The organism is Janthinobacterium sp. GW821-FHT03C08, assembly GCF_059420905.1.
This window is the reverse complement of record NZ_JBWKUP010000009.1, coordinates 108,450-310,002: the sequence shown is the minus strand read 5'-3', so window position 1 is coordinate 310,002 and position 201,553 is coordinate 108,450. Positions and strand designations below refer to the sequence as shown.

Annotated in this window: 185 protein-coding genes and 2 tRNA genes; 112 read left to right on the top strand and 75 right to left on the bottom strand. The window is 63.5% G+C overall.

Features of this window, described 5'->3' with window-relative positions; all coding sequences use genetic code 11:
* Positions 1-415 precede the first annotated feature (415 nt).
* The gene (locus AC07VL_RS15440) at positions 416-1,795 is read left to right on the top strand and encodes a sodium-dependent transporter (protein ID WP_494806640.1); all 1,380 of its coding nucleotides are present in this window, start codon (positions 416-418) and stop codon (positions 1,793-1,795) included.
* On the opposite strand, the gene AC07VL_RS15435 is transcribed toward AC07VL_RS15440, so the two are convergent.
* From AC07VL_RS15435 to AC07VL_RS15405, 7 genes are all read right to left on the bottom strand, one after another.
* The gene (locus AC07VL_RS15435; protein WP_494806639.1) at positions 1,796-2,410 is read right to left on the bottom strand and encodes a M15 family metallopeptidase; all 615 of its coding nucleotides are present in this window, start codon (positions 2,408-2,410) and stop codon (positions 1,796-1,798) included.
* Entirely contained in the window at positions 2,410-3,312 is a 903-nt protein-coding gene (locus AC07VL_RS15430; protein ID WP_494806638.1) for a LysR family transcriptional regulator, read from the bottom strand. Before AC07VL_RS15430 ends, AC07VL_RS15435 begins: the two co-directional genes overlap by 1 nt.
* Before the next feature lie 83 nt (positions 3,313-3,395).
* Positions 3,396-4,205 carry an N-acetylmuramoyl-L-alanine amidase gene (locus AC07VL_RS15425; RefSeq protein WP_494806637.1) on the bottom strand — a complete coding sequence of 270 codons (810 nt, stop codon included), beginning with the start codon at positions 4,203-4,205 and terminating at the stop codon, positions 3,396-3,398.
* Between the two features lie 30 nt (positions 4,206-4,235).
* Positions 4,236-5,183 carry a BadF/BadG/BcrA/BcrD ATPase family protein gene (locus AC07VL_RS15420; RefSeq protein WP_494806636.1) on the bottom strand — a complete coding sequence of 316 codons (948 nt, stop codon included), beginning with the start codon at positions 5,181-5,183 and terminating at the stop codon, positions 4,236-4,238.
* A 94-nt stretch (positions 5,184-5,277) separates the two neighbouring features.
* Positions 5,278-6,939: a glycoside hydrolase family 10-like protein gene (locus AC07VL_RS15415; RefSeq protein ID WP_494806635.1), complete on the bottom strand. Its 1,662-nt coding sequence runs from the start codon at positions 6,937-6,939 to the stop codon at positions 5,278-5,280.
* Positions 6,940-7,029: 90 nt separating this feature from the next.
* Positions 7,030-8,328: an MFS transporter gene (locus AC07VL_RS15410; RefSeq protein ID WP_494806634.1), complete on the bottom strand. Its 1,299-nt coding sequence runs from the start codon at positions 8,326-8,328 to the stop codon at positions 7,030-7,032.
* 45 nt (positions 8,329-8,373) lie between these two features.
* Positions 8,374-9,255 (bottom strand): N-acetylmuramic acid 6-phosphate etherase, encoded by an 882-nt coding sequence (locus AC07VL_RS15405; RefSeq protein ID WP_494806633.1) that lies wholly within the window; start codon positions 9,253-9,255, stop codon positions 8,374-8,376.
* A gap of 10 nt (positions 9,256-9,265) precedes the next feature.
* Between AC07VL_RS15405 and AC07VL_RS15400 the strand changes: the two genes are divergently transcribed.
* Both AC07VL_RS15400 and AC07VL_RS15395 read left to right on the top strand, forming a co-directional pair.
* Positions 9,266-10,561: a helix-turn-helix transcriptional regulator gene (locus AC07VL_RS15400; protein ID WP_494806632.1), complete on the top strand. Its 1,296-nt coding sequence runs from the start codon at positions 9,266-9,268 to the stop codon at positions 10,559-10,561.
* Between the two features lie 142 nt (positions 10,562-10,703).
* The gene (locus AC07VL_RS15395; protein WP_494806631.1) at positions 10,704-11,831 is read left to right on the top strand and encodes a nuclear transport factor 2 family protein; all 1,128 of its coding nucleotides are present in this window, start codon (positions 10,704-10,706) and stop codon (positions 11,829-11,831) included.
* Positions 11,832-11,917: 86 nt separating this feature from the next.
* On the opposite strand, the gene AC07VL_RS15390 is transcribed toward AC07VL_RS15395, so the two are convergent.
* Positions 11,918-12,667, bottom strand: a complete 750-nt coding sequence (locus AC07VL_RS15390) for a GntR family transcriptional regulator (protein WP_290607251.1) — start codon at positions 12,665-12,667, stop codon at positions 11,918-11,920.
* A gap of 221 nt (positions 12,668-12,888) precedes the next feature.
* Between AC07VL_RS15390 and AC07VL_RS15385 the strand changes: the two genes are divergently transcribed.
* The 12 genes from AC07VL_RS15385 to AC07VL_RS15330 all read left to right on the top strand — a co-directional run bounded on the left by AC07VL_RS15385 (position 12,889) and on the right by AC07VL_RS15330 (position 27,013).
* A complete protein-coding gene (locus tag AC07VL_RS15385; protein ID WP_494806630.1) occupies positions 12,889-14,223 on the top strand; it encodes a serine hydrolase domain-containing protein in 1,335 nt (444 codons plus the stop codon).
* An 89-nt stretch (positions 14,224-14,312) separates the two neighbouring features.
* Entirely contained in the window at positions 14,313-15,599 is a 1,287-nt protein-coding gene (locus tag AC07VL_RS15380; RefSeq protein WP_494806629.1) for a D-amino acid dehydrogenase, read from the top strand.
* A 79-nt stretch (positions 15,600-15,678) separates the two neighbouring features.
* Positions 15,679-16,128: a YchJ family protein gene (locus tag AC07VL_RS15375; RefSeq protein ID WP_494806628.1), complete on the top strand. Its 450-nt coding sequence runs from the start codon at positions 15,679-15,681 to the stop codon at positions 16,126-16,128.
* 40 nt (positions 16,129-16,168) lie between these two features.
* Entirely contained in the window at positions 16,169-17,791 is a 1,623-nt protein-coding gene (locus AC07VL_RS15370) for a carboxyl transferase domain-containing protein (RefSeq protein ID WP_494806627.1), read from the top strand.
* A 13-nt stretch (positions 17,792-17,804) separates the two neighbouring features.
* A complete protein-coding gene (locus tag AC07VL_RS15365; RefSeq protein WP_076564571.1) occupies positions 17,805-18,593 on the top strand; it encodes an enoyl-CoA hydratase/isomerase family protein in 789 nt (262 codons plus the stop codon).
* Positions 18,594-18,638: 45 nt separating this feature from the next.
* A complete protein-coding gene (gene bioA, locus AC07VL_RS15360; RefSeq protein WP_494806626.1) occupies positions 18,639-19,967 on the top strand; it encodes an adenosylmethionine--8-amino-7-oxononanoate transaminase in 1,329 nt (442 codons plus the stop codon).
* A 1-nt stretch (position 19,968) separates the two neighbouring features.
* A complete protein-coding gene (gene bioF / locus AC07VL_RS15355) occupies positions 19,969-21,165 on the top strand; it encodes an 8-amino-7-oxononanoate synthase (RefSeq protein WP_494806625.1) in 1,197 nt (398 codons plus the stop codon).
* Positions 21,155-21,946: a dethiobiotin synthase gene (bioD, locus tag AC07VL_RS15350; protein WP_494806624.1), complete on the top strand. Its 792-nt coding sequence runs from the start codon at positions 21,155-21,157 to the stop codon at positions 21,944-21,946. The genes bioF and bioD overlap by 11 nt, the downstream gene beginning before the upstream one ends.
* Before the next feature lie 32 nt (positions 21,947-21,978).
* Positions 21,979-23,025, top strand: coding sequence for a biotin synthase BioB (gene bioB / locus AC07VL_RS15345; RefSeq protein WP_076564578.1), 1,047 nt, complete (start codon positions 21,979-21,981; stop codon positions 23,023-23,025).
* Between the two features lie 94 nt (positions 23,026-23,119).
* Positions 23,120-25,147: an acetyl/propionyl/methylcrotonyl-CoA carboxylase subunit alpha gene (locus AC07VL_RS15340; protein WP_494806623.1), complete on the top strand. Its 2,028-nt coding sequence runs from the start codon at positions 23,120-23,122 to the stop codon at positions 25,145-25,147.
* 11 nt (positions 25,148-25,158) lie between these two features.
* Positions 25,159-26,091: a 2-hydroxyacid dehydrogenase gene (locus tag AC07VL_RS15335; RefSeq protein ID WP_494806622.1), complete on the top strand. Its 933-nt coding sequence runs from the start codon at positions 25,159-25,161 to the stop codon at positions 26,089-26,091.
* A gap of 1 nt (position 26,092) precedes the next feature.
* Positions 26,093-27,013 (top strand): hydroxymethylglutaryl-CoA lyase, encoded by a 921-nt coding sequence (locus AC07VL_RS15330; RefSeq protein WP_494806621.1) that lies wholly within the window; start codon positions 26,093-26,095, stop codon positions 27,011-27,013.
* A 115-nt stretch (positions 27,014-27,128) separates the two neighbouring features.
* Here AC07VL_RS15330 and AC07VL_RS15325 read toward each other — a convergent pair.
* Positions 27,129-27,205 (bottom strand) — tRNA-Pro (locus AC07VL_RS15325).
* Positions 27,206-27,418: 213 nt separating this feature from the next.
* Here AC07VL_RS15325 and AC07VL_RS15320 point away from each other — a divergent pair.
* Entirely contained in the window at positions 27,419-28,009 is a 591-nt protein-coding gene (locus AC07VL_RS15320; RefSeq protein ID WP_494806620.1) for a hypothetical protein, read from the top strand.
* A 58-nt stretch (positions 28,010-28,067) separates the two neighbouring features.
* Here the strand turns inward: AC07VL_RS15320 and rsmI are convergent, their stop codons facing one another.
* Entirely contained in the window at positions 28,068-28,976 is a 909-nt protein-coding gene (gene rsmI, locus AC07VL_RS15315) for a 16S rRNA (cytidine(1402)-2'-O)-methyltransferase (protein WP_494806619.1), read from the bottom strand.
* A 165-nt stretch (positions 28,977-29,141) separates the two neighbouring features.
* On the opposite strand from rsmI, the gene AC07VL_RS15310 reads away from it, so the two are divergent.
* From AC07VL_RS15310 to AC07VL_RS15280, 7 genes are all read left to right on the top strand, one after another.
* Positions 29,142-30,353 carry a penicillin-binding protein activator gene (locus AC07VL_RS15310; protein ID WP_494806618.1) on the top strand — a complete coding sequence of 404 codons (1,212 nt, stop codon included), beginning with the start codon at positions 29,142-29,144 and terminating at the stop codon, positions 30,351-30,353.
* Between the two features lie 8 nt (positions 30,354-30,361).
* Positions 30,362-30,721, top strand: coding sequence for a YraN family protein (locus AC07VL_RS15305; protein WP_494806617.1), 360 nt, complete (start codon positions 30,362-30,364; stop codon positions 30,719-30,721).
* Between the two features lie 57 nt (positions 30,722-30,778).
* Complete coding sequence (locus AC07VL_RS15300; RefSeq protein WP_034752465.1) at positions 30,779-31,375, top strand: phosphoheptose isomerase; 597 nt, start codon at positions 30,779-30,781, stop codon at positions 31,373-31,375.
* Entirely contained in the window at positions 31,368-32,054 is a 687-nt protein-coding gene (locus AC07VL_RS15295; protein ID WP_131375001.1) for a BON domain-containing protein, read from the top strand. The genes AC07VL_RS15300 and AC07VL_RS15295 overlap by 8 nt, the downstream gene beginning before the upstream one ends.
* A gap of 105 nt (positions 32,055-32,159) precedes the next feature.
* A complete protein-coding gene (locus AC07VL_RS15290; RefSeq protein ID WP_290604809.1) occupies positions 32,160-32,681 on the top strand; it encodes a peroxiredoxin family protein in 522 nt (173 codons plus the stop codon).
* A 216-nt stretch (positions 32,682-32,897) separates the two neighbouring features.
* Positions 32,898-33,488 carry a sigma-70 family RNA polymerase sigma factor gene (locus AC07VL_RS15285; RefSeq protein ID WP_494806616.1) on the top strand — a complete coding sequence of 197 codons (591 nt, stop codon included), beginning with the start codon at positions 32,898-32,900 and terminating at the stop codon, positions 33,486-33,488.
* Positions 33,485-34,180, top strand: coding sequence for an anti-sigma factor (locus AC07VL_RS15280; protein ID WP_494806615.1), 696 nt, complete (start codon positions 33,485-33,487; stop codon positions 34,178-34,180). Before AC07VL_RS15285 ends, AC07VL_RS15280 begins: the two co-directional genes overlap by 4 nt.
* Before the next feature lie 46 nt (positions 34,181-34,226).
* Here AC07VL_RS15280 and AC07VL_RS15275 read toward each other — a convergent pair whose 3' ends face one another.
* Positions 34,227-34,649, bottom strand: a complete 423-nt coding sequence (locus AC07VL_RS15275; RefSeq protein WP_494806614.1) for a PaaI family thioesterase — start codon at positions 34,647-34,649, stop codon at positions 34,227-34,229.
* Between the two features lie 102 nt (positions 34,650-34,751).
* Positions 34,752-35,909, bottom strand: a complete 1,158-nt coding sequence (locus tag AC07VL_RS15270; protein ID WP_494806613.1) for a PepSY-associated TM helix domain-containing protein — start codon at positions 35,907-35,909, stop codon at positions 34,752-34,754.
* A gap of 154 nt (positions 35,910-36,063) precedes the next feature.
* On the opposite strand from AC07VL_RS15270, the gene AC07VL_RS15265 reads away from it, so the two are divergent.
* Both AC07VL_RS15265 and AC07VL_RS15260 read left to right on the top strand, forming a co-directional pair.
* Entirely contained in the window at positions 36,064-36,420 is a 357-nt protein-coding gene (locus tag AC07VL_RS15265) for a hypothetical protein (RefSeq protein ID WP_494806612.1), read from the top strand.
* 99 nt (positions 36,421-36,519) lie between these two features.
* The gene (locus tag AC07VL_RS15260) at positions 36,520-38,691 is read left to right on the top strand and encodes a TonB-dependent receptor (RefSeq protein WP_494806611.1); all 2,172 of its coding nucleotides are present in this window, start codon (positions 36,520-36,522) and stop codon (positions 38,689-38,691) included.
* Positions 38,692-38,871: 180 nt separating this feature from the next.
* Here the strand turns inward: AC07VL_RS15260 and ung are convergent, their stop codons facing one another.
* The 6 genes from ung to pdxR all read right to left on the bottom strand — a co-directional run bounded on the left by ung (position 38,872) and on the right by pdxR (position 43,641).
* On the bottom strand, positions 38,872-39,540 hold the full coding sequence (gene ung / locus AC07VL_RS15255; protein WP_494806610.1) for a uracil-DNA glycosylase: 669 nt from the start codon (positions 39,538-39,540) through the stop codon (positions 38,872-38,874).
* Positions 39,541-39,630: 90 nt separating this feature from the next.
* A complete protein-coding gene (locus AC07VL_RS15250; RefSeq protein ID WP_494806609.1) occupies positions 39,631-39,936 on the bottom strand; it encodes a Txe/YoeB family addiction module toxin in 306 nt (101 codons plus the stop codon).
* A complete protein-coding gene (locus AC07VL_RS15245) occupies positions 39,917-40,186 on the bottom strand; it encodes a type II toxin-antitoxin system Phd/YefM family antitoxin (RefSeq protein WP_141171183.1) in 270 nt (89 codons plus the stop codon). Before AC07VL_RS15245 ends, AC07VL_RS15250 begins: the two co-directional genes overlap by 20 nt.
* Positions 40,187-40,308: 122 nt before the next feature.
* Complete coding sequence (gene lipA / locus AC07VL_RS15240) at positions 40,309-41,325, bottom strand: lipoyl synthase (protein WP_290604826.1); 1,017 nt, start codon at positions 41,323-41,325, stop codon at positions 40,309-40,311.
* A 39-nt stretch (positions 41,326-41,364) separates the two neighbouring features.
* On the bottom strand, positions 41,365-42,069 hold the full coding sequence (gene lipB / locus AC07VL_RS15235) for a lipoyl(octanoyl) transferase LipB (protein ID WP_290604828.1): 705 nt from the start codon (positions 42,067-42,069) through the stop codon (positions 41,365-41,367).
* A gap of 75 nt (positions 42,070-42,144) precedes the next feature.
* On the bottom strand, positions 42,145-43,641 hold the full coding sequence (gene pdxR, locus AC07VL_RS15230; RefSeq protein WP_494806608.1) for a MocR-like pyridoxine biosynthesis transcription factor PdxR: 1,497 nt from the start codon (positions 43,639-43,641) through the stop codon (positions 42,145-42,147).
* Positions 43,642-43,771: 130 nt separating this feature from the next.
* Here pdxR and AC07VL_RS15225 point away from each other — a divergent pair, with 130 nt between their 5' ends.
* Positions 43,772-44,974, top strand: coding sequence for a multidrug effflux MFS transporter (locus AC07VL_RS15225; RefSeq protein WP_494806647.1), 1,203 nt, complete (start codon positions 43,772-43,774; stop codon positions 44,972-44,974).
* Here AC07VL_RS15225 and AC07VL_RS15220 read toward each other — a convergent pair.
* The 3 genes from AC07VL_RS15220 to AC07VL_RS15210 all read right to left on the bottom strand — a co-directional run bounded on the left by AC07VL_RS15220 (position 44,967) and on the right by AC07VL_RS15210 (position 48,213).
* Positions 44,967-45,263: a DUF493 family protein gene (locus tag AC07VL_RS15220; protein WP_152258927.1), complete on the bottom strand. Its 297-nt coding sequence runs from the start codon at positions 45,261-45,263 to the stop codon at positions 44,967-44,969. The two genes, AC07VL_RS15225 and AC07VL_RS15220, sit on opposite strands and share 8 nt — an antisense overlap.
* 338 nt (positions 45,264-45,601) lie before the next feature.
* Positions 45,602-47,443, bottom strand: coding sequence for a DUF6600 domain-containing protein (locus tag AC07VL_RS15215; RefSeq protein WP_494806607.1), 1,842 nt, complete (start codon positions 47,441-47,443; stop codon positions 45,602-45,604).
* Between the two features lie 128 nt (positions 47,444-47,571).
* Positions 47,572-48,213, bottom strand: a complete 642-nt coding sequence (locus AC07VL_RS15210; RefSeq protein WP_494806606.1) for a LysE family transporter — start codon at positions 48,211-48,213, stop codon at positions 47,572-47,574.
* A 191-nt stretch (positions 48,214-48,404) separates the two neighbouring features.
* Here AC07VL_RS15210 and AC07VL_RS15205 point away from each other — a divergent pair, with 191 nt between their 5' ends.
* From AC07VL_RS15205 to AC07VL_RS15140, 14 genes are all read left to right on the top strand, one after another.
* On the top strand, positions 48,405-49,352 hold the full coding sequence (locus AC07VL_RS15205; RefSeq protein ID WP_494806605.1) for a DUF808 domain-containing protein: 948 nt from the start codon (positions 48,405-48,407) through the stop codon (positions 49,350-49,352).
* Positions 49,353-49,437: 85 nt separating this feature from the next.
* Entirely contained in the window at positions 49,438-49,872 is a 435-nt protein-coding gene (gene yiaA / locus AC07VL_RS15200; protein WP_494806604.1) for an inner membrane protein YiaA, read from the top strand.
* Between the two features lie 92 nt (positions 49,873-49,964).
* The gene (locus AC07VL_RS15195; protein WP_494806603.1) at positions 49,965-52,025 is read left to right on the top strand and encodes an EAL domain-containing protein; all 2,061 of its coding nucleotides are present in this window, start codon (positions 49,965-49,967) and stop codon (positions 52,023-52,025) included.
* Between the two features lie 184 nt (positions 52,026-52,209).
* Positions 52,210-53,880, top strand: coding sequence for a methyl-accepting chemotaxis protein (locus AC07VL_RS15190; protein ID WP_494806602.1), 1,671 nt, complete (start codon positions 52,210-52,212; stop codon positions 53,878-53,880).
* 37 nt (positions 53,881-53,917) lie between these two features.
* Entirely contained in the window at positions 53,918-55,366 is a 1,449-nt protein-coding gene (hemN, locus tag AC07VL_RS15185) for an oxygen-independent coproporphyrinogen III oxidase (RefSeq protein ID WP_494806601.1), read from the top strand.
* A 14-nt stretch (positions 55,367-55,380) separates the two neighbouring features.
* Positions 55,381-56,148 (top strand): sulfite exporter TauE/SafE family protein, encoded by a 768-nt coding sequence (locus AC07VL_RS15180; RefSeq protein WP_494806600.1) that lies wholly within the window; start codon positions 55,381-55,383, stop codon positions 56,146-56,148.
* 10 nt (positions 56,149-56,158) lie between these two features.
* The gene (locus tag AC07VL_RS15175; protein WP_494806599.1) at positions 56,159-58,588 is read left to right on the top strand and encodes a heavy metal translocating P-type ATPase; all 2,430 of its coding nucleotides are present in this window, start codon (positions 56,159-56,161) and stop codon (positions 58,586-58,588) included.
* Between the two features lie 2 nt (positions 58,589-58,590).
* Positions 58,591-58,770: a cbb3-type cytochrome oxidase assembly protein CcoS gene (ccoS, locus tag AC07VL_RS15170; protein WP_494806598.1), complete on the top strand. Its 180-nt coding sequence runs from the start codon at positions 58,591-58,593 to the stop codon at positions 58,768-58,770.
* 237 nt (positions 58,771-59,007) lie between these two features.
* Positions 59,008-60,435 (top strand): cytochrome-c oxidase, cbb3-type subunit I, encoded by a 1,428-nt coding sequence (gene ccoN, locus AC07VL_RS15165; RefSeq protein WP_092799053.1) that lies wholly within the window; start codon positions 59,008-59,010, stop codon positions 60,433-60,435.
* Positions 60,436-60,450: 15 nt separating this feature from the next.
* Positions 60,451-61,065 carry a cytochrome-c oxidase, cbb3-type subunit II gene (gene ccoO, locus AC07VL_RS15160; RefSeq protein WP_290604861.1) on the top strand — a complete coding sequence of 205 codons (615 nt, stop codon included), beginning with the start codon at positions 60,451-60,453 and terminating at the stop codon, positions 61,063-61,065.
* 1 nt (position 61,066) lies between these two features.
* Positions 61,067-61,270: a cbb3-type cytochrome oxidase subunit 3 gene (locus AC07VL_RS15155; RefSeq protein ID WP_494806597.1), complete on the top strand. Its 204-nt coding sequence runs from the start codon at positions 61,067-61,069 to the stop codon at positions 61,268-61,270.
* On the top strand, positions 61,263-62,183 hold the full coding sequence (gene ccoP / locus AC07VL_RS15150; protein ID WP_494806596.1) for a cytochrome-c oxidase, cbb3-type subunit III: 921 nt from the start codon (positions 61,263-61,265) through the stop codon (positions 62,181-62,183). Before AC07VL_RS15155 ends, ccoP begins: the two co-directional genes overlap by 8 nt.
* A 4-nt stretch (positions 62,184-62,187) precedes the next feature.
* Positions 62,188-63,567, top strand: a complete 1,380-nt coding sequence (gene ccoG, locus AC07VL_RS15145; RefSeq protein WP_494806595.1) for a cytochrome c oxidase accessory protein CcoG — start codon at positions 62,188-62,190, stop codon at positions 63,565-63,567.
* 53 nt (positions 63,568-63,620) lie between these two features.
* Positions 63,621-64,145 (top strand): FixH family protein, encoded by a 525-nt coding sequence (locus tag AC07VL_RS15140; RefSeq protein WP_494806594.1) that lies wholly within the window; start codon positions 63,621-63,623, stop codon positions 64,143-64,145.
* A 2-nt stretch (positions 64,146-64,147) separates the two neighbouring features.
* On the opposite strand, the gene fnr is transcribed toward AC07VL_RS15140, so the two are convergent.
* A complete protein-coding gene (fnr, locus tag AC07VL_RS15135; RefSeq protein ID WP_494806593.1) occupies positions 64,148-64,906 on the bottom strand; it encodes a fumarate/nitrate reduction transcriptional regulator Fnr in 759 nt (252 codons plus the stop codon).
* 249 nt (positions 64,907-65,155) lie between these two features.
* On the opposite strand from fnr, the gene AC07VL_RS15130 reads away from it, so the two are divergent.
* The gene (locus AC07VL_RS15130) at positions 65,156-68,230 is read left to right on the top strand and encodes a response regulator (protein WP_494806592.1); all 3,075 of its coding nucleotides are present in this window, start codon (positions 65,156-65,158) and stop codon (positions 68,228-68,230) included.
* 71 nt (positions 68,231-68,301) lie between these two features.
* Here the strand turns inward: AC07VL_RS15130 and AC07VL_RS15125 are convergent, their stop codons facing one another.
* Genes AC07VL_RS15125 through modA form a run of 4 tightly spaced genes read right to left on the bottom strand, consistent with a single transcriptional unit; the run spans position 68,302 to position 71,262 of the window.
* Entirely contained in the window at positions 68,302-69,069 is a 768-nt protein-coding gene (locus tag AC07VL_RS15125) for a TOBE domain-containing protein (RefSeq protein WP_494806646.1), read from the bottom strand.
* 40 nt (positions 69,070-69,109) lie between these two features.
* Positions 69,110-69,811 (bottom strand): sulfate/molybdate ABC transporter ATP-binding protein, encoded by a 702-nt coding sequence (locus AC07VL_RS15120; protein WP_494806591.1) that lies wholly within the window; start codon positions 69,809-69,811, stop codon positions 69,110-69,112.
* A 5-nt stretch (positions 69,812-69,816) separates the two neighbouring features.
* Positions 69,817-70,488, bottom strand: coding sequence for a molybdate ABC transporter permease subunit (modB, locus tag AC07VL_RS15115; RefSeq protein WP_290604876.1), 672 nt, complete (start codon positions 70,486-70,488; stop codon positions 69,817-69,819).
* 15 nt (positions 70,489-70,503) lie between these two features.
* Positions 70,504-71,262 (bottom strand): molybdate ABC transporter substrate-binding protein, encoded by a 759-nt coding sequence (gene modA / locus AC07VL_RS15110; protein ID WP_494806590.1) that lies wholly within the window; start codon positions 71,260-71,262, stop codon positions 70,504-70,506.
* Positions 71,263-71,399: 137 nt separating this feature from the next.
* Between modA and AC07VL_RS15105 the strand changes: the two genes are divergently transcribed.
* Entirely contained in the window at positions 71,400-72,632 is a 1,233-nt protein-coding gene (locus tag AC07VL_RS15105) for a putative DNA modification/repair radical SAM protein (protein WP_494806589.1), read from the top strand.
* Positions 72,629-74,041, top strand: coding sequence for a UdgX family uracil-DNA binding protein (locus AC07VL_RS15100; RefSeq protein ID WP_494806588.1), 1,413 nt, complete (start codon positions 72,629-72,631; stop codon positions 74,039-74,041). The genes AC07VL_RS15105 and AC07VL_RS15100 overlap by 4 nt, the downstream gene beginning before the upstream one ends.
* A gap of 182 nt (positions 74,042-74,223) precedes the next feature.
* Here AC07VL_RS15100 and AC07VL_RS15095 read toward each other — a convergent pair whose 3' ends face one another.
* The 6 genes from AC07VL_RS15095 to AC07VL_RS15070 form a co-directional block, all read right to left on the bottom strand.
* Positions 74,224-74,568, bottom strand: a complete 345-nt coding sequence (locus AC07VL_RS15095) for a hypothetical protein (RefSeq protein WP_494806587.1) — start codon at positions 74,566-74,568, stop codon at positions 74,224-74,226.
* 330 nt (positions 74,569-74,898) lie between these two features.
* A complete protein-coding gene (locus tag AC07VL_RS15090) occupies positions 74,899-75,912 on the bottom strand; it encodes a bile acid:sodium symporter family protein (protein WP_494806586.1) in 1,014 nt (337 codons plus the stop codon).
* 203 nt (positions 75,913-76,115) lie between these two features.
* The gene (locus AC07VL_RS15085) at positions 76,116-76,478 is read right to left on the bottom strand and encodes a BON domain-containing protein (protein WP_290604888.1); all 363 of its coding nucleotides are present in this window, start codon (positions 76,476-76,478) and stop codon (positions 76,116-76,118) included.
* Between the two features lie 267 nt (positions 76,479-76,745).
* On the bottom strand, positions 76,746-78,113 hold the full coding sequence (locus AC07VL_RS15080) for a sigma 54-interacting transcriptional regulator (protein WP_494806585.1): 1,368 nt from the start codon (positions 78,111-78,113) through the stop codon (positions 76,746-76,748).
* Positions 78,110-78,652, bottom strand: a complete 543-nt coding sequence (locus AC07VL_RS15075; protein ID WP_494806584.1) for a hypothetical protein — start codon at positions 78,650-78,652, stop codon at positions 78,110-78,112. Before AC07VL_RS15075 ends, AC07VL_RS15080 begins: the two co-directional genes overlap by 4 nt.
* Entirely contained in the window at positions 78,649-80,061 is a 1,413-nt protein-coding gene (locus AC07VL_RS15070; RefSeq protein WP_494806583.1) for a HAMP domain-containing sensor histidine kinase, read from the bottom strand. Before AC07VL_RS15070 ends, AC07VL_RS15075 begins: the two co-directional genes overlap by 4 nt.
* 335 nt (positions 80,062-80,396) lie before the next feature.
* Here AC07VL_RS15070 and AC07VL_RS15065 point away from each other — a divergent pair, with 335 nt between their 5' ends.
* On the top strand, positions 80,397-83,267 hold the full coding sequence (locus AC07VL_RS15065) for an insulinase family protein (protein WP_494806582.1): 2,871 nt from the start codon (positions 80,397-80,399) through the stop codon (positions 83,265-83,267).
* A 28-nt stretch (positions 83,268-83,295) separates the two neighbouring features.
* On the opposite strand, the gene AC07VL_RS15060 is transcribed toward AC07VL_RS15065, so the two are convergent.
* Complete coding sequence (locus tag AC07VL_RS15060; protein ID WP_494806645.1) at positions 83,296-83,700, bottom strand: VOC family protein; 405 nt, start codon at positions 83,698-83,700, stop codon at positions 83,296-83,298.
* A gap of 56 nt (positions 83,701-83,756) precedes the next feature.
* The gene (locus tag AC07VL_RS15055) at positions 83,757-84,647 is read right to left on the bottom strand and encodes a helix-turn-helix transcriptional regulator (protein WP_494806581.1); all 891 of its coding nucleotides are present in this window, start codon (positions 84,645-84,647) and stop codon (positions 83,757-83,759) included.
* 128 nt (positions 84,648-84,775) lie between these two features.
* On the opposite strand from AC07VL_RS15055, the gene AC07VL_RS15050 reads away from it, so the two are divergent.
* Together AC07VL_RS15050 and AC07VL_RS15045 are read left to right on the top strand one after the other, a co-directional pair.
* Entirely contained in the window at positions 84,776-85,819 is a 1,044-nt protein-coding gene (locus tag AC07VL_RS15050) for a methyltransferase domain-containing protein (RefSeq protein WP_494806580.1), read from the top strand.
* A gap of 117 nt (positions 85,820-85,936) precedes the next feature.
* Entirely contained in the window at positions 85,937-86,689 is a 753-nt protein-coding gene (locus AC07VL_RS15045; protein WP_494806579.1) for an SDR family oxidoreductase, read from the top strand.
* Here AC07VL_RS15045 and AC07VL_RS15040 read toward each other — a convergent pair.
* Positions 86,686-87,585, bottom strand: a complete 900-nt coding sequence (locus tag AC07VL_RS15040) for a LysR substrate-binding domain-containing protein (protein ID WP_494806578.1) — start codon at positions 87,583-87,585, stop codon at positions 86,686-86,688. The genes AC07VL_RS15045 and AC07VL_RS15040 overlap by 4 nt on opposite strands.
* Positions 87,586-87,697: 112 nt before the next feature.
* Here AC07VL_RS15040 and AC07VL_RS15035 point away from each other — a divergent pair, with 112 nt between their 5' ends.
* A complete protein-coding gene (locus AC07VL_RS15035) occupies positions 87,698-88,966 on the top strand; it encodes an MFS transporter (RefSeq protein WP_494806577.1) in 1,269 nt (422 codons plus the stop codon).
* Here AC07VL_RS15035 and AC07VL_RS15030 read toward each other — a convergent pair.
* A complete protein-coding gene (locus AC07VL_RS15030; RefSeq protein ID WP_494806576.1) occupies positions 88,963-89,622 on the bottom strand; it encodes a helix-turn-helix transcriptional regulator in 660 nt (219 codons plus the stop codon). The two genes, AC07VL_RS15035 and AC07VL_RS15030, sit on opposite strands and share 4 nt — an antisense overlap.
* Positions 89,623-89,747: 125 nt before the next feature.
* Here AC07VL_RS15030 and AC07VL_RS15025 point away from each other — a divergent pair, with 125 nt between their 5' ends.
* From AC07VL_RS15025 to AC07VL_RS15005, 5 genes are read left to right on the top strand one after another with little or no spacing between them, the layout of a single operon-like run.
* Positions 89,748-90,230 (top strand): DUF2165 family protein, encoded by a 483-nt coding sequence (locus AC07VL_RS15025; protein WP_494806575.1) that lies wholly within the window; start codon positions 89,748-89,750, stop codon positions 90,228-90,230.
* A gap of 56 nt (positions 90,231-90,286) precedes the next feature.
* Complete coding sequence (locus AC07VL_RS15020; RefSeq protein WP_494806574.1) at positions 90,287-91,387, top strand: efflux RND transporter periplasmic adaptor subunit; 1,101 nt, start codon at positions 90,287-90,289, stop codon at positions 91,385-91,387.
* 15 nt (positions 91,388-91,402) lie between these two features.
* The gene (locus tag AC07VL_RS15015; RefSeq protein WP_494806573.1) at positions 91,403-94,495 is read left to right on the top strand and encodes a MexW/MexI family multidrug efflux RND transporter permease subunit; all 3,093 of its coding nucleotides are present in this window, start codon (positions 91,403-91,405) and stop codon (positions 94,493-94,495) included.
* Positions 94,492-95,880 carry an efflux transporter outer membrane subunit gene (locus AC07VL_RS15010; RefSeq protein WP_494806572.1) on the top strand — a complete coding sequence of 463 codons (1,389 nt, stop codon included), beginning with the start codon at positions 94,492-94,494 and terminating at the stop codon, positions 95,878-95,880. Before AC07VL_RS15015 ends, AC07VL_RS15010 begins: the two co-directional genes overlap by 4 nt.
* 25 nt (positions 95,881-95,905) lie before the next feature.
* Positions 95,906-96,481, top strand: a complete 576-nt coding sequence (locus AC07VL_RS15005) for a DUF1349 domain-containing protein (RefSeq protein ID WP_494806571.1) — start codon at positions 95,906-95,908, stop codon at positions 96,479-96,481.
* A 25-nt stretch (positions 96,482-96,506) separates the two neighbouring features.
* Here AC07VL_RS15005 and AC07VL_RS15000 read toward each other — a convergent pair whose 3' ends face one another.
* The 3 genes from AC07VL_RS15000 to AC07VL_RS14990 all read right to left on the bottom strand — a co-directional run bounded on the left by AC07VL_RS15000 (position 96,507) and on the right by AC07VL_RS14990 (position 98,759).
* Entirely contained in the window at positions 96,507-96,818 is a 312-nt protein-coding gene (locus AC07VL_RS15000) for a hypothetical protein (protein ID WP_494806570.1), read from the bottom strand.
* Between the two features lie 112 nt (positions 96,819-96,930).
* On the bottom strand, positions 96,931-97,341 hold the full coding sequence (locus AC07VL_RS14995; RefSeq protein WP_494806569.1) for a DUF4440 domain-containing protein: 411 nt from the start codon (positions 97,339-97,341) through the stop codon (positions 96,931-96,933).
* Positions 97,338-98,759, bottom strand: coding sequence for an MFS transporter (locus AC07VL_RS14990; protein WP_494806568.1), 1,422 nt, complete (start codon positions 98,757-98,759; stop codon positions 97,338-97,340). Before AC07VL_RS14990 ends, AC07VL_RS14995 begins: the two co-directional genes overlap by 4 nt.
* 127 nt (positions 98,760-98,886) lie before the next feature.
* Here AC07VL_RS14990 and AC07VL_RS14985 point away from each other — a divergent pair, with 127 nt between their 5' ends.
* The gene (locus tag AC07VL_RS14985) at positions 98,887-99,789 is read left to right on the top strand and encodes a LysR family transcriptional regulator (RefSeq protein WP_494806567.1); all 903 of its coding nucleotides are present in this window, start codon (positions 98,887-98,889) and stop codon (positions 99,787-99,789) included.
* 138 nt (positions 99,790-99,927) lie between these two features.
* Complete coding sequence (locus tag AC07VL_RS14980; protein WP_494806566.1) at positions 99,928-100,767, top strand: hypothetical protein; 840 nt, start codon at positions 99,928-99,930, stop codon at positions 100,765-100,767.
* Between the two features lie 33 nt (positions 100,768-100,800).
* Here the strand turns inward: AC07VL_RS14980 and AC07VL_RS14975 are convergent, their stop codons facing one another.
* The 4 genes from AC07VL_RS14975 to AC07VL_RS14960 all read right to left on the bottom strand — a co-directional run bounded on the left by AC07VL_RS14975 (position 100,801) and on the right by AC07VL_RS14960 (position 104,818).
* On the bottom strand, positions 100,801-101,856 hold the full coding sequence (locus AC07VL_RS14975; protein ID WP_494806565.1) for a bifunctional nicotinamide-nucleotide adenylyltransferase/Nudix hydroxylase: 1,056 nt from the start codon (positions 101,854-101,856) through the stop codon (positions 100,801-100,803).
* Positions 101,853-103,568: an NAD+ synthase gene (locus AC07VL_RS14970; protein ID WP_494806564.1), complete on the bottom strand. Its 1,716-nt coding sequence runs from the start codon at positions 103,566-103,568 to the stop codon at positions 101,853-101,855. Before AC07VL_RS14970 ends, AC07VL_RS14975 begins: the two co-directional genes overlap by 4 nt.
* A 93-nt stretch (positions 103,569-103,661) precedes the next feature.
* The gene (locus tag AC07VL_RS14965) at positions 103,662-104,174 is read right to left on the bottom strand and encodes a ClbS/DfsB family four-helix bundle protein (protein ID WP_494806563.1); all 513 of its coding nucleotides are present in this window, start codon (positions 104,172-104,174) and stop codon (positions 103,662-103,664) included.
* Entirely contained in the window at positions 104,174-104,818 is a 645-nt protein-coding gene (locus AC07VL_RS14960) for an ArsR/SmtB family transcription factor (RefSeq protein WP_494806562.1), read from the bottom strand. The genes AC07VL_RS14965 and AC07VL_RS14960 overlap by 1 nt, the downstream gene beginning before the upstream one ends.
* 58 nt (positions 104,819-104,876) lie before the next feature.
* Between AC07VL_RS14960 and AC07VL_RS14955 the strand changes: the two genes are divergently transcribed.
* Positions 104,877-105,365 (top strand): DUF2938 domain-containing protein, encoded by a 489-nt coding sequence (locus tag AC07VL_RS14955; protein ID WP_494806561.1) that lies wholly within the window; start codon positions 104,877-104,879, stop codon positions 105,363-105,365.
* Here the strand turns inward: AC07VL_RS14955 and AC07VL_RS14950 are convergent, their stop codons facing one another.
* Complete coding sequence (locus tag AC07VL_RS14950) at positions 105,366-107,819, bottom strand: DUF3772 domain-containing protein (protein ID WP_494806560.1); 2,454 nt, start codon at positions 107,817-107,819, stop codon at positions 105,366-105,368.
* 352 nt (positions 107,820-108,171) lie between these two features.
* On the opposite strand from AC07VL_RS14950, the gene AC07VL_RS14945 reads away from it, so the two are divergent.
* The 4 genes from AC07VL_RS14945 to AC07VL_RS14930 all read left to right on the top strand — a co-directional run bounded on the left by AC07VL_RS14945 (position 108,172) and on the right by AC07VL_RS14930 (position 111,803).
* The gene (locus AC07VL_RS14945) at positions 108,172-108,471 is read left to right on the top strand and encodes a helix-turn-helix domain-containing protein (protein ID WP_494806559.1); all 300 of its coding nucleotides are present in this window, start codon (positions 108,172-108,174) and stop codon (positions 108,469-108,471) included.
* A complete protein-coding gene (locus AC07VL_RS14940; protein ID WP_494806558.1) occupies positions 108,458-109,702 on the top strand; it encodes a type II toxin-antitoxin system HipA family toxin in 1,245 nt (414 codons plus the stop codon). Before AC07VL_RS14945 ends, AC07VL_RS14940 begins: the two co-directional genes overlap by 14 nt.
* A 183-nt stretch (positions 109,703-109,885) precedes the next feature.
* Positions 109,886-110,827, top strand: a complete 942-nt coding sequence (locus tag AC07VL_RS14935; RefSeq protein WP_494806557.1) for a hypothetical protein — start codon at positions 109,886-109,888, stop codon at positions 110,825-110,827.
* 112 nt (positions 110,828-110,939) lie between these two features.
* Complete coding sequence (locus AC07VL_RS14930; RefSeq protein WP_494806556.1) at positions 110,940-111,803, top strand: hypothetical protein; 864 nt, start codon at positions 110,940-110,942, stop codon at positions 111,801-111,803.
* Positions 111,804-111,989: 186 nt separating this feature from the next.
* On the opposite strand, the gene AC07VL_RS14925 is transcribed toward AC07VL_RS14930, so the two are convergent.
* The 3 genes from AC07VL_RS14925 to msuE form a co-directional block, all read right to left on the bottom strand.
* Positions 111,990-113,015: a methionine synthase gene (locus AC07VL_RS14925; RefSeq protein ID WP_494806555.1), complete on the bottom strand. Its 1,026-nt coding sequence runs from the start codon at positions 113,013-113,015 to the stop codon at positions 111,990-111,992.
* Between the two features lie 24 nt (positions 113,016-113,039).
* Positions 113,040-114,020 carry a DUF1852 domain-containing protein gene (locus AC07VL_RS14920; RefSeq protein WP_494806554.1) on the bottom strand — a complete coding sequence of 327 codons (981 nt, stop codon included), beginning with the start codon at positions 114,018-114,020 and terminating at the stop codon, positions 113,040-113,042.
* A gap of 69 nt (positions 114,021-114,089) precedes the next feature.
* Positions 114,090-114,671, bottom strand: a complete 582-nt coding sequence (msuE, locus tag AC07VL_RS14915; RefSeq protein ID WP_494806553.1) for an FMN reductase — start codon at positions 114,669-114,671, stop codon at positions 114,090-114,092.
* Between the two features lie 127 nt (positions 114,672-114,798).
* Here msuE and AC07VL_RS14910 point away from each other — a divergent pair, with 127 nt between their 5' ends.
* Both AC07VL_RS14910 and AC07VL_RS14905 read left to right on the top strand, forming a co-directional pair.
* Positions 114,799-115,704, top strand: a complete 906-nt coding sequence (locus tag AC07VL_RS14910; protein WP_494806552.1) for a LysR family transcriptional regulator — start codon at positions 114,799-114,801, stop codon at positions 115,702-115,704.
* A 7-nt stretch (positions 115,705-115,711) separates the two neighbouring features.
* The gene (locus tag AC07VL_RS14905) at positions 115,712-116,581 is read left to right on the top strand and encodes a methylenetetrahydrofolate reductase (protein WP_494806644.1); all 870 of its coding nucleotides are present in this window, start codon (positions 115,712-115,714) and stop codon (positions 116,579-116,581) included.
* A 56-nt stretch (positions 116,582-116,637) separates the two neighbouring features.
* On the opposite strand, the gene glmS is transcribed toward AC07VL_RS14905, so the two are convergent.
* A complete protein-coding gene (glmS, locus tag AC07VL_RS14900; protein WP_494806551.1) occupies positions 116,638-118,467 on the bottom strand; it encodes a glutamine--fructose-6-phosphate transaminase (isomerizing) in 1,830 nt (609 codons plus the stop codon).
* A 161-nt stretch (positions 118,468-118,628) separates the two neighbouring features.
* Here glmS and AC07VL_RS14895 point away from each other — a divergent pair, with 161 nt between their 5' ends.
* Positions 118,629-119,102 (top strand): Lrp/AsnC family transcriptional regulator, encoded by a 474-nt coding sequence (locus tag AC07VL_RS14895; protein ID WP_494806550.1) that lies wholly within the window; start codon positions 118,629-118,631, stop codon positions 119,100-119,102.
* Positions 119,103-119,765: 663 nt separating this feature from the next.
* Here the strand turns inward: AC07VL_RS14895 and glmU are convergent.
* The gene (glmU, locus tag AC07VL_RS14890; protein WP_494806549.1) at positions 119,766-121,142 is read right to left on the bottom strand and encodes a bifunctional UDP-N-acetylglucosamine diphosphorylase/glucosamine-1-phosphate N-acetyltransferase GlmU; all 1,377 of its coding nucleotides are present in this window, start codon (positions 121,140-121,142) and stop codon (positions 119,766-119,768) included.
* 28 nt (positions 121,143-121,170) lie between these two features.
* On the opposite strand from glmU, the gene AC07VL_RS14885 reads away from it, so the two are divergent.
* The 5 genes from AC07VL_RS14885 to AC07VL_RS14865 all read left to right on the top strand — a co-directional run bounded on the left by AC07VL_RS14885 (position 121,171) and on the right by AC07VL_RS14865 (position 124,528).
* Positions 121,171-122,076 carry a DUF6279 family lipoprotein gene (locus AC07VL_RS14885; protein WP_494806548.1) on the top strand — a complete coding sequence of 302 codons (906 nt, stop codon included), beginning with the start codon at positions 121,171-121,173 and terminating at the stop codon, positions 122,074-122,076.
* 197 nt (positions 122,077-122,273) lie between these two features.
* The gene (gene rsmD / locus AC07VL_RS14880) at positions 122,274-122,933 is read left to right on the top strand and encodes a 16S rRNA (guanine(966)-N(2))-methyltransferase RsmD (protein WP_494806547.1); all 660 of its coding nucleotides are present in this window, start codon (positions 122,274-122,276) and stop codon (positions 122,931-122,933) included.
* A gap of 111 nt (positions 122,934-123,044) precedes the next feature.
* Positions 123,045-123,542: a pantetheine-phosphate adenylyltransferase gene (coaD, locus tag AC07VL_RS14875; RefSeq protein ID WP_034752633.1), complete on the top strand. Its 498-nt coding sequence runs from the start codon at positions 123,045-123,047 to the stop codon at positions 123,540-123,542.
* Positions 123,543-123,556: 14 nt separating this feature from the next.
* Positions 123,557-123,823, top strand: a complete 267-nt coding sequence (locus AC07VL_RS14870; protein ID WP_494806546.1) for a YfhL family 4Fe-4S dicluster ferredoxin — start codon at positions 123,557-123,559, stop codon at positions 123,821-123,823.
* A 108-nt stretch (positions 123,824-123,931) separates the two neighbouring features.
* Positions 123,932-124,528, top strand: a complete 597-nt coding sequence (locus AC07VL_RS14865) for a chalcone isomerase family protein (protein WP_494806545.1) — start codon at positions 123,932-123,934, stop codon at positions 124,526-124,528.
* Between the two features lie 63 nt (positions 124,529-124,591).
* On the opposite strand, the gene AC07VL_RS14860 is transcribed toward AC07VL_RS14865, so the two are convergent.
* The gene (locus AC07VL_RS14860) at positions 124,592-124,897 is read right to left on the bottom strand and encodes a hypothetical protein (protein ID WP_290601919.1); all 306 of its coding nucleotides are present in this window, start codon (positions 124,895-124,897) and stop codon (positions 124,592-124,594) included.
* A 196-nt stretch (positions 124,898-125,093) separates the two neighbouring features.
* Between AC07VL_RS14860 and AC07VL_RS14855 the strand changes: the two genes are divergently transcribed.
* On the top strand, positions 125,094-126,074 hold the full coding sequence (locus tag AC07VL_RS14855; RefSeq protein ID WP_071325928.1) for a LysR family transcriptional regulator: 981 nt from the start codon (positions 125,094-125,096) through the stop codon (positions 126,072-126,074).
* 53 nt (positions 126,075-126,127) lie between these two features.
* Here AC07VL_RS14855 and AC07VL_RS14850 read toward each other — a convergent pair whose 3' ends face one another.
* Together AC07VL_RS14850 and AC07VL_RS14845 are read right to left on the bottom strand one after the other, a co-directional pair.
* Entirely contained in the window at positions 126,128-127,690 is a 1,563-nt protein-coding gene (locus AC07VL_RS14850; protein WP_494806544.1) for a methyl-accepting chemotaxis protein, read from the bottom strand.
* A 202-nt stretch (positions 127,691-127,892) separates the two neighbouring features.
* Positions 127,893-128,348 carry an Lrp/AsnC ligand binding domain-containing protein gene (locus AC07VL_RS14845; RefSeq protein WP_010393827.1) on the bottom strand — a complete coding sequence of 152 codons (456 nt, stop codon included), beginning with the start codon at positions 128,346-128,348 and terminating at the stop codon, positions 127,893-127,895.
* A gap of 207 nt (positions 128,349-128,555) precedes the next feature.
* On the opposite strand from AC07VL_RS14845, the gene putA reads away from it, so the two are divergent.
* Positions 128,556-132,209 (top strand): trifunctional transcriptional regulator/proline dehydrogenase/L-glutamate gamma-semialdehyde dehydrogenase, encoded by a 3,654-nt coding sequence (gene putA, locus AC07VL_RS14840; protein WP_494806543.1) that lies wholly within the window; start codon positions 128,556-128,558, stop codon positions 132,207-132,209.
* Between the two features lie 76 nt (positions 132,210-132,285).
* Here the strand turns inward: putA and AC07VL_RS14835 are convergent, their stop codons facing one another.
* Positions 132,286-133,044 (bottom strand): 5'-methylthioadenosine/adenosylhomocysteine nucleosidase, encoded by a 759-nt coding sequence (locus tag AC07VL_RS14835; RefSeq protein ID WP_494806542.1) that lies wholly within the window; start codon positions 133,042-133,044, stop codon positions 132,286-132,288.
* 1,494 nt (positions 133,045-134,538) lie between these two features.
* On the opposite strand from AC07VL_RS14835, the gene AC07VL_RS14830 reads away from it, so the two are divergent.
* From AC07VL_RS14830 to AC07VL_RS14800, 7 genes are all read left to right on the top strand, one after another.
* On the top strand, positions 134,539-136,164 hold the full coding sequence (locus tag AC07VL_RS14830; RefSeq protein WP_494806541.1) for a GMC family oxidoreductase: 1,626 nt from the start codon (positions 134,539-134,541) through the stop codon (positions 136,162-136,164).
* Positions 136,165-136,297: 133 nt separating this feature from the next.
* A complete protein-coding gene (locus AC07VL_RS14825) occupies positions 136,298-137,068 on the top strand; it encodes an ABC transporter ATP-binding protein (RefSeq protein WP_290601928.1) in 771 nt (256 codons plus the stop codon).
* Entirely contained in the window at positions 137,068-137,790 is a 723-nt protein-coding gene (locus AC07VL_RS14820; protein ID WP_290601930.1) for an ABC transporter ATP-binding protein, read from the top strand. Before AC07VL_RS14825 ends, AC07VL_RS14820 begins: the two co-directional genes overlap by 1 nt.
* Before the next feature lie 72 nt (positions 137,791-137,862).
* Positions 137,863-139,071 (top strand): ABC transporter substrate-binding protein, encoded by a 1,209-nt coding sequence (locus AC07VL_RS14815; RefSeq protein WP_494806540.1) that lies wholly within the window; start codon positions 137,863-137,865, stop codon positions 139,069-139,071.
* Between the two features lie 167 nt (positions 139,072-139,238).
* A complete protein-coding gene (locus AC07VL_RS14810) occupies positions 139,239-140,123 on the top strand; it encodes a branched-chain amino acid ABC transporter permease (RefSeq protein ID WP_070288905.1) in 885 nt (294 codons plus the stop codon).
* Positions 140,124-140,154: 31 nt separating this feature from the next.
* Complete coding sequence (locus tag AC07VL_RS14805; RefSeq protein ID WP_494806539.1) at positions 140,155-141,135, top strand: branched-chain amino acid ABC transporter permease; 981 nt, start codon at positions 140,155-140,157, stop codon at positions 141,133-141,135.
* A gap of 76 nt (positions 141,136-141,211) precedes the next feature.
* A complete protein-coding gene (locus AC07VL_RS14800) occupies positions 141,212-143,278 on the top strand; it encodes a 3-hydroxybutyrate oligomer hydrolase family protein (RefSeq protein ID WP_494806538.1) in 2,067 nt (688 codons plus the stop codon).
* Between the two features lie 193 nt (positions 143,279-143,471).
* On the opposite strand, the gene AC07VL_RS14795 is transcribed toward AC07VL_RS14800, so the two are convergent.
* The 4 genes from AC07VL_RS14795 to sugE all read right to left on the bottom strand — a co-directional run bounded on the left by AC07VL_RS14795 (position 143,472) and on the right by sugE (position 145,589).
* Positions 143,472-144,629: an iron-containing alcohol dehydrogenase gene (locus tag AC07VL_RS14795; RefSeq protein WP_494806537.1), complete on the bottom strand. Its 1,158-nt coding sequence runs from the start codon at positions 144,627-144,629 to the stop codon at positions 143,472-143,474.
* Between the two features lie 95 nt (positions 144,630-144,724).
* On the bottom strand, positions 144,725-144,901 hold the full coding sequence (locus AC07VL_RS14790; RefSeq protein ID WP_494806536.1) for a hypothetical protein: 177 nt from the start codon (positions 144,899-144,901) through the stop codon (positions 144,725-144,727).
* Positions 144,898-145,257: an NADH-quinone oxidoreductase subunit A gene (locus tag AC07VL_RS14785; RefSeq protein ID WP_494806535.1), complete on the bottom strand. Its 360-nt coding sequence runs from the start codon at positions 145,255-145,257 to the stop codon at positions 144,898-144,900. The genes AC07VL_RS14790 and AC07VL_RS14785 overlap by 4 nt, the downstream gene beginning before the upstream one ends.
* An 11-nt stretch (positions 145,258-145,268) precedes the next feature.
* On the bottom strand, positions 145,269-145,589 hold the full coding sequence (gene sugE / locus AC07VL_RS14780) for a quaternary ammonium compound efflux SMR transporter SugE (RefSeq protein ID WP_494806534.1): 321 nt from the start codon (positions 145,587-145,589) through the stop codon (positions 145,269-145,271).
* Between the two features lie 317 nt (positions 145,590-145,906).
* On the opposite strand from sugE, the gene mnmG reads away from it, so the two are divergent.
* From mnmG to AC07VL_RS14715, 13 genes are all read left to right on the top strand, one after another.
* Positions 145,907-147,856 (top strand): tRNA uridine-5-carboxymethylaminomethyl(34) synthesis enzyme MnmG, encoded by a 1,950-nt coding sequence (gene mnmG / locus AC07VL_RS14775; protein WP_494806533.1) that lies wholly within the window; start codon positions 145,907-145,909, stop codon positions 147,854-147,856.
* Positions 147,853-148,497 carry a 16S rRNA (guanine(527)-N(7))-methyltransferase RsmG gene (gene rsmG, locus AC07VL_RS14770; RefSeq protein ID WP_494806532.1) on the top strand — a complete coding sequence of 215 codons (645 nt, stop codon included), beginning with the start codon at positions 147,853-147,855 and terminating at the stop codon, positions 148,495-148,497. Before mnmG ends, rsmG begins: the two co-directional genes overlap by 4 nt.
* A 168-nt stretch (positions 148,498-148,665) precedes the next feature.
* A complete protein-coding gene (locus AC07VL_RS14765; RefSeq protein WP_034752687.1) occupies positions 148,666-149,436 on the top strand; it encodes a ParA family protein in 771 nt (256 codons plus the stop codon).
* Between the two features lie 64 nt (positions 149,437-149,500).
* Positions 149,501-150,385 (top strand): ParB/RepB/Spo0J family partition protein, encoded by an 885-nt coding sequence (locus tag AC07VL_RS14760; RefSeq protein WP_131374822.1) that lies wholly within the window; start codon positions 149,501-149,503, stop codon positions 150,383-150,385.
* A gap of 282 nt (positions 150,386-150,667) precedes the next feature.
* Positions 150,668-151,036 carry an ATP synthase subunit I gene (locus AC07VL_RS14755; protein WP_289887969.1) on the top strand — a complete coding sequence of 123 codons (369 nt, stop codon included), beginning with the start codon at positions 150,668-150,670 and terminating at the stop codon, positions 151,034-151,036.
* A gap of 51 nt (positions 151,037-151,087) precedes the next feature.
* The gene (gene atpB, locus AC07VL_RS14750) at positions 151,088-151,897 is read left to right on the top strand and encodes a F0F1 ATP synthase subunit A (RefSeq protein WP_290601946.1); all 810 of its coding nucleotides are present in this window, start codon (positions 151,088-151,090) and stop codon (positions 151,895-151,897) included.
* Positions 151,898-151,956: 59 nt separating this feature from the next.
* A complete protein-coding gene (gene atpE / locus AC07VL_RS14745) occupies positions 151,957-152,235 on the top strand; it encodes a F0F1 ATP synthase subunit C (RefSeq protein ID WP_034752695.1) in 279 nt (92 codons plus the stop codon).
* 43 nt (positions 152,236-152,278) lie between these two features.
* On the top strand, positions 152,279-152,749 hold the full coding sequence (locus AC07VL_RS14740) for a F0F1 ATP synthase subunit B (protein WP_071325906.1): 471 nt from the start codon (positions 152,279-152,281) through the stop codon (positions 152,747-152,749).
* A 2-nt stretch (positions 152,750-152,751) separates the two neighbouring features.
* Positions 152,752-153,297, top strand: a complete 546-nt coding sequence (locus AC07VL_RS14735; RefSeq protein ID WP_034752699.1) for a F0F1 ATP synthase subunit delta — start codon at positions 152,752-152,754, stop codon at positions 153,295-153,297.
* Positions 153,298-153,375: 78 nt separating this feature from the next.
* Complete coding sequence (gene atpA / locus AC07VL_RS14730) at positions 153,376-154,917, top strand: F0F1 ATP synthase subunit alpha (RefSeq protein WP_034752701.1); 1,542 nt, start codon at positions 153,376-153,378, stop codon at positions 154,915-154,917.
* 62 nt (positions 154,918-154,979) lie between these two features.
* Complete coding sequence (gene atpG / locus AC07VL_RS14725; protein WP_071325905.1) at positions 154,980-155,855, top strand: F0F1 ATP synthase subunit gamma; 876 nt, start codon at positions 154,980-154,982, stop codon at positions 155,853-155,855.
* Between the two features lie 29 nt (positions 155,856-155,884).
* Positions 155,885-157,285 carry a F0F1 ATP synthase subunit beta gene (gene atpD / locus AC07VL_RS14720; protein WP_034752705.1) on the top strand — a complete coding sequence of 467 codons (1,401 nt, stop codon included), beginning with the start codon at positions 155,885-155,887 and terminating at the stop codon, positions 157,283-157,285.
* Between the two features lie 62 nt (positions 157,286-157,347).
* Positions 157,348-157,767: a F0F1 ATP synthase subunit epsilon gene (locus AC07VL_RS14715; protein ID WP_058050961.1), complete on the top strand. Its 420-nt coding sequence runs from the start codon at positions 157,348-157,350 to the stop codon at positions 157,765-157,767.
* Between the two features lie 62 nt (positions 157,768-157,829).
* Here AC07VL_RS14715 and rsgA read toward each other — a convergent pair whose 3' ends face one another.
* From rsgA to AC07VL_RS14675, 8 genes are all read right to left on the bottom strand, one after another.
* Positions 157,830-158,897 (bottom strand): ribosome small subunit-dependent GTPase A, encoded by a 1,068-nt coding sequence (gene rsgA, locus AC07VL_RS14710; RefSeq protein ID WP_494806531.1) that lies wholly within the window; start codon positions 158,895-158,897, stop codon positions 157,830-157,832.
* A 271-nt stretch (positions 158,898-159,168) separates the two neighbouring features.
* Complete coding sequence (locus AC07VL_RS14705; protein ID WP_494806530.1) at positions 159,169-159,723, bottom strand: hypothetical protein; 555 nt, start codon at positions 159,721-159,723, stop codon at positions 159,169-159,171.
* A 63-nt stretch (positions 159,724-159,786) separates the two neighbouring features.
* Positions 159,787-160,119, bottom strand: a complete 333-nt coding sequence (locus AC07VL_RS14700; protein WP_494806529.1) for a YbjQ family protein — start codon at positions 160,117-160,119, stop codon at positions 159,787-159,789.
* Positions 160,120-160,127: 8 nt separating this feature from the next.
* Positions 160,128-160,508, bottom strand: coding sequence for an adenosylmethionine decarboxylase (gene speD / locus AC07VL_RS14695; RefSeq protein ID WP_494806528.1), 381 nt, complete (start codon positions 160,506-160,508; stop codon positions 160,128-160,130).
* Positions 160,509-160,510: 2 nt separating this feature from the next.
* Positions 160,511-160,723 (bottom strand): hypothetical protein, encoded by a 213-nt coding sequence (locus tag AC07VL_RS14690; protein WP_494806527.1) that lies wholly within the window; start codon positions 160,721-160,723, stop codon positions 160,511-160,513.
* Positions 160,720-162,183 (bottom strand): DUF4178 domain-containing protein, encoded by a 1,464-nt coding sequence (locus AC07VL_RS14685; RefSeq protein ID WP_494806526.1) that lies wholly within the window; start codon positions 162,181-162,183, stop codon positions 160,720-160,722. The genes AC07VL_RS14690 and AC07VL_RS14685 overlap by 4 nt, the downstream gene beginning before the upstream one ends.
* Before the next feature lie 20 nt (positions 162,184-162,203).
* Positions 162,204-163,238, bottom strand: a complete 1,035-nt coding sequence (locus AC07VL_RS14680; RefSeq protein ID WP_494806525.1) for an SPFH domain-containing protein — start codon at positions 163,236-163,238, stop codon at positions 162,204-162,206.
* A 31-nt stretch (positions 163,239-163,269) separates the two neighbouring features.
* A complete protein-coding gene (locus tag AC07VL_RS14675; RefSeq protein ID WP_494806524.1) occupies positions 163,270-163,656 on the bottom strand; it encodes a DUF350 domain-containing protein in 387 nt (128 codons plus the stop codon).
* Positions 163,657-163,765: 109 nt separating this feature from the next.
* On the opposite strand from AC07VL_RS14675, the gene AC07VL_RS14670 reads away from it, so the two are divergent.
* Positions 163,766-165,277 (top strand): polyamine aminopropyltransferase, encoded by a 1,512-nt coding sequence (locus AC07VL_RS14670; RefSeq protein ID WP_494806523.1) that lies wholly within the window; start codon positions 163,766-163,768, stop codon positions 165,275-165,277.
* The gene (locus AC07VL_RS14665; protein ID WP_494806522.1) at positions 165,277-166,911 is read left to right on the top strand and encodes an NAD(P)-binding protein; all 1,635 of its coding nucleotides are present in this window, start codon (positions 165,277-165,279) and stop codon (positions 166,909-166,911) included. The genes AC07VL_RS14670 and AC07VL_RS14665 overlap by 1 nt, the downstream gene beginning before the upstream one ends.
* Before the next feature lie 128 nt (positions 166,912-167,039).
* On the opposite strand, the gene mmsB is transcribed toward AC07VL_RS14665, so the two are convergent.
* The 3 genes from mmsB to chvE are packed head-to-tail and all read right to left on the bottom strand — an operon-like array spanning position 167,040 to position 170,920.
* On the bottom strand, positions 167,040-168,263 hold the full coding sequence (mmsB, locus tag AC07VL_RS14660; protein WP_494806521.1) for a multiple monosaccharide ABC transporter permease: 1,224 nt from the start codon (positions 168,261-168,263) through the stop codon (positions 167,040-167,042).
* On the bottom strand, positions 168,253-169,794 hold the full coding sequence (mmsA, locus tag AC07VL_RS14655; protein WP_494806520.1) for a multiple monosaccharide ABC transporter ATP-binding protein: 1,542 nt from the start codon (positions 169,792-169,794) through the stop codon (positions 168,253-168,255). The genes mmsB and mmsA overlap by 11 nt, the downstream gene beginning before the upstream one ends.
* Before the next feature lie 49 nt (positions 169,795-169,843).
* Positions 169,844-170,920 (bottom strand): multiple monosaccharide ABC transporter substrate-binding protein, encoded by a 1,077-nt coding sequence (chvE, locus tag AC07VL_RS14650; RefSeq protein WP_494806519.1) that lies wholly within the window; start codon positions 170,918-170,920, stop codon positions 169,844-169,846.
* Between the two features lie 377 nt (positions 170,921-171,297).
* Here chvE and AC07VL_RS14645 point away from each other — a divergent pair, with 377 nt between their 5' ends.
* The 15 genes from AC07VL_RS14645 to gabD all read left to right on the top strand — a co-directional run bounded on the left by AC07VL_RS14645 (position 171,298) and on the right by gabD (position 188,239).
* Positions 171,298-172,458 (top strand): fumarylacetoacetate hydrolase family protein, encoded by a 1,161-nt coding sequence (locus AC07VL_RS14645; protein ID WP_494806643.1) that lies wholly within the window; start codon positions 171,298-171,300, stop codon positions 172,456-172,458.
* 28 nt (positions 172,459-172,486) lie between these two features.
* The gene (xylB, locus tag AC07VL_RS14640) at positions 172,487-173,254 is read left to right on the top strand and encodes a D-xylose 1-dehydrogenase (RefSeq protein WP_494806518.1); all 768 of its coding nucleotides are present in this window, start codon (positions 172,487-172,489) and stop codon (positions 173,252-173,254) included.
* The gene (locus tag AC07VL_RS14635) at positions 173,251-175,038 is read left to right on the top strand and encodes an IlvD/Edd family dehydratase (protein ID WP_494806517.1); all 1,788 of its coding nucleotides are present in this window, start codon (positions 173,251-173,253) and stop codon (positions 175,036-175,038) included. The genes xylB and AC07VL_RS14635 overlap by 4 nt, the downstream gene beginning before the upstream one ends.
* A gap of 68 nt (positions 175,039-175,106) precedes the next feature.
* Entirely contained in the window at positions 175,107-176,108 is a 1,002-nt protein-coding gene (gene xylF, locus AC07VL_RS14630; protein WP_494806516.1) for a D-xylose ABC transporter substrate-binding protein, read from the top strand.
* Between the two features lie 74 nt (positions 176,109-176,182).
* Entirely contained in the window at positions 176,183-177,781 is a 1,599-nt protein-coding gene (gene xylG, locus AC07VL_RS14625; protein ID WP_494806515.1) for a D-xylose ABC transporter ATP-binding protein, read from the top strand.
* A complete protein-coding gene (locus tag AC07VL_RS14620) occupies positions 177,778-178,920 on the top strand; it encodes a sugar ABC transporter permease (protein ID WP_494806514.1) in 1,143 nt (380 codons plus the stop codon). The genes xylG and AC07VL_RS14620 overlap by 4 nt, the downstream gene beginning before the upstream one ends.
* Positions 178,921-178,987: 67 nt before the next feature.
* The gene (locus AC07VL_RS14615; protein ID WP_494806513.1) at positions 178,988-180,187 is read left to right on the top strand and encodes a XylR family transcriptional regulator; all 1,200 of its coding nucleotides are present in this window, start codon (positions 178,988-178,990) and stop codon (positions 180,185-180,187) included.
* On the top strand, positions 180,184-180,957 hold the full coding sequence (locus AC07VL_RS14610) for an aldose epimerase family protein (RefSeq protein ID WP_494806512.1): 774 nt from the start codon (positions 180,184-180,186) through the stop codon (positions 180,955-180,957). The genes AC07VL_RS14615 and AC07VL_RS14610 overlap by 4 nt, the downstream gene beginning before the upstream one ends.
* An 83-nt stretch (positions 180,958-181,040) precedes the next feature.
* The gene (locus AC07VL_RS14605; RefSeq protein ID WP_494806511.1) at positions 181,041-182,054 is read left to right on the top strand and encodes a 2-dehydro-3-deoxygalactonokinase; all 1,014 of its coding nucleotides are present in this window, start codon (positions 181,041-181,043) and stop codon (positions 182,052-182,054) included.
* The gene (gene araD, locus AC07VL_RS14600; protein ID WP_494806510.1) at positions 182,051-183,781 is read left to right on the top strand and encodes an L-arabinonate dehydratase; all 1,731 of its coding nucleotides are present in this window, start codon (positions 182,051-182,053) and stop codon (positions 183,779-183,781) included. The genes AC07VL_RS14605 and araD overlap by 4 nt, the downstream gene beginning before the upstream one ends.
* A 23-nt stretch (positions 183,782-183,804) precedes the next feature.
* Positions 183,805-184,698, top strand: coding sequence for an SMP-30/gluconolactonase/LRE family protein (locus tag AC07VL_RS14595; RefSeq protein WP_494806509.1), 894 nt, complete (start codon positions 183,805-183,807; stop codon positions 184,696-184,698).
* Between the two features lie 13 nt (positions 184,699-184,711).
* Positions 184,712-185,365 (top strand): bifunctional 2-keto-4-hydroxyglutarate aldolase/2-keto-3-deoxy-6-phosphogluconate aldolase, encoded by a 654-nt coding sequence (locus tag AC07VL_RS14590; RefSeq protein WP_494806508.1) that lies wholly within the window; start codon positions 184,712-184,714, stop codon positions 185,363-185,365.
* A gap of 65 nt (positions 185,366-185,430) precedes the next feature.
* Positions 185,431-185,853, top strand: coding sequence for a CoA-binding protein (locus AC07VL_RS14585; RefSeq protein WP_494806507.1), 423 nt, complete (start codon positions 185,431-185,433; stop codon positions 185,851-185,853).
* Positions 185,850-186,692 (top strand): PPK2 family polyphosphate kinase, encoded by an 843-nt coding sequence (locus AC07VL_RS14580; protein ID WP_494806506.1) that lies wholly within the window; start codon positions 185,850-185,852, stop codon positions 186,690-186,692. Before AC07VL_RS14585 ends, AC07VL_RS14580 begins: the two co-directional genes overlap by 4 nt.
* A gap of 92 nt (positions 186,693-186,784) precedes the next feature.
* A complete protein-coding gene (gene gabD / locus AC07VL_RS14575; protein WP_494806505.1) occupies positions 186,785-188,239 on the top strand; it encodes an NADP-dependent succinate-semialdehyde dehydrogenase in 1,455 nt (484 codons plus the stop codon).
* A gap of 102 nt (positions 188,240-188,341) precedes the next feature.
* Here gabD and AC07VL_RS14570 read toward each other — a convergent pair whose 3' ends face one another.
* Complete coding sequence (locus tag AC07VL_RS14570) at positions 188,342-189,463, bottom strand: extracellular catalytic domain type 2 short-chain-length polyhydroxyalkanoate depolymerase (protein ID WP_494806504.1); 1,122 nt, start codon at positions 189,461-189,463, stop codon at positions 188,342-188,344.
* 176 nt (positions 189,464-189,639) lie between these two features.
* Here AC07VL_RS14570 and AC07VL_RS14565 point away from each other — a divergent pair, with 176 nt between their 5' ends.
* Positions 189,640-190,227, top strand: coding sequence for a glutathione peroxidase (locus AC07VL_RS14565; RefSeq protein ID WP_494806503.1), 588 nt, complete (start codon positions 189,640-189,642; stop codon positions 190,225-190,227).
* A gap of 122 nt (positions 190,228-190,349) precedes the next feature.
* On the top strand, positions 190,350-190,709 hold the full coding sequence (locus AC07VL_RS14560) for a DUF1428 domain-containing protein (protein WP_494806502.1): 360 nt from the start codon (positions 190,350-190,352) through the stop codon (positions 190,707-190,709).
* 256 nt (positions 190,710-190,965) lie between these two features.
* Here AC07VL_RS14560 and pabB read toward each other — a convergent pair whose 3' ends face one another.
* The 3 genes from pabB to AC07VL_RS14545 form a co-directional block, all read right to left on the bottom strand.
* Positions 190,966-192,810: an aminodeoxychorismate synthase component I gene (pabB, locus tag AC07VL_RS14555; protein ID WP_494806501.1), complete on the bottom strand. Its 1,845-nt coding sequence runs from the start codon at positions 192,808-192,810 to the stop codon at positions 190,966-190,968.
* A 21-nt stretch (positions 192,811-192,831) separates the two neighbouring features.
* Positions 192,832-193,407, bottom strand: a complete 576-nt coding sequence (gene slmA, locus AC07VL_RS14550) for a nucleoid occlusion factor SlmA (RefSeq protein ID WP_076564812.1) — start codon at positions 193,405-193,407, stop codon at positions 192,832-192,834.
* Between the two features lie 103 nt (positions 193,408-193,510).
* Entirely contained in the window at positions 193,511-194,245 is a 735-nt protein-coding gene (locus AC07VL_RS14545; protein ID WP_494806500.1) for a pyrimidine 5'-nucleotidase, read from the bottom strand.
* A 90-nt stretch (positions 194,246-194,335) separates the two neighbouring features.
* On the opposite strand from AC07VL_RS14545, the gene AC07VL_RS14540 reads away from it, so the two are divergent.
* A complete protein-coding gene (locus tag AC07VL_RS14540; protein WP_494806499.1) occupies positions 194,336-195,205 on the top strand; it encodes a TraB/GumN family protein in 870 nt (289 codons plus the stop codon).
* Positions 195,206-195,363: 158 nt separating this feature from the next.
* Here AC07VL_RS14540 and AC07VL_RS14535 read toward each other — a convergent pair.
* Positions 195,364-195,438: transfer RNA gene (locus tag AC07VL_RS14535), tRNA-Thr, on the bottom strand.
* 65 nt (positions 195,439-195,503) lie between these two features.
* Positions 195,504-196,397, bottom strand: a complete 894-nt coding sequence (gene argB, locus AC07VL_RS14530; RefSeq protein WP_010393729.1) for an acetylglutamate kinase — start codon at positions 196,395-196,397, stop codon at positions 195,504-195,506.
* Between the two features lie 192 nt (positions 196,398-196,589).
* Here argB and AC07VL_RS14525 point away from each other — a divergent pair, with 192 nt between their 5' ends.
* From AC07VL_RS14525 to AC07VL_RS14515, 3 genes are all read left to right on the top strand, one after another.
* The gene (locus AC07VL_RS14525) at positions 196,590-196,832 is read left to right on the top strand and encodes a cysteine-rich CWC family protein (protein WP_494806498.1); all 243 of its coding nucleotides are present in this window, start codon (positions 196,590-196,592) and stop codon (positions 196,830-196,832) included.
* A 96-nt stretch (positions 196,833-196,928) separates the two neighbouring features.
* Positions 196,929-199,976 (top strand): response regulator, encoded by a 3,048-nt coding sequence (locus AC07VL_RS14520; protein ID WP_494806497.1) that lies wholly within the window; start codon positions 196,929-196,931, stop codon positions 199,974-199,976.
* 31 nt (positions 199,977-200,007) lie between these two features.
* Positions 200,008-201,159, top strand: coding sequence for a response regulator (locus AC07VL_RS14515; protein WP_494806496.1), 1,152 nt, complete (start codon positions 200,008-200,010; stop codon positions 201,157-201,159).
* 138 nt (positions 201,160-201,297) lie between these two features.
* Here the strand turns inward: AC07VL_RS14515 and AC07VL_RS14510 are convergent.
* A partial coding sequence (locus AC07VL_RS14510; protein ID WP_494806495.1) for a hypothetical protein occupies positions 201,298-201,553 on the bottom strand: 256 nt, incomplete at its 5' end.

The following is a 201,553-nucleotide window of genomic DNA, read 5'->3' as shown; positions in this document are numbered from 1 at the left end:
CTACTTCCGAAGAAGTATCCTATTTCATTATTTCTTGTGAACATTTGATATTTTAAGTATGACGCCAATCCGAAGATTGACGCTGCACTGCATCAAATGTCCACACTTATCGACTGTTAATTGTTAAAGAACTGTATTCGGTTACTGCTTTCGCGCCATCGACAAAGCGTTGTGTTTGTCAGCTGCGAAGAAGGAAGAGTATGAAGCATTTCGCTAAATCCGTCAACTCCTTCTTTTCTACTACCCAGCCCCTGAAGGCTGTCCCTTTTGTGCCGCAAACTAGTGCGTCTCATTGGGGAGGCGAACTATAGCAAAGCGCCCCAGCGGGCGCAAGGCTTTTCCCGGGTATTTGCGGCCAACTGCTACAATTTCGCCCCCTCAGCGTAAATCCGCGCCCATATATAGAAGATTCACCATGAAACAACAAGCTCAAGGATCAGGCCTGACCCTGAAACGAGCTGGCTTTACCACTGGCTTCGGCGTGCTCGCCGCCACCCTCGGTTCCGCAGTCGGTCTCGGCAATATCTGGAAGTTCCCCTATCTGACAGGCGCCAATGGCGGCGCCGGCTTCCTGCTCATCTATCTGCTCGCTACCTTATTAGTGGGACTGCCCGTGATGATCGCGGAAATCACCCTGGGGCGCCGCGCCAAGGTCAACCCGATTTCCACCATGGAACAGCTGGCACCGAAGGGCAAGCCCTGGTGGCTGGTCGGCTTTATCGGCATGGTCGCCGCTTTCCTGATCGTCGCGTTTTATTCGGAAGTCGTGGGCTGGGTGTTTGCGTATATCGCCAAGGCCATTGACGGTTCCATCCTCAGCAGCGACAAGCTGGTGACGGAAGCGGCCTTCGCCTCGCTGATCAGCAATCCTTTGCAATCGCTGTTGTGGCAGTGGGGCGTACTGCTGTTTATCGGCGGCATATTGATGCTGGGCGTGACCAAGGGCATAGAGGCGATCGCCAAGAAACTGATGCCGCTGCTGTTCCTGCTGTTACTGCTGCTGTGCGCGGTGAGTCTGTCGCTGGATAAGGCGGGAGAAGGATTGGCGTTTCTGTTCCGCCCTGACTTTTCCAAGCTGACGGCTTCCGTCGTGCTGACGGCCATGGGCCTGGCCTTCTTTAAATTGTCCGTCGGCATGGGCACGATGATGACCTACGGCAGCTATTTCCGCGACGACCAGAATATCCCCGTCACCACCTTGCGGGTGATGGCGGCCGACCTGGGCGTATCCATGCTGGCCGGTATCGCCATCTTCCCCGCCGTGTTCACGTTTGGCTTCGCCCCCAGCGCGGGTCCGTCGCTGGTGTTCATCACGATTCCGGCCGTATTCTCGCAAATTCCGATGGGGCAAGCACTGATGGTGGTGTTCTTCATCCTGGCCGCCGTGGCCGCCACGGGCGCGATGCTGTCGCTGATGGAAGTGCCCGTGGTGATTTTCCATGAGCGCTTTGGCTGGACGCGCACTAGGGCCACCGTGGTGACCATGCTGCTGCTGGCCGTGCTCGGTTCCGTGTGCGCGCTGAGTAACAGCACCCTGGCGGACTTCAAGCTATTCAATTTGAATATGTTTGATTTGTTCGACTTCGTCTCGTCGAATATCTTCCTGCCCGTGGGCGGCATCGCGATTGCCTTGTTTACAGGCTGGGCCTGGGGCAAGCAGCATTTCATCGAGGCGATCAGCAATCACGGCCAGCTGCAAAATACAGCCCTGGCGCACGTGCTGCTGTTCCTGCTGCGCTTTGTCTCTCCCGTGCTGATCCTCATCGTGATGCTGAAGGGATTGAAAGTCTTTTAATCAGAGTACCCGGGTGTAGGTCTGGCGCACCAGCACCCGGTCGCCGCAATCGAAATGCCACCATTCGCTATTGATGCCGAAGAAGCCCGCCTGGAACATGGCGTCGCGCAACAAGCGGCGATGCGCCACCTGCTCTTCCGTAATTTCCCCCTTTTCCAGCAACACCAGTTCCAGCGCAGGGTGCGAGCGCTCACTCAGGTCGTCGAAACCCGTGCCCATGTCCAGTTCCTGGCCGTCCGGCCCCACGATGGTGATGTCGAGCGCCATGCCGAACGAATGAATGGAGCCGCGCGACGGTTCCGCTATATAGCCGAGCAACTCCGTGCCCTGCAGCGCATCCCACAATTGCTGCTGCACCCGCTGGGGGCGCAAGGCGTCGAGCACCAAGAGATGATGATCGGGGCGATGCGCGGCCAGCCAGGCCACGGCTTTTTCCAGCGCGGCAGCCGCATCGCGGTGCAGCCAGGCGCAATCGATGGGGCTGTATAAATCGCGGCCGACGAAATTGTCGGGCGTGGCATAGCGCAAGTCGACGGCGATGCCGGCGATGCTGCTCAGGTGGCGAAATTGCGGATCGCTGCCGACCGCTTCCAATTGCAAACTTGCAACAGACATCAGACTCCTCTTTCCAGGCAGTTGCGCGCCGCCACGCCAATGCTGTCGGCCAGGCGCCGCGCGCCATGCGACAGCGGCGAGTGGCTCGCCGTCAATAAATACAGTTGGATGGGGATGGTGGGCGCCCAAGGACGGCGCTGCAGCCGCTCGGGCGAACCGGACGCCGCCGTAAACGGGTCGACCACGGCCATGCCGGCGCCCGCTTCCACCAGGGAACGGGCGATTTGATACGTCTGCACCACAGTACTGAAGACGGGGTGGATATCCTGCGCTTCGCAGGCGGCCACCACCAGTTCGCCCAGCGGATCGTTGTCCGCATGGCCGATCAGCTCGCCGTTCAGGCCATGCGCCGTCAATGGCGTGCCGCAATCGGCCGCATGCCAGGTGCCGGCCGGGGCGATGACCGTCATGACACCCTGCGCGAGCGGTTCGGCCACGATGCCCGGATGACGCGGGTCTTGCAGCGATACGGCCAGGTCCGCTTCACCGAGGCGCAGGGTATTGACGATCTCGCCCGTGTGGTGGGTAGCCAGCTGGCAACGCGTGTGGGGAAAGTCGCGCCGCCATTGCGTCATGGCAAACGGCAAGACGCTGATGGCAATGGTGGGCGTGGACACCAGACGGATGGTTTCCACCGCATGGCCCTTCAGGCTGGCCGCCAGGCGGCGGATGCCCAGCAAGTCGCGGTTGAGCTTTTCCGTCTCGACAAACAGGCGGTGCGCCTCGGGCTTCGGGTACAGCTTGCCCCGCACGCGCTCGAACAGCGGCATGCCCAGTTGCAACTCGCAATGCTGCAAGACCTTGGTCACGGCCGGCTGCGAGATATGCAGCACCTGGGCGGCGCCGCTGATGGTGCCAACTTGCATGATGGCGTGAAATACTTCGATATGACGCAGCCGCATGAGCTATTCCTTTACCTTGCCGTGGCCCCGTGGGCCGTCAACGTTCAGCATATAAGAAAAAGTCATGGGCTGGAACGGCCATGCTACTTTGTTGCAACAGCCGGTGTTGCAGGGGCCGGCGTCGTCAAGACTTCCAGCAAGGCCGCCGTTTCGCCGTCCGGCGTGCCGTCGAACAACTTGTTGCGATACTTCATCTGGAAGGCGATCAGCACATTGCGCGTCGCTTCGTCGAACACGCCCGTATTCGGCGTGGCATAGCCATGCTGGGCCAGCTTTTTCTGGAACCAGACGGCGTCCGGCACTTGCTGGTCAAAAATGGCGCGCTGTGCGGCAACGCGGTTGGCGTCCGGCCACACGATCAGGCCCGCGTCGGCCAGCTGGCGCCAGGGGAACAATGGACCCGGATCCTGCTTGCGCTGCGGCGCGATTTCGTTGTGGCCCAGGATATTTTCCGGCGCAATGTTGTAGCGCGCCTGGATATCTTTCAGCAGCGGGATCAGCTCATCGATCTGGGCCTGCGAAAACGGATACCAGATACGGCCTTCCGGCGTGTCCTTGTAGCCAGGGTTGACGATCTCGATGCCGATCGAGCTCACGTTCAACTGTGTATAAGTCTTCCAGTTACTCACACCCGCGTGATTGGCCTGGCGCGATTCGTCGACCAGCACGTAAAACTTCGGCTTGTCCGTATCCGTCAGCAAATAATGGCTGCTGACCACTTGTTCCGTCAGGATCTTGATCGAGCGGGGCAGGTCGCTGACCGTGTAATGGATGACGATGAATTTCACGCGCGGGCTTTGGCTGCGCGCCGTCAAGCTGTGGTCGAGGTGCGGCGCGGGCGTGCTACAGGCGGAAAGCAGGGCCACCAGCAGGGCGAGGGCGATTTTTTTCATGAAAGATCCGTGTTCGGGTTAATAAAATGTTCAGTCTTTGCCGCCGCCCTGGCTGGCGGTCCTGGCAGCCACCTGCGCCGCAGCTTCATGTGAACGGGCAACTTTTTGCTCCATGGTTAACGATACAGGCAAAGCGGCGCGCATGGCAGCCGCGATGGCCGGATGCAATTGCGCCGCACGCCCGGCCAGCACCACGGGACGGGGACCATGGCGCGCCGTCAGGGCCAGGGCCAGGCGCGCCAACTCCTGCCCGGCGCGCTGCAAGATATCCAGCGCCAGCGGGTCGGCATCCGCACTGGCGGCGACGGCCAGCGCCAGGCGGCCGATGGTACCCCGATCCTGGCCATACATGAAGGCACGCGACAGCGACCAGTCGCTGCCGCCGACATGCGCAAATACCGCCTCGGCCATGGGCGATTCCTGCCAGCTGCCGGGCGCTTCGTCTTCGCGGCGCCAGATGTGGCGCAAGGCTTCGCGGGCGATCCAGTAGCCGCCGCCCCCATCGTCGAGCAGCACGCCGCGTCCGCCCGCACGGTGGAACACGCCCTCCGCATCGATCCAGGCGGCGATCGAGCCCGTACCGGCGTAGACCAGATAACCTTCGCCGGGTTCAAAACTGTCGCGATAGGCGATTTCAATGTCGTTGCCTATGCTGACGTGGGACGCGTCCAGCCCCAGCAAGGTGGCCAGCGTTTGCGCCAGCGCAACATCGTCGCCGCCAAAGCCCGTCAAGCCCGCCACCACGGCACGGGGCCGGCCGACGGCCAGCACGGCCTGGCACAGCCGGGTAAACGTGGCGTGCACGGCAGCGCGGCCCGCCTCGCTGCTCATTTGCAAGGCAGACAAGCCTTCGACGGCGCCGTCGGCCACGATGACGCCATCGGCGGTGGCCAGGGCCCAGCGCGTCTGCGTGCCGCCCGCGTCGATGCCCAGCCCGAGCACGGCAGTGTCAGTATTGGTTGCAGGGAAGGAAATCATGGCATGAGTGTAAAGCCAAGCGAAGCTTGCAGGCATGAAAGCTTGCGCATGTTTCATGCCTGCAGGTTATGGACTACTAGTGAACCCTCAGCAACTACTTGGCAGCGGCCGCAAACGGTGCGCGCACGGTGACGCGGGGGCTTTCATTGCCGAGGCGGTCCACGGCGCTGACCACCACCGCATTGACTTGACCAGAGGCATCATCGACCAGGGTCAGTTCACCTTGCACGCCCGTGACCACGGTAAAGCGCCAGTCTTCGCCGTAGCGGGCCCAGACGGCATATTGCGCCACGGGCTTGCCGCCGCCCGCCGCCAATTTGACGTTCAGGCTGGTGGAATCGCGGCGCGTGGCCACGGCCGGCGTACCGGGCGCGTCCTTGCCCAGCCACGGCGTGGCGGGAATCAGGGCCGGGCTTTGATACACGCTCGCCTTGAGCTGGTCGCTGATTCCCTTGCGGTTCTGCATCAGGGGCACCATGCTGAAATGCACCTGACCATTCGCGCCGGGGCGTGTGCGCGTCACTTCCACCTGCTTGATGATCTCTTGCGGCGTGAAGGACTTGGCGGAATTGTCGATGCGGCTCGTGTACAGGCCTGGCCACACGTGGCGGCCATACGGATTTTGCGCCAGCCAGTAGTCGAGCAGCACGCCGAACGCCTGCGGCGCCTGCGCCACGGGCCAGTACAGCTGCGGCGACAGGTAATCGAGCCAGCCTTTGGCCAGCCACAGTTCCGCATCCGCATACAATTTGTCGTACTGGCTGAAGCCGACGATGCCGGCAGGGCGGCGGTCGGGACGGCCTATGCCGAACGGGCTGATGCCGAAACGCACCCAACTCTTTTCGCGGTGGATGCCTGTATACAAGGCTTCGATCAGCTGGTTGACGTTCTGGCGGCGCCAGGAAGCGCGGTCCAGCTGGCCGCCGGCAAGCAGATATTGCTGCCAGGAAGGTTCATCGGGGAAGGGCAGTTCACGCCTGGCGCCGCCATTGCCCGCGTCCAGCGCGGCCGTTTCCGCACCGGCACCGGCGCCAGGCGCATCGATCGGATACGGATAAAAGTAATCGTCGATGTGCACGCCATCGATATCGTAGCGGCGCACCACGTCCAGCACCACGTCCGTCGTATGCTTCGAGGCGGCGGCGTCGCCCGGGTCCATCCATAAGTAGCGGCCGTATTGCTTGACGGACGCGGGGTTGGTGGATGCGAAACTGTCGCGCGCCAGCGGCGACTTGGCCGTCGCGTGGCGGGCACGGTAGGGGTTGAACCAGGCGTGCAATTCCAGGCCGCGCGCATGCGCCTGCGCCACCCAGAAGGCCAGCGGGTCATACATGGGCAGCGGTGGTTGGCCTTGCTTGCCCGTCAGATACTCCGACCAAGGCTCCAGTTGCGATGGGTAAATCGTGTCCGCGCTGGGACGCACCTGCAGCACAATCGCGTTCAGATTCAAGGACTTGGCGCGGTCGAGGATGGCGATCGCTTCCGCTTGCTGCTTGGCGACAGGCAAATTGCTGCGGCTGGGCCAGTCGATATTGGCCACCGTCGAGACCCAGGCGGCGCGGAACTCGCGCGGCGCCGGCGGCGGCACTTCGCCCGTGATGTGCTGCACGGGCGGTACTGCCGGCAAGCCCGCTTCGCCTGGCGTCACTGCGGAGGGCATCTTGGTGCTGGTACAGCTGCTGAGCAATGTGGCGGTGGCCAGCGCAGCCAGTACGCCAGCCGTGGCGCCCAGGCGTTTTTTGAAAGTAGACAACAAAACAATTCCTTGCAGTGGTGAAGCGCAGGTCTATCGGTGGAGCATTTTACTGTGCGCCCGCCATCCTTGCGGGCGCACCGTTCAAAAGAATCAGGCCGCGGCCTTCTTGCCGAATTCCGGGTCGATCTTGACCAGCGCGGCCATGATGAAAGCGGGAATCGTGGCGATGCAGACCCAGATGAAGAAGTGCTGGTAGCCCAGCATTTGCTGTATCCAGCCGCTGGCCATGCCCGGCAACATCATGCCCAGGGCCATGAAACCCGTGCAAATGGCGTAATGGGCCGTTTTATGCGCACCGTCGGACACCATGATCATGTACAACATATACGAGGCGAAACCGAAGCCATAGCCGAATTGCTCCAGCGCAATGCCTCCCGCGATCACATAGATATTGCTGGGCAAGGCCGTGGCCAGATACACGAACACCAGGTCGGGCAGATGCACGGACAGCACCATGATCCACAGGCAGCGTTTCAAGCCGAAGCGGGAAATGATGAATCCGCCCAGCAAACCGCCCAGGGTCAGGGCGATGACGCCGATGGTGCCGTAGACGAGTCCCACCTGTTCCGTGCTCAGGCCCAGGCCGCCCTTGGCGACGGGGTCGAGCAGGAAGGGCGCCGCCAGCTTCAACAGTTGCGCTTCGCCCAGGCGGAACAGCAGCAAAAAGCCGAGGATGACGAGAATATCCTTCTTCCTGAAAAACGCGGCAAAGGTGGCGACGAATTCTTGCAACGGAGAAACACCTGCTTCCTGGATGCTGGGGCGGTCATCCTGCGGTTTCGGCAGAATAAAATAGTGGTACAGGAAGAGGGCGATGAACAGGCCAGACAAAATGGCAAACACGACGGACCAGGCCAGCTGCACATGACCCGTCGCATGCGTCAGATAGCCGGCCAGATACACGAGACCGCCCTGGCCGGCGATCATGGCCAGGCGATAAAACGTGCTGCGCACGCCGACGAAGGCCGCCTGCTGGTGCTGTTCCAGGCCCAGCATGTAAAAGCCGTCGGCGGCGATGTCATGCGTGGCGGAACTGAAGGCCATGAGCCAGAAGATGGCCAGGCTGATCTGGAAAAAGTGCGGCAGGGAGGTCGTCAAGGCTACCAGCGCCAGCGCGGCGCCGATCACCAGCTGCAAGCCGACGATCCAGAAGCGCTTGGTGCGGTACATATCGATGAAGGGCGACCACAGGGGTTTGATGACCCAGGGCAAGTACAGCCAGCTGGTATACAGCGCGATATCCGTATTGGAAAAGCCGTAATTCTTGTACATGATCACGGATAGTGTCATGACGACAACATAGGGGATGCCCTGGCCGAAATACAGGGAAGGGATCCACAGCCACGGGTTTTTCGCGCGCACCGGGGCGGTTTGTTTCACAAGCTCCATACATCCTTCGTTGTTGCCCAGACAGAAGAATGCCGCGCCATCGGATCAGAGGGCCAGTGCTGCCCGCACACTGCCGTCCGCTCGGGCCAACAATGCCTGTGCCTGGTTTGTGTTGATTTTTTTGATCAAGGCAACAATCGCCACCTTGACGTGGTAGTGGCATTGCTCCAGCACGGTCCTGGCCTGCGCCTCGCTGGCGCCGGTGGCATGCATGGTCAGACGCACGGCCCGCCAGATCAGCTTGGCGTTGGTCGGCTTCAAGTCTACCATCAAGTTTCCATACGTTTTATGCAAACCCACCATCAGGGCGCTGGAAATCGTGTTCAGGGTGATTTTTTGCGCCGTGCCCGCCTTCAGGCGCGTGCTGCCGGAAATGACTTCCGTGCCCGTGTCGAGCACGATGCCGCATTGCGCCTCGTGCGCCACGGGCGCATCGACGTTGTTGGCGATGCCGATGGTCAAGGCGCCGGCCCTGCGCGCGGCCAGCAGGGCGCCCAGCACATACGGCGTGGCGCCGGACGCGGCCAGCAGGATCACGACGTCATTTGCTTGCGGCGACAAGGCCAGCACATCCCGCTCGCCTTGCGGCAGATCATCTTCCGCCCCTTCGACGGCCGTAAACATGGCGCCCGCGCCGCCGGCGAGGATGGCGACGGCCCGCTCGGGCGGCCAGGAAAACGTGGGATTCAATTCAACGCTGTCGAGCACGCCCAGGCGGCCCGACGTGCCCGCACCCACGTACAGCAGGCGTCCGCCGGCGGCGATACGGGGCAGGGCGGCCGTGATGGCGGCCGCGATCTGCGTCGACGCCAGGCGCACGGCTTCGACGGCCCAGAACTGGTCATCGACCAGCGCCGCCACCAGTTGCTCCACCGGATACAGGTCCAGATCCGGATGCCGCCGGCTCGGGGTTTCAGTTTTCAACATGATCTCGAACATGGTTGAAGATGAAACCAGTTTAATACCGATATGCAAGATCAACCATGAAAGGATGGCGGGCGGGCATAACGGGAGTTTATGGCTGGTGCAGGAACGTCGTGGCACTACGCGCCATTGCTGGCGACCCGCAGCGCAAGTTCTTGCCCATGCAATTGTTAATTCAGTGGCCCAGAGGCAAGTTTCAGCCCCGTTTGTGTCTATACTGCGCTTCGACGCCATACTCAATGACAAGCCCATGATTGCTCGCCAATTGCTGTTCCTGTTTAGCGCCCTGGGCGCCATCAACGGTATTTTCCTGGCCGTCTATTTTTTCAGCCGTCGGCCTCGTTGCCTCGCCGACTGCATGCTGGGCGCCTTGCTGCTTGCCGTCGGCGTGCGCACCGCCAAATCCGCCTTCCTCTACTTCAACCCGGCGATCGCCATCGAATTTCGCCAGCTGGGCCTGTCGGCCTGCCTGCTGATCGGTCCCTTGACCTATCTGTATGTGCGCGCTTTCATCGCCGGCCTCACGCAACAGCCTGCCGGGCAACAATGGCGCTGGCATCTCGGCCTGTCCTTCCTGCTGATCGGCATAGGCATTGCCTTTCCATATGCCGCGTATCGTCCTGTGTGGGACCGTTCGAGTCATGCGATTCATCTGTTCTGGCTATGCTACCTGCTGGCAACTGCCAAGTTGCTCTGGCAAAGCCGCCATGTATGGCTGAACGAGGGACAGCGGATGGCCACCAGCAGCATGCTGATGCTGAGCGTCTTTGCCGGCAGCTGCGTCATGCTGACGGCGTACGCGAGCACGCCGTTCACGTCGTACATCATCGGCGCCTTGTCGTTCACCTTCTCGCTGCATGTCGCCGTCACGGTCTTTCTGCTGAGAAAGGAAATCCTGACGCCGGCCGACCCGCAGCAAAAATACCGGCATACCCGCCTGGCGCACGAGGATGGACTTGCCGTGCTCGCTGCACTGGAACAACTGATGAGCGGGCAGAAATCCTATCTGAATCCGAACCTGACCCTGGCCCAACTGGCCAAGCGGGCGGGATGCACGCAGGCGCAGGTGTCGCAGGTGCTGAATGACAAGCTGGGCAAGAGCTTCACTACCTACGTCAACGAATACCGTATCGCCGAGGCGAAACAGGTCTTGGCCGACGAGCCGCAACTGAACATGGATACCGTTGCCGAGCGCTGCGGGTTCAATTCCAGCTCCACCTTCTACTCGGCCTTCAAGAAAGTGGCCGGGCAGACACCCGCCAGCTTCCGCGCCCAATCCAGCCCGGCGGCCAGGGCCATTTCCCCCTAAAACCACTCCGGAATCGCCATTCCGGAGTCTGAAATCACGTTTGGCGACATCAATTCCCCTGCATGTCGATAAATTATCGAGCACCAGCGATCTGCATCGATCGTTGCTCCGATAAACGTCATTCTTCATTCAGGGTAAAGCCATGATTCAGATTTTATTGCGAACGGTACTCGCCTGTTGCTTGTTAAGCATCACCGCCGCCGGCACCGCCGCCGACCAGGACGAAAAGGCCATCCGGGAGACCGTGCGTCTGTATATGCATGGCACCAGCTTCAACGTACAGGATGAGATCAACCAGGCCTTCCATGCAAGCTCACGCCTTTACCTGGACGGTAAAAACGATGCGGAATGGGACTTGAGCGGTCCGGAATACGCCAAACTCTTTTCCCAAGAGAAAATAGGGCAATTCAATGGGCGCCACGGGCGGCTGATCAAGGTTGACGTGAGCGGCAAGGTGGCCACCGCCAAGGCCGAGATCCACATTCCCCAGCAAGGGGTGCGCTATATGGATGTCTTTCTTTTGAAAAAGATCGCCGGCAACTGGAAGATCGTCAGCAAGTCGGCCGATCGCGAACCGGCCGCCCCGCGCCAGGCACGCAAGGTGCTGCTGGTCGTATCAAATGTGCATCAGTATCCCGGCACGAAAGTTAACGCAGGCAATAATTTCCCCGAACTGGCTTATACCTATGATGCCTTTCGCAAGGCAGGGTATGCGGTCGACTTCGTCAGTCCCGAGGGGGGCGCCATTCCCCTGGAAATGATCGTCACGTCGGACGAGCTGCTCAAGAAGCACCTGTACGACAGTGATTTCATGTGGGCACTGGCCCATACCAGGCCCGTCGCCGAGGTCAGGGCAGACGAATATGCAGGCATGGCTTTCGTCGGCGGCGGCGCGGCCATCGTCGGCATCCCGGAAAACAAGGCGCTGCAAGACATCGCCTTGCGTATCTACGAACAACAGGGCGGCGTGATCGCAGCCATCTGCCATGGCACCGAGGGCATCAAGAACCTGAAGCTGCGTGACGGTACTTTCCTGATCCAGGGCAAGGTGCTCACCTCGTTCCCCGATGCGTACCTCAACAAGGAATCGCCGGTCTACAAGGCCTATCCCTTTTCAGCAGAAGCCAGCATCACGCGCCATGGCGGCATATTCCGGCACGGCGCCAACGGCAAGAGTCACGTCGAGGTCGATGGCCGGCTGGTGACGGGCATGAGCTGGGAATCGTCCGTTGGCGTGGCCGAATCCATGATCCGCCTGATCGAACAGTAGCGGGCGGTTTCCTGGCGGGTCGGGGCGCGGCGCCGCACTGGCGTGCGCAGAGCAATGCCGACTCGTCAGGGAGGCACGCGCGGTGTTTACAGCTGACTGGGTGAGCGGCGCATTTCCGCCACGAAGTCGTAATGATCGCTGCGGCAATACGAATGTGTCAGTTCCACCGCTTCGCCCGAGTCCAGGTAGGCGATGCGCGTAATGAACAGCACGGCCTGGCCATCGGGAATGCCCAGCTGCTTGGCCAGCTCGGCCGTCGCATTCATGGCGCGGATGTGCTGCAAGGCGCGCACGGGGGCCTTCTTGATGCTGCTCAGGTATTCATACAGGGAATCGCCCACGGCGCCGGGGTCCGACACCACGCTGAAGGGCAGCACGCTCACTTCGTACGCCATCACCACGTCGTCGGCCAGGCGCAAGCGCTCCAGGCGCGCCACTTTCGTATTCTGCGCCAGGCCCAGGCTCAGCTGTTCATCGCTGCTGGCGATGACGACGTCGCGCTTGAGCCAGCGCGAGCCGGGACGGTAGCCGCGCTGCTGCAATTGCTCGGAAAAGCTCGACAGGTTCGACAGCGGCTGCTCGATGCGCGGGGCAATATAGTTGCCCGAACCACGGCGGCGCACGACGAGGCCTTGCTCGACCAGCTGGTCGATGGCCTTGCGGGCAGTCACGCGCGACACGTCGAGCAGTTCGGACAGGGTACGTTCAGATGGCAGGGCCTGGTCTACCTGGTAGCGGCCGTTGCGTACGTCATCGCTCAGCTTGCGGGCGATCTGCATATATAAAGGCGAATTGTCATTTAAATCGACCTTGAGTTCTACGCTGGTCTGGCTCATACAGTTCTCCTTGTCCTCCTAGTGTAATAGCGATGGCGCTTGTGCGTATCCCGTCCACCCATGAATAAATGGAAAATAGGCATAAATAACGGTTATACATTTAAAAAAACAATGTTTTACCGAAGGTATAGCTTTGCATTATAGATAAATAAGCAATTTTCATTAGCGCGGGAAACTTTCCCGCCCTATGCTGACGGCGCATCCACACAGGGCGTCAGAATATGAAAAAGAGAATCACGGGGCTGCTCGGCCTGCTGCTGCTGGGCGGCATCTGGCCCGCCATGGCCACGCCGCCCAGCAGCGCCAGTACGCCCGCGGCCGGCCCGCAGCAGCGCGCCCTCGATGCGGCCCTGTCCGCCATCGTCGGCGACGCGGCGCATCCACTGGCCAGCCTGTCCGTGCTGGCCATCCGCCATGGCAAGGTGTCGTACCAGCAGCAGTTCGGTTACCGCCACCTGGGCGCCACGCCGGCGGACAATCTGCCCGTCACGCCGGCCACCCTGTTCCGCATCGCTTCGGTGTCCAAGATGATGACCACCCTGGGCCTGATGCGGCTGGTGGAGCAAGGCAAGCTGAGCCTGGACCAGGATGTCAGTATTTACCTGGGCTTTTCCCTGCGCAACCCGCACTTTCCCCAGCAGCCCCTGACCTTGCGCAGCCTGCTCAGCCATACCTCCTCGCTGCGCGACGCGGGCGGCTATGCCTGGGGCCCCGAACGCCGCCTGCGCGACGTGTTTACGGCCGGCGGCGACCTCATGTGGGATGCGGCGGCACCGCCGGGCCGCTATTTCACATATGCCAACCTGAACTGGGGCGTGATCGGCACGGTGATGGAGCAAGTCACGGGCGAACGCTTCGACTTGCTGATGCGGCGCCTGCTGCTCGACCCCATGAACTTGCGCGGCGGCTACAACCCGGCGGCCTTCCCGGCAGACGACGTGGAAAACACGGCCACCCTGTACCGCAAGCGCCCGCCCGAGACGGAAACGTGGCAGCCGCAAGGGCCATGGATCGCCCAGGCCGACGATTTTTACGCGCATCCACCTGCCGGCATCGCGCATTATGTGATCGGCAGCAACGCCACCGTCTTCAGTCCCACGGGCGGCCTGCGCATTTCCGCCGCCGGGCTGGGCACGGTCATGCAGATGCTGCTCGACGGCGGACGCCATCAGGGCAGGCAGCTGTTGCAGCCGGCCAGCATCGCGCTGATGTTTGGCCGGCAATGGCAGCTGGCGCCCGACGCCAGCAACGGCAACAGCGAGCGGGGCCTGTACCGCGCCTGGGGCCTGGGCAACCAGCAGTTCGATGCGGTGGCGGGGCAGGGCAATGGCCTGGTCGATGGCGCCAGCTTCACGGCCGTGGGCCACCTGGGCGACGCGTATGGCCTCGTCTCCGCCTTCGTGCTCGATTTCAGGAACAAAAACGGCATGGTGATGCTGGTGGGCGGCACGGGCAGCGATCCGGAAGGCTATCCTGGCCAATATTCCGCCATGGGACGCAGCGAGGAATTGATCCTCACCGCCCTGTACCATGGTGCGATTGCCAACAATCAATAGCGCGCCAAGATAGTGCATTCCTGAAAGTTATGGCTGCACCATGATGTTTCATTGGCTGCCTTGATGGCCAGCCTCTAAGCTCTTCCCGAATGCTCCCGCACCATGGGAGCGCAACGCAGCGAGGCAACATGCAGCAACAAGTCATCATCATCGGCGGCGGCATCGTCGGTCTGACATCGGCCTGGTGGCTGGCCGAGGCCGGCTACAAGGTCACCTTACTGGAGCGTAACGAACAAGTGGCCATTGCCGCCAGCTACCGCAATGGCGGCCAGCTCAGCTATCGCTATGTGGCGCCGCTGGCGGACGCGGGCGTGCCCTTCAAAGCCCTGCAATGGCTGCTGCAGAAAGACGGTCCCCTGCGCTTTCGTCCCGAAGCGGACTGGCGCCAATGGCGCTGGCTGGCCAGTTTCCTGCGCAATTGCAATGCTGCCAGCAATGCCCGCACGACGGCCAAGTTGCTGGAACTGGGCGAACTGAGCCGCGCCGGCATGGCCCGGCTGGAATTGACGGTGGCGCCGGAAGCGTACGCGCGGCGCGACGCGGGCAAGCTCATCGTCTACCGCTCGCCCGCCATCTTCCAGCGTGCCGTGGCGCGGCCGGAATCGGAAGAGGCGCGCATCGTCCTGTCTCCGTCTGAAGCGGTGCAGCGCGAACCGGCGCTGGCCGCCTTGCAGGGTGCCCTGGCGGGCGGCATTTTTACCGAGGGCGAGGCGGTGGCCGATTGCCACGCCTTTTGCCTGGCGCTGGAAGCGCGGCTGCTACAGCACCCGAATTTTTCCCTGTTACTCAAAGGCGAGGCGCGCCGCCTCGTCACGCGCAATGGCAAGGTCGCGGGCGTCGACACCAGCCTGGGCCTGTTGGAAGCGGACCATTACGTGCTGGCGGCCGGCATCCAGAGCCGCGACCTGGCCGCCACGGCCGGCGTCTACCTGCCCCTGTATCCGCTGAAAGGCTACAGCCTGACGGCGCCCATCCGCGCGCAGGACAAGGCGCCCGAGATCAGCATCACGGATTTCGAGCGCAAGGTGCTGTATGCGCGCATCAAAGGCGACCTGCGCGTGGCCGCCATGGTCGACATGGTGGGCGCCGACAACCGCATCGACTGGAAGCGCATCGCCGGCCTGACGCGGCTGGCGCGCGAAGCCATGCCGCATGGCGCCGATTACGACCAGGCCACGGCCTGGGCCGGCCTGCGCCCCGCCACGCCGAACAGCGCGCCGCTGGTGGGCGCCAGCAAAGTTGCGAACCTGTGGCTCAACGTGGGCCATGGCCCGCTGGGCTTTACCTTTGCCGCCGGCACGGCGCGCATCCTGGCCGACTTGATGCAGAACAAGGCGCCGCCGTTCGCGCTGGACTTCCTCAGTCCGAAAAAATAGCCGGCCAAGGCGGCGCGCACGCGCCGCTGCCTTTATGGCGGATAATTGCGGAACTTTCCAGTTCCCTGTCTGCCAGCGCATGTCCACACCCTCGAAATCCACCGCCTGCCCCTGCGGCGGCGCCTCCTACGCCAGCTGCTGCGGCCCGTATATTGCGGGCGACGCCCTGCCGCCCACGGCCGAGACCCTGATGCGCTCGCGCTACACGGCGTTTACCTTGCGCGACGAGCCCTACCTGCGCGCCACCTGGCATGCCAGCACGCGTCCCGCCGACGCCTTGTTTGCCGACGAAGAAAAAGTCCACTGGCTGGGACTTGAGGTAAAATCTGCTTTACGTTTACGTCAACGTAAAGCAGAATCAGCAGATCAAGCCGAAGAGACAAACCGCGACAGCGTGGAATTCGTGGCCCGCTACAAGGTCAACGGCCGCGCGCACCGCCTGCATGAGGTGAGCCGCTTCGTGCGCGAGGCGGGCGACGGCGGTGGCGCCCTGCGCTGGTTTTATCTCGACGGCAGTTTTCCCGAATAGCGCGACCCGAGAGACCGGGCGATAATAAAAAGGAACCGCAATGCCGCACATCGAAAGCAAACTCAATCCGCGCAGTGAAGATTTCAAGGCCAATGCTGCGGCCATGCAAGCCATCGTCGACGACCTGCGCGACAAGGTGGAAAAGATCGCGGCCGGCGGCGGTGACGCTGCCTGCGCCAAGCATGTCGCGCGCGGAAAACTGCTGCCGCGCGACCGCGTGCAGATGCTGCTCGATCCCGGCACGCCCTTCCTCGAGTTTTCCCAGATGGCGGCCTACGCCATGTACCAGGACGCCAAGGGCGTCGATGCGGCGCCCGCCGCCGGCATCATCACCGGCATCGGCCGCGTCTCGGGCCAGGAATGCGTCATCGTGTGTAACGACGCCACCGTCAAGGGCGGCACCTACTACCCGATGACGGTCAAAAAGCATTTGCGCGCCCAGGAAATCGCCGACCAGAACAACCTGCCCTGCATTTACCTGGTCGACTCGGGCGGCGCCAACCTGCCGAACCAGGATGACGTCTTCCCCGACCGCGACCATTTCGGCCGCATCTTCTACAACCAGGCGAATCTGTCGGCCAAGGGCATCCCGCAAATCGCCGTCGTGATGGGCTCTTGCACGGCAGGTGGCGCCTACGTGCCGGCCATGAGCGACGAGTCGATCATCGTCAAGGAGCAGGGCACGATTTTCCTCGGCGGCCCGCCGCTGGTGAAAGCGGCGACGGGCGAAGTGGTGACGGCCGAAGACCTGGGCGGCGGCGACGTGCATACGCGTTTGTCCGGCGTGGTCGACCACCTGGCGCAGAACGACCTGCACGCGCTGTCGCTGGCGCGCACCATCGTCTCTAACCTGAACCGTAAGAAACCGCAGCAGATGGCCCTGCGCGAGTCGGTCGAGCCGAAATACCCGACGCAGGAACTGTATGGCGTGATCCCCGTCGATACGCGCAAGCCCTTCGACGTACGCGAGGTGATCGCGCGCATCGTCGATGGCAGCGATTTCGACGAATTCAAGGCGCGCTATGGCACCACCCTGATCTGCGGCTTCGCCCACATCTATGGCGTCAAGGTCGGCATCATCGCCAATAACGGCATCCTGTTCTCCGAATCGGCACTGAAAGGCACGCATTTCATCGAATTGTGCTGCCAGCGCAAGATCCCCCTGGTGTTTTTGCAAAATATCACGGGCTTCATGGTGGGCCGCAAGTACGAAAACGAAGGCATCGCCCGCAATGGCGCCAAGATGGTGACGGCGGTTGCCACGGCCGCCGTGCCGAAATTCACCGTCATCATCGGCGGCAGCTTCGGCGCCGGCAATTACGGCATGTGCGGCCGCGCGTTCTCTCCCCGCTTCATGTGGATGTGGCCCAATGCGCGCATTTCCGTGATGGGCGGCGACCAGGCTGCTTCCGTGCTGGCCACCGTCAAGCGCGACGGCATCGAGGGCAAGGGCGGGCAGTGGAGCGCGGACGAGGAAGCGGCCTTCAAGCAGCCGATCAAGGAGCAATACGAGCACCAGGGCCACCCGTACTACGCCACCGCGCGCCTGTGGGACGATGGCGTGATCGACCCGGCAGATACCCGCATGGTGCTGGGCCTGGGCCTGTCGGCCGCGCTCAACGCGGAAATCCCGGACACGAAGTTCGGCGTATTCCGCATGTAAGGGAGAGAAAAGCATGGAATTTGAAACCCTGAAGCTGGTCATCGAGGGCAATGTCGCCACCGTGACCCTGAACCGCCCCGACGTGCGCAACGCCTTCAACGAGACGACGATCGCCGAACTGGCGCGCGCCTTCGAGGGCCTGGGACGCAGCGACATGGTGCGCGCCATCGTGCTGGCCGCGAACGGCGCGGCCTTTTGCGCCGGCGCGGACCTGAACTGGATGAAGAAGATGGCCGGCTACACGCATGCCGAAAACCAGGCCGACGCGCTGCAACTGGCGCAGATGCTGCGCACGATTTATCTGTGCCCGAAACCCGTCGTGGCGAAGATCCAGGGCGACTGCTATGCGGGCGGCATGGGCCTTGTCGCCGCATGCGATATCATTCTGGTTGCGGAAGATGTGCATTTCTGCCTGAGCGAAGTGCGGCTGGGACTGATCCCGGCCACTATTTCACCGTATGTCATCAAGGCCATGGGCGAAAACGCGGCACGCCGCTATTTCCTGACGGCGGAGCGATTCTCCGCCCAGGAAGCGCTGCGCATCGGCTTTGCCCACGAGGTAGTCGAGGCGAGCGCGCTGGACGCGAAAACCGCCGAAGTGCTCAAGGCGCTGACGGGCAACAGCCCGCACGCCGTGGCGCAAGCGAAAACGCTGGTGCGCGAGATCGCCGGCCAACCCGTCGACGATGCGCTGCTGGCAGACACCGCCGAGCGCATCGCGCAGATCCGCGCCTCGGAGCAGGGGCGCGAAGGCGTGCAATCCTTCCTCGACAAGCGCAAGCCGGGTTGGCTCATGGGCTAGTTAATAGTCCAAAGCTCATGGATTAAGAAAATCATTGGAGCAGTTTTGAAAGCAGAAAAACAATCGGGCTGGGTCGAACGCAGTCTGCGCAGCGTGTGGCACCCTTGCACGCAAATGCAGCACCACGAGACGGTTCCCTTGATCCCCGTCAGCCACGGCCGCGGCGCCTGGCTGTATGATCATGAAGGACGACGCTACCTGGACGCCATCAGTTCCTGGTGGGTGAACCTGTTCGGCCATGCCAATCCGCGCATCAATGCGGAATTGAAGGACCAATTGGACCGGCTGGAACACGCGATGCTGGCCGGTTTCACGCATGAACCCGTGATCGAACTGTCGGAAAAGCTCTCCGCCTTGACCGGCGGCGTGCTCGGTCACAGTTTTTATGCGTCCGACGGGGCCTCGGCCGTGGAAATCGCCCTGAAAATGAGTTTTCATGCCTGGCGCAACAGCGGCAAGGGTGAAAAACAGGAATTCGTCTGCCTGAAAGGCAGCTACCACGGCGAAACCATCGGCGCGCTGGCCGTCACCGATGTCGCCCTGTTCAAGGATGCCTACGGCCCCCTGCTGCGTGCCTCGCAAACGGTGATGTCGCCCGACTTCCGGCAGGCGTTTGAGGGCGAAACGGCGCAGGACGTGGCGCGCCGCGCCGCCTTTGAAGTGGAACAGCTGTTCCAGCAGAAGGCCGACAAGATCGCCGCCATCATCATCGAACCGCTGGTGCAATGCGCCACCGGCATGGCCATGCACGACCCGCTGTACCTGTCGCTGGTGCGCGCCCTGTGCGACCGTTATCAAGTCCATTTGATCCTCGACGAGATCGCCGTCGGCTGCGGCCGCACGGGCACCTTCTTCGCGTGCGAGCAGGCGGGCATCTGGCCCGACTTCGTCTGCCTGTCGAAAGGCATCAGCGGCGGCTACCTGCCCTTGTCCCTCGTGATGACGCGCGAAGACATTTATCAAGCCTTCTACAGCAGCGACGTGCGCCGCGGCTTCCTGCATTCGCACTCATACACGGGCAACCCGCTGGCCTGCCGCGCGGCGCTGGCGACCTTGGCCATCTTCGAGGAAGACGATGTGCTGGCGGCCAACCGCAAGCGCGCCGCCAAGATCACGCAGGCGCTGGCGCCGCTGGCGCAGCATGAAAAAGTCAAGCATTTCCGCCAGCAGGGCATGATCTGGGCCTTCGATGCGGTGGACGCGGCGCCCGACTTTTCGCGCCGCTTCTTCGGCACGGCCCTGGAGCACGAACTGCTGATGCGCCCCATCGGCGCCACCGTCTACCTGATGCCGCCCTACATCCTCGACGACGCGGAGATCGCGGGGCTGGGCCAGCAGACCCTGGCCGTCTTCAATCATGTGATCGGGGCCTGAGATGGAACTGCTCACCCGCTTGAAACAGCAGCTGCAGGGGCTGGAAGAGCGCAGCCTGGTGCGCCGCCGCCGCACCGTCGACACGCCGTGCGCGCCGCGCCTGACGGTGGACGGCCGCGCCATGCTGGCCTTTTGCAGCAATGACTACCTGGGCCTGGCGTCGCATCCGCGCATCGTCGATGCCCTGAAAGAGGGCGCCGACCTGTATGGCGCCGGCAGCGGCGCGTCGCACCTGATCAGCGGCCATAGCCGTGCCCACGCGCAGCTGGAAGAACGCCTGGCCGCTTTCGTGGGCGCCAACCTGGAAGAGGCGCGCGCGCTGTACTTCTGCACGGGCTACATGGCCAACCTGGCCGTGTTGACGGCCCTGTCGGCGGGCGACCCGGACGCGGAGATCTTCTCGGAAGCGCTGAACCACGCTTCGCTGATCGACGGCACGCGCCTGGCGCGCGTAAAAACCCGCGTGTATCCGCATGCGGACCTCGATGCCCTGGCGGGCCTGCTGGCGGCCAGCACGGCGCAAACGAAAATCGTCGTCACCGACAGCGTCTTCAGCATGGATGGCGACCTGGCGCCGCTGCCCGCGCTGCTGGCCCTGTGCGAACAATATGGCGCCTGGCTGGTGGTCGACGACGCGCACGGCTTCGGCGCGCTGGGCGCCAATGGCCGCGGCGCGCTCGAGCACTTCGGCCTGCATTCGCCCTACCTCGTGTACGTGGGGACGCTGGGCAAGTCGGCCGGCGTGGGCGGCGCCTTTGTGTGCGCCCACGAGGCCGTGATCGAAACGCTGATCCAGAAGGCGCGCCCCTACATCTTCACGACGGCGGCCGCGCCCGCGCTTGCGCATGCGCTGCTGGCCAGCCTGGACATCATCGCCGGCGAAGAAGGCCGGCAGCGCCGCGCCCACCTGGCGGCGCTGGTGGCGCAGTGGAACGAGGGCTTGCAGCTGCAGCGCTGGCAAGCCTTGCCCTCGCTCTCCGCCATCCAGCCCGTCATCATCGGCGAGAACGCGGAGATGATGGCCATCGCCGCCACCCTGTACGAACAGGGCCTGTGGGTCGGCGCCATCCGCCCGCCCACCGTGCCTGCCGGCACGGCGCGCCTGCGCGTAACCCTGTCGGCCGGCCATACGGCGCAGGAAGTGGCGCAATTGATCAACGCAGTCAACACCCTGGAAAGGACTCGCCATGAGCCTTGATGATCCTATCGTGGCGGAAGTGCTGGCGGACCTGGCGCCGGCCGTGCAGCCGGCACCGGCAGCCATCGGCCTGCCCTCCCGCTTTGCCTGTTTCGTCACCGGCACCGACACGGAAATCGGCAAGACCCTGACCTCGTCGGCCCTGCTGCACGCGCTGGTGGCGCGCGGCGTGCGCGCCTGCGGCATGAAGCCCGTGGCCGCCGGCGCCGAGATGCGCGACGGCGAATTGCATAATGAAGACGCGGACAGCCTGATCGCCGCCGGCAACGTCAGCATGCTGCCCAGCCTGACGACACCCTACATGCTGAAGGAACCGGCCGCGCCGCACATCGCCGCCGCGCTCGAAGGCGTGAGTATCGAATCCGTACCGATCCTGGCCGCCTACCTGGAAATCGCCGCCGCCTCGGACGCCGTCGTGGTCGAAGGCGTGGGCGGTTTCCGCGTACCCCTGTCGCCCGGTTTCGATTCGGCCGACCTGGCGCAGCAGCTCGATCTGCCCGTGATCCTCGTGGTCGGCATGCGTTTGGGCTGCATCAGCCAGGCCTTGCTGACGGTGGAAGCCATCGAGGCGCGCGGCCTGACGGTGATCGGCTGGGTCGCCAACACCCTGGAAGTGGAAATGCGCTTCCTCGACGAAAATATCGATGCGCTGATCGAGCGCATTCCGGCGCCGCTGCTGGGCAGGGTGCCGCGCCTGGCGCAGCCCAGCGCGGAAGCGGCGGCGGCCTATCTCGATTTCACCGGCTTGCCCAACTGGCCGGCGCAGCATCCAAACAACTGAACGTATCCAAAAATAGAAACGAAGGAATCACCATGTCTCACGTCCAAGAAGCAGCAAAAACCGTCGAACTGCACCGCCCTGCGGCGCGCATCACCGTGCCGGAAGCGGCCACCTGGCCCGTCGCCGACGTGCTGGCCCTGTTCGACCTGCCATTCAATGAGCTGATGTTCCAGGCCCAGCAGACCCACCGCGCCAATTTCCCCGACGGCGACGTGGAACTGGCGACCCTGCTGTCGATCAAGACTGGCGGCTGCGAGGAAGACTGCGGCTACTGCCCGCAGGCGGCCCGCTACGACACGGGCGTGGAAGCGAAGAAAATCCTCGACATCGACACCGTGCTCGACGCGGCCCGCCAGGCGAAAGCCAACGGCGCCACGCGCTTCTGCATGGGCGCCGCCTGGCGCAGCCCGAAAGAGCGCGACATGGAAAAAGTCGAAGAGATGGTGAGCAAGGTCAAGGCGCTGGGCCTGGAAACATGCGCTACTCTGGGCATGCTGGAAGAAGGCCAGGCCGACCGCCTGAAAAACGCGGGCCTGGACTTCTACAACCATAACCTGGACACGGCGCCCGAGTTCTACGACAACGTCATCTCCACGCGCGAATACCAGGACCGCCTCGACACCCTGGGCCGCGTGCGCGAAGCGGGCCTGAAAGTGTGCTGCGGCGGCATCGTCGGCATGGGCGAAACGCGCTTGCAGCGCGCGGGCCTGATCGCCCAGCTGGCGAACCTGAATCCGTATCCTGAATCGGTGCCCGTCAACCACCTGGTGCAGGTGGAAGGCACGCCTTTGTACGGCCTGGAAGCGCTGGACCCGTTCGAATTCGTGCGCACGATCGCCGTGGCCCGCATCACCATGCCGAAGGCGCGCGTGCGCCTGTCGGCCGGCCGCCGCCAGATGGGCGAAGCCGTGCAAGCCATGTGCTTCCTGGCCGGCGCCAATTCCATCTTCTACGGCGACAAGCTGCTCACCACCGACAACCCGGAAGCGGAAGACGACCGCACCTTGCTGAACAAACTGGGCCTGCAGACGCGCGGCGCCATGCTGGACTCGGTACAGAAAGAGAAGTGCGGCTGCTGATCCAGCCCATGGGATGCGCCCCGCCCGGGCGCATCCCCTCCCGGCGACACCTCAGATAAAAAACTTCCAGCCACGAGCTGCAAAGAGAGAGACCATGTTCACTAAAATCCTGATCGCCAACCGCGGCGAAATCGCTTGCCGTGTCGCCGCTACCGCGCGCCGCATGGGCATCCAGACCGTCGCCGTGTATTCGGAAGCGGACGCCAACGCCAAGCACGTCGCCGTCTGCGACGAAGCCGTGCTGATCGGCCCCGCGCCGGCCAAGGAAAGCTATCTGTGCGGCGACAAGATCATCGCCGTGGCGCTGGCCACTGGCGCCCAGGCGATCCACCCCGGCTACGGCTTTTTGTCCGAGAACGCCGACTTCGCCGACGCCTGCCATGCGGCGGGCCTCGTCTTCATCGGCCCGCCGGCTTCCGCCATGCGCGCCATGGGCTCGAAATCGGCGGCCAAGTCGCTGATGGAGAAAGCCAACGTGCCGCTGGTGCCCGGCTACCACGGCGAGAATCAGGATGCGGACTTTTTGCACACGCAAGCCGACAAGATCGGCTACCCCGTGCTGCTGAAGGCGTCCGCCGGCGGCGGCGGCAAGGGCATGCGCGTCATCGAGAACAGCGCCGACTTCAAGGCGGCGCTGGCCTCGTGCAAGCGCGAGGCGATCAGCTCTTTCGGCGACGACAAGGTGCTGGCCGAAAAATACCTGTCGCGTCCGCGCCATATCGAAATCCAGGTGTTCGCCGACACGCTGGGCAACTGCATCTACCTGTTCGAGCGCGATTGCTCGGTGCAGCGACGCCACCAGAAGGTGCTGGAAGAGGCGCCGGCGCCGGGCATGCCGGCTGACCGCCGCGCGGCCATGGGCGAGGCGGCCGTCGCCGCCGCCAAGGCCGTCGGCTACGTCGGTGCGGGCACGGTGGAATTCATCGCCAACCAGGACGGCTCGTTCTACTTCATGGAGATGAACACGCGCCTGCAGGTGGAACACCCGGTGACGGAAATGATCACCGGCACCGACCTGGTGGAATGGCAGCTGCGCGTCGCCTTTGGCGAGCCGCTGCCGAAGAAACAGCATGAACTGGCCATCCACGGCCACGCCATCGAAGCGCGCATCTACGCGGAAAATCCGGAAAAGGGCTTTTTGCCGTCGATCGGCACCCTGCGCCACATGCAGTCGCCACCGGCCGTGACGTTCGAGCTGGGCGGCACCGTGGTGCCGGCCGCCGTGCGCATCGATTCGGGCGTGCGCGAAGGCGATGCCATTTCGCCGTTCTACGACCCGATGATCGCCAAGCTGATCGTCTGGGGCGCGGACCGCCGCGTAGCGCTGGCGCGCATGGCGCAGGCGCTGGCGGACTACCAGATCGTGGGCCTGGCCAGCAATATCGCCTTTTTGAAGCGCCTGGTCGAAGGCCAGGCGTTTGCCAGCGCGGACCTCGACACGGGTTTGATCGAGCGCAATCAAGCATCGCTGTTCCCCGCCCTGCAGGCGGCGCCCGACACGGCCCTGGCGCTGGCGGCAGTCAGCCTGCTGACGCAAGAAAAGGCGGCGTCCGAAGCGCAGTCGGGCAACCCCGCCGACCCGTGGGGCAATGCCCTGGGCTGGCGCCTGAACAGCACCCTGGGCCGCAGCCTGGCGTTTGCCGACGAATTCGCGCTGGCCGGCGACAGCAAGGCCTATGCCGCGCGCATCGCCTACAAGACCGATGGCTGGCTGTTCAACGGCCAGCCCCTCACCCTGACGGCGCGCACAGGCAACGAGCTGCACATCAAGCTCGGCGAGCATGCCGTGCACGGCACGGTGCTGCGCGACGGCGAACAGTTCCACGTATTCAGCAAGGGCTTGCACCACACGCTGCACTACAGCGACCCGATGGCCCATGCGGGCGAAGTGGAAGCGGAAGGCGGCCGCCTGACGGCGCCCATGCCGGGCAAGGTCGTCGCCGTGCTGGTCAACAAAGGGCAGGACGTCAAGAAGGGCGAAGCGCTGGTCATCATGGAAGCGATGAAGATGGAGCACACGATCGCCGCGCCGCATGACGGCCTGGTGGAAGACGTGCTGTATGCGGTCGGCGACCAGGTGGCCGATGGCGCGCCGCTGCTGGCCTTCAAGGCCGCCGCATAGAGGCTGCCACGATGCGCATCCTTTTACAACGTTCGGACGGCAAGGAAGCGGCGTGGATCGCCGATTTTAAAGACTTGCTGCCCGAAGCCGAGATTGTCTTCTGGCGCGAAGGCGAGACGTTCGCGCCATGCGACTATGCCGTCGTGTGGCAGCCGCCCGCCGCCATGCTGCCCGCATTGAGCGAAGTCAAAGCCATCTTCAACACGGGCGCCGGCGTCGACGCGCTCCTGAAATTCGACGACGCGCTGCCGGCCCGCGTGCCGCTGGTGCGCCTCGACGACGCGGGCATGGGCGTGCAGATGGCCGAGTATGTGAGCCACGCCGTGCTGCGCCACTTCCGCCGCTTTGACGACTACGAGGCGCAGGGCCGCGCCGGCATCTGGCAGCCGCTGCCCGCCTTCGACAAGATGGATTTCCCCGTCGGCGTGCTGGGCATGGGCGTGCTGGGCACGCGCGTGCTGCAGGCGCTGGCGCAGTTCGAGTTCCCGCTGCGGGGCTGGAGCCGCAGCCGGAAGGACATCGATGGCGTGCAGTGTTTTGCGGGCGAGGAGGGGCTCGAAGCCTTCTTGCGCGGCACGCGCGTGCTGGTGTGCATGCTGCCGCTCACGCCGGACACGCACAACCTGCTCGACCGCGCGCGCCTGTCCATGCTGCTGCCGGGTGCCTACATCATTAACGTGGCGCGCGGCGCGCATCTGGCCGAACCGGACTTGCTGACCCTGATCCGCTCCGGGCATATCGCCGGGGCGACCCTGGACGTGTTCCGCAACGAACCGCTGCCGCAGCAGCACCCGTTCTGGCAGGAACCCCGCATCACCATCACGCCGCATATTTCGGCCGCTACCCTGCGCCGCGAAAGCGTGGCGCAGATCGCCGCCAAGATGCGCCGCCTGCACGCCGGAGAGCTTGTGGCCGGCATCGTCAACCGTTTGCAAGGATATTGAGATGAGCAATCAACCGCATTTGCCGAAACAGGTCAAGATCGTCGAAGTGGGCCCGCGCGACGGCCTGCAAAACGAGAAGGACACCATCAGCGCCGCCGTCAAGATCGAGCTGGTCGACCGCCTGACCCTGGCCGGCTTCGCCAATATCGAGGCGGCGTCCTTCGTCTCGCCGAAATGGGTGCCGCAGATGGCCACCAGCGCGGAAGTGATGGAAAAGATCGCGCGCCGCCCGGGCACCATTTATTCGACGCTGACGCCGAACATGCAGGGCTTTGACGCCGCGCTGGCGGCAAAAGCCGATGAAGTGGTGATCTTCGGCTCGGCGTCCGAGGCCTTCTCGCAAAAGAACATCAATTGCTCGATCGCCGAATCGATCGCCCGCTTCGAAGGCGTGGCGAAGGCGGCCAAGGAGCACGGCCTGCGCCTGCGCGGCAGCATCAGCTGCGCCTTCGGCTGCCCCTACCAGGGCGACGTGCCGCTCGACGCCGTGGCCGACGTGGTGGGCCGCATGCGCGACCTCGGTTGCGACGAGATCGACATCGCCGACACCATCGGCGTAGCCACGCCAAGAAAGACGCAGGCGGTGATGGAGCGCGCGATTGCCGCTTTCCACGTGGGCGGCCTGTCCGGCCACTTCCACGACACCTACGGCCAGGCGCTGGCGAACATCTACGCCAGCCTGGAAACGGGCATTGCGATTTATCATTCGTCCGTGTCGGGCCTGGGCGGCTGCCCGTACGCCAAGGGCGCCACAGGCAACGTGGCCACCGAGGACGTGCTGTACATGATGCAAGGGCTGGGCATTGCCACCGGCATCGACCTGGACCTGGTAGTCGACGCGGGCCAGTTCATCTCGCAGCAGCTGGGGCGCAAGGGGTCCAGCCGCGCCGGCAATGCCATCGCGGCGAAACGCGCAGCTTAAACGAAAGGGGCCGACGGCCCCTTTTTACTGCCTGCCTTTGCTGCATGCAGCATGTACGAAAGACAGACGAAAAAAAACCCAAGAGTCGAAACTCTTGGGTTTTTTTCTACAAATTTGGTCGGAGTACAAGGATTCGAACCTTGGACCCCCTGGTCCCAAACCAGGTGCGCTACCGGGCTGCGCCACACTCCGAAGACCAAGATAATACAGGCCGTATTCACTTCGGTCAAGGGTCAGGTGAAACTCTGTGTAAATTATTTACGCGCGGCACAGAGACCCATGTATTTTTCAAAACGATTGAAGTATGCGACACTGAGTTTGCAAGTTTTCCCGACACACATGAAGGCGACGACGGCAATGGATTTCAGTATCGAAAGAAACGGCGGAAGCGGCGGCGGCCAGCCCATGCCGAATCGCCGCGGCATCGCGCTGGGCATCGCCGTGTCCTTGCTGCTGCATGGCGCCTTGATCTATCTGTGGCGTCATGTACAGCCGCCTGCGCCGCCGGACATGGCCCCGCGCGTGGAATCGATTGCCGTATGGATACGCCCGCTGGCCGCCAAGCCTCCGCCGCCGCCCGTCGAGGTGGTCAAGCCGAAGCGGGAAGCCAAGCCCGTCAGCAAGCCGAAGCTGGCCACGGTCCGCGAAGCGCCAGCGCCAGCGTCCAGCCCGCAAGCCATCACGGTCGCCCCGGCATCACCGGCCACGCCGGCGGCCAGTCCCGATACCTTCAGGCAAGAAAGCCCGGAAACGCCGAAATTCGACATGGAAGCGGCCAAACGCACGGCGCGCAAGATGGCGGGCGAGCGCGACCCGTCCAAGGTGGGCACGGCCGTGGGACAAATCCCCGACAAGCCCCTGCAAACGGAAACCCAGCTGGCGCGCAACATCGCGCAGGGCAAGCGCGGCGATTGTCGCACCGCCTATGCAGGGGCGGGCTTGCTGGCGCCCGTGCTGATGTTGCTCGACAAGAAGGATAGCGGTTGCAAGTGGTGAAAATTTAACAACACACCCACTTGGGCATGATCCCCAAAAAATGGGTATATAGGAAAAATTATTCCTGCCCCTTCAACTGCAGCGCCCGCTCATACAGGGCGTTTTTCTTGCGCCCCGTGATCTGCGCCGTCAGGTTCGCCGCCTGCTTGACGCTGCATTCGGCCAGCAGGATGTTCAGGATGCGTTCCGCTTCCACGTCTTCCGCGTCCTGCGCTTCGGTCGCGCCTTCGAGCAGGACGACGAATTCGCCCTTTTCGCGGTGCGTGTCGGCGCGGATCCAGCTTTCCGCCTCGGACAGGGGGCAGCGGTGGATTTCCTCGAACAGTTTCGTCAGTTCACGCGCGAACACCACCTGGCGCGTCGGCTCGAACGCTGCCGCCAGGGCCGTGGCGCAATCGAGGATGCGGTGCGGCGCTTCATACAACACCATCGTCGCCGTCACGCCGCGCAGGCTGTGCAGCATGTTTTCGCGCTGCTTGGCCTTGGCCGGCAGGAAACCGACAAAGTAGAACTGGTCATTGAGCAAGCCGCTGGCGGAAATGGCGGTAATCGCCGCCGACGGGCCGGGCAGGGGCAGCACGCGCAGGCCGGCCGCGCGCACGGCGTCGACGATGCGCGCGCCCGGATCGGACACGGCTGGCGTGCCCGCGTCGGACACGAGGGCGATGCGCTCGCCGGCGTGCAGGCGGGCGATCAGGGTTTCCGCCACTTCCCGCTCATTATGTTGATGCGCCGCAATCAATGGCTTGTTCAGGCCAAAACGCGTCAGCAGGTGCGCCGTGTTGCGCGTATCTTCACAGGCGACGGCGTCGGCAAGGCTCAGCAAATGCAGCGCGCGCAGGCTGATATCGGTCACATTCCCGATCGGCGTGGCCACTATATACAATGTTGCGATAGGATAGACCTGGTGCGCCGCCTCTGTCATGATGGGCAGGCTGGCGATGGAACGGATTTCTTGTACGGTCATTTTGGAGGTTAAATGCTTGCTAATAGTGTGAAGTTACTGCTTGTTTGTGCCGCGACCGGCATGCTGAGCGCTTGCAGCACGCCTTGCGACGCGCCCGGGCAATTGTGCGCGCCTATTGAATCTAACACAAGGCCGCTACCACCTCCGAAGCCACTGCCGCCCCCTGTGCCGCCGAAACCGCCCGCACCGGAACCCGTCACCTTTGCCGTGGCCGTGCCCGATATTACCGCGTATGACGAAAATGGCGCGCCTCTGGCGCCCGTCAAGGGCAAGCCGGCCACCGGCACGGCGCAGGATATGCCGGCCGCCACGGCACCGGCACCCGCCGATGGCAATGTCCACCACATCGGCCTGCTGCTGCCGCTGCGCTCGACGACCCTGGGTCCCGCCGCCGAACTGCTGCGCGCCGGCTTCATGGCCGCGTACGAACGCGACCGCAGCGGTTTTGAAGTGACGGTGATCGACACGGGCGACGGCAGCAGCGACGTGCTGAACAAGTTTGCGCAAGCGCAAGAGGAACAGGACATCATCGTGGGACCTTTGTCACGCTCGGCCGTCACGGCCGTGGCGAACAGCGACCTGGTGCGTAAACCAACGATCGCCCTGAACCACCCGGACAACCGCGGCGAAGCGCGCCTGCCGGAAAAAATGCTCGTCATGGGCCTGTCGATCGAGGCGGAGGCGCGCCAGGTCGCCGCCTGGGCCGCCAGCGAACAGCCGGGCGCCAGCGCCCTGATCCTGTCGGCGGGCGCACCGTCGCAGCGCCGCACCAGCGCCGCCTTCAAGCAGGAATGGCTGCGCCAGGGCGGCAAGGTCGAGACGATGGACTTGACGGCCACGAATGGCTACCTGAGCGATGCCGAGCTGGTGCAGCTGCGCGCGCGCCTGGCCGCCACCCCGCCCGGCCTGCTGTTTGCCGCGCTCGACGCCGACCAGGCGCGCCAGCTGCGCGTGGCCATCGGCAGCGATCTGCCCCTGTACGGCACCTCGTCCCTGAATCCCGGCGCCGGACGCGGCGCCAGCGGCCCCGAACTGGACGGCGCGCGCCTGCTGGACTTGCCATGGCAGGTGCAGCGCGACCATCCGCAGGTGATGGTGTATCCGCAACCACCGCAGCCGGGCGACGCCCGCCTGACGGCCGACATGGAACGTCTGTACGCGCTGGGCATCGATGCCTTCCGCGTGGCGCGCGAAGTGGCGCTGCGGCCGAACGCGCCCTTCACCCTCGATGGCGTGACGGGCCGCCTGGCCGTGCGCTTCGAGGATGGCCAAAGCATCTTCGAGCGCACGGAACAGGCCGCTACCTACCAGCAGGGCGCGCTGGGCACCTGGCCGCCGGCCGCGCCCACGCCCGCCGTCTTGCCGCAGGTGCAATAAGGACCGCCATGCCTTCCCCGCCTGCGCAGACGAAACAGCAACGGGGACGGCAGGGGGAGGACGATGCGCTCGCGTATCTGCTGCGGCAAGGCTTGGTGCTGCTGGCGCGCAATTATCTGTGCAAGGGCGGCGAGCTGGACCTGATCATGCGCGACGGTGCCAGCATCGTTTTCGTGGAAGTGCGGCTGCGCTCAGGCACGGCCTACGGCGGCGCCCTGGCCAGCATCACGCCGGCCAAGCAGCGGCGCATGGTGCTGGCCGCGCAAACCTGGCTGCTGGGCCAGAAGCGCCTGCCGGCCTGCCGCTTCGATGCCCTGTGCATCGACGGCGGCCACATCAGCTGGCTGAAAAACATTCTGGATATGTAAGCATTTTTAACAGTGCTTGTTCGCCATGCCGCGCGCCTGCACTATAATCGGCAGACTATGAATAATCAACGCATCCTCTCGCACTTCCACGAAAGTGCCGAACTCAAGATCCAGGCCGCTACCGTACTGGCGCAACCCATTGCGCAGGCGATCGACCTGATGTTTTATGCATTGTCCAACGGCAACAAGATCCTCGCCTGCGGCAACGGCGGTTCCGCCGCCGACTGCCAGCATTTCGCGGCCGAGCTGGTCGGACGTTTCGAACGCGAGCGCTTTCCGCTGCCGGCCCTGGCGCTGACGACGGATACGTCCATCCTGACGGCCGTGGCGAACGACTACAGCTACCGCGAGATCTTCTCGAAGCAGGTGCAGGCCTTCGGCCAGGCGGGCGACATCCTGCTGGCCATTTCCACGTCGGGCAATTCGGCCAACGTGATGGCCGCCGTGGAAGCGGCGCTGGAGCGCGAAATGCGCGTCGTGGCGCTGACGGGCAAGGATGGCGGCGCCATCGGCAAGATGCTGACGGACGCCGACGTGCACATCTGCGTGCCGGCCGAGCGCACGGCGCGCATCCAGGAAGTGCACCTGACCACCATACATTGCATCTGCGACGGCATCGACGTCGCCCTATTCGGAGGAGACGTGAATGACTAAATTCGGTACTGGCCCAGGCTGGAAACGCGTACAACGCCCGCTGGCCACCGCACTGCTGTGCGGTGCCATGCTCACCTCGCTCACCGGCTGCATCGAACTGATGGTCGGCGGCGCGGTGATGGGCGGCGTCGCCGCGGCAGACCGCCGCACCCTGGGCGCCCAGACCGAAGACAAGTCGATCGCCCTGAAAGGCGAATCACGCATCCCCTCCATCGTGGGCGACATCGGCCACGTGAACGTCACCAGCTTCAACCGCCGCGTCCTGCTGACGGGCGAAGTGCGCGATGAGGCGATGAAAAATGCCGTCGAGCGCGAAGTGCGCAATATCGAAGGCGTGGAATCGGTGGCGAATGAACTGATCATCGCCGGCCCCGCGAGCTACACCTCGCGCTCGAACGACGCGCTGATCACGGCCAAGGTCAAGGCCAGCCTGGTGGACATGAAAACCATCTCGGCCGCCTCGTTCAAGGTGGTCACGGAAAACGGCACCGTCTTCCTGATGGGCAGGGTCACCCAGCGCGAAGGCACGGTCGCCTCCGACGTGGCGCGCGGCGTGAGCGGCGTGCAGAAAGTGGTCAAGCTGTTCGACTACATCTCGGAAGCGGAACTCAAGCAGCTGCAGCCGGACCCGCCGCAACAGCGCACGACGAGCACCGTCAGCGACACGGTGCAGCAGTAAGCGCCTCCGCCGTTTGACCTACAGCAAGGTTGCCACGATACGGCTACAATAGCCTCATCGTGGCAGTATCGCCGCGCTTTTCAAGTGAATTAATTCAACTTCGCCATGTCAACTTCGCCATCCGCCAGCAAGTCCTGGGTCAAGCCCGCCCTCATCGCCGTCTTCGTGGCGGGCGTGGCAGCGGCCGGCTACCTGTCGCTGAATGACAAGCAGAGCGCGCCGGACGTGACCTTCCACGGCATCCATGGCGAAAAGATCAGCTCGGCGAGCCTGCGCGGCAAGGTGGTGATGGTCAATTTCTGGGCCACCTCGTGCACCACCTGCGTGGCGGAAATGCCGGAAATGGTCGATACCTACAACAAGTACAAGGGACAGGGCCTGGAATTCGTCGCCGTGGCCATGAAGTATGACCCGGCCAACTACGTGTTGAACTTTGCCGAAACGCGCCAGCTGCCGTTCAAGGTGGCGCTCGACGTGACGGGCGAGGCGGCCAAGGCCTACGGCGACGTGGCCCTCACGCCCACCACCTTCGTGCTCGACAAGCAGGGCAAGATCCTCAAGCGCTACGTGGGCAAGCCGGAATTTGCCGAACTGCACAAATTGCTGGAAACGGCCATCGCCGGCTAAACGTCTCACGTAATACTGCGCGTCGCGATTTGCAGCCTGCGATGCTCACTGTGCTCAAGCACAGTTCCGCTTCTCTGCCGCAACTCACTTTCGCTCGCTACGCTTCTGTGAGGCGTTGAAGGCGGGGAGAACACGGCACAAAACCCTGTTGCCAAGTGTTGCCAAACCGTTATAACCTTCCCTTGCGTGATCCCACTCACCTTGTGAAGGCCAGCCGTGTCCCTAGCCGCCCAACCGCCCGACCCGCAACAACTCAAGACCTGGCTGCTTGCCGCCGCCAACAAGGACGCCACGGCGTTCCGCCAGCTATATAACTGCACTTCATCGAAACTGTTTGGCTTCGCGCTGCGTATATTGCATAAGCAAGAGCTCGCTGAAGAAGCCTTGCAAGAGGGTTTCGTCGCCATCTGGAACAACGCCGCCGCTTACCAGAGCCATCTGGCAGCGCCGATGACCTGGATGGCCACCATCGTGCGCAACAAGGCATTCGATGTGCTGCGGCGCAGCGACGATACCGTGGAAATCGATGCCGACCAGTTTGATAGCGAAGTCATGAATGCACTCCGAGACCCCCAGGCCACGCCGATCGAATCGCTGCAGCTAAGCGGCGATGCCAAGGCGCTGGCGTTTTGCATGTCGGCCCTGGAAGGGCTGCACCGGCAGGTGGTCGCCCTGGCGTTTTATCACGACCTGTCGCACAGTGAAGTGGCGCAGCAGATGTCGCTGCCGATCGGCACCGTGAAGACCTGGATACGTCGCAGCCTGGAACGGCTGCGCACGTGCCTGGCGAAACGGGAGGCATCATGAATATCCGCGGCAATGACGTGCTGCGCCAGAAACTGGCGTCCGAATACGTGCTGGGCACCCTGAAAGGGGGCGCGCGGCGGCGTTTCGAAGGCTGGCTGCACAACGACGCCGATTTGCGCAATATCACGGCCGAATGGCGCCAGCGCCTGGAACCGATGGCCGAATTCGCCACGCCCGTGGCGCCGCCCAAGCGCGTGTGGCAGCAGATCGAGCAGCGCCTGCACCTGAAGCCGCAGGGCGGCTGGGCCTGGTGGCGCGATGCGCTGTCGTTCTGGCGTGGCCTGGGCATGGCCTCGAGCGCCATCGCCGCCCTGCTGGTGATCGTCGTGGCCACGCGCGTGCTCGACGCGCCGCAGATCAGCTATGTGGCCAGCCTGACGGACGAGAAAGCGCAAACGGCATTGCTGTTGACGGCCGACAGCCGCCACGGCGCCCTCGAGGTGCGCATGGTGGGCAACGCGCCCGTGCCTGCCGATCGCGACCTGGAACTGTGGGCCGTGCCGAAGAGCGGCAACCCCCGTTCCCTGGGCTTGCTGGCCGGCAAGGGCAGCGTGAAACTGGCACTGTCGCAACGCGCCATCGGCAGCGACGTGGCCCTGCTGGCCGTTACCCTGGAGCCGAAAGGCGGTTCGCCGAATCCGGACGGACCGACGGGACCAATCTTGTATAAAGGTAACTGGGTCAGGCTATAAGGAAATGTCGGGTTACGCAGCGCTGCTGCTAACCCGACCTACCGGCTTATTTCGGATACAGAATCATCTGCGTGCAGCGGAACAGGGCGATCGTCTTGCCCGTTTCCTTGCTTTTTACCACGGCATCCCACACTTGCGTGTTGCGGCCCTTGTGTTCGACCTTGGCCGTGCAGGTGATGGTGCCGTCGCGGGCCGTGCCCAGGTGGTTCGATTTCAGCTCGATGGTGGTGAAGTTCACCGCGCCCTCGGGCAGGTTGGCGATGCAGCCGTAGCCGGAAGCCGTGTCGGCCAGGGTCACGACGCTGCCCGCGTGCAGATAGCCGTTCGGCGCCAGCAGGTGCGGCAGCACGGGCATTTCCGCCGTCAGCTGGCCATCGCCCACTTGCGTGATGACGATGCCCAGGTGGCCGGGCAGGCGGCCCGTGCCGCGTTCATTCAACATTGCTACGGTGATCTCGGGATGGCTCATGGTCTCTGCTTTTCCTTGTTGTCGTGGTGATGCCGGACAGCGGAAAGGCTGCCGGAAACTACTATGATGATAGCAATTTTTCCGGCAACGGTTTGAGCGCAGCTATTTTTTGCCGCGCCGCCGTTTCCACCACACCAGGGTCCCCGTCAGCAGGAACAGCAAGGGCATCAGGCCAAACAGCGTAATGAAGGCGCGCCCGGCCGCGCCGAAGGCCTGACCCGAGTGCAGGGGAAATTGCCAGCCCAGGAAGCGCTCGCCATACGGCGCCGTCAGCGGGTCGCGGATGCGCAGGGCCTGGCCGCTGCGCGCGTCCAGGGTGATGCGCGTCGCGCCGTCGCCCTCGGCGATTTCGCCGGGCTGGCGCACGCGCACGTCGTATGGCTGGTCCTTTTTGGCCGGCAGCACGATGCGCGACACGCGCGCCTGCGGATACAGCTGCTGCGCGGCGGCCATGGCCTGGCCCGCATCGAGCACGGCACCATCCTGCTGCACATTCTTGAGTTTTGCCGTGTCCGGCACCGTCGACACGAGCTCCACCAGGGGCACGATCAGCTGCGGCAAATTGAAATAGATGCCGGAAAAGGCGAGCACGGCCAGCACGGGCGCGGCCAGGAAGCCCGCCGCCTTGTGAAACGTGTAATTAAAACGGGGCCAGGAACCGCCATGCGACACGGTCAGGGCGCGCTTGATCGCCGCCCACTGCAGGCGCGGCCACCACAGGTAGATGCCGCTCAGGGCCATCAGCAGCAGGGCCACGCCGGAAATCCCCGTGATGGTCTTGCCCGCGTCGCCGGACAATAAATAGCGGTGCAAATGAAACATGCCCGACATCAGCAATGGGCGCGTGAGGCCGAAGCGCCCCCAGTCGCGCTCGCCTTTGACTTGCAAAGTGTAGGGGTCGACCATCACCTGGCGCACGATGGCCTGGCTGAAGGCAGAAGGTTTGCCGGCCTGGCGGTACGAAGCCACGTACACGTCGCGCGCATCGGCGGGCGGATTGAGCTGGCTCGGCTTGCCGTAGGCGGGGTCGGCCGCGAGCTGGTCCACCACCGCCTGCAGCGTGCGCGGCGTCACCTGGAACACCTGGCCCGGCGCGGGCATGCTGGCCTGCAACAAGTTGGGATTCAGATAAGCGTCGAGTTCCGGCATCCAGGCGATGGCGGAACCCGTCAAGCCCAGCAGGACAAACAGGGCGCCGAACCACAGCCCCACGTACAGGTGCAGCTTGGCTAACAACCATTGGATCGGGCGCTTGGACATGAAGGGAGGCTCTGGGAATTTTGGGCTGCGGAACGATAGCATGAAAGAGAGGGAGTGAAAATCATTATCAACTGGCCTCCTGCCCGGCCTGCATAGCGCAAATCAATTGCAACAAGCGCTGACAACGGGGCGATTTTCTTGCTACTATGCGCCCATGTCTTCCCGCCAGCCCACCCGCAAGCCTTACGGCAAGCCTGCCCACCACCCGGTGTCCGCCCTCCCGCGCACGCCGTGGCAGTTGTGCGTGGCACTGTTCAGTGCGCTGGCCCTCGTGTTCCTGCTGTCGACGGCCGCCTCGCACCTGCACAAGACGACCCTCGACGCGGAAGAGTGCGCGCTATGCGCCACCGTCATCGACAAGGTGGCCGACATCGCCGTGCCGCCGGCCATCGCCGAGCCACCGGCCCAGTTACTGCCGTACCGCCTGCTGGCCCTCGCGCCCGCTACCCTGGCACCCGTCGCCATCCTCGTCCTGCCGCCCGTGCGCGGCCCGCCTGCCGCCTCGCTGTAGTTCCCACGCCGTTTTTCCTTTTTCAGGCTGCACTGCCGCGCGCCGCGTTCTCCGCATGCGCGCCGGGCCGCCTGGCGTTGACTATTCTTGAGGTTTATCATGCAACACACTCCCCGTCTGAGCGCGCTGTCGCTCGCCCTTGCCAGCCTGTTTACCGTGTCCGCCCATGCCGCCGACCCTGCCGATGCCAGCCCCGCTGCCGCCGGCACCGACGCCGCGCCGCAGGAAATGCAAAGGGTGGAAGTCACCTCCGCCCACCTGAAAAGCGCGCGCATCGAGCTATCGCCGAAAGTCGGCACCACCATCTACAGCATCGACAGCCACATGGTCGACATGCTGGGCCAGGGCGACAACACGCCATTCAATGAAGTGCTGCTGCGCCTGCCGGGCGTGTCGCAGGATTCGAAGGGTTCCGGCGCCCTGCACGTGCGCGACGACCATGCCAACGTTCAATACCGCATCAATGGCGTGCAGTTGCCGGAGAGCATCAGCGGCTTCGGCCAGTCCATCGACACGCGATTGATCGACAAGACGGATTTCATGACGGGCGCCTTGCCAGCCCAGTTCGGCCTGCGCACGGCCGGCATCGTCGACATCGAAACGAAAGAGGGCGGCATGACACCGGGCGGCCGCATCGGCATCCTCGTCGGCAGCCACGACCATGTGGAACCGAGTGCCGAATTTTTCGGCAGCGTGGGCAAGTTCAATTACTACCTGTCCGGCAGCTACCTGGGCAATGCGCTGGGCGTGGAAAACCCGCAGGACACGCGCAGCGCCCTGCACGACAAGACGCGCCAGAACAAATCGTTCGGCAGCCTGTCGTATTTCCTCGATGACAACACGCGCCTGGGCGCCATGTTCGGCACGTATAACGGCCGCTTCCAGATCCCGAACAACCCGGACCAGGCGCCCGCCTTCTCGCTGGCCGGCCACAGCGATGCGCAGGCGGGCACGTCCAGCCTGCCTTCGTCGCAGCTCGATGAAAACCAGCGCGAAGTGAACCGCTTCCTCGTGCTGTCGCTGCAGAAGAGCCTGGGCGACGTCAATTACCAGGTGTCCGCCTTCCACCAGTACTCGGAACTGCATTTCACGCCCGATCCCATCGGCGACCTGATCTACAACGGCGTCGCTTCTGACTCGCGCCGCGCGAACAGCGCGTCCGGCTTTCAATTCGACATCAGCTACAAGCTGCACCAGGACCACACGGTGCGCGCCGGCCTGGCCTACACGCGCCAGAAGACGACGAGCGACAACACGGTGGCCGTCTTCCCAAGTATTGACGGGGCGCAAAGCGCCACCACACCGGTCAGCATCTTGGACAACAGCGGCAAGACGGGCACCCTGGCCAGTGTTTACCTGCAGGATGAATGGCACATCAGCAAGCCATTGACCCTGAACTATGGCGCCCGTTTCGACAAGGTGTCCGCCTATACGAACGAGCAGCAATGGAGCCCGCGCGTCAATCTGGCTTACCAGGTCGCACCGGGCACGGCCCTGCACGCGGGCTATTCGCGCTACTTCACGCCGCCGCCGCAGGAACTGGCCGCGCAAGCCAGCATCGACCTGTACGCGAACACGACGAATGCGCCGGAAATCGGCCAGTCCGACAACGTCAAGTCCGAGCGCACGCACTACTATGACGTGGGCATCAGCCACCAGGTCACGCCGAAGCTGACCGTGACGGCGGATGCATATTATAAAAAAATTAATAACTTGCTGGACGAAGGCCAGTTCGGCCAGGCGCTGATCCTGACCCCGTTCAACTATGCGGACGGCTACGCCAAGGGCCTGGAACTGTCGGCCATCTACAGCGAGAAAAACTGGGGCCTGTTCCTCAACGCCAGCACGCAAAAGGCGCAGGGGCGCAACATCAATTCGGGCCAGGCCCTGTTTGGCGCCGATGAGTTGAACTACATCAGCAAGAACTATGTCTACCTCGATCATGACCAGAAATACACGCTGTCCGGTGGCGGCCACTACCATTTTGGCGATTCGCAAGTGAGCACTGACTTCCTCTATGGCAGCGGCTTGCGCATGACTCCGGAGGGCGGCGCACCGAATTCCGGCCATCTGCCCGGCTATTTCACCGTCAACGCGGCGCTCACGCACACGTGGAAGAACACGCCCGTGGGCAAGGTGGAAGGACGGCTGGCCCTGATCAACCTGTTCGACAAATCCTACCTGCTGCGCGACGGTTCCGGCGTGGGCGTGGGCGCGCCGCAGTACGGCGCCCGCCGCAGCTTCTACGCCGGCCTGTCCACCAGTTTTTAACACCTGACAGTAGCTACTGCGCGGCGTGGGGCGCGGCCTCCGATGCTCACTGTGCCAAAGCACAGCTGCGCTTCTCGGCCACGCCGCACATCCGCTCGCTACAGTTCTGTCCAGGTGTTGTAAGTCGCGCGAAGACAGCGGCAGGGAGCAACGCCTGCCGCTGTCGGTTGCCGTCATGTATCAGGTATCGCCCCAGGCGATGGGCGCCTGGCCGTGCGCCTGCAGGTAGGCATTCGCCTGGCTGAACGGCTTGCTGCCAAAGAAACCTTTGCTGGCAGACAAGGGAGAAGGGTGGGGCGCCGCCAGCACCAGGTGCTTGCCCGGGTCGATCAGGGTGCGCTTGGCTTGCGCGTAGCCGCCCCACAGGATGAACACCAGATGCTCGCGCTCGGCCGACAGGTGGCGGATCGCGCTGTCCGTCAGCTTTTCCCAGCCCTTGGCCGCGTGCGAACCGGCCGCCCCGGCGCGCACCGTCAGCACGCTGTTGAGCAGGAACACCCCTTGTCGTGCCCAGTCGGACAAATCCGTGCGTGCGCGCTCGATGCCCACATCCGTGGCGAGCTCCTTGAAGATGTTCTGCAGGCTGGGCTGCGGCGGCGCGCCTTCGGGAATCGAAAAGCACAGCCCCATGGCGGCGCCCGGCGTGTGATACGGGTCTTGCCCCAGGATCACGACTTTGACTTGCCCGAACGGCGTCAGGTCGAAGGCGCGGAAAATGTACTTTCCGGGAGGACAGCACGGCCCCGCCGCGTACTCTTCCTTCACGAAGGCGGCCAGGCGTTCCCAGTAGGGCTGGGCAAACTCGCCCTCCAGCCGCGCTTTCCACGATGCGTCGATGCGTACGTCCATGGCTCCCCCGTCAAGCATGTTTTTAAAACATCATTGATCAGTATAGCCGCGTCACGTCCGGTACCGCGTTACGGTACGGCTGGGCAATGCCTATTTGTCGTCATAGTGATAACGGCAGGCCGCCACATAGATACAGCCCGCGTCGGGCAAATACACGAGCCGGTGCTGGCGGTCGATGCGGCGCGACCAGAAACCCGTCAGATCGCCCTTCAGCGGTTCCGGCTTGCCCGTGCCCTTGAACGGGTCGGCCAGGCATGCATCGAGCAAGTCGTTGATTTTTTGCAGGATTTTCAGATCGCTCTCTTGCCAGAACAAATAATCTTCCCAGGCATGATCGGTCCAGGCCAGCACGGCGGCGCGCGCCTGCCGCTTGTTGTCAGTCTTCCGGTTTTTCATGCCGCGCCAATGCGCGTGGCTGCGCCTTGCCCGCCCTGATCTGCGCCACGGACGCCATCAGGCGGCTGGCATTCTTTGCCGTGCCCAGCAAATACAGGGTTTCCTCGATGCTGTTGTAGTCCGACAAGGACAGCATCACCACGTGTTCGCCATTCACGCGCGTGATCACGGTGGGCGTGTGGTCGTTGCAGACGTCATCCATCACGCTTTTCAGGCCCGCGCGCGCCTCGCTGAAAGTCAGGATATTCATGCCGTGCCACCGCTCCCTTGAAAGTACATGCCAGTAATTGTACAGGATGTTGTACATCGCCTCAATCAGGCAAAAAAAACCGCCCGGCTGAAGCGGACGGTTTTTGATGTGGCGCAAGGTGCCTAGAAATTCAGCGCCGATTCCACGCCGGCGCTGTGCGCCTGTTCATCCGCGTGGTACGAGCTGCGCACCATGGCGCCCACGGCGGCGTGGGTGAAGCCCATTTTGTACGCTTCCTCTTCGAACATTTTGAAGACGTCCGGGTGCACGTAGCGGCGCACGGGCAGGTGGCTGTTCGACGGCGCCAGGTACTGGCCGATGGTCAGCATGTCGATGTCGTGCTCGCGCATGTCGCGCATCACTTGCAGGATTTCCTCGTCCGTCTCGCCCAGGCCCACCATGATGCCGGACTTGGTCTTCACGTCCGGGTACATGGCCTTGAAGTCTTTCAGCAGTTTCAAGGAATGCATGTAGTCGGAACCGGGACGGGCTTCCTTGTACAGGCGCGGCGCCGTTTCCAGGTTGTGATTCATGACGTCAGGCAAGCCATCCTTGAACAGGTTCAACGCTTTTTCCAGGCGGCCGCGGAAGTCGGGCACCAGCACTTCGATGCGGGTGTTCGGCGACAGGGCGCGCGTTTGCTGGATGCACTCGACGAAATGGCCGGCGCCGCCGTCGCGCAAGTCATCGCGGTCGACGGAGGTGATGACAACGTAGTTCAGGCGCAGCTTGGCGATGGTTTTCGACAGGTTGGACGGCTCGTCCTTGTCCAGCGGGTCGGGACGGCCATGGCCCACGTCGCAGAACGGGCAGCGGCGCGTGCACTTGTCGCCCATGATCATGAAGGTGGCCGTGCCCTTGCCGAAGCATTCGCCGATGTTCGGGCAGCTGGCTTCCTCGCACACGGTGACGAGCTTGTTTTCGCGCAGGATATCCTTGATTTCATAGAAACGCGTGGATGCCGAGGCGGCCTTGACGCGGATCCAGTCCGGCTTTTTCAGGCGCTCGATCTGTTCGATCGGGACGATCTTGATCGGGATGCGCGACGTCTTGCTGGCGCCTTTTTGCTTTTCGCTCGGGTTGTACGCGGGAGCGGCGGTCGCGGCGGGGGCGGTGCTGGAAATGGTCTCAGAAGTCATGGCTGCAAGCCCTTGACGGGCGTAGTTTGGTTTGTTTGCTCAGGCATCCGCTGCCTGAGGCGCGCCTGCGGCGCTGTTTACCTCGGTTACATCGAGTAATACGGTCAATTCATGGGCCAGGGCCCGCTGCACTTCGGCCAGCGGCGCCGATACGCCCATGCTGCGCATGTCCACCGTCTTCAGGCCGGAATAACCGCAGGGATTAATCCAGGAAAACGGCGCCAGGTCCATCGCCACGTTGAGCGATACGCCATGGTAGGTGCAGCCATTGCCGCGCACTTTCAGTCCCAGCGCGGCGATCTTCGCACCCTTGTCTGGCCCGCCGGCGATATAGATGCCGGGCGCGCCATCGATGCGCTCGCCTGCGAGATTATACGCCGCCAGCACGTTGATGATGGCTTGCTCGATTTTATGCACGAACTGGCGCGCATACAGCTTGCCGCCCGGCTTATTGCGGCGCAAGTCCATCAGCAGGTAAATCACCACCTGGCCGGGGCCGTGGAAGGTGACTTCGCCGCCGCGGTCCGTCTGCACCACGGGGATCGCGTCGGCGCCCGCCAGCAGATGGCCGCGGTCGGCCGCCAGGCCCAGGGTAAACACGGGCGGATGCTCGACGATCCACAATTCGTCGCGCGTGTCCGTCGTGCGCGCGTCGGTAAACGCCCGCATGGCGGCAAAGGTCGGCTCGTAATCGACGCGGCCCAGCTCGCGGATCAGCGCCGCTTCGGTTCGGGTGGTGGTCATGACAGATTCTGTAATCAGCTGCCGGCGCCCTGCGGACGCTGCGGCGAAGCCGTGATTATAAGCCAGGCCGCCAATTCATTCAGCCGGGAGTGCCGGGTCGTTGCCGGGAGGCAGCAGCAAGCTGCCCAATTTTTGTGCAGCGTGGCGCACCTGGGCCAGGCTCAGGGCCGTATAGCCCAGCAGCACGGCCGGCGCCAACTTTGCGCCATGGCAAAAGTCGCCCAGCGGCTGCAGCGCCAGCCCGACCTGCGCCGCGCGCGCGCAAAACGCCCGCTCGTCGCTGTCCGGCGGCAGCCACAGCACGCAATGGAAGCCCGCCTGCTGGCCGGAAATCGTGTAACGCCCGGGCGCCGTCTGTTCCAGGCAGGCCAGCAGCAGGTCGCGCCGCTCCTTGTAGGCCAGGCGCGCCTGGCGCAAATGGCGCACGAAGGCGCCTTCCTCCATCCAGGCGGCCAGCGCCAGCTGCTCCGTGACGCCCACGGAACGCCCCGTCAATTGCAGGGTGCGCAGCAGCTGCGGGCGCAAGGCGGGCGGCAAGACCATGAAGCCCACGCGCAGGCCCGCGAACAGGGTCTTGTTGAAGCTGCCGCAGTAAATCACGCGCTGGTACTGGTCCAGCGCCTTCAGGGCCGCCAGCGGCGCGCTCTGGTAATTGAATTCGCTGTCGTAATCGTCTTCCACCACCCAGGCGCCGTGGTCATTCGCCCATTCCAGCAGGGCCAGGCGGCGCGTGACGGACATGGTCACGCCCAGCGGCGACTGATGCGCCGGCGTCACGTAGGCCAGGCTGGCGTCGGGGTGCAGGCGCAGGACGGCGCTGTCGATGCCCTCGGCGTCGACGGGGATGTCCACGGGCACGCCGCCGGCCAGGGTGAACAGGGCGCGCGCGGCCGGGTAGCCGGGGTCTTCCAGGCACACCTTGTCGCCATCGCGCACGATGCTGCGCGCCAGCAAGTCGAGCGCATGGCGGATGCCGGTGGTGACGACGATGTCCTGCGGGTCGCAGCGGATGCCGCGGTACTTGCCCAGGTAATCGGCGATCTGCTGGCGCAGCGGGGGCTGGCCGGCCGGGTCGGCGCTGCACAGCTGCTCCGGCGTGGCGGCGGCCAGCGCCCGCGCGGCGCATTTCGACCAGGCAGCCAGGGAAAACAGGCTGGCGTCGGCGCGGCGGGCCACGAACGGCAAGCCATCGCGCACGCCCGTGTCGGGGACCAGGGAAGAGGCGGGCGCCGGCATGGCGGACAGGGCGGCAGGGCCATCCTCGCCAAAACCGGCCATAAGGAAGCGTTCCGGCACGACGGCGCACACGCGCGTGCCGGAGCCGGGCACGCGCGTCACGTACGCTTCCGCATGCAGGCGGTCGAAGACGGTTTCGATGGTGCCGCGCGACAACTCCCACCGTTCCGCCAGGGTGCGGCTGGACGGCAAGCGGCTGCCCGCCGGCAGCACCTTCGTCAGGATGGCCGAGCGCAGCGCCTCATAGGCGCCGTCCTGCTTGCTGACGCCGGCCTTGTCGAGCCAGCTGGTCGGGCGGGGCAAGTCCAGCGCTAGCGGTGATTTTCCTCGCGGCATGATGAAGTTCGTCCAAGTGGTCCAATGAAATTTCTGATGACTGGCACTTCGCATTACACCACAACCATTTTACTCTCACCGTTCTGGTGCGCCAATCGGGCGCCCCCTTGCCGTTGGCGTGAAAAACATGATTAAAAATACATCCCTCCCCCTGTGGGCCTGGGGCGGCATCGTGCTGCTGCTGGTCTGCCTGTCGCGCATCAGCATCGACATCTATCTGCCTTCGCTGCCCGCCATGGCCGATGCCCTGCGGGCCAGCGACGCGCAATTGCAGCTGACCCTGAGCCTGTTCATGGCCGGCTCGGCCGCCTCGATGCTGGCCTGCGGTCCCCTGGCCGACCGCTGGGGGCGCCGCCCCGTGCTGCTGGCCGGCACGGGCATTTTTGTGCTCGCCAGCATCGCCTGCACGGTGGCCACGGACGTGCACGTGCTGATCGCCGCGCGCCTGCTGCAGGCCTTCGGCGGCTGCAGCGGCACCATCATCGGCCGGGTCATGGTGCGCGACCGCTTCGATCCTGCCACGCAGGCGCGCATGCTGGGGCGCATCTCGATGATGATGGGCCTGTCGCCCATCCTCGCGCCGATGGCCGGCAGCGTGCTCGATGCGGCCTTCGGCTGGCGCGCCGTGTTCGGGGTGCTGTGCCTGCTCGGCACGCTGTCGCTGTGGCTGATCGCCGCCTACGTGCCGGAAACCCGGCCCGCCAGCACCGTGCCGCAAAGTAACACCCTGGCGCTGTACCGCCGCCTGCTGGGCGATGCCTATTTTTTGCGCTATGCGCTGGCTATCGGCTGCGTGTACTGCACGTATTTCCCCTTCATCGCGGAATCGTCCGTGCTGTTGCAAAGGGGCATGCATCTGTCGCCGGGCGCGTATGCGCTGGTGTTCGCACTGACGGTCAGCGGCTATATCGGGGGGTCGAGCCTGTTCCGCGCGCTGGGACCGCGCCTGGGCGCCGACCGCATGCTGGGCGTGGCGGTGGGCCTGAACGTGGCGGGGGCGGCCAGCCTGTTGCTGGCAGGCAGCTTGGCGCCGCAGCACGTGGCGTCGCTGGTGGCGCCCATGCTGCTGGTGATGGTGTCGGTGGGCATGGCCATTCCAGCCTGCCAGCTGGCCGTGCTGCAGCCGTATGGCGCCCAGGCGGGCAGCGCCTCGGGCCTGTTCTTCTTCGTGCAGATGGCGATTACTGCCGCCTGCGGCGCGCTGCTTGCCGCCATCACGGACGGCACGGAAAGACCCTTGCTGTGGGTGACGGCGGCGGCCAGCGCCGCCTTTGCCGCCGTCTGGCTGCTCACGAGGAAGCGGGCCAGCGCGGCGGCGGCCATGCTTACATGACGATCTTCACCATCGGATGGCCCGACAGCGCCGTGTACAGGGCGTCGAGCTGTTCGCGGCTGATGGCGCGCACGGTGACGGTCAGGCCCGTGTAGTTACCCTTGCCCGATGGACGCTCTTCCATGCGGCCCGCGTGGAAGGTGGGATCGTGGCTGATGACCAGTTCCAGCATGGTCGGGGCGAAATCGACATGCGTCGGACCCATGATCTTGATGGGAAAGTCGCTCGGATATTCGATCAGCGATTCGCTGGGAGGAATGATGTGTTCGCTGGGAGGGGTGGTTTGCATGGGGAATCCAATCAGTGCCGGTCAGGACAGGCGGCGCAGCATACATCGCGCGGCGGCTGCATAAAAGCGTATTGTAGCCAACTTTGCGGGCGCATGCGCCCCGTGCCATGGCGCCGGCGGCGGGGCAAAAAAAAAGCCAGCTTTGCAAGCTGGCGAAAACTATTTCGTTTGCACAAAATAGCCGGAAAAATCGGTGCTGTCGCGCCGCAAGGGATTGCGCTCTTCCGCACTGCCTACTGTAGACAGAACGGCGCCCCTTTTCCTCCGGCATGCGATGAGCTGCCGTTTTCGCGGCCTGAACGCCCTCCTGGCGCGACCAGGCGCGCCGGCGGCGGCCGTCAGCGCTCCGCTTCCTGCGGCCGGCCGTTTCGGCCGGGGTTGCCCCGTTCATTATTGCGCTCGTTGTTGCGCTCGCGCGGCGGGTTGGCGCGCTCGGCACTGCGCGCCTCCTGGGCGGGGCGGGCCGCCGGCGGTGGCGGGGCCGGCCTCGGCACCGCTGCCGGCGCCGGGGCCGGTGCTGCCGGCTGCGGCATCTCGCGGCGCGGGCCATGCTCGCGCTCCTGGCGCGGCGCCTCGGCCGCGCGCTCGCGCTCCATGAACGGGCGCTGCGCTGGCCGTTCCTGTGGCGCCCGCTCCTGGAACGGCCTTTCCTGCGGCGGCCGTTCGGCGCGGGGACGCTCGTCGCGCGCCCGCTCTTCGCCCCGCCACCCGGGCTGGCGCCCCACGTGGTCCTGCACGGGCGGCAAGGCGGGCATGGCCGGCATCACGGGCTGGGCCGGCACGGGCGGCTGCGGCGGCGAGACTGGCAGGGACGGCCGCTGCGGCATGGGCGGGCGCGACGTCTGGCCATCGTCCGTCTGCAGGCGCCCGGGGCGGTTGACCCAGTCGCGGCGGGGTGCATTATCCGCACGCGGCACGGCGGCGGGACGCTGCCAGCTGGAAGCCGGCGGCGGCGCCGTGCTCAAGGGCAAACTTTGCATGACGGGCGGCGGCATGGTGGTGCGGTTGCGGCGCGGCACGTCGACCGTGCGCTGGCCGCCAAAACGCTCGCCGGGCAACATGCTCATGCCATTGCGGCGTTCCGCTTCGCCCGCCACCGGCCGGCGCCCGTCCGCGTAGCGGTTGATGCGGCGCTCGTAATCGCTGCTGGCGCGGTAGCCGGGCACGTAGCGGTCATGCGGCGAGAGGGGGAACCAGCCCACGCCCGGGCGCGGTCCCGGATGCGGACCATGCTGCAGCCCGTTGCCGCCGACCCAGCCCACCAGGGCCGGCGCCCACGCTGCGCGCACGCGTTCGCGTCCCGGCGCCCAGCCCCAGCGCTGGCCGCGCAGCACCCAGCGGCCGTAATGCGACGGCGCATAGCCCCACGGTGCATTGTCGACCCAGGTCCAGCCCCACGGCGCGATCCACGTCCAGCGCCCGTCGCTGTACGGTGCCCAGCCCGGCGGCACGGCGCTGGGCAGCCACAGGGGACCATATTCCGCATCCTCCTGCCAGGCGCCGTAGCGGTCCAGCTCTTCATAGCCGGTCGTATCGTCCGTGACATAGCGCAAGGCCGGCGTGGCGACGGGCAAGGCTTCGGGCCAGTCGTCGAAGGCAATCCTCTGCAGGCTGCCCGTGCGCACTTCCTCGTCCGTCAGTTCGGCGCGCTTGCCAGCGCGCAAGGTGACGCTGGCCGTCGCGCCATCCACGTCGGCCACGCCTTCGAGCACGCTGACGACGCTGGTATCGGGCTGGCGCCCCGCATCGATGCGCACCCAGCCCGGCTGCGTCAGGGTCACGCGGGCCTGGGCGGTGGTCAGTTCCAGGCCGCGCAGCGCGTCCGGGCTGCGCACGCGCACGCTGACGCTGCCATAGCCGAGGTGCAGGCGCAAGCGGTCGTCATCGAGTTCGCTCACTTCCAGCTCGGAATCGCCGTCGAGGCGCACGGCGGCGCCGCCCACGCGAAACTCGGCCAGCGCGCCGCGCAGGGTGGTCAGGCGGTTATCCGTCGTGACGGGCCAGTTCAGCAGGGCGTTTTGCGCCTCGCCATCGCCGGCGCGCACCAGCACCTGTCCTTCGACGGTGGAGATGCGGCCCACGCGGGAAGGCGGGTCCTGCGCCAGGGCGAAGGAGCATGCCGACGCCAGCAGCACGGCACAGACGGTGTTCAACAGGGGGAAAGACAGGGTCGGACGCATGGCAGCGCTCCAGGCAGGACAAGGGGAGAACGGTAGCCCATTACAGCGCGATCACGGCCGCGCCACAAGCAGGCTTACAAATGTTTGCAATTCGGATAAGATGCAACAGTTCCCGCCCGAAGGCAGGCTCAACTGGCAGCGTGGCTGCCGCGCTTGACGAAGAACAGGGCCGTGCCGACGGCCATCAGCAGGCCGCCGAAGAAGCGGTTCTGCTTTTTCACGGCGCGGGCATCGCGGAAAAAACGCTGCATGGACGAGGCCAGGAAGGCGTAGCCATGCATGACGAGCAAGTCGATGGTGCACATGGTCACAGCCAGGATCAGCAGCTGCGGCAGCAGGGGCGCCGTGGGACTGATGAACTGCGGCAATACCGCCACCATGAAAATGATGCCCTTCGGATTCGTCACATTCGTCAGGAATCCCGTCAGCACGCGCCGGCGCAGGGATGGCAGCACGGCCGCCGCATGCAGGTCGCCCGCCACCGACACCCTGGCGCGCCATTGCGACAGGCCCAGGTAGATCAGGTACAGCGCGCCCACCGTCTTGACGATGTTGAACGCCACTTCGGAAGCGAGCAGCAGGGAACCCACGCCGGCACCGGCGATGCCCAGCACGACCAGCAGCCCCAGCTGCAGGCCGAGGATGGTGCCGCTGGCCTTTCTGACGCCGTAGGACAGGCCGTGCGACATCGACAGCACGGCGCCCGAACCGGGCGAGACGGCGATGATGGAAGCGGCGAAGACAAAGGCGATCCAGGTGGCGAAATGCATGCGGTTTCCGAAAATGGTGACGAGAAGCAATTTTAACCCGGCCCGTGCGGCCTTGCCGGCCATCCCTGGGGTAAGATCGCATGCATGCCTGAGCTGCGCTTTTCCTTGCCGTACAACCAAGAATAACATCATGAAAAACAACACTTTACTCGCTTCGCCATTCCCTGCCACCACTGCGGGAGCGCGCTGAGATGGCCGGCTCCAGCCTGCTGGCCCTGCTCGACGACATCGCCAGCATCCTCGATGACGTTTCCCTGATGACCAAGGTGGCCGCCAAGAAGACGGCCGGCGTGCTGGGCGACGACCTGGCCCTGAATGCGCAGCAGGTGGCCGGCGTGCGCGCCGAGCGCGAACTGCCCGTCGTCTGGGCCGTCGCCGTCGGTTCGCTGAAGAACAAGGCCATCCTCGTGCCCGCCGCGCTGGCCATCAGCGCGTTCGCGCCGTGGGCCATCACGCCGCTCTTGATGGTGGGCGGCGCCTACCTGTGCTTCGAGGGCTTCGAAAAGCTCGCGCACAAATACCTGCACCCGGACGACAGCCACAAGGCCGAGCTGGCGCAGGCCCTGCGCGACCCGCAGGTGGACCTCGTCGCGCTGGAAAAGGACAAGATCAAGGGCGCCATCCGCACCGACTTCATCTTGTCGGCGGAAATCATCGTCATCGCCCTGGGCACGGTGGCCACGGCCACCTTCGCCGAGCAGGTGGCCGTCGTCGTCGGCATCGCCATCATCATGACGGTGGGCGTGTACGGCCTGGTGGCGGGCATCGTCAAGCTCGACGACGCGGGCTTTTACCTGTCCGCGCGCAAGGGCGCGGGCGCGTTGATGCAGGGCGTGCGGGCGTTTGGCCGCATGCTCGTGTCGGCGGCGCCGAAGCTGATGAAATTTCTCTCCGTGGTGGGCACCCTGGCCATGTTCATGGTGGGCGGCGGCATCCTCACGCACGGCTGGCCGTGGGCCAGCGCCATGCTGCACCACGCCGAGCAGGCCGTGGCCGGCGTGGCCCTCGCCGGCCCCGTGCTGGCCGCCGTCACGCCCAGCCTGATCAACGCCGTGGCGGGCGTCATCGCGGGCGGCCTGGTGCTGGCCGGCGTCACGGCCGTGTCGGCTTTATTGCGCCTGGTCAAATCGCGCAAATAAGCTTTCTGGTCTGATGGAGCGGCAGGCGCATCCGTGCCTGCCGCCCCGGCCCTGCCGGCGGCGCCTGCCCGTCCATGGAGCCCCTATGCAGACACCCCCCATCCAACGTCCCAGCAGCGCCTTTATCGGCGCTTCCTGGCTTGCCCTGCTGATCGGCATCCTGACTTACCTCGCCGGCCTGTGGAACGCCACCATGGCGCTCAACGAAAAGGGCTATTACTTCACCATCCTCATGTATGGCCTGTTCGCCGCCATCTCGCTGCAGAAGTCCGTGCGCGACCGCGCGGAAGGCATCGCCGTGACGGGGATCTATTTTGGCCTGTGCTGGATTTCCGTGCTGCTGGCCTTGCTGCTGCTGACGGTGGGCCTGTGGAACGCCACCCTGCAGAACAGCGAAAAGGGTTTCTATGCCATGGCTTTTTTACTCAGCCTGTTTGCCGCCGTGGCCGTGCAAAAGAACGTGCGCGACGTGGCGCGCGGCGCCGCACCCGCCACCCCGGCCGAGACAACGGGAACCTAGCGGCCGCCCGCCTGTCTATGTGGTATCCGGGCGGGGGAAGGGCAATGAGCGACCAGCAGAAACGTTTACAAATGGCATTGGAAGCGGCGCACATGGCGATCTGGGATTCGCGCATCGTCGATGGCCAGGTCCTCGACGGCACGGTCAGCTGGTCGGCCAGGGGCGCCGCACTGCTGGGCCTGGAGGAACGCGCGCTGACGCAGCCCTTCCACGCCTTCCTCGGCTGCGTGCATGCCGGGGACCGCGACAAGGTGGTGGCCGTGCTGCAGGAGGGCGTGCGCCAGCGCGACGGCTACGCCCTGCAGTACCGCGTCGTCTGGCCCGACGGCAGCGAGCACTGGCTGGCGGCCAAGGCGCAGGTATTCATGGACGCGGCCGGCCATCCCGAGCGCACCCTGGGCATCATCTGGGACATCACCGAGCACATGGCGCGCGAGCTGATGATTGCCGAGCGCAAGGAGCTGGCCGAAGTGACGCTCAGTTCCATCGGCGACGGCGTCATCACCACCGATCCGCAGGGCAAGACGCGCTACCTGAACCGCGTGGCCGAGCAGTTGACGGGCTGGAGCAATGACATGGCGCAGGGCCTCGATATTTTCCAGACCCTGCCGCTGGTCGATGAGCATACGGGCCAGCCGCCCGAGCACGTGGCCCTCAAATGCCTGCGCCTGCGCCAGGCCATCGGCATGTCCACGCACACGCAGCTGGTCGCGCGCGAAGGCCGGCGCATCGCCATCGAGGAATCCGCCGCGCCCATCTGGTCGCGCGATGGCGACATCCTCGGCGCCGTCGTCGTCTTCCGCGACGTCAGCCACGAACGCAAACTGAGCCAGCAGTTGTCGTGGCAAGCCACCCACGATGCGCTGACGGGCCTGATCAACCGGCGCGAATTCGAGCACCTGGTGGCCGGCGCCCTGCACACGGCCAAGCAGGACGGCCACGTGCATGCGCTGCTGTACCTGGACCTGGACCAGTTCAAGGTCATCAACGACACCTGCGGCCACGCCGCCGGCGACGTGCTGCTGCAGCTGCTGGCGAAGATGCTGCAGGGACAGATGCGCGACAGCGACATCCTGGCGCGCCTGGGCGGCGACGAACTGGGCGTGCTGCTGCCGCACTGCCCGCTCGACCATGCGCGCCTGATCGGCGAGCAGCTGCGCCTGGCCGTGCGCGAATTCCGCTTCGCCTGGGACGAACGCAGCTTCGAGCTGGGCGTGAGCATCGGCATCGTGGAAATCAGCCAGGACAGCAAGTCCATGAGCGAGCTGCTGAGCGCGGCCGACCAGGCGTGCTACCTGGCCAAGGAGCAGGGCCGCAACCGCCTGCACGTGTACCAGGAATCGGACGTCATGCTGGCGCAGCGGCATGGCGAAATGCTGTGGATTTCGCGCCTGAACGAAGCCTTCACGCACGACTATTTCCGCCTGTATGCCATGCCCATCGTGCACCTGCGCGACAGTCCCGAATACCACGACGAAGTGCTGATCCGCATCCGCAACAGCAAGGGCGACCTGATCCTGCCCGGCGCCTTCATCCCCGCCGCCGAACGCTACGACATGATGCTGTCCATCGACCGCTGGGTGATCCGCGCCGTTTGCCACCACATCCAGAGCGTGCGCGACAGCCTGGCGCCGCTCGAAGCGCTGGCCGAAAGCCGGCGCCGCGCACCGGCCCTGTATTCGATCAACCTGTCGGGCATGTCGCTGGCCGACACGGGCTTGCAGGACTACATCACCGGGCAGTTCGTGCACTACGCCATCGCGCCCGAGCAGATCTGCTTTGAAATCACGGAAACGGCCGTCATCGCCAACCTGCCCAAGGCGCAGGTGTTCATGCACAAGCTCAAGGCGCTGGGCTGCCGCTTCTCGCTCGACGACTTCGGCAGCGGCTTTTCCTCGTTCGGCTACCTGCGGGCGCTGCCCGTCGACTACCTGAAGATCGACGGCGTCTTCGTGCGCGACATCGCCACGAATGCCATCAACCGCGCCATGGTCAAGGCCATCAATGAAGTGGGCCACGTGATGGGCCTGAAAACCGTGGCCGAATACGTGGAAGACGCGGCCACCCTGGCCGTCATCCGCGACCTGGGTGTTGATTACGCGCAAGGCTATGCCGTGGGCAGCCTGCGCCCGCTGACGGCGGGCGTGGATTAAGCGCAGCAGGCAAGCAGTACCTTTAAAACCATGCCGCATTGCTATCGCTAAATGCGTGCAAGCACGACCAATCTGGAGGATTTTGATCTACATCAATAAATTTGCCTAAGCGACTCCTTACACTGATCTCCGTTCTTGCAATCGTGCAAGTCTTACTCATTTAACAGATCAGGAAGCCGCGACCATGCGCCAAAATTTGCCAGTGACTAACCGTGAAGTCCTCGTCTTGGACGACCAGGCCATCGTGTCGAAAACGGATATGAACGGCAATATCGTGTATGTGAATCCGTACTTCAGCCAGGTCAGCGGCTTCAGCGAGGCTGAGCTGCTCGGTTCGCCGCAGAACATCGTGCGCCACCCGGACATGCCGGCCGAGGCATTTGCCGACCTGTGGGCGTCAATCCAGGCGGGCACGCCATGGACGGGCCTGGTCAAGAACCGCTGCAAGAACGGCGACTTCTACTGGGTGCGCGCCAACGTCACGCCCATCCGCGAAGCGGGCAAGACCATCGGCTACATGTCCGTGCGCGTGAAGGCCGACAAGGACCAGGTGAAGGCAGCCGAGGAAGCGTATGCGGCCATCCGCAGCAAGGAAGGCGGCAAGATCGTCATCAAGAACGGGCAGATCGTGCGCCCGGGCCTGGCGCACCTGCTGCACAGCCTGACGCACATGTCGCTCAACCTGCGCATCTGGGCGGCGACGTCCATCGTCAACTGCCTGCAATTGCTGGTGTGCATCATCAGCCTGTTCGCCAGCGGCGGCAAGATCACCAATTACGCCATCTTCGGCGCCACCCTGTTCGGCTTCCTGATCAACGTCTTCCTCTGGTACACCTTGCGCATGTCCGTGCTCAATCCGCTGGGCAAGGCCCTCAACGGCGCGCGGGCCATCGCCGCCGGCGACCTGTCGGGCAGTTTCGAGACGGACAGCACGGATGAAATGGGCCAGCTGCTGCGCGCCCTGCAGCAGATGAACAGCAACCTGATCGCCACCATCCGCGACGTGCGCATCAACGTGGAAACCATGGCCGTGGCCACCAAGCAGATCGCCGTCGGCAATATGGACCTGTCGGGCCGCACGGAATCGCAGGCCGCCAGCCTGGAAGAAACGGCCTCGAGCATCGAGGAATTCTCGTCCACCGTGAAACAGAATGCGGACAATTCCGTGCAGGCGAACGAGCTGGCCGTGGCCGCCTCGAAAGTGGCCGTGCAGGGCGGCGAAATCGTCGCCGACGTGATCACCACCATGGACGAGATCAACACCTCGTCGAAGAAGATCGTCGACATCATCGGCCTCATCGAAGGCATCGCCTTCCAGACCAACATCCTGGCCCTGAACGCGGCCGTGGAAGCGGCCCGCGCGGGCGAGCAGGGCAAGGGTTTTGCCGTCGTGGCGGGCGAGGTGCGCAACCTGGCGCAGCGCTCGTCCGTGGCGGCGAAGGACATCAAGCAGCTGATCGAAATTTCCGTCGGCAAGGTGGGCGCCGGCATGCTGCAGGTCAACCGCGCCGGCGCCACCATGGAACAGGTGGTCAGCTCCGTCAAGCAGGTAACGGCCATCATGCAGGAAATCTCGATTGCCTCGCGCGAACAGAGCATCGGCGTCGACCAGGTCAACCAGGCCATCGCCCACATGGACCAGGTGACGCAGCAGAACGCGGCCCTGGTGGAAGAAGCGGCCGCGGCCGCCACGCGCCTGGCGGAAGAAGCGGCCAGCCTGTCGCAGGCCGTGAGCCTGTTCAATTTCGGCAAGATGCCGCCACCGCGCCGCGTCGCCATGCCTGGCGGCAAATCGGGCGCTGCGGGCGCCGCGAATACCGGCAAGAGCGCCGGCCTGAAACGCCTGGCCGCCTGAGCTGGCGGCCCATTCCACTCAAGAATCGAAACACATCATGCCTACACTACTCAGCAGTGCTTCCGCCGACCTGGACGCCGTCGTCGAATTCGACCCGGCCATCATCGGCAAGATGAGCCAGTCCGGCCCCCGCTACACGTCATATCCCACCGCCGACCGTTTCCACGCCGACTTTGGCTACGGCAATTTTCTCGAAGCGCTGGCCGCGCTGCGCATGCGCGGCGGCCGCCGTCCGCTGTCGCTGTACGTGCACGTGCCGTTCTGCGACACGCTGTGCTACTACTGCGCCTGCAACAAGATCATCACGAAAGACCGCAGCAAGGCGGCCACCTATCTCAGCTATCTGAAACAGGAAATCGCCATGCAGGGCAAGCTGTTTGCCGGCATGAACCAGATCGAGCAGCTGCACTTCGGCGGCGGCACGCCGACTTACCTGAGCGAAAAGCAGATGGACGAGCTGATGACCCACCTGCGCCAGCATTTTGACTTCGCCTCCGATGAAGACGGCGAGTATTCCATCGAGATCGACCCGCGCACGGTGTCGCGCGAACGCGTGTTTTCCCTGCGCGCGCAAGGTTTCAATCGCATCAGCCTGGGCGTGCAGGATTTCGACGCCGACGTGCAGAAGGCCGTCAACCGCATCCAGCCCGAGGCGGAAACGGTGGCCATCATGCAGGCGGCGCGCGACGCGGGATTCCGCTCGATCAGCATCGACCTGATCTACGGCTTGCCCAAGCAAAACCTGGAGACGATGACGGAAACCTTGCGCAAGGTCATCTCCGCCAGCCCGGACCGCATCGCCCTGTACCACTACGCGCACATGCCGCACCTGTTCAAGCCGCAGCGCCGCATCCTCGACGCCGACATGCCCGACAGCGCCAGCAAGCTGGCCATGCTGGGCCTGTGCATCGCGCGCCTGACGGCCGCCGGCTATGTCTACATCGGCATGGACCATTTCGCCAAGCCGACGGACGACCTGGCCGTGGCGCAGCGCCAGGGCCGCTTGCACCGCAACTTCCAGGGCTATTCCACGCGCGCGGAAGCGGACCTGATCGCCTGCGGCGTGTCGGCCATCAGTTCCGTCGGCGCCGTCTACAGCCAGAATGAAAAGACGCTGGACGCCTACTATGAAAAGCTCGACGAAGGCGTGCTGCCGATCGCGCGCGGCATCAAGCTCGATACGGACGATTTATTGCGCCGTATCATCATCCAGATGCTGATGTGCAACTTCGAATTGTCGATCGCCACCATCGAGCAGGCCCACCCCGTCAAGTTCCGCAGCTATTTCGCCGCCGAGCTGGACAAGCTGCGCGAACTGGCGCGCGACGGCTTGCTCGTCATCGAGGAAGACTGGCTGACGGTGACGCCGAAAGGGCGCTTGCTGATCCGCAATATCTGCATGGTCTTCGACCGCTACCTGACCCTGGCGCGGGCGAATGCCACGCCGGACGCGCCGCAGCCGCTGCGCTACTCGAAAACGGTGTAAGACCGCGCGATGCGATGAATGCCCTGAATCTCCTGCCGCTGTTCCTCGTCGGCCTGGCCGGCAGCGTGCACTGCATCGGCATGTGCGGCGGCATCGTCGGCGCCCTGTCGCTGGGCGGCGGTGCGGCGGCGCCCGGCCGTCCCGTGATCGCCATCGCCGTGGCGCGCCCCACGCTGCCGGCCACCTTGCAATCGAACGTGCTGCGCGTGCTGGCCTACAACGGCGGGCGCATCGCCAGCTACATGCTGGCCGGGGGCATCGCTGGCGGCATCGCCGGCGCCGGCATGCTCAAAATTGCTACGCTGCAAGTGGCCGGCTACTGGCTGGCCAACCTGATGCTGGTGGCGTTGGGCCTGTACCTGATGGATGCCTGGCGCGGCCTGGCCCGCCTGGAAGCGGCCGGCAACGTCCTCTGGCGCCGCGTGCGCCCCTTGCTGAAGCCGCTGATGCCGATGGATAGCGTCGTCAAGGCGCTGGCCGTGGGCGGGCTGTGGGGCTGGGTGCCGTGCGGCATGGTCTACAGCGCCCTGCTGACAGCCATGCTGCAAGGCTCGGCCCTGCACGGCGCGGCCGCCATGGGCGCCTTCGGCCTGGGCACCTTGCCCATGCTGTTCGGCATGGGACTGCTGGGCACGCGCCTGCGCGCGCAGTTGCAGCGCCGTCCCGTGCGCCTCGCCTGCGGCGCGCTGGTGCTGGGCTTTGGCCTGCTGGGCCTGCTGCGCGCCGCGAATGGCGTCTCGCTGGGCTGGCTCGACGCCCTGTGCGTCACGGGCCATCCATGAAAAGAACCGTATGAATGCTGTCCTGAAACCTGCCGCCTGCTTCCATTGCGGCTTGCCCGTGCCCGCCGGTTCCGGCTGGAACGTCACCATCGACGAGGTGCCGCGCGCCATGTGCTGCCCCGGCTGCGAAGCGGTGGCGCAAACCATCGTCGATATCGGCCAGAGCGCCTACTACCGCGACCGCGACGAATACGCCGTCAACGCGGCCGGCGCCGCCATGGTGCCGCCCGAACTGCGTTTGTACAGCAATGACGACGCGCAATTCGCGCGCGACGCCAGCAGCTGCGAAGCAACGCTTTCCGTCGAGGGCATCCGCTGCGCCGCCTGCGTCTGGCTGATCGAGCGCCAGCTGACGCGCCTGCCCGGCGTGCAGGCGGCCAGCCTGAACGTCGCCACGGAGCGCCTGTACGTGCGCTGGAGCCGCGCCGAGTGCGAACCGGGCGACATCCTGCAAGCCGTGCGGCAAGTCGGCTACACGGCCTATCCGTACGATGCCGTGCGCCATGGCGAACGCCTGCAAAAGGCCAGCAAGACGCTGGGCCGCCAGCTGTTCGTCGCCGGCCTGTCGATGATGCAGGTGATGATGTACGTGGCGCCGTCCTACCTGGCGGCCGAGGATGGCACCCTGGACGACAGCATGGCCAGCCTGATGCGCTGGGCCAGCCTGCTCCTGACCCTGCCCGCCATCTGCTATTCGGCCATGCCGTTTTTCCAGGGCGCCTGGGCCAGCCTGCGCGCGCGCACCCTGGGCATGGACGTGCCCGTGGCGCTGGGCATCCTGGCCGCCTTCTTCGGCAGCGTGGTGGCGACGTTCACGGGGCGCGGCGAGGTGTATTACGACTCGGCCACGATGTTCATTTTTCTACTGCTGTGCAGCCGCTATTTCGAGCTGCAGGCGCGCCGCAAGGCCGCCTCCGCGCTGGAACGCCTGCAGCACGCCTTGCCCGCTTCCGCCTCGCTGATGGCGGGCTTTCCCGACAACCGCGCCACCACCCTCGTGCCGGCCGGCAGCCTGGCCGTCGGTGACGTGATCCTCGTCAAGCCGGGCGAGGCGATCGCCGCCGACAGCGTCATCATCGAAGGCTCGAGCGCGCTCGATTTGTCCCTGCTGACGGGCGAGAGCGCGGCCCAGCGCCGCAAGACGGGCGAGCGGGTGCCGGGCGGCGCCATCAACGCCAGCGCGGCGCTGATCTTGCGCGTGCTCAAGCCGGCGCGCGACAGCACCCTGTCCGACCTGTTGAAACTGATCGAGCGGGCCGGCAGCGGCAAGCCCCAAATCGCGCAGTGGGCCGACAAGGTCGCCGCCTGGTTCGTGCTGGGCCTGCTGCTGTTTGCCGCCGCCGTGTTCGCCTTCTGGAGCTGGCATGATGCGTCGCAAGCCTGGCCCGTGGCCATTGCCGTGCTGGTCGTGTCCTGTCCCTGCGCGCTGTCTCTCGCCACGCCGACGGCGCTGGCGGCCGCCACCGACAGCCTGCTGCGGCGCGGCGTGCTGATCGTCCAGCCGCACGTGCTGGAAACCCTGCACCGCGCCACCCACATCGTCTTCGACAAGACGGGCACATTGACCCTGGGCCGGCCCGTGCTGAAACAGACGGAGAGCCTGGGCAGCATGACGGAAGAGGACAGCCTGCAGGTGGCCGCCGCGCTGGAAGCGGGCAGCGCCCATCCGCTGGCACAGGCGATCCTGGCGGCGGCAGGCGAACAGGCCCGCGCGCATGCGCAGCAGTTGCAGGAAGTGCAGGGCCAGGGCCTCGAAGGCGTGGTCGACGGCGTGCGCTACCGCCTGGGCAATGCGGCCTTTGTCGCCGCCGTCGCCGGTCCGCCGCTGGGCGACACGGCCGTCGGCATGCAGGGCATGACGCCGCTGTACCTGGGCACGCAGGGGCGCTGGCTGACGCGCTTCCTGCTCAGCGACGCGCTGCGCCCGGAAGCGCGCGACGTCGTCGCATATTTCCACCGGCATGGCAAGCAGGTCGTGCTGCTGAGCGGCGACCAGGAAGCGCTGACGCAAGGCGTGGCGGCCGAGCTGGGCATCGCCACTGCCTGCGGCGAGTGCCTGCCCGACGAAAAGCTCGACTTCGTGCAGCAATTGCAGGCCACGGGCGCCGTCGTGGCCATGGTCGGCGACGGCATCAACGACGCCGCCGTGCTGAGCGGCGCCGACGTCTCCTTCGCCATGGGTTCCGGCGCCGCGCTGGCGCAAGCCCATGCGGACACGGTGCTGCTGTCGAGCCAATTGGTTTCCGTGCTGGATACAGCCAAGACGGCCGCGCGCAGCATGCGCATCATCCGCGAAAACCTGGGCTGGGCCACGCTGTACAATCTGACGGCCATCCCGGCCGCCGCGCTGGGCTTTTTAAACCCCTGGCTGTCCGGCGTCGGCATGGCCGCCAGCTCGGCGGTCGTCATCGCCAACGCCCTGCGCCTGCGGAAAGCCTGAACATGGAAGCACTGTATCTCCTCATCCCCTTGAGCGTCGTGGTCGTCTTCATCGCCTTGTGGGTGTATTTCACGGCCTCGGACAGCGGCCAGTTCGACGACCTCGTCGGACCGGGCCTGCGCGTGCTGCAGGACGACGATACGACGGCCAAGCCGGCGTCCGGCGACGCACCGCCCCCCTGATTTTTCCCGCACGGCGGGCGCCTTGCGCGCCAGCGCCCAAGCCTCTGTTTTGCCCCAGATCAAGCCCTGCTTGCAGGGATCTTGCATGGCTTTTTTTACCCAGATCGCGTTTTAAATCCATGCCACTTCACTACGCTTATTTCATCCGGGGAATTTTGATCCACATCAAAGTTTTTTAGCGGTCAAACACTTACTCTCTGGCCACCATCATAAATAGTAATTCCAGGGAGAGTCTTTGTGGATCAATCGCTGAACTATAACTACAAGATCGTGAAGCAATTCGCGGTCGCTACTGTGGTATGGGGCATCATCGGCATGCTGGTTGGCGTCATCATCGCCGCTCAGCTGGCCTGGCCTGCCCTGAACCTCGACATACCTTGGCTGACATACGGACGTCTGCGTCCGCTGCACACGAATGCGGTGATTTTCGCCTTCGGCATCTGCGGCCTGTTCGCCACCTCATACTACGTCGTGCAACGCACCTGCCAGGTGCGCCTGTTTTCCGACAAGCTGGCCGCCTTCACGTTCTGGGGCTGGCAAGCCGTGATCCTGTGCGCCGTCGTCAGCCTGCCCATGGGCTTGACGCGCGGCAAGGAATACGCGGAGCTGGAGTGGCCCATTTCCATCCTCATCGCCGTCGTCTGGATCGCCTACGCCATCGTCTTCTTCGGCACCTTGATCAAGCGCAAGGTCAAGCATATCTACGTGGCGAACTGGTTCTTCGGCGCCTACATCCTGGCCGTGACGATTCTGCACGTGGTCAATGGCGCCGTCATGCCGGCGTCGTTCACCAAATCGTATTCCGCCTATGCGGGCGTGCAGGACGCGATGATCCAGTGGTGGTATGGCCATAACGCGGTGGGCTTCATCCTGACCGCCGGCTACCTGGGCATGGTCTACTACTTCATCCCGAAACAGGCCGAGCGCCCCGTGTACTCGTACCGTTTGTCCATCGTCCACTTCTGGGCGCTGATCTTCACCTACATGTGGGCGGGTCCGCATCACCTGCACTACACGGCCTTGCCTGACTGGACGCAATCGATCGGCATGGTCTTCTCGCTGGTGCTGCTGGCACCGAGCTGGGGCGGCATGATCAACGGCATCATGACTTTGTCGGGCGCCTGGCACAAGCTGCGCACCGACCCGATCCTGAAATTCATGATCGTCTCGCTGTCGTTCTACGGCATCGCCACCTTCGAAGGTCCGATGATGTCGATCAAGACCATCAATTCGCTGTCGCACTACACGGACTGGACCGTTGCCCACGTGCATGCGGGTGCCCTGGGCTGGGTGGGCTTCATCACCATGGGTTCCATCTACTACCTGCTGCCGCGCCTGGCGGGCCGCACGCAGATGCACAGCACGCGCCTGGTCGACGTGCACTTCTGGGTGGCCACCATCGGCATCGTGCTGTACATCGCCGCCATGTGGATTGCCGGCGTGATGCAGGGCCTGATGTGGCGCGCGGTCAACCCGGACGGCACCCTGACCTACACCTTTGTCGAAAGCGTGAAAGCAACGTATCCGTACTACGTGGTGCGCGTGGCCGGCGGCCTGCTGTACCTGTCGGGTATGTGCATCATGGGCTACAACACCTGGATGACCTTGCGCGGCAGCAAACTCCCCGTCGCCCGCATTCCGGAACTGAACGCGGCGCACGCCTGATAGGAGCAAGAGCAAATGAAATTTTCACATGCATGGATTGAGAAAAACCCCTGGCTGCTGATCGCCCTGGTCACGGTGGTGATCAGCATCGGCGGCGCCGTCGAGATCGTCCCCCTGTTCTTCCAGAAGAGCACGACGGAGCCCGTCGCTGGCCTGAAGCCGTATTCGCCGCTGCGCCTGGCGGGCCGCGACATCTACGTGCGCGAAGGCTGCTACAACTGCCACTCGCAGATGGTGCGTCCGCTGCGCGCGGAAACGGAACGCTATGGCCACTATTCGGTCGCCGGCGAGTTCGTCTACGACCGTCCGTTCCAGTGGGGTTCCAAGCGCACGGGGCCGGACCTGGCCCGCGTGGGCGCCCGCTACAGCGACGAATGGCACCGCACGCACTTGAACAACCCGCGCGACGTGGTGCCCGAGTCGAACATGCCGGCCTACCCCTGGCTGGCGAAGACCAAGCTGGTGCCCGACGACATCATGCCGAAGATGCGCGCCCTGAAGCGCCTGGGCCAGCCATACAGCGATGCGGAGATCGCCGCCGGCCCCGCGCAGCTGCAGGACAAGACGGAAGAAGACGCCCTGGTCGCCTATCTGCAGGGCCTCGGTACATTAATCAAAACAAGGAATTAGCATGGCTATCGAAAACCTGTTTGACAGCGCCAGCAGCGTCATGACGGTGGTTTCCTTTACCACCTTCGTCGGCATCCTGTGGTGGACGTTCAGCCGCAGCAACAGCGACTTCGACGCGGCGGCGCGCCTGCCGTTCGCCGACGAGGCGCTCGACTATCCGGCCGAGGCCGAGACGAACCTGGCGAAGGAGCGCAACCATGGCTGACTTTACCAATGGCTTCTGGAATATCTACATCGTCGTGCTGTCCCTGCTGGGCATCATCGGCTGCGGCGTGCTGCTGTACTCGCAGTCGAAAGTGAAAGTGGCCGCCGGCGCCCCCGCCGACGGCACCACGGGCCACGTCTGGGACGAGGACTTGAAGGAACTCAACACGCCGATGCCGCGCTGGTGGATGTGGCTGTTCTACATCACCATCGTCTTCGCACTGGCCTACCTGTTCCTGTATCCGGGCCTGGGCACGTACGCAGGCAGCCTGGGCTGGAAATCCTCGGGCCAGTACGAGGAAGAGCTGAAAAAGGCGGAAGCCGAGTACGGCCCCCTGTTCAACAAGTACCTGGGCCAGGACCTGAAGACGGTGGCCGCCGATCCGCAGGCGCAAGCGATCGGCCAGCGTCTGTTCCTGACCTACTGCGCGCAATGCCACGGTTCGGATGCGCGCGGCAACAAGGGCTTCCCCAACCTGACGGACAAGGACTGGCTGTATGGCGGCGATCCGGCCACCATCAAGACCACCATCATGCACGGGCGCAATGGGCAAATGCCGCCGATGGGCGCCGCGCTGGGTTCCGAAAAGGATGTCGAGAACGTGGCCCATTATGTGCTGAGCCTGTCCGGTTCCACCTCGGACCCCGTCAAGTCCGTGCTGGGCAAGGCCAAGTTCGGCGCCTGCATGGCCTGTCATGGCGCCGATGCGAAGGGCAACCAGATGCTCGGTTCGCCTAACCTGACGGACAAGATCTGGCTGTACGGCGGCAGCGCCGATACCATCATGGAAACCGTACGCAAGGGTCGCAACAACACCATGCCGGCCTTCAGCGACTTCCTCGGCGAATCCAAGGTACACGTGCTGTCGGCGTATGTCTGGAGCCTGTCGAATCCCCAGACGCCCGTGAAATGATGTAATGGAACCTCAAGTCATCAAGATGTATGCGGCCCGCGAGCAAATCTACCCTCGCGAGGCCAAAGGACGCTACGCTACCTGGCGATGGGTATGCGTATGGCTTACCCAGCTGGCGTTCTACGGCTTGCCGTGGTTGACCTGGAATGGCAGGCAAGCCCTGCTGTTCGATTTGACCACGCGCAAGTTCTACATTTTCGGCGTCGTGCTGTGGCCCCAGGATTTCATCTACCTGGCGGCCCTGCTGATCATCTGTGCGTATTTGTTGTTCCTCGTCACGGCCATTGCCGGGCGGGTATGGTGCGGGTTCTCTTGCCCGCAAACGGTATACACGGAAATCTTCCTGTGGGTCGAACGCCACATCGAGGGCACGCGCAGCGCGCGCATGGCCCTCGACAAGCAGGGTCCGTCCCTGCGCAAGGCGTTCAAGAAGACGGCCAAGCACCTGGTGTGGGGCGCCATCGCCCTGTGGACGGGCTTTACCTTTGTCGGCTACTTCACGCCGATCAAGGAACTGGCGCAGGCGGTGACCACCCTCAATTTCGGTCCCTGGGAATGGTTCTGGGTCTTGTTCTACAGCCTGGCAACCTACGGCAACGCGGGCTGGCTGCGCGAGCAGGTGTGCAAGTACATGTGCCCCTACGCGCGCTTCCAGAGCGCCATGTTCGACCAGGATACCCTGATCATCACCTACGATGCCAAGCGGGGCGAACCGCGCGGCGCGCTGAACAAGAAGGCGCCCGATGCCAAGCTGGGCGACTGCATCGACTGCACCCTGTGCGTGCAGGTGTGTCCGACCGGCATCGATATCCGCAACGGCCTGCAGTATGAATGCATCGGCTGCGCCGCCTGCGTGGATGCCTGCAACAGCGTGATGGACAAGGTCGACCGGCCCCGTGGCCTGGTACGCTACAGTACCGACCATGCGATGGAAAACAACTTCAACTCGCAGCAGATCCGCCGGCGCGCCATGCGCCCGCGCGTGCTGATCTACACGTCCATCCTGGCCCTGATCATCATCGCCGTGTGTACCTCGCTGGCCCTGCGCACGCCATTGAAAATGGACGTGATCCGCGACCGCGGCTCCATGGGACGCGAAGTGGAAGACGGCATGATCGAGAACGTCTACCGCCTGCAGATCATGAACACCTCGGAGCAAAGCCAGCATTTCAGGATCAGCGTCTCCGGCCTGCCGGGCCTGACCCTGCTGACGCGCGACGAAGTGACCCTGCAGCCGACGGAAACCCTGGGCTGGCCCATCCGCCTGCGCGTGCCGCACGGCGTGGGCGAGAAGGGCTCGAACAAGATTGCCATCGAACTGCAATCGCTGGACGACCCGTCGCTGCATGTGCGGGAAAACGCGGTGTTCATCGTGCCGCGGTAATGTAGGAAGGCCAATCCCCGCATGGGGATTGGCCGCTTAAACAGGAGAATAAAATGTCCGACAGTCTGAAACTGCAAGCCCCCGTGGCGCCCTGGTACAAGCATCGCTGGCCATGGCTGCTGATGGTCGGCCCCGGCCTGTCCGTCGTCGTCGGCAGCTGCATGGCGTATATCGCGTTTACGCAGCCGGACGCGCTGGTGGTGGGCGATTATTACAAGCAGGGCAAGGCCATCAACCAGGACTTGCGGCGCGATACGGTTGCCAGCAACCTGGCGATGGATACGCGCCTGTCCTACGACGTGGCGCAGGCGCGCCTGAGCGGCGCCGTGCACAGCTTCGGCAAGGCTTACCAGGCGCCCTTGCAGCTGCACCTGGCGCATGCGACGTTGCCGGAGAAGGATATCAGGCTGCTGGTGCAGCCCGATGCGGCCGGCAATTTCTCGGTGGCCCTGCCGATGCTCGAGCGCAGCCGCTGGCAGGTGCTGGTGGAAAACGACAAGCGCGAATGGCGCCTGTCCGGCATCTGGACCTGGCCCCTGCAGCGCAGCATCGCGCTGCACGCGGACGAGGAACTGTAGGCCTATTTACAAGTATCCGTGCCGGCCGTAATGGCTTTCAATTTCGCGGGCTGCAGGATTTCAATTTCGCGATTAGAGACGCGCAGCCAGCCTTCCTTCTTGAATTTCGACAATAAACGGCTGACGCTCTCGATGGTCAGTCCCAGGTAATTGCCGATTTCCTCGCGCGACATGCGCAGCTGGAACTTGCTGCCCGAGTAGCCCCGCGCCTCGTAGCGCGACGCCAGGTTGACGATGAAGGCGGCAAAGCGCTGCGTCGCCTGCATATTGCCCAGCAACAGCATCACGCTTTGCTCGCGCGTGATTTCCTGGCTCATCATGCGATGGAAATGCCGCAGCAGCGTGGGCATATTGCCCAGCAATTGTTCCAGGCTGGAAAACGGGATTTCACACACTTCGCTGTCTTCCAGCGCCACGGCATTGCAGTGGTGGCGGTCGGCGCTGATGGCGTCCATGCCCAGCAGTTCGCCAGCCATCTGGAAACCCGTCACCTGTTCTTCGCCGCCTGGATTGATCTGGTACGTCTTGAAGTGGCCCAGGCGGATGGCGTACAGGTTCTGGAACGAGTCGCCGATGCGGAACAGCGAGGCGCCGCGCGCGACCTTGCGGCGGCGGCCGATGATCTGGTCGAGCCGGTCCATGTCGCCCACGTCGAGTCCCATCGGCAGGCACAATTGATGCATGCTGCACGTCGAGCAGCGCGCACGCAACGCTTCCACGTTCACGGCGGGCACGGCTGGAGAGAGTAGCGCTTCTGTCATGTCAGACCCTTTTAGAAAATGCAATAACAAGTTTACTGCATAGTGCGTTGCCATGTGCCAATTTCACGGCAATTCACCGTAATTTCGCTGAATAAACGACGTCCGGCATTTAATTTTATGGCAACATCGTCAAAAGCCCGTTCCAGCGCGGAAAATTACGCGGCCTGCGCTTGCCAAGTTGAAGTATTGATAGGAAAATTCCTGACAGCATTATCTGCCGCCTGTGCCTCCGGGTACTCAAAGGAAATCATGAAGCCTCTCGGCATTAAAGCAAAAGTCGCGCTGGCCACCAGCCTGACCTCGATCGCCATGATCGCCGTGGTCACCGTGGTGCAGGTCAAGCACATGCGCGACGATTTCACGCAAGTGCTGCTGAGCCAGCAAACGGCGCTGATCGAGCGCACGGCCGAGGAACTCGACGACAAGCTGGCCATGCTGCTCGACATCGTCACCCAGACGGCGCGCCACCAGCCGCCCGCCCTGATGGCCGACGCCGGCGCATTGCGTGACTACTACACGCAGCGCACCATGCTGGCCCTGTTCGACGACGTGCTCGTGCTCGATACGCAGGGCAAGGTGGTGGCCAACGTGCCCGAGGTGCAGGGGCGCAACGGCACCGACGTAGCCGACCGCGGCTATTTCCAGACCGTCATGCGCACCAAGCAGGCCATGATCACGGAACCGATGCTGGGCAAGACCAGCCATTTGCCCATCGTGCAGATGGTCGCCCCCGTGCTGGACAACAACGGCGAGGTGGCCGGCATCGTCATCGGCGTGCTGCGCCTGTACAAGGACAACATGCTGGGGCGTTTGCGCACGGCCAAGGTGGGCAAGAGCGGCTATTTTTTCATCCTCACGCGCGAAGCCGTGCCCCGCTACGTGCTGCATCCCGACCCCAGCCGTTTGCTGCAGCCGCGCGCGGCGGGCGCCAACGTCGTCACCACGCAGCTGCTCAAGGAAGACGGCGAAGGCAGCATGGTCAGCACCAACAGCCGCGGCATCACGGGCGTCAACAGCTTCAAGCGCTTGAAGTCGGTGAACTGGCTGCTGGCCGCCTCGCTGCCCGTGGCCGATGCCTTCGAACCATTCGACGGCGTGCTGTCGCGCCTGGTGCTGTGGAGCATCTGCGCCTCGCTGCTGGCCGCGGCCGTGCTGGGCTGGGTGACCGTGCGCCTGCTGTCGCCCCTGGTGCGCCTGCGCGACACGCTGCTGTCCCTGCGCGCCTCGGGCAAGCGCTTTACCCCCGTGCCGGTGCAGCAGCGCGACGAGATCGGCGAACTGACGGAGGCGTTCAACGGCCTGATGAGCGAGCGCGACCGGCTGCAGCAGGAGGTCGAGACGCGCGCCCTGGAGCTGGAGCAGGAACGCGACCGCGCCGAGGCGGCCAACCGCGCCAAGAGCGACTTCGTCGCCAACATGAGCCATGAAATCCGCACGCCCCTGAACGCCGTGCTGGGCATGGTGTATCTGTTGGGAAATACCAAGCTCAACATCGAACAGCGCAAGTACCTGACCATGGTACGCGTGGCGGGGCAGTCCCTGTTGGGCATCCTCAACGATGTGCTCGATTTTTCCAAGATCGAGGCGCGCCGCATGGACTTGTCGCCCGTCGAATTCGACCTCGACGAGGTCATGAATACGCTGGCCACGACGATGACCATGAACGCGGGCGAGAAAGAGCTGGAGCTGGCCATCGCCGTCGAGCCCGACGTGCCGCGCCGCCTCGTCGGCGACGCCCAGCGCCTGCAGCAAATCCTCGTCAACCTGGCCGGCAACGCCATCAAGTTTACCGAGAGCGGCGAAGTGGTGGTGGCCGTCAGCCTGGCCGAGGGCGACACTGAACAGGCCTGGCTGCGCTTCGAGGTGCGCGACACGGGCATCGGCATGACGGCCCAGCAGCAGGCCCAGCTGTTCACGGCCTTTTCGCAGGGCGACCAGAGCATCACGCGGCGCTTCGGCGGCACGGGCCTGGGCCTGGCCATCAGCAAGCACCTGATCCACATGATGGGCGGCGAAATCGCCGTCGCCAGCAGCGAAGGCAAGGGCAGCCGCTTCTGGTTCAGCGTGCCGTTCGAGGTGCTGGCGCCGCCGGCCGAAGCGCGCCGCACGCCCACCCTGGGGCCGCTGCGCCTCCTGGTGGCCGACGACAACCGCACCACGCGCGAGCTGATCGTCAAGCTGATCCATGCCTGGGGCTGGGATGCGGACGAGGTCGATTCGGGCTTTGCCGCCATCGAGCTGTACCGCGAACGCCTGGCGCAGCAGCAGCCCTACGACGTGGTGCTGGCCGACTGGCACATGCCCGTCATGGATGGCCTGGCCACGGCCAAGGCCATCCGGCAAGCCGCGTCAGGCCAGCGCCAGCCCATCGTGGTGATGGTCAACGCCTTTGCGCGCAACCACCTGGAGGAAATCTCCAGCGCGGCCGAGGCCGATGTCGTGCTGATGAAGCCCATCACGGGCTCGAGCCTGTTCGATGCCCTGCACCAGGCGCTGATCGCGCAGAACGACGGCGGCGAGCAGCGCATGCTGCACCAGCCGCTGGGGACGGAACTGGCCGGCGTGCATTTCCTGCTGGTGGAAGACAACCATTTGAACCAGGCCGTGGCGCGCGGCATCCTCGAACACATGGGCGCCACCCTGGACGTGGTGGGCGACGGCTTGCAGGCCGTGGAACGGCTGCGCACGGAAGCGCTGCGCTACGACATCGTGCTGATGGACATGCAGATGCCCGTCATGGACGGTTTCAGCGCCACCCAGCTGATCCGCACGGAGCTGCGCCTGCAGCTGCCCGTGATCGCCATGACGGCCGGCGTGCTGGCCTCCGAGCGCGAACGCTGCATGTCGGCCGGCATTACCGATTTCATCGCCAAGCCCGTCGTGGTGGAAGAGATGATGGAAGTCATCCTGCGCCACCTGCCCAAGCGGCCACCGGCGCAGCCGGCCAGCGCCGCGCCGCCCGCCGATGACGAGGTGTTTACCATGGCGCCGCTGATGCGCGTGATGGGCCGCGATGCGAAAGGCCGCGGGGTGCTGCGGCGCATGGTGGAAGATGCTCTGAACAAGGGCATGACGCCCGTGCGCGACGCCGAAACGGCCTTGCAGGCGGGCCGCCACAGCGAGGTGGCGCGCATCCTGCACGGCTTGCGCGGCTCCGTGGGCACCCTCGGCACGAAACGCCTGATCCGCGCCGCCTTCGCTACCGAGGAAGCCATCGACGCGGGCCGCCACGACGAGGTGGCGGCGCTGCTGTCGGGGGCGGGGGAGGAACTGCAACTGGCGCTAGCCGCGGCGCGCGAATGGCTGTCCAGGCTGGAGGATTAGGCTCGTTTGAACCCAACAGATAAAGGCCGGGGTCATACCTTCAGGGTACGCCCCCAGTCCTTGCTTTGGGTTTAGGCGGGCACGCCCAGGATCACGCTGGACGCCTTGAAGATGGCCGTCACGCTGCTGCCGATGGCGATGCCCAGGTCGGCGCTGCTCTGGTTCGTGATGATGGCGGCAATCGTGCCGCCGCGCGACAGGTCCAGCACCACTTCCGTGTTGACGGCGCCCGTCTGCACGCGCGTGACGGTGCCGGCCAATTGGTTGCGCGCCGAAAAGCGCGCCCCTGCGCTGTCGGCCACGAGGATGATGGACGAGGCCTTGATCAGCGCAAACGCTTCCGCGCCGGGCGCCAGGCCCAGGCTGGCGCTGCTGCCCTGCGTGACGACGGCTACGATATGCTGGCCGCCCGGCAATTCCAGGGTGACTTCATCGTTGACGGCACCCTGTTTCAGTTCAGCAACTTTGCCCAGGAATTGATTGCGTGCGGTGGTTTTCATGGCCATTCTCCGTATGAGTAAAAGATCGTCGGCGATGCCTTCCGCCTGGCTGCCCAGCTGGCGCAGGTAGCGGGCATGCTCGCGCTCGATGATACGAAAATTGTCGACCAGCTGGCGTCCCCGTTGCGTCAGCCGCGTGCCGCCGCCGCCCTTGCCGCCCGTCAAGCGCTCGACCAGCGGTTCGCCAGCCAGGTTGTTCATGGCGTCGATGGCGTCCCAGGCCGCCTTGTAGCTCATCTTGACGAGCTTGGCCGCCTGCGTGATGGAGCCGCACTCGGCGATGGCGCCCAGCAATTCCACGCGCCCGGCCCCTCCCAGGTGCTCGCCGCCCACCGTCATCCATACCGAGCCCTGCAGGCCGATTTCCGCTGTCGCCGATTTATCCAATGCGTTCACCCAATGCCGTATTTTCTTCCATGCTGTCAATTTGACCGTCGCGCAAGTAAAGCACATGTTCGCCCAGGATGCGCGCATCCTCCGGATCATGGGTGATCAGGATCATGGGCACGTCCAGGCGCTGCTGCCACTGGCTCAGTTCCAGGCGCATTTTGACACGCAGGGCCGGATCGAGGGCGGCAAACGGCTCGTCGAGCAGCAGCGCGGCCGGTTCGGCCACGAGCGCCCTCGCCAGCGCCACCCTTTGGCGCTGGCCTCCGGACAACTCGTCGGGGAACTGGTGTGCCAGTTCCTGCAAGTGAAACGCGTCCAGCCAGTGATCGACCTTCTGCAGTTTTTCGCGCGCGCGCGGATTGAACCAGCCGCGCGCCAGGCCGAAGCCCACATTCTGGCGCACCGTCAGGTGCGGGAACAGGGCGTAGTCCTGGAACAGGTAGGCCACGTTGCGCTGCTGCGGCGGCAAATTGATGCCGCCGGCCGAATCGAACAGGGTGCGCCCGTTGAGGCGGATATGGCCTGCGTCCGGGGTGAAAAGTCCGGCAATGGCTTTCAGGGTCATGCTCTTGCCGGCCCCGGACGGGCCATACACGGCGATGCGCTGGCTGTGCGACGTGCATTGCACGTGCATGTCGAAACGGCGTTTGCCGGAGCGCAAGGTGGCGCGGAGGTCGAGGTCGAGTTGCATGGGCGTCATTTGTGAACGATGCGCCCGGGCGCCAGGCGGCCAGCCGACAGCAGCACCACGATACACACGATGGAGGTGATCAGCACGAGGGTGTTGGCGACGTCGTCCTGGCCCGCCTGCACGGCTTCATACACGGCCACGGACAGGGTCTGCGTCTTGCCGGGAATGCTGCCGGCCACCATCAGGGTGGCGCCGAACTCGCCCAGCGCGCGCACGAAGCCCAGCAGTACGCCGGCCAGGATGCCGCGCCAGGCCAGCGGCAGGGTCACGCGGAAGAAAATCGCCATTTCCGAGATGCCCAGCACGCGGGCGGCCTGTTCCAGCTGGCCGTCGACGGCCTCGAAGGCGGCGCGCGCGGGCTTGAAGACGAGGGGAAAGGCGACCACCGTGGAAGCGATGACGGCGCCCTGCCACGTAAAGATCAGGTTGATGCCGAAGTTGTCCTGCAGCCAGATGCCCAGGGTGCCGCGGCGACCCAGCAGCACCAGCAGGTAATAGCCGAGCACGGTGGGCGGCATCACCATGGGCAGCGTCAGGAGGGCGTCGAGCAGCTCGCGCCCGGGAAAGCGCGTGCGCGCCAGCAGATAGCCCGTACCGATGCCGAGCAGCAAATTGAGCGCCGTGGCCCACGCCGCCACCTTCAGCGACAGGGCCAGCGCGGTCCAGGCGATATCCATTTGCCGTCGTATGCCTTATGGCTTCTTGAAACCGTATTTGGCCAGGATGGCTTGCGCCGGCGCCGTCTGCAGGTAGCTGACGAAACGCTTCGCTTCGGCCTGGTTGGCGCTATCCTTGATGGTGGCGATCGGGTACAGCACGGGCGCCTCCAGCGGCACTTCCAGCACCACATTGACTTTATCCTTCATGATGGCCGCGTCGGTGCCATACACGAAGCCCGCATCGACTTCGCCGCGCGCCACGTAATCGAGCGACTGGCGCACGTTCTGCGTGCTGATGGCCTTGGGCTGCACGGCCTCCCACAATTTCGCCTTCTTCAGCGCGCCTTCCGAATAGCGGCCGACGGGCACGCTGGCCGGATTGGCGATGGCCACGCGGGTCACGCCCTTCTGCGTCAGGTCGGCCAGCGCCTTGATGCCCAGCTTGCTGTCGTGCGGCACGATCAGCACCAGGCTGTTGCTGACGAAGTCGTGGCGGTCGGCCGGTAGCACCAGGCCCTGCTTTTGCGCCGCGTCCATGGTTTCCTGGTCGGCCGAAGCAAACACGTCCACGGGCGCGCCCTTGACGATCTGCTGCAGCAGCACGCCCGAGGCGGCGAAGTTCAGGGACACCTTGCTGCCCGGATATTGCGCTTCATAGCCCTGCGCCGCATCCTTGAACGCATTCGTCAGGCTGGCCGCGGCCGACACCACCACTTCGCCGGCAAAGGCGGACGAGGCGGCGGTGGCGAGGAGGGCGGTGCCGAGGAGCTTGGCGAGGGAAGTGAGGCGCATGGTCGTATCCTTAAAGAGAAGAGAACAAGGCCCGTAATATACACCGATATATAACGTTCTGCCATGCATCAGCTCAAGCCTGCGCAAGGCGGATTCCCTGATATACTGTATATAAACACAGTATATCGAGGCAAGCCATGGAATTGACGGACAAGCTGGAAATCCTCGCCGATGCGGCGAAGTACGATGCGTCCTGCGCCAGCAGCGGCGCGCCCAAACGCGATTCCATCGGCAAGGATGGCTTTGGCGCCACCACGGGCATGGGCATTTGCCACAGCTACACGCCGGACGGGCGCTGCGTCTCGCTGCTCAAGATCCTGCTGACGAATTACTGCCTGTACGATTGCCAGTACTGCGTCAACCGCCGCAGCTCGAACGTGCCGCGCGCGCGGTTTACGGTGGCCGAAGTGGTCAAGCTGACGGCTGACTTTTACCTGCGCAACTACATCGACGGCCTGTTCCTCAGCTCCGGCATCATCCAGTCGGCCGACTACACGATGGAGCAGCTGGTGCAGGTGGCGCGCGAGCTGCGCGAGGTGCACCAGTTCCGCGGCTACATCCACCTGAAAACCATCCCCGACGCCGATCCGGCCCTGATCGCGCAGGCGGGCCGCTATGCCGACCGCCTCAGCGTCAACATCGAGTTGCCCACGCAGGACAGCGTGCAGAAACTGGCGCCGGAAAAGAGCGTACACACGATCAAGCTGGCCATGGGTGCCATCCGCCGCAAGCTCGATGAAAAGGCCGAAGAACCGCGCTCGCCGCGCTTCGCGCCGGCCGGGCAAAGCACGCAGATGATCGTCGGCGCCGATGCCAGCGACGACCAGCAAATCCTCGCCACGGCCGAGACCCTGTATGGCAGCTACAAGCTCAAGCGCGTGTACTACTCCGCCTTCAGCCCCATCCCCGACAGCCCGAAAAGCGTGCCGCTGGCGCCGCCGCCGATGCTGCGCGAACACCGGCTGTACCAGGCCGATTTCTTGCTGCGCAGCTACGGTTTCCAGGCCAACGAATTGCTGCCCGCCACGGGCGGCAACCTGGCGCTCGACATCGATCCCAAGCTGGCCTGGGCGCTGGCGCACCGCGAACATTTTCCGCTGGACTTGAACCGCGCCGCGCAGCACATGATCGCGCGCGTGCCCGGCATCGGCCTGCGCAACGCGCAGCGCATCGTCGACCTGCGCCGCCTGCGGCAGGTGCGCTACGCCGACCTGTCGCGCCTGCGCTGCAGCATGAAGAAAATCGCCCCCTTCATCATCACGGCCGACTACTTTCCCGCGCGCGACACCACGGCATCGGAACACCTGCGCAGCGCCATGGCGGAGGCGCCGCAGCAAATGCATCTGTGGCCGGAGCTGCAGGCGGCATGAACGCCGTCGTCCGGCTGGCGCAGTCCTTCGACGAGTGGCGCGCGGCGGCACGCGAATTGATCGCGCTCAAGGTGCCGCCCGCTAACGTCGCCTGGCTCGCGCAGCCAGACGGCGGCGACCTGTTTTCCTCCCCGCCAGAGGCGACCGCTACCGATGCCCCCATGCTGCGCCTGCCCCGCCAGCTGGTGGAACTGCTGCAGGCCGCCGCCTGTTTCAAGGTACACGACCGCTGGGCGTTTTTATATCAAGTGCTCTGGCGCTGGCAGCACGGCCAGCACGACGTGATGTCGCCGGCCGACGCGGACGGCGCGCGCCTGCACGCCATGGCCAAGGCCGTGCGGCGCGAAGAGCACGACATGCACGCCTACGTGCGCTTCCGCGAACGCGGCGAGGCGCAAGGGGCACCGCGTTTTGTCGCCTGGTTCGAACCGACGCACGAGGTGCTGCCGCAAGTGGCGCGCCACTTCGCGCGCCGCATGGGCTCCATCAGCTGGATGATCGCCACGCCCGATGCCAGCATGCTGTGGGATGGCGCCACCCTGCACGCGGGGCCGGCCCTGCTGCGCAGTGCGGCCGAGATCGACGATGCGGGCGAAGCCCTGTGGCTGACCTACTACCGCAGCATCTTCAACCCGGCCCGCGTGAATGCGGATTTGCTGCACAGCCATATCCCATCGCGCTTCTGGAAAAACCTGCCGGAAGGCGCCATCGTGCCCGCCATGCTGAGCGGTGCGGCCAACGGCGAGCGCCGCACGGGCCAGACGGCCAGCGTGGGACAGCGCCAGGGCGCCGCCATGATCCAGATCAACTCCGAGCGGGCCCAGCCCGCGCGCGCGACTGCCACGACGCTGGACCAGTGCCGCCGCTGCGAGTTATGGAAGAGCGCCACCCAGGCCGTGCCCGGCATCGGCCCGCACACCGCCCGCATCATGCTCGTCGGCGAGCAGCCGGGCGACCAGGAAGACCTGGCGGGCTTGCCCTTTGTGGGCCCGGCCGGCGCAGTGCTCGAGCAGGCCATGCAGGAAGCGGGCCTGGCGCGCGACAGCCTATATCTGACCAATGCCGTCAAGCATTTCAAGTGGGAACCGCGCGGCAAGCGCCGCCTGCACAAGACGCCTGCGCAGCGCGAAATCCTCGCCTGTCATGGCTGGCTGGAAGAAGAGATCGAACGTGGCAAACCACAGGTAATCGTGGCGCTGGGCAGCACGGCATTGAAAGCCGTGCTGCAGGATGGCGCGGCCAGCATGACGCCGCTGATCGGCACGCCCATCGAACGCGACGGGCGCTGGGTCGTGACCGTGTATCACCCGTCATATGTGCTGCGCGCACGGGACGAAGAGAGCCGGCGCCAGGCGTATGCGGTGATCGTTGATGGCTTGCGGCAGGCGCAGAAGTTGCTGAAAGGCTAGTCAGAGGTGACGACATCGCTTGCGGGTGGCGCCTGCGATGTCGTAAAGGCGATCGGATCGTCGAGACTAAAGCCCGGCGCCATTTACCAAGCGCGTTGTGCCCCCGCATGTGGCAGAAAATGACTATGACTCTATTTTTCAATAGCAATATTCATCTAACAAAAAACTTGTTTCTTTACTTCTCACAACGAGAGCAGTTTCCACCATATCACGCCCCATCCAATGCCTGCGATAGCGAAAAAAGCGCCATGCTTGCGCAATCCCAGCCACACCAGCGTGCCAAGCAAGACATAGAAAACCACATTGGCTGCCATCGAAAACAAGAAAATTTCCGGTTCCATCTGAGGGTTAGCCGCTGCCAACATCATTACAGACGTCGGCCAAAGCAACAGTTGCAGTTTGAACACAATGCGCTGCATATCGAAATATGGACTGTAATCAAGAAAATGCCATACAACCCGAGAAAGAAATGGAATAATCAATCCACTCAAGGAAAAAATGGCGATTATTCTTGCAAATGACATCATGCTTCCTCACCGTTTTTTTATGAAATAAGAGTCAATACTTTCCGCATATGGTTCCTGATTCGACGCTTGCATCAGTGATACAAATCAGCTCTGCCAATTACCCGCCATCTGGATGCGCCTGTTCCGCTCGCGCAGCATGGTGACGTTTCAATCATTGCTGGCAAGCCCCATACATTACAACACAAAAAAATGCTTGAAAGATAACTTCTATATTGAACTGATTGTCCAGCAGTACCTCGCCCATGGCCTGAGGCACCAATCCACGGCTTTCCGCGCCGCGCAGGCAAAAAAATACCGCGCCAGGCGCGGTATGGGGAGCTGAGCCTTCGCTCAGGACGTCGCCGCCGGCACTTCCTGCGCCTCGTCGCGCCGCGCATAACGCTGCGCAATCACGGCGCAGATCATCAGCTGAATCTGATGGAACAGCATCAGCGGCAAAATCACCATGCCCAGCGAGTGCGCGGCGAACAAGACCTTGGCCATGGGCACGCCGCTGGCCAGGCTTTTCTTCGAGCCGCAAAAGACGATGGCGATCTCGTCTTCCTTGCTAAAGCCCAGGCGGCGGCTGATGAACGTCATCAGGCCCAGGACCAGCGCCAGCAGCACGATGCTGAACACGCCCAGCGCCACTAGGGTTTCCACCGAGATCGTGTGCCACAGGCCTTCGCTGACGGCTTCGCTGAAGGCCGTGTAGACCACCAGCAAAATGGAACCCTGGTCGACGAATTTCAGCATGGCCTTGTGGCGGTCGACCCAGCGGCCTATCCAGCGGCGCAGGAACTGGCCGGCCAGAAACGGCAGCAGCAATTGCATGACGATGGACAGCACGGCGTCGACCGACGACTTGCTTTCCGCGCCTTTCGCCACCAGCAAGCCCACCAGGATGGGGGCAAGGAAAATGCCGATGAAATTCGAGGCCGAGGCGCTGCAGATGGCGGCCGGCACGTTGCCGCGCGCCATGGCCGTCAGGGCGATCGACGATTGCACGGTCGATGGCAGCGCGCACAGGAACAGGATGCCCACGTACAGATCGGGCGTGAGGAAAGTCAGCGCCAGCGGACGCAGGGCCAGGCCCAGCAGGGGGAACAAAATGAACGTGCTGGCCAGCACCAGCAAATGCAGGCGCCAGTGCATGACGCCAGCCACCACGGCTTCGCGCGACAGCTTGGCCCCATGCAGGAAGAACAGGGCGCCGATGGCAACGGTGGTGATATTGCCGAAGACTACGGCCGTCTGGCCCGTGCAGGGCAGGAGGCTGGCCAGCGCCACGGTGACGAGCAGGGCGATGGTGAATTTGTCGGGTTTCAGATTGCGCAACAGGGCGGCGGGAGAGAAAGAAGACATGCGGTAGCCTGGTAGCGGCCCAGCCTTGCAACACTGCGCCATGGATGACAAAAAGCGCCGGAATCGGCGCCAGTGCTGGCTATTCTAACCCTATTGCCCAGCTACTTGCCTGAAAACATGGCTTGCCAACAACAAGCGCATGGGCAAAAAAAATGCCCTGTCCGCAGACAGGGCAACCCGGAGTAAAGTACAGCGCGAGGCGTTTAGCCGGCGGCTTTGACTTTCAGCTCGTTCTTGATTTCTTTCACGCCGCTCACGGAAGCGACGATCTGCACGACGCGGTCACCCGCTTCGGCGCTCGGCACGTCGCCCGACAGGACCACGACGCCTTGCTGGGTTGCTACCTTGACGGGCAGGGTAGCGGCTTGCGCATCGGCGCTCAGGGCGGCCTTGGCCGAGGAAGTGATGGTTTCATCAGGGACGGCAGCGGCGGCGTTGGCGGCCACGACAGTGTCAGCAGGAGCTTGTGCTTTTGGTGCGGAGTCAGCTGCATGCGAAGCGGTGATCGAGGCGCCCGACAGAACGATAGCGGCAACCAGGGTATTGAACAGTTTCGATGTTTGCATGGTAGTTCCTCTCAATGAAGTTAAAAGCTTCTTACTTGGTTAAAGCAACACTTTGAAGCGTCACATCTACCCATACAGCAAGCACCGTGCCAGCTTTTAATTTTCATTTGAAATCAACGACTTATATTCATCCCGGATTTTTTCTGCGCTTTTCCCGCCGATCCGGCCCGGAAAACCGGGCTTTTTGTCGCCTGACAGCGACAAGGGATGGCAACAATATCAATGTTTTAAACTAAGTCGTTGATTCATAAGACTTTATTTTTGTCGCTATTCAGCGACAGGGTCGCCGTCGGCCCGGAACAGGGCCGGCGTCAGCTCGTATTTCTGCAATAGACGGTAGAACTCCGTGCGGTTGCGGTCGGCCAGGCGGGCCGCGTCGGCCACGTTGCCGTCCGTCAGGCGCAGCAGCTGGATCAGGTAGTCGCGCTCGAAGCGCTGTTTCGCTTCGTTGTAGCTGAGCGCTTCCAGCGAGGGCACGCGCAAGGCCCGCTGTACCAGCGACAAGGGCACCAGCGGCGCCGTGGCCAGCGCGCACACCTGCTCGACGACATTGACCAGCTGGCGCACATTGCCGGGCCATGGCGCCGCCACCAGGGCCGTGAGGGCATCGGGGGCGAAACCGTTCAGGGGCTTCTGGTACTTGGCCGCCAGTTTCTGCAGGAAATGGTTGGCCAGCAAGGCGATGTCTTCGCGGCGCTCGGCCAGCGGCGGCAGGGTCAAGGTGACGACGTTGAGGCGGTAATACAGGTCTTCGCGAAATTGGCCTTCCGTCATCGCCACGTCGAGGTCGCGGTGCGTGGCCGACAGCAGGCGCACGTCCACCGGGCGCGTCTGGTCGGCGCCCACGGGGCGCACGGCCCGCTCCTGCAGCACGCGCAGCAGCTTGACCTGCAGCGGCAGGGGCATGTCGCCGATCTCATCCAAAAACAGGGTGCCGCCATCGGCCGCCTGAAATAAACCTTCGCGGTTGCCGACGGCGCCCGTAAACGAGCCTTTCACGTGGCCGAACAATTCCGATTCCAGCAGCTGCTCGGGAATGGCGCCGCAGTTGACGGCGATAAACGGCGCCTTGGCGCGGCGACCGGCGTTGTGCAGGGCGCGCGCCAGCAATTCCTTGCCCGTGCCGCTGGGGCCGCGGATCAGGATGCTGGCATCCGACCCCGCCACCAGCTTCGCTTCGGCCAGCAGCTCGGCCATCTGCGCGCTGCGGCTGATCAGCTCGGCGCGCCAGCTCTCGTCGCTGGAGGCGGCCGCCGGCATGACGGTGGACAGGTTGACGGCGTACGCCACCTTTTCCATGAGCAACTTGCCATCGAACGGCTTCGTCAGGTAGGCGAAGGCACCGCGCGCCGTGGCCTCGACGGCGTCGGGAATGGTGCCGTGGGCCGTCAGCAGGATGACGGGCAGGGCCGCGTGCTGGCGGCGGATTTCGTCGAACAGGGCCAGGCCGTCGCGGCCCGGCAATTGCACGTCGGTAATGACCAGGGATGGCAATTCCACGGCCAGGCGCGCCAGCGCCGCTTCCGCGCTGCCCACGGCCGTGACGCGGTAATTGCCCGCCTTCAGACGGATGGTCAGCAGGCGCAGCAGGTCGGGGTCGTCGTCGACCAGGAGGATGTGGGCGTGTTCGCTCATTTCGGCGCTCCCGCGGCGGGACGCACGGACAGGCTGCGCTCGATATTCTTCAGCGCCTCGAGCTTTTCATTGAGCAAGTCGTTGCGCCGCTGGGCGTCGCGCAACTGCGTGTTGAGCTTGTCGATGCTGTCTTCCTGGCGGCGCAGTTCCGCGTACTGGCTGCTGAGCAATTGCGCCAGCGGCGCCAGCAGCTGCGCGTCCTTGCCCGTGGCCGTGGCCAGCGGTTCCAGCAAGGCTTGCGCGCGGGCCAGGTCGCCGGGGCCGCGCACGGCCGCCTGCAGCATGGCGCGGCGGATGACGTTCTGCGGCGCCGTATCGGCCTTGGCCAGGTCCAGCTGCGCTTTCACCAGTTCCGACGGCGTCATCAGGCGCAAGGCGTTCTGGTAGGCCAGCAGCTCGGTCAGCTGGGGATCGGCGACGACCACCACGCGCGGCGGCGTCTGCACCAGCACGGGCGTCTGGGTAGCGGGCTTGCTGGCGCAGCCGCCCAGGAGCAGCGCGCAGGCGGCCATGGCGGCCACGGGAATTCTCGTCATCATAAGGGCAGTTCTATCCGAAAATGTGCGCCGGCCTGGCGCGGTAAAAGAGTGACGCTGCCATCGTGGGCGGCGATGTATTCGCGCACGATGGACAGGCCGATGCCATTGCCGTTGCGCGCGCCGCTTGCCTGGCGCACTCCCTGGTAAAACGGTTCAAAAATGCGCGCGGCGTCCTCGGGCGCCACGCCGGCCCCCTCGTCGATGCAATCGATGCACGCGCGGCCCGCCTCGCAGGCCAGGCTGAAGCGCACGGTGCCGCCCTCCGGGCTGAAGCGCACGGCGTTCGACAGCAGGTTCGCCATGGCCGTGGCCAGCTTGTCGCGGTCCGCCTGCACGGTCAGGGACTCGCCCGTCACCTCGACGGCCAGGCGGCGCGCCTGCCACTGCAAACGCTGGCCCGCCACCACATCGTGCAGCAGAACCAGCAGGTCGACCTTGCTGTGCGCCAGATGCTGGGCATCAAAGGCGGCGGTATTGTAGCGCAGCAAGTCTTCAATCTGGGTTTGCAGGGACGCCGTATTCTGCTGCAGGATGCCGGCGATTTCGCGCTGGCCATCGCTGAGCTTGCCCGCCACCTCGTCTTCCAGCAGGGCCACGCCTTCGCGCAGGGCCGCCAGCGGCGTCTTCAGTTCGTGCGAGATATGGCGCAGGAAACGTTCCTTGTCCGCGTCCAGGTCCGCCAGGCGCTGGCGCAGCCAGTCCAGTTGCTGGCCCAAACGGCGCGTGTCGGCCGGGCCGCCGACGACGATGGGCTGGTCGTAGCGCTTGTCGCCGAGGCGCCCGATGGCCGTCTCGATGCGGCGCAGCGGCCGCGACAGCAAGAAGCCGAAGCAGGTGGCCAGCACGGCCGCCAGCAGCACGGCGCCGATGACCAGCGCGCTGAGCAGGCGGCGCTGGCGTTCCAGCTCCACCAGCAGGGCATCGTTGCGGCTGCCGATTTCCGTCTTGCTCTCGCGCGCCAGGGTGTCATTGATCTGCGTCATGCGGGCAAACGCCCGGTACACGACGGCGTGGCCATCGCGCTTGCGGCGCTTGCCGGCCTGCAAGACTTCCCACGCGGATTGCGCCTGCGCCGTCCACTCGTCGGCCAGCTGGGGCGCGAAATGGGGCGTGGCGCGGTTCAGCATTTGCAGCGCCGCCTGCGCTTCCGCGCGGGCGGCCGCGTAGCGTTCGCGGAAGACGGGGTCGTCCAGCACGAGGAACTGGCGCGCGCTGCGCTCCATGGCCAGGGTGCGTTCGGACAGGCGCTGCGACTGTTCCGTCAGGGTGATCGCCTGCGCCGCCGTCTCGCGTCCCAGCCGCGCCAGGTGTTCCAGGGTCAGCAGGGCTTGCACGGACGTGGCCGTCAAGATGCCTGCCGTCAGGATGAAGGCGGCGAATAACAATTGGCGAAAGGAAAGTCTGGACAAGGTACGGCCTTCGGTGCAGTCGGCAAGGGGAAAAGGCGCATGGTACGCTAAGCCTGCAGACGGGGTCGCCGCCTGCCGCAGAGTGGCCGATCTTACAATATTTCTGCCAGTTGTTGCTTTTCCAGCCGCCAGGCCGCAGCCAATCAGCCCCCGGCGGCGGCGCGACAACACTCCTAGTACAATAGGGAAAATGTTACACAGGCATCAAAGTGGCACTGCCTGGACCAGCCGCCTGGCAGCCAGCTCTGGCAATACGCCGCTTTGTCCCCAGATGTGATGCACGTCCACCCGCATTTTGCATTTCCGAATCACCTACCGCAGAGATCCCATACCGCATGAGCACATTTGAAAAAGTCAGCAGCAACTTCATTCCAGTCTTGCAGGCGACCATCGAGCAATACGTCGACCCGGCAACAGGCATGCGCCATATCCACATGCATACCGAACAGGCTGAAATGGTGTTCCTGGTGGCCTTTCCCACTGTGCCCGAAGTGAGCGACGGCCGCGCGCACATCCTCGAGCACCTGGCCCTGTGCGGCTCGGCACGCTATCCGGTGCGCGACCCGTTCTTCTCGATGCTGCGCCGCTCGACGGCCACCTTCATGAATGCGATGACCTATCCGGACCGCACCGTGTACCCGTTCGCCAGCACGGACCGCAAGGATTTCTTCAACCTGCTCGACGTGTACCTGGACGCGGCCTTCTTCCCGAATCTCGATTACCTGAACTTCCGCCAGGAAGGCTGGCGCCACGCCTTCGAAGGCGACAAACTCGTGTACCAGGGCATCGTCTTCAATGAAATGAAGGGCGCCTTCAACAGCCCCATGCGCGCACTCGACAGCGGCATCGCCAGCACCTTGCTCAAAGGCACGACGTACGAAGTGGAGTCGGGCGGCGATCCCCTCGTGATCCCGGAACTGACGCACGCCATGCTGAAGGAATTCCACGCCAGCCACTACCATCCGTCGCAAGCCGTCATCATGACTTCCGGCAACATCGAAGCGTCGGCCGTGCAGGAACAAGTCGCGGAACGCGTGCTGTCCAAGCTCAGCGGCTTCAGCCCGCGCCGGCTGCCGCAGCTGGCGCCCGCGTGGACGGCGCCGCAGGAAAACACCGTGAACATTCCGTCGCAGGAAGCGCGCGACGATGAATTCGGCCTGCAATTCGCCTGGCTGATGGGCGAGTCGAGCGACCCCGTCGCCTACTACCACGCACACCTGCTGTCGCACGGCTTGCTGGGCGAATCGTCGGCGCCCGTCATGCGCGCCATGGAATCGGCCGGCTATGGCCGCCCGTCGGACATGAATGGCCGCGACGCGGGCATCCGCCAGATGGTGTTCCACATCGGCATGGAAGGCTTGACGCAGGAACAGATCGCCGACGCACACCAGCGCATCTGGACGGCGCTGGAAGAAACGGCGCAAGAGGGCATCCCCGCCGCCGTGCTGCACGCCGCCTTGCGCGACATCAAGTACAGCCAGCGCGAAATCAGCAGCGGCCGCATGCCGTATGGCCTGGGCCGTCTGCTGCACGCCTTGCCGCTGGCCATGTATGACGGCAACGTCATGGATGCCTTCGACAATGCGGCGATTTTGGAAACCCTGGAACAGCAAATCGAAGACCCGGCATTCTTCAAGCAGCTGGTGCGCGAGCTGATCGCCAACCCGACCCGCTTGACGACGCGCGTGGTGCCCGATGCCGCCTTCTTCACGGACCGCGCCGCGCAGGAAGATACCAAGCTGGCCGCCCTGCAGGCGAGCCTGACGGACGCCGAACGCGAGCACATCATCGCCGAGTCCGCCGCGCTGGAAGCGCACCAGCAACTGCCGTCGAATTCGGAAGTCTTGCCGCGCATCCGCCCGGGCGACGTCAGCGCGCTGCCGCGCCCGGCCCTGCCGATTCCGCCCGCCGTCGATGGCGCCGTGGCGTTCAGTATCGCCTCGAACGGCATCAGCTACGCCAACGTGCTGTACGACGTGTCGGACCTGCCGGAAGCGGCGTGGCCATGGCTGCGCCTGTACACGGACCTGGCGCCGGAACTGGGCGTGGGCGACATGTCCTTCGACGATGCCAGCGCCTGGCGCCAGAGCATGGTGCCGTCGTTCCACATCGGCCTGGAAGCCATTCCCCGCCCGCAACAAGCGATGCGCGTGGAATTGTCTTTCTCGGCCAGCGGCTTGCGCGAGGAACACGCGGCCATCGCCGCCGTGCTGTCGGCCTGGATCGCCAAGCCCCGCTTCGACGAAGAAGAGCGCCTGGCTTTCCTGATCGAAAGCCTGGTGCAGGACAAATTAAGCAGCCTGGCAGAGTCGGGCAACCGCTACGCCATGCTGGCCTCGACGGCGCCGCTGTCGCCCACGCGCCGCTTCGACGACATCGTCGGCGGCCCGGCAGCGCTGCCGTTCTACCGCCGTTTGCAGCAGCTGAGCAAGACGTCCGAGGGCTTGCAGGAAATCGCCCGGGAACTCGACACCCTGCACGCGCACATCATCGCCCAGCCCCCAACCGTGCTGTGCGCGGGCCTGGAGCAGGATGGCATCACCCTGGCCCGCTTGCTGGACTTGCCGGCGGCCGGCACGCAGGCCGCCGCAGCGGTTGAGTCTATAGCGCCGCCAGCCTTGCCGCTGGCCAATACGGCCCTGCATGCGACGAGCCAGATCAACCATTGCTTCGTTTCCTGGGCCGTGCCCGGCGTGCACAATCCGGACGCCTCGGCCCTGGCCGTGGCCGCCGAACTGATGACCAACCAGGTGCTGCATACGGCCCTGCGCGAAAAGGGCGGCGCGTATGGCGGCAGCGCCAGCTATGCAGCCGGCGCCGGCACGTTCACCTTGAGTTCCTACCGCGATCCGCGCCTGGCCGGCACCTTTGCCGACTTCGGCACGACGCTGGACCAGATCCTCGATGGCGACTTCTCGCAGGAGCAGGTGGAAGAGGCGATCATCTGCGTCATCAAGGGCCTCGACAAACCGCACTCGCCGTACGCGGAAGCGCTGACGGCGTGGAACATGCAGCAGCGGGGCACGACGGAAGCCGTGCGCCAGCAGTTCCGCACCGGCGTGCTGACTTGCACCTTGAGCCAGATCAAGGACGTCACGCGCACCTGGCTGAAAAACGGCCAGCCGAGCCGCGCCGCGTTTGCGGGCAACACGACGCAAGACCTGGCCGGGCTGGACGTGGTCGATCTGCTGGCGCTGGCCAGCTAAACGCGCTGTACCGGATTCAATACCGCAACTATTGCGGTATTGAATCCGCTTCCATGTACATCAATTCCCACTGATGTCCATCCGGGTCCTGGAAACTGTGGCCATACATGAAGCCGTAATCCATCGGCTCCTTGTAGATGCTGCCGCCCGCCTGGACGGCCTTGGCCACCAGCGCATCGACTTCGCCGCGGCTCTCTGCCGACAGGCACACGAGCACCTCCGTCGCCACCTTGGTATCGCACAATTGCTTGGGCGTGAATTGCTGGAATTTGTCGTGCGTCAACAGCATGACGAAGATGTCGTCGGCAACGATCATGCAGGTCGCCGTTTCATCCGTGAAATGGGCATTGAAACTGAAACCCAGCGCCGTGAAAAACGCCACGGAACGCTCGAGCGACTGGACGGGCAGATTGACGAAGATTTTGCGGGCCATCATGTCTCCTGGTAGGTAGGGGCGGGGATGCTGCCCGCCGATTCTACACCGCCTTTTCAGGCTCCCGCACGCGCCACCGTCTTCGGCGTGTAGCCAAAATAGCGCGTAAAAGCGGCGCTGAAATTGGGCGGATGGCGGTAGCCCGTTTGCCAGCCCGCCTGCGCCACCTGGCAACCATTTTCCAGCAGTAACTTTGCCCGCTGCATGCGCAGCGCCAGCAGGGTGCGCTGGGGGCTGTCGTTGTAGCGGTAGCGCCACCCCTGCTTGAGTTTGAACAAGCTCAGGCCCGCTTGCGCGCACAGGTAATCGAGCGTGAGTGCCTGCGCCATCTGCTCCTGCATCAGCGCATGGACCTGCTCCAGTTTGATGATGTCGGCCTCGGACCAGCGCGGCATGGCAAGCGGCGGCGGCTGCAAGCCCCGCAGCTGTTCCGCCAGGATACTGAGCACGCCGATATGCACGGCCAGCGGGTCCGCCGCGCGCAGCAGGGCGCGCGCGTGCTGGGCGACAGCTGCCGTGGTGGCCGCATGCGCCAGCTGACGCGCGCCGCCCTGGGGCAGCAGCGATGCCAGGCCCTGCGGACAGTAGCGCGCCAGCGCCTGCTCGTCGACCAGCACGCGCAATTGCGCCGCCCGCTGATGCGCCTCGAAGCGGCGCTCGCCGCTCGTGTGGCGAAACACCGTCACCGTCGTATGGCCCCCCTGGAAACGCAGCTGCCCGCCATCGCGCGTGGTGTAGCCGGACGCGCCGTCCAGGCCGATGGTGATCACCATGCCGCCCGCATCGTCATGGTTCGACTGCTCGACGAGCGCATGCCGGGGCCGGTAGTCGGAATGCACGAGCAGCACGCCCTCGTCGACCTGCCGCTGATCGGCGCGGCAATCGTCCATCGCGGGGTCCAGCGGGCGCCGCATCCAGCCTGCCGCTTGCCTGTCCTGTTGCGCCATCGCTCCTCCTCGTCTTGCGCGCGTCGCCGCGCATACGAAATGCGCCGCCCCGCATACAAATCTAAATGATAATTATTCTCATTGTTGCATAAAATGACGCTGATGCCCACTTCGCCGAAAGGAAGATCATGTCGTTCGATACGCAACACGCCCTGCAGCCGTACTGGGACCTGGCCATCGCGCCCGTCCAGGCCGATGGGCTGGCCGCCGCCCTGGAACTGGGCATTTTCGACGCGCTCGCCGCACCGCACACGGCGGCGCAACTGGCGGACGTCCTGTCGCTGCATGCGCCGCACACGGCCCTGCTGCTGGAGTTACTCTGGAGCATGCAGGTGCTGGAGCGCGACGGGGCCGATGCCGATGCGGAGGCCAGCGATCAACGCTACCGCTGCACGGCCGCCACCGTGCAGTATTTCTGCCGCGACTCCCTTGCCTTTTGCGGCGACGCCTGGCTGTACCGGCTGCACGCGCTGCGCCATTTCGCCACGCAGCTGAACACCCTGGTGCGCGACGGTGAAAAAGTAGCGCCCTACAGTACGGCGAGCGGGGTCAACTGGGCCGCCGCCGCGCAGCGACAGATCGGCCAGGAGCAGCGCGCCGTCACCATACGCGCGGCCCTGTCCGTGATGCAGCGCATCGCGCCGTTCGCAGACGGCCGCACGCCGCTGCGCCTGCTCGACCTGGGCGGCGGTCCGGGCTGGGTTGCCATTGCGCTGGCGCAAGCCCACGTAGGCTTGCGCGGCACCGTCTTCGACTGGCCGGAAACGGTCGCCGTGGCGGCCGCCAACATCGCCCATGCGCAACTGTCCGACCGCCTGGAGACCTTGGGCGGCGACCTGGACAGCGACGACATCGGCGGCGATTACGACCTCGTCTGGTGCTCGTCCGTGCTGCACTTCGTGCCCGACATGGCGGCGGCCTTGCGCAAGATCCGCGCGGCCCTGAAACCCGGCGGCGTCTTCGTCTGCGTGCAGGCGGAAATCGCCCCGGCCCCCGGCGATGCGGCGCGCGTGCTGCCCTACTATTTGCCGATGCGCATGCTGGGCCGCACGGTGACGCGGCAGGGAGAGCTGGCGCAGCTGCTGCGCGACACGGGCTGGCGGCAGGTGGAGCAGTATGGCGCCAGCGATTTTCCCATGACACCCGTGCAGGTGCTGATTGCTCGTGCCTAACAATTACCATTTAGTAATTATCTTTTTTATAGCAAAAAGGCACGCAAATGCGCTAAGCTGTGCCGGCATTGATCGATGTCATCCGCAGCACTCTGCTGCCTTCACAGGGAACCCATCATGAGTCAAGCTATTGCAGGGAAAGTCGTCGTCATCACCGGTGCCAGCAGCGGCCTGGGCGAAGCCACCGCGCGCCACCTGGCTGCATTGGGCGCCTGCGTCGTGCTCGGTGCGCGCCGTATGGATTTGCTCAATACCATCGCCGAGGACATCACGGCCGCCGGCGGCCAGGCCGCCATTGCCCAGACCGACGTCACAGTACCGGCCGACGTCAAGAATCTGATCGACACGGCGCTGGCCGTGTTCGGCAAGGTCGATGTGATGATCAACAATGCGGGGCTGATGGCCATCGCGCCGATGAGCGCCTTGAAGGTCGATGAATGGAACAACATGATCGATATCAATATCAAAGGCGTGCTCAACGGCATCGCCGCCGTCCTGCCGCATTTCCAGGCGCAGAACAGCGGCCACTTCATCAATATCTCGTCGGTGGCGGGGCTGAAGGTCTTCAGCCCGGGCGGCACCGTCTACAGCGGCACCAAGTTTGCCGTCAGCGCCATTTCGGAAGGCTTGCGCCACGAGCTGGCGGCCAGCGGCGGCACCATCCGCACCACCGTCATTGCACCGGGCGCCGTCGACACGGAATTGAGCCAGGGCAGCAGCCACGCCGAGAGCGCCAAGGCCGTCAAGGAGTTCTACCAGATCGCCATTCCCGCCGCGTCAGTGGCGCGCGCCATCGCGTATGCGATCGAGCAGCCGGCCGACGTCGATATCAATGAGATCGTGCTGCGCCCCACGGCGCAGGCGTTTTAAGCAGCATCCTGTTGCAGCGACTCGATGATCAGGCTGGCCAGGCGCTCGACGGGCGGCCTGGAGACCGTTGAAGCGCGCAGCAATTCCAGCGACAGCGGGGGCAGGGCGGGCAAGCCCGCCTCCACGTGATCGAGCGCGCACACGGTCGAGGGCAAGCCCAGGCTAGTACGCACCGTCACGCCCAGCCCGGCGGCGGCCGCCGCCCACAGTCCCGCCAGGCTGGGACTGGTAAACGCCGTGCGCCAGGCGATGCCAGCCCCGTCGAGCGCCTGCGTGGCGCAGCGCTGGAACAGGCATTCGCGGTCGAACGTAATCAAGGGCAAAGGCTCGCCCGACTCGGGCCGCCAGGCCAGGCTGGACGAGGCGATCCAGCGCATGGACGGTTCGGCAATATGCTGGCGCCGCTGCGGCGGATATTCGGCCACGTCGGCGATGCAGGCGCCGCCCCACAGCAGGGCCAGGTCCAGCTGCCCCATGGCCAGCCCTTCCATCAGGGCCGTGTTGCGCGCCACGTGCGCCTCGATGCGCACCTTCGGATGCGCGCGCGCAAAACGCCCCAGCACGTCGGGCAGCAAGGCTTCGCCAAAATCCTCCTGCAGGCCCAGCCTGATCCAGCCTTCCAGTTCCGCGCCACGCAAGGCGACGGCCGCCTCGTCGTTGAGCTCCAGCAGGCGGCGCGCATAGCCGAGCAAGACCTCGCCCGTCGGCGTCAGCGCCAGCCCCCGGCCATCCTTGCGGAACAGGGGCACGCCCGCCTGCTCCTCGAGTTTTTTCAGCTGCGCGCTGACGGCCGAGGTGGAACGGCCCACCTTGCCGGCCGCGCGGGCAAAGCTGCCCAGCTCGATACCGGCCACATAGCTGCGCAGGAAGGACATGTCGAAATTGAGTGGGCTCATGGCGTCGCCTGGATCGTCCGGTTTTATGGGATGGTTCATATCAAATTATCTGATATTCAGAACGATCGTACTGCGCAACACTGTCAGGGTCAACCACTTTCCCCTCCTTGTCATGCACACTGCCTGCACCGCCGCCGCCACCGTTTCCCCGCCCGCGCTGGGCGCCTCGCACCGCTGGAAGGTGCTGGCCGTCGGCGTGGCGGCCAACGCCACTTTTTCCGCCGCCGCCAACGGCATGCCCACCACGGCCATCTGGCTGCGCAGCGGCTATCACCTGAGCAATACAGAACTGGGGGTGGCGCTGGGCGCCATGGGCTTGGGCGTGGCCCTGACCGAATTGCCATGGGGCATGGCCACGGACCGCTGGGGCGACCGCCCCGTGCTGCTGACCGGCTTGCTGGGCACCATGCTGGCCTTGCTGGCGCTGCTGCTGTGGATTACGCCCGCTGACGGGTCCGTGCCGCCCCTGTGGGCGCTGGCGGCGGGACTGGCGGCAGTCGGCGTGCTGGGCGGCAGCGTGAACGGCGCCAGCGGGCGCGCCGTGATGCGCTGGTTCGGCGCCGGCGAACGGGGGTTCGCCATGAGCATCCGCCAGACAGCCGTGCCCCTCGGTGGCGGCCTCGGCGCCCTCATCCTGCCCAGCCTGGCATCGCGCTACGGCTTTGTCCCCGTGTTTGGCGTCCTGGCCCTCGTATGCGCGCTGTCGGCGTTTTTTACGTGGCGCTGGATGCATGAGCCCGATTTCTCTGCCGAGGCCGCCACGGGGCCGCATAACGCGTCCACGGGGCTGTCTGGGGTCAAGCCGCCACCGCCGCTGCAAGGTCCACTCAAAAATCACAAAGTCTGGCGCATGGTGGCGGCCATCGGCTTGCTGTGCGTGCCGCAGTTTGCCGTGCTCAGCTACGCCACCGTCTTCCTGCACGACCATGGCCACCTGGGCCTGGCTGCCATCACGGCCGTGATGGTGGCCCTGCAGGCGGGCGCCATGGTGATGCGCCTCTGGAGCGGACGCCACACGGACCGCCACGGCAACCGGCCCGCCTATTTGCGCGGCTCGGCCCTGGTGGCGCTGGCGTCATTCATTTTGCTGGGATGTATCGCCTGGCTGGAGGCGCCTGGCTGGCTGCTGATGGGCGCCGTCATCATCGCCGGCATCGCCGTGTCCGCCTGGCATGGCGTGGCCTACACGGAGCTGGCGACGGAAGCGGGCGGCGCCAATGCGGGCACGGCCCTGGGCATGGCGAACACGGCCGTCTACGTGGGCCTGTTCCTCACGCCCATCGCCATCCCGCACGTGCTGGCGGCCAGCAGCTGGGCCGTCGTATGGTGGCTGGCGGGGCTGGTGGCGCTGGCCGCCCGGCCCCTGTTTCCCAAGCCTTAAGGCAGCGCCCTGATTCGATACACACAGCGCATCGCATTGGCCAGCACGTGCTGTTCGCGCACGATGCTGGCGCTTGGCCCCACCACTTCCTGGAACAGCTGCAATTCCGAGCGGCAAAAGCCCTGGCAGGTGCGCGCGGCGGCGCAGATGGGGCAGTGATCTTCGATCAGCAGCCAGTCGTCGCCATCCGCTTCCACGCGGGCCATATACCCCTCTTCATCGCGTACGGCGGCCAGTTGCTGCAAGCGCGTGGGCAAGTCCGGCGCCGAACACGCCAGGGCATACGCGCTGCGGCTTTCCTCTTCGCGCTGGGAAATTAGCTTGTCCAGCCCCGCCTCGCCGAACAGCTGGCGCACGGAGCCGATCAGCTTGATCGTCAGCTGCGCATGCGTGTCGGGAAAGCGCGCGTTGCCCGCTTTCGTCAAGACCCAGTTCTGGCGCGGCCGCCCGGCGCCCGCCTGCGCCTCCTGGCGTCCTTCGATCAGGCCCGCCGCCACCAGCTTTTGCACTTGCTGGCGCGCCGCCTCGCCCGTCATGTCCAGGGTCTTGGCCAGGGTCGCCGTGGAGACGGGTCCCTTGGTCTTGATGAAATACAGGATGCGCTCCGTCGTTTGCGGCGCCTCTTGATTATCCAAACGTTTACTTGTGTAATTCATTTCACTCAACTATCATGGGGCAAGTTAACCAACTAATTGCTTGCATAATAGGCCGGTAGCTCCCCGCTGTCGAGGAGTTTCCACGCCTGCATGCCGGCAAGGTACTCTTTTGACAGGATTTTCCCATGCAACTGTCTCACTCCATCTGGCTGTTTCACGCCATCCTCGCCACCGGCCTGGCCACCTGGCTGACCCTGGCCACCCTCAACAACCTGCACGCCTTCCACGGCGCCGTCTGGGCCATCGGCAACACCATGCGCATGGACCCGCTGCGCCAGGACCCGACCATCGAGACGCCGCTGCTGCGCCGCGCGCTCACGTCCCTGCTGCTGCACCGCCTGGCCTTGTTCACGGTGCTGGCGCTGCAGCTGCTGGCCGCCATCGCCGCCTGGACGGGCGTGGCCCTGTTCCTTGGCGCATCCCTGATGGAAGCGCTGCCCTGGCTGAACCTGGCCCTGTGCGCCATGGCCGCCTTTTTACTGCTGATGCACCTGGGCGGCCTGTGGTTCGGCTACTGGATCGCGCAGGAAGGCTTGCAGACGACGCACCTGGTGCTGCTGCTGTGGAGCATCGGCCTGTTCCTTCTTTTCAACGCGCAGCGGACCTGACCAGCCTCCGCTGCGCCTCTTCTTTTCTCCCTTTTACTGCTGTAAAGGACTTCATCATGCATACGAAAATCGTCGGCGCTTCCGCGCTGGCCATCGCCCTGGCCGTCGCCGGTGCCGCGCTATACCCACGCGCAGACTCCCATGCGGCCGATGCCGCCGCCACGCCCGCCACCAAGGTGGCGCTGGTGCCCGTCGTGCTGGGCACGCAGGAACGCTACTTCGCTGGCGTGGGCGAGCTGGAAGCGGCGCGCCAGGTGCAGGTGGCCGCCGAAACGGGCGGGCGCATCACGCACATCGCGTTTGAATCAGGCCAGCACGTGGCGGCCGGCGCCGTGTTGGTACAGCTGAATGACGCCCAGGAGCAGGCGGTGTTGTTGCGCCAGCGCGCGCAGCTGAAAAACGCGGAAAGCAGCCATGCCCGCACGGCGCAGATGGTCAGGGAAAAGGCGGCCACGCAGGAGCAGCTCGACAGCGCCCTGGCCGCGCGCGACGCGGCCCTGGGCGACGTGCGCCAGACGCAGGCCCTGATCGCACAAAAGACCATCCGCGCCCCGTTCGCGGGGCAGCTCGGCATCCGCAAGGTGCACCCTGGCCAGTACCTGAACGCGGGCGATACGCTGGCCAGCCTGATCGACACGAAGTCGCTGATGGTGAACTTCGCCCTCGATGAACAGAGCAGCGCGAAGCTGGCGCCAGGCCAGGCCGTGCAAGTGCTGGTGGACGCCTATCCGGGCAACGTTTTTACGGCCAGGATCAACGCCATCGACCCGCTCATCGCCCGTTCGCGCATGGTGCAGGTACAGGCGGCGCTGACAAATCCCCGCGGCGCCTTGCGGCCGGGCATGTATGCGAACGTGCGCGTGGCCCGCGAGGCCGGGCAGCAGCTGACGGTGCCGGAAACGGCCGTGACCTACAGCGCCTATGGCGACACGGTCTTCGTCGCGCAGCAGGAGGGAAAACAGCCGCTCACCGTCAAGCGAGTGGGCGTGAAACTGGGCGAGCGGGCAGGGGGCCGCGTGGCCATTGTCGACGGCTTGCGCGAGGGCCAGCGCGTGGTCGCTTCGGGCCAGCTGAAACTGGCCGACGGCATGGCCGTGCAGGCCGTCGCCAACACCCTCGATGAAGTCAAACGCGCCGCGCCCAAGACCGGCTCTTAAGGGAAGGCCACCACCATGAAATTGACCGATTTATTCGTGCGCCGCCCCGTGCTGGCGCTGGTGATCAGCACCCTGATTTTGATGCTGGGCGTGATCGCCCTCCTGCAACTGCCGATACGCCAGTATCCGATGCTCGAATCGTCCACCATCACCGTGAAAACCACGTATCCGGGCGCCTCGGCGGAACTGATGCAGGGTTTTGTCACGCAGCCGATTGCGCAAGCCGTGTCGTCGGTGGAAGGCATCGATTATCTGACCTCGTCGTCGGTGCAGGGCAGCAGCACGGTCACCGTGCGCATGGAACTGAACCGCGATTCCACGCAGGCGTTGACGGAAGTCATGGCCAAGGTCAACCAGGTGCGCTATAAATTGCCGGAGGGCGCTTTTGATCCCGTCATCGAGCGCTCGGCCGGCGATTCCTCGGCCGTCGCCTACGTGGGCTTTGCCAGCGAAAGCGTCTCGGCGCCCGCGCTGACGGACTACCTGGCGCGCGTGGTGCAGCCCATGTTCGCCACCATCGACGGCGTGGCGAAAGTCGACGTGTATGGCGGCCAGCAGCTGGCCATGCGTTTGTGGATCGACCCGGCCAAACTGGCGGCGCGGGGCTTGACGGCGGCCGACGTGGCCGCTGCCGTGCGGCGCAATAACTACCAGGCGGCACCGGGCAAGGTGAAGGGGCAGTTCGTCGTCGCCAACATCAGCGTCAATACGGACCTCACCAGCGTGGAACAATTCCGCGACATGGTCGTCAAGAAGGGCGGCGATGACAGCGCCGCCCTCGTGCGCCTGAAGGACGTGGGCACGGTGGAACTGGGCGCGGCCGCGACGGAAACGAGCGGCATCATGGATGGCGTGCCGGCCGTGTATCTGGGCCTGTCGCCCACGCCGGGCGGCAATCCGCTGGTGATCGTCGACGGCATCAAGAAACTGCTGCCTGAAATCCAGAAAACCCTGCCGCCCGGCGTGAAAGTCGAGCTGGCATTCGAGACGGCGCGCTTCATCCAGTCGTCCATCGACGAAGTGGCGCACACCCTGCTCGAAGCATTGCTGATCGTCGTCATCGTCATCTACCTGTGCATGGGTTCCCTGCGCTCCGTGCTCATTCCCGTCGTGACGATCCCCCTGTCGATGCTGGGCGCGGCGGCGCTGATGCTGGCCTTCGGCTTCAGCATCAATCTGCTCACCCTGCTGGCGATGGTGCTGGCCGTGGGCCTGGTGGTCGACGACGCCATCGTCGTGGTGGAAAACGTACACCGGCATATCGAGGAAGGCAAGACGCCCGTGGCCGCCGCCCTCGTCGGCGCGCGCGAGGTGGCCGGCCCCGTCATCGCCATGACGATCACCCTGGCGGCCGTGTATGCGCCGATCGGCATGATGGGGGGATTGACCGGCGCGCTGTTCAAGGAATTCGCGCTCACTTTGGCCGGCGCCGTGGTGGTGTCGGGCGTGGTGGCCCTGACCTTGTCGCCCGTGATGAGCTCCTTGCTGCTGCAGCCGAAACAATCGGAAGGGCGCATGGCGCGCGCCGCCGAGCATTTCTTCGAAGGTTTGACCAGCCGCTATGCGCGCCTGCTGGACCGCTCGCTGCACCACCGCTGGCTGAGCGCCGGTTTCGCCGCACTGGTGATGGTCAGTCTGCCGTTCTTGTACCTGCTGCCGCAGCGCGAACTGGCGCCGGCGGAAGACCAGGCCAGCGTCTTGACGGCGATCAAGGCGCCACAGCATGCCAACCTCGATTACGTGGAACGCTTCTCGTACAAGCTCGATGAGATTTATAAAAACGTGCCCGAAACGGCCTCGCGCTGGATCATCAACGGCGGCGAAGGTCCGGCGTCGAGCATCGGCGGCATCAACCTGACGCCGTGGGCCGAACGCGCGCGCAACGCGGCCGTCATCCAGGCCGAATTGCAGCACGCCGTGGGCGATGTGGAAGGCACCAGCATCTTTGCCTTCCAGCTGGCGCCCTTGCCGGGATCGAGCGGCGGCTTGCCCGTGCAAATGGTGCTGCGCAGCGCGCAGGATTACGCCACCCTGTTCCGCACCATGGAAGACGTCAAGCAGCGCGCGCGCGACAGCGGCCTGTTTGCCGTCGTCGACAGCGACCTCGATTACAACAACCCCGTCGTGAAAGTGCGCGTGGACCGCTCGAAGGCAAACAGCCTGGGCATCCGCATGCAGGACATCGGCGAATCGCTGGCCGTGCTGGTGGGCGAGAATTACCTGAACCGCTTCGGCATGGATGGCCGCGCGTATGACGTCATCGCGCAAAGCCCGCGCGAACAGCGACTCTCGGCGCAAGCCCTGACGCAGCAGTACGTGCGCGCCGACGATGGCAGCCTGCTGCCCCTGTCCGCCGTGGTGTCGGTGACGGAGCAGATCGAGCCGAACATGCTGACGCAGTTCAACCAGCAGAATGCGGCCACCTTCCAGGGCGTGCCGGCGCCGGGCGTGACCCTGGGCGACGCCGTCGCCTTCCTCGATGGCGTGGCGAAGACCCTGCCGCCGGGCTTCAGCTACGACTGGCAATCCGATGCGCGCCAGTTCGCCACGGAAGGCAATGCCCTGCTGCTGGCCTTCCTCGCGGCCGTCATCGTCATCTACCTGGTGCTCGCCGCCCAGTATGAAAGCCTGACGGACCCTTTGATCATCCTGATCACGGTGCCGCTATCGATTTGCGGCGCCCTGATTCCCCTGGCGCTGGGCTACGCCACCGTCAACATCTACACGCAGATCGGCCTCGTGACCCTGATCGGCTTGATCAGCAAGCACGGCATCCTGATGGTGGAATTTGCCAACGAATTGCAGGTGCATGAACAGCTGGACCGCATCAGCGCCATCCGCAAGGCGGCGCAGATCCGCTTGCGTCCTATCCTGATGACGACGGCGGCCATGGTGGTGGGCCTGGTGCCGCTGCTGTTCGCTTCCGGCGCGGGTGCCAACAGCCGCTTCGGCCTGGGCGTGGTAATCGTCTCGGGCATGTTGATCGGCACCTTCTTCACCCTGTTCGTGCTGCCCACCGTGTACACCTTTCTGGCCCGCCGCCACACGGCCGACCATGCCACGCCGCGCGCCCGCGATTTGTCGCAGGCGCTGAAGGAATCCCCATGAAAAATTACCGCTATTTCGTCTGCCTTTTCCCCGTGCTGGCCGGCTGCGCCGTCGGTCCCGCCTACGTCACGCCGGCCACGCCCGCCATCGCCCTGGCCAGCCCGCAGCAGGCGCAGTTTGCGCCAGGTCAAACGGCGGCCAGCAACGCCGCCTGGTGGACGTTTTTCGACGATGCACGGCTGTCGCAGCTGATCGCCAGCGCTTTGACGCACAACCTTGATATCGCGCAGGCGCAGGCGAATCTGCTGGCCGCGCGCGCCGTCTTCGACGAACGCCGCCTCGATGAACTTCCCACCGTCACGGGCCAGGCGGGATGGCAGCGCAGCATCCAGCAAGACACACCCGATAGCCGCGCCGCCAGCGCGCAGACGCGCTTGGGATTCGACGCGCAATGGGAGATCGACCTGTTCGGCCGCCTCGCGCATATTTCCCGCTCGGCGCAGGCGCGCGCCGGTGCCGCGCAGGCGGACTTGCGGCAGGCGCAGCTGACGATCGCCGCCGAGGTGGCGCGCAATTACTACGAGGCGCTGGGCTACCAGCAAAACCTGGCGCTGACGCAGGCGCAGGTGCAAAGCTGGCGCGACACGGTGGCATTGACCGACGCGCGCATCCGCGCCGGTAGCGGCTTGCCGGAAGAGCGCCACAACGCGCTGGCCAACCTGGCGCGCAGCGAGGCGGCCATTCCCCCCCTGCAGGCGGGCTTGCGTCAGGCGCAGTACCGGCTCGATGTCTTGAGCGGCCAAGCACCGGGCGCCATCGCCCTGGCGACGACACCGCGGCAACAGGCGCCGCTGGCGGGCCAGCTGCCCCTCGGCGACGTGAACCGGCTGATCAAGCAGCGGCCCGACGTGGTGCGCGCCGAGCGCCTGCTGGCCGCTTCCAGCGAAGACGTGGGTGCCGCCACGGCCGACCTGTATCCGCGCCTCAGTCTCGGCGGCTTTTTAGGCTTCTTCGCCCTGCGCGGCAGCGGCGTGTTCGACGGCGGCGCGCGCGCCTTCGAGGTGGCGCCCAGCGCCACGTATCCGGCCTTCCGCCTGGGCAGCGTGAAGGCACGCCTGCGCGGCACGCGGGCCGAGGCGCAGGGCGCGCTGGCGCGCTATGCACAAACGATGTTGTTGGCGCAGGAAGACGTGGAAAACGCCGTCACGCAGCTGGCTGAAAACCAGACGCGTCTCGCGTCACTGCTGGAATCGGCGCGCCACGGCAACGCGGCACTCGGCATCGCCACGACGCGCTACCAGGGCGGCGCAGGCAGCTACCAGGCGGTGCTGGAAAACCAGCGCGCCTTGTACGATATCCGGCGCGAAGCGCTGCTGGCGGAAACGGCGTCCTACATCGATGCAATCGCCCTGTACAAGGCGCTGGGATGGGGGCAAACTATGTAGCATTTTTTGCTTACGAGGAGATGCGATGTTCACGCAAGGAAGCTGGCTCAATCCACCGGAAAACTGGTCCGCCGACGGCGCGCAATTGCGCGTGACGACGGATGAAAAAACGGATTTCTGGCGCAAGACTTCCTATGGTTTTATCCGCGACAGCGGCCACTTCTTCGGCACGAACATCGCCGGCGATTTTACGGCGCAGCTGCACGTGGCGGCGCAGTACTCCGCGCTGTACGACCAGGCCGGCATGATGGTGCGCATCGACGAGCAGAACTGGATCAAGTGCGGCGTCGAATTTTCCGACGGCCAGCTGCTGTTGAGCAGCGTATTGACCTTGGACAAATCGGATTGGGCCGTCAGCATCGCGCCCGCCATGCCGGACGGTTTCTGGCTGCGCGTGACGGTGGAAAAGGGCGTCATCCGCGTGCAGTATTCCACCGACGGCCAGCGCTGGCCGCTGCTGCGCCTGGCGCCGTTTCCCGAGGCCCCCCGCTACCGCGTCGGGCCCATGTGCTGCACGCCGGAACGCGGGGGCCTGGAGGTGGTGTTTTCGCAGTTTTCCACCGGTCCCGCGCTGCAAAAAGCGCTACATGATTTAAGCTGATTTTCCAGCATGGAATCACCGCGGTTCATTCGTGCTGGTTGAGCGAGCGGTGCACGTCCTTCGACTCGTTGCGCCCCGGCCTGTCGTCGGCCAGTTTGCCCGCTTCGCTGTGCGGCTGCTGGGCAACGCCCTTGACGTGGTCGCGGTGTTCCGGCTGGCCCAGGGTGGGCAGGTTTTCCTGCTCCACGGCGTCGGGCCCGCCCTGCGGCGTGATCACGTTATTGGCCCAGTGGCCGCTGGCGACGTTGCCGCTGGCAGGCTTGCCGCCATCGTCGTTGGCGGCATCGCTGCCGTCGCTGCGGCCCGGCTCTGCCGGCTTGGTCGGACTCTCGTTCATCACGCTTCTCCTGTGTATGGTCGATAAAATCCCATATTGAGCCGATAATTCCGCCTGCGCAGCCGGCGCGCGGCTTGCCTGCCTGTAGGAAAATGCCGCGCATCTTGCCGTTTTATTCGCCCGCCGCTGCCGTCCACGTCTCGTGCAAATGGCGCCACAGCAGCTCGCCGGCAGGCGTTTTTTCATACACGACGGTGGACAATCGCTCCGTGCTGTCACCGCCGGGCAGGCACTGGAATTCGCGGTAGGAGACGGTGGCGCCAGCGGCGCTTTCCTGGATCAGCACGAGGTCGGCAATACGCATCTGCAAGCCCGCGCGGCTGCCGCCGGCGGCCTGGAAAAACGCCGCCAATCCGGCCGCATCGAGCTGCTTGCCGCCGGGCGAAATCATCGTGAAATCAGGGGAAAAACGCGCCAGCAATGCGGCACAGTATTCGGGCGCCGTGGCGTCGCCGCCGAGCCATTCCCGGATCATCACATGGGTGGCCAGCACGTCGTCAAAACAGCGGTTCGTTTCGTTCATTTTTTAGCTTCCTGGGGGTGAGAAAAAAGGGCCAGCACGGCGCGGTTGTCTATGCGCGCGCACAGCACCAGCGGCAGCACGCACGAGCACGCGGCGAGGGCAAAACACCAGTGAAACACCTGCGCCGCGCGTGCCTGCTGGGCGGGGTCGTCCAGCGTCGCAATGCCGCGTGCCGCCAGCAGGCTGTTGAGCAGTACGCCGAGCAGGGCGACGCCCAGGCAAAAGCCCAGCTGGCGGTTGATATTCCACACGGCGCTGGCCTGGCTCAGCTGTCCATCCGGCGTGCGCAAAAAGGCCGTGCTTTGCGCCGTGCTGCTGCACAAGCCGCCGCCAAACCCCATCACGGCGTACGCGCCGGCCAGCCAGAATAACTGGCCTGCGGAGTCCACCCGCAGCAGCATCAGCATGCCCGCCGCCTGCAGCAGCGCGCCAGCGATAAACAACGGCTGCGGACCCACGCGGCGATAACTTTTGCCCGTCAGCGCAATGGCGCCAAACGAGGCCAGGGCCCACGGCAGCATCAGCGCGCCCGCCGCCGAGGCGGACATGACCAGCACGCCCTGCAGGTACAGCATGGCCAGCAGGCTCACGCCCATGAACACGCCGGGCACCAGCAGGTACATCAGCATGGAGACGCGCAGCAGGGGTTCGGCAGCCAGGCGCAGGTTGAGCAGGGGTGCGGACTTGCGCAAGGCGCCGCGCACGTACACCCGGGCGCACACGGCGCCCAGCGCCAGCACGCCGGCGCCGGCCCAGGCATCACCCGGCGTGCCCAGCATGGTCAGGCCCAGCAACAGCAGCAGGATGGCCACGCAGCCCACCAGCAGGCCGCCCGCGTCGAGCCGGGGCACGGCCGCGCGGGGCGGGTCGGGACGCAGCCAGCAGGCAGCCAGCAGCAGCGCCAGGGCGGCAAACGGCACGTTCAGATAGAAGATCGCCCGCCACGACAGGCTGTCGACGATCACGCCGCCCAAGGCCGGCGACAGGGCCGGCGCCAGCAAGCCCACCAGCATGATGACGGACGACAGGCCGGGCCGCTCCGCGGGAGGGTACAGCTGGTAGGTCATGCTTTGTCCCAGCGGGATGAGCAAGCCGCCGCCCAGGCCCTGCACGCAGCGCCAGGCGATCAGCGCCTCGATCGACGGCGCCAGGCCGGCGCCCACGCTGGCGAATAAAAAAGTTAGCAACGAGGCCATAAACACGGTTTTGCTGCCATAATAGGCAGCAAGCCACGCGCTGGCGGGAATGACGATGGTCAGGCCGAGGATGTAGCCGGTACTGATCCAGGCCAGCTGCGCCACCGATGCGTGCAGGGCACGGCCGATGTCGGGGTAGGCCACGCTGGTGATGAACATGTTGATCAGGTCAACGAAAAACCCCAGCAGATAGATGGCGGCGACCTTTTTGCGGTAGTCCATGGTGCTCCGAATGGCAAACGGCCAGCTTAAACGCCACACGCCATTTGCGTAACGGGCCAGCCCCGATTACACTGTCAAATAAATTTTGACAAACTCCCCTAACCCGCATGTATCCTCATATTTATTTATGATCAGTCTCGACCGCCTGGGTATTTTCATCGCCATCGTCGACGCCGGCTCGCTGACGGCTGCCGCCGCCGTCCTGGGCCAGAGCAAGGCCGTCGTCAGCTTTAACTTGAAACAGCTGGAAGCGGAGCTGGGCGTGTCGCTGCTCACGCGCAGCACGCGCAGCCTGGCCCTGACGGACGTGGGGCGGCGTTTTTATGAGGATTGCCAGCGCGTGCTGAGCGAAGCGCACGGCGCCATCGAAACGGCGCGCCAGGGCCACCAGGGCTTGCGCGGCACGCTGCGCCTGACCACCACCGTCGAATATGGCAACCGCACGGTGATTCCCGCGCTGATCGCCTTTGCCGCCGCCCACCCGCAGCTGCAGATCCAGCATTCGTCGTCGTCCTCGCACGAAGACCTGATCGCCGGGCGCTACGACCTGGCCATCCGCATGGGCTCGCTCAACGATTCGAGCTACCGCGCCGCGCTGATCGAGCCGTACGCCATCTGGCCCGTCGCCTCGCCCGCCTACCTGGCCAGCCTGCCCGGCGCGGGTATCGCCACCCTGGACGCGCTGCAGCGCGCGCGCTGGCTGGCGCACAGCCGCCTCGCTTCGCCGCTGCGCTGGGACGTGCAGACGCCGGACGGCCCCGCCGCCTTCTCCGCACAGGACGACGCCGTCATCCATTCCGACTCCGCCTCGGCCCTGCTGGGCTTTGCCCTGGGCGGTTGCGGCGTGGCCCTGCTGCCGCAGTGGCAGGTGGAAGCGGAGGTGCGCGCGGGGCGCCTGCGCCACCTGCTGCCGGACGTGGTCTTCCCCGGGCAGGGCGTGTATGCCGTGTATGCAAACACCCAGCATATCCCGGAAAAAGTACGCGCCTTCATCGATTTCCTGCGCGCCTTTGTCGGCACGACAGACTGAGGTTTCACGTGGCGCCAGGGTGCCGATTCACGCAGTAAACAGTTGTTGAACAAAACGATTTCCAAGGGGCAAACGGGCGCCCCTTTCGTTTTTCACGGCCTACACTGAAAGGACGTTGTTCACCGATTGGAGACCATCATGGCACACACTTTGGCAGCAGTTTTCGCGCAGCGCGACATGGCCGAGCATGCGCGGCAAGACTTGATCACGGCAGGATTTCCCAGCGCCAACATCCGCCTGCACGAGGCGGGCCGCGACGCTGCCGCCGTCACGGACGACGCCCGCCGTGACGAGGGCGACAGCCTGCTCGACAGCGTCAAGCATTTCTTTACGGACCTGTTCGGCAGCCACGCCGACCGCCACATCTACGCAGAAGCCGTGCGCCGCGGCCACGTCGTGCTGACCCTGGAAGAGGCCAGCGATGCCGATATCCAGCGCGCCACCGACCTCGTCGAGCGCTACGCCCCCATCGATATCGACGCGCACGCGGAGCACTGGCGTTCCAGCGGCTGGCCCGGCGCCGCAGCCTCCGCACCGGGCGACAGCGGCCAGCGCCAGGGCGCCAGCATGCAGTCGGGCGCGCCGTCGCCACAAGGCACGGCCGCCGGCAATATGAACCAGCAAACCTCGTCGTCGTCGCAGTTTGCCGGCAGCATGCCGCAGGAAGGGGGGCGCGGCAGCGCCACCGTGCGCCACTATCCCGGCACCGTCAACCTGCCGCGCACCAGCGACGACGACGAGCAGGATTACCAGGTGCACTGGCGCAGCCAGTATGCGGCCAGCGGCGCGCGCTTCGAGGATTACGACCCCGCCTACCGCTATGGCCACTCGATGGCGGGCAGCGACAGCTACCGGGGGCAAAGCTGGGAGCAGGTGGAAGCCGAATTGCGCAGCAACTGGGAACACACCTATCCCCAATCGGCGTGGGAAGACTTCAAGGCGGCCGTCAGGCATGGCTGGGAGCGCGTGACATCCTGACGCGCGCCGGGGCGCGGCGGGCCTGCTGTCCCCCTAGCACCCTTCGTGCGTGAGCTGCAGGAAGTGGTTCAGGATGTGGAAGTGGTCTTCAAAGAATTCCTCTTCCATGGCCGGCAGGACGCTCACCGGCACCCACTGCGCCAGCGCCGCATCGTCGGCGGCCGTCACGGCGGGCAGCTGGCGCGTTTTGAGGTCGAAATAATGCGCATGCGTGATGGTGCGCCCGCGCTGGCTGCGGTCCGGGTGGTCGAACACGGCCACGCCGACCAGCGCCTCGACGAGGGTGGGCGCCAGCACGCCCAGCTGGGTCTCTTCCGCCAGTTCGCGCAGGGCGCCTTGCAGCAGGCGTTCGCGCGGCCCCAGGAAGCCGCCCGGCAGCGCCCACAGGCCCTTGCCCGGATAGCCGCCGCGGCGCACCAGCAGCACGTGGCCGCCCGTCTGCACCAGCGCGTCGACGGTGGTGAAGATGGGCGGATACGGCGCCACGCGCCAGCGCGCCTTGTAGGCCTCGATGGCGCGGTATTCCTGCACCAGCGGCGCGTACCACGGCAATAAAGTCCACGCCTTCAGGTACTGGCCGATGGCGGCGGGCAGCAGCTGCGCCACGGCACTCAGCGACACATCGACATCTTCCGCCTCGAACAGCACGTTGCGGATGGCGGTGGCGCCAATGGGCGCGCCCGCATCGATCTCCAGGTTCAGCAGTTGCCAGTGGGGGAAGTGGTGCAGGTAATAGCTGGTGGCGTCCTTGAAGCAGGCCACCAGGGTAACGCGCTGGGCGCGCGGCACGGCGCCGGCCACGGCATGCCGCACGGCGTCGGCCCACAGGCCGTCATCGTAGTAGTCGCGCACGGCCACGTAGTGCACGCGCTCGCGCTGCGCCTCGGGCAGGGTGGCGGCGATCATGGCGGCCCGCTCCTGCCACGTAAACGGGTTCTTCGGGCTGCGCGCATGAAAGGCGGAGCCGAGCACCACCACCACCTGCGTGGCGGTGGCCAGCGCCTTCTGCAGCAAGCCCGCATGGCCCTTGTGAAAGGGCTGGAAGCGGCCGATCAGGATGGCCGCGTCGGCTGGGTAGGCGAGTGTCATGCGTCGTCTCCGGTGGGGTAGTGGGCGGCGATCGGCAATTGCCGGCCGCTGCCAAAGGCGCGCGAACGCACGCGGATGATGGGCGCCGCCTGGCGCCGCTTGTATTCGTTGCGGGCGACCATGCCGAGGATGCGCGTCACGAGGGCGCGCCCGGCATCCGTCTCGCGCAGCTGGTCGACAAAGGTCAGCGCCTGCGCGCTGTCGGCCGCCGGCAGGCGCCGCCCTTCGATATGCCACTTGAGGATTTCATCGAGCACGGGATACGGCGGCAAGCTGTCCGTGTCGCGCTGGCCCGGCGCCAGTTCCGCCGACGGCGGCTTGTCGAGGATGGCGGCGGGGATCAATTCGCGCCCGGCGCTGGCGTTCACGTGGCGCGCCAGGGCGAACACCTCCGTCTTGTACAGGTCGCCGATCAAGCCCAGTCCCCCGTTCGTGTCGCCGTACAGGGTGCAGTAGCCGACCGAGATTTCGCTCTTGTTGCCGGTGGTGAGCAGCAGGGCGCCGAAGGCGTTCGAGTACTCCATCAATATCGTGCCGCGCACGCGCGCCTGCAGGTTTTCCAGGGGCAGCCCCTGCAGCTTGCCGTCGAAGGCCGCCGCGTAGCCCGCTTCGTACTGCGCCACGATGTCGGGGATGGGATGCGTGTGCAGGACGATGCCGAGATTGGCGCACAGGGCGACGGAATCGGTGACGGAGCCGGCGCTGGAAAACACGGACGGCATGGTGATGGCGACGACCTTATCCGCACCGAGCGCCTGGACGGCCAGGGCCAGGGTCAGCGCGGAATCGATGCCGCCCGAGCAGCCGACGACGACTGTTGTGAAACCGCAGCGGCGCGCATAGTCGCGCAAGCCCAGCACGATCTGGCGGCGCGCAAATTCCACGGCGGGGATGCCGTCCGGGTCCGGCACGGCAAACGCAGCGCCGTCGCGGCGCGTAAAACCGCCATCGGCAAAGCGCAGCAGCTGAAAATCCTCGACGAAGCGGGCCGCCTCGAATTGCAGGCCGTGGCGCGGCGACATGGCGAACGAGGCGCCGTCGAACACGAGCTGGTCCTGGCCGCCCACCTGGTTGACGAAGAGCAAAGGCAAGTTGACGCGCGCGCAGGCGGCGCCGAACACGGCGTGGCGCTGCGCGCGCTTGCCGATGTCGGACGGGCTGGCGTTGATGCTGACGATGAGGTCCGGCCGCGCCGCGTGCAGGGCCTCGAAGGGGTTGACGGCGTAGGCGCGGCCATCGTCGTTCCAGCCATCCTCGCAAATCATGAAGCCGACCTTGCAGCCGGCGATCTCCAGGGTGCAGGCGCCGGGCGGGCCCGGCTCGAAATGGCGGCCCTCGTCGAAGATGCCGTAGGTGGGCAGCAGCTGCTTGTAGTATTCGGCCACGATGCGCCCGTCGCGTATCGCCAGGAGCGCGTTGTACAGAGGCTTGCCGACGCCGGGATTCGGGCGCGCCGTGCCGATGACGGTGACGAGCGCCGGCCAGCGCGTGGAGGCCTGCAGCAAGGTGTCCAGCGCCTGCTGCAAGCCGTGCAGGAAAGCCGCGTCCTCGAACAGGTCGCCCGGGTAGTACGCGCACAGCGACAGTTCCGGACACACCAGCAGGTCGGCGCCATCGCTGCTGGCGCGGGCCATGCGCGCGGTGATGGCGGCGACATTGCCGTCGAAATCGCCCACGGTGGGGTTGAGCTGGGCGAGGGCGATGGTCAGCATGGTGATCCTTCAGTCGGTTGCGCTTGAAACCACTATCCTGCCTGAAATGTTGCTTGTCGTACTGATGCAATCGTGCACGCCCGCAGCGGCGGGCTACAAGGTCTTGAGCCAGGCCCGCAAGCGCGTGCGCGCATGCGCATACGGCGACGCCGTGTTGAACTGGATCATGCGTCCCATCGTGTAATGCGTGTACCAGGGCTGGCCATACAGCTGCGCGTCGTCGTGCGCGTCGACCAGCGCCAGCAACCGGTCTTTCGCCTGCTCCAGGCGCTGCTGCAACTCCGGCATGCTCAGTTCAGCATAGTCGGCATGGAAGCGCTGCGCCAGTGCCCCCAGAGCGTTCCACGTGAAACCTTCGGCGGGAAAGGCGATCTCGTCCATGCTTTTCCCTTCGCGCAGCTGCGCGTGCCAGTGCAGGACCAGCGTATTCCAGCCCAGCAGATACGCGAGCAGGTCGCACACGCTCATGCGCGTGCCCTGGACGTGTCCAGCCAGTACGGGATCGCGCGCCAGCGCCGGCGGCACGCGCGCCAGTTCCTGCGCCAGTTTCGCGTACGTGGTGGTAATCGCCTCGACCAGTTCCTGCTTGCTGTTCGGAATCGCCATCACGCCGCCCGGCTCACCGGCAAGCCGGCCGCCTGCCAGTCGTCGTAGCCGCTGCCGAGACGGCGCGCCTGCAAGCCGTGCCGGCGCAGGGCCGCCACGGCCTGCACGGACAGCACGCAATACGGGCCGCGGCAGTAGGCGGCGATGTCCTGGTGCGCAGGCAATTCCGCCAGGCGGCGCTGCAAGTCGTCCAGGGGAATATTCAGCGCGCCGGGCAGGTGGCCTGCGGCAAATTCCTGCGCGGGACGCACATCGAGCACGGTGATGCTGGCTTCCTGCATGCGTTCCAGCAACTCGTCGCCCGTGATGGCTTCCACGTGGTCGCCACGGCCCAGCGCCTGCAACTCGCTGCGCTGGTGCTGGGCATACACATCCAGCGCGGCCAGCAATTGCACGACGGGGCCGCTGCCCAGGCGGTACAGCACGCGCTTGCCGTCGCGCCGCGCCTGCACGAAACCGGCGCGCCGCAGCTGCTGCAAGTGCTGCGAGGTATTCGCCACGGACAGGCCCGTCAACTCCACCAGCTGCTCCACCGCATGTTCGCCGCGCGCGATCTGCTCGAGCAGGCGCAAGCGCGGCGCACTGCCTAAAATATGGGCAAACTCGGCCGGACTGGCCAGGGATTCGATTTCTGCATTGTTCATTGACAGGATGCTAGCACCCTTATAACATTCAAGCAATTCATTGAATGATTGGGGCGATATGCATGGACTCTGGCTCGATGCACTGGCGATCGGCGTGGGCGCGACGGCGGTGATGGACGTGTGGGCCGTGGCCTTGAAGCGCTACTGGTGCATCCCCTCGCTGAACTTCGCGCTGGTGGGGCGCTGGCTCGGTCATTTGCCGCGCGGCACCTTGAGCCATGTCAACATCGCCCAGGCGGCGCCCGTGCGCCATGAGGCGGTGCTGGGCTGGACGGCGCACTACCTCATCGGCGTGCTGTTTGCGGCCATGCTGCTGGCGCTGGTGGGACGGGAATGGGTGCAAGGGCCGACCTTCGCGCCGGCCCTGCTGGCGGGGCTGGTCAGCGTGGCCGCGCCGTTTTGCATCTTGCAGCCGGGCATGGGCGCCGGCCTGGCCGCCAGCAGGACGCCCCATCCAAACGCCGCCCGCCTGCGCAGCCTGATGGCGCACACGGCATTCGGCATCGGCCTGTACCTGGCGGCCCTGCTGTGGTCGACGATCCGCTAATCAGCTCGTCAGCGGCGGCACGGGGGCAGGCGCCACCGCCGACATCACCGGCGCCTCGGGCTGCGCCGGCACGGTGCTCAACACCATGGTGCTGGGCTTGGCGATCGCGATATGCGCCGCGTCCAGGCGCTTGAGCAGCTCGAACAGCAGGGCGCTGCGGATGCCCGACGTCAGGCGCGGCGACGAAGCATAGCCGGTGGCGTTGAACAGCAACAGGCCATTGTCGATACCGTCGAGCTGCACGTTGGGCGCCGGCGTGTCGAGCACGTCGGGATTGTCGACAAACGCGGACAGGATCAGCGCGCGCGCCGCCTGCGCATCCGTGCCCAGCGGCAGCGGCAGCTTGACCTGCACCAGGCCCAGCGGATTGGCCAGGGTGACGTTGCGCACCGTCTTGGTGATGAATTCCGAGTTCGGCACGATCACCGTGGAACGGTCGCCCAGCTGGATTTCCGTGGCGCGCACATTGATGCGGCGGATATCGCCCTCGACGCCGCCCAGCGACACCCAGTCGCCCACCTTCACGGGACGCTCGGCCAGTAAAATCAGGCCGGAGACGAAGTTCTGCACCACCGCCTGCAAGCCGAAACCGATGCCCACCGACAAGGCCGACGCCACCCACGCGATGCGTTCCAGGCCGATGCCGGCCGCCGACAGGGCCAGCGCCACGGCCAGCACGCCGCCGATGTAGCCGAACAGGGTGATGAATGACACTTGCATGCCGGAATCGAGATTCGTCGTCGGCAGATAGCTGTTCTGCAGCCAGCGCTTGAACAGGCCCAGTGCGATGAAGCCCACCACCAGCACCAGCAGGGCCTGGATCACGGCGGCCGGGCGGATCGCCACTTCGCCGATGGCCAGACCATCCTGCAGCTTGCCGACGCGCTGGAACAGCTCGCCCGGCCCTTCGCCGAACGGCGCCAGCAGCAGCATCAGGGCCAGCAGCACGACGATGGCGCGGCCGATGCCCGACAGCAGCACGGCCGCCTGGTCGCGCGCCTTGGGCGTGGCCAGCACGGGGTTGGCCGCGTCCGGCGGCGGCGGGGTGGACGCCAGCAGCATGCAGATGTCATCGACCAGCACCGTCAGCAGGTAGGTGCTGCACAGCACCACGATGACCCAGGCGATTTGTTTGGCGACAAAGCTGCCGAACGCCACATAGCCGATCAGCAGGCTGATGACGCTGGACGCCAGCGCCAGCCACAGCACGACCGTGACGCAGCGCAGCCACAAGGGCGTGACGGGGGAGGCGGGATCGGCCTCGCGCAACTGGCGCCAGCAGCGCTCGGCGCGCATCAGGCCATAGGCGATGGTGGTGCTCATCACGAGGGCCACGATGCAGTTGACGGCCACGGCCGTGGACAGGCCCGCATTGATGACGATGGTGACCCGTTCCGTCGCCCACACGAGCACGACGATGAAGGAAAACATGGACGGAAAGTTGCGCATGCGGTGCGCCAGCGCGTCGGGCAGGGGCAGCAGCCGCCACGAGACGCGGCGCGGCGACAGCAGCGCGTGACCCAGCCCGGCGGTAAACCCGGCAAAACAGATGATGCCGATCAAGCTGCTGAGGAAAGTCGAGCTTTTTTCAGACAGGCTGCCATCCCAGCGCAAGCCCATGGCCAGCAATTCCGCCACCAGCCCCGGCGTGGCCAGCGCCAGCACGATGACGGCCAGCGCATGCAGCGAACGGCGCAAGCGGCCATGCGGCACGCGCGTGGCCGTCACCACCAGCAGATAGCGCGAGGCCCAGATGCTGGCGCCGATCACGGCCACCACGGCGGCCAGCAAGCCGCCCCAGGCCGACCACGGCGTGGCGCGCGCCGCGTTCGCCAACTCCAGCTCCAGCGCCCGCAGGCGCTGCAGATTCTGCGGCAGTTCGCCATGCAGCTGTTTCCAGAAGGAACCGGCCAGGATGGAGGCTGTGCGCTCGCCCAGGCGCGCCTGCAGCTGCGCGCGGCGCGCCGTCGACACCTGTTCCGAGGCCTGCGTCGCTTCCACGGCCAGCAGGCGCGCCAGTTTCACCTGCGCATCGAGGGCGCTGCTGGTGCGGTCCAGCTGGCTGCGCTGCGCCGCCACGTCGGGCGCTTCCTTGGCCCCCGCCGCCGGCTTGCCCAGCTCGGCCAGCCGCGCCTGCACGCTCGACAGGGTCGGCACGAGCGACTCGGCCACCTTGTCCGCCTCGGCGCTGGCGGCCAGCGCATCGGCCTTCATCTGCGACAGGGTCGCGTCATCGAGGTCGGCGTCGCCATCGAGCGCCTTCTGGATGGTGGTGATCTGCTTGCGCAAGCCATCGAGGCGCTGGTCGGCCGTGGCCGCATCATCGACGGGCTGCGCCCGGGCGGCAGGCGGGGACAGGGAACACGCCAGCAGCAGGCTCAACAGCAGCGGCAGCAGCCAGCCGCGCCAGGGCCGGTGCGTGGAAACAGAATGGGGGATACGGAAAGAAATCATGCGGTCCTATCGGCCAGGTCAATACGAGTGAAAGCGGAACGGCATCGCCGGCAGGCGCAGCAGCAAAGAGCAGCGGCGGCCAGCAGCGGGGCGATGGGTGTTACGGGAGTTGCTGAACTTACGGCAAACAGCGACAGACTAGCGCACTCCTGCGATAGATGGCGGAAATTTTCGTGCGGCAAGAAACCGGGGATAATAGATGAACATAAAATTGCATTTATAAGGCTTAAATTGAATTTTATGTTCATATTTCATGAGACGACATGAAACATATTTCTTCAATTAAGGACTACAATATAAAAAATATGTTCACTTCCCTATCATGACAAAACGTGCCCGCCCGGTAGACGCCATGCCGACGCTCGTCAACGAGCGGCTCAGGATATGGGGCCAGTGCGTGCGCAAGCAGCGCGTGCAGCAAAACATCACGGCACGCGACCTGTGCGCCCGTCTCGACATTTCGCACCCCACCCTGCAGCGCATGGAACGGGGAGAAGCGTCCGTCAACGTGGGCCTGTTCCTGGCCGCCTTCCACGTGCTCGGCATCCTCGCCATGACGGCGCCGGAACCCGACGCGGTGCTGTGGCAGATGGACAGCGTCAACATCCGCAGCCGCCCCGCCTTGAACGAGGGCGACGATGGCTACTTCTAGCCGTCCCTTGTTTGTCTATCTGCAGCGGCCCGACAACGGCGCGTGGGTAGTGGTGGGCCGCTATGTACTCGATGCGCAGACCAGCATCGGCAGCTTTCTGTACGCGCCCAGCTATGCCGATGCAGGCTTGTCCTGGAGCATCGATCCCGTCAATCTGCCTTTCATTCCCGGCATGGAACACCTGGCGCGCCGCTATGGCGGCCTGCATGACGTGCTGCGCGACGCGAGTCCGGATTCCTGGGGACAGATGCTGATACGCCGCGAACACCAACTGGGCGAAAGAGCCACGGCCATCCAGTTCCTGCGCCTGTCGGGCAACGGCGACCGCTGGGGTGCGCTGGCCGTGGGCGACACGCCCAAACCGAACATTGCCAAGCTGGCCAGTCCCAGGCTGCATCAGCTTGACGCGCTGGTGCAGGAACTGCTGGCCATCGCGGAAAGCCGGCCGCCACTCAATGCGCCCTTGCGCAAGCGCCTGTTCGCCACCCCGAGCATGGGGGGCGCACGCCCGAAGGCCACGGTGCAGGACGGTGAAGATTACTGGTTGGTGAAACCGGGCCTGATGACCGATACGGTCGACCTGGCGCTGCTGGAACACGCGACCATGCAATGGGGCAAGGCAGCCGGCCTGCGTTTCGCCGACACGCGCCACCATGCATTGACGGCCGAACGCAGCGTCGTGCGCATCCTGCGCTTCGACCGGCGCGGCGCGCAACGCGTCATGACGGTCAGCGCCGCTTCGCTGCTGCAAGTGCAATATCCGCCGATGGAGGCGGCCGACAGCGATGGCGCCAGCTATCCCCGCCTGGCCGAAGAACTCCGGCGCATCGGCGCGCCGCCGGAAGACGGCATCGAGCTGTTCGGCCGCATGCTCTTCAACGGTGTCGTCGGCAACAACGACGATCATCCGCGCAACCACGCCGTGCTGTTCGACCTGGATGCACAGCGCTGGCGCCTCGCGCCCGCCTTCGATGTCGTGCCGGATACGGAAGACGACCCGCAAACGCTGGTCATGCAAGTGAGCGCCGGCCGCCGCGACATCACGCGCGACGCCATGCTGCGCGATCACACCCGTTTCGGCTTCGCCACGCGCCTGCAAGCAGAGGAGCATGTCGATACCTTGCTGCTGCGCATCGCCGACGCTTTTGCGCAGGTGGCGCCGCTGCTGAACACGACCTTGCGGGCACGGATGACGGAGCGGCTGCGGGTGATGCTGGCGCGCTTGGCTTAAGGCAGGCATAAGGAGGTTTATGCCGTCAGCAGTGTTCATGACGGATATCAACTTATCGGCTTTCAGCATCCCGTATGCTGCGGATATGGACATGCTTAGCAAACTCATATGCTACAAACAAGCTCCGACCTTGCTCGAACGAGTGTGTGCATCCATGGAGAAAAGCACCAGTGATAGAGAAATGTGCGCCAGAGACAAAGCAGCGATTGCCATCCAGAATATCAAGATCAGTACCTTGGCACAGTGATTTGGCAAAATATATCAAAGTTCATTGTTGGTTTGGGCATTGTGCTCATGCTGGCGTTCCTGGCGGCAGCTGGCCGAATGATGAATCCGGTTAAAACATGCACAGTTAGCTGGGTTGACGAAGACAACCGTCTTATCGAGGGTCTTTTCAGTAGCTGTCCGGCTACGCTGCATACGCGTTCGTTCGGCGGCCTGAACTATACGCAGTTTGGAAATTCGATCTACCGCGTCCACCGTGTTGTGCAGAGAATACCTGGTGAGCTGTTACGGCCACGTGTGTCAGAGTTGCTCCTGTTTCAAAAATATATTGATGGCCCCGTCGACTTTGAAACGCTGGCGCCCCTTCCCGGCAACGATTCCTTTCTCAGCGATGGCACGAATCAGTTTGTGCACGGGCGCCGCCTGTCACTGACTCCACCTCTCGATTTTGAAAGGATAAGACCCGTCCCACCAAAAACATCGATGCACTACACGAGTTTCCATACCGATGGCACCTGGGTCTTGCACGGGGATCAGCCTATCCCAGGTGCTGATGCAGCGACGTTTCACGAATTGCTGGTACTTAGAAAGAATGGCCTTGCCATATCGTCGGGTGGGCTGGAAGAGTTAGCTGCAGACAATCATGCAGCGTATTACGGCGGCCAAGAAATTAAGGGCGCCGATCCGGCAACCATCAGTGCCATTGCCTACTGGTCCAGTGAAGATGCTCCACCTGGTATCACTGTGCAAGAACCAAATGGTTCGATTGTCTTCGACCGTCGCCATGCTTGGCGCGTCACTCTCGCCGGAATCGAGCGTATCGACGTTTCTGAAACACAGTTAAAAGCACTACGCGCGGATTTGCAGCAAGCCCGTTCGGCCGCCGCCATTGGCTGGTAGAGGACATTTAAATTCATTAGATCCTGATCAAACGATAACTGGAACGTTAGATGTCAGAGCGACAGAGATCACCTCAGCAGCGAACGAAAAAAGTCTCACTATGGGAGTAAATATGCGCAATGCTATCGGTCTGCAAGCTTACTTCTGGCTGTCCTTGATTGCTGCATTCGTGGCTGGATATATCCTCCCGTTCCAATTGAAAGATCATTACACAGGCATGTTCCTGATCTTTACCGTGGCGCCGGCTATCTGGTTGACAACGCTATTAGTGAATTTGATATTGATTGCACGAACCCGGGGAGAGGTATTCTGGAAGCTGATGCTGCTTGGCCTGTTGGCTTTCGCCGGATGCTCTGTTTGGGCCATCTTTGGCCCCAAGGATTTTGAAATTGCCGCGCGCAAGCGCGAGGTGGCATTTGAGCGTGCGGCAGGTTCCTACCTCTTCATGGTCAACAAGGGGGAATACCGCAATGCAGAGATAGTTTTCCTGGAGGCGGTCAACGCAAATGCATCCGATTTTCCCAACAAGGCCGTATGCGTGGCTGCAGAAAAAGCAAATCTGCAAGGATTGGCGTTCACCATCAAACTGCAAAAAAGGCTAAAGGAACAGCTTGCGCGCCAAGACGAACAGCCTTGCCGGGCAATTTCCTGGGCCGTTGAAAATGGCGCCATACAGGTTGCACGAACGGCGATTGAAAGCGGCGAAGTATTCGGCATGTGGGCGCTGCAGGCGACGGTATCGACAGATTGTTGCCTTGAGAAACAGTCGCTCACCGAAGCGCAGCGGATTGCCTTCTATGAGCTAGCTCTGCAACATGGACAGGTACCGCGCGAACTGATGCCGTCATTGCTCGCTACCGCAGAGCGTCAGCAATCGATGCGACTGGCCGCAGTGATTAAGAGAGGTGCTGAAGAGGTAAGCGGCCGTCCCGATGCAAAGAACAAGGTCATGGGAAATAGCAGGGATAGCAGATAACCGAAGCTGGCGAGCGTTCAATGTTCGAGACAAGATTTAATGGATTCCCGGATATTTTCATCGTCTTGCCCAATACCCTGCGGGGATACCCGCAGGGTCAATCACACACTTGCATCATGCACCTGATGTGATTATCAATAAAGTTGTACACCCCGCTCAATACGGCAAGGGCATGTCACCAGCCCGCTAGGAGATTTCCCTTCGGATGATTTCCGCACCCGCGCTGAGCGCATTGAGTTTGCCTCTTGCCACGCGACGAGACAAGGGCGCCATGCCGCAGTTGGTGCTCGGGTAGAGCTTGTCGGCATCGACAAACTGCAGCGCCTTGCGCAGGGTGTTGGCCACTTCCTCCGGCGTTTCAATGGTATTGGATGCCACGTCGATGGCCCCGACCATTACTTTTTTGCCGCGTATGAGTTCAATCAGGTCGATGGGCACACGCGAGTTGTGGCATTCCAGCGAGATGATGTCGATATTCGATTGCTGCAGCTTGGGGAACGACTCTTCATATTGGCGCCACTCGGACCCCAGCGTATTTTTCCAGTCCGTATTGGCCTTGATGCCGTAGCCATAGCAAATATGCACGGCCGTTTCGCATTTGAGGCCTTCGATCGCCCGCTCCAGGGTGGCGATGCCCCAATCATTGACTTCATCGAAGAAGACATTGAAGGCGGGTTCGTCAAACTGGATGATGTCGACGCCGGCCGCCTCCAGTTCCCGCGCTTCCTGATTGAGGATCCTGGCGAATTCCCAGGCCAGTTTTTCACGGCTTTTATAGTGGCTGTCGTACAGCGTGTCGATCATCGTCATCGGACCGGGCAGCGCCCATTTGATGGGCTGCGTGGTTTGCTGGCGCAGGAACCTGGCGTCGTCGACAAATACGGACTTCGGGCGGCTCACGGCGCCGACGACGGTCGGCACGCTCGCATCGTAGCGGTCACGGATTCTGACGGTCTCGCGTTTGTCAAAATCGACGCCGCTCAGGTGCTCGATAAACGTGGTGACAAAATGCTGGCGGGTTTGCTCGCCATCGCTGACGATATCGATGCCTGCCTGCTGCTGTTCCTGCAGCGACAGCAGCAAGGCATCCTGCTTTCCCTCGACTAATTCCTCGCCCTGTAATTTCCAGGGCGACCACAGCTTTTCAGGCTGGGCCAGCCAGGAAGGTTTCGGCAGGCTGCCGGCAGTCGAAGTAGGTAATAATTTTTTCATGATCAATGATGTCGTGTATTGGGATTAATTAAAGAGCGTGGTCGCGGCCCATTGTTCCAGCACATGCTTGTATGGCTTGATGAAGTGCTCTTCCGTGTATTTCCCCTGCTGGACCGCCAGTTGGCTGCGCTCTTCCCGGTCATAGACAATTTGCGTCAGCGAGTAATCCTGGTTCTTCAGGCTGGGCTGGTAAAACTTCCCCGCCGCCGAATTGGCGTTGTAAATCTCGGGCCGGTAAATCTTCTGGAATGTCTCCATCGTGCTGATGGTGCCGATCAGCTCCAGGTTCGTGTAGTCGCCCAGCAGGTCGCCGACAAAGTAAAAAGCCAGCGGCGCGGCACTGTCTGGCGGCATGAAATAGCGGACCTGCAGCCCCATTTTTTCGAAATATTGATCCGTCCGCGAAAATTCATTTTGCCGATATTCGACGCCGAGTATGGGATGCCGGTTCTCGGTCCGATGATAGGTCTTGCTGCTCGAGGCGCTGATGCAGATGACAGGCGGCTTGCTGAAATGCTCCTTGTAGGTCGTTGAATTGACAAAGTGCTTGAACAGCTTTCCATGAAAATCGCCGAAGTTCTCCGGCGTGCCAAAGGTGGCTTTATTATTGTTGTACTCTGGCAGCAGCACGCTGAAGTCGTAATCGCGCACGTACGAGGAGAAGTTATTCCCCGCGATGCCGGCCATGCGCTCTCCGGTTTCCCTGTCCAGGATATTCGGCTTCAATATCTCGATCAGCGGAATATTGCTGCCTTGGACGTCAATATTGAGCTCGACGGAAATGATTTCGAGCTCGACCGAGTAGCGCTCTCCCTTCGGATTGTCCCAATGCGCCAGGTTGTTGAAGCGATTGCTGATCATCCGCAAGGTATTGCGCAAATTCTCCCGGCGACTCGCTCCTCTGGCCAGATTGGCAAAGTTGGTCGTCAGGCGCGTATTGTCCGAAGGATGATAGTTTTCATCGAAAGCGATGCTCTTGATGCTGAATACAAAGTCTTTGCTCATGGTGATCGGCTGTCCTGATTGCTGCGAATAAATGAATGTGTGTATGACGTAGTGACCGTGGCAGGCGTATCAAGCCGCGACCGCTTCGTTGGCGGCGGCAGGTCTCGCATGGCGCGTCAATGCGAGCAATGGCAATGCCCGCTGGACGGCCAGCGCGGCGCGCTGGAGCAGGGCCTCGTCCTGCACCCGGTAGTCGGCGAAATCCTTGTCCGTGGCGTACACGCCCAGCGGCAATGTGCGTGCCTGGAAAAAGCTGAACAGGGGCCGCAGCTGGTGGTCGATCATCAGCGCATGGCGCTCGCTGCCGCCGGTGGCCGCCAGCAGGACGGGCTTGTCGATCAGGGCGTCCTGGTCAATAAAGTCGAAGAAGTGCTTGAACAAGCCCGTGTAGGAGCCGCGGTAGACGGGCGTGGCCACCACCAGGATGTCGGCCTGCTCGACCGCCGCAAGTTCCCGCTCCACCGCATGGGGCAGCTGGGAGCGCCAAACCGCGCCGGCCAGCTGCGGCGCGAGCTGGCCCAGTTCGACCAGGCGCTGTTCGCACGGGACGACGCCGGCGATCAGGTCCAGCAGGTGCTCTGCCAGGGCGGCGGCCTTGGAAGGGCGTTGCAGCCCGCCGGAAACGGCGACCAAACGCAGTGGACGTGTCATGTTTGCTTTCATAGGGGTGATGCGCGCGGGCCGACAAATGCCGGCAGCAAGGGAATGGATGATAACGGCGGGAATCGATGAAGTATAATGGTCTTATTTCATATATCCATGAATATGGCTCATTCCAATGCTTGAACGCATCCACCTCAGCATCGTCCAGCAAGTCGAGAAACAAGGGTCGTTGACGGCCGCCGCAGGCGTACTGCACCTGACCCAGTCGGCCCTGAGCCACAGCATGAAAAAGCTGGAGCAGCAACTGGGCACCGACGTCTGGCTGCGCGAAGGGAGAAATTTGCGCCTGACGCAGGCCGGCCAGTACCTGCTGGCGGTGGCGAACCGGGTGCTGCCGCAGCTGGACCTGGCCGAAGAGCGCCTGGGCCAGTTCGCGCAGGGCGAGCGCGGCGCGCTGCGCATCGGCATGGAATGCCACCCTTGCTACCAGTGGCTGCTCAAGATCGTGTCGCCGTATCTGGCCGCATGGCCGGACGTGGATGTGGACGTCAAGCAGAAGTTCCAGTTCGGCGGCATCGGCGCGCTGTTCGGCTACGAGATCGACCTGCTGGTCACGCCCGATCCGCTGTACAAGCCGGGGCTGACCTTCGAACCCGTGTTCGACTACGAGCAGGTGCTCGTCGTGGCCAAGGGCCATGCCTTGGCCGGGGCGGCCTGTGTGCAGCCCCAGCAGCTGAGCCAGGAAGTGCTCATCAGCTACCCCGTCGACATCGAGCGCCTGGACATCTACAACCAGTTCCTGCTGCCGGCCGGTGTCACGCCCAAGCGCCACAAGGCCATCGAAACGACCGACATCATGCTGCAGATGGTAGCCAGCGGCCGCGGCGTGGCCGCCCTGCCGCGCTGGCTGGTCGAGGAATATGCGGCCAAGATGGACGTGGTGCCGGTGCGGCTGGGCGCGCGCGGCATCGCCAAGCAGATCTTCCTGGGCGCACGCGAGACGGACACGGCCATCGACTACGTGCGCGCCTTCATCGCACTGGCCCGCCAGCCGGCCATTGCGCCAGAAAACCAAGGCTAGCCCCGTGATGCATCCCGATCAGCCCACGCCCGCCAGCGGCCTCACGCACGCCTATTCCCTGGAAGTCGGTACGAAGGACATGGCTGCCTTGCGCGCAGCGGCGCCCCGGATAATACCCGGGTCAACCATTGCCATTCCCTACCTGCCGCGCGAAGACGACGACGCGCGGCTGGCCGCCGTGCGGACCGTGCGCGGGCTGGGCTTTGAGCCCATGCCGCACTTGTCTGCGCGCCGCATCGCCTCGCTAGCCGGGTTTGAGTCCTTCGTCCAGCGCGCGGTGGCGGAAGCGGGCGTCGAGCGCTGCTTCGTCATCGCCGGCGACCCGTCCACCCCGACGGGGCCGTTTTCCGACAGTGCAGCGCTGATCGCCACCGGCGTGTTCGAACGCGCGGGCGTGAAGGTAATCGGCGTGGGCGGTCATCCGGAAGGCCATGCGGTCATGCGCACAGCCGAACAGTGGGAGGTGCTTGAACGCAAGTGCCGCAGCATCGAGCAGCGCGGCATGGCGGCCATGATCGTCACGCAGTTTGCGTTTGATGCCGACATCGTGTTGACGTGGCTCGCAGCGCTGCGCGAACGCGGCATGGAGCATCCCGTGCGCGTGGGCGTGCCGGGTCCCGCCAGCATCGCCGTGCTGGCGCGCTATGCGGCATTGTGCGGCGTGGACGCCTGCGCCTCAATGTGGTCCAAGTACGGCATCGCGATCGGCAAGCTGCTCGGCACGGCGGGGCCGGACCTGTTTGTCGAGCGCCTGGCCAGCGGCCTGACAGCGGCCCATGGCAAGGTCAGCCTGCATTTCTTCCCCTTCGGCGGGGTCGCCCAGTCCGTGAAGTGGATAGAGCAGTACAGGGCGCGCGCCGTTCCGGCCTCTGGATGATGACTGCCTGTCGCCGGCGGCATTGCGCCGCAGGCAACAGGCAGCATCCGGCCCGCTTACTCCACTGTTACCGACTTGGCCAGATTGCGTGGCTTGTCGACGTCCGTGCCGCGTGCCAGGGCCGTGTGGTACGCCAGCAGCTGCAGGGCGCAGACGTGCAGGATGGGCGACAGGTCGCCGTAGTGCTCGGGCAGGCGGATGACGTGCAGGCCTTCGCCGGAGTGGATGTGCGAGTCGACGTCGGCAAAGACGTACAGCTGGCCGCCGCGGGCGCGCACTTCCTGCATGTTCGATTTCAGCTTCTCGATCAGGGCATCGTTCGGCGCGATGGTGACGACCGGCATTTCATTCGTCACCAGGGCCAGCGGGCCGTGTTTCAGTTCACCGGCCGGATACGCTTCGGCGTGGATGTACGAAATTTCCTTCAGCTTCAAGGCGCCTTCCAGGGCGATCGGGTAGTGCATGCCGCGGCCCAGGAAGAGGGCGTTTTCCTTGCGCGCGAATTCCTCGGACCAGGCGATGATCTGCGGTTCCAGCGCCAGCACGGACGCGATGGCGACGGGCAGGTGGCGCATGGCTTTCAGGTGCGCCGCTTCCTGCTCTTCGGACAGGTGGCCATTGACTTGCGCCAGGCACAGGGTCAGCAGGAACAGGCCCGCCAGCTGCGTCGTGAACGCCTTGGTCGAGGCCACGCCCACTTCCACGCCGGCGCGCGTGATGTAGGCCAGGGCGCATTCGCGCACCATGGCGCTGGTGGCCACGTTGCAGATGGTCAGGGTATGGTGCATGCCCAGGCTGCGCGCATGCTTCAGGGCGGCCAGGGTGTCGGCCGTCTCGCCGCTTTGCGAGATCGTCACCACCAGGGTGTTCGGGTGCGGCACGCTGTCGCGGTAACGGTATTCGCTGGCCACTTCCACGCTGACGGGCACTTTCGCGATCGATTCGATCCAGTATTTGGCCGTCATGCCCGCATACGAGCTGGTGCCGCAGGCGAGGATCAGCACGCGGTCGATCTGCTTGAAGATTTTATAGGCGTCGTCGCCGAACAGTTCCGGCATGATGCCCGTCACGCCTTCGAGCGTGTCGCCGATGGCGCGCGGCTGTTCGAAGATTTCCTTCTGCATGTAGTGGCGGTACGGGCCCAGCTCGGCCGCGCCCGTGTGCGCATGCACGGTCTTCACTTCGCGCTCGACGGGCTTGCCATCGACGTCGACGATCCAGCAGCGCGACAGTTGCAGGTCGACCACGTCGCCTTCTTCCAGGTAGATGATCTGGTCGGTCGTGCCGGCCAGGGCCATGGCGTCGGAGGCGACAAAATTTTCACCGTTGCCCAGGCCGACGATCAGGGGCGAACCCTGGCGCGCGGCCACGACGCGGTGCGGCTCGTCACGGCAGAAGACGGCGATCGCATACGCGCCGTCCAGGCGTTTGACGGCTTGCTGCACGGTCTCAAACAGGTCGCCGTTGTACATGTGCTCGACCAGGTGGGCGATCACTTCTGTGTCCGTCTGGCTCTGGAAGACGTAACCCAAGGCCGTCAGTTCGGCGCGCAGCTCGTCGTGGTTTTCGATGATGCCGTTATGCACCAGTGCCACGCGGGCATTCTCTTCCGTCGGGGAAAAGTGCGGGTGCGCGTTGAACGAGACAGGGGCGCCATGCGTGGCCCAGCGCGTGTGGGCGATGCCCGTGAAGCCGCTCAAGCCTTCTTCGCCGATCTGCTTTTCCAGCTCGGCCACGCGCGAGGTGGAGCGCGAACGCTGCAAACGGCCATCCGCGTGCAGGGCGATGCCGCAGGAATCGTAGCCGCGGTATTCCAGGCGCTTCAAGCCTTCGAGCAGGATGGGAGTGATATTACGTTGCGCAACTGCGCCGACGATGCCGCACATGGAAACCTCTAGTTAAAAATTAATCAATGCACGCATGCTAAAGCAGAGCGTATGAAATATGCTTTCTAAATCATGGTATTTTTGACTGAATATTTCACATCGATTTTGCGATGAAATATTCTTTCATTTATACTTAATTTATTTCCCAATTCATCAAAATCATGAGCGAACACAACATTATCCTCGACGAGATCGATCGTCGCATCCTGAACGCCTTGCAAATTGATGCATCGCAAACCAACAGCGAGCTGGCCCAGGCGGTGCACGTGTCGGCGCCCACGTGCTTGCGGCGCGTCAAGCATTTACGGGAAAGCGGCGTGATCGAACGGCAAGTGGCCATCGTCGCGCCGCAGCTGGTGGGCGCGCGCCTGACGGCCATCGTGGAAATCTCGCTCGACGTGCAGGCGGCGGAACGCCTGGCGCAATTCGAGCAGCTCGTGGCGGACGAGCCCGCCGTGCTGCAGTGCTACCGCGTCTCGCCCGGCCCCGACTTCGTGCTGATGGTGCAGGTGGCCGACATGCCCGCGTATCACGCGCTGGCGCACCGCCTGTTTGCCGCGCATGCCAATGTGCGCAACGTGAAAAGCTATTTTTCCACGTTTCGCAGCAAGTTCGAGACGCGCATCGCCGTATGAATCCCCATGGCGGCGAAGTTATCCCGCGCTATCAGTGCACTTATGCACAACATTATCCACAAGCCATCCACCCCGCCCCGCCAGGCATGCACCTTGACTGACATAAAAAGACCGGCGCCGAATCTGGCAAGCTGGCCGGTGTCGAATACTTATCCCGCCTTATCCTCAGCTTGCCCACCCGTTAGCAACATGCTTATGCACAGTCTTACCCACAGGGGCGAGACGCACATCCTGTAAAAATATACTGACAATACAATGACTTGCAAGTTATTCCTCGCTTATTCACGCCTTGCTCACAGGCTTATCCACATTGCCAGGTATTCACACGGCAGGGTGATTTCTTACTGACATGAGTCGGCTCTTTCTTGGGCATTAGGTGACGGGAGGAAAAACTTATCCCGGCTTTTCCACGGCTTGTCCAGCGCTTATACAAGGCTTATACCGAGCTTGTCCATGACTTGTGCGCAGGCTTGTGCACATGCTTATCCACACTGCAAAAATCGGGGTGGCAACGGCAGATATCCAAATGGCCAAGTTATCCCGTCTTATACGCAAGCTTTCCACAGGCTTACCCACAGATGGGGAAGGGGTCTGGCAGGCGTAAAAAAACGCCGCCAGCCCGGAAAGGCTGGCGGCGTCATGCCTGCCGGACGATGCGCCCGCTTACTTCGGTAGCTTCACGGGACGGCTCCAGCCGTCGATGGTCACTTGCTTGGCGCGTGAAATGGTCAGCTTGCCTGCCGGCGCATCTTTCGACAGGGTCGTGCCGGCGCCCAGGGTGGCACCCTTGCCCACGGTAACGGGAGCAATCAGCTGGCTGTCGCTGCCGATGAAGGCGTCGTCTTCGATGACCGTGCGGAATTTATTCACGCCATCGTAGTTGCAGGTGATGGTGCCGGCGCCCACGTTGACGCGCGAACCGATGGTGGCGTCGCCGATGTAGGCCAGGTGGTTGGCCTTGCTGTGCGCGGCGACCTGGCTGTTCTTCACTTCGACGAAGTTCCCGATATGCACGTCTTCCGCCAGCACGGTGCCGGGGCGCAGGCGCGCGTAGGGGCCGATGAGGGACGCGGCGCCGACGACGGCATCCTCGATGTGGCAGAACGGCTTGATGTGCGCGCCATCGGCCACCGTGGCGTTGATGATGACGTTGTTGGCGCCCACGCGCACGCCGTCGCCCAGCACCACCTTGCCTTCAAACACGCAGCCGACATCGATGGTGACATCGCGGCCGCAAACGAGTTCACCGCGCACGTCGATGCGGGCCGGGTCGAGCAGGGTCACGCCCCGCTCCAGCAAGGCTTGCGCGATATTGTTCTGGTGGATGCGCTCGAGCTGGGCCAGCTGCACCTTGCTGTTGACGCCAGCCACTTCCCACACGGCGGCCGGGTGGGCCGAAGTGACGGCCACGCCATCGGCGACGGCCTGGGCGACGATATCGGTCAGATAATATTCCCCTTGGGCATTGTTATTCGACAAGGCCGATAACCATTTCTTCAGGGGCACGGTCGGCGCGACCATGATGCCGCTGTTGATTTCGCGGATAGCGCGCTCTGCTGGCGTAGCATCCTTTTCCTCGACGATGCGCACGATAGCGCCGTTGTCGCGCACGATGCGGCCCAGGCCGAAGGGATCGTCCTGTTCCACCGTCAGGATGGCCAGCTTGTCGCTGCCGGCCGCCTGCACCAGCTTCTGCAGGGAAACGGCACTCGTCAGCGGCACGTCGCCGTACAAAATCAGGGTCGGTACCGACTCGTCGAGCAGGGACACGGCTTGCTGCACCGCATGGCCCGTGCCCAGCTGCTGCGTTTGCTCGGCAGCGTCGAGGGTCAGGCCATGGCTGGCCTTGTAACCGTCGAGCAACTTCAGCACCGCAGCGCCCCCATGTCCGTAAATCACGCATAATCGGGACGGCGCCAGCGTGCGCGCCGTATCGATCACATGCGACAGCAGCGGCTTGCCAGCCAGCGGGTGCAGTACCTTGGGCAGGGCCGACTGCATGCGTTTCCCCATACCGGCGGCGAGAATGACAACGTTCATAGACCGTAATTTTTTAAAAGTTAAGAATATGGAAAAGTTTAACACGCAGGCCCCGTATTCCACGCCGTTCCGGCGCTTTACTTATGCCGTGCTGGCCATCCTGCTCGTCATCATGGCCGGCTGCAGCGGCTTGCGCCTGGCCTACAACAACGGCGACACCGTGCTGTACTGGTGGCTCAATGCCTATGTCGACCTGGACCGCGACCAGAAGGGCTGGGTGCGCGAGGACATCGACAAGCTGTTCGACTGGCACCGCAAGACGCAGCTGAAGGATTACGTGGACATCCTGCGCACGGGGCAGAAACAGTTGCAGGGCAATATCACGCAGGCGGACTTGCTGGCCGATTACGGCGAGATCAAGCACCGTACCCAGACGCTGCTGCTGAGGGCCGCGCCGGAACTGGCCGACCTGGCGCGCTCGCTCAAGCCCGAGCAGATCGCGCAGATGGAAAAGAAGTTCAAGTCGAACAATGACGACTACCGCAAAAAATACCTGAGCGGCGACCAGGACAAGCGCCAGAAGCTGCGCTACAAGAAAGCCATGGAACAGTTCGAACTGTGGTTCGGCGGCTTCAGCAGCGAGCAGGAAGCCATCATCCGCAAGGCGTCCGACGCGCGCCCGCTGAACAACGAGATCTGGCTCGACGAACGCATGCGGCGCCAGCAGAATGTGTTGAACCTGGTCAAGAAAGTGCAGCAGGAAAAGCTCGGCAAGGACGTCACCGTAGCCTTGATCACGACCCTGATCAAGGACAGTTTCGAGCGCCTGGAGCACTCCGAGCGCAAGGCCTTCTTTGACGCTTACCAAGACAGCACGGCGCAGATGGTCTTGACGGTGATCAAGATTGCCACGCCGGCGCAGAAAGCCCATGCCGTCAAGCGCATGCAGGGCTGGATCGACGATTTCAATTCCCTGGCCACACAAGCCAAATAGCGAGGCAGCGCCAGCAGGGGGGAGGGGGCCATATGCTATAGTGGCCGCCATCGAATTGAAGAAATGGAACGCCTGACAAAACCTGCTGCGCGTCGCGATTTGCGGCCTGCGATGCTCACTGTGCCTTCGCACAGCTGCGCTTCTGAGCCACAACGCACTGCCGCTCGCTATGGTTTTGTCAGGCGTTTTAAATGCCCATGCAAAAGAAAATTAAGAAACCCGCCAAAGTCCCCGTCCACCACGCGCCGCCACCGAACCAGGTGCGCATCATCGGCGGCCAGTGGAAGCGCTCCGTGCTGCCTGTCTTGCAGGCACTGGGCTTGCGCCCCACGCCGGACCGCGTGCGCGAAACCGTATTCAACTGGATCAACCACCTGCGCGATGGCGACTGGGCCAACGCCCAGGTGCTGGACCTGTTCGCCGGCAGCGGCGCCCTGGGCTTCGAGGCGGCCAGCCGCGGCGCGGCCTCCGTCACCATGGTCGACACGCACACGCCCGTGATCCGCCAGCTGGAAGAGAACAAGGCCAAATTGCGCGCCGACAATGTCCAGCTGCTGCGCGGCGACGCCCTGCTGACGGCGCAAGGCCTGGCGGCGCGGGGCCAGCGTTACGACCTGATCTTCCTCGATCCGCCGTACCAGCAGGATTTCCTCGCCAAAGTGCTGCCGCTGTGCGCCAAGCTGCTCAAGGAAGGCGGCATGGTGTACGCGGAATCGGGCTTGCCGCTGGTCTTCGATGAAACCAGCGCACTGGAAAAGCCCGAGTGGATGGCGCCGTGGGAAGTCATCCGCGCCGACAAGGCGGGCACCGTTTATTATCATTTGCTAACTTACAACAAAGTGCCGGCAACAGCCTGAATCTGCCTATAAAACAGGCAAAACAGGGCTAAAACGGCGCCCCGGCCCAGGGCGAGGCACCATTTTCAGGCATAATGCGCGTCTATATTGGTGCATCATCAGGGAGCCGCAATGGTTGTAGCCGTTTATCCAGGAACATTCGATCCGCTCACGCGCGGTCATGAAGATTTGGTGCGCCGCGCATCGGGTCTGTTTGACAAGCTGATCGTCGGTGTGGCCGACAGCAAGAACAAGCAACCGTTTTTCTCGCTCGACGAACGCCTGGAAATCGCCAACGAAGTGCTCGGCCACTATCCGAACGTGCAGGTGGAAAGCTTTTCCGGCTTGCTCAAGGATTTCGTGCGCAAGCACGAAGCGCGGGTCATCGTGCGCGGCCTGCGCGCCGTCTCCGACTTCGAATACGAATTCCAGATGGCGGGCATGAACCGCTACCTGCTGCCCGATGTCGAAACCATGTTCCTGACACCGTCCGACCAGTACCAGTTCATTTCGGGCACCATCGTGCGTGAAATCGCGGCGCTGGGCGGCGACGTCTCCAAGTTTGTCTTCCCCTCGGTGAACCGCTGGCTGCAAAACAAGATTGCCGCCAACGCTGCATCATCGCAATAAGTAAGAGTGAAATCATGGCATTACTGATCACCGACGAATGCATCAATTGCGACATTTGCGAGCCCGAGTGCCCGAATGACGCGATCTACATGGGCGCGGAAATCTACGAAATCGATCCCAACAAGTGCACCGAATGCGTGGGACACTTTGACGAGCCGCAATGCCAGCAAGTGTGCCCCGTCAGCTGCATCCCCTTCAATCCCGCCTGGCGCGAGACGCCGGAGCAATTGATGGCCAAGTACGAGCGCCTGCAGGCCGAGCTGCCTGCCGCCAAACCCTAAGCCTTTCTTTCTCGCCACGTCTGCGTGGCGCCAGCTTCTGCCAACTGTTCTACACTGTGTGCTTGTGCGAACTTATCCACAGCACAAGTTTCTCTACGGAGGCAGAAGATGCAAATAAGCACATCCCGTTTGGGCCGCTCCCTGGCCGCCGCCTGCCTGTGCGCTGCCCTGGCGCAAGCAGCGCTGGCGGTCGAGGTGGGCGGCGTCAGGCTGGACGAGACGGTACAGCTGGCCAGCCGCGAATTGAAACTCAACGGCGCCGGCGTGCGCTACAAAGTCATCTTCAAGGTCTACACGATCGCCCTGTACCTGCCGGAAAAGAAAACCCAGCTGGCCGACATCCTGGCGCTGCCCGGGCCGCGCCGTCTCGAGATCGTCATGCTGCGCGACATCACCTCCGACGAACTGGGTCTAGCCTTCATGCAGGGCTTGAACCGCAGTTCCGACCAGGCCGACCGCACGCGCCTGCTGAGCCAGACGATGCAGTTCGGCGCCATGTTCGCCATGGTGCCGGGCCTGAAGAAGGGCGACATCCTGACCGTCGACTGGCTACCGGACGAAGGTACCTTATGCAAGCTGAACGGCAAGCAGCTGGGCGACAAGGTGCCCGAGCTGGCTTTCTACAATGCGCTGCTGAAAATCTGGATCGGCGCCCATCCGGCCGATACCCAGCTGCGCGCCCACTTGCTGGGTGACATGGCGTAGGCAACAACGCAGGCGTAAAAAAAGCCGGTGCGCACACCGGCTGGTCTTTCCGTAACAGCGAGCTTATGCGCGTGTCGACAGGGCGCGCAGTTCGGCGGCATTGCTCGGCGACACGCCATCCATCTTGCCCAGGGTGCGCTTGAGCGCCTGCGCTTCGCGCATCTGCTGGCGCGCCAGGCGCTCTTCACGGCTCAGCTTGGGACGCACCACCAGCACCATGGCGCGGGCGATGCCCACCAGCAAGGGCTTGAACAGCAGGGCGAAGGCGCCCGCGGCGACGATCACCAGCACGATTTGCAGGGCGTTGAGCAGGGAAATCTCCAGCACGGGTGCGGATACTGCGTACAGGGCGGAGGCGAAGGTAGACATACTGTTCCAGTGCATTATAGAATTTGCCAGTACTATAGTGCAGTGCAACATATAAATCTAATTCCATTTCCTGATACCAATTATATGAATCGTGAATGGAAAACTGTAATATTTTTTTACGAGTGAAAATATTCGTGCCCGGCGCGGTTTACACTCCTGACTAATTCTTCGAATTCAACTTTTATCTGGGCTTTCCATGAGTTTTCTGACGCTGGATCTGAACTTGCTGCGTGTTTTCGACGCCGTCATGACGGAACAAAACCTGACGCGCGCAGCCGGCCACCTGGCGATGACGCAGCCGGCGGTATCGAACGCCATCAAGCGCCTGCGCGAAAGCCTCGGTGACGAATTGCTGATCCGCACGGCCTATGGCGTGAAACCCACGCCGCGCGCCGAAGCCCTGTGGCCTTCCGTGCGCTCGGCCCTGGCCAGCCTGGAAGCGGCCGTCACGCCGGAAACCTTCGACGTGTCGAAGACGCACGCCACCTTCCGCATGGCCATGGCCGACGCCACGGCCGCGTTCTGGCTGCCCTCGCTGATGCGCTCGATCGAACGGGAAGCGCCGGGCGTCAACGTGCGCATGATGCCGCTGACCACGCGCGAGCCGCGCCCCATGCTGCTGCGCGGCGACATCGACCTGGCCGTGGGCTTCTTTCCCGGCGTGGCGGCGCAATTGTCGAGCGACACCAGCTCACCCATCCGCCATGAGCGCCTGTATTCCGGCAAGTATGTGTGCGTGATGCGGCGCGGCCATCCGCTGGCCAAGGTGGAACTCAACCTGGATAACTATTGCGCGGCGAATCACCTGCTGGTGAGCTTTTCCGGCCGCGCCCACGGCCTCGTCGACGAAGCGCTGGCGCAGATCCACCGCGAACGCCGCATTTTGCTGACGGTGAACCAGTTCTTCACGGCCGGACGCGTCGTCGCCAATTCCGACCTGATCACCGTCCTGCCGCGCCACCTGATCGCCTCGACGGGCATGACGGAGTCCCTGCTGTACAAGGATTTGCCGTTTACCTTGCCGGCTGTCCACCTGGACATGTTGTGGCACGAACGCGACGCCCGCAGCCCCGCCCACAAATGGCTGCGCAACCACCTGGAAGAAATGAATACGCCCACCCTGCGCTCGGCCACGGCGGCCGGCGGCGGCGTGGCGCCGAAGCCGCATATTGAATAAATGATCTGCCAGCACCAGAAAAAACGCCTGATGAGTAATCATCAGGCGTTTTGCTATGCATGGCTGCTGGAGCGATAACCAATTCTAAACCCGCCCCAGTGCTTGCCCTCGACGTGGATGGGCACGGACAAGTCGTGCATGACCTCGCCCGTGTCGCGCTTGTACGTCTGCAACAGGAACGGCTTGGTATTGCTGCCGCAGCGCTTGCCCGTGCGGTCGCTGAAGATGCGCTTGGTGCGGTTATTGACGATATCGGTGGCGTAGTCGCCCGTCAGCGGCTGCGAGAACTTCTTGTTGTGCGTTGGAAAGTATCCATTGTTGTCGACGGCGCCCGCGTACGCCAGGTGGGGCAGGGCGGCCAGCACGCCCTCCTGCAGCTCCGGCAGCACCTTGTCCGTGAACGCGTCGAACTGCGTGTTGTGCTTGGGCGGATTGGTGTTCGGGATGGGCCGGTAGTGGCGGTCGAACAGGGCTTCGCGCGTGATGCGGCCCGAGGCGATGGCGTGCTCGAACAATTTGCCCACCTCGCGCGCGGCGCGCTGGGCGGCCTCGCGGATTTCGTCGTGGGGCGTGGCCACGCTCGCCTCGCCGAGGGCGCCGGCGATCACTTCGGCCCGCTCGGCCAGGGCCATCGCCGACTGCGTGGCGCGCGGCAATTCCGCGTTGGTCGACAGCATGCTGTCGCGGATTTTCTCGATGGCATCGGCGATCACCTGCGTCGTGTCGACATGCTCGCGCGAAGCGCGGGCGATCTGCCCGATCTCGTCCTCGGACACGCCCGACGATTCCTCGATATGGCTGAGCGAAGCATGCACGCTTTCCACATTGCGCGCCGCTTCCGTCACGCCGGCCGCCAGTGCCCCCATGCCGCGCGCGGCTTTTTCCGCCTGTTCATTGATTTCGCGCACCATCACGCTGATTTCATCGGACGCTTCCTTGGTGCGCTGCGCCAGTTGCCGCACTTCCCCGGCCACCACGGCAAAGCCGCGCCCGTGTTCCCCGGCGCGCGCGGCCTCGATGGCGGCATTCAGCGCCAGCAGATTGGTGCGCGCGGAAATATCGGAGATGGCTTCCGTGAAGCCCGTGATGCGTTTGGATTTTTCCTGCAGGCTCAGCATGGTGCTGGACGCGCCTTGCGCCTCTTCGCGGGCGCTATTGATGCGCCGCAAGCCCTGGTCCACTTCGGCCCGCGCCGCCACGCTTTCCTGCCGCACGCCGGCGGCCACTTTGGCCGCCCGTTCCGCATTGGCGGCGATCTTTTCCGTCATGACCGCATTCTGTCCGGAACTGTCGGCGATGTCGCTGGCCGTCTGCACGTCCAGTTCCACCTTCTGTTTGACGGAGTCAACAAAATACGACGTTTCCGCCGCCCCGATCATGATGGCGTCGATGGCCTGGCCCACCGTGTCGGTGAACTGCTGCAAGCCCGTGTCGCCGCGGGGGCGGCTGGCCAGCGCCAGCAATGCGGCGCCCGTGCCGGCGGCCACGCAGGCAATCAGATAGGGAGATGCGCCGCCGCCCAGCGCCAGCAGCAGATACACCAGGCAACAGGCGACGGCCATGGCCAGGATCGTGAATACAAAGAAACGCACCAGCTGATGCTGCAACTGCTTCATTTGTCCCCCGCTGCGAGAACCCGTCCCCCTCCCGTGGAGAAGGGGGTGTAACCGTATGCGGATGGGCACGATTGCCCGCCTTGCACCCTGAACTGGCGTCTGCGCGTCGTTTCAGGCGGCTACCGGATGGCAGAATTGTGGTTCTACCCTACAACATTTGTTCCGATAGCTCAATCAGAAAAACGGCAGCACTACACCGGGGTCACTTAATCGGCAATTTGGTGGTGTTTTTGACCTCTTCCATGACGGCATAAGTGTGGGTTTCCCGCACACCTTTTTGCAACAGCGTCTTGCCCAGGAATTCGCGGTAAGCGGCCATATCCTTGACGCGCGCCTTGACCAGGTAATCGAAACCGCCGGCCACCATGTGACATTCCAGTACCTCTGGAATGATTTGTACGCTATGCTTGAAGGCGTCGAACACTTCCGGTGTCGTGCGATCGAGCACGACTTCGATAAACACCAGCAACGAGACGTCGAGCAGCTGCGGGTTCAACTGGGCCGTATAGCCCATGATGTAGCCCGATTCGTGCAGCTTGCGCACGCGCTCCAGGCAGGCGGCCGGCGACAGGTTCACGCGCGCGGCCAGTTCCACGTTGCTGATGCGTCCATCACTCTGCAATTCCATCAAGATTTTCTTACTGATCTTGTCCAGCATGCGAATCACCCCCATATAAATATTATTTGGTTAAATTGTCGCATCAAAAACTATCTATTGCTAGTCCTCTGTATTACCAGAATTAATCCATAAGAATCCCCTTTACAATCGAATCATCTTAACGTTCGACTTTCTGTATTTTTTTGCACCAAAAAAGAGCAAAAATTACCGCAGGTTTCGTCCCATTTTTCCTTGTAAAGAGTCCCTATGCACCCTGCTGGCCCTTCGGCTTTTACCCCGATTCCCTTTGCTGCGCTCCAGGCGGAAATCCTGCCCGAAGCGACGCCACATCGCGCCGCCATCACTGCCGCCTATAGGCGCGACGAGGTTTCGGCCGTGCAGTGGCTGTTGCAACAAGTGCGCGCCAGCAGCACCGAAACGACGGCCGAAGGCCAGGCCCTGGCGCACCGCCTCGTCTCGAACGTGCGCCAAAAACGCACACGCGCGTCCGGTGTCGATGCACTGATGCATGAGTTCTCGCTGTCCTCGGAAGAGGGTGTTGCATTAATGTGTCTGGCCGAAGCGCTGTTGCGTATACCCGACAGTCAAACGGCCGACCGCCTGATCGCCGACAAGATCAGCAAGGGCGACTGGCGCAAGCACCTGGGTGAATCGCCGTCGCTGTTCGTCAATGCCGCCACCTGGGGCTTGCTGATTACGGGCAAATTGGTCAGTACCAGCAGCGAATCGGGCCTCGCTTCGGCCATGACCAAGCTCATCGCCAAGGGCGGCGAGCCGCTGATCCGCAAAGGCGTCGACCTGGCCATGCGCATGCTGGGCAACCAGTTCGTGACGGGCCAGACCATCGAGGAAGCCTTGAAAAACAGCCGCGACAACGAAACGCGCGGCTACCGCTATTCCTACGACATGCTGGGCGAGGCGGCCCTGACGCAAGCGGACGCGGCCAACTACTATGCCTCGTATGAAACGGCGATCCACGCCATCGGCAAGGCGTCGAACGGCCGCGGCATCAAGAACGGCCCCGGCATTTCCGTGAAACTGTCGGCCCTGCACGCGCGCTACAGCCGCGCCCAGCACGCCCGCGTCATGCAGGAATTGCTGCCGAAGGTCAAAGCCCTGCTGTTGCTGGCAAAACAGTACAACATCGGCTTCAACATCGATGCGGAAGAAACGGACCGCCTGGAATTGTCGCTGGACCTGATGGAAGCCCTCGCTTTCGATGCGGACCTGGCCGGCTTCGACGGCATCGGTTACGTGGTGCAGGCCTACCAGAAGCGCTGCCCGTTTGCCATCGATTACCTGATCGACCTGGCCAAGCGCAGCGGCCGCAAGTTCATGGTGCGCCTGGTGAAGGGCGCGTATTGGGACGCGGAAATCAAGCGCGCGCAAGTCGATGGCCAGGAAGGCTATCCCGTCTACACGCGCAAGGTCTACACGGACGTGTCCTACCTCGTGTGTGCGCAGAAACTGCTGGGCGCCAGCGGCCTGATCTACCCGCAATTTGCCACGCACAATGCGCAAACCCTGTCGACCATCTTTACCTGGGCGAAACGCGACGGCATCACCGATTACGAATTCCAGTGCCTGCACGGCATGGGCGAGACCCTGTACGACCAGGTCGTCGGCCCGGCCAACCTCGACAAGCCATGCCGCATCTACGCCCCCGTCGGCTCGCACGAAACCCTGCTGGCCTACCTGGTGCGCCGCCTGCTGGAAAACGGCGCCAACTCGTCCTTCGTCAACCAGATCGTCGACGAAAGCGTGGCCATCGATAGCCTGATCCGCGATCCGCTGGAACAGGCGCGCCTGCAGGGCGGCTTGCCGCACCCGTCGATTCCCTTGCCGCTGGACATGTTTGGCAGCGAACGCAAGAACTCGGCCGGCCTGGACCTGTCAAACGAGGACACCTTGCGCACCCTGGCCGCCGGCCTGGCGCAGCAGCAGCAATGGCAGGCGGGTCCCCTGATCGACGGCGCCGTCAGCCTGAATGCGCCCACGCATGCCATCCACAATCCAGCCCAGCACGACGATCTCGTCGGCAAGGTCATGGAAGCGGGTCCGGCGGACGTGGAAACGGCCCTGGCCAGCGCCAGCGCCTACGCCATGGACTGGCAAACGACGGAACCGTCGCTGCGCGCGCAAGCCCTGCAGCGCGCCGCCGACCTGTTCGAGGAACACCATATCGAGCTGATGGCCCTGGCCGTGCGCGAAGCGGGCAAGTCCTTGCCGAACGCCATCGCGGAAATCCGCGAAGCCGTCGACTTCCTGCGCTACTACGCGGCACAGGTGGAACATGCGCCGAACAGCCTGGCGCTCGGTCCCGTGACCTGCATCAGCCCGTGGAATTTCCCATTGGCCATCTTTACGGGCCAGCTGGCCGCCGCCCTGGCGGCCGGCAACGTGGTACTGGCCAAGCCGGCCGAGCAAACGCCGCTGATCGCCCACCGCGCCGTGCAATTGCTGCACGCGGCGGGCGTGCCGCGCGGTGCGCTGCAATTCTTGCCCGGCAGCGGAGAAGTGGTCGGTGCCGGCCTGTGCAATGATGCGCGCGTCAAAGGCGTGATTTTTACGGGCTCGACGGAAGTGGCGCAATTGATCAACCGCAACCTGACCGCGCGCGCCGTCGCCGAAGGCATCGACCTGCCCCTGATCGCCGAGACGGGCGGCCAGAATGCCCTGATCGTCGATTCCTCCGCCTTGCCGGAGCAGGTGGTGCAGGACGTGATGTCGTCCGCGTTCGACAGCGCCGGCCAGCGCTGCTCGGCCTTGCGCGTGCTGTTCCTGCAAGCGGAAATCGCCGACAAGACCATCCACATGCTGAAAGGTGCCATGCAGGAGTTGCGCGTTGGCAATCCTGACCGCCTGGCCACGGATATCGGCCCCGTCATCGATGCGGAAGCGCAAGGCAATCTGCTGGCGCACATCAACAAGATGAAAACCGTGGCCCTCGACCACTATTCGCTCGACCTGCCGACCGTGAAAGGCACGTTTGTCGCGCCGACCGTGCTGGAAATCAAGTCGCTGGAGCAGCTGACGCACGAAGTCTTCGGCCCCGTGCTACACGTGATCCGCTACAAGCGGGCTGAACTGCCGCAACTGGTGCAATCGATCAACGACAGCGGCTACGGCCTGACCCTGGGCATCCATACGCGCATCGATGAAACCATCGCCTTCATCACCAAGCGCGCGCACGTGGGCAATATCTACGTGAACCGCAACATCGTCGGCGCCGTCGTCGGCGTGCAGCCCTTCGGCGGCGAAGGCAAATCGGGCACGGGACCGAAGGCGGGCGGCCCCCTGTACCTGAAGCGCCTGCAGCGCAATGCGCCGGCCGACGCGCAGCACCAGCGCCAGGCGCCGCCAGCGCTCGACGCGCTGACCGTGTGGGCCAAGATGCATGGCCACGACAAGGTGCAGCAGCTGGCGCAGGAATACGCGCGTACGACCTTGCTGGGCAGCACCACCGTCTTGCCGGGCCCGACGGGCGAACGCAATACCCTGAGCTTTGCCCCGCGCGGCACGATCTTGTGCGCGGCAGCCACCTCCGGCACCTTGATGAACCAGCTGGCAGCCGTGCTGGCGACCGGCAACCAGGCCCTCGTGCTGGCGCAATCGGCTGGCCTGATTCCCGGCGACCTGCCGGCCGCGCTGAAGGACCGCATCCAGGTCATCCATGATCTTGCATCCATTCAACAGGATTTCCAGATCGCCATGATCGAGCCTAGCCTCGATGGCCAGCTCAAAGCGCCGCTGGCGGCCCGGGAAGGTGCCCTGGTGGGCACCATCGCCACCACGGAGGAGGGTGTCATCCCCCTGTGGCGCCTCGTCGCCGAGCGGGCCCTGTGCGTGAATACGACGGCAGCCGGCGGCAATGCCAGTTTGATGATGCTCAGCGTCTAATATTTAAGCAGGTCATCAACGCAAACAGGGCAGAACCAGTGGTTCTGCCCTTTTTTTATGCATGCTAGCTGAAAAATCAGACGGCCAGGCGCCGGCACAGCTGTTGAATGATGGCAAACGCGTATGGCGAGGCGACCGTCTGCACGAAACGCATGAAGTCGACGGCCGCCTCTTCGTTGGCGTTGTCGGAAATGGTGCGCATGACGGTAAACGGCACGCCGAGTTCAAAACACACTTGCGCCACGGCGGCACCTTCCATCTCGAGGGCCAGCAAATCGGGCAAATCCTCCTTCAATTGCCGCACCTGCGCGGCGCTGCTGATGAACTGGTCGCCGCTGGCGATCATGCCGCGGTGCACTTGCGCGTGCTGCAAGCCAAATTCCACGATCTCGGCTGGTTGGAGCACGCTGGAAACATCGTCACGCAGGAAATCGGCGGCGGCGCCAGCCAGTTGCGTGCTCAGTTCCCGGTCCGTGGCAAAACGCTGCAGTCCCGTCAGCGGCACTTCGAAGCGGGGAAACAGAGGGCGGGCATCCATATCGTGCTGCAACAACGCTTCGGCCACGACGATATCGCCCACTTTCACGTGTTGATCCCCGCTGCCGGCCACGCCCGTGAAGACGATGTGGGTAACTCCGTACTTTTCCACAAGGATGGAAGCCGTCATGGCGGCGGCAACCTTGCCCAGACGCGACAGGACGCACACAGCGTCGATATTCCACAGGGTTCCCAGGGTGTAGTCACGCATGCCGTGTGAACGTCTCTGGGGGCCTTGCATGGCTTCTACGAGCCCCTGCTGTTCTTCGTGCAAGGCACTGATGATGCCTAAACGCATTTTTTGGGCTGAATTCATGCTGTTTTTACAGGTTTTGGGGATTGCCAGACGGTTTACAGGGTGAAAACAGCCATTCGGGCGACTTTTCCACCGTCCGCGTTTGTTTCTGTGTTTTAAATAAAGATGTATACATAAAAATAGTAGTGATAGTAAACGGCCATTTTTCTGTGGATAAGTCGGTATACCGTATAAAAATCATCGACTTGGCGTACAAAAAAGTAGGCGCACAAGCATTGTATCCACGGAGGACTTGTTTGGGATAAAAATCGGCTTGTGGACAAAGAACGACTTTTCCCACATCTCATCCTGTGGATATGCAGGCACTTATCCACACCGGCGAGCAAACGGCACGGTTTTTCTTGCTGTCGTGGCATGTTTGACGCGCTTCGCTGGCATTGATGCTTGTCGGGCAATCAAGGTTGAATGACCACGAGCGTTGTTCTCTCATGGACCTTGGCATCCAGGTGATTCCTGGAAGACGGTTTGGCAGTGGATCCGAGTGTTGCCGTTGGCCTTTTTTTTGGCGTTTTTTGCATGCTTTTTGGAAATATCCCACGACTTCCTTTTTTTTTGTCGGTTTACAATAGATCTATATATAAAAATAGTAGTAATAGTAAACGCGTTTTTTTCTGTGGATAAGTCATCTTTTTTCAACAGGATCAAGCGTTTACGTGAAAAATAAAGCGTGCATAATCGCTGTATCGCGCGAGGAGCAAAATTGTATAAAATGCGGGCCTGCACATAACTTCGTGTTTACTCACAAGTCATCCTGTGGATATCAAGTGACTTATCCACAATCGCTTCAAATTCCCCCTCTTTTCGACGTCGAATGGCTGGCTGGCAAGATGCCTGGCCAGGCCGGTTGACGTTTCTATTTTGCAAAACGGTTTGGCAGTGCTGTTGGCGTGATGCCGGCCGTGCCGGTTTTTGCCGCTCAGTTGTTGGCTCGGTTTTTTTTGTCAGTGAAAGCCGTTCGTCGGTTTTTTTTTTGATGACAGGCTGGTGAAGCTGCTTGATGGAGAAGGGCAGGCAAAACGTGCGTTGTCGGGTTTACCTTAACAAGATCGTATACAAGAATAATAATAGTAGTTAACGGCGGCAACTTCTGTGGATAAGTCCCGATTTATCCTTGTAAACAATCGCTTGGCGTACGGATAAGCGCTGAGTAAGCGTTGTATGTGCCCGGGATGGTTTTGGGATAAAAAAAAGCTGCTGAAAAAATTTTTCGTTTACTCACATATCGTACCTGTGGATATCCATACGGTTATCCACAGCTTGCAGTCCCTGTGTGGGACGGTTTTTGGCTGCCCAAACTGCCTGTTGCTGCGCGGATCATGGAAGCCTGACGATTAATGTCGCTCTGGGCCGGCACTGGTGGTAATCTCACTGCGGCTCAGCAGCCATGCATGCATGAAGAAAGACAGACTCTGGTAACGGGACGCGGCGGGGAGACACGCTGCGCGACAGCTTGATGGCATACCGAAAGGAGCTTCATTGGAATCGGCAGGCGAATACGACTACATCATCGTGGGCGGCGGCACGGCAGGTTGCGTGCTGGCCAACCGGCTCACGCGCGACAAGGACGCCAACGTTTTACTCGTGGAAGCGGGTGGCAAGGATGACTATGTGTGGATCCACATCCCCGTCGGCTATCTGCATTGCATCGGCAATCCCCGCACGGACTGGCTGTATTCCACGCAGGCGGACGCGGGCCTGGGCGGACGCAGCCTGATGTATCCCCGCGGAAAAGTACTCGGTGGCAGTTCTTCCATCAACGGCATGATCTACATGCGCGGCCAGGCCGGCGATTACGATCACTGGGCCGACCTGACGGACGACGCTTCCTGGCGCTGGGACAAAGTCTTGCCGCTATTTAAGCAAAGCGAAGATTATTACGGCGGCGCCTCGGAAAACCATGGCGTGGGCGGTGAATGGCGCGTGGAAAAACAGCGGCTGTCGTGGGATATTTTGAATGCGTTCCGCGATGCGGCGCAGCAGGTAGGCATCCCGAAAACCAGCGATTTCAATGGCGGCGACAATAGCGGCAGCGCGTATTTCGACGTCAACCAGCGCCGCGGCATCCGCTGGAATACCTCGAAAGCGTTCTTGAAACCGGCGTCGCGGCGGCCGAATCTGACCATCATGACGGGTTGCCACGTGGAACGTCTGCTGCTGGAAACGACGGAATCGGGCCCCCGCTGCACGGGCGTCGTGTTTACGGGCGGCGGCACGCAGTGGCAGGCGACGGCGCGGCGGGAAACCCTGCTGACGGCGGGCGCCATCGGCTCGCCCCAGTTGCTGCAACTGTCCGGTATCGGCCCGGCCGCCTTGCTGCAGCAGCATGGCATCGTTCCCGTGCTCGATGCCGCTGGCGTGGGCGGCAATCTGCAGGACCATCTGCAGCTGCGCATGGTCTTTAAGGTGCAGGGCGTCAAGACCTTGAACGTGATGGCCAGCAATATCGTCGGCAAGATGCAGATCGGCTTGCAGTATGCGCTGTTCCAGAGCGGGCCCATGTCGATGGCGCCGTCGCAGCTGGGGGCGTTTGCCAAGTCCGACCCGCAGCAAGCCACGCCGAACCTGCAATACCACGTGCAGCCCTTGTCGCTCGACAAATTCGGCGAACCCTTGCACGCGTTTCCCGCGTTTACGGCCAGCGTGTGCAATCTGCGCCCGACGTCGCGCGGCCACGTGCAGATCGCCAGCGCCGACAGCTATGCGGCGCCGAAGATCGTGCCCAATTACCTGAGTACCGAGCAGGACCGCGCCGTGGCGGCCGATGCCTTGCGCCTGACGCGGGCCATCGCCGCCGCGCCGGCGCTCAAGCGGTTTGCGCCGCAGGAATACAAGCCTGGCGTGCAATTCCAGAGCCAGGAAGAACTGGCGCAGGCGGCCAGCCAGATCGGCACCACCATCTTCCACCCGGTGGGCACGTGCCGCATGGGCCTGGCCAGCGATCCGTCGAGCGTGGTCGACAGCACCTTGCGCGTGCTCGGCGTGGCGGGTCTGCGCGTCGTCGATGCGTCCATCATGCCGTACATCACGTCGGGCAACACCAACTCGCCGACCCTGATGATTGCGGAAAAAGCGGCGCAAATGATACACGCGGCCTGGAAATAAGCGGCGAAAAGCGCGAGTTTGCGCCATTCGGCATGGCCAAAAATCCCCGTAGTTATACTGTATTGTGCGTTAAATTTAAGTTGTGTATTATAAAAATGACTAAGTAGTACAAAAAGTACAACTAGGAGACACGATGTCAAACGTAATCTTGGAAACAAGAAATTTGACCAAGGAATTCAAGGGTTTCACCGCTGTCAGCGAGGTGAACCTGAAGGTAGAGCGGGGCCATATCCACGCCTTGATCGGTCCGAATGGCGCCGGCAAGACTACGTGTTTCAACCTGCTTACCAAATTCCTGGTTCCCACCGCCGGACAGATCCTGTTCAATGGCAAAGACATCACGGCCGCCAAGCCGGCCCAGATCGCCCGCATGGGCGTGATCCGTTCCTTCCAGATTTCCGCCGTCTTCCCCCATTTATCCGTGCTGCAGAATGTGCGCATCGGCTTGCAGCGCCAGCTGGGCACCTCGTTTCACTTCTGGAAAAGTGAACGTTCATTGAGCCAGCTCAACGACCGCGCCATGGCCTTGCTGGCCGAGGTCGACTTGACGGAGTTCGCCGACACCATCACGGTCGACATGCCCTACGGGCGCAAGCGGGCGCTGGAAATTGCCACCACCCTGGCGATGGAACCGGAAATGATGCTGCTCGACGAACCGACGCAGGGCATGGGCCACGAAGACGTGCACCGCGTGACGGAACTGATCAAGAAGGTCTCGGCCGGGCGCACCATCCTGATGGTGGAACACAATATGAACGTGGTCTCCGGCATCTGCGACAAGATTTCCGTCCTGCAGCGCGGCGCCATGCTGGCCGAAGGCAGCTACGCGGAAGTGTCGCGCAATCCGCAAGTGATGGAAGCGTACATGGGCACGACCCACGCGGAACTGGAAGGGGCACATTGATGACCGCTAGCAACAAGGCACCGGCGCTGGAAATTGCACAACTGCATACCTGGTATGGTGAATCGCACATCCTGCACGACGTGAACCTGAAAGTGGAGCAGGGCGAGGTGGTGACTTTGCTGGGCCGCAACGGCGCCGGCCGCACGACGACCTTGCGCGCCATCATGGGACTGACGGGCGCCCGCACGGGGTCCATCAAGGTCAACGGCGCCGAAGCGATCGGTTTGGCCACGCACAAGATCGCCCACCTGGGCATCGGGTATTGTCCCGAAGAGCGCGGCATTTTTTCCTCGCTGTCGACGGAGGAAAACCTGCTGCTGCCGCCGACCCTGGCCAGCGGCGAGAAGGGCATGTCGGTCGAGGAAATCTATGCCATGTTCCCCAACCTGCAGGAGCGCCGCCACAGCCAGGGCACGCGCCTGTCGGGCGGCGAACAGCAGATGCTGGCCGTGGCGCGCATCCTGCGCACGGGCGCGCGCCTGCTGCTGCTCGACGAGATTTCCGAAGGCCTGGCGCCCGTCATCGTGCAGGGCCTGGCGCGCATGATCACCACCCTGAAAGCGAAGGGCTACACCATCGTCATGGTGGAACAGAATTTCCGGTTTGCCGCGCCGCTGGCGGACCGGTTTTATGTGATGGAGCACGGTCAGATCGTCGAGACTTTTGCTGCATCCGAACTGGAGGCCAAGATGCCGGTCCTGACCGAGCTGCTCGGCGTGTAGTCCCAGTCCGTTTTACCCGTCATCGTCCAGCAATCGACTGAATAGCAAACAATAATCCCCAACGGAGACACTATGAAACGTAACGCTATCGCCATTGCCACCGCCACTCTTTGCGCCCTGGGCTTGTCCTGCGCCGCGCACGCCCAGGTATCGGGCGACACCATCAAGATCGGCTTTATTTCCGACATGTCCGGCGTGTATTCCGACGTCGACGGCCTCGGTGGCGCCGAAGCCATCAAGATGGCGATCGCCGATGCCGGCGTGGTCATCGCCGGCAAGAAAGTGGAATTCATTTCCGCCGACCACCAGAACAAGGCCGACATCGCCGCCTCGAAGGCGCGCGAATGGTTCGACCAGCAGGGCGTCGACATGCTGATCGGCGGCACCAATTCCGGCGCCAGCCTGGCCATGGCCAAGGTGGCGGCGGAAAAGAAAAAAATCTTCATCGCCATCGGTGCCGGCTCCTCGCGCCTGACGAATGAAGAGTGCACGCCCTACACCGTGCATTACGCCTATGACACGGTGGCGTTGGCGCGCGGCACGGGCGGCACCATCGTCAAGCAGGGCGGCAAGAACTGGTATTTCATGACGGCCGACTATGCGTTCGGCCATTCGCTGGAAAAAGACACGGCCGAAGTCGTCAAGGCGGCCGGCGGCAAGGTGCTGGGCAGCGTCAAGCATCCGCTGGGCGCCTCGGACTTCTCGTCCTTCCTGCTGCAGGCACAGGCGGCCAAACCGCAAATTCTCGGCCTGGCCAATGCGGGCGGCGATGCCATCAACAGCATCAAGGCGGCCAACGAGTTCGGCCTGACAAAATCCATGAAGCTGGCCGGCTTGCTGATCTTTATCAACGACATCCATTCGCTGGGCCTGAACCTGACGCAGGGCATGTACCTGACCGATGGCTGGTACTGGGACTTGAATCCGGAAACGCGCGCCTGGTCGAAGCGTTACTTCGACAAGATGAAGAAGGAACCGTCGATGCTGCAGGCGGCCGATTATTCGGCGGCGGCCAATTACCTGAAGGCCGTCAAGGCGGTGGGCTCGGACGACACCGAGAAGGTCATGGCCTACCTGAAAAAGACCAAGATCAACGACATGTTCACCAAGAACGGCGAAGTGCGTCCCGACGGCCGCATGGTGCACGATATGTACCTGATGGAAGTGAAGAAGCCGTCCGAGTCCAAGTATCCGTGGGATTACTACAAGGTGGTGGCCACCGTGCCCGGCGCGCAGGCGTACGTGACGAAGGCTGAGTCGAAGTGTTCGCTGTGGAAGTAACGCTGTAGCAAACCTTGCGGATTGCCCGCCGCGCGCGGGCAGTCTGTTTTCCTGCGCGCCACCTGCCGGTGCGCGGGGTGAGCCTTGCGCCGCCGCGCCCGTCTGCGGTGGCGTGTTTCCCTTGATGCCACACCGTCGTCCGGCGGTGCTTTTTATACTGTGATGCCATGGAAATTTTCGGCGTTCCATTACAAGCGATGATGAGCCAGCTGCTGCTGGGCCTCGTCAACGGCTCGTTCTATGCCATGTTGTCCCTCGGTCTGGCCGTCATCTTCGGCTTGCTTAACGTCATTAATTTCTCGCACGGCGCCATGTACATGATGGGCGCCTTCCTGGCCTGGATGGGCCTCAGCTATTTCGACATCAATTACTGGGCCATGCTGGTCATCGCCCCCATTCTCGTGGGCCTGGTCGGCATCCTCATCGAAAAGACCATGCTGCGCTGGCTGTATAAACTCGACCACCTGTATGGCTTGCTGCTGACCTTTGGCATCACCCTGATCATGGAAGGCGTGTTCCGCTCCTTCTATGGCGTCTCGGGCCAGCCGTATGCCGTGCCCGAAGCGCTGGCCGGCGCCACGGACCTGGGCTTCATGATCCTGCCGAACTATCGCGCCTGGGTCGTCATCGCTTCGCTCTCCGTCTGCCTAGCCACCTGGTTCGTCATCGAGAAAACCAAATTAGGAGCCTACCTGCGGGCCGGCACGGAAAACCCGAAACTGGTGGAAGCGTTCGGCATCAACGTGCCCCTGATGGTCACGCTGACCTTCGGCTTCGGCGTGGCGCTGGCGGGGTTTGCCGGCGTGCTGGCCGCGCCTATCATCCAGGTCTCGCCGCTGATGGGCTCGAACCTGATCATCGTCGTCTTCGCCGTCGTGGTGATCGGCGGCATGGGCTCCATCATGGGTTCCATCCTCACGGGCCTGGGCCTGGGCGTGATCGAGGGCCTGACCCGCGTGTTCTACCCGGAAGGCTCGGCCACCGTGGTCTTCGTGGTGATGGTCATCGTGCTGCTGCTGCGTCCCGCCGGCCTGTTCGGCAAAGAAAAGTAATCCTCATCAGTCATGTATTGGAGCTACCACGATGAATAAGAATGTAGGCTACGCCATTGCCCTGCTGCTGGCACTGGCGGCCCCGTTTTACGGCTATCCCGTCTTCCTGATGAAGTTGCTGTGCTTTGCCCTGTTTGCCTGCGCCTTCAATTTGCTGATCGGCTACACGGGCCTGCTGTCCTTCGGCCATGCGGCGTTTTTCGGCGGCGCCGGCTATGTCACCGGCTACGCGCTGCGCACGTGGGGCTGGCCGACGGAACTGGGCTTGCTGGCCGGCGTCGCCACGGGAGCGCTCCTGGGCCTGGTGATGGGCGGCCTGGCCATCCGCCGCCAGGGTATCTACTTTACGATGATCACCCTGGCGCTGGCGCAGATGGTGTATTTCCTGGCCTTGCGCCTGCCGTTCACGGGCGGTGAGGATGGCTTGCAGGGTGTTCCACGTGGAACCTTGCTGGGCACCATCAACCTGGGCAACGACACGGTGCTGTACTACGTCGTGCTGGCCATCTTCATCGCCGGCTTCGCCCTGATCGTGCGCACCATCCACTCGCCGTTCGGCCAGGTCCTCAAGGCCATCAAGGAAAACGAGCCGCGCGCCATTTCGCTGGGCTACGACGTCAACAAGTACAAGCTGATGGCCATCGTGCTGTCCGCGTCGCTCGCCGCCCTGGCCGGCGCCACCAAGACCCTGGTGCTGGGCTTTGAGACCTTGACCGACGTGTATTGGGGCATGTCGGGCCTGGTCGTGCTGATGACACTGGTGGGCGGCATGGGCACCCTGGCCGGTCCCATCCTCGGCGCCGTGCTCATCATTGCCCTGGAAAACAAGCTGGGCGATTTTGGCACTTACCTGGCCACGCACACGGGCGTCGAGTGGTTCGGCACCCTGGGCGAATCGGTGGGCATGGTCACGGGCGTCATCTTCGTCATCTGCGTGCTGCTGTTCCGGCGCGGCATCGTCGGCGAGGCCATCGCGCGCTTCGGCGGCAGGGCCGCCAAGGCCGCTGTCTGATTTTCCAGCAACGCCGGACGGATCGTCCGGCGTTTTTCATTGTGCGTCCACTGTGTCCTCAACGGAGAGAACCACCATGCAAACGACGATCATGCGCGCGGCCAACGGCACGGGCCTGTGCACCTTGCTGCTGCTGGCCGGCTGCGGCAGCAACCATGCGCCGGAAGAGCTGAACCAGCTGCCCAGCTACCTGGGCACCATCTCGCGGGCCGACTACGACGGCAAGAGCAATGACCTGCTGACGGCCGGCCTGGGCAAGACGGGGCTGGCGGGCGCTACGCCCGTGTATGCGAATGGGGAACAGCCGACGCCGGCCGAACTGCGCCGCAACGCCATCCACGCCAATTACCGCGCCGTGCTCGATATCGCCGCCAACAGCGGCTACGGCACCCTGTACGGCCCCAACGTGGATGCGGCCGGCAACGTGGGCACGGGGGAGGGCCTGATTGCCGGCAGCGAATATATCGCCTATGCGGACGATGGCACGGGCAAGAAGAATGTCACCTTGATGGTGCAGGTGCCGGCCAGCTTCGACCCGGACCGCGCCTGTATCGTCACGGGCACGTCGAGCGGTTCGCGCGGCATCTACGGCGCCATCGGCAGCTCCGGCGAGTGGGGGTTGAAGAAGGGCTGCGCCGTGGCATATGCGGACAAGGGTTCCGGCACGGGCCTGTATGTGTTCGAGGATGACAGCGTCAACCTGCAGAACGGCGTGCGCGCGGGCAGGGTGGCCGCGGGCAAGAACGCGCTCTTCGCGCCGGACTTGAACGACGCCGACCGCCTGGCCTGGGCCGCTGCCTACCCGAACCGCGTCGCCTTCAAGCACGCGCACTCGCAGCAGAATCCGGAGAAGGACTGGGGCAAGGTTACCTTGCAGGCCGTCGAGATGGCGTATTACGTGTTGAACGAGCGCTACGGTGTGCTGGCCCGCGACGGCAGTTCGCGCATCGTGCGCCTGACGCCGAAGAACACCATCACGATCGCTTCGAGCATTTCCAACGGTGCCGGCTCGGCCTTGCTGGCGGCGGAACAGGATACGAAGGGCTTGATCAGCGGCGTGGCCGCCAGCGAGCCGCAAATACAGCCCCAGCCATCGAACGCGTACACCGTGCGCCAGGGTGGGGTGGCGGTGAACGCGCCGGGGCGCGCCCTGTTCGACTATGCCACGTATGCCGCCCTGTACCAGCCCTGCATCGCTTCCGTGGCTGGCAATGCGGGACGCTGCACGGCGCTGGCCGCCAAAGGTTTGCTGGGCGGCGCCGACCTGGCATCGCAGCAGGCCGATGCGAAGCAGCGCCTGCAGGCTTACGGCTGGCTGCTAGACTCCGATCCGCTGCAGGCGGCGCATGCGGGCACGAACATCCTCGTGGCCGTCACGTATGCCTATGCCTACGGGAAATTCTCCGTGACGGACAAGGTGTGCGGCTTTACCTTTGCGCAGACGGATGGCAGCGGCAATCCGGTCGCCTTCACCTCGGCGCAGAAGGCGGCCAGCTTTGCCGCGCAAAACGGCATCGTTGGCAATGTGCTGTATGAGGACAGTGTTGGTGGCGCCAGGGTGTACACGGCGGGCGTGTCGCCGTCGACCAGCTTGGCGGACCAGTCGCTCGACGGCTTCCTGTGCCTGCGCAGCCTGGCGACGGGACAGGATGCCGTCAATGGCGCCGGCCTGCGCGGCACGCTGGCCACGCAAAGCGCGCGCGTGCGCGCCGGCATGGCCGAGGTGCAGGCGAGCGCCAAACTCAATGGCAAGCCAGCCATCCTCGTGCACGGCCGCAGCGATACCTTGATTCCCGTCAATCATGCTTCGCGTGCCTACCTGGGCCTGAATGCTGCCGTGGAAGGCGCGAACAGCAAGCTGCGCTATATCGAGGTGACGCACGCCAACCACTTCGATTCCTTCAGCAGTGCCTTGCCGACCCTGATCGTGCCCTTGCACGTGTACCTGAACCGGGCGCTCGATGCCATGTATGCGCACCTGACAGCCAAGCAGGCGCTGCCGCCATCGCAGGTGGTGCGCACGGTAACGCGGGCCGATGCCTCGACCCTGATCACGAATGTCAACGTGCCGGCCATCGCGGCGGCGCCGGCGGCCGGCAATGTGATCAGCGTGGCGGGCACGGTGGTGGATATCCCCAACTAAGTAAGCCCCAATGAATGATGGTGATTTCAGACTTGCATCACCGGCGTTCTATGGCGTTGCCCACTGCTAGCAGCGGGCGCCTGGCATAGCATCCGGTTCTGTTCGTCATAACTTCCCAATAATTTGCTGAGGATTACCGGCAACTGGGCCGTTGCAGGAAAGCCACGCGGTGCACGTGGCTTTTTTTACGTCCTTACAAGGCGGCCGCGTAAATGGCGCGGGCGTCGAGGCGCGTGAGCGGGCGGGGATTGTTGCCCAGCAGGCGAGTCTGCAGCATGGCTTCGTCGGCCAGGCGGTCCAGGTCGCCGGCCGCGATGCCTACTTCGCGCAGGGTGCGCGCGATGCCCGTGGCGTGCGCCAGATCCTGCATGGCGGCGATCAGGGCGTGCGCCCGTGCCTCGTCGCTGCCCGTGATGCCGGGCTGGAGCAGGGTGCCCAGCTGCGCATACAGGGTCGCCGCATGGGACAGGTTGAAGCGCAGCACGTGCGGCAGCACCAGCGCATTCGACAGGCCGTGTGGCACGTGGAACAGGCCGCCGATGGGATAGGCGAGGGCGTGCACGGCGGCCACGGGAGCATTGGAAAAGGCCTGGCCGGCCAGCATGGCACCCAGCAGCATCGCTTCGCGCGCGGCCAGGTTCTGGCCATCGCGACACGCCGTTAGGAGGTGCGCATGCAGCAGCGACAGCGCCTGTCTTGCCAGCATGTCGGACAGGGGATTTTTCAGCAAGCGGCTGGTGTACGCTTCGATCGCATGCACCATGGCATCGATGCCGGTGGCAGCCGTGATGGCGGGCGGCAAGCCCAGGGTCAGGCTGGCATCGAGAATGGCCAGGTCCGCGTACAGCTGCGGTGCCACCACGCCCATCTTGGTCGTGGCGCCCGTGGTGACGATGGCGATATTCGTCACTTCGGAACCCGTGCCCGCCGTGGTCGGTAATTGCACCAGGGGCAGGCGCTGACCGTGGGCATTGCCGATACCGTACAGTTGCGTCAGTTCCTGCCGGCCCGGCGCCAGCACGGCGATCAACTTGGCCACGTCGAGCGAGCTGCCGCCGCCCAGGCCGATAATCAGTTCCACGTGAAACATCTGCGCCTGGCGCACGCCGGCCAGCACGATGGCTTCGGGGGGATCGGCTTGCACATCGGAAAAGACGTGGACCTCGATCCCTGCTGCCTGCAGGCTGCGCAAGGGAGCCTCGGCCAGGCCCGTGCGTAAAAAACCCGCATCGGTGACGAGCAGGGCACGGCGCACGGCGGGGAAGTGGTGGCCGATGTGCGTACCCAACTGGGCGGCGGCACCTGCCTCGACGATCACGTGCGGCACGGTGCGGAACTGGAAGGCGGACATGCATGCTCCTGGAAGTAAGGCCAGCAGCAAGCTTACTCCGCTTTCCGGTGACACGCAGGTTTCACGTGGAACGTATCGACTGGCCGGTGCAAGCGTCAGCCAGCGTGCCGCAGGCCATGGAGCAGCAACGCCAGGCTTGCCACGAGGGACACGCCGGCCGTGCCGGCCAGCACGCGGAAGGTGGAAGCATGCTGCCGCTTGGGGTATTCCCGCCTGGCGGCACAGGCCAGGGCCACCCCCATCAGCAGGTTCAGGAACAGGAGCTTGTTCATTCCCAGTCCAGCGCGCCGCGTTTCCATTCATACGCCAGCCCGATGGTCAGGAGGCCCAGGAAGCCCATGACGGCGCAGAAGCCGGGCAGTCCCAACGCGTTCACATTTGCCGCCCACGGCATCAGGAAGATGACTTCGATATCGAAGAGGATGAACAGGATGGCGACCAGGTAGAAGCGGATGTCGAATTTCATGCGCGCATCGCCAAAGGCCTCGAAGCCGCATTCATATTGGGACAGTTTCTGCGGGTCGGGTTTGTGTGGGCCCAGCACGCGTCCCAGCAGCATGGGCACGATGCCGACCAGGATGCCGATCAGGATGAACAGTAGCACGGGAAAGTAGCTTTCGAGGAACATGGTGCTACTCCTCAGTGGCTGGAAGACAATTTCATCAGCACGATGCCGCTGACGATGAGGATGGCGGCACACACGCGCATGGCGTTGAGCTGCTCGCCGAGAAAGACGACGCCGACGATGAAGGCGCCGACGGCGCCGATGCCCGTCCAGATGGTGTACGCCGTGCCCAGGGGCAGGGTACGCATGGCCAGCGACAGCAAGCCGAAGCTGGCGATCATCATGACCACGGTAACGACAGAGGGGGTGAGGCGGGTGAAACCCTCGGAGAGTTTCATCGAGTATGCCCACACGACTTCCAGCATGCCGGCAATGAGTAAGAGTATCCAGGCCATGGCGGCTCCTTATACAGAGCGGGCCGTCCCGGTGTGTTCCCATGATGGGGGAGGCCGTCCTCCTGGATGATCGTCCCGACGGCCACTGGCGTGGCCATGCATACGGACAATGCGGCAATTGTAGCAAACATTTCACGCTGCCGCAGCCCGCTCCCTGGCCAGGCAGCGTGTTCCACGTGAAACAGAAACGGCGCTCGGCGTGCCCTTGCTGAGTAAAAATTAAGCAAAAATTGGCCCGTGGAAGGTTGCGCTTGCAAAAAGACTCTATAATCGGAGCTCTCTCCTCGCATTTTTACTTGCACTGTTACCTATTTATCATGTTATTTCCTACAGAATTCGACGTCATCGTTGTCGGTGGTGGTCACGCCGGTACCGAGGCGGCCCTCGCTTCCGCCCGCATGGGGCAGAAGACGCTTTTGCTCACGCATAATATCGAGACACTGGGCCAGATGTCGTGCAATCCTTCCATCGGCGGCATCGGCAAGGGCCACCTAGTCAAGGAAGTCGATGCCATGGGCGGTGCGATGGCCATCGCCACCGACGAGTCCGGCATCCAGTTCCGCATCCTGAATTCCTCGAAAGGTCCGGCAGTGCGCGCCACGCGCGCCCAGGCCGACCGTATTTTGTACAAGGCCGCCATCCGTACGCGCCTGGAAAACCAGCCGAATTTGTGGCTGTTCCAGCAAGCCGTCGATGATTTGATCGTCGAAGGCGACCGCGTCGTCGGCGCAGTGACGCAGATCGGCCTGAAGTTTTTGGCGCGCGCCGTGGTGCTGACGGCGGGGACTTTCCTCGACGGCAAGATCCACGTGGGCCTGAATAACTATTCGGCCGGCCGCGCCGGCGACCCGCCCGCCATCTCCCTGTCGGCCCGCCTGAAAGAGCTGAAACTGCCGCAGGGCCGGCTGAAGACGGGCACGCCGCCGCGCATCGATGGCCGCAGCATCGACTTTTCCGTGATGCAAGAACAGCCGGGCGACCTCGATCCCGTGCCCGTGTTTTCCGTCATGGGCAACACGGCCATGCACCCGCGCCAGGTGCCGTGCTGGGTCACGCACACGAATAGCCAGACGCACGACATCATCCGCGCCGGCCTCGACCGCAGCCCCATGTACACGGGCGTCATCGAGGGCGTCGGTCCCCGCTATTGCCCCTCGATCGAGGACAAGATCCACCGCTTCTCGGGCAAGGAATCGCACCAGATCTTCCTTGAGCCGGAAGGCTTGACGACGCACGAGTTCTATCCGAACGGCATCTCCACGAGCCTGCCGTTCGACGTGCAGATCGCCCTGGTGCAGTCGATGAAGGGCATGGAAAACGCCCACATCCTGCGTCCCGGCTATGCCATCGAATACGATTATTTCGACCCGCGCGGCTTGAAAGCCTCGCTGGAAACGAAGGCCGTCGCCGGCCTGTTCTTTGCCGGCCAGATCAACGGCACCACGGGCTACGAGGAAGCGGCCGCGCAAGGCATGCTGGCGGGCCTGAATGCGGCCTTGCTGACGCAGGACAAGGACGCCTGGGTACCGGGCCGCTCCGAGGCCTATCTGGGCGTGCTGGTCGATGATCTGATCACGCAGGGCGTGCAGGAACCGTACCGCATGTTTACCAGCCGCGCCGAGTACCGTTTGAGCCTGCGCGAAGACAATGCCGACATGCGCCTGACGGAAATCGGCCGCGCCCTGGGCTGCGTCGGCGACGCCCAGTGGCAAGCGTTCGAAACCAAGCGCGAAGCGGTGGCGCGCGAACTCGAGCGCCTGCGTTCCACGTGGGTCAACCCGCGCATCCTGGCGGCCGCCGAGTCGGAACGCATCGTGGGCCAGGCCATCGAACGCGAGTATTCGCTGGCGGACCTGCTGCGCCGCCCGAACGTGGCCTACGACACTCTGATGAGCATGACGGGCATGGAAGGCCAGGCCCTGGCCGGACCCGGCGTGGAGGACGCGGCCGTGCGCGAGCAGGTGGAAATCCAGCTCAAATACGCGGGCTATATCGAGCGCCAGAGCAAGGAAATCGAGCGCCACGAACACTATGAGAATCTGGCTTTGCCGGCAGGTTTTAACTACCTGGACATCGGTGCGCTGTCCGTCGAAGTGCGGCAAAAACTCGACAAGCAGCGCCCGGAAACCCTGGGCCAGGCATCGCGCATTTCCGGCGTGACGCCGGCGGCGATTTCGCTGCTGCTGGTGCACTTGAAAAAGCGCGGTTTTGGCGCCGGGCAAGCCGAAATACAGACCACCACTTTAAAGGACGAGGTTGTTGAATGAAGCAGTTTGACCGGGCCGCATTGGCCCCCATTTTGAATGAAGGCATCGCCGCGCTGGGCCTGGAGCTGAGCGCGGATCAGACGGAAAAACTGCTCGATTACCTGGCCTTGCTGGCCAAATGGAACAGCGTGTACAACCTGACGTCGGTGCGCGATCCGATGCAGATGCTGACCCTGCACGTGCTCGATTCGCTGGCGGCCGTGCCGGCCTTCGCTGACGCCAAAAACGTGCTCGACGTGGGCGCCGGCGGCGGCTTGCCGGGCATGGTCCTGGCCATCGCGCGGCCCGATATCAAGGTGTCGATGATCGACACGGTGCACAAGAAGACGGCATTTTTGACGCAGGTGAAGGCGGAACTGGGCTTGAGCAACGTCACGGTGTACACGAAACGCGTGGAACAGCTGGAAGTGGCGCAGAAATTCGACGTCATCACCTCGCGCGCCTTCGCCGACCTGTCCGACTTCGTCAACTGGTCGCACCACGTGCTGGCCGAGGGCGGACAATTCATCGCCTTGAAAGGGGTGGCGCCGCCAGACGAGCGGGAGAGACTGCCGGCAGACTGGCAAGTGACGGAATTACGGGCAATCCAGGTGCCAGGGCTAAATGCAGAGCGTCATCTGGTCTTTATAGCAAGAATTTAAAAGCCTGAAAATTAAACGGTATAAATAGTATAAATAGTATATACGGTATAAATTATATAAACCGTATAAACGATTTATATCGTATAAATGAAATAAACAGTATAAATCGTTTCGGATAAATGCCGGGGCGCACGATGAAGTTTGCATCTCTTTACAACTAGAAGATACATGGCCAAAATTTTTTGTGTAGCAAATCAAAAGGGTGGTGTTGGTAAAACCACAACAAGCGTCAACCTCTCCGCCGGTCTGGCCAAGTTGAACCAGCGCGTGCTGCTGGTCGACCTCGACCCGCAGGGCAATGCGACCATGGGCGCCGGCATCAACAAGGCCGGCCTGAAGGCATCGACCTATGAAGTGATGCTGGGCGAGTCCGATGTCAAGACGGCACGCCAGCGCTCGGAAGCGGGGCGCTTCGATGTGCTGCCGTCGAACCGCGAGCTGGCCGGCGCCGAAGTGGAGATGGTTGAACTGGACAACCGCGAGCGCCGCCTGAAGGATGCGCTGGCCGAAGTCGACGGCGAATACGATTTCATCTTAGTTGATTGCCCGCCGGCATTGTCGATGCTGACCCTGAACGGTTTGTGCGCCGCGCATGGCGTGATCATCCCGATGCAGTGCGAGTACTACGCACTGGAAGGCTTGTCCGACCTGGTCAACACCATCAAGAAGGTGCACGCCAACCTGAACCCGGATTTGAAGATCATCGGCCTGTTGCGCGTGATGTTCGATCCGCGCATGACATTATCGCAACAAGTGTCGGCCCAGTTGGAACAGCACTTCGGCGACAAGGTGTTCAATACCATCATCCCGCGCAACGTGCGCCTGGCCGAAGCGCCATCGTACGGCTTGCCCGGCGTCACCTTCGACCCCAGCTCGAAAGGGGCCCAGGCCTACATCGCCTTCGGCGCCGAGATGGTCGAACGCATCAAACATATGTAAACAAGGGGCGGGCGTCTGCAGAATATGATGTAAGCGCTTACTCTGAAAACACGATTAGGACAGCATGGCTACGAAAAAATTAAAAGGACTGGGGCGCGGACTCGATGCCCTCCTGGGCGGCGGGGGCGACTTCGCCAGTCCGGAAACGCATCAACCGTCGAACTTGCCCGTGTCACAAATGCAAGCCGGCAAATATCAGCCGCGCACGCGCATGGACGAAGGGGCCTTGAATGAACTGGCCGCCTCGATCAAGGCGCAAGGGCTGATGCAGCCGATCCTGGTGCGCCCGATCGGGCAGGACACCCTGAGCGGACTTGTCAAATATGAAATCATTGCCGGCGAACGCCGTTTCCGCGCCTCGCAGCTGGCCGGCCTGACGGAAGTGCCGGTCCTCGTGCGCGATGTGGACGACCTGGCCGCCGCAGCCATGGCGCTGATCGAGAACATCCAGCGCGAAGACTTGAATCCCCTGGAAGAGGCGCAAGGCATCCACCGCCTGATCGCCGACTTCAGTTTCACGCATGAGCAAGCGGCCACTGCGCTGGGACGCTCGCGCAGTGCTGTCTCCAACCTGCTGCGCCTGATGAACCTGGCCAGTCCCGTGCAGACCATGCTGATGGCCGGCGATATCGACATGGGCCATGCGCGCGCGCTGCTGGCCGTCGATGCCGCCAGCCAGATCACCCTGGCGAATCAGGTCGTGGCCAAGCGTCTGTCCGTGCGCGAGACGGAAAAGCTCGTCACCCGCACGGTGGAGGAAGCGGCCAACCCGGTCGAACCGCGGCACAAGGAAAAGTCCGGCGATATCGCGCGCCTGGAAGAAGAGCTGTCCGATGCCCTGGCCACGCCCGTGGTGTTCAAGATGGGTAACAAAGGCCGTGGTCAACTGGTGATCGATTTTGCCGATCTTGACGTGCTGGATGGATTGCTGACCCGTTTGCGTGGTTAAATAGCAAGTTGGCAAAGACGGGGAGCGCCGGCCGTAACCGGCGCTCTGGACAAGCTGACCATGCTTTCCAGGCGCACTGCATAATTCCTTGATAACACGGCTGGAAGCGGCCCGGCAAGCGACTTTGCCATATAGTGGTGCAAATGGCGGCGAATAGTCGGTAAAGCGTCAGTTTCGCGCAGCAATCGCCCTGCTGCGGTGCAGCAGCGTTTGACTCTATAGATCAAAGCCAACTATAATCCCGTGTCTTTGCGTGTGTAGATTTTTCTGGGAACTTGGTAATTGAGTGATTCACAACAAAATATTGCCAAACCAGTCTACAAAGTAGTTGCTCTGCAGCTTGCAATCGCTATCAGTTTTGCCACGGTCACCCTGTTTTTCGGTGGCAGTGTGAGAGGCTGGTCCGCCGCATACGGCGGCGCTATCGCAGTCATCGGTAGCCTGGTGTATGCCATGCTGGTCGTTCGCGGTTCTAGCGACGCCAACAAGGCATTCCGGGCGCATTTGCGCGCAGAAGTGGTGAAAATATTTATCACAGCGGTGCTGTTTATATTGGCACTGGTGTTGTTTCAGTCGGCCGCCTGGTTATGGCTGATCTTGGGTTTCGCGGTGGCAACCTTAGCATACTGGTTTTCATTGCTCGCTGTTTAATCATTGGTTTTGGGGCCTGTTGTGCTCTGAAACGACAAATCTAAATTCATTATGACCACAGAACACGCTATTGAAGCGGGCCATGCTGCCCCGGCCAACGCCACAGAATACATCAGCCACCATCTGGCTCACCTCCGCAATGCCGAAGGTACCATCAATCTGGACACGTTCTGGATTTCGGCCATTCTGGGCTTTGTTTTCCTGGCTGTTTTCTACATGGCGTCGCGTCGTGCCACTGCCGGCGTGCCTGGCAAGTTGCAAAACTTCGTCGAAATGGTCATGGAAATCGTCAATGACACTATTAATGGGGCCTTCCACGCGAAAAGCAAGGTCATCGCACCGCTGGCCATCACTATTTTTGTGTGGGTCTGGTTGTTGAACGCGATGGACTTCCTGCCGGTTGACCTGTTGCCGAAGATCCTGAGTTGGTTTGGCGTGCATAAACTGCGTGCCGTGCCGACCGCCGACGTCAACCACACCTTCGCCATGTCGCTGTCGGTCGTGCTGTGCGTGATCGCCTTCTCGATCAAGGCCAAGGGCCTGGGCGGCTGGATCAAGGAACTGTTCACGGCACCGTTCCATGCGAGCGGCCTGATCGGCACGATCGCCCTGGCACCTGTCAATTTCCTGCTGCAAATGGTTGAGTTGGTTGCCAAACTGATCTCCCTGTCGCTGCGACTGTTCGGCAATATGTATGCCGGCGAACTGATTTTCATCTTGATCGCGTTGTTGCCTTGGTGGGCACAGTGGGCGTTGGGTGGTCCATGGGCAATTTTCCATATCTTGATTGTAACTTTGCAAGCTTTTGTGTTTATGGCGTTGACGGTTGTGTATCTGAGCCTTGCGGTTGAGAAACATTAATCATCGACTTTATATTTTGTTTTTTTAGTATCTTTCGTTTTTAAATTTAGGAGAATTTTATGCAAGCTCTGATCGCACAAGTACAAAGCATGACCGTTCTGGCAGCAGCAATCATCATCGGCCTGGCCGCAATCGGCACCGCTCTGGGCTTCGCTATTCTGGGTGGCAAATTCCTGGAAGCGTCGGCACGTCAACCAGAACTGATGCCACAACTGCAAACCAAACTGTTCGTTATCGCTGGTCTGCTGGATGCTATCTCGATGATCGGCGTTGGTGTTGCTCTGCTGTACACGTTCGCTAACCCGTTCCTGTCCGCTCTGACGGCTGTTGCTCAGTAATTCGCTCCAACCCTAGGAGAAACTTTTAGTTAGGAGCAAAGGTATGGACATCAATATGTCGCTCATCGGCCAGATGATCACCTTCGCGGTGTTGGTCTGGTTCTCGATGAAGTTCGTATTTCCAGCGTTGAACAATGCGCTGGATGAGCGTGCCAAACGAATCGCGGATGGATTGGCTGCGGCCGATCAAGGTCAAGCTTCGATGGCTGTCGCTGAAAAGCGTGCGCAAGAGGCATTGAACAGTGCACGTGAAGAAGCTTCGCAACGCGTTGCGGACGCTGAAAAGCGCGCGCAGCTGGTTGCTGAAGAGATCAAGCAAAATGCTCAAGCTGAAGCTGCGCGTATCATTGCGCAAGCCCAGTCGGACGCCGAACAGCAACTGTCGAAAGCACGCGAACAATTGCGCGCTCAGGTGGCTGACCTGGCTGTCAAGGGTGCCGAGCAGATCTTGAAGCGTGAAGTAAACCCAACGGCTCACGCCGAAATGTTGCAGCGTCTTGCTGTCGAGCTGTAATCATGGCAGAACTCGCAACCGTCGCCCGTCCCTACGCGGAAGCTTTGTTCCGCGTAGCCCAAGCTGGTAAGGAGTCAAGCAACCTCGCGGCGTGGTCCGAACTGGTGTCCGAACTGGCACAGATCGGTAGCCACCCCGAGGTACAGGCGTACGCGCGCAATCCGAAAGTTTCGGAAAGCGACGTCGCCGCCACCATCCTGTCGTTGTTGAAATCGCCGCTCAATGAGGAAGTGAAAAACTTCGTCACGATGTTGATCGAAAATGGCCGCATCAGCCTGCTGCCGGAAATCGGCGCGCAATTCCATGCCTTGAAAAATGGCCTGGAAGGTGCGGCTGACGCCGAGATCACGAGCGCTTTCGATCTGAGCGAAGGCCAAACGGCCGAGCTGGTCGCAACGCTGGAAAAGAAATTCAGTCGTAAGCTCAACCCTGCCGTCACAGTGGATCCATCGCTGCTCGGCGGCGTGCGCGTGGTCGTTGGCGACCAGGTGCTCGATACCTCGGTGCGCGCCAAGCTGCAGCAGCTGCACGCTGCACTGGTGTCGTAAGACACGCGCTTCGGCAGGCCAGCTTAGACAGACCCTTACCCCTCGCGCAAGCTGAGAGAAACACTTTTAGGAGTTAGTATGCAACTCAACCCATCTGAAATCAGCGAGTTGATCAAGAGCCGGATCCAAGGTCTTGACGGCGGCGCTGAAGTGCGTAATCAAGGCACGGTTATTTCCGTCGCCGACGGTATCTGCCGCATCCACGGTTTGTCGGACGTGATGCAAGGCGAGATGCTGGAATTCCCAGGCAACACCTTTGGCCTGGCAATGAATCTGGAACGCGACTCCGTCGGTTCCGTGATTCTGGGTGCCTACGAGCACATCTCCGAAGGCGACACGGTGAAATGCACCGGCCGCATTCTGGAAGTGCCAGTCGGTCCTGAGCTGCTCGGCCGCGTGGTCAACGCACTGGGCCAGCCGATCGACGGCAAAGGCGCCATCGAAACCAAACTGACGGCCGCGATTGAAAAAATCGCCCCGGGCGTGATCGCCCGTGAATCCGTGTCGCAACCGATGCAAACCGGCCTGAAGTCGATCGATGCGATGGTTCCAGTTGGCCGCGGCCAGCGCGAACTGATCATCGGCGACCGTCAAACCGGCAAGTCGGCCGTGGCGATTGATGCGATCATCAATCAAAAAGGCCAGGGCATGAAATGTATCTACGTCGCGATTGGCCAGAAAGCCTCGTCGATCAAGAACATCGTGCGCTCGCTGGAACAGCACGGCGCGATGGAATACACCATCGTTGTCGCCGCTTCCGCTTCGGAATCGGCCGCCATGCAATACATCTCGCCGTACTCCGGTTGCGCCATGGGCGAATACTTCCGTGACCGCGGTGAAGATGCACTGATCGTCTACGATGATCTGTCCAAACAAGCTGTTGCATACCGTCAAATCTCGCTGCTGCTGCGCCGTCCACCAGGTCGCGAAGCGTACCCAGGCGACGTGTTCTACCTGCACAGCCGCCTGCTGGAACGCGCAGCACGCGTGAACGCCGACTACGTCGAGAAGTTCACCGACGGCGCCGTCAAAGGCAAGACCGGTTCCCTGACGGCACTGCCGATCATTGAAACGCAAGCTGGCGACGTGTCCGCATTCGTGCCAACCAACGTGATTTCGATTACCGACGGTCAGATCTTCCTGGAAACCTCGCTGTTCAACGCCGGTATCCGTCCTGCAATTAACGCCGGTATTTCCGTATCGCGTGTCGGTGGCGCCGCCCAGACCAAGGTCATCAAAAACCTGTCCGGCGGTATCCGTACCGACTTGGCGCAGTACCGTGAACTGGCCGCGTTTGCGCAGTTCGCTTCGGACCTGGATGAATCGACCCGCAAGCAGCTGGACCGCGGTGCCCGCGTAACGGAATTGCTGAAGCAAGCCCAGTACTCGCCACTGTCGATCTCGCTGATGGCCGTATCGCTGTTCTCGGTGAACAAAGGCTTCATGGACGACGTGCCAGTCAAGCAAGTGTTGTCGTTCGAAGCTGGTGTCCACGCTTACATGAAGACCAAGCAAGCTGCTCTGCTGGCCAAGATCGAAGAAACCAAGCAACTCGACAAAGACAGCGAAGCAACTCTGTCGGCGGCCATTGCTGATTTCAAGAAATCCGGCGCATATTAAGCGGCCAGGCGGCGCCCACCTCGAGTGAGGCGCCGCCCTACGCGCAGAAGGAGTAAGGACTCATGGCATCAAGCAAAGAGATACGAGGCAAGATCAAGAGCGTAGAGAATACGAAGAAGATCACCAAGGCGATGGAAATGGTCGCCGCGTCCAAAATGCGCAAGGCGCAAGACCGGATGCGGGCCGCCCGTCCCTACAGTGACAAGATTCGGAATATCGCCGCCAATCTGGCGACCGCCAATCCGGAATACACGCACCCGTTCCTGGCAGCTGCCCAGGGTACGCAAGCGAAGGCAGTGGGTTTCATCGTTGTCACGACCGACAAGGGTCTGTGCGGCGGCATGAATACCAACATCCTGCGCCAGGTGACGTCGAAGTCGCGCGAGCTGGAAGCAGCTGGCAACCGGGTTGAAGCAGTTGCCATCGGTAACAAGGGTTTGGGTTTTTTGAATCGCATCGGCGTCAAGATCGTCGCTTCTGCCATTCAAACTGGTGATACGCCCCACCTGGATAAATTGATCGGACCTGTCAAGGTCATGCTCGAAGAGTTCCAGGCTGGCAAGCTCGACGCAGTGTACCTGTGCTACACCAAATTCATCAACACGATGAAGCAGGAACCAGTGGTCGAACAGTTGCTGCCATTGACGGCCGACAAGATGGTCGCCGACAAGAGCGCACACTCGTGGGATTACATCTACGAGCCGGATGCACAAAGCATCATCGACGAATTGCTGGAGCGCTATGTAGAAGCGCTGGTGTACCAGGCAGTCGCGGAGAATCTGGCGTCCGAGCAATCGGCACGGATGGTCGCGATGAAAGCTGCAAGCGACAACGCGGGTAGTGTGATCGGCGAATTGAAGCTGATCTACAACAAGACCCGCCAAGCTGCGATTACCAAAGAACTCTCCGAAATCGTCGCCGGTGCGGCTGCGGTTTAAACGAATTTAACTATATTGAAGGAACGAACATGGCTGATGGCAAAATCGTTCAGTGTATCGGCGCTGTGGTGGACGTTGAGTTTCCCCGCAACGCGATGCCTAAGGTATTTGATGCCTTGAAGATGGCAGGCTCGGAACTGACCCTGGAAGTACAACAGCAGTTGGGCGACGGCATTGTCCGTACCATTGCACTCGGCTCGTCCGATGGCCTGCGTCGCGGCATGATGATCCAGAACACCGGCAAACCTATCATGGTGCCAGTCGGTAAAGCAACCCTGGGTCGCATCATGGACGTGCTGGGCAACCCGATCGACGAATGCGGCCCCGTGTCGCACGAGCAGATCGCGTCGATCCACCGCACCGCTCCTGCATACGACGAACTGTCGCCATCGCAAGAACTGCTGGAAACCGGCATCAAGGTGATCGACCTGGTTTGCCCGTTTGCAAAAGGCGGTAAAGTGGGTCTGTTCGGCGGCGCTGGCGTAGGCAAGACCGTGAACATGATGGAACTGATTAACAACATCGCCAAAGCGCACAGCGGCGTGTCCGTGTTCGCCGGCGTGGGTGAGCGTACCCGTGAAGGTAACGACTTCTACCACGAGATGGCTGATGCGAAAGTGGTCGATCTGGAAAATCCGGAAAACTCCAAAGTCGCGATGGTCTATGGTCAGATGAATGAACCGCCAGGTAACCGTCTGCGCGTCGCGCTGACCGGCCTGACGATCGCTGAATCGTTCCGTGATGAAGGCAAGGACGTTCTGTTCTTCGTCGACAACATCTACCGCTTCACCCTGGCCGGTACCGAAGTGTCGGCACTGCTGGGCCGTATGCCGTCGGCCGTGGGTTACCAACCGACCCTGGCCGAAGAAATGGGCCGTCTGCAAGAGCGTATCACGTCGACCAAGACCGGTTCGATCACCTCGATCCAGGCCGTCTACGTTCCAGCCGATGATTACACCGATCCGTCGCCTGCTACCACGTTTGCTCACTTGGATTCGACCGTTGCGCTGTCGCGTGACATCGCTTCCCTGGGTATCTACCCAGCCGTGGACCCACTGGATTCGACCTCGCGTCAGCTCGATCCGTTGATCGTTGGTCAAGAGCACTATGACACCGCGCGTGCCGTGCAAACGACCCTGCAACGCTACAAGGAATTGCGCGACATTATCGCGATTCTGGGTATGGACGAGCTGGCACCGGAAGACAAACTGCTGGTTGCCCGCGCACGTAAGATGCAGCGTTTCCTGTCGCAGCCTTTCCACGTCGCTGAAGTCTTTACCGGCGCGCCTGGTAAATACGTTTCGCTCAAAGACACGATCAAGGGCTTCAAAATGATCGCTTCGGGCGAACTCGATCACCTGCCGGAACAAGCGTTCTACATGGTCGGCACGATCGAAGAAGCAATCGAAAAAGCCAAGAAACTTAACTAAGTTAAGTCTGGGCCTAACCCCGCCCGTCACACGGCGGGGTTCTTCAACCCGATAGGACACACATGGCACACACAATTCACGTTGACGTGGTTTCCGCTGAAGAACTGATTTTTTCAGGCGAAGCAGAATTCGTCGCGTTGCCGGGTGAGCAGGGCGAGCTGGGTATCTACCCACGCCACACGCCTTTGATTACCCGCATCCGTCCGGGCGCGGTCCGCATCAAGGTAGTCGGCCAGGCTGAAGAAGAGTTCGTCTTCGTTGCCGGCGGCCTGCTGGAAGTGCAACCGGATACCGTGACCGTCCTGGCCGATACCGCGATCCGCGGTCACGACCTCGACGAAGCGAAAGCGCTGGAAGCGAAGAAGTTGGCGGAAGAAAATATCCACAACAAGGATTCGGGCATCGACTACGCGCAAGCGCAAGCCGAGCTGGCCAGCGCAATTGCGCAGCTGGCAGCGATCCAGAAGCTGCGCAAGATTTAATTCTTTGCGCCGCACACAAAGGCAGCCTTCGGGCTGCCTTTTTTTATGCCTACTTTTGACGACTATTCCTGGCGCTTCTGCCTGCTCCTTGCCTGTCCTGCCTTGAGTATCGTCTTCCACCTGGCGCGCGCGCTGATGCGTTCGAGCGGCGTTGCTTCGCTGCGCCGCGCGTCGCGCAGCAGCTTGTGATAATTGCGCAGGCGGTCCGCATCGACGGCGCCGCGCACGGCGCAACCCGGTTCGCTCGCATGCCGGCAATCGCGGAACTGGCACGTGGCAGCGAGTGCCGCAATGTCGTCGAAGGTGGCCGCCAGGGTCTCGGCACCGGCGTCGGCCTGCCAGCTGCGCAAGCCTGGTGTATCGATGATGCAGGCGCCGCCCGCACACAGGTGCAGCGAGCGGGCCGTCGTCGTGTGGCGGCCGCGGCCATCGCCGTGGCGCACGCCCTGTGTCGATTGCCCCGCCGCGCACAGGGTATTGGTCAGGCTGGACTTGCCGGCGCCCGATGAACCGAGCAGCACCAGGGTCTGGCCCGCATCCAGCCAGGGTTCCAGGATGGCCACGTCATACGCATGGCGCGTATCGACGGCAAACAGGGGCACGTGGGATGGCAGGCGCTGTTTGAGCTGGGTCAGCTTGCCCGCCACGTCGTCGGCCACGTCGGCCTTGCTGAGCACCACCACGGGGCTGACCCGGGCAGCCAGCACGATGGCCAGATAGCGTTCCAGCCGGCGCGGGTTGAAGTCGGCGTCCAGTCCCATCACCAGCAGGGCCGTGTCGACATTGTTCGCGAGCACCTGGCGCCGGCCGTCATTGCCGCGCCGGGCGATTTGCGTGACTGGGGATAAGTGCGCCGTTATCCACAGCGCGCCGCGCACATCGGCTTCGCTGGCGACCCAGTCGCCGACGGCCAGCACGGTGTCCTGTGACTGCAAGTCATGCAGCAGGCGCGGCAGGATATGCGCCGGGTGTTCCTGGCTGCCGTCGTGCACGACGATGCTGTCGCGGTGCACGGCGGTCACGCGCATCAGCTGTGCGGTGGAAGAAGGGAGGTCGAGTTGGGCGGCTGCGCTGGCGGTGGCTTGCTGCAGTCCGATGGGGCGTAGTTGCGCAAAATCGAATGCGATCATGGTAGCGTGATTCCGTATTCTGTCGTCCGCGTGCGGACATGTCGCCTGCGCGTGCAGGCACCGCCAGTCGGCATGACTGGCACGAAAGAAGGGGAAGTCGGCTACGCGATCACGCGCAAGGGAACAACAGGATCAGTACAGTATGAATGCAGACTGGAACGGTAGTGATCAGGCAGCCGACAGCACGGCAGTATCCGAATGGCGCATGTTGTCTACTCCTGTTGTGTGATGGAAAACGCCAGTGTGCCAGCGGCGTGAGCCGCCGTCAACATCAGCTGCACATGCCGTACGCGCTGCGCTCGGGGAAATAGCGGTAGGTAAACGTGCGCACGGGATAGCGCTTGCCGCCGATGAGCATGTCGGGCATCGACAGGTCAAAGCGCTGCGGCAACTGGCGCGGCAGTTGCAGGCGCAGCCGCCACTGGGTCTCGGCGCTGGAGCCCACGGCGGAAAACATGATGGGCAACGTTTCGATGACGTCGACGATTTCCGCCTTGCGGTTCATGCCGCGCTGATAGATGGTCAGCACCTTGGCCTCGGCGAACGGTTCCTGGTGCGGTTCTTCCAGCAGGAAGGACAGGCGCGTGAAGCTGGCCTGGGTACCGATGGGCAAGGTGAAGATCAGCGCCAGTTCCGTGCCGCCTTCCTTCAATGTGATGGGGGGCGTGGCATATACGCTGATGCCGCGCGGCAGCTCGAAGCGCGAACCTTCCGTCCATGTCTTGCACTCGGGCGTGGTCGCCTGGTACAGGCTGGGTGCCGTGTAGTCATTGCAGGCGGAGACCAGCAGCAGCAGGGGCAGGGCAAGAAGGGCGGAGCGGCGCATGGGAATCACGGTTGGAGAATGAGCCGACAGTGTAAGCGATCCCCACCTGATCCACCAGTGAACTCAGGCTTCCGCTTCGACGATGACGGCCGTGCCATAGCACAACACTTCCGTGATGCCGGCCATGACGTCCGTGGCGTCGTAGCGCATGCCGATGATGGCGTTGGCTCCCATGGCGCGCGCGTGGTCGCACATGAGCTGATACGCGTCAGCGCGCGCCCGTTCGCACAAGGTTGTATAGATGGTGATATTGCCGCCGAACAGTGACTGGATGCCGCCAAAGAAATTGCCGACGATGGAGCGCGAGCGCACGGTAATGCCGCGCACGACACCAAGGTTGCTGACGATGCGCTGGCCGGGCAGGGTGAAGGCGGTGGTGATCAAGGCGTCTTGCATGGGGGCTTTCAGTTGGGGGACGGAGATGAGGGCGGCGCGCGCCGCACGGATTGCAACTGGCACTGCGTCGCCTGCAGCGCATCCTTGACGATGTCCAGCGCCCGTTGCGGCTGGGCCGCACCGCACATGAAGATATCCACGGCGGCAAAGCTGCATTCCGGCCAGGTGTGGATGGAAATGTGCGATTCGGCCAGCAACAGCACGCCCGTGATGCCCTGGCCCGGGCCAAAGCTGTGGAAATGGCCGTGCAGCACCTGTGCGCCAGCCGCGACGGCGGCTTCGCGCAGCAGGCGTTCGAGCGCGTCGCAGTCGCGCAGGCGCTCTGCACGAATGCCAGACAGGTCGGCCAGAAGATGGGTACCCAGGGGCAGATGCGCTGTGGATGCCATGCTTATTTGTGGCTCCCGCCGCCGCCGCCCGAGCCTCCGCCATAACCGCCGCCGTAGCTGCCGCCGCCGGTGCCCGTGCGCGAACTCCAGCTGCTGCCGCCAGTGTTCGTGCTGGTACTGCGCATGGCGCTGCTGGTCAGCATGAACATGCGCACCCAGTTGGAGGTCGTGACGGTGAAGGTCACCATCAGCGCGTAGATCACATATTTACTCATGGGGGATTCTTTGCATTCTTGTCGAGGAAAACGGCCGGCAGGAACAGCGCCAGGCAGCCCAGCACACTCCATAGCAAGGTGCTGGAAAACGAGACAAACATCGGGATCGCGTTCAGGACCAGCACGATGGCGATGAAGATCCTGGCGGTCTGCGTGTGACTGAGCTTGATGTTGCGGCCAGTGGCCACGCCATGGAAGGCGGCGCCGAACCAGGCGCTCATCTGGTCGTAGGCGACGGGCACGGAGCGTGACCAGGTCATCTCTTCTTCGGTGATTTCCGCCGCCAGTTTGGTCTGCCCCTGTTCGAATTCATAGACTCGTGTGCTGTCGCCGACCGTCACCTTCCAGTTGAAGGCGCCCGCCGCATACACCACCTGCGAACCGTAGTCATACAGCTTGGCATAGGTGGCGCCATCGAGCGCGCACCGGTCGGCATCCGTGGACGGCCAGGTGGGCCAGTTCGGCAGCACGTTGGAGCGCGACCAGCCGTCGTCCGTCTCCACCAGCCAGAAGAAGCCGGCGCGCGCACCGTACAGCAGGTATTCATTCCACTCGCTGCCCTCGTCGTCCGCGCGACGCATCATGCCGATGACGGTGAAGTCGGCATTGTTGATCTTCGCGCTGGCGCCCAGTTCCAGGCTGATGTCGACGTTGTCGTGCACCTGCTTGGCGATGGCCAGCACCTGTGCTTCCGGGCCGCTGGCGTCGAGCTGGGCGTGGCAGGCGGGGCAGACCAGCTGCGCCGCCGCGCCCGGGATGTACTTGATGCCGCTGCCGCAGGAAGGGCAGTCGAGCGCATCGAGCTTGCCACGGTACTTGCCGGCGCTTTTGGCGATGGCATCGTCGTCGCGCAGCAGCTGGCACTGCAATCCTTCCAGCGTGACGGCCACGCCCTGGTAGACGACGGGGTGCGGTCCATCCGTGTAGTCGAGCGTGACAAAGCTGGCGTAGTTGCGGAAGTCCGCCACCTGAATGCGCCAGCCGGCGCCCACCTTGAACGGCAATTCTCCCTGGCCGGCGATGCATTCGGCGTTGCGGATCTCGGCAGCCGTGTAGGGCTCGCCGCAGATCGCATAGCGTTTGCCCGGTGCCAATTCGCCAAAGGCGGGCAGGGCGTCTTGCGTGGCGCGTTCGCGCGTCATGGTGTACAGGCCGGACGAGTCGCCCAGCCAGGCCGTGCTGGCGTCATCGAACAGCACATACCACTCATTCCACGTGCCGGCGCTATAGCGCTGCTGGATGCGCCCGACGACGGTGAAGTGTCGGCCATCGTAGACGCCGGCCGTGCCGATCTGGATCGGTGTATAGTCTTCCAGGACGGCCGACATCTTGCCCACGTCCTTGACAGAGTCGGCGTCCTTCAGAATGGTGCTGTGGCAGTACTCGCACACGGCGAGCACGGAAGCATGCGAGCGGAAGTGAACTTCCGCGCCGCAGCTGGGACAGGAAACAGTTTGCATGCAGTCGTATTTCGCTCTAATCAGCCGATCAGTTTTTTCAGCAGTTCAGCCTTGGCGCCGTCGTAGTCGGCTGGCGAAATGAGACCCTTGTCGAGCAGGCCCTTGAGCTTTTCCAGGCGCGCCTCGATCGGCTCTTCCGCAGGGGCCGGCGGTGCGGCAGGGGCGGGAGCAGGCTGCTGCAGCGCGCCGCCCATGCTTTGCGCCATCACCTGGCCGATCGACAGCCCGGCACCGAGGCCCGCGCCGATGCCGGCCATGCCCCCTTCATTCTGCGCCGCCAGCGGGATCGCGTTGGCCACCTGGAATTTGGTGTAGCCGCTCATCTTGTCTGCGCCCAGGCCGCCCTTCATGCCGGCGGAAATACGCTCGTCCAGCGCCGCCTGCAATTCCTCGGGCAGGCTGATGCTGGCCACGTTGAATTCATCGAGGCCCACGCCATAGCGGGCAAACGCCTGCGCCAGGCCATCCTTGACTTCCTGCGCCATCAGCGCCTGGTTGGCCGCCATGTCGAGGAAGGGAACATTCGCCCCGCCCAGGGAACTGGCCATGCTCGACATCAAAATGCCGCGCAGCTGATCTTCCACCTCGTCGCGCGTGTAGACCTCGCGCGTGCCGCTGATTTCGGTAAAGAAGGTGCGGGCGTCGGCGATGCGGTACGAGTACATGCCGAAGGCGCGCACGCGGATCATGTCGAAATCCTTGTCGCGGATGGTGATCGGCTGCGGCGTGCCCCACTTGCGGCCCGTCTGTACGCGCGTGCTGAAGTAATACACATCCGACTTGAACGGTGAATCGAACAGCTTGTCCCAGTTTTTCAGGTTGGTCAGTAGCGGCAGGGTTTGCGTCGTCAGCTTGTGCGTGCCGGGACCGAAGACGTCGGCGATCTTGCCTTCGTTGACGAAGACGGCCACCTGCGATTCGCGCACATTCAGGATGGCGCCGTTCTGGATCTCGAAATCCTGCATGGGGAAGCGCCAGGCCAGCACGCCGTCCGTCTCTTCGTTCCACTGCAGTACGTCGATAAACTGTTTCTTGATAAAGCTGCCGAGGCTCATGATGAATATCCTTGAATAAGATGACGCGGTGTCAGGAAATGCAGGCGGCGTTGATGGCGCCGATCGACAGCGAAATGGCGGCCAGCAGGCCGCCGAAGGCGCTGTTGTTCGATTCGATCTGGTCCTTCGACATGCGCAGCAGGCGCGTGGTGACCACGTACGCCAGCAGTTGCACCACCATGGCGCCGAAGGCCCAGGCGAAGAACTGCTGATAGTCGGCCGTGTGCATCAGCGACGAGGCGATGGTGGCGGAAAAGCCCAGCAGCGCGCCGCCCAGCGACAGCGCCGCCGCCTGGTTGCCCTGGCGGATCAGCCGCACTTCGTCGTACGGCGTGACGCGCGTATAGATGATAAAAAATACAATCAGCAGCGCGGCGGCCAGTAAAAGATGGATCAGATAGTTTAGGATGTCGGGCACGGCATTCCTCGTAGTGATCACGCGTGCGGGTCGCGGCAAGACGAGGCCGAGATGAGCAACGAATGATCAAGTTAATAACGTCACAGCATATTAGAACAAAAAAAGCCCCATGAACAAAAAGATTCTGATTTTGTCCGTCTTCGTGGTCGCCTCCTGCGGCCTCGCTTATGAGCTGATCGCCGGCGCCATGTCCAGCTACCTGCTCGGCGACTCCATCCTGCAGTTTTCCACCATCATCGGCTGCTACCTGTTTGCCATGGGTGTGGGTGCTCACTTTTCAAAGTATGTGCGGGATGACGACGTGCTCTCGCGCTTCGTCGACATCGAACTGGCCGTGGGCCTGATCGGTGGCCTGTCGGCCGCCATCCTCTTCATGACATTCTCGTGGATGGCGGCGCCATTCCGCGCCTTATTGTATGTGATGGTTTTCCTCATCGGCGCACTGGTCGGCATGGAAGTGCCGCTGGTGATGCGCGCCCTGAATTCGCGCCAGACGGAATTTTCCGAGTTGGTCAGCCGCGTGCTGACCTTTGACTACCTGGGCGCGCTGGCCGTCTCCCTGCTGTTCCCGCTGGTGCTGTCGCCCTACCTTGGCCTGGTACGCACGGGTTTCCTGTTCGGCATGCTGAATGTGGGCGTGGGCCTGTGGACGATCCATGTGTTTCGCGCGGAGCTGAAGAACCTGACGGGACGTTTCCTGCGCGCCTGTGCCGTGATGCTGCTGCTCGTCGCCGGCTTTGCCATGTCCGACCGCATGGTGGCTTGGGGCGAACACGGCCTGTTCGGCGACGAGATCGTGTATTCCACCACCACCCCTTACCAGCGCCTCGTGATCACGCGCTGGAAGGACGATACACGCCTGTACATCAATGGCAACCTGCAGTTTTCCTCGCGCGACGAGTACCGTTACCATGAAGCGCTCGTGCATCCCTTGCTGGAAGCGTTGCCCTGGGCGCGCCGCGTGCTGGTGCTGGGCGGCGGCGACGGCCTGGCGCTGCGCGAAATCCTGCGCTATCCGAATATCGAGCACGTCACGCTGGTGGACCTGGACCCCGCCATGACGGCCGCGTTTACCACGCGCCCGGAACTGGCCAAGTTGAACAACGGCTCGTTCTCGGACAAGCGCGTCACCGTCGTCAATGCCGATGCCGCCGTCTGGCTGCGCAATAATGGCGACATGTTCGATGCGGCCATCGTCGACTTCCCGGATCCGTCCAGCTTCGCGCTTGGCAAACTGTATTCCGTGCCGTTCTACGACCTGGTGAAAAAGCACCTGGCCGCCAAGGGCCTGATGGTGGTGCAGTCGACGTCGCCGTTCTTCGCGCCGCACGCCTACTGGACCATCGATGCCACCCTGCGCGAAGTGGGCATGCGCACCTGGCCGTATCACGCCTACGTGCCCTCGTTCGGCGAATGGGGTTTTATACTCGCCTCGCCGCAGCTCGACTACCAGCCACCGGCGACATACCGCCTGCCCATGCGCTACCTGAATGCGGACACCACGCGCGAAATGTTCATCTTCCCACCCGACATGCAGCCCCTGCCGATGGCGCCGAACCGCTTGAATACCCAGTCGCTCGTGCATGAATTCGAGCAGGACTGGAACCGGGTAATCCGCTGATGCGGCGCCGTTCCTTCATGCTGTGGGCTGCCGGCGGGACCGCGGCAGCGGTGGCCGGCACCGGCAGCATCGCCGCCTATCTGCGCTGGCAGGAAATCACGCCCAGGGTGCTGTATCCGGGCCGCTCGGAAGGCCATTATTTGCGCGAGCTGCTGCGCGAGCACAAGACTTTGCCGCCGCCTGCGGAAACCATCAGCACCGACGTGGCCATCTTTGGTTCCGGCATCGCGGGCCTGACGGCTGCCTGGCGCCTGAACAAGCTGGGGCACCGGGATTTCCTCATGATCGATGGGCCGCAGCCGTATGGCAATGCGGCCGGCGGGCAGTTCGGCGACCTGGCCTATCCTACGGGCGGCCACTATCTGCCGCTGCCGTCGCCCGAATCGACGCACGTGCGCGAAATCCTGTTCGACCTGGGCATCATCCAACGCGATCCGATGGCGGAAAAGCCGACTTACGACGAGCGCTACATCCTGCACGCGCCCGAGGAGCGCCTGCTGTTCAACGGCCAGTGGCAGGACGGCTTCATCCCCACGGAAGGCGTGCCGCCGGCGGAACTGGCGCAGCATGAGCGCTTCTTTGCCGAGGTACGGCGCCTGCGCCAGACGCATGGCAACGACGGCAAGCGCGTCTTTGTCTTCCCCACGGTGGAGTCGTCGCAGGACCCGGCCTGGCAGGCGCTCGATGACATCACCTTGAAGCAGTGGCTGGAGCGCGAAGGCTATACCTCGCCCACCTTGCACTGGTATTTGAACTACTGCTGCCGCGACGACTACGGCACGCGCTACGATCAGGTGTCGGCCTGGGCCGGCCTGCATTACTACTGCAGCCGCTGGGGCCAGGCGGCGAATGCCGGCAATGGCGCCTGGCTGACCTGGCCGGGCGGCATGCAACCGGTCGCCACGGCCATGGAGCAAGCCTCAGGTGTCAAACGTCATGCGGGCACGGTGGTTTCCCTCACGACGACGAGCAACGGCGTCGAGGCGCTGTGCCTGGAACTGGTCGATGGCCAGCCACGCACCTACCTGGTCAAGGCGCGCAAGGCCATCTGTGCCATGCCCTTGTATGTGGCTGCGCGCGTGGTGAGCAATATCGCCGACTATGGTTTCGACCTCAAACGCGATACGCCCGCGTATGCGCCGTGGCTGGTGGCGAATTTTTTACTTAAACGCTTTCCCGACGAACTGCCGCACGCGCCCCTGTGCTGGGACAACGTGGTGTACCAGGAGCCGGGCCTCGGTTATGTGGTGTCCACGCACCAGGATATCCGCGTGCGCCCGCCCGAGAAAACCGTCTTCAGCGCCTACGTGGCCCTGTCCGACCGCACGCCACAGCAAGCGCGCAAGTGGCTCGACACGGCCACGCCCGAGCAGTTGCTGGCGCTGGCCAGCGTCGACCTGAAAACGGCATACGGGCGCGATTTTGCCAGCTGCGTCGAACGCGTCGACATCACCGTGCGCGGCCACGCCATGGCCGCTCCCTTGCCGGGATTTCGCAGCAATGCGGGCTTGAAAGCGCTGCGCGAGCACGACGGTGCCATCCTGTTCGCGCATGCCGATTTGTCGGGCTTTTCCGTGTTCGAGGAAGCGGCGTGGTGGGGGGATCGCGCGGCGCGATTGGCCGCCAACGTCTGACATAAGCTACTAGCACAGCTGCGCTTCTCAGCCACAACTTGCTGCCGCTCGCTACGCTTTTGTCCGACGTTATATGTAAAAAAGGCCGGCGCGAACGCCGGCCAGAGCCCCCTAAGGCTCGAACCGGGCTACTTGTTCTTGTTGACCACGTCGAGGAACACGGCCGCCAGCAGCACCAGGCCCTTGATCACCTGCTGGTAGTCGATGCCGATGCCCATGATGGACATGCCGTTGTTCATCACGCCCATGATGAAGGCGCCGATCACCGCGCCCATCACCTTGCCCACGCCGCCCGAGGCGGAAGCGCCGCCGATGAAGCAGGCGGCGATCACGTCCAGTTCGAAACCCGTGCCCGCCTTGGGCGTGGCCGTGTTCAGGCGCGCCGCGAAGATCAGGCCGGCAAGGGCGGCCAGCATGCCCATGTTGACGAAGGTGTAGAAGCTGACCCGTTCCGTCTTGATGCCGGACAGGCGCGCCGCCTTTTCGTTGCCGCCCACGGCGTAGACGCGGCGTCCCAGCACGGTGCGGTTGGTAATGAAGGTGTAGGCGACGATCAGCACCGACATCACGGCCAGCACGTTGGGAAAGCCGCGGTACGATGCCAGCAGATAGCTGAAATACACCATCACGGCGGCAAAGATGCCATTTTTCAGCAGGAAGAAGGCACGCGGCTCGTTTTCCATGCCGTGCCTGAGCTGCTTGGCGCGGCTACGCAGCGAGGTGACGATCAGTGCCGCGGCGGCGATCACCCCCAGCAGCAGCGACAGGCCGCGCAGGTTCTCGCCGCCAAATGGGTCGGGCAGGAAGCCCGAGCTGAGCATCTGGAAGCCTTCGGGGAAGGGGCCGACCGACTGGCCCGCCAGCAGCGCCAGGGTCAGGCCCTTGAACACCAGCATGCCGGCCAGGGTGACGATGAAGGAGGGGATCTTGAAAAAAGCGACAAAATAGCCCTGGGCGCCGCCGATGACGGCGCCGGCGATCAGGCACAGGATGCTGGCAGCGATAAAGTGCATGTGGTAATTGACGATCAGGACGGCAGCCAGCGCGCCGACGAAGCCCACCACCGAACCGACGGATAAATCGATATGGCCCGCCACGATCACCATCAGCATGCCCAGCGCCATGATGACGATGTAGCTGTTCTGCAGCACCAGGTTGGTCAGGTTCAGCGGCTGCATCAGGGTGCCGTCCGTCATGTACTGGAAGAAGCCCATGATGACGATCAGCGACAGCAGCATGCCGTAGTCGCGCATATTATTTTTCAGGAAGCCGGCGTGGCTTTTGGCGGCAGGTACCGTGCCAGGGGGGCTGCCTGTCGTCGCTGCCGCATCCGCAGTCAGTTTATTCTCCATGCTTGTCTCCGTGTGTGACGATGGCGCGCATGATTCTCTCCTGCGACGCCTCTGCTGCGCTTAATTCGGCCGCGAAGCGGCCTTCGTTCATGACGTAGATCCGGTCGCACATGCCCAGCAATTCAGGCATTTCCGAGGAAATCATGATGATGCATTTGCCTTCGGCGGCCAGCTCGCTGATGATGCTGTAGATTTCGTACTTGGCGCCCACGTCGATGCCCCGGCTCGGTTCATCGAGGATCAGGATGTCCGGACGCGAAAACAGCCACTTCGCCAGCACCACTTTCTGCTGGTTGCCGCCGGACAGGTTGACCACCTTTTGCAGGATGCTGGAACAGCGGATCTTCAGCCTGCGGCGGAAATCGTCGGCCACGCCGAATTCGCGCGCCTCGTCGATCACCATGTGCTTCGCCACGGCGTCCAGGTTGGCCAGGCTGGTGTTTTTCTTGATGTCCTCCTCGAGGATCAGACCCAGGCCCTTGCGGTCTTCCGTCACATACGCCAGGCCGTGGGCGATGGCCTTGCCGATGGTGCTGACATCGATCTCCCGGCCGTTCTTGAGCACCGTGCCGCTGATGCGCTGGCCGTAGGCGCGGCCAAAGATGCTCATCGCCAGTTCCGTGCGTCCTGAACCCATCAAGCCGGCGATGCCGATGATCTCGCCCTTCCTGGCGTGCAGGTTGATGCCCTTGATGATGGGACGGTCGGCGTGTTCGGGATGGAACACGCGCCAGTCGCGCACCTCAAAAATGGTTTCGCCGATGGAAGGCCGCCGCGGCGGATAGCGGTCGGCCATCTCGCGCCCGACCATTTTTTCGATGATGCGGTCTTCGCTGACGGCCTCAATACGGCAGTCGAAGCTGTCAACCGTGTTCCCGTCGCGCAGCACCGTGATGGCATCGGCGACGCGCGAAATTTCATTGAGCTTGTGCGAGATCAGGATCGAGGCGATGCCCTGGCGTTTCAGCTCCAGCAGCAGGTCGAGCAGGGCCGCGCTGTCGCTTTCGTTCAGGCTGGCCGTCGGTTCGTCGAGGATCAGGAGCTTGACGTCCTTGCACAGCGCCTTGGCGATTTCGATCAGCTGCTGCTTGCCCACGCCCAGGTTGGTGACCAGGGTGTCGGGCGACTCCTTCAGGCCGACCTTCTGCAGCAGCTCGCGCGTCCTGCCTTGCGCGTATTCCCAGTCGATGACGCCCATTCTTGCCGGCTCGTTGCCGAGGAAGATATTCTCGGCGATCGACAGCAGCGGCACCAGCGCCAGTTCCTGGTGAATGATGATGATGCCGATTTCCTCGCTGTCCTTGATGCCGCGGAAATGCCGCGTCTGGCCCTGGTAATCGATATCGCCCGTGTAGCTGCCATGGCCGTAGACGCCGCTCAGTACCTTCATCAGGGTGGATTTGCCGGCGCCGTTTTCTCCCACGATGGCGTGGATCTCGCCGCTGCGCACCCGCAGGTTCACATTGTCGAGCGCAACGACGCCCGGGAAGGTCTTGCGTATCGCGCGCATTTCCAGGATCGTGTTCGTCATATAACCTCTCTGGGCCCGGCCAGGCCGGGCCTTGCTTACCGCGTGCGTCTTACTTCACTTGCGCTTCGGTGTAATAGCCGCTGCCCGTGACCAGCACCTGCTTCCAGTTTGCCCTGTCGACGGTGACGGGCTTGAGCAGATAGGACGGCACCACCTTGATGCCGTTGTTGTAGGTCTTGGTATCGTTCACGGCCGGCGTCTTGCCGCTCATCATCGCGTCGACCATATTGGCCGTCACCTTGGCCAGCTCGCGCGTGTCCTTGAACACGGTCGATGACTGCTCGCCGCGGATGATGGATTTGACGGACGGGATTTCCGCATCCTGGCCAGTGACGACGGGGAAGGGCTGCTTCGGCGTGCCGTAACCGACGCCTTTGAGCGACGACAGGATGCCGATGCTCAGGCCATCATAGGGCGACAGCACGGCGTCGACGCGTGCATTGCCATAGTAGGCGCTGAGCAGGTTGTCCATGCGTGCCTGCGCCACGGCGCCGTCCCAGCGCAGGGTGGCCACCTTGTCCATGCCCATCTGCTTCGAGCGCACCACCAGCTTGCCGCTGTCGATATAGGGTTTCAGCACCGACAGGGCGCCGTTGTAGAAGAAGTGCGCGTTATTGTCGTCGGCCGAACCGCCGAACAGTTCGATATTGAACGGGCCCTTGCCTTCCTTGAGCTTCAGCGCCGATTCGATATAGCCAGCCTGCAGCACGCCGACCTGGAAGTTGTCGAAGGTGGCGTAGTAATCGATGTTCTTCGTGCCGCGGATCAGGCGGTCATAGGAAATAACCTTGATGCCCTTGTCGGCCGCCTTTTGCAGCACGTTCGACAGGGTGGTGCCGTCGATGGCGGCAATCACCAGCACCTTGGCGCCCTTGGTGATCATGTTTTCCACCTGCGCCAGCTGGTTGGGGATATCGTCGTCGGCAAACTGCAGGTCCGTCTTGTAGCCGCGTTCCTTGAACACCTTGACCATATTGTCGCCATCGGCGATCCAGCGCATCGAGGATTTGGTCGGCATCGAGATGCCGATCGCGCCCTTGTCCGCGGCGCTTGCCATGGGCATTACCGCCATGCCGGAGATGGCCAGCGCCAGGCTCGCGGCCAGCATTTTCATTGTTGTTTTCATTTCAGGTCTCCACCGTCTTTTGAGTGTGAATGTGCCGGCGTCGCGGTCTCTGTGGGCCGGCTCCGTGCCGATGGCCGCATGTGGGCCACGGCTGATACTAGTTTGTCCATACCGGCCCCACCAATCACTTTTTTCGCATTGTCGATATCCAAAACGGTATCGCTGGCGCGATTGATGCGATGCGCAAAAAGACTTGCCCCAGACGCGCGAAAGGACGCCTGTACAGGGCTTTGTCCAGGCACTTTTTGGTGCGTCGCAATACCAATAATCATCATGCAATTTGGTGATTTTCGTAATTGCGGTGACCCATGGCGGCGCGCAGAATCGGTCCGAACTTGAAATTCAGCCACCCGATGACGATTTTTCTGAAAGCTGCCATGTTGCCGATTTCTCCCGCTTCCCTGCTACCCGCCGACCTGGCGCAGGCTACCCTGATTGGCCGCATCTGGCGCGATGGCCCTTGCGTCGTCGCCGTGCGCGGCGGTGAAGTCGTCGACATCACAGAAACGGTCGCCACCGTGGCCGAGCTGTTCGAGAGCGACGATGCGCTGGGTATCGCCCGCCATGCGCCGGGCACCGCGCTCGGTCCCGTGCAGGCGCTGATGGCGCAAGCGTTGAATGCGCCGGCAGATCGGCCGCTGCTGCTGGCGCCATGCGATCTGCAGCCGATCAAGGCCTGCGGCGTGACGTTTGCCGTCAGCCTGCTCGAGCGCGTGATCGAGGAGCAGGCGGGCGGCGACGCGGCGCGTGCCGCCAGCTTGCGCGGCGCGCTGCAAGATACTTTGGGCAGCGACCTGTCGGCCCTGCGTCCCGGCTCGGAGGCGGCGCAGCGCCTGAAGCAGCAGCTGCAGCAGCGTGGCGCCTGGTCGCAGTACATGGAGGTGGGCATCGGTCCCGATGCGGAAGTGTTTACCAAGGCGCAGCCGATGTCGTCGGTGGGCTGCGGTGCGCAGGTGGGCCTGCTGCCGTCATCCGCCTGGAACAACCCGGAGCCCGAGATCGTCCTGGCCGTCAACAGCCGCGGCGTCGTGCTGGGGGCCTCCCTGGGCAACGACGTCAACCTGCGCGACATCGAAGGGCGCAGCGCCCTGTTGCTGGGCAAGGCCAAGGACAACAACGGCTCCTGCGCCATCGGCCCCTTCATCCGCCTGTTCGACGAGGGTTTTACGCTCGACACCGTGCGCCAGGCGGAAGTGTCGCTGCTGATCGAGGGCGAGGACGACGGTTTTGTACTGGAAGGCGCCAGCTTCATGCGCGAGATCAGCCGCGATCCGCTGGATCTGGTGCGTCAGACGGCCGGCGCATACCACCAGTATCCGGATGGCTTCATGCTTTTCCTCGGCACCATGTTCTCGCCCGTGAAAGACCGCGGCGCGCAGGGCGGCGGTTTTACGCACCACCTGGGCGACCGCGTCACCATCGCCAGCGCCGCGCTGGGGGCGCTGGTCAATGAAGTGCAGCGCTGCGATGCGATCCCGCCCTGGACCTTTGGCGTGCGCGCCCTGTACCAGAACCTGGCGCGGCGCGGCCTGATCTGATTTCCCCATTCCCATAACGAGAGACACCATGCAGCATGCAACTTACCCCAGCCTGGCCAACAAGCGCGTCGTCATCACGGGCGGTGGCACAGGCATCGGCGTGGCCATCGTCGAAGCATTCGCGCGCCAGGGCGCCCACGTCACCTTTCTCGACATCGCCCGCGAGGCGTCGCTGGCGCTGCAGGAAAAGCTGGCGCACCTGCCGCAGCCGCCCGTTTTCCGCTATTGCGACCTGACGGATCTCGATGCACTGGCCGCCACCTTTGCCGACATCGGCAGCAGCGGTGGCGCCACAGATATCCTCGTCAACAACGCGGCCAATGACGACCGCCACCAGCTGCAGGATGTCACGCCCGCCTACTGGGACGAACGCATGGCCGTCAACCTGCGCCACCAGTATTTCTGCGCCCAGGCCGTGGCGCCGTCCATGCGCGCCAAGGGCTGCGGCGTGATCCTCAATCTCGGTTCGATTTCCTGGCACCTGGCGCAGGCCAACCTGTCGATCTACATGACGGCCAAGGCCGGCATCGAAGGGCTGACGCATGGCCTGGCGCGCGACTTGGGTCTCGACGGCATCCGCGTCAACTGCATCATTCCTGGCGCCGTGCGCACGCCGCGCCAGGAGCGCCTGTGGCATACGCCGGAAGCGGAAGCCGTGATCCTGCAGGGACAATGCCTGCAGACGCGCGTGGAGCCGGAAGACGTGGCGGCGCTGGCGCTGTTCCTCGCGTCCGACAACGCGGCCAAGTGCACGGGGCGCGAGTATTTCGTCGATGCAGGATGGTACGGCGCATGAGCACCCCAGGCAATCGCCAGGCACGGCGCTTCCGCTCGCAGGACTGGTTCGACAATCCTGAGCACATCGACATGACGGCCCTGTACCTGGAGCGCTTCATGAACTACGGCATCACGGTCGAGGAACTGCGCTCGGGCCGGCCCATCATCGGCATTGCGCAAAGCGGCAGCGATATCAGCCCGTGCAACCGCATCCACCTGGAACTGGCGCAGCGCGTGCGCGACGGTATCCGCGATGCGGGCGGCATTCCGATGGAATTCCCGCTGCACCCGATCTTTGAAAATTGCCGCCGTCCCACTGCCGCCCTGGACCGCAACCTCGCGTACCTGGGCCTGGTGGAGATCCTGCATGGCTATCCGATCGACGCCGTGGTGCTGACGACGGGCTGCGACAAGACCACGCCGGCCCAGCTGATGGCCGCCGCCACGGTGGACATTCCCGCCATCGTGCTGTCGGGCGGCCCCATGCTCGACGGCTGGATGGATGGCGAACTGGTGGGTTCCGGCGCCGCCATCTGGAAAGGCCGCCGCCAGCTGGCCGCAGGCGTCATCGACAATGACAAATTTCTGCAGATCGCCGCCGCCTCGGCGCCGTCGGCCGGCCATTGCAACACCATGGGCACGGCATCGACCATGAATGCGCTGGCCGAGGCGCTGGGCATGTCCCTGACGGGCTGCGCGGCCATTCCCGCGCCCTACCGCGAGCGGGGCCAGATTGCCTACGAAACGGGGCGCCGCATCGTCGGCATGGCGCATGAGGACGTGCGCCCGTCGAGCATCCTCACGCGCGAGGCATTTTTGGATGCCATCATCGTCAACGCGGCCATCGGCGGCTCGACCAATGCGCAGCCGCACCTGATGGCCATGGCGCGCCATGCTGGCGTAGAACTGCATTCGAGCGACTGGATGGCCCACGGCTACGACGTGCCGCTGCTGCTGAACATGCAGCCGGCCGGGAAATACCTGGGCGAGCGCTTCCACCGCGCCGGCGGTGTGCCGGCCATCATGTGGGAACTGCAGCAGGCGGGCTTGCTGCACGCGGACCGGTTGACGATCACGGGCCAGAGCATGGCGGCCAACCTGCAAGGCCGCGAAAGCGCGGACCGCGAGATGATTCGGCCGTTTGCCGCGCCATTGAAGGAAAAGGCCGGTTTCATGGCCTTGCAGGGCAACCTGTTCGATTTCGCCATCATGAAGACCAGCGTGATCTCGCCCACTTTCCGCGAGCGCTACCTGTCGCGCCCTGGCAGCGAGGGCGTGTTCGAGGCGCGCGCCATCGTCTTCGACGGTTCAGCCGACTACCACGCGCGCATCAACGACCCGGCGCTCAATATCGACGACAGCTGCATGCTGGTGATGCGCGGCGCAGGCCCCGTGGGCTGGCCCGGCTCGGCCGAAGTGGTCAACATGCAGCCGCCCGACGCCTTGCTCAAGGCCGGCATCTTGAACCTGCCGACCCTGGGCGACGGACGCCAGTCGGGCACCTCGGACAGCCCCTCGATCCTGAACGCGTCGCCGGAAAGCGCCGTCGGCGGCGGCCTGGCCCTGCTGCGCACGGGGGACATCATCCGCGTGGACTTGAACGGCGGGCGCTGCGACATGCTGGTCGACAGCGTTGAGCTGGCGCGCCGCGCTATGGCGCTACCGCCCCCCGTCAACGCCAGCGCCACGCCGTGGCAGGAGATCTACCGCGCCAGCGTGGGCCAGCTGGAGACGGGCGCCTGCATGGAGCTGGCGCTGAAATACCGCGCCGTCGGGCAGACGCTGCCGCGCCACAATCACTAGTTTATTTGTTGTCCGTTGTACCCGCAGTTAAAAAACGTCGTTAATAAAATCCAACAAGGAGACACGTAATGAACAAGATCATCAGTGCAGCCATCATGACCGCCATGCTGGCGCTGACCAGCAGCGCCGCCCTGGCCGACGCGAAGAACCCGAAGATCGGCTTTTCCATCGACGATTTGCGCGTCGAGCGCTGGACGCGCGACCGCGATTTCTTCATCGCCGCGGCCGAGAAGCAGGGCGCCAAGGTTTTCGTGCAATCGGCCGACGCCAGCGAGCAGCGCCAGATTTCGCAGATCGAAAACCTGATCTCGCGCGGCGTGGACGTGCTGGTGATCGTGCCGTTCAACGCGACGGTGCTCAACAACACCATCAAGGAAGCGAAAAAGGCCGGCATCAAGGTGCTGTCGTATGACCGTTTGATCCTGGGCGCCGACATCGACGCCTACATCTCGTTCGACAACGAGAAAGTGGGCGAGATGCAGGCCGAGGGCGTCGTCAAGCTGCAGCCGAAGGGCAATTACTACCTGCTGGGCGGCGCGCCGACGGACAACAACGCCAAGATGCTGCGTGAAGGCCAGTTGAAGGTCTTGAAGCCGTACATCGACAAGGGCTACATCAAGGTCGTGGGCCAGCAGTGGGTGAAGGACTGGAGCGCCACGGAAGCCCTGTCCATCGTGGAGAACGCGCTGACGGCGAACAATAACAAGATCGACGCCATCGTCGCCTCGAACGACGGCACGGCCGGCGGCGCCATCCAGGCGCTGGCCGCGCAAAAGCTGGCGGGCAAGGTGCCCGTGTCGGGCCAGGACGCCGACCTGGCGGCCGTCAAGCGCGTGATCGCCGGCACGCAGGCGATGACCGTCTACAAGCCGCTGAAGACCATCGCCGCCGAAGCAGCCAAGCTGGCCGTGCAACTGGCGCGCAACGAGAAGCCCGCCTACAACTCCAGCTATGACAATGGCCTGAAAAAGGTCAGCACTGTGCTACTCAAACCCACGCCCTTGACCAAGGCGAACGTGAACATTCTCGTCGACGACGGTTTCTATACCAAGGCGCAGCTCGGTAATTGATCGCCCGCCTGATGTCGGCTGACGCGCTGCGCGCTAAGCCGACATTTTTTCCCGTATCCGCAACGAGAGTGAGCATGCTTGACTATCTGCTTGAAATGAAAGGCATCGTCAAACAGTTTGGCGACGCCCGCGTAGGCGGTGTCCGTGCGCTCGATGGCATCGACCTGCAGGTGCGGGCCGGCGAGTGCATCGGCCTGTGCGGCGAGAATGGCGCCGGCAAGTCGACCCTGATGAAGGTGCTGTCCGGCGTGTACCCGCACGGCACCTGGGATGGCGAGATCCTGTGGGATGGCCAGCCCCTGCGCGCGCAGTCCATTCGCGATACGGAAGACGCAGGCATCATCATCATCCACCAGGAGCTGATGCTGGTGCCGCAGCTGTCCGTGGCCGAGAATATCTTCATGGGCCGCGAAATCACCTTGCCCGGCGGGCGCATGCACTATAGCGCCATGTACAAGCGCGCCGACGAATTGCTGCGCGAACTGAAGATTCCGCAGCTGAACGTGGCGCTGCCCGTGATGAATTACGGCGGCGGCCACCAGCAGTTGGTGGAAATCGCCAAGGCGCTCAACAAGAATGCGCGATTGCTGATCCTCGACGAGCCGTCGTCGTCGCTGACGGCGTCGGAAATCGCCGTATTGCTCGATATCCTGCGCGCGTTGAAGGCCAAGGGCGTCACCTGCATCTACATTTCGCACAAGCTCGATGAAGTGGCCGCCATCTGCGACACCATCGTCGTCATCCGCGATGGCAAGCACATCGCCACCACGCCGATGGCGCAGATGAACGTCGAGCGCATCATCGCGCAAATGGTGGGCCGCGAAATGAGCCAGCTGTATCCGCAGCGCGCAGTGGGGAACAATGCGCCTGCGGCCATCGGCGAGGTGCTGTTCGAGGCGCGCCACGTCACGTGCATCGATGTGGACAACCCGCAGCGCAAGCGCGTCGACGATGTGTCGTTCACCCTGCGCAAGGGCGAGATCCTCGGCATCGCCGGCCTGGTGGGCGCGGGGCGCACGGAGCTCGTCTCCGCCCTGTTCGGTGCCTACCAGGGGCCGTGCCAGGCCGAGGTGTGGCTCGATGGCCGCCGCATCGACACCGGCTCGCCGCAAAAAGCCATCGCCATGGGCCTGGCCATGGTGCCGGAAGACCGCAAGCACCACGGCATCGTGCCCGACCTGGACGTGGGGCAGAACATTACGCTGGCCGTGCTGGAGCAATTCGCGCGCGCCACGCGCATCGATGGCGAGGCGGAACTGTCGGCCGTGCGCGGCGAGATCGCCCAGCTGGAGCTGAAAACGGCCAGCCCGTCGCTGCCCATTACGAGCCTGTCGGGCGGCAACCAGCAAAAGGCCGTGCTGGCCAAAATGCTGCTGACGCGCCCCCGCGTGCTGATCCTCGACGAGCCCACGCGCGGCGTGGACGTGGGCGCCAAATATGAAATCTACAAACTGATGCTGGCGCTGGCCGACCGGGGCGTGGCCATCATCATGGTCTCGTCGGAACTGGCCGAAGTGCTGGGCGTGTCCGACCGCGTGCTGGTGATGGGCGAAGGCCGGCTGCGCGGCGACTTCATCAACGATGGCCTGAGCCAGGAAACCGTGCTGGCGGCGGCGCTGTCACAGCATCCGGCGCCCGCCGCCACGACCGCAAACAAGGAACCCGCCGCATGAAACCGATGAATGTCAAACAGCTGTTCACCCAATACAAGATGCTGGCCCTGCTGATCGCCGTGGCGCTGATCTGGGCCTTCTTTTCCTGGAAGACGGAGGGCAGCTTCCTCACGCCGCGCAACCTGTCGAATCTGCTGCGCCAGATGTCGGTGACGGGCATCCTCGCCTGCGGCATGGTGCTGGTGATTATCGCCGGCGAGATCGACCTGTCCATCGGCTCGCTGCTGGGGCTATTGGGCGGCATCGCCGCCGTGCTGGACGTGACGCAGCACTGGCCGCTGGCGCTGAACCTGGCGGCCGTGCTGGGCTGCGGCCTGGTGATCGGCCTCTTGAATGGCTACTTGACGGCGTACCGGGGCATTCCGTCCTTCATCGTCGGCCTGGGCGGCATGCTGGCGTACCGCGGCATTTTGCTGGGCATCACGGGCGGCATCACCATCGCGCCCGTCTCCGAGCCGCTGGTCTACCTGGGGCAGGGTTACCTGCCCGCACTGCCCGGCATCGCGCTGGGCATCGGCCTGTTCCTGCTGGCCGCCTTCCTGACGTGGCGCGCACGCATGAGCCGCGCGCAGCATGGCTTGCCGCAGACGGCTGCTTGGCTCGATGGCCTGCGCGTGATCGTCATCGGCGCCGTGCTGTATGCCTTCGTGCAGACCCTGAACGGTTATGAAGGCATCCCGCTGCCCGTGCTGTTGTTGCTGGCGCTGCTGGGCCTGTTCAGCTACATCACCAGCCAGACTGTGTTTGGCCGGCGCATCTACGCTGTCGGCAGCAATATGGAAGCGACGCGTCTGTCCGGCATCAATGTGAAAGCCGTCAAGCTGTGGATCTTCGGCATCATGGGCCTGATGTGCGCGCTGGCGGGCTTGATCAACACGGGCCGGCTGGCGGCCGGCTCACCCTCGGCCGGTACCTTCAGCGAACTCGATGCCATCGCTGCCTGTTTCATCGGCGGTACCTCGATGCGCGGCGGCTCGGGCACCGTGTACGGGGCGCTGATCGGCGCGCTGGTCATGGCCAGCCTCGATAACGGCATGTCCATGCTGGATGTGGATACCTACTGGCAGATGATCGTGAAAGGCAGTATTCTGACCCTTGCCGTCTGGGTAGATGTCAGCACCAGGGCGGGACGCAGGTAAGACCGATGCGTGACCGGCAGCCAGGGATGAATATACGTCCCGGCCGCCACATGGAGGAGACACCAGCATGAAGTTACCGACCGCGCATCGCATCGCGCTGCTGTTCAACGGGAACAAGATCTATGACCGCGACATCATCGCGGGCGTCGCCGCCTACCTGAACACCACGCGCGTGTCGTGGGACCTGTTCCTGGAAGAGGATTTTCGCTGCCGCCTGCCCGGCATCGAGCGCTGGCAGGGCGACGGCATCATCGCCGATTTCGACGATCCCGCCGTGTGCGCGGCGCTGGCGCACAGCCGCGTGCCCGTGGTGGCCGTGGGCGGCTCGTATGCGCGCGAAGACGCCTACCCGGCCGGCATTCCCTACGTGGCCACCGATAATTTCAAGATCGTCAAGCTGGCCTACGACCACCTGGTGGAAGCGGGCCTGACGCGCTTTGCCTGTTTCAGCCTGCCCGAGGCCGACGTCAACCGCTGGGCGCAGGAGCGCGAAACGGCGTTCTGCGCGCTGATGCAGCGCGACCACATGCGCGCCGACGTGTACCGCGGCGTCGCCACCAGCGCGCCCTCGTGGGACGAGGCGGTGGAGCAGCAGATCGCGTGGCTGAACAGCCTGGAAAAACCCGTGGGCATCATTGCGGTGAGCGATGCGCGCGCGCGCCAGCTGCTGCAAGCCTGCATGCACGCGGGGATCGCCGTGCCGGAGCAAGTCGCCCTGATCGGCATCGACAACGATCCGCTGGCGCGCATGCTCACGCGCATTCCCTTGAGTTCCGTGATCCAGGGGACGGAGGAAATGGGCCGCACGGCCGCGCATTTGCTGCACCAGATGTTGAACGGCGCGCGCCTGTCCGGCACGCGCATCCTGGTGCCGCCGGCTGGCCTGAACGTGCTCGCCTCCACGCGCCACCAGCCCTTCCAGCATCCGCAGGTGATGCAGGCGCGCCACTTCATCCGCCAGTACGCCTGCCAGGGCATCAAGACGGAGCAGGTGGCCGATTACGTGGGCGTGTCGCGCTCCTCGCTGGAAGCGCACTTCCGCCACGAGCTGGGGCGCAGCGTGCACGACGAGATCCTGCATTTCAAGCTCGATGCGGCCAAGACCCTGCTGGCGCGCGGTCCGGGCCAGGTGGCCGAGGTGGCCGTGCGTTGCGGCTTTACCACGGTGCAGTACATGCACGCCGTCTTCAAGCGCGAACTCGGCTGCACGCCGCGCGAATTCCAGCAGCGCAGCCGGCCTCCGCCAGCCCCCGGGCAGGCACCATGATGCATCTGCTGCGCAATGCGCGCGGCATGTGCGTGGCCATTGACGCGCATGATGCCAGCGTGCGGGCCTGGTGGGCGCCCGACCGTTATGGCCGCCTGGCCGACGTGCTGGGCGCCGCGCACCTGACGGCGCGTGCGCCCGCAGGCTGGCAGTGCGACCCGCCGGACGACGGCCGCTTGCTGCTGCACCTGGCGCACGACGGCTTGTCGGTGCGCCTGGCCTACCGGCTTGACGACGATGGCAGCCTGCACCTCGACTGCGCCGCCATGGCCGATACGTTTTCCCGGTTTGCGCTTGCCGCGCCCCGCTTCAATCTGCAGGGCAGCCTTGCCACCGTCGGCGACCATGTGCTGCGCCTGGCTGCCGACCATTACCGGCCTTGGCCCGGCGGCTGCACGAGCGCCTCTCCGCTCGACGTGGCGGGCAGCGCGTTTGACTTCCGCCAGCCGGCGCCGCTCGCGTCGCGCCTGGCCTGGCCCGCGCTGGCGCACTTGCCCGGATTCCGACATGACTTTTACTGGACGAGCAGCGGCCAGCTGCGCGAGGCGGCGCGGGTTGCCGACCCCGCTTCGGGGCGGGTCCTGCGCTTTTCCAGTACCCAGGACAGTTGCCATCTGTACTCCGATGCGCGTTGTTTTTCCCTGCTGGCGCAGGGCGTGCAATTGCAGCCGGGACAGGTGAGGCGCTTCAAGCTCGTCTACCGTTTGGGCGTGCAGGATATGGACGATTTTGACATATCCGAACCGGTATCAATGATGTTAAATAAGTGATTGGTCAGATATGCGGGGCAGTTCTACCATGAGGTAGTTTTTCCCCTTTCTTTTCTTTCTTACCGACCGCTGCGAACCCGCCCATGAATATAGTCACCATCGATGCCGGCACCACCAATACGCGTACCCTGCTATGGCGTGACGGGGCGGTGCTCGCCCAGGCGCAGCAGGAAACGGGCGTGCGCAACACGGCCATCGATGGCCATAACGGCGCGCTGAAGCAGGCGCTGCGCGAGACCATCGCGGCAGTGCTGGCCAGCGCCGGCATCGCACCGGCGGAGGTGCACCTGGCGCTGGCATCGGGCATGATCAGTTCGCCCATGGGCTTGCAGGAAGTGCCGCATTTGCCGGCACCGGCCGGCCTGGCGCAGCTGGCGCAAGGCATGCGGGCGGTGGACTTGCCCGATGTGCTGTCCCAGCCCCTGTGGCTGATTCCCGGCGTGCGCAACCAGCATGGCGCCATCGGCCTGCATAACGTCGAAGCGATGGACATGATGCGCGGCGAAGAGACGGAAGTCATCGGCTTGCTGGAGCGGCTGCAGCTGTGCGGCGCGGCCACCATCATCGTGCCTGGTTCGCATACAAAGCTGATCAGCGTGGACGAGCAGCGCCGCATCCTCGGCTGCAGCACCACCATCGCCGGCGAACTGCTGCAGGCGATTTCGCAGCATACCCTGATCAAGCAATCGGTCGATGGCGGCTTTGCGCAGACGCTGGTGCCGAAGATGCTGCTGGCTGGTGCCGCCGCAGCGCAAAAAACGGGACTGGCGCGCGCCTGTTTCAGCGTGCGCACGCTGGGACAGTTCAGTGCAGTCGACTGCAATGAGCGGGCCAATTTCCTGATGGGCGCCGTGCTCAGCGGCGACTTGCTGGCGCTGCGCAACAGCACGGCCATCCAGATGCGTCCCGATACACCGCTCGTCATCGCCGGCAAACCCATGCTGCGCCAGGCGCTGTCGCTGCTGATCGAGGAGCAGGGCTTCTTTTACGGCAAGCGCATCGTCGTCGACGACCAGCAGCAAGACCATCTGGCGGGCCATGGCGCCCTGCTGGTCGCCGCCGCGCGCGGCCTGATTTCCCGCCAGGAGACAGCATGAGCGAATTGAAAACCAAGCGGCCCCTGCGCTCGCAAGCGTGGTTCGGCGGCGACGACAAGGATAGTTTCATCCACCGCAGCTGGATGAAGAACCAGGGCTATCCCAGCGACGCCTTCGATGGCCGCCCTGTCATCGGCATCTGCAATACCTGGTCCGAACTGACGCCCTGTAATGGCCACTTCCGCGACTTGGCCGAGGCGGTCAAGAAGGGGGTACTCGAGGCGGGTGGCTTTCCCGTCGAGTTTCCCGTGATGTCGCTGGGCGAATCGAATCTGCGGCCCACGGCCATGCTGTTCCGTAACCTGGCCAGCATGGATGTGGAAGAATCGATCCGCGCCAACCCCATCGACGGCGTGGTGCTGCTGACGGGCTGCGACAAGACGACGCCAGCGCTCCTGATGGGCGCGGCCAGCGTAGACTTGCCCACCATCGTGCTGTCGGGCGGCCCCATGCTGAACGGGAATTACCGTGGCCAGCCCATCGGCTCGGGCACGGACGTGTGGAAGTTTTCCGAGGACGTGCGCGCCGGCCGCATGACCTCAAACGAATTCAAGCAGGCCGAATCGTGCATGTCGCGCTCCGCCGGCCACTGCATGACCATGGGCACGGCTTCCACCATGGCCAGCATGGTCGAAGCGCTGGGCGTGACCTTGCCCGGCAACGCGGCCATTCCCGCCGTCGATGCACGCCGCAAGCTGCAGGCGCAATTGACGGGCCGGCGTATCGTCGGCATGGTGCATGAAGACCTGAAATTGTCGCAGATACTGACCCGTGAAGCGTTTGAAAACGCCATCATGGTCAACGGCGCCATCGGCGGCTCGACCAATGCCGTGATCCACCTGCTGGCCATCGCCGGGCGCATCGGCGTGGACATGCGCCTGGGCGACTGGGACCGCCTGGGCCGCGATATCCCGTGCCTGCTGAACCTGATGCCGTCGGGGCAGTACCTGATGGAAGACTTTTACTATGCGGGCGGCCTGCCCGTCATCATCCGCGACTTGCTGGGCAAGCTGCATGGCGGGGCCTTGACGGTGACGGGCGCCACCCTGGCCGTCAACGTGGCGGAAGCGGAAAATTTCAATCCGCAGGTGATCACGCCGCTGGCACAGCCATTCAAGGACGAGGGCGGCATCGCCGTCCTGCATGGCAACCTGGCGCCGCGCGGCGCCGTCATCAAGCCATCGGCCGCCACGCCGGCGCTGATGCGGCACCGGGGCCGCGCCGTCGTCTTCCACAGCATTGAACACTATAAGAAAAGAGTCGACGATCCCGCGCTCGATATCGACGCCAGCTGCGTGATGGTGCTGCAAAATTGCGGCCCGCAGGGCTATCCTGGCATGGCGGAAGTGGGCAACATGGGACTGCCGAAAAAACTGCTGGAGCAGGGCGTACGCGACATGGTGCGCATCTCGGACGCGCGCATGAGCGGCACGGCTTACGGCACGGTGGTGCTGCACGTGGCGCCGGAAGCGGCCGTGGGCGGCCCGCTGGCCCTGGTGCGCGACGGCGACATGATCGAACTCGATGTGGAAGGCCGGCGCTTGCACCTGGACGTCGACGAGGCGGAACTGGCGCGCCGGCGTGAAGAATGGCGCGCCCCCCAGCCGGCCATGAAGGGCGGCTACCAGTCCATGTACATCAAGCACGTGACGCAGGCCGACGAAGGCGCGGACCTCGACTTTCTCGTCGGCTGCCGCGGCTCGGCGGTGCCGCGCGAATCGCATTGAACGAAAAATAAAGAGGAAAAAAGATGGGGACACAGGCCCAATTACTGGTCGATGCGCAAAATTTCCTGGGCGAGGGCGTACGCTGGTGTGAACGCAGCGGCCGGGTTTTCTGGACGAATATCGAAGGCTGCCAGCTGCATGCGCTGGTGCTGGCCACGGGCGCGCGCCAGACCTGGGACATGCCCGAACGCCTGGCCTGTTTCGCGCAGACGGAGAGCGACGATATCCTGCTGCTGGGACTGGCCTCGCGCCTGGCGTGGTTTGACGCACGCAGCGGGGCCGTCACGCCCTTGCACACAGTGGAGGGCGACCTGCCCATGACGCGCCTGAACGATGGCCGCTGCGACCGCCAGGGACGCTTTGTCTTCGGTACGCTCGACGAGCGCCTATGCCGCGACCCCATCGCCAGCTTTTACCGCCTCAACCTGGATCTGACCCTGGAGCGCCTGCCGCTGCCGGCCATCGCCATCTCGAACAGCATCTGCTTCAGCGTCGATGGCACGGCCATGTATTTTTGCGACTCGATGAAGAAGGCGATCTACCGCTGGGACGACTATCTGGGCGGCGACGCCAGCAAGGTGCGGGTCTTTGCCGTGCTCGATCCTGGCCCGGGTGCTGCCGATGGCGCCGCCATCGATGCCCACGACCACCTGTGGAGCGCGCAGTGGGGGGCAGGCAAGGTACTGCGCTTCGCGCCCGATGGCAGCATCGAGCGCACGGTGCACCTGCCTGTGTCGCAGCCCAGCTGCGTGAGCCTGGGCGGTGCCGCGTTTGACGAATTGTTCATTACCACGGCGCAGGAAAGCCTGGCGCCGGCGCAGCTGGCGGCCGAGCCATTGGCCGGTGGCCTGTTTCATGCGCGCCAGCCGGGCGTGCGCGGCTTGCCGGAAGTGCGCTTCGGCGCTCTGCCGGCCTGACAGGAGAGAGCAGATGCAAAAGCACATGGTTTTCAATGGCATCCTCGAACGGGGCATGGTGGGCATCGTGCGTGCCGGTTCGCCGGACGTCGCCTTGCAGATCGCCGAGGCGTGCATCGCCGGCGGGGTCACGGCGCTGGAAGTAGCGTTTACCACGCCCGGCACCCTGGGCGTACTGCGCACCCTGCGCGAGCGCCATGGCGACGGCGTGCTGCTGGGCGCGGGCACGGTGCTCGACGCGGAGACGGCGCGCGCGGCCATCCTGGCTGGCGGCCAGTTCATCATTTCGCCCGGCGTCAATGTGGATACCATTACGCTGTGCCAGCGCTATCAGGTGCTGGCCATGCCGGGCGCCATGACGCCGACGGAAATCGTCACGGCCCTGCAGGCGGGCGCCGACATCGTCAAGGTCTTCCCCGCCGAGATGTTCGGTCCCGCCTACATCAAGGCCCTGCGCGCCCCGTTGCCGCAAGCGCCGCTGATGCCGACGGGCGGCGTGACGGTGGAAAACCTGGCCGAGTGGTTCGCCAGCGGCGCAGTCGCCGTGGGCATCGGCAGCAGCCTGAGTGGCCCCGGCGCCACGGGAGATTTCGCGGCCGTGACGGCGCGCGCACAAGCCTTCGTGGCGCAGATGGCGGCGATACGCGCGGCCAGGTCTTCTGGCTAGCTCCCGGCGGGACGGGAATCTGCTACGCTAGGCGGGCAATGTCGCACGCCTGACCATAGAAAAATATGTCCAACATCGCCCGCATCCTGCAAGACAGCCGCATCATCGCCATCGTCGGCATGTCCGACAAGCCCGCACGCGCCAGCCACGAAGTGGCCGATTACCTGCTGCAGCATGGCTACCGCGTGCTGCCCGTCAATCCAGCCCTCGCCGGGCGCGACGTGCTGGGCCAGCGCGCCTATGCCACCTTGACGGAGGCGGCAGCGGCGGTAGCGCCAGCGCGCATCGACATCGTCGATTGCTTCCGCAAGTCCGAGGATATCCTGCCCATCGCCGAGGAAGCCATCGCCGTCAAGGCGGGCTGCCTGTGGCTGCAGCTGGACGTCGTCAACGAGGGGGCGGCGCAGCTGGCGCGGGCGGCGGGGCTGGCGGTGGTGATGGACCACTGCACGAAAATCGAACACCGCAAGCTGGCGGTGACGGCATGAAGGCGCGCACGCAATTCCGGGCTGGCAAGGGCTATGCGCTGGATGAGGATTTCGCCGGCAAGCGCCTGCTGGGCGCCGCCACCAAGGCGGCCAACAAGAAGCTGACGGCGGCCCAGTGCAAGGCGCTGGACCGCGAGGAAACCGTGGCGTTGACGGCGCAGATCGCCGAGTGCCAGAGCATGTTGTACGCGCAGCACAAGAAAAAGGTCTTGCTGGTATTGCAGGGCATGGATACCTCGGGCAAGGACGGCACCGTCAAGGCGATTTTCAGCAATATCAACCCGATGGGCATCCGCGCCGTGGCCTTCAAGGGCCCGACTGACATCGAACTGGCGCACGACTACCTGTGGCGCGTGCACCAGCACGTGCCCGTGAAGGGCGAGATCGCCATCTTCAACCGCAGTCATTACGAGGATGTGCTGATCACGCGCGTGCAGGACATGATCGACAAGCCCGAATGCCAGCGCCGCTACGCGCAGATCCGCGATTTCGAGCGCATGCTGAGCGAAACGGGCACCGTCATCCTGAAAGTCTTCCTGCATATTTCCAAGGACGAGCAGCGGGGGCGGCTGCAGGAACGGCTCGATGATCCCGACCGCCAGTGGAAGTTCGATCCCAACGATATCGCCCAGCGCAAGAAGTGGGACGCCTACCAGCGCGCCTATGAAACGGCCATCCGCGAGACGGATGCCGATCACGCGCCGTGGTACGTGGTGCCGTCCAATTCCAAGACCCAGCGCAACCTGGTGGTGGCGACCCTGCTGCTGGAAACCTTGCAGGGCATGAAGCTCGCGTATCCGCCGCCGGACCCGAAGCTGTCGTCGTTCAAGGTCGAGTAAATACGCGGGCGATTCGGCCGTCCGCCTGCGGAATCGGCCGCGCTGTGGCATAGTATCTCCCGTCGATAATTCAAACCAGACCGGAGATCCATATGCTGCAGTTGAAAGATCCTACCTTGTTGCGTCACCAGGCTTACCTGAATGGAGCCTGGGTCGATGCTGACGGTGGCCAGACGATTAATGTGAGCAATCCCGCCACGGGCGAGCATATCGGCACGGTGCCCCTGATGGGCGCGGCCGAGACGCGCCGTGCCATCGAAGCGGCCAATGCGGCCTGGCCCGCCTGGCGCAAGAAGACGGCCAAGGAGCGCGCTTCCGTGCTGCGCCGCTGGCACGACCTGATTCTGGAAAACGCCGACGACCTGGCGCTGATCATGACCACCGAGCAGGGCAAGCCCCTGCTGGAAGCGAAGGGTGAAGTGCAGTTCGGCGCCTCATTCATCGAGTGGTTTGCCGAGGAAGGCAAGCGCGTCTCGGGCGATACCCTGCAGTCGCCATGGCCGGACCGCCGCCTCGTCATCACCAAGGAACCGATCGGCGTGTGCGCCGCCATCACGCCGTGGAATTTCCCGGCCGCGATGATCACGCGCAAAGTCGGCCCGGCCCTGGCCGCCGGCTGCCCGATGGTCCTGAAACCTGCCGAAGCGACGCCGTTTTCCGCGCTGGCGCTGGCCGTGCTGGCCGAGCGCGCGGGCGTGCCTGCCGGCGTGTTCAGCATCGTCACGGGGGCGCCGAAGGACATCGGCGGTGAAATGACGTCGAACCCCATCGTGCGCAAGCTGACCTTTACGGGCTCGACTCAGGTGGGTCGTCTGCTGGCCGAACAGTGCGCGCCGACGATCAAGAAGCTGTCGCTGGAACTGGGCGGCAATGCGCCGTTCATCGTCTTTGACGACGCCGACCTGGATGCGGCAGTGGAAGGCGCCATCGCCTCGAAATACCGCAACGCGGGCCAGACTTGCGTGTGCGCCAACCGCCTGTACGTGCAGGACAGCGTGTACGAAGCGTTCGCCGAAAAACTGGTGGCGGCCGTGGCCAAGCTGAAGGTCGGCAATGGCATCGAGGCGGGCGTCACGCAAGGCCCGCTGATCGATTGCAAGGCTGTCGCCAAGGTGGAAGAGCACGTGGCCGACGCGCTGGGCAAGGGCGGCCGCCTGCTGGCCGGCGGCAAGCGCCATGCGCTGGGCAATGGCTTCTTCGAGCCGACCATCATCGCCGATGTGACGAACGACATGCGCGTGGCCACCGAAGAAACCTTCGGCCCGCTGGCGCCGCTGTTCCGCTTCAAGACGGACGAGGAAGTCATCGGCCTGGCCAACAACACGGAATTCGGCCTGGCCGCCTACTTCTATTCGCGCGACATCGGCCGCATCTGGCGCGTGGCCGAAGGCCTGGAAACGGGCATGGTCGGCGTCAACACGGGCCTGATCTCGAACGAGATCGCCCCCTTCGGCGGCGTCAAGCAGTCTGGCCTGGGCCGCGAAGGGTCGACCTACGGTATCGAGGACTACCTGGTCATCAAGTACATCTGCATGGGCGGTATCTAGGATGCCTGAGTAAGTCCGCCGCGAAGCTGCGCTCCGTTGTCGTTTCGCGGGCTGGAAATCGTGGCCGCCCGCCACGATTGTCTCAAGCATCCTTGACGGCCGTTATCGACGGCTGTTGCGGGCCGAGCCCAAGCGGTCCAGCATGCCCTTGACCGCTTCCATCTGCGTGCCGCTCTTGCGGTAGAAATTCGGGTCGATGGGGTTGACGCTGGTGTAGCCCCAGAAGTCCCAGCAGCCTTTCGGGTTGTAGGGATAGATGGGGCTCGGCTCGGCCTGCGGATACAGTACGATGATCTTGTTGGCATCGGCCACCTGATTGTAGCCGGTGCGCGTGTAGAAACGGTCGCCGATGGCCTGCGTCGTTTGCAGGCAGCCGTGGAACACCACGTGCACGCGGCAGCTCTCGCTGTCACAGGCTTTCGGGATGTAGGCGTAGCCCGTATTGTTCATGCTGGAGTAGGAGTTCTGGATGAAGCTGCGCTGGTTGAAGGCGATCACCTTGCCCGTCAGGGTGCCGTACGACGGCTGCAGATCCGGATACAGGTGTTGCAGGATATCGCGCGCCTGTACGTAGTCACAATCGTTGATGAATGGCGACTCCGTTACGGCGCATGGCTTGTCGGCGTTGCTGTCCGTCAGGATGGCGTGGCCTGCGCCGACATTGTCGACGAAGCGGATCTGCGCCGCCGGCGTCCCCGCCAGCTGATAGAACTGGCTCACCTGTTCCACCACCGGCCGCGTGACGGTGCGGTCTTTCGTACCGCTGAACAGATACACGCGCTGGCGTTTCAGGTTCGCCGTATCGTCGATCAGGCTGGCGCGTGCGAAATCGTTCGCCGCACGCAGCAATTCGCTGGCCACGGGCGGCGCCACCTGCGACTCGCCCGGGTTCATGCAGGTCGTCAGGGCATTCGTCAGATACGGAATGTAGGGAAAACGGCCCGGCTGGCCCGAGCAGAAATACGGCCCGCCCGCGATGATGCCGGCGCCGGCGACGGTGGCCGAGTAGGCGACGGCGAATTGCGCCGCCATGAAGCCGCCCGATGACAGGCCGGAAACGGTGGTCTGGCTCAAGTCGGCCTGATAGCCGGGCAGGGCGGGAGCATCTTTGGTGGCGGCGGCCTTGACGGCCGTGGCGGCATGTGCGCCGGATGGTGCCAGGATCAGCAGGCTGGCGGCCAGCAAGGCGGCGGCGGGTAATGCGGTCAGGTGCGGGAAGGGCATGGCAACTCCACAGGACATGGGCAGGAAGGACGAGCATAGGTAAAAAAACTGTGCGCTGGGCAAGTACTGCGCTAGCCTTGATGTCGCTCAAGTCCTTACCGTTGTTGTTGCTCTCATACGCACATGTGGTGTTTGGCATAGAATGGTTTTTTTTCTTTTCGACCATGGTGCCCTTCATGTCCAAGACCCTTGCCCAGCTGTTCGCGCTGACCACCCTTGCCGCCAGTGCCAGCCTGGCCGTCGTGCCGGCCCATGCTGCCGATGCCACCGCCGCGCCGGCAGCCTGTCCCGCCATCCTCAAGCAGACCTTCAACCGCCTGCAGGACGAAGCGCCGCAAAACCTGTGCCAGTACGCTGGCAAAGTCGTATTGGTGGTCAACACGGCCAGTTATTGCGGTTTTACCAATCAGTACGAAGGGCTGGAAGCGCTGTACGCCAAGTACGGCAGCAAGGGCCTGGTAGTGCTGGGTTTCCCTTCCAACGATTTCGGCAAGCAGGAGCCGGGTAACAGCAAGGAAATCGCCGATTTTTGCTACAACACCTATGGCGTGAAGTTTCCCATGTTCGCCAAATCGGTGGTGTCCGGTCCTGCGCCGAACCCGCTGTACGTGGATCTGATCAAGCAGACGGGCAAGACGCCCGCCTGGAATTTCCATAAATACCTGATCGACCGCCACGGCAAGGTTGTGGAAAGCTTCCCCAGCAAGGTGACGCCGGACGACAAGAAACTCGTGGGCGCGGTGGAAAAAGCGCTGGCGATGTAAGGAAGAAGCAGGCGCGCGGGCCTGCTTTTTTTAATGCCGTGCTTGTCGTCTTGCCATGCTTGTCCTAAGCTGGTGGTTCGCGTTTGTCAAAATTTGTCAAAACCACCATCAAGGAGAACATCATGGCGTATGTGGATGGATTTGTGGTGCCCGTGCCGAAAGCCAAGCTCGATGCCTATCTGGCCATGTCGCGCAGCTGCGGCGCCGTGTGGCGCGAATATGGCGCGCTGGAGTTTCGCGAATGCGTGGGCGACGATGTCAAGCCGGGCAAGCTGACCTCGTTTCCGCAGGCGGTAGACCTGCAGGACGGCGAAGTAGTGGTGTTTTCCTGGATCGTGTACGAATCGCGCGCCAAGCGCGATGAAGTCAACGACAAGGTCATGACGGATCCCCGCCTGGCTGACATGATGGACCCTGCCAAGCTGCCGTTCGATGGCAAGCGGATGATTTATGGCGGCTATGAAATGCAGGTGGATCTCTAGCGGCTGAAACAGTCCATGGCGGCGTTGCAGTGCCTCGTCGTGCAGCTGCACTGCCTTCGGCAATGCGCCTTGCCCTGAACTGTTTCAGGAGTCCATGGCGGCGTTGCAGTGCCTCGTCGTGCAGCTGCACTGTCTTCGGCAATGCGCCTTGCCCTGAACTATTTCAGGAGCCCTTGGCGGTGTTGCAGTGTCCAAGTACAGGCGTCAACTCGTGCAGTCGCACTGCCTTCGGCAATGTACCTCGTCCTGAACGGTTTCAGGTGCTGGCGATAAGATGTGCCGGCAATGCGCCGCGCAGCGCATTGCACACGACGATGGATTCTGCCTGTGCCAGCATGGCGCGCGTGATGATGGTTTCCTGCGCGTTCCAGGCGGGATCGGCCAGCATGACGGCGCGCTGCACGCCGGGCAGCAGGCCGCAGGACAGGGGCGGCGTATGCCAGCGGCCGTCCAGCCGGACGAAGACGTTGCTGCGCCCGCCTTCCGTCAATTCGCCCCTTTCGTTAAAGAACAGCATGTCGAAGGCGCCCTGCGCTTCGGCGGCGCGCCAGGCCGCATCGTAGCGCGTGCGCACGCTGCTCTTGTGGCGCAGGAACAGGTCGTCTGCCGTGGTGGCGTCGTCCGCCAGCAGGACTTTCACGGTGTCCGGCAAGGCGGTCAGGGTGCCGCTTTGCACGCTGAACCGGCCGTCCTGGCGCAGCGCCAGGCGCAGGCGGAAAGGGACGTCGTCGGGACGCGCCGCGCATGCGGCCTGCAGGGCGGCGCGGGCGGCCTTGTCATCCCAGCGAAAGCCGAAGTAGGCGCTGGACGCGGCCAGGCGCGCCAGGTGGCGTTCCTGCTGGCGGCAGCCATAGTCGCGGCTGGCGTGCAGGGTTTCGAACAGCTCGAAGTCGTTGCGCAAGCCCGTGAGGAAGCGGGCCTTGAGCTGGCATTCCGCAAATTCATCGGGCGGGTCGCTGTCCAGGACGATGCCGGCGCCCACGCCCATTTCGCCGCGCCGCACGCCGTTCGCCCCTGGCGCTTGCAAGGCCAGGGTGCGAATCGGCACGGACATGCAGAAGTCGCCCACACGGTGGGCGGGGCCGGCGGCCGGCGGATCGAACCAGCCGATGGCGCCCGTGTAGATGCCGCGTGGCGCCGGCTCCAGTTCGGCGATGATTTCCATGGTGCGCCGCTTGGGCGCACCCGTGATCGAGCCGCAGGGATACAGGGCCTGGAAGATGTCGGCCAGGCTGGCGTCATCGCGCAGGCGCGCCTGCACGGTAGACGTCATCTGCAGCACGCTGCTGTAGCGCGTCACCTGGAACAGGGCGGGCACCTTGACGGAGCCCGTCACGGCGATGCGGCCGATATCGTTGCGCAGCAGGTCGACGATCATCAGGTTTTCCGCGCGGTTCTTCGGGTCGCTGGCCAGGGCGGCGGCGCGGCGCGCGTTTTCTGCCGTTTGCTCCGCAGGGGCGGCTGGCGCCGTGCCCTTCATGGGGCGCGCCGTCAGTTCGCCCTGCGCATGGCGCACGAACAGTTCGGGCGACAGCGACAGCAGGGCGCCGCCATCGGGCAGCATCACCAGCGCGCCGTAGGGCACGGGCTGGCGCGCGCGTAGCCGCGCATACAGGGCCAGGGGAGAGCCGAAGGCGTCGAAGCGCAAGCGATACGTATAGTTGACCTGGTAGGTGTCGCCGGCCACGATGTAGTCGTGGATGCGGTCGAGGGCGCGCGTAAATGCGGCCTGGTCGACATTCGCTTCGATGCCGGCCACGCCGGCCGGCGTGGCGGTCACTGGCGCGTGCTCCTCCAGCCACTGCGCCACGGCGTCCTGCGACAGGTGGGTGCACTGCTCGAAGACGAGCACCTGCGCCAGCGGCGGCGCGTCAGGGCTGGCCGCGCGCGGCGGCATGGCCAGCAGGTGCGCTCCCAGTTCGTAGCTGCACACGCTGACGGCGTACTGGCCGCGCTCCAGGGCGCCTTGCAGCCCTTCCAGCAAGGCTGGCCACGCATCCCCCCCTGTGCACTGCAAGACCGCCGCCAGGCCCGTGTACAGGCGCGAGCCGGCGCCGGGAGTGCTGGCATCGTCGAGCAGGGCGAAACAGTCGGTAGGCATGGGGACAGCGACGGCGGTGATTTATCCCAGCAGCATGGCGATTTGCAGCGCCGCTTCCTGGGAGGGATTGATCTTGAAGCCGCTCTTGGCGTAGCGGTGCCAGCGTCCGATGACGAAGCTGACGATCAGGGTGGCGCGCGCCGCCACTTCGCTTTCCTTGCCATGGCCTTCCGTGGCCGCCACGCGCAAGGCCTGCTTGAGCGCCAGTTCCACGCGGTCGTAGAACTGGTTCATGCGCACTTGCAGGCGCTCGTCCTCATTGACCAGCGCGTCGCCGATCAGCACGCGCGTCATGCCCGGATTGCTGATGGCGAAATTGAGCAGCATGCCGATGATGTCGCGCGTCTGCGTCATGCCATCGCTGTGCTTTTCTGCGATCTGGTTGATCAGGCCGAAAACGCTCGACTCGATGAATTCGATCAGTCCCTCGAACATTTGCGCCTTGCTGGCGAAATGGCGGTACAGGGCCGCTTCCGAGACGGCCAGTCTGGCGGCCAGTGCGGCCGTGGTGATCTTTTCGCCTTTCGGCTGCTCCAGCATTGCGGCGAGGGCCTGAAGAATTTGTAGCCTGCGTTGGCCCGGCGGTGTGCTTGCCATATTTTCTCTTGTCGTTAAAAAAAATGCTGCCTTGATGGGGAATGCCAAAACCGCCGCTAGCGGTGCGGCTTCCAGTGTCAACCGGAGGCCCGGGAGTTCCCCTTCAACGCAGGCGGTGAAGGCGGCGTGCCAAATGCCGGACAGATTTTACTTTGACATCGACGTAAGCGGGGCGATTTAACGCCTTGGGCAGCTTTGCCACGCCGATGGGATCGGCCATTTTCAGGTATTGCGTGACCCAGGCCGTGCGCAAGCCCAGTCTTTTCGCACCCTTCAGGTTGGCCAGGGTATCTTCCACCAGAATGCAACGGCTGGGCCGGATCTGGTGCTTGCGCATCAGTTTGCGCAGCATCAGGGTCGAAGGCTTGGGCCGCAGCTGGCGGTGCACCTGCATCGCTTCGATGGCGACGTGGTGTGAAAAATGCTGGCGCAGGCCCAGGTGGCGCATCACGTCGCTCGAATAGCGCAGCGGCGCGTTGGTGAGTAAAATTTTACGGCCAGGCAGGCGCTTGAGTAAAGCCCCCAGTCCCCGCTCGGCGCGTATCATGGCGCGTAGATCGTCGAAGGCGTGCGTCTCGTGTAAAAAATGCGCGGCTTGCACCTGGTGGTGCTTGACCATGCCCAGCAGAGTGGCGCCATAGCGGCGCCAGTAGGCCGCGCGCGCCGCATTGACGATGGCCTCGTCGGCCGGCGTCACGCCGTCGCCCAGCACGCGGGCAATATAGGTGTTCATATTGGCCGTGATGCTGGGAAAGATGGCGTGCGAGGCATTGTGCAGCGTGTTGTCGAGGTCAAACAGCCAGACCGGCGACGAGCGGTTAAGATGGGACACAGGCACAGGAGTCTTTGCTAGCGAGAGAAGATGAAAAATTCAACAATCAGGAAAACCATGCGACGCCAGATTATAGTGATGTTTTGCGGATTATTCTTGCTGCCCTTGCAGGCGGCCCGCGCCGAAGCACCGCCCGTGACGCAAAACCGGGGTGCCTTGTTCAAGGTGCAGGATGCCAGCCACACCCTGTATTTGTTCGGCACCATTCATGTTGGTGCCCCCGATTTCTATCCGCTCGAACCGACGGTGACGCAGGCGCTGCAGCAGGCCGGGGCGCTGGCGCTGGAGATCGATCCAGGCGCCGATCCGCGCGCGGCCATGCGCGCCGTGCTGAAATACGGCATGGAGGCACCGGGCAGCAAGGTACCGTCAGATTGCCGCCAGACCCTGGCGCCGCGCCTGGCGCCGCTGTTGCAAAAATACGGCATCGCGCCCGAAGCGGTGGTACCGATGAAGCCGTGGATGCTGGCCAGCGTGCTGGCTATCAGTGAATTTTCCACCCTCGGCTACCGCTCCGATCTGGCGGTCGATAATTATCTGTCGCAGCAGGCCAAGGCGCGCAAGATCCCCGTGGTGGAACTCGAATCGATGGAGGGCCAGATGGCGCTGTTTGGCACCATGTCGCCGGCTGACCAGTGCCGCTTCCTGGAGGACGGCGTAGCCTCGATCGAAGACCAGGAGCAAAGCCAGGAAGCGCGCGAAATCGCCGATGCGTGGCGCAACGCCGACGCGGCCGCCTTTGACAAGCTGGCGGCGAAGGCGGCAACAGACCCCTCGTTTGCCGCGCAGTTCGTGCAAAAGGTGTTGTTAGATGGCCGCAACCCGGCCCTGGCCGATGGCATCGCCAAACTCCTGGCGCGCGAGAAGTCCAGCCTGGCCGCCATCGGCGTGCTGCACCTGGTCGGAGCGAAAAGCGTGCCGGATTTATTGCGTCAGAAGGGCTTGAAGGTCGAGCGGATTTATTGAACTGCAGAAGGGATGACGCTAGCTCAGCCGCGCAAAACACGCGGCAGAGCAGATGGAAAAATGTTCAGGGCAAGGCGGACTGACGAAAACAGTACGCAAGTACGGCGAGGAAGGACAACGCCGCCATGGGCACTTTTACAGCTGCGGGGAAAGGATATTGGTGCCCTTGACGTGGATCGAACACGTGGCCTCTCCCTTACCAAGGGAGTGCTCTACCACTGAGCTACAAGGGCAAATTAAAAGCGGCGCCAGGTGATCTGCGCCGCCAAACTACTCGCTGTGATGCGTTGCGATTTTTTTAGTGCGAACGGATCATAGTACCAAAAGCCTGCTCGGTCAACACTTCCAGCAATAATGAGTGTTCGATGCGGCCATCGATGATGTGTACCGTGTTCACGCCGGACTTGGCGGCGTCGAGCGCGGACGAGATCTTCGGCAGCATGCCGCCCGAGATCGTGCCGTCGGCGAACATCTCGTCGATTTCGCGTGCCGACAGGTCGGTCACCAGGTTGCCCTGCTTGTCCTGGACGCCGGCGATGTTGGTCATCATGATCAGCTTTTCCGCCTTCAGGATTTCCGCGATCTTGCCCGCCACCACGTCGGCGTTGATGTTGTAGGCCTGGCCATCCTGGCCAAAACCGATCGGCGAAATGATGGGAATGAAGGCGTCGTCCTGCAGCGCCTTGACGACGGCCGGGTTGATCGCGTCGATCTCGCCGACGAAGCCGATGTCGAGGAATTCGCCCGGATGTTCGCGGTCCGGCATCTGCATCTTGCGCGCGCGGATCAAGCCGCCATCCTTGCCCGTCAGGCCGACTGCCTGGCCGCCGTAATGGTTGATCAGCATGACGATATCCTGCTGCACTTCGCCGCCCAGCACCCACTCCACCACTTCCATGGTTTCTTCATCGGTGATGCGCATGCCTTGCACGAAAGTGCCTTGCTTGCCGATTTTTTTCAGCGCGTTGTCGATCTGCGGGCCGCCGCCGTGGACCACGACGGGGTTCATGCCGACCAGCTTGAGCAGGATGACGTCGCGCGCGAAGCCATGCTTCAGGCGTTCGTCCGTCATGGCATTGCCACCGTATTTGATGACGATGGTCTTGCCGTGGAAATTGCGAATGTATGGCAGGGCCTCGGCCAGAATCTGCGCCTTGATTTGCGGCGACACCGCCGTCAAGTCGTCATTCATGTCCAGGTTCAAGTTAGCTAGTTGATTCATGGCGAGTCCGGAAAATAGATTTGTGAGATTTTACAGGGAAGAAGAAAATCCTGGAGGCATTATAGGGCGATCTTGTTGTATTTTCCCTGATGATCCTATAGTCTGGTCCGATATGTCCCCCAGCCAGCCCTTTTACTGCCAGTTACATGTGCGTCGCCCGCGATGGTTGCGTGTCACACACTTGCCAATTCACACACAGCCATGAGCCAATGCAGCCTGTGCGGCGCCACCTTCCAGTGTGGCCAGCTTGACCCGGACGCCACCGCCCCGTGCTGGTGCGCGGCCTTGCCGCTGGTCGTACCCGTACCCGGCAGCACTGCCGGGGCTTGCTGGTGTCCCGCCTGCCTGCAAGCCCATATCGCCACCATGGCATCCCCAGAACAAGCTCCAACAGCGGGCAAATAGGCGCTTTGGCGCTTAATTCCTTTGCAAAAGACCTTGCATATTGTAGGGGAATGCGGTCAGACTTCCGTTTTTAAGAATTTCTGATAGGAAACTGTCATGCGTTTCAGGGATATCCGGATCGGCGTGCGCATCAACGCGGGCTACGCCATCCTGATCGTGCTGATGCTGGTTGTCATCGTGCTCGCTGGCAGCCGCATTTACGCGATCCGCGCCGAGACGGACAATATTCTGCGGCGCGACTGGGTCGCTGCCAAGGCCACCAGCAAGATCCATGGCCTGGCACGCGAGGCGGCCACGCGCATCGCCAGCCTGCCCAGCCAGCACAAGCTGGCGCTGCGCCAGGCGAACCAGGCGCGCCTGGAGGCGATCAAGCAGGGCATCGACGAACAGGTGCGCATTCTCGACGGACTCAATGCGCGGCCCGACGAGCGGCGCCTGCTGGAGCAGATGCATCATGCGCGCGCCGATTATTATGTTTCGCTCAAGGCGCTGTTCGCGCTGCTCGAGCGAGGCGATGATGCCGCGGCAGAGCAGGCCATGCAGACGGTGACCCTGCCCGTGCTGGAAAAGGTGCTGCTGTACGTGGGCCAACTCGATGACTTGCAGCAGCAGCAGATCCGCGACAGCGCGGCCAGGATACGCAACGACATCGACACCTCGCTGCTGCTGATGGGCGGCATCGGCCTGGCTGCATTGCTGATCGGCCTGGCCTTTGCCTGGTCGGCACGTTCGATCACGCGGCCCTTGGGTGAGGCGGTGGCGATCGCCACGCGCGTGGCCAACGGCGACTTCAGTTCCGCCATCGAAGTCACGTCGCGCGACGAGACGGGCGAATTGCTGCAGGCGCTCAAGAACATGAGTACCAGCCTGGCCGTCGAGCAGGACCTGCGCCATGCCGTCGAAGTGGCCGAGGATGCGACCAAGATGAAGTCGGATTTCCTGGCCAATATGTCGCATGAGATCCGCACGCCGATGAACGGCATCATCGGCATGACCCATCTGGCGCTGCAGACGGAGCTGACGCCAACCCAGCGCAACTACCTGGAGAAGGTGGAGTCGGCATCGAAGAACCTGCTGGCCATCATCGACGACATCCTCGATTTTTCGAAGATCGAGGCGGGCAAGATGGCTTTTGAAAAGGTCGATTTTTTCCTCGAAGACGTGCTGGCGCAGATCGCCGACCTGTCCGTGATGCGGGCCCAGGACAAGGGCCTCGAATTGCTGTTCGATGTCGCGCCCGATGTGCCCAACGCACTGCAGGGCGATCCGCTGCGCCTGGGGCAGGTGCTCATCAATCTCACCAACAATGCCATCAAGTTTACGGACAAGGGCGAGATCGTCGTCAGCATCCGCTTGCAGCAGATGGAGCAACACGCGGCGGTGCTGCGCGTGGATGTGCGCGACACGGGCATCGGCCTGACGCCGCCCCAGCGCAGCAAATTGTTCCAGGCCTTTACCCAGGCCGACACCTCCACCACGCGCCACCATGGCGGCACGGGCCTGGGACTGACCATCAGCAAGCGTCTGGTGGAAATGATGGAAGGCGAGATCGACCTCGTGAGCGAAGCGGGCGTGGGCAGCACCTTCTTCTTTACGGCCCGCTTCGGCCTGGCCGCGGTGCCGCGCGACAGTCTGCTTGCTCCGCAGCGCTTCGAAGGCCTGCGCGTGCTGGTGGTGGACGACAACCCCAGCGCGCGTGAAATCTTCGTCAGCATGCTGACGGCATTGGGCTTCGAGGCGCGTGCCGTGTATGGCGGCGTGCTGGCCATCGGGGCCGTGGCGCAGGCGCGTGCCGAGGGGCGGCCGTTCGGACTCGTGCTGATGGACTGGAAGATGCCGGGCATGAACGGCCTCGATACCCTGGCCGGTATCCGCGCCGATGCGGCCGGTATCGATGCACCGCCCGCCTGCATCATGGTCACGGCGTTTCATCGCGAGGCGCTGCTGGAAGCGGCACGCCAGCGCGACTTGCCGCTCGACGGCGTCTTGAACAAGCCGGTCAGCGCCTCGACCCTGCTGGACCAGATTTCGTTCGTGTTTGGCGGCGTGACGGGGCAGAGCCGCAAGACGCAGCGCCAGAGCAGCTACCGCGACGATGAGCGTGCCTTGCGCGGTGCCTGGCTGCTGCTGGTGGAGGACAATGAGGTGAACCAGGAAGTGGCGCAGCATATTCTCAACGATGCCGGCATCCGCGTCGATATCGCGGGCAATGGCGCCATCGCGCTGGCCAAGATCGAGGAAAATGCCTATGACGGCGTGTTGATGGACTGCCAGATGCCGGTGATGGATGGCTACCAGGCGACGCGCAAGCTGCGCCAGGATCCCCGTTATTCGAATTTGCCCGTGATTGCCATGACGGCCAATGCCATGGTGGGCGACAAGGAGAAATGCCTGGACGCTGGCATGAACGATTTCATCGCCAAGCCGATCGACGTGGCCCAGCTGTTCGGCACCCTGGCGCGCTGGATCGCGCCGGCCATGCCGCAGGACATGGCGGTGGTGGTGGCGCAGCCGGAAGCGGAGCTGCCAGTGATCGCCGGCTTGAAAATGGCCGAGGCCATGCGCCGCGTGGGCGGCAACGCCGCTTTGATGCGAAAATTGCTGGAGCGTTTTGTGGAAACCCAGTTCGACGCCATGCAACGCATCGTTGCCGCCATCGAGAATAACCAGCTGGAAACTGCCATCCGCGAGGCGCATACGCTCAAAGGCCTGGCTGGCAATATCGGTGCCGGTGGTCTGGCCGACAGCGCCGCGCGGGTCGAGCATTTGCTCAGCCTGGGTTCGCACGACGGCTTGCCGCAGGCGCTGGCCGCCTGTGCCCTGGCGCTCGACGAACTGGTGCCGAAGATCGTGCTGGCCATGCAGTCGCGTCCCGGCGTGGCCGAAGCGGGCGGCGTGCTGCTGGCGCCAGCGGCGCCGGTGGACCGGGCGCACCTGGAGGCCGGCTTGCGCGAGCTGTCGCAGCTGCTGCTGCAGGACGATGCGCAGGCCGTCAAGCACCTCGACGGCATCGGCCCGGTGCTGGTGGCGGCCGGACAGGCCGAACATGCGCGCCAGCTGAAGCGCATGCTGGGACAATACGATTTCGAAGGTGCGCTGGCGCAGCTGGGCGAGGTGGCCGAGGCGCTGGAGCTGACACTGTGACAAGGATAATTATGCAGAGCGAAGGACTGGCATGAGAGCGCCGGCAAGCAAGCCAACCATCCTGGTGGTCGACGACACGCCAGACAATATCGACCTGCTGCGCGCCGTGCTGGAGGGCGAGTACCGTACCAAGATCGCCGTCAATGGCGAGCGCGCCCTGAAGATCGCCGCGGGCAGCGACCAGCCCGACCTGATCCTGCTCGACATCATGATGCCGGGCATGAGCGGTTACGACGTGTGCCGCGCGCTCAAGGCCAGTCCTGCCACGGCCGGCATTCCCGTGATTTTCGTCACGGCCATGAGCGAAGTGGCCGACGAGCAGCTGGGCCTGGCCCTGGGCGCCGTCGATTACATCACCAAGCCGATCTCCGCACCCATCGTGCTGGCGCGCATCAAGACGCAGCTGGCGATGAAGCAGATGCAGGATTTTTTGCGCGACCAGAACCAGTACCTGGAAACGGAGGTGGAGCGCAGGGTACAGGAAGTGGCGGCGCTGCAGGACGTCACCATCCACGCCATGGCGTCGCTGGCCGAAACGCGCGACAGCGAGACGGGCAACCATATCCGCCGCACCTCGCATTACCTGAAGGCGCTGGCAGAGAAAGTGCGGCATCTGCCGCGCTTCCGCGATTTTTTGACGGACAAGAATATCGAACTGCTGTTCAAGACGGCGCCCCTGCACGACATCGGCAAGGTGGGCATCCCCGACCATATCCTGCTCAAGCCGGGTCGCTTCGAGCCACATGAAATGGCCATCATGAACACGCATACGACCCTGGGACGCGACGCCATCCTGGCGGCCGAGCACGAACTGGGCATCGAGGTTGATTTTTTGAAGTATGCCAAGGAGATCGCCTACAGCCACCATGAAAAATGGGATGGCAGCGGCTACCCGCAGGGGCTGGCCGGTGAGGCCATTCCGATCTCGGCGCGCCTGATGGCGCTGGCCGACGTGTACGATGCCCTGATCAGCCGGCGTATCTACAAACAGGGCATGGGCCATGCGCAGGCCGTGCAGATCATCAGCGAAGGGCGGGGCACGCATTTCGACGCCGAGATCGTCGATGCGTTCCTGGAAATCCAGGACCAGTTCATCGCCATCTCCAACCGCTACGCCGATGGCGTGTGCGAGATCGCCGCCAAGCAGCGGCAGATTGCGCCCTTCGCCGAAAACATCAGTTGACGGTCTTGAAGAAGCGCAGCTGCTTTTTGCGTCCGGCGGCTGGCGTCCGGGCTTTTGCCGTCGGTCGCATGACTGCCGCTGTCGCTGCCGCCTGACCAGGCATGGCAGGCGCCGTGCATGCCACGTCCAGATCCGTGCTTAGCTGACGGTCTTGAAGAAGCGCAGCTGCCTTTTGCGTCCGGCGGCTGGCGTCCGGGCCTTTGCCGTCGGTCGCATGACTGCCGCTGTCGCTGCCGCCTGACCAGGCATGGCCGGCGCCGTGCATGCCACGTCCAGATCCGTGCTTAGCTGAGGGTCTTGAAGAAGCGCAGCTGCCTTTTGCGTCCGGCGGCTGGCGTCCGGGCTTTTGCCGTCGGTCGCATGACTGCCGCTGTCGCTGCCGCCTGACCAGGCA

Excerpts from the sequence above, each read along its gene's own strand:
- AC07VL_RS15440 (WP_494806640.1), top strand. The coding sequence starts at position 416 with ATGAAACAACAAGCTCAAGGATCAGGCCTGACCCTGAAACGAGCTGGC.
- AC07VL_RS15435 (WP_494806639.1), bottom strand. The coding sequence starts at position 2,410 with ATGTCTGTTGCAAGTTTGCAATTGGAAGCGGTCGGCAGCGATCCGCAA.
- AC07VL_RS15430 (WP_494806638.1), bottom strand. The coding sequence starts at position 3,312 with ATGCGGCTGCGTCATATCGAAGTATTTCACGCCATCATGCAAGTTGGC.
- AC07VL_RS15425 (WP_494806637.1), bottom strand. The coding sequence starts at position 4,205 with ATGAAAAAAATCGCCCTCGCCCTGCTGGTGGCCCTGCTTTCCGCCTGT.
- AC07VL_RS15420 (WP_494806636.1), bottom strand. The coding sequence starts at position 5,183 with ATGATTTCCTTCCCTGCAACCAATACTGACACTGCCGTGCTCGGGCTG.
- AC07VL_RS15410 (WP_494806634.1), bottom strand. The coding sequence starts at position 8,328 with ATGGAGCTTGTGAAACAAACCGCCCCGGTGCGCGCGAAAAACCCGTGG.
- AC07VL_RS15405 (WP_494806633.1), bottom strand. The coding sequence starts at position 9,255 with ATGTTGAAAACTGAAACCCCGAGCCGGCGGCATCCGGATCTGGACCTG.
- AC07VL_RS15400 (WP_494806632.1), top strand. The coding sequence starts at position 9,266 with ATGGTTGAAGATGAAACCAGTTTAATACCGATATGCAAGATCAACCAT.
- AC07VL_RS15395 (WP_494806631.1), top strand. The coding sequence starts at position 10,704 with ATGATTCAGATTTTATTGCGAACGGTACTCGCCTGTTGCTTGTTAAGC.
- AC07VL_RS15390 (WP_290607251.1), bottom strand. The coding sequence starts at position 12,667 with ATGAGCCAGACCAGCGTAGAACTCAAGGTCGATTTAAATGACAATTCG.
- AC07VL_RS15385 (WP_494806630.1), top strand. The coding sequence starts at position 12,889 with ATGAAAAAGAGAATCACGGGGCTGCTCGGCCTGCTGCTGCTGGGCGGC.
- AC07VL_RS15380 (WP_494806629.1), top strand. The coding sequence starts at position 14,313 with ATGCTCCCGCACCATGGGAGCGCAACGCAGCGAGGCAACATGCAGCAA.
- AC07VL_RS15375 (WP_494806628.1), top strand. The coding sequence starts at position 15,679 with ATGTCCACACCCTCGAAATCCACCGCCTGCCCCTGCGGCGGCGCCTCC.
- AC07VL_RS15370 (WP_494806627.1), top strand. The coding sequence starts at position 16,169 with ATGCCGCACATCGAAAGCAAACTCAATCCGCGCAGTGAAGATTTCAAG.
- AC07VL_RS15365 (WP_076564571.1), top strand. The coding sequence starts at position 17,805 with ATGGAATTTGAAACCCTGAAGCTGGTCATCGAGGGCAATGTCGCCACC.
- bioF (WP_494806625.1), top strand. The coding sequence starts at position 19,969 with ATGGAACTGCTCACCCGCTTGAAACAGCAGCTGCAGGGGCTGGAAGAG.
- bioD (WP_494806624.1), top strand. The coding sequence starts at position 21,155 with ATGAGCCTTGATGATCCTATCGTGGCGGAAGTGCTGGCGGACCTGGCG.
- bioB (WP_076564578.1), top strand. The coding sequence starts at position 21,979 with ATGTCTCACGTCCAAGAAGCAGCAAAAACCGTCGAACTGCACCGCCCT.
- AC07VL_RS15340 (WP_494806623.1), top strand. The coding sequence starts at position 23,120 with ATGTTCACTAAAATCCTGATCGCCAACCGCGGCGAAATCGCTTGCCGT.
- AC07VL_RS15335 (WP_494806622.1), top strand. The coding sequence starts at position 25,159 with ATGCGCATCCTTTTACAACGTTCGGACGGCAAGGAAGCGGCGTGGATC.
- AC07VL_RS15330 (WP_494806621.1), top strand. The coding sequence starts at position 26,093 with ATGAGCAATCAACCGCATTTGCCGAAACAGGTCAAGATCGTCGAAGTG.
- AC07VL_RS15320 (WP_494806620.1), top strand. The coding sequence starts at position 27,419 with ATGCCGAATCGCCGCGGCATCGCGCTGGGCATCGCCGTGTCCTTGCTG.
- rsmI (WP_494806619.1), bottom strand. The coding sequence starts at position 28,976 with ATGACCGTACAAGAAATCCGTTCCATCGCCAGCCTGCCCATCATGACA.
- AC07VL_RS15305 (WP_494806617.1), top strand. The coding sequence starts at position 30,362 with ATGCCTTCCCCGCCTGCGCAGACGAAACAGCAACGGGGACGGCAGGGG.
- AC07VL_RS15300 (WP_034752465.1), top strand. The coding sequence starts at position 30,779 with ATGAATAATCAACGCATCCTCTCGCACTTCCACGAAAGTGCCGAACTC.
- AC07VL_RS15295 (WP_131375001.1), top strand. The coding sequence starts at position 31,368 with ATGACTAAATTCGGTACTGGCCCAGGCTGGAAACGCGTACAACGCCCG.
- AC07VL_RS15290 (WP_290604809.1), top strand. The coding sequence starts at position 32,160 with ATGTCAACTTCGCCATCCGCCAGCAAGTCCTGGGTCAAGCCCGCCCTC.
- AC07VL_RS15280 (WP_494806615.1), top strand. The coding sequence starts at position 33,485 with ATGAATATCCGCGGCAATGACGTGCTGCGCCAGAAACTGGCGTCCGAA.
- AC07VL_RS15275 (WP_494806614.1), bottom strand. The coding sequence starts at position 34,649 with ATGAGCCATCCCGAGATCACCGTAGCAATGTTGAATGAACGCGGCACG.
- AC07VL_RS15270 (WP_494806613.1), bottom strand. The coding sequence starts at position 35,909 with ATGTCCAAGCGCCCGATCCAATGGTTGTTAGCCAAGCTGCACCTGTAC.
- AC07VL_RS15265 (WP_494806612.1), top strand. The coding sequence starts at position 36,064 with ATGTCTTCCCGCCAGCCCACCCGCAAGCCTTACGGCAAGCCTGCCCAC.
- AC07VL_RS15260 (WP_494806611.1), top strand. The coding sequence starts at position 36,520 with ATGCAACACACTCCCCGTCTGAGCGCGCTGTCGCTCGCCCTTGCCAGC.
- ung (WP_494806610.1), bottom strand. The coding sequence starts at position 39,540 with ATGGACGTACGCATCGACGCATCGTGGAAAGCGCGGCTGGAGGGCGAG.
- AC07VL_RS15250 (WP_494806609.1), bottom strand. The coding sequence starts at position 39,936 with ATGAAAAACCGGAAGACTGACAACAAGCGGCAGGCGCGCGCCGCCGTG.
- AC07VL_RS15245 (WP_141171183.1), bottom strand. The coding sequence starts at position 40,186 with ATGAATATCCTGACTTTCAGCGAGGCGCGCGCGGGCCTGAAAAGCGTG.
- lipA (WP_290604826.1), bottom strand. The coding sequence starts at position 41,325 with ATGACTTCTGAGACCATTTCCAGCACCGCCCCCGCCGCGACCGCCGCT.
- lipB (WP_290604828.1), bottom strand. The coding sequence starts at position 42,069 with ATGACCACCACCCGAACCGAAGCGGCGCTGATCCGCGAGCTGGGCCGC.
- pdxR (WP_494806608.1), bottom strand. The coding sequence starts at position 43,641 with ATGCCGCGAGGAAAATCACCGCTAGCGCTGGACTTGCCCCGCCCGACC.
- AC07VL_RS15220 (WP_152258927.1), bottom strand. The coding sequence starts at position 45,263 with ATGCAAACCACCCCTCCCAGCGAACACATCATTCCTCCCAGCGAATCG.
- AC07VL_RS15215 (WP_494806607.1), bottom strand. The coding sequence starts at position 47,443 with ATGCGTCCGACCCTGTCTTTCCCCCTGTTGAACACCGTCTGTGCCGTG.
- AC07VL_RS15210 (WP_494806606.1), bottom strand. The coding sequence starts at position 48,213 with ATGCATTTCGCCACCTGGATCGCCTTTGTCTTCGCCGCTTCCATCATC.
- AC07VL_RS15205 (WP_494806605.1), top strand. The coding sequence starts at position 48,405 with ATGGCCGGCTCCAGCCTGCTGGCCCTGCTCGACGACATCGCCAGCATC.
- yiaA (WP_494806604.1), top strand. The coding sequence starts at position 49,438 with ATGCAGACACCCCCCATCCAACGTCCCAGCAGCGCCTTTATCGGCGCT.
- AC07VL_RS15195 (WP_494806603.1), top strand. The coding sequence starts at position 49,965 with ATGGCGATCTGGGATTCGCGCATCGTCGATGGCCAGGTCCTCGACGGC.
- AC07VL_RS15190 (WP_494806602.1), top strand. The coding sequence starts at position 52,210 with ATGCGCCAAAATTTGCCAGTGACTAACCGTGAAGTCCTCGTCTTGGAC.
- hemN (WP_494806601.1), top strand. The coding sequence starts at position 53,918 with ATGCCTACACTACTCAGCAGTGCTTCCGCCGACCTGGACGCCGTCGTC.
- AC07VL_RS15180 (WP_494806600.1), top strand. The coding sequence starts at position 55,381 with ATGAATGCCCTGAATCTCCTGCCGCTGTTCCTCGTCGGCCTGGCCGGC.
- AC07VL_RS15175 (WP_494806599.1), top strand. The coding sequence starts at position 56,159 with ATGAATGCTGTCCTGAAACCTGCCGCCTGCTTCCATTGCGGCTTGCCC.
- ccoS (WP_494806598.1), top strand. The coding sequence starts at position 58,591 with ATGGAAGCACTGTATCTCCTCATCCCCTTGAGCGTCGTGGTCGTCTTC.
- ccoO (WP_290604861.1), top strand. The coding sequence starts at position 60,451 with ATGAAATTTTCACATGCATGGATTGAGAAAAACCCCTGGCTGCTGATC.
- AC07VL_RS15155 (WP_494806597.1), top strand. The coding sequence starts at position 61,067 with ATGGCTATCGAAAACCTGTTTGACAGCGCCAGCAGCGTCATGACGGTG.
- ccoP (WP_494806596.1), top strand. The coding sequence starts at position 61,263 with ATGGCTGACTTTACCAATGGCTTCTGGAATATCTACATCGTCGTGCTG.
- ccoG (WP_494806595.1), top strand. The coding sequence starts at position 62,188 with ATGGAACCTCAAGTCATCAAGATGTATGCGGCCCGCGAGCAAATCTAC.
- AC07VL_RS15140 (WP_494806594.1), top strand. The coding sequence starts at position 63,621 with ATGTCCGACAGTCTGAAACTGCAAGCCCCCGTGGCGCCCTGGTACAAG.
- fnr (WP_494806593.1), bottom strand. The coding sequence starts at position 64,906 with ATGACAGAAGCGCTACTCTCTCCAGCCGTGCCCGCCGTGAACGTGGAA.
- AC07VL_RS15130 (WP_494806592.1), top strand. The coding sequence starts at position 65,156 with ATGAAGCCTCTCGGCATTAAAGCAAAAGTCGCGCTGGCCACCAGCCTG.
- AC07VL_RS15125 (WP_494806646.1), bottom strand. The coding sequence starts at position 69,069 with ATGACGGTGGGCGGCGAGCACCTGGGAGGGGCCGGGCGCGTGGAATTG.
- AC07VL_RS15120 (WP_494806591.1), bottom strand. The coding sequence starts at position 69,811 with ATGCAACTCGACCTCGACCTCCGCGCCACCTTGCGCTCCGGCAAACGC.
- modB (WP_290604876.1), bottom strand. The coding sequence starts at position 70,488 with ATGGATATCGCCTGGACCGCGCTGGCCCTGTCGCTGAAGGTGGCGGCG.
- modA (WP_494806590.1), bottom strand. The coding sequence starts at position 71,262 with ATGCGCCTCACTTCCCTCGCCAAGCTCCTCGGCACCGCCCTCCTCGCC.
- AC07VL_RS15105 (WP_494806589.1), top strand. The coding sequence starts at position 71,400 with ATGGAATTGACGGACAAGCTGGAAATCCTCGCCGATGCGGCGAAGTAC.
- AC07VL_RS15100 (WP_494806588.1), top strand. The coding sequence starts at position 72,629 with ATGAACGCCGTCGTCCGGCTGGCGCAGTCCTTCGACGAGTGGCGCGCG.
- AC07VL_RS15095 (WP_494806587.1), bottom strand. The coding sequence starts at position 74,568 with ATGATGTCATTTGCAAGAATAATCGCCATTTTTTCCTTGAGTGGATTG.
- AC07VL_RS15090 (WP_494806586.1), bottom strand. The coding sequence starts at position 75,912 with ATGTCTTCTTTCTCTCCCGCCGCCCTGTTGCGCAATCTGAAACCCGAC.
- AC07VL_RS15085 (WP_290604888.1), bottom strand. The coding sequence starts at position 76,478 with ATGCAAACATCGAAACTGTTCAATACCCTGGTTGCCGCTATCGTTCTG.
- AC07VL_RS15080 (WP_494806585.1), bottom strand. The coding sequence starts at position 78,113 with ATGAGCGAACACGCCCACATCCTCCTGGTCGACGACGACCCCGACCTG.
- AC07VL_RS15075 (WP_494806584.1), bottom strand. The coding sequence starts at position 78,652 with ATGATGACGAGAATTCCCGTGGCCGCCATGGCCGCCTGCGCGCTGCTC.
- AC07VL_RS15065 (WP_494806582.1), top strand. The coding sequence starts at position 80,397 with ATGAGCACATTTGAAAAAGTCAGCAGCAACTTCATTCCAGTCTTGCAG.
- AC07VL_RS15060 (WP_494806645.1), bottom strand. The coding sequence starts at position 83,700 with ATGGCCCGCAAAATCTTCGTCAATCTGCCCGTCCAGTCGCTCGAGCGT.
- AC07VL_RS15055 (WP_494806581.1), bottom strand. The coding sequence starts at position 84,647 with ATGGCGCAACAGGACAGGCAAGCGGCAGGCTGGATGCGGCGCCCGCTG.
- AC07VL_RS15050 (WP_494806580.1), top strand. The coding sequence starts at position 84,776 with ATGTCGTTCGATACGCAACACGCCCTGCAGCCGTACTGGGACCTGGCC.
- AC07VL_RS15045 (WP_494806579.1), top strand. The coding sequence starts at position 85,937 with ATGAGTCAAGCTATTGCAGGGAAAGTCGTCGTCATCACCGGTGCCAGC.
- AC07VL_RS15040 (WP_494806578.1), bottom strand. The coding sequence starts at position 87,585 with ATGAGCCCACTCAATTTCGACATGTCCTTCCTGCGCAGCTATGTGGCC.
- AC07VL_RS15035 (WP_494806577.1), top strand. The coding sequence starts at position 87,698 with ATGCACACTGCCTGCACCGCCGCCGCCACCGTTTCCCCGCCCGCGCTG.
- AC07VL_RS15030 (WP_494806576.1), bottom strand. The coding sequence starts at position 89,622 with ATGAATTACACAAGTAAACGTTTGGATAATCAAGAGGCGCCGCAAACG.
- AC07VL_RS15025 (WP_494806575.1), top strand. The coding sequence starts at position 89,748 with ATGCAACTGTCTCACTCCATCTGGCTGTTTCACGCCATCCTCGCCACC.
- AC07VL_RS15020 (WP_494806574.1), top strand. The coding sequence starts at position 90,287 with ATGCATACGAAAATCGTCGGCGCTTCCGCGCTGGCCATCGCCCTGGCC.
- AC07VL_RS15015 (WP_494806573.1), top strand. The coding sequence starts at position 91,403 with ATGAAATTGACCGATTTATTCGTGCGCCGCCCCGTGCTGGCGCTGGTG.
- AC07VL_RS15010 (WP_494806572.1), top strand. The coding sequence starts at position 94,492 with ATGAAAAATTACCGCTATTTCGTCTGCCTTTTCCCCGTGCTGGCCGGC.
- AC07VL_RS15005 (WP_494806571.1), top strand. The coding sequence starts at position 95,906 with ATGTTCACGCAAGGAAGCTGGCTCAATCCACCGGAAAACTGGTCCGCC.
- AC07VL_RS15000 (WP_494806570.1), bottom strand. The coding sequence starts at position 96,818 with ATGAACGAGAGTCCGACCAAGCCGGCAGAGCCGGGCCGCAGCGACGGC.
- AC07VL_RS14995 (WP_494806569.1), bottom strand. The coding sequence starts at position 97,341 with ATGAACGAAACGAACCGCTGTTTTGACGACGTGCTGGCCACCCATGTG.
- AC07VL_RS14990 (WP_494806568.1), bottom strand. The coding sequence starts at position 98,759 with ATGGACTACCGCAAAAAGGTCGCCGCCATCTATCTGCTGGGGTTTTTC.
- AC07VL_RS14985 (WP_494806567.1), top strand. The coding sequence starts at position 98,887 with ATGATCAGTCTCGACCGCCTGGGTATTTTCATCGCCATCGTCGACGCC.
- AC07VL_RS14980 (WP_494806566.1), top strand. The coding sequence starts at position 99,928 with ATGGCACACACTTTGGCAGCAGTTTTCGCGCAGCGCGACATGGCCGAG.
- AC07VL_RS14975 (WP_494806565.1), bottom strand. The coding sequence starts at position 101,856 with ATGACACTCGCCTACCCAGCCGACGCGGCCATCCTGATCGGCCGCTTC.
- AC07VL_RS14970 (WP_494806564.1), bottom strand. The coding sequence starts at position 103,568 with ATGCTGACCATCGCCCTCGCCCAGCTCAACCCCACCGTGGGCGATTTC.
- AC07VL_RS14965 (WP_494806563.1), bottom strand. The coding sequence starts at position 104,174 with ATGGCGATTCCGAACAGCAAGCAGGAACTGGTCGAGGCGATTACCACC.
- AC07VL_RS14960 (WP_494806562.1), bottom strand. The coding sequence starts at position 104,818 with ATGAACAATGCAGAAATCGAATCCCTGGCCAGTCCGGCCGAGTTTGCC.
- AC07VL_RS14955 (WP_494806561.1), top strand. The coding sequence starts at position 104,877 with ATGCATGGACTCTGGCTCGATGCACTGGCGATCGGCGTGGGCGCGACG.
- AC07VL_RS14950 (WP_494806560.1), bottom strand. The coding sequence starts at position 107,819 with ATGATTTCTTTCCGTATCCCCCATTCTGTTTCCACGCACCGGCCCTGG.
- AC07VL_RS14945 (WP_494806559.1), top strand. The coding sequence starts at position 108,172 with ATGCCGACGCTCGTCAACGAGCGGCTCAGGATATGGGGCCAGTGCGTG.
- AC07VL_RS14940 (WP_494806558.1), top strand. The coding sequence starts at position 108,458 with ATGGCTACTTCTAGCCGTCCCTTGTTTGTCTATCTGCAGCGGCCCGAC.
- AC07VL_RS14930 (WP_494806556.1), top strand. The coding sequence starts at position 110,940 with ATGCGCAATGCTATCGGTCTGCAAGCTTACTTCTGGCTGTCCTTGATT.
- AC07VL_RS14925 (WP_494806555.1), bottom strand. The coding sequence starts at position 113,015 with ATGAAAAAATTATTACCTACTTCGACTGCCGGCAGCCTGCCGAAACCT.
- AC07VL_RS14920 (WP_494806554.1), bottom strand. The coding sequence starts at position 114,020 with ATGAGCAAAGACTTTGTATTCAGCATCAAGAGCATCGCTTTCGATGAA.
- msuE (WP_494806553.1), bottom strand. The coding sequence starts at position 114,671 with ATGACACGTCCACTGCGTTTGGTCGCCGTTTCCGGCGGGCTGCAACGC.
- AC07VL_RS14910 (WP_494806552.1), top strand. The coding sequence starts at position 114,799 with ATGCTTGAACGCATCCACCTCAGCATCGTCCAGCAAGTCGAGAAACAA.
- AC07VL_RS14905 (WP_494806644.1), top strand. The coding sequence starts at position 115,712 with ATGCATCCCGATCAGCCCACGCCCGCCAGCGGCCTCACGCACGCCTAT.
- glmS (WP_494806551.1), bottom strand. The coding sequence starts at position 118,467 with ATGTGCGGCATCGTCGGCGCAGTTGCGCAACGTAATATCACTCCCATC.
- AC07VL_RS14895 (WP_494806550.1), top strand. The coding sequence starts at position 118,629 with ATGAGCGAACACAACATTATCCTCGACGAGATCGATCGTCGCATCCTG.
- glmU (WP_494806549.1), bottom strand. The coding sequence starts at position 121,142 with ATGAACGTTGTCATTCTCGCCGCCGGTATGGGGAAACGCATGCAGTCG.
- AC07VL_RS14885 (WP_494806548.1), top strand. The coding sequence starts at position 121,171 with ATGGAAAAGTTTAACACGCAGGCCCCGTATTCCACGCCGTTCCGGCGC.
- rsmD (WP_494806547.1), top strand. The coding sequence starts at position 122,274 with ATGCAAAAGAAAATTAAGAAACCCGCCAAAGTCCCCGTCCACCACGCG.
- coaD (WP_034752633.1), top strand. The coding sequence starts at position 123,045 with ATGGTTGTAGCCGTTTATCCAGGAACATTCGATCCGCTCACGCGCGGT.
- AC07VL_RS14870 (WP_494806546.1), top strand. The coding sequence starts at position 123,557 with ATGGCATTACTGATCACCGACGAATGCATCAATTGCGACATTTGCGAG.
- AC07VL_RS14865 (WP_494806545.1), top strand. The coding sequence starts at position 123,932 with ATGCAAATAAGCACATCCCGTTTGGGCCGCTCCCTGGCCGCCGCCTGC.
- AC07VL_RS14860 (WP_290601919.1), bottom strand. The coding sequence starts at position 124,897 with ATGTCTACCTTCGCCTCCGCCCTGTACGCAGTATCCGCACCCGTGCTG.
- AC07VL_RS14855 (WP_071325928.1), top strand. The coding sequence starts at position 125,094 with ATGAGTTTTCTGACGCTGGATCTGAACTTGCTGCGTGTTTTCGACGCC.
- AC07VL_RS14850 (WP_494806544.1), bottom strand. The coding sequence starts at position 127,690 with ATGAAGCAGTTGCAGCATCAGCTGGTGCGTTTCTTTGTATTCACGATC.
- AC07VL_RS14845 (WP_010393827.1), bottom strand. The coding sequence starts at position 128,348 with ATGCTGGACAAGATCAGTAAGAAAATCTTGATGGAATTGCAGAGTGAT.
- putA (WP_494806543.1), top strand. The coding sequence starts at position 128,556 with ATGCACCCTGCTGGCCCTTCGGCTTTTACCCCGATTCCCTTTGCTGCG.
- AC07VL_RS14835 (WP_494806542.1), bottom strand. The coding sequence starts at position 133,044 with ATGCGTTTAGGCATCATCAGTGCCTTGCACGAAGAACAGCAGGGGCTC.
- AC07VL_RS14825 (WP_290601928.1), top strand. The coding sequence starts at position 136,298 with ATGTCAAACGTAATCTTGGAAACAAGAAATTTGACCAAGGAATTCAAG.
- AC07VL_RS14820 (WP_290601930.1), top strand. The coding sequence starts at position 137,068 with ATGACCGCTAGCAACAAGGCACCGGCGCTGGAAATTGCACAACTGCAT.
- AC07VL_RS14815 (WP_494806540.1), top strand. The coding sequence starts at position 137,863 with ATGAAACGTAACGCTATCGCCATTGCCACCGCCACTCTTTGCGCCCTG.
- AC07VL_RS14810 (WP_070288905.1), top strand. The coding sequence starts at position 139,239 with ATGGAAATTTTCGGCGTTCCATTACAAGCGATGATGAGCCAGCTGCTG.
- AC07VL_RS14805 (WP_494806539.1), top strand. The coding sequence starts at position 140,155 with ATGAATAAGAATGTAGGCTACGCCATTGCCCTGCTGCTGGCACTGGCG.
- AC07VL_RS14800 (WP_494806538.1), top strand. The coding sequence starts at position 141,212 with ATGCAAACGACGATCATGCGCGCGGCCAACGGCACGGGCCTGTGCACC.
- AC07VL_RS14795 (WP_494806537.1), bottom strand. The coding sequence starts at position 144,629 with ATGTCCGCCTTCCAGTTCCGCACCGTGCCGCACGTGATCGTCGAGGCA.
- AC07VL_RS14790 (WP_494806536.1), bottom strand. The coding sequence starts at position 144,901 with ATGAACAAGCTCCTGTTCCTGAACCTGCTGATGGGGGTGGCCCTGGCC.
- AC07VL_RS14785 (WP_494806535.1), bottom strand. The coding sequence starts at position 145,257 with ATGTTCCTCGAAAGCTACTTTCCCGTGCTACTGTTCATCCTGATCGGC.
- sugE (WP_494806534.1), bottom strand. The coding sequence starts at position 145,589 with ATGGCCTGGATACTCTTACTCATTGCCGGCATGCTGGAAGTCGTGTGG.
- mnmG (WP_494806533.1), top strand. The coding sequence starts at position 145,907 with ATGTTATTTCCTACAGAATTCGACGTCATCGTTGTCGGTGGTGGTCAC.
- rsmG (WP_494806532.1), top strand. The coding sequence starts at position 147,853 with ATGAAGCAGTTTGACCGGGCCGCATTGGCCCCCATTTTGAATGAAGGC.
- AC07VL_RS14765 (WP_034752687.1), top strand. The coding sequence starts at position 148,666 with ATGGCCAAAATTTTTTGTGTAGCAAATCAAAAGGGTGGTGTTGGTAAA.
- AC07VL_RS14760 (WP_131374822.1), top strand. The coding sequence starts at position 149,501 with ATGGCTACGAAAAAATTAAAAGGACTGGGGCGCGGACTCGATGCCCTC.
- atpB (WP_290601946.1), top strand. The coding sequence starts at position 151,088 with ATGACCACAGAACACGCTATTGAAGCGGGCCATGCTGCCCCGGCCAAC.
- atpE (WP_034752695.1), top strand. The coding sequence starts at position 151,957 with ATGCAAGCTCTGATCGCACAAGTACAAAGCATGACCGTTCTGGCAGCA.
- AC07VL_RS14740 (WP_071325906.1), top strand. The coding sequence starts at position 152,279 with ATGGACATCAATATGTCGCTCATCGGCCAGATGATCACCTTCGCGGTG.
- AC07VL_RS14735 (WP_034752699.1), top strand. The coding sequence starts at position 152,752 with ATGGCAGAACTCGCAACCGTCGCCCGTCCCTACGCGGAAGCTTTGTTC.
- atpA (WP_034752701.1), top strand. The coding sequence starts at position 153,376 with ATGCAACTCAACCCATCTGAAATCAGCGAGTTGATCAAGAGCCGGATC.
- atpG (WP_071325905.1), top strand. The coding sequence starts at position 154,980 with ATGGCATCAAGCAAAGAGATACGAGGCAAGATCAAGAGCGTAGAGAAT.
- atpD (WP_034752705.1), top strand. The coding sequence starts at position 155,885 with ATGGCTGATGGCAAAATCGTTCAGTGTATCGGCGCTGTGGTGGACGTT.
- AC07VL_RS14715 (WP_058050961.1), top strand. The coding sequence starts at position 157,348 with ATGGCACACACAATTCACGTTGACGTGGTTTCCGCTGAAGAACTGATT.
- rsgA (WP_494806531.1), bottom strand. The coding sequence starts at position 158,897 with ATGATCGCATTCGATTTTGCGCAACTACGCCCCATCGGACTGCAGCAA.
- AC07VL_RS14705 (WP_494806530.1), bottom strand. The coding sequence starts at position 159,723 with ATGCGCCGCTCCGCCCTTCTTGCCCTGCCCCTGCTGCTGCTGGTCTCC.
- AC07VL_RS14700 (WP_494806529.1), bottom strand. The coding sequence starts at position 160,119 with ATGCAAGACGCCTTGATCACCACCGCCTTCACCCTGCCCGGCCAGCGC.
- speD (WP_494806528.1), bottom strand. The coding sequence starts at position 160,508 with ATGGCATCCACAGCGCATCTGCCCCTGGGTACCCATCTTCTGGCCGAC.
- AC07VL_RS14690 (WP_494806527.1), bottom strand. The coding sequence starts at position 160,723 with ATGAGTAAATATGTGATCTACGCGCTGATGGTGACCTTCACCGTCACG.
- AC07VL_RS14685 (WP_494806526.1), bottom strand. The coding sequence starts at position 162,183 with ATGCAAACTGTTTCCTGTCCCAGCTGCGGCGCGGAAGTTCACTTCCGC.
- AC07VL_RS14680 (WP_494806525.1), bottom strand. The coding sequence starts at position 163,238 with ATGAGCCTCGGCAGCTTTATCAAGAAACAGTTTATCGACGTACTGCAG.
- AC07VL_RS14670 (WP_494806523.1), top strand. The coding sequence starts at position 163,766 with ATGAACAAAAAGATTCTGATTTTGTCCGTCTTCGTGGTCGCCTCCTGC.
- AC07VL_RS14665 (WP_494806522.1), top strand. The coding sequence starts at position 165,277 with ATGCGGCGCCGTTCCTTCATGCTGTGGGCTGCCGGCGGGACCGCGGCA.
- mmsB (WP_494806521.1), bottom strand. The coding sequence starts at position 168,263 with ATGGAGAATAAACTGACTGCGGATGCGGCAGCGACGACAGGCAGCCCC.
- mmsA (WP_494806520.1), bottom strand. The coding sequence starts at position 169,794 with ATGACGAACACGATCCTGGAAATGCGCGCGATACGCAAGACCTTCCCG.
- chvE (WP_494806519.1), bottom strand. The coding sequence starts at position 170,920 with ATGAAAACAACAATGAAAATGCTGGCCGCGAGCCTGGCGCTGGCCATC.
- AC07VL_RS14645 (WP_494806643.1), top strand. The coding sequence starts at position 171,298 with ATGTTGCCGATTTCTCCCGCTTCCCTGCTACCCGCCGACCTGGCGCAG.
- xylB (WP_494806518.1), top strand. The coding sequence starts at position 172,487 with ATGCAGCATGCAACTTACCCCAGCCTGGCCAACAAGCGCGTCGTCATC.
- AC07VL_RS14635 (WP_494806517.1), top strand. The coding sequence starts at position 173,251 with ATGAGCACCCCAGGCAATCGCCAGGCACGGCGCTTCCGCTCGCAGGAC.
- xylF (WP_494806516.1), top strand. The coding sequence starts at position 175,107 with ATGAACAAGATCATCAGTGCAGCCATCATGACCGCCATGCTGGCGCTG.
- xylG (WP_494806515.1), top strand. The coding sequence starts at position 176,183 with ATGCTTGACTATCTGCTTGAAATGAAAGGCATCGTCAAACAGTTTGGC.
- AC07VL_RS14620 (WP_494806514.1), top strand. The coding sequence starts at position 177,778 with ATGAAACCGATGAATGTCAAACAGCTGTTCACCCAATACAAGATGCTG.
- AC07VL_RS14615 (WP_494806513.1), top strand. The coding sequence starts at position 178,988 with ATGAAGTTACCGACCGCGCATCGCATCGCGCTGCTGTTCAACGGGAAC.
- AC07VL_RS14610 (WP_494806512.1), top strand. The coding sequence starts at position 180,184 with ATGATGCATCTGCTGCGCAATGCGCGCGGCATGTGCGTGGCCATTGAC.
- AC07VL_RS14605 (WP_494806511.1), top strand. The coding sequence starts at position 181,041 with ATGAATATAGTCACCATCGATGCCGGCACCACCAATACGCGTACCCTG.
- araD (WP_494806510.1), top strand. The coding sequence starts at position 182,051 with ATGAGCGAATTGAAAACCAAGCGGCCCCTGCGCTCGCAAGCGTGGTTC.
- AC07VL_RS14595 (WP_494806509.1), top strand. The coding sequence starts at position 183,805 with ATGGGGACACAGGCCCAATTACTGGTCGATGCGCAAAATTTCCTGGGC.
- AC07VL_RS14590 (WP_494806508.1), top strand. The coding sequence starts at position 184,712 with ATGCAAAAGCACATGGTTTTCAATGGCATCCTCGAACGGGGCATGGTG.
- AC07VL_RS14585 (WP_494806507.1), top strand. The coding sequence starts at position 185,431 with ATGTCCAACATCGCCCGCATCCTGCAAGACAGCCGCATCATCGCCATC.
- AC07VL_RS14580 (WP_494806506.1), top strand. The coding sequence starts at position 185,850 with ATGAAGGCGCGCACGCAATTCCGGGCTGGCAAGGGCTATGCGCTGGAT.
- gabD (WP_494806505.1), top strand. The coding sequence starts at position 186,785 with ATGCTGCAGTTGAAAGATCCTACCTTGTTGCGTCACCAGGCTTACCTG.
- AC07VL_RS14570 (WP_494806504.1), bottom strand. The coding sequence starts at position 189,463 with ATGCCCTTCCCGCACCTGACCGCATTACCCGCCGCCGCCTTGCTGGCC.
- AC07VL_RS14565 (WP_494806503.1), top strand. The coding sequence starts at position 189,640 with ATGTCCAAGACCCTTGCCCAGCTGTTCGCGCTGACCACCCTTGCCGCC.
- AC07VL_RS14560 (WP_494806502.1), top strand. The coding sequence starts at position 190,350 with ATGGCGTATGTGGATGGATTTGTGGTGCCCGTGCCGAAAGCCAAGCTC.
- pabB (WP_494806501.1), bottom strand. The coding sequence starts at position 192,810 with ATGCCTACCGACTGTTTCGCCCTGCTCGACGATGCCAGCACTCCCGGC.
- slmA (WP_076564812.1), bottom strand. The coding sequence starts at position 193,407 with ATGGCAAGCACACCGCCGGGCCAACGCAGGCTACAAATTCTTCAGGCC.
- argB (WP_010393729.1), bottom strand. The coding sequence starts at position 196,397 with ATGAATGACGACTTGACGGCGGTGTCGCCGCAAATCAAGGCGCAGATT.
- AC07VL_RS14525 (WP_494806498.1), top strand. The coding sequence starts at position 196,590 with ATGGTTGCGTGTCACACACTTGCCAATTCACACACAGCCATGAGCCAA.
- AC07VL_RS14520 (WP_494806497.1), top strand. The coding sequence starts at position 196,929 with ATGCGTTTCAGGGATATCCGGATCGGCGTGCGCATCAACGCGGGCTAC.
- AC07VL_RS14515 (WP_494806496.1), top strand. The coding sequence starts at position 200,008 with ATGAGAGCGCCGGCAAGCAAGCCAACCATCCTGGTGGTCGACGACACG.